A 230,686-nucleotide genomic window follows, 5' to 3' on the forward strand; every position below is an offset into this window, starting at 1 on the left:
TGCACGCGGCATGGCTGGGTCAGTCTTCCGACCATTGCCCAATATTCCCTACTGCTGCCTCCCGTAGGAGTCTGGCCCGTATCTCAGTGCCAGTGTGGGGGACCTTCCTCTCAGAACCCCTAAGGATCGTAGCCTTGGTAAGCCGTTACCTTACCAACTAGCTAATCCTACGCATGCCCATCTTAAACCGATAAATCTTTAATCATCAAGTGATGCCACTCAATAATACTATGGGGTATTAATCCGGATTTCTCCGGGCTATCCCCCAGTCTAAGGTAGGTTGCATACGCGTAACGCACCCGTGCGCCGCTCTAGGTCAAGTATTGCTACTCAACTTGCCGCTCGACTTGCATGTATTAGGCCTGCCGCTAGCGTTCATCCTGAGCCAGGATCAAACTCTCCATTGTAAAGTTAGTTCCGACTTATATTCCTATAGTCATTTTTATTCCTATAAGATCCCAGGTTTTTTGCTGTTTAAATTTCTTTCATTCGTCCAATACTTCAAAGAACTTCTCTATCACTTTCGATAGTTCGTAAGTAGCCTTCACCACTCATCTTGCACTCTTAAATCTTTTCTGTTTTCCCGAACAGGATTGCAAAGGTAAGAAGAATATTTTTTAAGTCAACAATCCGTGATGGATTTTTTTGGACTTTAATCTAAGTCTCTGAAAATGTGAATTTTTATTTTTTTTTAAACTCCAATTTATTTTCAGATAACAAAACTTCAAACGCTGTAGAAGAAAAAACCCTACCATTTGTAGGGTTTAAAGTGACCTCGTCAGGATTCAAACCTGAAACCTCCTGAGCCGTAATCAGGTGCTCTATTCAGTTGAGCTACGAAGCCATTTGGGACTGCAAAAGTAATGAGGGAATTCTAATTTCCAAAAATAAATGCAGATGTTTTTTTTGAAATTTTTTTAATGTTTGAACCACTTAAGAATAATTAAGATAAAAGAAACCCAATTAATAAGATGTTTTTCTAATTTAGGGCCCGAATTCAAATCAATTATAGCTTTCATGAAAAAATTACTCTTGTTCATATGTACCCTAGGAACATTTTTTACCACTGTAGCCCAAGAAGAAGAACGTACGAGAACCCCCATAGGTGGAAGACCAGATCTTAAAGGTGACTTGTTTGTAGAGTTTGGTTTAAATGTACTCAACAACCGTCCTTCTGAACTCAACACTCGATTGATGCGCTCCCGTACATTTAATGCTTACTATCAATTGCCAATCAATTTATTTGGCGAAGGGTCTGGATTCACATTCAATCCTGGTTTAGGCCTTGGTGTAGATAAATTTAACTTCACCAATAGAAGGAACTTATTCAATAATCCTGAGGTAGGACCTAACTCCAGTAGATTACTAGATGTGACGACAGTATATGGAGAGGATATTACCGTACAAAGCAACAATTTTACTGTAACTTACTTTGATGTTCCACTGGAATTCCGCTATCATTTCAACACTAGAAATTATAATAAGAGTTTTAAAATTGCGTTAGGAGCAAAAGTAGGATATGCGCTCAAGGCTCAAACCAAGGTTCGTTTTTCAGATGAAAATGAGTTGACGAGACAGATAAAAGATAGGCAATCTTTCGGGATAAATCCTTTCCGCTACGGAATATATACTAGAATAGGTTCCGGAGGTTTTAATGTATGGGCACACTACGCATTGAACTCCTTGTTTGAAGCAGATTTGGGTCCTTTTGGGACAGAGGCTTCCCAATTTAATTTTGGTATATCTGTAGCACTATTTTAAAAACATCGAAACCGGCTTAGTCCGGTTTTTTTTATATCAAATAATAAAGTGGGAAAAAGTTAAGTGCGAACCCTAACAAAAAGCCAGCAATAACTTGGTGCGGTGTATGTGCATTTAAGTACAGTCTACTTGATGCTACCAGCCCATTCAATAAAACAATTCCTATCAGATAATTGACCAATTGCAATTGAGGTGCCTTAAACGCAAAAGCACTTACGACTCCTAAAAAACCTGCCATCGCTACCATGTGTGCACTGATTTTCCAAAAATAAGTGACTGTAGTGAGCAATACTAGTGCAATCGTGATGATGGATAGCAAAAACACCAACGGAGGAGAAGCCTGAAGCTTGAGATGGAAAAAATAAGTTGCCATCATATACAAAACGGACACAGATACGAATGGAAGAAACCTATCCTCTTTTTCCGGCAATTGAAATGAGGGGATTAACTTAGACCAACGCATGGCCATCAAGATCATCATTGGGATAACCAATGTTGTCAACGCTACTGCGGAAAGCACCTGATTGAATTCGTAAGCAGGAATTTTTAGCCAAAAAGAGGCCTTGGTCGCTACAAATAAAATGATGAGCGTTGGTATGACCAACGGCTGCAGTAAATAGGATACGATTAGGGCACCTTTTTTTGCCAATTTTATAACTCCTTCCTTAATCTAGCCACCGGAATCTGGAGCTGCTCTCTATATTTGGCAACCGTCCTTCTGGCAATGTTATAACCCTTATCATTTAATAATTTCACAAGTTTGTCATCCGAAAGCGGTTTTCGCTTATCCTCGTGATCCACCATTTCTTGCAACACACTTTTGACTTCTTTGTTTGAAACATCTTCTCCAGAATCAGTCGCTATTCCCTCAGAGAAGAAATATTTGAGTGGATAAATTCCAAACTCTGTTTGAATAGACTTGCTGTTAGCGACTCTGGAAACCGTAGAAATATCCATTTCAATCTTCTCAGCAATGTCCTTTAGGATCATGGGTTTTAGTTTGGTTTCATCACCTTCATAAAAAAACTCGGTTTGATAATCCAAAATAGCTTGCATAGTCCGCAGAAGGGTTTGTTGGCGTTGCTTGATCGCATCAATAAACCACTTGGCAGAATCTAATTTCTGCTTGACAAAACTGACAGTTTCTTTGAGCTTTTTATCTTTCTTATCACTCTTATCGTAGGCATCAAACATTTCTGAATACGAACGCGAAACCCTCAGTTCGGGAGCATTCCTTGAATTAAGCGTAATCTCCAACTTTCCATCGGTATTTGTCAAAATAAAGTCTGGGATAATGTATTGGGTTTTCACCAAACCATCAGATACCCCTCCTGGCTTTGGGTTCAGTCGAGTGATCATATTGACAGCATCTTTCAACAGTTCATCCTCGATATCCAATCTTTTTTGGATTTTATCGTAATGCTTTTTCGTAAACTCATCAAAATTATCTGCTACTATTTTAATGGCTGTTTGCACGACAATATCCTCCGGATGCTCTTTTCGTTCCATTTGAATAAGCAGACACTCCTGCAAGTTTCTAGCCGCAATTCCTGCCGGGTCAAAGGATTGGATCTTGCGCAATATCTCTTCAACTTCATCAATATCTGATTCGATATTCTGACCAAAAGCTAGGTCATTGATAATGGCCTCTAGGTCTCTGCGGATATATCCATCATTTTCTATACTGCCAATCAACTGAAGTCCAATCAATTTTTCCCGCTCATTGAGTTTCAAAAAACCTAACTGACTGATTAATTGCTCTTGCAAGGAAACTCCACTAGACAGGGGAATATCACGATCATCATCGTCCTGCAAATAATTCCCATCTCCTTGCATTTTGTACCCCCCATAATCCTCACTGAGATAGTCATCTATATTGATATCCTTATCTTGTTCCCCTTCATAGGAGTCCTCAAAATTATCTCCATAATCCTCCTCTCCCGCCTTCGGGTCTTCTTCCCTTCCTTCTTCCAAGGCTGGATTAATTTCCAACTCCTCCTCTACCCTAGCCTCTAATTCAGCAGTAGGTACTTGCAACAGCTTGATAAACTGAATCTGCTGCGGAGAAAGTTTTTGAGAAAGTATCTGACTTAAATGTAATTTCTGCATAGTATTTCTTAGAAGAATATTCGCGCACTCAAATGGTCCTATTTACTTGCGATGATTCAAATTTAGGAAATAAGAAGTATTTTTTGATAAAAAGCGTATTATATCGTTTTTTTGCATTCCCTACGAAGGCAAGACCTCACGTAAGCATTTAATTTAAGCTTTTAAAAACCAAGAATATGGCGTTCAACAAACGAGTGAAAATACAAGAGCTCTTTACCCAAAATCAAGAGGGCAAGGAGATTGTACTAATGGGTTGGGTAAGGACCAAACGAAGCAATAAAAATGTTTCTTTTATCGCACTCAATGACGGGTCTACGATCAAAAACTACCAAATCGTAGCCGATCCTAACAAAATCGATGAAGAACTCCTCAAAAAAGCTACCACTGGGGCTTGCTTGAAAATTACGGGTACTGTGGTGGCTTCCCAAGGTGCTGGGCAATCTACAGAGTTGGTAGCATCGCAGATAGAAGTCCTAGGCGAAGCTGATGCCGAAAAGTATCCCCTGCAGCCTAAAAAACACTCTTTAGAATTTTTAAGAGAAATCGCTCACTTACGAATGCGAACCAATACCTTTGGTGCTGTCTTCAGAGTAAGGCATGCCTTGGCTTTTGCTGTACATAAGTATTTTAACGATAAGGGCTTTTTCTATATCCATACGCCTATCATCACTGCTTCAGATGCAGAAGGTGCAGGGGAGACCTTCAAGGTGACAACCTTGGATTTGAAAAACCCTCCCTTAAATGAAGATGGATCGATCAACTACAAAGAAGATTTCTTTGAGCGCGAAACCAATCTAACCGTATCTGGACAGTTGGAAGGTGAGTTGGCGGCTATGGGATTGGGTGAAATCTATACCTTTGGACCAACATTTCGTGCAGAAAATTCCAATACTGCTCGTCACTTGGCGGAATTTTGGATGATCGAGCCGGAGATGGCATTTTACGATGCAGAAGATAACCAAAATCTGGCCGAAGACTTCCTAAAGTATGTCATCAACTATGCCTTGGAAAACTGTCAGGATGATTTGGAGTTCTTAGACAAAAGAGCAGCTGAGGAGGAAACTTCCAAAAAAGCAGATCAACGGTCCGAAATGGGACTATTAGAGAGGTTACAGTTTGTGGTCACCAACGAATTCCAAAGACTGACATACACGGAGGCTATCGGTATCCTTAAGAATTCGAACCATAACAAGAAAAAGAAATTCCAGTATGTAGTAGAAGATTGGGGCGTAGACCTACAATCCGAGCATGAAAGATACTTAGTGGAAAAACATTTCAAAAAGCCAGTTATTTTAACAGACTATCCAAAAGAAATCAAGGCATTCTACATGCGCCAAAACGATGATGGTAAGACTGTCGCTGCAATGGACATCTTATTCCCAGGCATTGGTGAAATTGTGGGTGGTTCACAGCGAGAAGAGCGCTTAGATAAATTGACCCAACGCATGGAAGAGATGCATATCCCAACCGAAGAAATGTGGTGGTATTTGGATACCCGTAGATTCGGGGCTACCCCACATGCCGGCTTTGGTTTGGGATTTGAGCGCTTGGTTCTATTTGTGACGGGTATGGGCAATATCAGAGATGTCATCGCCTTCCCAAGAACTCCCGGACACGCGGAGTTTTAAAAGCCCTTATAATAAATCCCCCAAACTCTTCTGGGGGACTTGAATCACTTATAAAATCGTCTCAACTCCAACCTCTAAATCAGCTAGATTGGAAAATTCGATATTTGCCAACTTATGATTAGTTAATATTTTTTTAACTCGTTCTGTAATAACTATACCCCAATGATTCTGAGGAAGAAAAAAGTCAGAACCATCCCAGGAATCCATATCAGGATAAACACCTTTATAATATTTACATAAAGGGCCAGTTGAAACTAGTCTTCTCTCAATAACCTCACTTTTTTTATAATCTATTGACCCGCTTCTACCTACAATCGAAAACCCATGGTATAAATTTTGAATCTTATCGCCAGTTTCATCAAAAATGTCAACAGGAAATGATTTCCAACCAGTAAGATTATTCTCTTCCAAAATAAGCTTCATACGATCCGAAATCAAAAACAACACACCCCAACCAGTGCCCACTAGGTCACAATGTCTTTTTCCTGAAACATGTTTGAATTTAATTGGAAATTTAAACGATTCAAATTGCCCCTCCAACAAAAGCATTGCATGTGTTTTCCCCTGATCATAAACATCCCCTTTCAAATCTATAGAATTTACTATAAATGAATTAGATGACAACTTGGTAAATAAATAATAAAGGTTTTCAAAAATCATTTTTCTATTTTTAATATAATTGTGGCAAAATCTTTAAAATAAAACGGCAATCCCATATTTAGCCATTTCAGTTCTAGCAAAATTAAGAATTTGATTCGTAGTTGCATTCGGGTTATTAGCAATAAATATTCTCCAAGCTTGATTATAAGCATATGCAGTTGACTGGTGAGAAGCTGTAGGCCACCAAGTGCCATAGCTTGGATTATGCACGTTTATTCCTTTTGAAGTAAAAAAACTAGAAAACTCACTAGTCTGTGGAAAAACATGATGCGCTTGCGCACCTGAAGGATTCATTCCAGTCTTCAGTGTCAAATTCGACCTAAAATTATTTGAAGTAAATGATTTAAATACTACATTATTATTTTGAGTTGCATATCTTGAAAAAAGCTGAAATGTCTTGTTTCTAGCAATTGTAGTTAAATTTGGATTCCATATACCCAAGGTTAATATCATCCCAACGTTATCAATACTAAAAATATTCATCATAAAAAGGCCTTTTTGGCGCAAATAAAAATTGTTAACAAGAATATTTATTTCGCTTACATCACCTACTTTAAGACCAGGGGTAGTTAAAAGTTCTTCAATTATATTCACAAAGTCCCTTCCACCATGTGTCCTCAAATAGTCTAACTGTGCTCTTCTTCTATCCTCTGGATTTGTTACTGGAAACGGAATACAATCAGATGCAAAATTATTAGTATGGTCACAGACTCCGTTAGAGGTCCCAGAGCCACCTCCCGTTGAGCCAAAAGCTCCAGATCCTGGCCCGCCACCTCCTGAACCTTCGCCACTCGGACCTGATGGGTTGGGATGGGTTGGCCAATTTGCGCCTCCACTACCACCCGATAAATCTATCGGATTATGACAGCTTATCACAAAGATTGATTAAAAAGAATTTACAGCTCCATCTGATGAAGTTCCATAATATGGATAATCAATCCAACTTCCGGAACATGTCATTAACATATTTTCAGTGGCCATCCGCTTGCTAGGTTCTTCTGTCTTGTATTCAAGTGTTTTCACAATCAACCCATCTTCGACCTCAAAGCTTCTTAAATGCACCTCTGAAAAAGTAAATAGATCAATCCGTCCCGACCAATCTGAAGGAATCACATGGTAAGTCATTCCCTCGGATTTTTTACCATAACTAAAATATCTCGCTACCCATATCGAGTAGCCAATTTCAGAGTTGGTATGTTCGACAAATAAAAGTGCCTCTTCTACTAATTCTGAGCTAGCACCTCCATATTTTTCAAAAAAATCAACAGGAACAATGCCACTCAAATTCTTAATGTTAACCTCGATTACCTTACGACCATCAGGAAACGAATATTCAGAAAAATTTGACCAATCAGGTTCTTTATCAAAAAATGGCAAAATTAAATCTTTGCTGAATTCTCTATGATAAGGGTTGCTTTTATGAACTTCCAGTAAGTTTTTATTAGTTTCAAACCATCCTTTTACTTTGGCTATTTCATTAATCTCTACAATGCTTTCAGGTGCTAGTTGCACAGCATCATCAATACACGAACCTAATAAGAAAGTAATAAGAAAATATAATGATAAACACGAGGGTTTCAAGTAAGTAAATACTTGACAAAAACCTGATATTAACTTCTTCGGTCCACAAATTAGACTTCTAATTCGAGACGAGAGACATCACCGTGTGTGTGTGTGTGTGTGTGTGTGTGTGTGTGTGTGTAAAGCGCTTTTCCATATTACAATAGTTTAAACAAATATGTACTAAACTTAGTTATTTGAAAGTTAAAAATCAAATCATTAAGCTTTTTTAATCTTAACCCTAAATTGCGAATTTCGAAGTTAAGGTAAATAACTATGCAATCGGTTTATGAACAATAACAGATAAAGCTACCACAACCGAATAAAAAAAAATCCAAAGACATTCAAAAAATAAAAACACGTATCTATCCCATCATTACTTTGTCAGTGAAAGAGGATTGAATTTGTTTCCCATGCATCCCGATAATCCTGAATTTAATGAAAACGAACTAACAATCCATACATTTGATTTCAGCAGTCTACTCAAAAAATGAGCGAATAAAATCTCTTTGAAAAAAATCAACCTACATCCACCACCTTAATCCTACGAATCAAAGGCAAACAAAGCAAGCTCAGCACGATAGCAATATAACCCACTTTCTCAAAATTCAGCAATTCCCCATTCACCCCTTCAGCTAATATCATTCCTGCCAAAAAAGAAGCCGCTCCGGCAGCTAATTGCTGTACGGCGGAGTTGAAACTGAGGAAGCTCCCCCTGTTTTCGGGACGGGCAGTCCCTGTAATCAACGCTGCTGCGGGTACCATTCGCCCATTACTGGTGATAAAAAAGAATGTAGATACCAATAATACATAAGGAATTGGAGTGACTCCTAGATGAGTAATAATCCCAATAGGAATTACATTCAAGGTCATAAATACCGTAAAGACTTCTACCTTACCATAGCGATCAGTCAATTTACCTACCCAAGGAGAGGTGAAAATGGTCAGCAGTCCTCCAAAGATGTAAATATAGGTCAGTTCCATGTCCGTAAAACCCACATTGGCCACCATATAAGGGCTTAGAAAGGGGATAATGGTAAATTGTCCCAACATCATCATGATGGTCAAGGTAATTGCCCGCATTTGATTGGCATTTCCTGTCACACGTTGGACTACTTGTAAAGGGCTTGGCTTGGCTTTCCCTGTATCAAGATGAGCTGTAATACTTGGAATAAAACGATAAATCAACGCTAGGATTACTAAAGAAAGACCCGCCAAAAAGAAAAAAGGAGCATGCCAATTGGTCAAACTCGCGATAAACAAGCCAAAAGGAACACCAAAAACTGAGGCAACCGAAAATGCTGCCATCACCAAACCCATGGCTCTGCCTCTGCGCTCGTCTGGCACTACATCACCTATAATCGCTAAAATCAATGCAGAAGTCAATCCTCCAAACACCCCCGATACAATACGAGAAATCAATAAAATCGGATAGTTGGGAGATAATGCGCAGGCGATCGTTCCTAACAAAAATCCAACAAATACCCAAAGTAAAATTTTCCTTCGATCGTATTTATCCAAAAAAAATGCCCCTAAAAAACTACTCAACCCCGCACTGAAGGTATAAGAAGATACCAAGAGCCCAAATGCACTGGGACTGATTTCAAAAATACGCATCAATTGAGGCCCTAAGGGCATCAAAATCATAAAATCTACGATGTGCGTGAAGTTGATGGCTGCAAGCGTCCAAAGAATCGCTTTTTCCTGTTTCATAAAATTAATAACTGCTAGAACAACTTGATGATACTAAGAAAAGTTCTCTTATTCTATGCCCATTTCTATAAATGACTGAGGAATTGCTCGAATAATATCCGATGCAATTAAACCTCGATTTTTGGTTCGGGCTGCTATGTCTCCAGCCAAACCATGATGATACACCCCTACTAATGCTGCATGTATGGGGCTATAGCCTTGTCCCAAAAAGCTAGTAATCACCCCCGTCAATACATCCCCTGAGCCTGCAGTTGCCATGTATTTATTACCGCTCGTATTGAAAAACTGTTCTCCTTGTGGGCTGGAAATACAAGTAAATGCCCCTTTCAAAACGACAATCACATGATTGCGTATTGCAAAGTCCTTAGCTTTTTCTAGCCGGACCAGGTGATTTTCACAAGGACCTACCAAACGTTCAAACTCTTTCAGATGTGGTGTGAAAATAGAATTGGAAGGTATTTTTTTCAATAATTTTGGATATTTGGCTATTAAATTGATGGCATCTGCATCTAACACGAGTGGGAAATCATATTTCTCAAATAAATGTGCTATTTCTTCAGGATGAAGAGTAGTACCCCATCCAGGGCCTACACCTACTGCATCCAAGTCATCCAACAAATCTGTGGTGTACATAATCTCAGGAAATGCTACCTGACAGATCAGACGCTCCTCTGCCGGTATATTGGTGTATACCAATCCAGAACCTGTCCTCAAAGCTGCTTGGGAAGCCAATAAAACTGCCCCTACTTTGCCTTTACTTCCACCGATCAACATTACTTTCCCCATATCTCCCTTATGAATAAAATCACTTTTCTTTAGATGAAGGGGATAAACATCTTCTCTCTGTAAAAGGTAATGGTTACCTTCAAAACTTTGAAGAAAACTAGTCGGAATACCGATATCTACAATCACCATTTTGCCAGTGTATGCGGCATGTTCTGGAAAAAGCAAGGAAAGCTTTGGAAATTGAAAGGTAACTGTAATGTCTGCTTCAATTGCATCTCCATTCAAAGGTCCATCAGCAGGCAGTCCAGAAGGAATATCAATCGCAATTCGTTTACAAGACAATTCATTTATCCGCTGTACAGTTGATGCCAAAATCCCTGATAATGGCTGGGATAAACCAACTCCAAGTAAAGCATCAATGATAATGGATGAGGCAGCTATTTGCCAATCGAATTCATGAATATGAAAACACTGAATGCCGGCTGGCAGCCTTTTTAAATTTTTCTGATTATCTGGAGAACACTCTTCTAATGGGTACATATTTACCAAAACCACAGAAAAGCCAATCACCGAAAGTAAACGGGCAATGGCAACACCATCCCCCCCGTTATTTCCCTTACCTGCAAAAATGTAAATTTTAGACTCTCTGCAAAAATTTTGACTCATAAACCAATCCGTGAAAGCATAGGCAGCTTGATCCATTAATTCCCATGAAGATATACCTTGTGACTGAATAAAGGCACTATCTAAAAGGCTAACCTGTTTTCCTGATAAAATCTTAAGCATGAGGAGGAACAATTGGAGATGAAAGCGATTGCTTCGGAATCTTGATTGTTAGCAAAAATCCCAAACCAATCAAGAAGAATAACCCTAAGGCTAATGAAGAGTTTCGCATACTACCAGATAGTTGTTCGATAATACCATAAGAAAAGGTTCCTACAACAATGGCGAGCTTTTCAGTGACATCAAAAAAACTAAAATACGAAGCATGGAGCGTTGTAGTTGCTGGAATCAACTTACTGTAGGTGGCTCTAGATAAGGATTGAATCCCCCCCATAACAGAACCTACGACAAATGCCAACGAGTAAAATTGATATTCTGTCTCCACATAATAAGCTCCTCCACAGACAAGCACCCAAATCAACACCATCACTATGAGCGACAATTTATTACCATACAACTTGGAAATAAAGGCAAAGAAATAACTGCCACCAATCGCCACAATCTGAATAATTAAAATCGTCAAAATCAATTTATCACCTGCCAGTCCCAATTCTTTATCTCCAAAAGAAGCCGCCAAAAAGATAACTGTTTGTACACCCATGCTGTAAAAGAAAAAAGCTGCTAAAAAACTTTTAGTCACCTTAGTGTTTTTTACCGCCTGAAAAATCACACGAATTTCATGATACCCCTTCCATAGCAATTCTCTTGGGACTTTCTTTTTGTAGGGATTATCTGGTAGAAATTTAAATGTAATTTGAGAGAAGCCTGCCCACCACAAACCTGTGATAAGGAAAGACCATTTGGATGCTTGCGCTGCATTTTCTAAACCAAATAATTCTGGCATTTGGATCATGACCAAATTCAGAACCAATAAAATGACTGAACCTATGTACCCTAAGGAAAAACCTTTAGCGCTGAGAAAATCATACTCATCAGGATCTGCTATTTCAGGCAGATATGCATTATAAAACACCAAACTTCCTGCATGACCTATACTTGCTATCACTGCACAAAGGATACCGTACTCCAAATTAGGCCCATCAAAGAAGAAAAGCCCCATACAGGCAATGGAACCCATATAGGCAAAGACTTTCATAAAGAACAGTTTCTTTCCACTTGCATCAGCCATTCCGGACAAAAGAGGGGAAATAAATGCAATCATCAAAAATGAAAATGAAATAGAATAGGAGTACAAAACAGTATTTACTACCTCAATCCCGAAAAAGCTAACCGTATAATCCCCTTCCTCAGATGTTGTGACTGAGTTGAAGTAAACAGGGAAAATAGTCGATGTAATGACTAAACTATAAACAGAATTTGCCCAATCATACATGGACCAAGCAAAATGTACTTTCTTTTTTTCTTTACTTTTGACAACTGCCATGTGTACAAATTAAAAAAGCTACTCCCGAGAGAGTAGCTTTTACGTAAAATTAAATACTTATTAATCTTGTTCCAATCTTCCTGTTGAAGCATACATTAACTTACGGGCATCTGCTTCTCTTAATTCAAATTGAATATCTGAAATAGGACCCATTTTTACTTCTTTATCAGCTTTCATGGAAATGGTGATTTGATCTCTTTCAGCCTCAGAGAGTGCGTCCTTCTCTTGGTTGACCCACAACAAAATATCTTTGGCACCAATCAATACATCATTTGCTTGTATTCTTGGCTCAGTACCATAGAGCGCTGTATTTTTAGGCTTTCCAACGTAGAGATAAGAAATCAATGTTTTCTTTTCCAATTTTTGAAGCTGCGTCATCTGAGGAAGTTTCTGCTCAACCAAAATATCAGATTCTCTCAAAACCGTTGTCACCATGAAGAAGAACAACAACATGAAAATGATATCTGGCAAGGCCGAAGTAGGAATACTTTGGGATGTGTTGGTTTTTTTCTTAAACTTTGACATATCAGTTTCCTCCTATTTTATCTGGTTCAGCAATTGAGATCGCCATAGGGATACCTTCCTTACCACGATCCATTAATTCTTTCTCAGCAGGTGTTTTACCTGTAAGAGCTCTATACTGCTCTGCAGTCAACCCTACACGCTCACCGTAAATTTCGAAATACGCTTTTTTAACTTGGTCAAATACCTCCAAGTACACATCGTAGCTAGTCCCTCTGTTGGTTTTAATAGAGACAACAGCACCACCAGACATCGGATGATCCGATGAACTAGCCTCTCTTTTAGCTCTATTTCTCAACGACTGAGGCAAACTATTAAACAATGATAAAGCTTCTTCGTCAGGATTACCGAAGTTGAGAAGGAAATCCTTCACATCTTCCGAGAGACCATTGGCATTTTCTCTGTAATCACCTTCCACCAGTAGCTGATCGTTGGCATTCACAAGAATATTGAAAATGTTTCTCTCATTCAATTTGATTTCCGGTGGCGGCACATTAGGATCCTGCTTTGGAGGCAGGATATTAAGGATACCTTTATCGGAAGCAATTGTCGTAGTAACCAAGAAGAAGATAAGCAGTAGGAATGCGATGTCAGCCATAGAGCCAGCATTCACTTCCTGTGACATTCTACCTTTTTTCCTAGCCATTATTTTATTGCTTTGGTAATTTCAGTAACAACAATACCTACAATAGCAATGATAAACAAAGCGTATGTAGTCAATAACGTACCTCCTACGAACTTAGACATTCCGGGAGTTAAGTTGAACGGGTCAGCAGCATATTTAGCAGCTACTTCACTGTCGGACATCGAGTAGGCAATGAAGAATATTACCACTATAGCAATTACTCCAACGCCTGTTTTAAGGAGACTACCAGGGTTATCTAGGGATTTGATCAGTGGAAGAACCACTGCAAATATTACCCCAGCAATAACCAAGATGTCTGCGATATATAAGAAAATATCTATACTATCCATAGTTGAATTTTTTATAAAGTTAACAATAATTTTAGTTTGACCAAACGGTAACTATAAATTATTTAGTTAATTTATGTCTCACAAGGATATCAACCAATGTGATTGATGCATCTTCCATGTCATTCACTAGAGAGTCGATTTTAGCAACACAATAGTTGTAGAATAACTGAAGGATAATCGCAACGATCAAACCAGCTACTGTAGTCAAAAGGGCGATTTTAATACCACCTGCTACTAGAGAAGGAGAGATATCACCCGCTGCTTCAATTGCATCGAAGGCACCAATCATACCAATTACCGTACCCATGAAACCAAGCATTGGAGCTAGGGAGATGAATAGGGAGATCCAAACCAATCCTTTTTCCAAACGACCCATTTCTACAGAACCGTAAGCGATGATTGATTTTTCTACCATTTCGATACCTTCAGAGTATCTCATCAAACCTTGCGTAAAGATAGAGGCAACAGGACCTTTAGTGTTTTTAGTAACATCTTTCGCTGCTTCTACACCACCTTGTTCCAAAGCTTCTTCTACTTTAGCCAACAATTTCTTCGTGTTTGTAGTTGAAAGGTTCAACGTGATAATTCTTTCCAATGCAATGGCAAGACCTAAGATTAAACAGATCAATACCGGAGACATGAATGTAGGATCACCCTCGATAAACTTTTCTTTGATAATTTGGTGGAAGCCTTTTTCCTCTTCGAGGATCTCGTCATCTACTACAGCTGGAGCAACAGGCTCAGGGGTAGTAGCTTCTTCCACAACTTCAGTAGTTTCTTCTGCAGCTTCTTCTGCATCTTGAGCTTTTGTAATTACCGGAGAGAATAAGAATCCGGCAAGCATGAACAAAGCGATGAACTTTTTCATAATGATGAATTTAAATAGGATTTAAATAAAGGTTAAACGGTTTCTAACTTAATAATTGAGATTTTAAAGTTATGATTTTTTCGATTCAAAATGCAAAGGAAATATTTATAATTTTTTTCGAACCCCTGAAAAAACACTCCTGTATGATTACAATCGCAAACTAAACATTGTCTATTTCAATCGTTTGAGCAATTACATAAGTGGGAATTGTTTTGTATTAAAGGGCATGAAAATCTATGAATCGAAAAAGCAAAATAATTCGCTTGAGGTCTGAAAAACAGTTTTTTTTATGACTGCAATATCTTTTCTCAAAGCTTTTATATGCTTTCCTAGCTTGGTTATTTCTATTGATCCTTTCTAACTGAATCCAATATCACCCCAGCGGACCTATCAAATCTACCTGTAAGGTTTAAATTATTTCTGATTTTTTTTGGAACCTGAGATTCCAGTACATAAAACCTCCTAAGGCAAGTGTTATTGACAGGATTATAAATTTGAAATAGTCGTATAATTCTAAGTTGTAGGTAATGTTTGTTCACATCAATCAAAATCTTGAGTAATCCCAAGACAACCGGTTTGGAGCAAATATTTTGAAGCACCAACTGATCAATCACCCAAAGCAAAACGTGACATTCCAGCTTAAGACGTTCAGTACATTTTCTTACCAGATTATCGCTTGTAATGACTATTCCATTTTCTAGACCAGTGGCGATGTAAAGCACCGACTTATCTTCTGGAGAAAGACCTTTTGAAAGGGCCAAAGTTTCTATTTTTAAAAAGTCTTACGCATCTAGATTATGAACAATCAACCTACCCACTTGCTGATACGCTTCTAATTGAACCTTCTATCGAAATACAGAATATTCGAGGGATTGGATATAGAATGGTTATTAATGATTGCTAGCTAAACAAGGTACATTTTCGCATAATTTGCTTTGTGGTACAAAAGCTGAATGTACCAATATCATTAGCTTGAAAGATGAAATTTTTAAATGATTTTTTTAAACCAACCTGAATTAAGGTTGACCATTAATAAATTGGAAAAGATAACTTCCATACTCTCATCATGCCACACTACTTCGCCGACCACAACTCTATCAGTCAATTTCAAACTCATGGCAGTTTAATCAACAGCTCCTGCCCCTTCCAATTGGAACTCTAAATTCTTGGGCATAAAAAAAGCCAACTTTAATGCTTAAAGTTGACTATTCGCAGAGAGGAAGGGATTACTCGTACACACAGGGCATGCCGCACTGCCCCTCGTGAATCTCCCATCGGTCGATTTCGAACCCATGGTGTTGAATCGAGGGTTCTCATCCCTTCCGATAAACCTGCTCAAATAGGTATTCAGCATAGAAACAGACTCAAAAGATTTGCTGTCTCTTTATTTTATAGAATTAAAATCACTTCCAATCAAAAATTCTTTCTTCTATCTCCATCTTCAATTTCCCTACAGCATACATTCTATTCAAAGCCATCAATCGGTTAAGTAACCCTGATGCAGTGGATTTGGAGCATATACTTTGACCTACAAACTGGTCAATCACCCAAATTAAACCATGGCATTCTAAGCTAAGACGCTCAGCATTTTTTCTTACGAGGTTATCGCTGGTGATGATTATTCCATTTTCTAGACCAGTAGCGATGTAAAGTACAGACTTATCTTCTGGGGAAGACCTTTTGGAAGGGCTAAGGCTTCTATTTTTAAATAGTCTTCTTTTTCGAGATTATGAACGATAAGCTTTCCTACTTGCTGGTATGCTTCTAATACCTGAGATTGCTCTAAAAACAGCTCATTCATGACTTCAATTGTAGTATGCAACTCTAAGTCGAGTCTAAAAAGACCAGAGATCAAATCCAGCTCGATCAGATCAATAAAAATACAGGCATCCGTAACAGCAATCCTCATCAGATGATCCTATTTTCCTTCCTAAACTCGGCCAATTTCTGATTTTTCAAGGCTGCTGCTTTACTGATGCTGATATACTCTTCTGCTAAGGCCCTGAACAAAAGCTGAGAAAAACGATTGGAATGCTCCATTCCCTCATAATCTACCGGCTCTGTAACCCGAAATCCCAGCTGATTGAAAACCATATAAAACTGTTTGAGGTAATTTTCGGAGATCAACCCCAGATTTTTTGCCCGATATACCAAGGCCTGCATGGAAATCCCATACTTTTGTTTGATGGCGCCTAGTTCATTCATCGAAAGTTTGCTTCTTTTACCGCCTAGTTCTTGTCTTAATGTTTCCTCGGGGATTAACATGGCGGCTGCAAAAGCAAGGCATAATTTTTCCTTTTGCATGTCTTCGTATCCATTCACATTAAGGAGCAAGTGTCCTAGTTCATGTAAGGCAGTGAAACGCTTTCGGTCAAGCTTGTGCTCAAACTTGGCTTTATTGAGTACGATTAATGGGATATCTTTTCCATTCACCCAAGTAGCGAAACCGTCGAATGATTCTTCAGAATCAATTTCTATGACCTTCACATAATGATCTTCCAAAAGTTCGATTACATTGGAAATGGCATCGGTTCCCAGCCCCCAAGCCTTTCTTAAGGCTTCAGCTGCTTTTTCGATGTCCTCTAAAGAATTAATTGACATTCCATCAAGCGGATTATGAAACTTGGTCTCTATGCCAAATATTTCCTCCAATTCGATGTAGCGGCTCAATTCATTTTTGGCTATTTCTACAATCCTATTTTTCTCTTTTACAGGATAGGAATCCAGTTTTCTAAATTCTATTTCACCAAATTCAATGACAGTATCGGTATGGAAATAGTCAGGCCTGACATGAAGGGCTTCTGCCAATAAACCAATCATTTCTGAGTTAGGTACTACCTGCCCCTGCTCATACTTGCTGAGCGCTTGTTTGGTGATACGATTTTCTATACGGTCTGCCAGACCTTGCAGGGATAAACCATTCATCAAACGGGCTGATTTGAGGCGGGAGGCGAGATATTTCATTGGTTATAAGCTGGTTGATATTTAGCAAAATAAAAAACAAGGTTGACAAATATAATTAATAAGATATAACTTGTCAATTAAACTTAGTGGATGATGCATCCTTTAAATTAGTTATTTATGTTACATGTTTTTAAAAATAGAAAATTTAGCTCTATATTTGTAACACACTTTTTAATCAAACTAACATGAATCAAGATCAAATCATCGGAAAAAATTTGCAAGCTCTTCGCAAGAAATTAGGTTTTACGCAGGATCAAGTTGCCGCTTATCTTCAAATAAATCGTGAAGAAGTGAGCTATTATGAAAATGGTAGCCGTACCGCATCTACCAAAATCCTTAGTCATTTGGCGAATTTGTATGGAGTGGATGAATATGATTTTTACGAAGAGGATTTAGATTTGGCCAACGTTAATCTTGCTTTGGCATTTAGGGCAGAAAATATCAAATCCACTGATTTGGAACAGATCGCTAAATTCAAAAAGATCGTTAGAAATTATCTCAGTATGAAATCCTTATTGGAGCATGAACCAACTCATTCTTGAAAAATATGCTTCAAATTTTCGGGCTCAGCTCGGATATAGTAATACCGAAAGCATTCATCTTAAAAGTTTACTTCATAAGTTAGGAGTACTGGCAGTCTTCAGACCTCTCGATATGGCCTTGTCTGGGATTGCCATCAAATCGGGAGATTCCAACCACTTTATGCTGATTAATACAGCTAGAACCCTTGGACATCAACATTTCACGATATGCCATGAACTTTATCATTTGTTTATTCAGGAAGGATTTGATTATCAAGTTTGTCAGGTAGGTCTGTTTGATAAAAAAGACAAGGAAGAGTATAATGCAGATATTTTTGCATCCAAATTTTTAATTCCTGAAGAAGGGATTCTTGCTTTGGTTCCAGATACAGAACTAAAAAAAGCTAAAGTGACTTTAGCAACAATACTCAAAATTGAGCAGTATTTTTCCTGTTCACGAAGGGCCCTACTAAATCGTCTATTCGAACTCAAATTGATAGATAAAATTCAAAAAGAGGAGTATAAGGATAATGTCAGAGCAAGTGCCATGAACCATGGGTACTCTCTTAAGCTTTATGAAAAAAATGAGGTGAGTGAAGTAATTGGCGATTACGGAAATGTCGCTAGAAAATTATTTGAACAGGATAAAATTTCTGAAACGCACTATTACGGACTTTTAGAAGATATAGGATTGGATTTTTCAACCTTGAGAAACGATGGGGACGAAAAAGAATGACAAAATTATCTTGATTGACGCGGACGTCCTTTCCCACTTTATTTCAGGTGGGCAAATTACCTTGATCCACAAAATATTTCCATATCCGATAAAGATTCTGAACAAGGTGTATGTAGAAATCTCCCGTATGCCGGGAAGGAAAAGGGAAGTAGACAATCTGTTAAACTTCAAATTGATTGAGCAAATCCCATTTCCGGAGGATAATCCCGAAATCCGAAAAGAATACCATTACATCAAGAAGAAGCTGTTTAAAGGTGATGGAGAATCCGCCTGTCTCGCAGTAGTCAGGTATTCCAAAGATATCCTAGCCAGTAGCAATCTTAAAGACACAGCTCATTATTGTAACCTCCACAACATCAGCTACCTGACCACCATGGATTTTCTCTGCCAGGCAGTCACGAATGGACAACTCTTCGAGTCAGATTGTGATGAATTTATCCAACGAGTATTAAAAGCTGGTAGCAGACTTCCTGTAAAGAAATGGGGGGAGTATGGATGTCGGGAACTAGACCTATAATAATGCTAAACTGGCAAGAAATAAAAACCGAAAATCCTGAAATTGACCAAATTGTAATCCTGTCAAGCGAAAAAGTTACGGATTTTAAAAAATGGACTTTGGCGCAGTTTCTTGAAAGTGATGATAAATCAAAGTTTATTTATTTTATTCATTCGGAAGAAACGAGAGAGTCTAGTTCCTACTTGTATTGGACTCCATTTTTAATAAAGGATTTAGGAATACCTTTAGATTATCAAGAGGAAGAATTGCCAAGATATCTTTATGCCTTTAAAGAAATTTTGCGAAGCTATGAACAAAGATTTATGTTGATGTTTCGGATTACTCAGATTTCAGGAGAAGGGCTTTATCATTTGGATTTTTATTTAAATGGCACCTATTCCAGAGCACTCTCTCTAATTGAAGGATTTATCGTTCTTTTGGAATCCAAGAATTATATGGCAGCATCTCACCTTGTGAGGCCTTACCTGGATAATTTCCTCAGATTATTTGCAGCATGGCTCGTAGAAAACCCACATGATTTTGCCAATGAAGTAATGAAAGGGAAGAAAGTGGAGGAATTCTTTGATAAAGAAAATGCAAAACAAAAGCTTAGGGATTGGTATTTGAGAGACAGGGCTTCGGAGGAATATCCTTGGATAAAAGATGTTTACAATACGACCTCCGGATACATACACTTTAGCAGAAAACATATTTTTAATCCAATTGTAGAAGTGAATATAAATGATTTCACTATCGGAAGTTACCTTTCAAAATATGACTCAAAAACAGTTACTGACTTAAATCGAATTGAGGCTGTATTAGTGATGATTGAAATTTCAAATTGCATTTTGGAGTATGCGTACGGTTGGGCAAGGACAAAGTCAAAAAAAATTTAAGCAGAGGAAACTAGTTTTTTTTCAAGAACTTCCTGAGAATATAAAATATCTCCAAAGTGTTTAAGCTGAGCTTTTTCTAAATCAAATTTATATTTTTTTTGCCAACTGTTGATTAGTTTATAAAGCCTTGAAGATATTTTTAAATTATATTTTTCAGAGTAGTAAATTGAATTTACAATACACAAATCCTTTTTCAAATTTTCTCTAAAAACATAATCAATCTCTCTGGTTTTCAAAAATTTAAGAAAGTCTTCTGAATAATAAAACTTTTTATCGTTTATTGAATAGATAATTGATGAAAAATTAAAAAAAACACTTTTAGGTAAGTATGAAAATAGTTTCCAATCAATTCTCTTCTCTACATTTAATGCCCATGTGTTTTCAACAACCCATAAATCAAACTTTTTAGAGCCAAGGTTAAATTTATATCCCCCAAAAGAATTAACACTATATGTATTTTCCTTTAGAATCTTAGAAATATCCACAGAGTTTCCTACAACTAAATCGACATCCCTAATGAGATAATTATGAAGAAAATAGTTTCTTATTATGCCGCTAAACAAATAAACATTTGTTTCAAGGGTGAGGCTTTTGATAAAATCAAAAGCCTCACCCTCTAAAGCATCTTCAAGATAACGATAGAACTTTAAAGCCTTAGAGTCTACCTCTTCGGATATTTTGCTATATCTTCTGACCACTGATTCTTTGATATTGATCTAATGCAAATTGATCTGTCATTCCTGAAATAAAATCAACTATAATTTGTAGTTTATTATATGTGGAAAATTCTTCAAAATTTTCAATTGATGTATCAATTTTCATAGACCTTATCAACCCTCCAGAAATCATTCCTTTAGCTCTTCTAACGTAATGTTTGTCCTTTTTAAATACAAAATCAATATAGTGGTCGAGAAGTCCTGAAATTGCTGAATGGCCAGTGACTTCCAATTGATAAATTTCTCTTTTTGGAAAAATATGATCATCACATATTTTTTTTAGACTCTGAGATAATAAATTGTCTTTAAGTAATTCGCTATGATAGTTTCCATTACTTATTTCGTCTAGATTTTTTAAAAACTCATTTAAAGCTGCTTCTACCAAATTTGCTATTATCCCAATTCTTAGCCTTACCATTTTAGTAATCTCTGCTCCTTCACCTTTAATTTTATCAAGTGATTTTAATAATCTTGCTAAACTTGGAACATCTTTAATGTATTCTTTAATTTCTGAATAGCTGTACCAATCTTTATTAAATCCGTCCTCAACATCCATTATTCTGTAACAAATTGTATCTGCTGCTTCCATAAGAAATGCTAATGGATGTCTGAAATAAACTCCTTCCTTTTCTAGCCCGCAATTCTCAACAATCATCTTGAAATAAGGTATTTCAGATTGAAACACTCCTCTCTTACTTGTTGATATTTTCGTGTCATCGGGAATTTCAAAATTCGGATATTTTAAAAAGGCTCCCAAAGTTCCGAAGGTTAGGTTTAATCCAGCTTTTTCATTTAAGGTTTGCAACTTTGTTAAGACTCTAAATCCTTGAGAATTTCCGTCAAAATTAGTAAAATCCTCTCTTTCTTCTTTGCTTATTTTGTCTTCCCAACTTTTATCATTGAATAAATCTTTGAAGTAAGTAGCAATCACTCTTTCTCCAAAATGCCCAAATGGAGGATTTCCGATATCGTGAACCAAACATGCGTTACGTAGAATTACCGGAATTGACCGCAAAGCTTGGTATCTAGATTTCCCAATTATTCTAAGAAAATTTTTTTTAGAACACAATCTAAGTCCAAGCGAATAGCCAATTTCTGAAACTTCTAAGGAGTGAGTGAGTCTTGAGTGAATGTTATCATCTGTTGTCAGGGGGAATACTTGAGTCTTATCATGCATTCTTCTGATTGCAGGACTAAAGGTGATTCTTCCGGTATCACTTTCAAATTCATTTCTTGGATCTTTACCTTTCTTCCGTGAAGATTTTTTAATACGTTCGGAACACAAAAATTTGTCCCACTTTTCTTTCATTTCGCTCATATTTATGTTTTAAGGTTTAGTTATTTAAAAATTATGTTCCCCCTCCGCCACCATCCCCAATTCCCCAATTTCCCTCATGTACTCCTTCGCTTCCTGACCGACCAACTCCCCCCGAAATGCCTTCGCCAATATCGCCTGAGGCAATTGGTCAATCTTGGTTTTTATTGAAGCATACTGGGATTCGATTTGAATAAATAGTTTTAAAACATTCCAATTCCAAGATTCTCTAGTTCAGTGCAAATCATTGCTGAGTTTAAGATTTTACCAAATTCAATCACTTTTTCACTTGGATAGGGGTTAACCATAAATGATGGTTTGTTTTTAAAGTCAAAGTTTTCCAGTATTATTCGGTTTACTTCCTCATCCTTACACCCATATCCAATTATGATTAATCGATCAGAGGAATTTAGATTCTCTTTGAATTTTTGGAAAAGAGGTTCAAATAAGAGGGGTTCTCTATATCGAATGATTTTTGAAGACGTTCCAGAAAGGAAATCAGAGTGATAGTTGATCCAGCAATTATCATATGCTAATTCTCCGTTTTGATCTTGAAATTCCTTGAAGAGATTGTTTGAACCAATACCGATTTTGGTTTTAACATAAATTTCAGGAATTGCATAACCTCCTTCATTTCGATAGAAAGGGTAATAATTAACACTTCCATGAAGTTTGTATAATCTTAAATTACTGGTGTAATTCCCTGTATATCTTGCTAGCCTAACCATGTAAGAATCCAAATCCGTCCTAAGCTTTCCAAAATAGGGAGAACCCATTTCCTCAAATCCATCACAAAGATTTCCTTGAAGCCAGTCTGAAATACTCAGCCTTTCTAATAAGAGATCATGGTTTAGAGTATGGATATCGACAATTCCATTTTTAGTCCATTCTTCTAAACAGTTCAAAAATCCCGTGTACCCTGGAAAGATTGGTTTACATTGATGTGGTGAATTTCCGTACCAATGTTCTCCATCTCTATCTTTTAAAAAATGTCTTACAATTTGATTGAAAATGGGCTTTATATTATTAATTAAATCCTTGGGGCTTGAATAAATGTTGTTGTAATATTTTTTTGCACTCTGTTCGAAATCATCACTAATTAAGTCCCACTGTTTTTCATTTGACAAAAAATCGTAAAACTCCTCGTAGTCGAATGCTTTTATTTTGGAATGATAATAATTCATCAATTCTAACAAAAAATCAAACTGGTTATCGTAAGAATTTCTATATCCAAAATTTGGTCTACCACCTTTTGCGCTATCCACAACTAACTTGCCATCAGTAGAAAATCCAAATTCGGTTCCTTCTAATCTTAGGATAGACTCATTTAACTGGTTACCAACTGGATATCCCATTGGTGCAGAAAACCCAGCCCCTAATAATATTGATGTCTTCATCAGTGAATTTTTACAATTGCCTCTAAATCTACAAAAATTCCAACAGCCTGAAGTTCCTTACAAATTCGTATCTTCCAAGAACCAGTTTCATCATAATTTTCATATAGAATACCACTCAAATCGGAAGGTATTTCGAGATCTCCTTTCTTTAATAGCCTGACTCTACTTTTCCCAAGTTTTCCTAAAAAATAACCTATTTCCAAAATAACATTTTGTCTGGCCCTTTTGGTGCCGTCATTTAACTCGTCATCTGGAGAAAGAAGTGCGATGGCAAAATTTGCAGATTCAGTTTCCTCAATCAATTTTTCTACAATATTCCTTCCTTTATCTGCTTGTTCATGTAGGACAATGTTGTTTACACCAGCTCTATGAAGTAATAATTGAACTTCGGTTTTTAAATGCCCATCATGTCCATGGATAATGAACACGGTGTTTCCACTCACTTTTTGGGGTTTAGCCTCAAATTCTGGATTTGCATTTACAATGTCTGTTAAGGCTTCTGCAAGGTAGGGAAGTAATTGTTCATTAAAAGAGGCTACTTTGTCATTAATATTGGGATTACCGGTTGGAAAATAATTAAAAATTAAACGATAGCCTTCTTTCCCCTTTTCCGAGATTCTTTTATAAATGTCATAGATATAAAGTTTAGCATCCTCAAACTGATTAGGCAACTCCAATTCACCATCTGATGCTTTTTCCCATTCTTTCCACCTGATCCTTGAAGATTCATAAACTGTATAAATGGGATTGTCTTTTACCTCTTTTTCAAGATGCTCAAAAAGATGAGCTACTTCGCTACCAAAAGTTTGCGAATTAGAATTAGTGATTCGTTTAATAAAAAACTGAATCAATTCAATGTTAAGTGCCATAATTCTATCACTTTTTTGATTTGTAAAATCCTATTTTTTCCGCCGCCATCAACCCCTCTCCTTCCTCAAGCACATACTCCTTCACCTCCTGACTCACCAACTCCCCCCGAAATGCCTTCGCCAATATCGCCTGAGGCAATTGGTCAATCTTGGCTTTTAAGGAAACATACTGGGATTCGATTTTGTCGGCTAAAGAGAATAGAGCATCGACCTGAGATACTATTTCTTTTTGTTCTTCCTTAGAAGGATTAGGGGTTGGGAAAACTCTTGCCTTTTTAATTCCGAAAGCAGGCTGAGAAGTGGCTTTTGCTCCCTCTTTTAGAAGTTTATTTATAATTGGACTATCTAAGTAATAAAAGAGGAATTTGGGATTATAATTTGATTTAGGTTGGATCAAAATAATGTTTGCGGATAATGTATATGTCCTTTCTTTAAATATTGGAAGTTGAAATGGTTTACCCAGAGTTCCAATTTTACCGAATCCTAAATCGCCTTCTTTTAATTCATATCTTTTAATGTGCTCTTCCAGCACTTTTGACGAAACAAGTGTTGAGTTACTAAAATCAATTCTACCTTTAGAGTCAACATCTTTTATACTTATGTATGGAATTCCGCCTATTACAGGCGGAGGGGTTCTATGGCTTGGGTGGGGATCAACTACATCAGCAACTTCTTGTAAATCTATGTATTCCCACTCTCCCAATCCCTTCCCCTCTCTCCACTCCTTCGTCAACTCCCCCGTCACGGCTTGGGTCAGAACCTGCTGACGGAAGTTTTTCAGCAAGGCAGGTATCCCATCCAACTTCTCCCGTAAACTATCCAAATGCCCAAACAAAGCATCCAATTTGGCCACAATCCGCTGCTGCTCGGGAAGGGTAGGGAGCGGAAATTTTATTTGGCTCAGATTCTTTCTTGAAATTCTCAGTCTTGTTGAACCAGAGGCATTTTTAAATATTTCTGCTCTAAACTGAGGTGTGTTTATCCAATACATCAACCATTTTGAATTACATGTAGGTCTAATTATTGCAACATCAACTACCGTTACAAATTTTCCTGATAAAGGGAATATACAAGACCTCCCTAGTGGATCTGGCATTCTAGCAATTAAAATATCCCCTGATTTCAAATAGGTACATCTTAACTGTGAAGCTTTCTCACTAGTTAAAAATCTTTCTGATTTGTCTTTGTAAACACCATCCCCAATGTCAGCTAATTGAATTAACCTGACGTCTCCATTTGGATCTTGGTCTTTTGATTCGACCCAATCTCCGTCAGAAAATATTCCATCTTTTGATATTAATTCTGGAATAGTAGAAACTCTCCACCCCTTCTGTAATTTCTCTTCCATCATCCCAACAAAGCAATTATCTGGTCTAACTCTTTTTTAATGGCATCTAATTCACTCGCTGCCTGTTTGGCAATATCCAAGGGCTGACCCAGGTCGGCATTTTTGCTGATATTCTCATCCTCAATCAAGCCGATATCCAAGGAATCGTTTTTGGCTGCGATCTGCTCTCGGGTAAAGACCTGCCATCTTGGGTCCTGAATGGCTTGACGCTTGGCATCATCCACCGTCCCATCAAAGCTGTCCTTCACTTCCTCCAAGCCCAGGCCTCCGGTATAGGCATTTACAAAATCCGCAAAGGCTTCCCGGGTAAAGGGGGTACGCTTACCATAGCTCGGGGCATTGGTACGCATGTCGTAAAACCATACCCGCTGAGTATTGCCGTTTTCTTTTTTGCCTCGGGTAAAGAACAGCACATTGGTTTTCACGCCCGCCGCATAGAAAATACCTGTTGGCAAGCGCAGTACGGTATGCAGGTCGCACTTTTCCATCAGGTCACGGCGGATCTTCTGCCCGTCATTGTCTTCGAAGAGCACGTTATCGGGAAGCACCACAGCGGCCCTAGCCGTCCCCGTATCCCTTCTTAGGGAACGGTAGATATGCATCAAGAAATTCAGCTGCTTGTTGGAGGTTTGGATGGTAAAGTCATCCCGGGTTGGCCGCTCTCCTCCCTGCTTGGTACCAAAAGGAGGGTTTGCGAGTACGCCATCGTAGTTTTTGAAACTCTTACCCAATTCGGTCAGGGTATCTCCCATAGCGATGGGGCTTTCCAGTCCATGCAGCTTGGCATTCATCAGGGCCAGTCTATGGGCATCCTGTACCAATTCGCAACCAGAGAAGGCCTCATAAATCTGGAAATTCCGCTCTGCCTGACTCAAGGCATAGTAATCGTCGTATTTGCGCTTCAGGTATTCATCCGCTGCGATCATAAAGCCAAATGTTCCTGCCGCCGGGTCATTCCATCTCTCCCCGATTTTGGGCGCAAGCAATTCCACCATCACATTGATTAGGGGTCTTGGAGTAAAGTATTGCCCGGCACCGCTCTTTTTCTCCCCAGCATTCTTTTCCAGCAGTTCCTCATAGATACTGGCAATCTTATCCTGCTCCTCATCCTCATACCAATCGATCTGATCGATATTGGTGATCAGCGTACGCAGGTTGACTGGTTTGCGAAGGGTGGTGGAAGCATTGGTATAGATTTCCGTGATGGCGGCATTACTGGACATTGTACCCAAGTTGGCCAGCAGGTCTCGGTAGGTGTCAAAGAGTTCCTTATTGTCCTTGATGCCTTTGAGCTTGGACCAGCGGTACTGCTCTGGAATGTCCTGATCGAATTTCTTCACCTCGGACAATCTCAAAAAAAGGATATAGGTCAGTTCGTTCAAATACTGGTGATAGGTCACTCCGTCATCACGGAGGACGTTACACAGTTCCCACAGTTTCTTGGCTATCTGTTCTGCACTCATGGTTTCGTTTAGGCGTATAAATTTTGATTGATCTGTGCGATCACTTCCTCCAGTTGCTCCTCAAAAATCTTGTTGAGCCGCTCAAATCCTCCGGCCTCATCGAAGGGATCCTCATCCAGGTCTTCTTTTCTTAGCACGGTTTCTTTCAGCAATTGCTTTTCAAAGCGGTCTATCCACTTGAGCTGGGTTTTGTTCCAGGCTTTCATGCCACGGATACTGTCCACGGCTTTTTTGACCCGCGCTTCATGGCTGATCAGGGAACTCCCCAAGGAAAGCGTTCGGATATAGGAAATGATATCGGCTGCAATATCTTCATTTTTGGCTGCTTTCCATGCAGCATTGAGGGTAGGGGCATTGTAGCCTTCCTGATCCAGGGCCAGCATCAGCTCCTTCAAAGCCTTGCGGTCCAGCTCGGTAGGACGGCTACAAACGATCTTGAGGGCTTCGATTTTATTTTGGTTGTCTTGGATAAATCGGGCAAAATTGTCCAAGTAGTCTTCGGGCTTTTTGGCCTTGCCATAACCCCGCTCGATTCCCAGAAACTTATCCTCATGCTCTGAAACCAAAGGTAAACTCACATCGGTTTTCAGTTCGTCGAGGAATTTCCATAGTCCTGAAACCTGTATGATTTTCTCCACAGCTGATGGCGTGTCCAGATTTCTTAGTGTTTCAATAAACTCATCGGGCTGAGCACCTTTGGCATTGTACACAAACCTCTCCTCCTGGTCTCCTTCCAGGAATTTTTTCTTCCTTTGAATTTTGGCTACCAATTGTTCCACCTGCCGCTTGGCCCGATCTCCCTGATCAATGGATTTGAGTTCCTCCACCAATTGCTGAAAGCTGACCTTCGGATTGGCTACCACGGGTTTCATTTGGGTAAAATCCTCCAAGGTCTCGTAAATCTTGACGGCATCGTAAATACGGAATACTTCCTTGCCTATTTCATCGCAGCGGCGCGTGGCCCGACCGAGCATTTGTTCGTAGAGGATTCTGGATTTGATTCTCCGAATAAAGACCAAATTGCATATCGCAGGTACATCAATCCCTGTAGTCAGCAAATCCACAGTGACTGCAATGTTGGGGTATTTTTCATTTTTGAAGCGGTTGAGTTGCTCTTGGGGATTGTAGGATTTGCCGGTAATCTTTTGAATGGCATTATCTGCCACCTCTACTCCAATGGCTTCAAATTCCTCCTTCAGGTATTGTACCACCATATCCGCATGTTCATCGGTGGCGGCAAACACCAAGGTTTTCTCTTCTCCATCAGGATCTAACTCCTGAACCAAATATTGAATTACGGTTCGGTTAAAACTTGGGGTGATGACTTTTCGATTGAATCCTGCAATGTCAATCTTCAGTTCATCTTCCAGCTTTTCCAGTTCTACGATTTGGTTGTTTTCCCGGTCCAAGGCTTTGGGCTGTGCTCCTTTTTCCCAGGTAATGCCTTCTTCGCCCAATTCAGTTTTGATGATGTAAGGAGGTTCGTGGTCTATCAGATATCCATCTATCACCGCTTCTCTATACGAGTAAGTATAGACCGCAGGACCAAAAATCTCAGTAGTATGCAAAGCAGGGGTAGCTGTAAGTCCAATAGCAAAGGCATCGAAATAATCCAACACCATGCGGTACTTACTGACATAATCCCGTTGATCTTTGAAATCCAGATCCTCTTCATCCATTTCCCGATCCATCAGGTAGCCCCGATGCGCTTCATCGATGATGATACAGTCATATTGGTCCACCGGTGGCACTTCACTTTCCTCGCTATAAAACACCCGCTTGACCATGCCCTGTACCGTCGCAAAATGCAAGCGGGTATCCAGTTCGGGCACTTTTGCTCCCAATTCCTTGACTCCGTAAATTTCTGAGAAAGTATTGAGGCCAATGATTTTGTTGTCTTTAAAGGCGTTGATCGCCTGTGTAGCGAGGAGCGTTCTATCCACCAAAAAGAGAATCCGTTGGAAACGGTTAGATTGGATCAAGCGGTAACAGAGTCCGATGATGGTTCTGGTTTTACCTGTTCCGGTGGCCATGGTAATCAAGGCTCGGGTCCGAGTGGGATCACCCAAAAGTGCCTTTTCCAGTTCCTGAATGGCATTCAGTTGGTATTTGCGTAAACCTAGCCCTGTTGGACTTTCCAAAAAATCCACGGCTTCGGTTTTTAGCTTTTCTTCGGAGGCTGTCAGGTCTTTTTCCAACAACTTCACCAAACCTTCGGGACTGTACCAGCCTTGGAGGGCTTTGGAGCGGCCATGCTTGTTACGCACATCCAAAAACCAGACCCCACTTTTGGTTTTGATCTGTTCTAGGTAAGGTCTGCCATTGGTGGAGAATAAAAATGGTACTTTATACCCCTGCCATTCGCCCAAGAGCGCTGCTTCATGCTTGGTTTCAACCAACTCTGCATAGATTTTGGATTGGCTCAGGTCGGTGGAAATGTCAGCTGCATATTTCTTTGCTTCCACAATTCCATACAGTTCAAAGCCCACAAATAGGGCGTAATCGGCCCATTTGCTTCCGCAAGGCCATTCGGCTATGGCCAGATTTTTCCCCCTTTGAGGAAGCGTTTTATTTTTTTTGAAATTGAGTTCTTGGGTATCCACCTCCCAGCCTGCAATCCGGAGTTGCTCGTCTATAAGCAAGCGCGTTTCCGCTTCGGACATTTCTATCTTGCGGGCTGCTTGTTGGGATCGGGTCTGAATTTCTTCCTTCTTTTCTTTCGAAAGTTCGGCTACAATTCTCTCTTGGAGCAGTTTTTCAAACTTTTGCTGCAAATCTGCATATTCTTGTTCCAACACATGCAGCGAATGTCGAGCATCTTTATTTTCAGGCAGGTGGAATTTAACTGTACTCAGGTCATCGTTTTCTTCTGAGTAGGTCTGATAAAACCACTTGGCTATTTTGAAAGTGGAAAATAGAAGCCCTTTCGCATCCTCCAAGGAGCCTTTGTTGTCATGGACAGCCAGATTTCCTTTATGTTTGATTGTATGCAACAAATCCTTTACCTGAGGGGGCAGGGCATTTTCATATTCCAATGTCTTCAATCGGCCATGGAAAGAATTGTCATAGGGAAAATCCAAATGATGCAATTCAAAAAGCAATTCGCTCACCCTTTCTCCAAATTGCCTTAATTTCCATAGGCTAGTGACCGGATCCTGATACAGATTAAATTCAGCAGCTTGCCCGATATTAAAAAGAATGGGGAATTCTGATTCAAGATATGAAAAATTGGATTTGATCATGAAGGGCACCTATTCAGAAAATTACGATTGCTAATATATTGAAAATGGGCTATCAAAAAAAATTACAACTATAATCACCTCTCACTATAAAGGTTAAAAACATGATTTTAAATAAAATAACTAAGGGTGTAACTGAATGAACCAAAAAGACCCAACATCTAATGATATCGATTTAGTAATTACCGTTCACTTTCAAGGAGATGTTTTTTATTAATTGGTCTATTGACTGATGTTACAATTAAGCAAGTAACGACCTTTAGTAGCATCATAATCGGGTATTAAAGAATGGATTTTAAAAGGAAAATTTACTCAATTGATTAAGAATATGAAATAGTGAAACAGGCTGAAACCTAGTTGTCCAAATCATGAAAAACAAAAAATCAAAAAAGGGTGATCCAAAACCATAAATTAATCAAGATGAATTGATGTTTGAAAAATTGGAAACCTGAATGGAAAAATCAGACAATACACCAAAAACAAGCTCTCTTTCCCAACAGATGATGCAGTTATGAAGACTGTTTTCCTCGCTGCAAGAGAAACATCGAAAAAATGACCTATGCCCATTCGAGACTGGGGCAATATTCTTAACAGCTCCCTACTTATATTTTGCGATAAGGTCAGACTTATTGAAAGCTAACCATAAAATCACAAATTAAAGTTTAACCACTTATCGAGATAGTGTCGAAAAATACCGTAAACAGGGTATTTTTTATTAATCCGCAGATTCATAATTTTAACATTCACAAATTTCTTTTTTTATGGACCCTCGAATTTATATTGTTATCGGAATAGTAACTTGTTCGATTATAATCACTTCCTACTTTCACTTTGCATTTCAAAGGCAGCTACCTATAAGTGATTTCTTTCTTCCTGACCATAAAAAAAAATTTAAATCTTTTTCATGGCTGGTAGGGTTTTATTTCATATTTGCAGGAGCAATTGATTTTGGATGGTATTTCTTTTTCATTATTCCCATCTCCGCTTATTTAACTGCCTTTATTCTCACAATTGTGCTAGGTAAATATGTTCAGACTTTAGGACTTATTGGATTTACCTCCCTAGTTGTAATAAATACTCTGATGCAGATAGAGTTAATTATTCTAAAATAAGCCCTTAAATATGTTAATGCCATGCAACAACCTTCGCTCGCTCTAAGAATATTATTAAGTCCATTTGTTCTTGTAATAATGGCAGCCTTTGTATATTTCTCAACGTTTTTACCAATTTGGTTTTATAAATATGTCTTATTGGAATGGGGTTGGTTTTGGTTTTTTGTGTCATGGTTAATCTTAAGTGGGGTTTTTGCCTCCTTGGTAATTAACTCAGGAACTATAACAGCATTAGGAGGTAAATTTTTCTTTTATGATAAAATCTTTCATTTAGCATGTGTATTTATTACGTCATTGGTTGGGTATCTTGCTTTCAATGAAATTTGGATTTTTCCCAATTCTGGTGATATCGGATTATTTGGAAAGGTATTGATAAGTTTACCTGTATTGTTCGGAATTGGGTTTTTAGTAGTTCTTTCCTTTAGATGGTTATTATTTGGAGTTGATGATATTTAGGGTTAGTGAAATATTTAATAGAGCTAAAAGATCAATTCTATAATAAGTTTTTAGAAGTAAAATAATTTGAAATCTAACCTCTTAAACAAAATTTTTACAAAATGAAGAATCGGAAATGGTTATCAATTTTATCAACAATCATAATAATTCTTGCCTCAATATTTTTTACAGCTTACTTAAAATCAAAGAGAAGGGACCGAACTCAAAACTTTATTTCTGAGATACTTTACAAGGAGGAGGTTAAAAAGGAAAAGGAGGTTTATTGGGTGAAGAACTCGTTTCATGGATTAATTTTCGAAACTCCAAATATAGGTTTAAATCCAAATGATGAATTCACAGATTTTGATTTCCCAGGGGTAAAAAATTTAAAGTCAAACCAACTAGCTACCGGAGATTTACTTTACTCTGTTTTCTACATGGAGGTTGAATTTGAGAATTATAATTTTGAAATGGGCATGGAGGGCGTCTTAAACAATTTAGTATATGAAATAAATGGATCAGACCTTATGTATCAGTTCAAGTATGGGGAAAGTTGGCTTCCATTTGGTTTAGCCGAAGGAGAATTTAAGTTGAAATCTGAGCAAATCGCTTTAAAAGCATTTCTATCATTTAATAAGACACAAGAAAACCAGAATAAACTTAGATCTTTAGTAATATTTGCGAATAAAACTGATCAAAATATGGGACTTATGGCAAGTTCAATAGAAAGAATAAATTTAGATAGTTTGAAAAAAGAAAATAATAGAGGCAAATATGTGGCTGAGAAATACGGTCAAATTATCAAAAATTATGATCCTTTTGATACTCTTTTAACACCTCAGCAAAAGACAGCTTTGAAAAACTTACGTGACTTACGTGAAGGAATGAAAACGGAGAAAGGTGACAAAAAGTGACATTCAAAAATTACAAACAGCACCACAGATGTTGAAGAATGTTGAAATCCAAAACTCAAACTTGTCAAAACCTGAAATATAGAAAGTTTTTAAAATGATTACCAATTGGAATCAGTAAATTAGAGAATGAATAAAAAAATACTGAGAACAAATTAAGCTAATCACCAAAAAGAAATGCAGGGTATAATCATACCTCTCAGGTAAAACCAACGAATCAACACCCCAATTTGCACCCCTATCAAAAAATAAAAACCTAACATTCATATTTTCAGAATGTTAGGTTTTTTATTCGCAGAGAGGAAGGGATTACTCGTACCCACTGGGCATGCCACACCACCCCTCGCGAATCTCCCTTTGGTCGATTTCGAACCCATTGTTTGTTAATCGTGGGTTCTCATCCCTTCCGATTTGGAATACTAAAACTATGGGCATAAAAAAAGCCAACTCTATTTCTAAAGTTGGCTTGTTGCAGAGAGGAAGGGATTCGAACCCTCGATACCCTTTAGGGGTATACACGCTTTCCAGGCGTGCTCCTTCAACCACTCGGACACCTCTCTGTGTGGTCGATTCTCAATCGGAGTGCAAAGAAATGAATTTATCCCAGCCTTTGCAACTATTGCCCGAAAAAAATCAATTTAACCCCATCAGCGACATCTCTCCCGCCAAAGGGGTTATCAACTTTTGCTTGATCAATTGTTTATTCGTCTCATTGCCCAAGAGAAACATCATCTTCGTAATCGCCGCCTCCGTGGTGATATCTCCTCCACTCAATACTCCCATATCCAACAAGTCCTTACTCGTCTGATAACGTCCTTGGATCACGCGACCTCCGTTACATTGAGATACATTCAATATGATCAAGCCTTTCGCTATGGCTCTCTTAATCGATCCTGTAAACCACCCATCGCTTGGACTATTTCCCGAGCCATAGGTTTCCAAAACCACACCCTTCAACCCTTCCATATCAAAGCAAGCATCCAACACTTGCTCGGTAATTCCAGGATACAACTTAACAATCATCACATGATTATCCATTTTATTGCTGTAAAAAAGCTTCTTCCCTTCATCGAAAGGCTGGATCGCGGCAAAATTGTAGTCTATAATAATCCCTGCCTCTGCCAAAGGAGGATAATTTTCAGACTCAAAGGCATCAAAATGCACACTCTGAACCTTCTTACAGCGGTTTCCTCTCAGCAACATATGGTTGAAGAAAATACAAACTTCCGGGACTACCGGCCTGCCATTGGCTTTTGCCGTTGCAATTTCCAAAGCTGTCATCAGATTTTCTCGTGCATCGGAGCGCATCGCTGATATGGGCAATTGTGCCCCTGTAAACACCACCGGCTTGGTCAATCCACTCAGCATATAGCTCAACATGGAAGCAGAATAAGCCATGGTATCGGTCCCATGCAAAATCACAAAGCCATCGTAGCTATCATAATTTTCATAAATGATGTAGGCCATATCCACCCAATGCTGCATATTGACATTAGAGGAATCAATCGGCTCAGGAAAGGAGATCACTGTAATGGCAATATTCATATGGGTAAGTGTAGGAATCTTATCCAAGATTTGACCAAAGTTAAACGGAACCAAAGCGCCGGATGCATCATAAGACATCCCGAGTGTGCCCCCTGTATAAATAATCAATACAGATGAAGTTATCTCACTTTTAGCAACAGTATTCAGACGTACAATTTTATAATTCATGGCACTAGGAGGTTGGGTGAAAAATTTTGAGTGAATTTTTGGTCGTGATAGAAGCTACTTCATCCAAAGATTTGGCTAGTATATCAGCCACCACCTGGGCAATCAATGGTATGAATTCAGGCGTATTTCGTTTGCCTCGATGAGGAGTAGGCGCCAAATATGGACCATCTGTTTCTAACACCAAATGCTCCAAGCCAATAACCGATAATATAGGCTGCAAGCCTCCATTTTTAAAGGTAGCAACACCGCCAATTCCTAAAAGAAAACCCAACTTCACAACTTCTTTAGCCTGCTCCAAAGTTCCTGAAAAGCAATGAAAAATCCCCTTTAAGCTACCATCTTGTTCCTCTCGAATAATCTGCAAGACTTCCTCCATACTTTCTCTGCAATGGAGAACAATCGGCCAACCTTTGGCTTTTGCCCATTGGATTTGAATGCGGAGTGCTACTTTTTGCTGCTCAAAAAAAGTCTTATCCCAATATAAATCAAGCCCTGTTTCCCCAATAGCAGCAAAATCCCGTTTAGAAATCCAATCTTCCATGATGTACAAATCTTTTTCAAAGTCTTTAGTCACATCGCAAGGGTGCAAGCCCATCATTGGAATGCAAATATCCGGATACCGTAACTCCGCATCCAACATCATATCGATGGAGGGAATATCAATATTGGGCATGTAGAGTTTCGTTACGCCTTGTTCAAAAGCGGACTGTATGACCGTCGAACGGTCCTCTTCATACTTGGATGAATAAATATGAACGTGGGAATCAATGTAAGCCACAACAGTAAATAGGTTTAGTCGATGTATGGATTAACACAGCTTTGACAAAGCTTGTTCGTCTTAGGAGTATTTTCTACCCTTCCAAACAGTTTTTCCAGGCCAAAAATAATAAACTATCGTACACCAAGCGGTAAAGAAATAATAAATTTCAAATAGGCATAAATGCCAAATTTTTATTTTTTGAGCTGTTTTTGATGCAAAAAAAACAAGAAAAAGAGACTGAATTAGCAATTTGCCCAGCCACAGCAATATTCCTTTCCAAAACGATAAAATCACGAGGATCACAATAGCTGGAAAAAACAACACCTGCAAGCCTAACAACACTTTCCAATACACCGGCAAACCCATGGCACCACGCATCCACCGCTTGCGTTGTTGGAGCAAGCCAGTAAAAGTAGGGATCAATTGTGTGGTAATCAGGTTATCCGAACTGACGAGATGAATATGCTTCCCTCCTAATCTTGAAATACATCTAGACATCTCAAAATCCTCTGTCAAGCTATGATAAGTTTGTTGAAAACCTCCAGTCTGCGCATAATCACTTCTGCGCAACAACATATTATTACCCATAGAAGTAATATTGGTCCCTAGGTCCGAAACTATCTTGACCATACCCAAATTGAGCCACCAATCCAACGACTGCATGACAGCAAAGGTATTGGAAGCTTCTACATGAGTCACGCCTGTCACCATAGCAGCATCTGCATCCTTGGCAGCACCCACCATGGCTTTCACCCATGAAGCTGGTAGATTACAATCGGCATCTGTAAACAACAGATATTCCCCTACCGCATGTGTACATAAATGCTGCAATGCCCATGCTTTCCCATTGCCCGTGAAATCAGCTGGCTTATCTAAAGAAAAAAAATTCACATGTGAAAAGTTAACTGCCCATGATTGCAGCAATGTACCTGTCTCATCCTCACTTCCATCGTCTCCTAAAATGATTTGCAAAGAATCCAAAGGATAATCTAAGGACTCAAGAGATGCCACTATTCTGGGAACATTTGTCGCCTCGTTGCGAAATGGGATGAGTATACTAACCAGCGGCCAACTACATGTGGTTTTTTTTGATCTGTCAAAACTCTTAAAATTAACGTGCAGAAATACAATCAATAGCACATCCTGCAAAATCAACCCACCAACAATCCCTAACGCCACGAATGCCATCATAAGCTCGCTGTCTGAAATCCTTGATCAGTTACCCAAGACAAGTAGTCTGGAAGTACTTTCCTGATTTTATCCCTGGTCTTTTCCTGATCATGAAAGAGCACAATCGACCCAGCTTGCGTATACTGCATGGACTTTTGCAAGCATGTTGATGCAGCTTGTTGCGGATCGTAATCCCCGCTCAAAACATCCCATAAAACAATTTCATAGGTATTTTTCAGCGCATCTAATTGCCCCTTGTTCATCACTCCATACGGTGGACGGAAAAGTCTGGGAGAACACCCGAGCGTATCTTGAATGGCATGCTGACAGCGAAGGACATCTTTTAAATACGTCCAATCCTTGGTTTGAGTGCCTTTGAGATGATGAAATGTGTGATTGCCAATACTATGTCCATTTGCCAGCAGTTCCTGCGCTAAGGTTGCATGTTTGACTACATTATCCCCTACAACAAAGAAGGTTGCAGTCATCGATCGCAGGGCTAAAAGTTCTAAAATAAAATCTGTCACACCAGGTACGGGACCGTCATCAAAAGTCAGGTAAATCTTGGGAGCATCCCTGTCTTTGTGCCAGGTAATATCTTTGAGCAGATAGGGAATCCAAGAAGGTATATGATGCAGTACCATGATCGTTTAGGAAAATTGTATGCTCAGCATAGTCACATCATCTCGCTGTGGCGCTCCTTGATTGAAACCCTTTAACTCCTGAAAAAACAGGGCATGAAACTCATCCGGATTCAGATGTAACCGCTTCTTTACAAACTGCATAAATCGATGATCTCCATACTCTTCTTCTTGAGGATTCATACTTTCAGTCAAGCCATCTGTATATAAATGAATGGTAAAGCCTTTGAGATGTTCTCGACTACCCACTTCCAAAAAAGGCAACTCTTCAAAGGCACCAAGGATAGTCGTCCCCGCTCCTAGCAATTCAGATCTATTTTCTTTTTCCCAACATAAAACAGGAGGATTGTGACCTGCATTGATGTAGGAAAGTTTCCGCTCTTTGTAATTATAGTAGCCTAAGAAAAAGGTTATGAATCGCTCTCCCTTAGTATTTTCAAAAAGTGTATAATTTAATTGCTCTACAATCATCTGTAGATCAGAGGAACTCCGCAACAAGGTCCGCAAAGCAGCCTGAAAATTTGACATCAATAAGGCGGCAGGCATCCCCTTTCCCGATACATCCGCAATGCAGAAAAACACTTCATCTTTAGATTTATGAATCAAATCATAGTAATCACCACCTACCGTGGAATGTGGCACATAGGTGACTTTGGCGTGCAAAGGCGAAGACTTTGGCAATTGAGCTGGAAAAAGCATGCGCTGCACATTACTTGCAATCTCTACTTCTCTATTCAAACGCTCCTGTTCCAATTGCTTTTTGGCAAAACGCTTATTTTCCAATGCGACTACCAGAATATTGGTCAAAGCTTGAGTAAAGTCCAAATCAAGCTCTAACTCGGGATCCTTTTTGCGAAGGAAAAGAATCGCCAACATGTTGTCTTTGTGAAAAACCGGTAAGTAATTTTCAAGCTCACCAAAAGAATAGCCCTGATCTACTTCCAAGTTAAGTGTACCCGCAGATTTGTCATAGGTTACAGAACTTCTTGGGATAAACTCAGGGACAACGCCCTTGACCCCATGTGCAAGTTTCTTTTCATAGGATTCACTACCTTGCATGTACAGCAATATGGATTTGATATTTAAGTGTACCAAGCAGGTAAACTTAAAAATATCCAGCAGGACATTTGCAGGCTTATTCTCATTGATCGCTTGCGTGATCTCCAGTAGTGCCTTAAGCTCTAATTCTTTTTTATGATATTTTTCTGTTTGCAACGTCAATGATCTATCAATTAAAGAGCATTATGCTCCATTAAACCTTTTTTAGTAGCTAAATAATATAAGTTTTGGCCCTCTTTTTTGAAATCAACCGTGCGGAAAACCTCCTCATCAGGCTCGAATAAACACTTGATGAAGCCTTTTTGGCATAAGGATGCAAGTGTATCCAACAATTGAGCATCTTCCCAACCCAAGGTATCTTTGATATAATCATAATGTTGGACAAAATACAACTCATCCAATAAATCAAATTCCAGATCTGTCATGGATTTTTACCTATTTATTTCGCTAAATTAATGCTATCTGAAAGATTTTCTTCCCTTCCATTCGATTTTTCGAAAAAAAGTCTGAATACCAACCGCTACCACATATACAGGATGTACCAGCGAAGTCAGTAGCCATACTTTAGGTGGTTGGGATATCCCATATGATTGCAACAGTGCCCCTAACACAAATCGTTCCACATACACCTTCATCGCAAGCAACAAACAAGCCAACCACCAAAACTCCGGTGATAAAAACGGAAAAATGAATAAGAAAAAAAATCCCATTTGAACTAGCGTTGGGAACAACGCAGCAAGCACGTGGTAGTTGAATCCGTGAGCTCTCCATTTGGATGCCCAACGAATTCGTTGCTGAAACAACTTCCGCCAGTTCTCTATTGGTTCAGTAAATACGAGTGCTTCAGGTTCAGCCTGAAAAGCTATCGCAGAAGGGCCGAAACAAGTATTGATTTTTTTTAACAAAAATTCATCATCTCCTGAAAGTACTTGCTCGTTGCCCGTATATCCCTCCACCTGTTGAAAAGCAGACTTTCGATACAGCATATTGGCAGCACTGCACATCAGCGGCTTTCCTGTGTATATCCCCATTCGCGTCACAAGTCCAATACTTGCCCAATCCACTTGTTGAAATCCGTGGAAAAACCCTCCCTTATCTATACTCATCACAGGTCCTGCCACCAATTGGGTATGCTCCTGCAATCCAAACGCCATAGCTTCAATCCAATTTGTAGAAACTACACAATCGGCATCAGTCGTCAAAATCAGCTCATAAGCACTGTTTTCAAGAGCATAACTGACGGCAGCCTTCTTACCTTCACCTGGATTGGAAAGTAAACGAATCTTGAACTGAGGAAATCTCTCTTGGATTTGTCTAACAATCAGACAACTTTTATCCGTCGAATGATCATCCACACATAAAATCTCAAAAACAGGATACTTATTGGAAAGAATGCTTTCCAAGCACTGATTCAAATGCATCGCTTCATTTCTAAACGGCAAAATAATACTCACAGGTTTATGCTTGCTTGAAAGATGCAATTTGTGCGGAACACTTGCTAGCCGATGCAAGCCTAACAAAAGGAGCTGATAAACTATCCCAAAGAATATGTACAAGGTAAACATGAAATGGCGTAATTTGCAGGAATGAGTAATGTAATCAAAAAACCCGCTTCCGAAAAAATTATTTTAGGTATTGACCCCGGCACAAATGTGATGGGTTATGGCTTAATCTTGGTGGAAGGGAATAAATACAGTCTACTACAGTTTGGAGTGATTCATTTAAAAAAATATACCACTCATGAACTTAAATTAAAAAAAATCTTTGAACGCATCACAGGACTAATCGATGAGTTTCATCCCGATGGAGTTGCATTGGAAGCTCCATTTTATGGCGAAAATATACAATCCATGCTCAAATTGGGAAGAGCACAAGGCGTGGCTATGGCAGCAGCCTTGGCCAGAGAAATTCCTATTGCTGAATATTCCCCCAAAAAAGTCAAACAATCAGTAACCGGAAATGGAAATGCTTCTAAAGAGCAAGTAGCCGAAATGTTGAAGACCCTGCTGCATATTCAGGAATTGCCCAAACTTTTAGATGCCACAGACGCATTGGCGGTAGCACTATGCCATCATTTTCATGCAGGAAGATTGCAGACAAGGGGTAGAACAGGCGGCTGGAAATCCTTTTTACAAGAAAATCCAGACCGTCTTAAATCTTAAAAACTTTTCCCTACGGATAATTGCAGCGTTCTGTTTTTGACATTGAAGTCAAAGTAATTTAGACTAATCAACCCATAATCATAGGCAATTTGTACATTGAAACCTTGAGGTAAGTCCATCCCTACGCCTACCAAAGCAGACAAATCATATCCTCGCAAAATAGCAGTAGTCTGTGAAATGGTACCATCTGGATTTGTTCTTTTTCTTCCAGCAAGTATACTCGCTTGAGGTCCCAAAAATGCATTGAACTGATCCAAAAATTTATAACGGGCTATCACAGGAACACTGAGATAATTGAAATTTTCCGAGATACCTGAGCTTTTTTGATCATTATATCCTTTTTGACTGTAATAAGCCCCAGCTTCCAATACAATGTTTTCCTTCCACTCATAAGCATAATAGGCCCCAAGATGAATCCCCGCACGGTTAGCAAATGCAAACTGATTGATATTGGACACATTTGCCCCTGCACGTACCCCGAACTGAGCATTTGCCTGCATCCCTACCGAAGAAAGTATCAATAGGAGAAGTAGTTTTTTCATGGCTTCTATTGTTTTAATTATTGGTGATTTTGATACTTTTCAAAACGCCCCGAATATACTAGAATCCACGAATGAATCATGCAAAATGATCAGAAAAACTTGAGTTCACTGCTCACGGTTAACTGCTCACTAGTCACCAATCACTTCCCCCTTGATTTTTTGCGAAATTTTCTTTAACTATTCAGGCCAATTAGCCAAACATAAACCCAAACAGCTCATGAAGAACCTCCCCTACTCTTTTCAAACACTAATTCCCCTCCTTATACTAGTCTTGATTTTTGGATGCTCAGAAAGCAGCACAGAGATGACTTTTGACTCCAGCAAACTCAGAAAAGCAAGTCAGGAAGAAGTAGATCAAGTAGTCGAAGCATTTATCATGGCTCAAGATGGTGAAGTAATTGAAATTCCTGCTGGATTTTATGCCATCAAAACCCAACTGATTTTAGACAACAAATCCAATATCACCATCAAAGGTGCTGGAATGGCCGAAACGGTATTATCCTTTCGAGATCTTAGGTCGGGCGGTGAAGGTGTCAAATTGGTTGGAAATAATATTCGTATACAAGATCTTAGCATTGAAGATGCCCCAGGTGATGGCATCAAAAGCCAGCACTGCGACGGAATTACATTTTACCGCATCAATGTCACGTGGACCAACGGAGACAAATCCAAAAATGGCACCTACGCCATCTATCCCGTCCAATGTAAAAATGTACTCATAGATGAATGCATTGCCTCCCATTCCAAGGATGCGGGAATTTATGTAGGACAATCGGAAAATATCATCGTCAGAAATTCATTGGCTTTCGGAAATGTGGCTGGCATCGAAATCGAAAACTCTGATAATGCAGAAGTATATGGGAACACAGCACGGGATAATTCAGGCGGCATTTTGGTATTTAACTTGCCAGGATTACCCAAATCAGATGGAATAGGCACCAAGATCTACGATAATGACATCCTCTCCAATAATCATGTCAATTTTGCCACTCCTATAGGCGAAGATCCCAACGGCAATACGGTAACCATGATTCCTCCCGGTTCGGGAATCGTTTTATTAGCCGCAAAGGATGTGGAAATCTACAACAATCGAATTCACCAAAACAAGACGGTAGGCATTGCTATCGCCAATTACCATGTCACAGGTTTCCCCATGGATGCCGCCAATTGGTCACCTTTTTCAAAAAATATCTACCTACACAGCAATGATTATCAACGCAGCAGAAAGATCCCAGATCTTAGCAAAGAAATGGGACAATTGATATCGGTATACAACGCCCATGGCAAAGGGAAAAGTCAGGATATTGTGTACGATGGATTTTGGGATACATCGGTAGCCTCAAGCATAGAAGAAAATCCTATGAATATTTGTATCAAGGAAGCCTCTATGGACAAACTCCGCTTCACCCTATTTGACCTGTGGGAAGGGGAATCCAATATCAAGTCCTCCAAGGACCATAGTTTCTTCAACTGTTCCCTTAGCATCTCCACTGATGTATCTTCACTAAGTTTAGCCAATTAATATGCGTAGTAGTTATTTCATACCTTTCTATTTTTCCCTGTTGATGGTATTTGCTTGTTCCCAGCCAACAAAAGAACAACATGCGGTAATTGCTTTGCCGGAATTTGTAGACTTTCAAGCACCCGATAAAAATCCAGCTGAATTAAATTTGGATGAATTCCCATTGGCTAAATTATCGGATTACGGTTTTTTCAAAGGAGTCATGCGAAGCCTTACCCCCAATGAAGGCGTATTGTTGTATGAACCCGCTTCTTCCTTATTCACAGATTATGCATTCAAATCCCGATACATTTGGATGCCGGAGGGGACTGCTGCGAGTATTCACACGGATGAGGAAGGCACGATGGATTTTCCCGCGGGAACAGTCATTATCAAAAACTTTTATTACCCCATGGATTTCCGTAAACCCGAGGAAGAGCGTAGAATCATAGAAACTCGCTTGATGGTGAAAGCTAATGAACAATGGGAGGCCTACCCCTATGTTTGGTCAGATGATCAATCCGATGCGCAGCTAAAAGTAATCGGAGGGGAAAAACAAGTGAGTTGGATTGATGAGGAAGGACAAACACAGCTTATCAATTACATCATTCCGAACAAAAATCAATGCAAGAGCTGCCATAACATCCATGAGCAGCTTGCCCCGATAGGAGTAAAAGTCAAGCATTTGAATCATGCCATCACTTTTGAAGATGGTACTCAGAATCAATTGGTCAAATGGGCTGATACAGGCAAACTCAACAACTTCTCACTTGAAAGCACTTACCCCACCATGATCAATTACCAAGACAAAAGCCAATCACTCGAATTGAGAGCCCGAGCCTATTTGGACATCAACTGTGCCCATTGCCATCGGGCAGAAGCACCTGCCAGTACTTCGGGGCTATTTTTGACCTATGAAGAAACAGAACCACTACAATTGGGGATACTCAAAACACCTGTGGCAGCAGGTTTCGGAGCAGGAAGTTTTAAATACGACATTGTCCCCGGCAAAGCCGATGAATCCATCCTCACCTACCGCATGGGTACCAACCAAGTCGGCGCCGCCATGCCCGAAATCGGCAGAGTTACCGTGCATCAAGAAGGATTAGAGCTAATAAAACGATGGATTAACGAGATGTAAATATGTGGATGTGGATAAGGCAGATGGTTGGTTTATTTTAGATCTTAGATTTCAGATTTAATCTGTGCTAATCTGCGAAATCTGTGGACTTTTTAACTTTAGATTTTAGACCTGCCTACCGTAGGGAAGTTTGAGGATTGGAGTAAATGCTAAGCTTTGAGTTGAAATAAAAAAATCTATCCAACATCATCAATCCTATTGATAAAAAAGAAATTAACAATGATCCCTTCGTGTAATCCGTGTCATTCGTGGACTATTCTATTTTAGATTTTAGAAGGCAGATTTCAGATTTATTCTGTGCTAATCTGCGAAATCTGTGGACTTTTAAATTTTAGATTTCAAAATTCGTGAAATTACTAGGCCATGCGCCAACAATAAAAATCTATCCAACATCATCAATCCTATCGATAAAAAAGAAACTAACACTGATCCCTTCGTGTAATCCGTGTCATTCGTGGACTATTCTATTTTAGATTTTGGAAGGTAGATTTCAGATTTAATCTGTGCTAATCTGCGAAATCTGTGGACTTTTTAACTTTAGATTTTAGACCTGCCTACCGCAGGGAGGTTTGAGGATTAGAGTAATTGCTAAGCTTTGAGTTGAAATAAAAAAATCTATACAAACACATCAATCCTATTGATAAAAAAGAAACTAACACTGATCCCTTCGTGTAATCCGTGTCATTCGTGGACTATTCTATTTTAGATTTTAGAAGGTAGATTTCAGATTTATTCTGTGCTAATCTGCGAAATCTGTGGACTTTTTGATTTTAGAATTCGTGTCATTCCTGCCTGCCATTCGTGGACCGCCTAAAAATAATTAACCGCGAAGCAAGCCAAGATTTTGCGCCAAGTACCCAAAACCAACAAAACTTTGTGCCTTCGTGCCTTTGTGGCAAACCATTCCAAAAACAGCGCCTTTGAGCCCCTGTCTTCCGCCAGGCAGGTCTGCGTGAAACAAAAAAACCTCCCCCATTTTCGTGGAAGAGGCCTTTCTTTAGTTCCAATAATTCTTAGAATGTATAACCAACCGAGACAGTAAATCCACGATTGTAGACATCTACATTAGAATTTTTGAACACAGGCTGCATTCCGTAATTGTAAGACGCCTGCACGTTAAAACTTTTCGCTGGATTGAAACCAACACCTACTACCGCACCAAAATCCCTTTCACGAACAGCATTGGTATCGAAACCTACCGTAGATCCAAACAAATCTCCCTCAAATCGGGAAGATTGCAAAAATGATAGCTGTGGACCTGCGAAAACATTAAACGCACTACCTACATACAAACGAGCCAATACAGGTATATCAACATAACCCAACACCGCCCGGGAATTGGCAAAGTCATTATTTTTCGTGCCTCTAATAGAATAGTATACTCCAGGTTCTACCGCCAAAAAAGGTAAAATTGGTACTGTTGCATATAAACCTACACTTAATCCCGTTCTATTGGAATAATCATCATCCTGAATATCCCCACCTCCAAAAGTAGAAAAGTTGACACCTCCACGGACACCTATACCTAATCTGCTCTGATCCTGCGCTTGCACAGCAAGTACACTAAAAACAAATGCACATACTAATAATAACTTTTTCATAGTATAAATAATAGTTGGTTATGACTTATATATATCCAATACCATGCCAACATATAACTTATACTATAAATAAATAAATTATATTTATATCCCAATTAAACTACTACCTTGTCTATGTAGCTAGAGTTCAAAATGCCCAGAGCTCCCATATACTTTAAATCAAATTTGATCGTATCTCCTACTGCATAGCCCTTGGGATTGGTACCTATGTTCAAAACAAGCATATCCGAACTAGCTCCCAAAATTTCCAACTCCCCATCCTCTGCAATCAAGTACTTAGGATCAATATCCAATAATCCAATATCCAAAATAGCGCGGAAAGATGATTTGCCATACAAATCCTCATCAATTTCCAAGACCTCACCCTGGGGATTGGCAGCCAAAACACCCGTAGGTAATAAAGGTTTTTCCTGCATTTCAATGATCTCTGCATACAGCTCAAACACATCCCCATGCATGCCTTCAATCACTTTCTCCTCAAATAGATCCACACCAAAGTATAATGTCTCCCCTATCCTAAAATGATTGACTCCTTTAGGCAATTGCTGATGGAGCATCAAAGGAATCGTTACAGAAGTACCTGCAGAAACCCACGGAATTTTTTTATTAAACTTGAGCTCAATGATCTGTTTGTACAAACTCAATTGGATCAATTTATCGGTGGACGGCATTACTCCATTCAAACAATTCAAATTGGTTCCTAAGCCAATGATTTCAATATTGGGCAGGTCAAAAACCTGTGCATAAAAATCCACTAAATGATCTCCCATCACGCCTTCCCTCAAATCTCCCGTTTCCACCATAATAATGATTTTATGGGTCTTACACTGTTTCACAGCTTCTTCTGAAATCCAGCGGATAGAATTCAGTTCACTATTCAGACTGACATCCGCATAGGTCACCATTTTGGCAACATTACGCTTGGATACAGGCTTGATGTAGACTGTTTGTATTTCCGGATTGAGCTCCTTGATTTTTGCAAGATTACTGATGCGTGAGTCATGAATTTCCCGAACACCCAAATCAATCAACTCTTTCAAAAATTTCCGGTTTCCACAAAACAACTTCGAAACCACTCCCCAAGAGACATCATGCTTTTCAAACATCCCTCGCAAGAATTTAAAATTCTCTGATAGTTTTTGCCTATGTAAAGTCAGATATGCCATTTTTAGTTGTTCGTTTAGTAGTCACTTGTAGTTTACGTTGTACCCTACTTTGTACCAAGTAGGGTTTTGGGTGGTAGAAACGAGAAGCGAGACTTGCCTGCTGCAAGCAGGAGAAGAGAAATTAAACTACAGTCTCGGTCTTGAAAATACTTGACACTTTTTTCATTGTTTTTCTTTTGTCTCCAATGCTTTTGCTTCTTTCTAGATGGATAAATCCCAATCCTTACAGTTTTCAAAGATATATCCCTTTGATTTGATGTGTTTTATAACGTTCCATGATAGTGGGTTAAAACCTACGTATATGAATTAGGAGATACTCATGTTTTCCCAAGTTAAAACCCTGGGTAATGGCTGGAGCTAACTAGTTGATTCTTAATTTTTCTCTTTGGGTACAAATTTTTCAATGCGAATTTTTCTGCGTTTTCCGTGTATTCTGTGAGCTTGGTCTCTTGTTTCTTGATTCTTGGCTCTTGGTTCTACTCTCGTTTCTCGCTTCTCGCTCCTGCTTGAGGCAGGCAAGTCTAAACTCTTCCTTTGGTAAGTCTCATCTCCAAATACTTATTCGTAAACCCTAAAGACTCATACAGTCCTTTGGCAGGGTTATCCGGTTCTACGTGAAGGGCGATATCTCCTTGGGCTAAGTCAATAGCTGTTTGCATTAATTTTTTACCAACGCCTTTTCCCCGTTGAGAGCTGTCAACTGCGATATATACCAGAATATTTTCAGGAATATAGCCAGACATCCCTGTTTTGTTGACGATTACTGCCCCTACTACCGCTTGGTTTTCTCTCGCCATCACTACAAATCCACCTTTATCTACTGCTTGATCCAATGCATAATCCAAACATTTCATGATATGCTCATGCGGATCTCCATATTTTTCTAAGTGAACAAATAGAAAATCTGCAATTTCTTTTTTCTGTAAATAGGTAGCTTGATCCATTGCGGATAGCGTTTCTATACTAGGCATATTTTGTAATTTTATTTTGTTTATAATCTCTATTAAATACACTTACAAGCAAATACATTGCTAAAGAGGCCAATACTCCGAAAAAATTTGGGTCTAAGCCCCATAAAAGCTCCCAACCTAACAAACCCAACCCAGCTGTAACCACCCCTCCTGTCAGCATGGCAAATACAGCAGCCAAGGGATTTCTATGGATAGTAAAGAGTCCAAATAAAATCGGCACCAACAGACCCGACACCATAAATGCATAGCTATACAACATCAAGTCCAATACATTGGTCATGTGTAAGGCTACTACAAGTGCGATTACTCCTAAAATTAAGGTAAATAACTGACTGTACCGAATTTGGGCCTGTTCGGACTTCGGTTGCAACCATGAACCAAAGATATCGGTGCTAAGATTTCCCGATGCTGCCATCAAACAAGAGTCAGCTGTGGATAGCACTGCCGAAAAATAGGCCGCCATCATCAATCCCAAAATGCCCGGCGGTAAAATTGTTCTTAATAGGATTGGTAAACCCATTTCAGGATCCATCACATCCAAATCGATGATCAGCATTCCTTGCTCAAAGGCCACTTTGGACAATAATCCCAAGGATACACCCATAAAAGCCATGATAGGCCACTCAAAAAGACCTGCAATAAACCAGGCTTTCTTGGCTGAGGCTACATCCCTGCTTGCAAATATCCGCTGATATAGGGTCATCCCAATAAACCAAATGGGAATGATGGTAATACCCCAGTTAGCCAAATCCTGCCAGCGAAGATTGGTCAACGAAAAATAAGCATCCGGTAAGGTGGCCTGTATTTGTTCCCAACCACCCACATAAAAGTAGGCTACCGGCAAACCGATAAAAATAAAACCCAGCATTAGAATAATCCACTGTACAGTGTCAGTGTAAATTACAGCCTTTAAGCCTCCTAGCACGGTATAAACCACTGCTATGACACCCATTAAGACCAAGGCCTCTGTCAAACCCAGTGTTAGAAATGTCCCTGAGGCCAATTTTGCACCCGCCAACAACTGAGAAGACGTAAAACCGAGATATCCTATCAACGAGATAATAGCTGCAATAACCCCTACCTTTTTGTCAAATAGATATTCGAAGATCTGAGGAAAGGTGTAAAAGTTTGCAAAAGCAGGATCACTCTTCACTCGAGGAATCAAAAAAACTGCTGCCAACCAGGCGCCCAAAAGCCCTGTAAACAACATCCAACTACCCGAAAGGCCCATTACAAAGCCCAATCCTCCCAACCCAACAGAGAAGCCTCCACCTACATCAGTAGCTACAACGGACAATCCAATATGCCAGCTCCCAATATTCCTTCCTCCTACGTAGTAATCGTCCTGATTTTTATTTTGGCGCATGAAGTAATACCCTACGCCTAACATCAGTACCATGTACCCGACAAATATGCCGAGGTCAATGTAATGCATGTTTTTCTAGATAAAATAAAACAAAATTTTTAATTGATATAATATTTCAAATTTACAAAAATAAAATTTTGTTTAAAAGCATGAAACCGTAAAATAAAACCTTTTCTAAAAACTCGTATCCTTATATTTTTATAGTATTTACATTTCTAGCTCCTAAATTAATGCATTAAAAATCTAGAAATTTTTAACAGAACAACACTTATCTGCAAACTCTTAAGGGAATTACCATTATTCAAGAGAGAATCTAATCACTATCGGATTGTCATCCCTATCCACCTGATTCACATCCACATATCTCAACAGGGGATGATCCTTAGCTAATTTCCCTTCCTCTTTCAATCGGTGATACACACTTGGGAAAATATAGCAATAAAAATAGGAACCGCTAGTAGCTACGATTTTTACTCGAAAATCAGATTGTTTCCCGATTGAAATAATTCGTTCTTCTTCTTTATCAACCAATGCATGATAGTAAAATTCCCCACCTAGAAATTGAAAATAAAGATGCTTTTCAGTTTCTGAGAAATTAGTTAAAAACTTAAAGGAATTGTTGGTTAAAAACTCAACTTCATTTCCACGATAGGACTTCAATTCCTCATTGCTTGGAAAATTTGAAGAAAACAGAAAGTCATACGCAGGCTTGACTCCTTCTTTCGTAAGGCTATACACAGTAGAAGTGCCTAAAATTGGAGACAGCAGGAACTCACCCTCACGAGCAGAAGGATAAAATCGATCATCAATTGGAGCCCCAAACTGAAATGGAATAAAATATTCTACGGTGTCTGATGCTTTCCTAATCAAATGATACTTATTGTATGCTGTGATTTGAATCATGTCCTTTCGCTGCTCCGATGGGATAGGAGTCCATAGGTAATAGACATCATTGATACTCACATGGTGAATGTAATTGATATCCCCTTTTATCCCATCCAAGGAAATAGTTTCCAAAAAATCCAAGCTTATCAAATCAAATACCTGAATGGTTTTCAACTCAAAGATTTCAATGGTGTTCTTTTTAAAATTCACAAACACATCGGTCATATGTTAGGTATTCATTCGGACCTTGACCTTTCTTATCTAAAACACGAAGGATATTCCCATGTTGATCAAAAATGACTGCCTTCCTTAAAGTCAAGTCTATGGTTACAATGATCTGCTCATCCGGTGAAACAAAGACTTTATCCAACCTAGAAAGAATGGATTCATCGGTAGTTTCCAAATAGATAACTTCCTCTACCGTTATAGTAGACGGCCATTGAAATTCAATCTTTGGATCAACACTCAATAAAACCGAAGGGATTTTCTTGCCTAAAAACTCCTCACTTGCCTGTTTTTGAGCACAAGAAATTGTCATGTGCAACAAACAAAAAAATAAAACTAGATTTTTCATGTTGACTTACAATCCTTAAAAATTCAAAAAACACAAAAGCCAGCAATGATGCTGGCTTTTGACTTAATAATTAATTGCTAAATTGTTATACCAACTCTGTATTGCTCACCACAGCAGAGAAATACTCTCTGTTCATACGGGCAATATTGGTAATAGAAATGCCTTTTGGACACTGCGCCTCGCAGGCACCTGTGTTGGTACATGCTCCAAAGCCTTCTGAATCCATTTGAGCTACCATTTTCTCTGCTCTGCGCTTACGCTCTACTTGTCCCTGAGGCAATAAAGCCAGTTGGGAAACTTTCGCAGAAGTAAACAACATGGCAGATGCGTTTTTACAAGCGGCTACGCAAGCTCCGCAACCGATACACTGAGCTGCATCCATCGCTAAGTCTGCGATCGTCTTAGGAATTGGAATCTCATTGGCATCAGGCACACCACCGGTGTTGACGGATACATAACCACCTGCTTGGATGATTCTGTCAAATGCAGAACGGTCTACGACCAAGTCCTTCATCACAGGGAAGGCTTTTGCTCTCCATGGCTCGATCGTGATGGTTTCTCCATCACTGAAGGAACGCATGTGCAATTGGCAAGTAGTGGTCTGTAGTGGCCCGTGGGGATTTCCGTTGATGTACAAGGAACACATCCCACAGATACCTTCTCTACAGTCGTGATCAAAGTGAACTGGATCTTCACCTTTCTCAGATAATTGCTCATTCAATACATCCAACATTTCCAAAAACGACATGTCTTTTGAAATACCGGATACTTTATATTCTTTGAATCCTCCCTTATCGGAATTATTCTTTTGTCTCCAAATTTTTAATGTTAAATTCATGGCTCTTACGAGTTTAAATTGGGTTGATTACTTGTAACTTCTTTGGGTCAACTTCACATTTTCAAACACAAGAGGCTCCTTGTGTAATTCCTCCTCTTGTCCCTCTCCCATGTACTTCCATGCTGCCACGTAAGCATAGTTCTCGTCATCTCTCAAGGCTTCGCCTTCAGGAGTCTGATACTCTTCTCTAAAGTGACCTCCACAGGATTCATTTCTGCTCAAGGCATCATCCACCATCAATTCACCCAATTCGATGAAATCAGCAACTCTGTGAGCTTTTTCCAAGGATTGATTCAATTCATCGCCTCCACCAAGTACATTGACATTGGACCAGAATTCAGCCTTTAAATCTTTGATCATCTGCTTGGCCTTTTTCAAACCTTCTTCATTTCTAGCCATACCACAGTAATTCCACATGATTTTACCTAAGCGCTTGTGGAAATGATCTACTGTCTTTTCTCCTTTGATGGTTAATAACTTTTGGATACGATCCTGAACTTCTTTTTCGGCCTTTTTGAATTCCGGATGATCCGTAGAAACTTTTTCATAAGGCGTTTGAGCCAGATAGTCACCAATAGTGTACGGAATTACAAAATACCCATCCGCCAAGCCTTGCATCAAAGCAGAAGCTCCTAATCTGTTGGCTCCATGATCAGAGAAGTTTGCCTCACCCAACGCATACAAACCTGGTACTGTCGTCATCAAATTATAATCTACCCACAAACCACCCATGGTATAGTGTACCGCAGGATAAATCATCATTGGCATTTCGTAAGGATCTTCACCGGTGATTTGCTTGTACATGTCAAACAAGTTGCCGTATTTTCCTTCGATAGTTTTTCTGCCATCACGCTTGATCGCATCACGGAAATCCAAGAATACAGCCTCACCCGTTTCGTTAACTCCTCTGCCTTCATCGCACACGTATTTCGCATTTCTGGAAGCTACATCACGAGGTACCAAGTTACCAAACGAAGGATATTTTCTTTCCAAGAAATAATCCCTGTCTGATTCAGGAATATCATTGGCTTTGATTTGACCTTTTCTAAGTTTTTCTGCTACTTCTACAGTTGCTGGAACCCATACTCTACCATCATTTCTTAAAGACTCGGACATCAAAGTCAACTTGGACTGATGATCGCCTGATACAGGGATACATGTTGGGTGAATTTGGGTAAAGCAAGGATTTGCCATGTAAGCACCTTTTTTGTGTGCTCTCCAAGCAGCCGTCACATTAGAACCCATCGCATTGGTGGAAAGGAAGAATACGTTACCATATCCACCTGTACATAACAACACTGCGTGAGCACTGTGGGATTCCAAAGCACCTGTGATCAAGTTTCGGGTGATAATACCACGTGCTTTACCATCCACAGTTACCACATCCATCATTTCGGTACGTGGATATAATTTAACCTTACCATTGGCTACTTGCCTAGAAAGTGCAGAATAAGCACCCAACAACAATTGCTGTCCGGTTTGGCCTCTTGCATAGAATGTACGGGAAACCTGTGCGCCACCGAATGAACGGTTGGCCAACAAACCTCCGTACTCTCTTGCAAAGGGTACACCTTGCGCCACACATTGGTCGATGATGCTTACAGATACTTCGGCAAGACGATATACGTTGCCTTCTCTTGCTCTGTAATCACCACCTTTGACGGTATCGTAGAATAGACGATATACGGAATCGCCATCATTTTGATAATTTTTAGCCGCATTGATCCCGCCTTGAGCTGCAATAGAGTGCGCTCTTCTCGGGCTATCTTGAAAACAAAATGCTTTGACATTGTAACCTAACTCTGCAAGGGAAGCCGCCGCAGAAGCACCTGCAAGACCAGTTCCCACTACGATCACTTCATACTTCCTCTTGTTGGCCGGGTTGACCAACTTCACGTTGAACTTATGTTTGGTCCACTTTTCTCCAATGGGACCAGCAGGTATTTTAGAATCCAGTATCATTTTACTATGATTTAATTACTAATCTTCAAACTAATTACTACAAGCTTTGAATATACATGACTATCGGTATCAAAGCGAACAAGGCAGGGATCAAAATGGAAAAACCAGCTCCAACCTTTTGAATCAATGGTGAGTATTTCACATGATTCAAGCCAAGTGTCTGAAATGCACTTGCAAACCCATGGGATAAATGAAAAGCCAAAAAGCCCATAGAAATCACATATACCAACACATAAATAATGTTGGAATAAGACGCAGCTACGATTGCATAGATGTCATCGAAACTTTCTCCATCGATTAAAGTCGTTGGTAGTGTGCCAAACTTGGCTTCGTACCAAAACCCTCTTAAATGCACGATCAAGAAGATTAAAATAACGGTACCCAAAACACCCATGTTTCTGGATGCCCATGTACTGCTTTTTCCTTCTTTACTCATAGCATAACCTACTGGTCTCGACTTTTTATTGTGTTGAGTAAGTAGGATGGAGTAAATAATGTGGATGAGAATGAATGCAAAGTTACCAATAGAAACAACTTTGATGAAAGGATTGTTAGCCATGGTATGTGCATATACATTGAAAGATTCTCCATTGTCAGGTAAGAGTAGCTGCAAATTACCAGCTAAATGCACTACCAAGAACAAAATGAGAAACAAACCGGTTAGAGCCATTAATAATTTACGGCCTAGTGTACTACTTAAGGTTTTTGATACCCAACTCATATGTGTTTTTCTTAAACGTTCGATTGATTTAGTTTAAAACTTTGATGCCAAATTTACATCTGCAAAAATTAGCAAACAAAGCTTATTCAATCGGTTCAACTTATTTTAAAACGTTCTAAATAAGTGTTCAAACAAGTATTTTTTAGGTTTAATTGATACACTTTTAACCAGCTGTTCAATTTTATTGTTTGATAAATACTAAATAAATCATCTCGAAATGGTAATTTTCGTATAAATTAAAAGCTGAAAAAAGAAACTCATGAAAATCAAGGCGCTCTTTTTATTTATTATCCTACTGAATTTCAGTTTTTTAAAGTCTTCCTACGCAACACATATTCGTGCTGGGGAGATTATTGCTGAACGAATTTCTACTCAAACCCTCACCTACAGGATTACAGTCGTGGGTTATACGGATACTCGTTCCAACGTCATTTTTGGCCCTGGAGAAATTAATTTTGGAGATGGAAGAGAGGTGACACTGAACACCGAAGCTGAAATTGCCTTTACAGAACCTTTAGGTAACCAAATTGAGAAAAATACTTTTGTAGTCACCCATACCTATCAAGGACCAGGGCAGTATGTCATTCGATTCCGGGAATTCAACCGGAATGACCGTACACTTAATATGGATAACTCGGTAGATACGCCTTTTTACGTGGAAACCATGATTACGATTGATCCATTTATTGGTATCAATAACTCCCCTGTATTGACTATTCCTCCAGTGGACAATGGCGGTGTTAATATTCGATACATTCACAATCCTGGAGCCTATGACCCGGATGGAGACAGCATTGCCTATTTATTTGATGAAAACACTGTCCGTCCCCGTCAGGCATTCCAACGATTTGTAAACAATTACAGAAGCCCTGCATCTTCAGAATTCAGTTTCAATAGAGAAGACGGAAGTCCCAATCCTTTTATTTCCATGAATAGAGATGGAGATTTAATTTGGGACGCACCAGGTTTGGCGGGTCAGTACAACATTGCCTTCCAGATACAAGAATGGAGAAAAATCGATGGACAATATCGGCTCATTGGGTATGTAGTCCGGGATATGCAGATTATTATTGAAAACACCAATAATAGAAGACCTGAATTGATTTTACCACCTGATCTCTGTGTAGTAGCTGGGACACGTATTGAGGAAATAATCCAAGGAGTGGATCCGGACGGTGACCCCATACGGATAGAAGTATTTGGAGACCCCATTGAAATTAGTCCTAGCGCTACCTATACGCCAGTCAGTGTATTCCAGCCTAGTCCAGGAATCGTAACTTTCAATTGGCAAACTGTTTGTTCTCATGTGCGTGAAAGGGAGTACCAGGTACGTATACGGATTTCAGACCAACCTAGATCAGGGCCATCCCTTGTAGATATCCGAACATGGAATATACGAGTCATTGGTCCACCTCCTGTGGTCGATGATTTAGTACAACAGCAGGGAAGATCTGTGGATATTCGTTGGGACCCTTACACCTGTGCCAATTCAGCGCAAACCATGCAAGTATGGAGACGAATCAATTCCGATCCCTATGAACCTGATTCCTGTGAAACGGGTATTCGTGCTGGATTTGAATTGGTGGGTACTACCAATATGCAAACTTTCAATTTCATTGATACCAATGGAGGAAATGGATTAGCACCTGGCAACACTTATTGCTATCGCTTGGTAGCGGCTTTCCCTCAACCTCGATCGGGAGAAAGCATCGTTTCCGAAGAAATCTGTATTACAATAGATGTCGATGTGCCACTGATTACCAATGTGAGCGTGGAAGCAACAGATCCAGAAAATGGAGAAATTTTCGTCCGCTGGACACCTCCCTATGATATTGATCAGGAGCAATTCCCAGGTCCGTTTAATTACGAATTGATCCGAAGCACAGGGTTTACAGGGAATCAAAATCGTGTTTCTTTATTAACCACGGATGACACTGTTTTCACAGACACTGGACTCAATACAGAAAATCTTGTGTACAATTATCGGGTGATTTTAAGAGAAAACACCACTGTTATTGACAGTTCGAGCAAAGCCTCTTCTGTGCGACTAGAACCTACAATTATCAACGAAGCCATTGAATTGAATTGGACATTTGATGTTCCATGGAATAATTCGGTTGGAGAATTCGCTCATGAAGTTTACAGAAACCGCACAGATCCTTTGGCGCAGGATGCAGATACCTTCACATTGATAGCCGAAGTAAATCCAGTAACAGAAGGTTTCCGCTATTTTGACGATGGTTCTCACAATGGAGTGACACTTCAAAAAGAAATTGAGTATTGCTACTATGTCGTCACCAAAGGAAATTACAATGTAGACATGATAGAATTCCCGCTGGAAAACAAATCGCAAATTATCTGTGCAAGACCAGATGACGATAGGCTACCATGTCCTCCAATCCTTACATTCGAAGGACCCGATTGTGCAGATTTCTTATCTGATAAACCATGTAATTTTAACAATTTTGAACATGAGTTGAGTTGGGAGCCAGATTTCTCGGGTGTTTGCGATGATGAATTGAGCGGCTATCGTTTGTATTTCAGAGACAATGATGGAGATGGCCCATTTGATATGATTCGGACGTTTACCGTGTTTGAATCATCAGCAGTTATCCGGAACCTCCCAACATATAGAGGTTGCTATTACATCACAGCAGTGGATCGATCAGGCAATGAAAGTGAGCCAAGTAATACCGTATGTGTTGATAATTGTCCTAATTACGAGTTGCCGAACGCCTTTACGCCAAATAACGATGGAGTAAATGATACATTCATGGCCTTTGATACACCTTTCATCAGATGCCCACGATTTGTACTTGGGGTGGAAATCTCCATCGTGAATAGATGGGGTGTAGAAATGTTCCGATATAACAGTACCCAATCAGCAGAAAATGATATCTTCATTCGCTGGAACGGGCGTGATAAAAACAACAATGAAGTTCCTGCAGGAACCTATTTCTACGAAGCAACTGTCAATTTCGATGTCTTGGATCCTGCTTTGCGAATGCGTAAGTACAAAGGGACTGTCCAAGTACTTCGATGACAGTTACTGAAAAATTCCATATTGTCCTCTTCGATGGGGTTTGCAATTTGTGTAATAACTCGGTGGATTTCATTATCCGCCGAGATACCAAAAATGTATTTAAAGTTGGCGCAATACAAGATGCGCATACCCAAAGGCTCTTAGAGTCCTTTGAGATACCTGCGGATTATTTGGACTCCTTAATTTACATTCATCAAGATCAGGTGTATTACAAAAGCCGAGGGGCCTTAGAAATTACCCGAAACCTTGGAGGACTTTGGCCAATTTTATATGGATTGATCATCATTCCGGCATTTATCAGAGACCCCATCTACGATTGGATTGCCCGTAACCGCTACCGATGGTTTGGTAAGAAGGAAACATGCAGATTGCCCACATCTGAGGAACGGGCAAAATTCCTTACCGCCGAAGACTTAGAATAATAGAAAAAATAGATAAGCAATAATTAACCACTAAACTTTTTCCACTTATGAAGCTACAGGAAGTATTTGGGAACAATGAGGAATGGATTCAGAAGAAACTTTCCGAAAATCCAGCTTATTTTCATGAACTCTCCAAAGGACAGGAGCCAAAAATTCTTTACATAGGCTGTTCTGATTCCCGTGTGACTGCAGAGGAATTGATGGGCGTTGCTCCGGGGGATGTCTTTGTTCATCGAAATATCGCCAACTTGGTTATTGGCATTGATGTCAATGCCATGGCAGTTTTACATTATGCAGTGGACCATTTAAAAGTGGACCATATTGTCTTATGTGGACATTACTTTTGCGGAGGCGTAAAAGCTGCCATGCAAGCAGCCGATTTGGGTGTATTGAATCCTTGGCTACGAAATATCCGGGATGTGTACAGACTTCATCAAGCCGAGTTAGATGGGATTGAAAATGAAAATGACCGATACAATCGCCTGATCGAGTTAAATGTACAAGAACAATGCATCAACCTCCTCAAAACAGCCACTGTTCAAAAGGCTATTCGCCAAAGAGGTGTGCAAGTACATGGATGGGTTTTTGACGTTTCTACAGGAAAGCTGATAGACTTAAAGATAGATTTCAAAAGCATCCTCTCCAAAATCATGGAAATCTACGATTTGGGAGAGTAGATTAAAGAAGATTGCAATAATCCAGTTCCCCGTTTATTTAAAACATCTGGATAAATTTCGTTATCATATACCTTATTATCAGCGGATTCAGACCTGGCAGGTTTAAAAAACCTGTCAGGGTCTCTCCCTCCTTATTTCAATTTATTTCCACCTTATTTCAACTTTATTTCAACTCAAGCGGTAATCGTATTTCTTGCTAATATCTCAATATCAATCAATATCCAATATCTATTTTAGCCGCAGATCAGCCAGGATATTCACAGATGTTTTTCTGACGCAAATTGGAAGTACACCCCTCACCAATATTTCAATTTATTTCCACCTTATTTCTACTCTATTTCAACCCAATCGGCAATCGTATTTCCGGCTAAGATCTCAATATCAATCAATATCCAATATCTATTTTAGCCGAAAATCAGCCAGGATATTCACAGATGTTTTTCTGACGCAAATTGGAAGTACACCCCTCACCAATATTTCAATTTATTTCCACCTTATTTCTACTTTATTTCAACCCAATCGGCAATCGTATTTCCGGCTAATATCTAAATATCAATCAATATCCAATATCCATCAATATCCCATCAATCCGTTTTTCTTATATTTGCACTTCAATCAACATAAAACTTATGAAGGCATACGTTTTTCCAGGCCAAGGTGCCCAATTCCCAGGAATGGGAAAGGATCTCTATGAAAGCAATGAAGAAGCAAAGGCATTGTTTGAAAAAGCCAATGAAATCCTTGGTTTCAGAATTTCTGATATCATGTTTGAAGGTACAGACGAGGAACTCAAACAAACCAAAGTTACCCAACCTGCTATCTTTTTACACTCGGTGATTTTGGCCAAAACTTCTGCTGACTTCAATCCTGACATGGTAGCTGGCCACTCTTTGGGAGAGTTTTCTGCCTTGGTAGCGAATGGTGTGTTAGCTTTTGAGGATGGTTTGAAATTAGTGTATCAGCGAGCTTTAGCTATGCAGGAAGCATGTGAAATCAATCCATCCGGTATGGCGGCTATTCTTGGGTTGGAAGATGCTAAAGTTGAAGAAATCTGTGCAAGCATGGAAGGAGAGACCGTTGTTGCAGCTAATTACAACTGTCCTGGCCAATTGGTGATTTCCGGTTCCAACAAAGGAATTGAATTGGCTTGTGATGCTATGAAAGCCGCAGGTGCCAAGCGGGCATTGCCATTGCCTGTCGGTGGAGCATTTCACTCTCCCCTAATGGAGCCTGCCAGAGAGAAGTTAGAAAAAGCCATAGCCGCTACTACCTTCCATGAGCCATCCTGCCCTGTTTACCAAAATGTCAGCACTACAGCCGTTACAGATGTTCAGGAAATAAAAAATAACTTGATCGCGCAGTTAACAGCCCCAGTAAAATGGACCCAATCTGTTCAAAATATGGTTGCCGATGGAGCAATAGAATTTATTGAATGTGGCCCTGGCAAGGTGCTGCAAGGCTTGGTTAAGAAAATCCATAAAGAAGCAGAAGTGAGGAGTGTTTGATTTTAGATTTTAGATTTTAAGCCCCGGATGCATGTCTGGGGTTATTTTTTGAATTGGATTGGGTTGGGTCGGATTAGGCTAAAGCCACAACCCTATGGATGGGGAGGTCCCATCAAAATTAAGACAGGGAAAACTCATCAATTGCCTCCTGCTTTAGCTTAAGGCCAAAATAGTCATTCAAATCTTTTTTAGCTTTAGCCAAATACTCAGGAATGGGTTTCCAAATAATCCTCCATCCGATGGCTTGTGAAAAAATAAATAGAAATCAACAACAAGTCTATTAATGGGGCGGTCCTTTCAAAATTGAGACAGGGAAAACTCATCAATTGCCTCCTGCTTTAGCTTAAGACCAAAATAGTCATTCAAATCTTTTTTGGCTTTAGCCAAATACTTAGGAATGGGTTTCCAAATAATCCTCCATCTGATGGCTTGTGAAAAAATAAATAGAAATCAACAACAAGTCTATTAATGGGGCGGTCCTTTCAAAATTGAGACAGGGAAAACTCATCAATTGCCTCCTGCTTTAGCTGGAGGCAATGAATTCTAGGACATCCAAATCATCATTCAATTGCTGGAGTAACTGAACATGGCTTAATTGATGGATGGGATGGATAAAATCAGGCCATACATCAACTAAAGGAACTAAAACAAATTTCCTTTCTGAAATGTAAGGGTGTGGAACTATGAGCTGAGGTTCTTTAATAATCTGATTCCCCAGGTACAAAATATCAATATCCATGGTACGATTACCCCATTTTTGAATTCGTTCCCTGCCCAACGATTGTTCTATAGATTGAATCACTTGGAGAATATACAGAGGTTCCAAATCAGTCTCCAAAATTAATACCTGATTGAGGTAATTCCCTTCTGAAGCCCCTCCCCAAGCGGCAGTTTCGTAGATTTTAGATTCCGAGACGATAGAGCCAAGCTTGAGTTGAAGGTTTTTTTTCGCTTCAACAATTAATTTTTCCCGATCACCCAAATTACCCCCTAAAATCAAAACTAGTTTTTCCATCTACGTGTTACCTAACAAAACATACAACATTAGCAAAAAACCAGTAATTTTAGGCACTTAACTTAAAAACTATGAAATTCTTAGGAAATGTATTAGCCGTCATTGTAGGCTTACTTGTCTTTTCTGTATTGAGCTTTTTTATCTTTGCTGGAATCATTGCAGCCATCTCTGCCTCTGATAGCGAAGTAAAAGTGCGTGAGAACTCGGTCCTTCACTTGAATTTGAACGGTCGGGTTTTGGTAGAGCGAACCAATGCAAATGATCCTGATTTTTCCTCTATCGATTTATTTGGAGGAATCTCTACTGTGGGCCTTTCCAATATCAAAACGGCCGTTTCAGCCGCCAAAAACAATGAAAATATTAAAGGAATATACCTCAGAGCTGGATTTTTCTCTGCAGGACAAGCGGGCTTAAAAGAAATAAGAGATGCCTTGGTCGATTTTAAAGAATCAGGGAAATTTATCATCAGTTATGATGAAGTCTATGGAGAAAGTGGATATTACCTCAGTTCTGTTGCAGATGAAGTGTATATGAACCCATCTGGAATGCTGGAATTTAATGGATTTTCTTCGGAAATCGTATTTTTGAAAGGCATGTTTCAAAAAATTGAAGTAGAACCTGTCGTATTTCGTGTGGGCGATTTCAAAAGTGCTGTGGAGCCATTTTTACTTGACAAAATGAGTGATGAAAATAGGTTACAAACTGAAACATTCTTAGGTGATCTCAATAATTTTGCACTGAAAGAAATCGCCGAAAGCAGGAAAATTTCTTTAGACAAAATCACCGAAATCAATAACCAAATGCTTGTCAGGAAGGTACAGGATGCTCAAGAGTTAAATCTTGTAGACAACTTATGGTACGAAGATCAGGTAATTGATCATATGAAAGAAAAGATGGGTCTAACCGAAGATGATAAAATTAGCTTGACTAACATCACCCGCATGAATGCTGCAGCACCATCCAAAAATAAACTATCCAAAAATAGAATTGCTGTCATCATCGCAGAAGGTGATATCGTGGACGGAAGAGCGGAAGGTTCTATAAGCTCAGAAGTATTCAAAGAGGAAGTTCGCAAAGCAAGAAAAAACGATGACATTAAAGCTGTAGTGATCCGTATCAACTCACCTGGTGGCTCTGCACTTGCTTCCGAAGTAATCTGGAGAGAATTAGAGGAGTGCAGCAAAGTTAAGCCTGTAATTGCCTCAATGGGTGAAGTAGCCGCATCTGGGGGATATTACATCGCCGCTGCTGCTGACACCATTGTAGCCCAACCAAATACCATCACGGGCTCGATTGGAATCTTTGCCTTATGGTTCAATGCACAAGGTTTGCTAAACAATAAATTAGGAATTACAACTGACGTTGCCAAAACTGGTGAGTTTTCTGATTTTTTAAGTGCCGCCCGTAAATTATCAGAAGGCGAAAAAGCCATTTTTCAAAATCAAGTGGAACAAGGATACGATACCTTTTTGAGCCGTGTAGCGTCTGGTAGAAACATGAGCAAAGAAGATGTCATGAAAGTGGCTTCTGGTCGTGTATGGTCAGGTATACGCGCACAAGAAGTGGGTTTAGTAGATATTTTAGGTGGACTAGAAGATGCCGTACAAATTGCCGCAACAAAAGCTGACATCGCTGATGATTTCCGTGTAATCTACTATCCTGAGTCCAAGCCTTGGTTTGAGCGTTTTTTAAATCAATTTACCAGCGACGTTCAATCCTATTACCAAATCAGAAAATACGGGGAATTATACCCCATCATCAAACAGGTTGAAAAAGTCAATCAGTACAAAGGAGTGATGGTACGGTTACCGTATGATATTGAAGTGAAGTAAGCACTTCCACAGACTCAAAAGCCAAGAAGTAAAGTGAAATATGCTCACGCGATATAAATTGATATATGCCTTTCGGCGATATGTTGGGGGCGTGTAGAGAAGAAGATACCTTGCAAAGAACCCTATCTGTGCTAATCTGCAAAATCTGTGGACAGCCCACTTTGCGAGCGTGGCGATCATTCGCTGCGCTCGTTGCGTGAAATAGGAGACGAGCTTGCCTGCCGAGAGGTCGGAGTTTAGACTCAAGACTCAAAAGCCAAGAAGTAAAGTGAAATATGCTCACGCGATATAAATTGATATATGCCTTTCGGCGATGTATTGGGGGCGTGTAGAGAAGAAGATTACTTGCAAAGCATCCTATCTGTGCTAATCTGCAAAATCTGTGGACAGCCCACTTTACGCGCGTGGCGATCAATCGCTGCGCTCGTTGCGTGAAATAAGAGACGAGCTTACCTACCGAGAGGTCGGAATTTAAACTCAATACTCAAAAGCCAAGAAGTAAAGTGAAATATGCTCAAGCGATATATTGGGGCGTGTAGAGCAGAAAATTACTTGCAAAGCGCCCTATCTGTGCTAATCTGCGAAATCTGTGGATACCTTATTTTTGCGAGCGTAGCGATCAATCGTTGCGCTCGTTGCGTGAAATAAGGGCCAGAATGAGCTTTTTTAATATCTTAAGCCATCAAAAATTAAGGGGTCAAGTCTATCCGCACCACATATGCTCGAAGACTTGACCCCACTTAAAATCTGCAAAATCCGTTTTATCTGCGAGAGATCTATTTTTGGAGGAGAATCTCCCAGGCTTCCTGAACCTTACCAGCATCGAGGGCCTCTTTGGCAAGCAAATGCAAGTGATAATGATACCCCTCCTCATCCTGCTGCAATCGCTTTTTTAAATCTTGCAAGGCTGGATTAGAAGATCGGGCTGCAACAGCATCCAACGAAGGAAGCGTTTCCACATTCCCCAACTTACCCAAGTGATTGCCTGTCAGGACTACAGAATGACGAATCCTTTCCGGAATTTGATCAATACCAATCCCTTTGTTGCGGACAGGCTTCTCAATCTCAAACAATGCGGCACCACTTGCTCTACAATACCAATCCCCGCCCATTCTAGCAACAGTATCGATCTTGAAAGGGTCAATTTTTCCCTGCTCGTCAAAAATATGGTCTTGAAAATGCGCTAAAACTACTTCACATATCACTAAATTTCCTGCACCGCCCTCTTCACCAGTAGGAATGACCTGCAGCACCTTGCATTCAAATGCTGCAGGAGCCTCTTTTACTCTTGGTGGCTTAACCATCTCTGATGGCTCTTGGGTAAGGCCAGCCTTTACAAATTCATTGACTCCTTTTTCATATTCAGTACTAGCCAAAGACATTTGTTCCACCATAGCGTAATCCACAATATTGATGACTACCTCTGGTACTTCCAACACATTTTCCAAGCTATGCTTAGAAGTATTGTCTCGAACCCGTCTAGCTGGTGAGAAAATGAGTATAGGGGGATTAGACCCGAAAATATTAAAGAAACTATAAGGACTCAAATTCACGTTGCCTTCATTATCGATTGTACTGGCAAAGGCTATAGGGCGAGGGCTAATAGCCCCCAACAGATATCCATGTAATTCTTGAGTAGTGATTTCTTTTGGGTTGATTGTTTTCATACTATTAATCAATAGAACTAATTTTTTAACAAGTTAGGATGGATTTCGGACTGTATCTACAATCATTTCGGCAGTGCGATCAGAGGCTGATTGGGTACCTATTTTTTCCTTGATCAGATCATAACCTTCGTAGATAGCAGCTTTTATCTGTACATTACTTAGCATAGAATTCAGCTCATTCGTTAATGAATCAACAGAATAATCCTTCTGAATCAACTCCGTTACTATTTTTTTACCGGCAATAAGATTGACCAAGGAAATGAAAGGAACCCGAATCAAATGCTTCCCAATATGATAGGAAATCGCACTAGTACGATAAACCACCACTTGAGGAACGCGAAATAAAGCTGTTTCCAAAGTCGCAGTCCCAGAAGTAACGACAGCTGCAACCGAATGTTTGAGTAAATCATAGGTTTGATCCACTACTAGTCGAATTCCAGCTTCAACCGCAGGTGTATAGAGTTCAGCTTCCAGGTTGGAAACCCCAGCAATAACAAATTGAGCATTTGGGAATTTAGGGACAAGCTCTATCATCATACCCAGCATTGCTTTGACCTCCTGCTTCCTGCTACCAGGAAGCAATGCAATGATGGGTTGATAACTCAACTCGTTTTTTTGAAAGAAAAAAGGATGGCCTTCAAACTTTTGAATTTCGTCCAACAAGGGGTTTCCCACATAAGTTGCTTGAATACCAAAACCTTTAAAAAACTCCTCCTCAAATGGTAGTATACAGTAAACACCATCGGTAATCTTTGCAAGCTTTTTTGCTCGGCCTTGATTCCATGCCCATATCTTGGGAGGAATGTAATAGTGAACTTTTAACCCCAGTTTTTTAGCATGAGCAGCTATTTTTAAATTAAAGCCACCATAGTCTACTAAAATCACTACATCCGGCTTAAAATCTTCCACATCTTTTTTGATTATCGAAAGATAACGAAGGACTTTACGAAAACCCAACAGGACTTCCAAAAAACCCATCACAGCGACTTCTTGATAATGCACTGTGGCATCAAGACCCGCTTCTATGGAATAATTTCCCCCCATACCTCTAAACAGGGAGGTGTCATCTTTTACTCGAATCGCTCTAATTAGGTTTGATGCATGGAGATCACCACTCCGTTCGCCAGAAATCACATAATATTTCATAGTCCAAAGAAAACAAAAAAAGGAGACATCTGTATTGTCTCCTTACGTATTTGCTAAGCGAATCTTACTCCCCGTAGTACTCTACAAAGTTCCGAGGGGTTTCGTAAAGTGTAAGCTTATATAAGCTACCATGAGGGACAATTGCATTCACTGCAGGGTAAAGTATTTTCCAAAACTCCATCACCAAAATCTCACAGCTAGCCATTTTACCTTCCATAAAATCAACATCCAAATTCAGGTTTTTATGATCCACCTTATCAATCACTAGATCTTTGATGATTTTACTTAGATCTTTCAAATCAACAACAAAACCAGTTTCAGGATCAGGAAGGCCTTTGACCGTTACGATTAATTCAAAGTTATGCCCATGCCAGTTGACATTTGCACATGGACCAAATACTTCTTTATTTTTTTCTTCGGACCAATTCGGATTCCAAAGTTTATGTGCAGCGTTAAAATGCTCTTTTCTACAAACGTGTACCATCCCGTTTTTCAATTGAAATGCAAAAGTAAAGAAAAAGTCATGCAATTAATAGCTTCTAAAAAACTTCCTAAAAAATCAGAAACAAAAAAAAGGCTATTCAAGCGTGAACATCTTCAATAGCCTTTATACTTTATTAAAGCGTATTCATCATTGTAATCAACCTACGCACAGCACTTCTATCTTTCAAGTCAAATCCATATTGGTTTTCAAACTTACTGAAGCTTGCATAGTCGTCCCCAAAAATAACCATTAAATCTTTTTTCTTGGTCTTCCAAGGATAGACAACACCATCTTTTACCACATACAATTCTTCCCTATTGAGGAACATTCTTGACCGCTGAGAACCATAAGCTGCATTCGGATCATCACCCATAATTTTATACTTATGATCAATCAAACTGTAGTTCCCATCAACCAGTACTTCTACAAAACGATTGGCACCAACCTTAGGAATATCATATCCAGAACGGAAAACTGAGGCCTGCCCCTGTGACTCCAACACAAAACCTTGAATCATTTTCGGAGAATAAGCCAGCTGATTACCTTCCAACCTATACTCTAACATATGATTGTAAGCATTGAATGCAACCACTAAATTCTTAACAGTATCCTTTTCTGTGAAGATTACTTTGCCCATAGCAAAATCACCCCAATATGGAGTACCCTTGACATCAGGAAACGGATTAGCCATAACAGGCATGCCTGTCCCTGCATCTCTTAACAAACTCAACTGCCCATAACTTTTCTCTGAAAATAGGGCTATCGCAAGTACAACTAGTAAACTTAAACTAAACTTTCTCATATTCAAAACTAAAAAAAAGACCGAATAAATCCGGTCTTTTTAGTAAATAATTTTTGTTAAAATTTTATTAACCTTCAGCAGGTGGGTTCGGACGTGTAATACGTACCTGCACTTGCTTGTATCTCTCACTAGGTTGAATGGTAGCATTACCTTCCAACTCCAATAATAAATCAACAGAACCACCAATTGCACCAGTATTTACAATGTTTACTGTTACAGTTGCAAAAGATGAATTAGCTGGAATTGTTGCAGTACCAGTGATTGTGTAATCAGTACCAGCAACAGCAGTTGTACCTTCAGGAACTACTTTATAAGTGATGACCTCGTCATTCGCTCTGTGAGCACTTACGAAGTTCACTTGCAAATTTACCGAGCCTTGAGTATTAGGAACAGTCACACGTGGGAAAGTCTGACCAGCAACTGGGTTTAACACCACTGCTTGTTGAAACTCTACCAAGGAACCTTCCCATAGGGCGTAGTCTTGCTCTATACAAGAAGAGAAAAACAAGGCTACAACCATTGAAAATATACCAAATATTCTTTTCATAATTTTTTCTAATTAATAGCCTCTATTTTGATTTAAGTTAGTATTACCATCCACTTCTCTTTGAGGGATTGGAGGCAAAATTCTGAAATCATCAAAAGCGATGTTTGCTTTAGGACCTCTACCGTATCTTTTCAGATCAAAGAATCGCTGACCTTCGAAAGCAAACTCCTTAAATCTTTCCAAAAGAATCTCATTCAATAAAGCTTCACCTGCTAAATCAACAGTAGCTACACCTCTTAAACCTTTGAAAGCATTCAATTCAGCTAACGCATCTGCAACATTTCCTAACTGATAATTAGCTTCAGCGCGATTCAAGTGCATTTCAGACTTTCTGATAACTGGAACGTTGTCACCATAAGCGAAACCATTTTTTGAAGCAAATTTAATACATTCAATCTGACGACCTGCGCCACGAATGGAGTTACCTGTGGTGTATAAGAAAGCTCTTACGTCATCATTTCTAGTCACATCCCAGTTATCGTTGTTAGCACCAGCAACATTGTCTACTTGTAATTGAGTCAAACCAAAGAAACCTCTTACTGTTGGATTAGGAATAAAGTCACCCCAACCACCTTGAGCATTTTTACTCGCTCCTAAATTAAGGATGGTAGTAAAAGAAGATTGCAAAGATTCATTCACACCGATAGATTCCGCAGCGATAGCAAAACGTACTTCAAACATAGACTCAGGATGAATATCCGTTCTCCAACCAGCAACATACGCGTCTCCGCCTAAAACAGTACCTACACCCGAATTAAGAGCAAGAGTAGACTCATCTCTGGATTTAGCCCAATCGCCTCTATAAAGCGCAACTCTAGAGAGTAAAGCAGAAGCAGCACCAGAAGAAGCAAACTGAGGCCCTCTTGAAGTTAACAAACGCTTAGCATCTTCTAAATCAGCATAGATTTGATCGTACACTTGTGCAATTGTAGCTCTTGGAGACTGTCTCGCGAAAGCTGCTTGGGATGTAATAACACCCTCTAACACCAATGGAACACCACCTTCATCAACCACACCAGGTTGATAGATTGCAGTAGGCATGTAAGCGTAAATTTTGATCAAGTCAAAGTAGTACAAAGCTCTTAAGAACTTGGCCTCACCTTCCCAACGAGATAGTTGGGCAGTGGTAGCACCTGTTACGCCACCAGCAATACCATCCAAAATAAGGTTGGCTTCGTTGATAGCGAAGTATGAATTAGCCCAATTTCCATGATGAGCTCCCGGGTTATTATTAAACTCCCCAATTAATCGACCAGAGTTATTCGTTGTTTGACCAACATCAGCCAAGGCATCAGAAACAGCAAACATGTTTCTACCATAATTAGCTGTAGCTCTCAAACGTGCGTATACAGAATTTAATGCTGCATCTACTGCATCCGGTGTACCTAAGGCCCCGTCTGCGTCAATGGATTGTCTTGGATCTACCAACAAGGCATCCTCACAAGATGTGAGAAATAATGCACTTGCCACGAAGAAGGACAAAACAATTTTAGATATATAGTTCATTCTTGTCATGTCTAGTATTATTTAGAATCCTATTTGAACACCAAACTGGATGTTTCTTGTCAACGGAGTAGCACCAGTAGCTGCACCAGCGAACTCAGGATCATATCCAGGATAGTCAGAGAAAGTCAACAAGTTTAAGCCCTGAGCGTATACTCTCGCTCTAGACAAACCTAAGCTTCTCAACATAGATGGCTTAAAGTTATAACCTACAGTTAACTGTGCCAAACGGATAAAATCAGCTTTCAATAAAGTGGCAGAGCCAGCATTTCTACTTAAGCTTCGTACTTCGTTTGCATTACCTGCAGCCGTCACATACAATCTTGGCACATGTGTGATTTGACCAGGCTCTGTCCAACGAGCATCATAAACCTCTCTCAAACCATTCAAGGTCAAACGAGTACCCAATTCATTCAAGAAATTGAACTGACCATCAGATACAACCGCTCCATATTCGTACGTAAAGAAAGCAGTTACATCAAACCCTTTAAAAGAGAATGTATTATTGAAACCACCGTAATGAGTAGCTAAGTTAGAGCCTAGATAAACTCTATCAGCAGCCAATGGCAAATAGGTAATGTTTCTATCGATATCAAACCACATTGGACGACCTGTAGCAGGGTTAACACCAGCAAACTCCTGAGTAAACCAAGAACCTGGAGCAGCAACACCATCCGTACCTGGGTTACCCACAGGCTGACCAACTGCTAGACCTGGATTTGCTGGAAGTGCTTCCAAACCATCGTACAAGCTTACAATTCTATTCCAAATTCTGGAGAAGTTAAAGGAAGTAGTCCATTTGAATCCACCTCTATCGATATTGACTGTAGATATCTCGAATTCAATACCCTTATTCTGCAATTCACCAACGTTATTGGATATAGAGCCAAAACCATTTGTCCACAAAATCGGCTGACTTAATAACAAGTCTTTAGTTCTTCTGTCAAATAAATCTAAGGAACCAGTCACTCTGTTTCCAAAGAAACCATAGTCCAAACCAAGGTTGAAAGTTTCGTTAGTTTCCCAACCTAAGTCAAGATTTGCCAAAGATGATGGTCTGATACCAGCCTGACCGCTGTAGTTACCAGCACCGCCATATAGACCTCTAGCTGCAAAGTTTCCAATTTGGTCATTACCTGTACGACCCCAAGAAGCTCTTAATTTTAAGTCTGATATAGTTTCGCTATCTTTCAAGAAACCTTCTTCAACGATATTCCAACCACCTCGAACAGATGGGAACAAACCAAATCTGTTGTTAGCACCGAAACGGGAAGAACCATCGTAACGAGCTGTAGCAGTAAATAAATATTTTTTCTTGTAATCATAGTTAGCTGATCCAAAGAAACCAATTCTTCTGTAACCAGTCCAAAAACCTGTGATTGATTCAGGAGTAGCAGCAGACTGAATAGTTCTGAATTGGAAAGTTGGGAATCCAATACCTGCTCCAGAAACACCTTCTCTAGTTTCAGAAAGGAATTCGCCCCCTAATAAGGCAGATACATTGTGAACATTGTTGAATGTTTTGTTCCAGTTCAATGTCTGTGTAGTAATGAAACGAGTTCTCCAGTCAGACTGAACGGAACTACGTCCAACTACACCAGCTCCATCAGGCGTACGTGGATCACGGTAGTTATCACCTTGCAATAATCTGTAATCCAAACCAAATAAAGATCTGAAAGTTAAGTTATCAGCAATTTTGTAGTTAGCAACAATATTACCTACTACAGTATTTGTTCTTTGCAAACCAGTGTTGAACTCGTTTACAAGAGCAATATTTTGACCTAAAACGCCTGCAATTGCCGTATTGAATGATCCATCTTCATTTCTGATAGGATTATGAGGCAAAATAGCGGAGGAAGAGAACTGAGGTGAACCCAAGAACGCACCATCAACCGCAAAAGGTACATTCTGCTGGAATGTAGATAAGTTGACCGAGGTCTCAATATTCAAACGCTCATTGGCCTGATGACTCAAAGCCATTCTAAAGGTTCCTCTTTCAAAATCCACTGGACGGAAAGAAGACTCCTGATAATTATAAGAACCTGAAAGGAAATATGTGGTTTTCGCATCACCACCAGAAACTGATAGTTCATAGTTCTGCAGATTACCATTACCCATCAATTCTCTTTGCCAGTCATAAGACTCAAGTCCAGCACCGACAGCATCTAGCTCCTCTGGAGAAAGTGTCTGCCAGTTACCTGGAAGTCTACCCATATTAGATAAAGCTCTCGCTCTTGCGATACCGTCACCCCCGTTTGTAAGAGCTTCAGCACGCATGCTGTACCATTCAGGACCGTTCATCACGTCCAAGAATTTGATAGGTTGCGTTTGGCCTGCAAATGCATTGAATTCAAATCTTGCTTTACCTTGCTTACCTCTTTTGGTAGTAATGATTACAACACCGTTAGCCGCTTGAGAACCGTAGATAGCCGCAGAAGCAGCATCTTTCAATATCTCCATAGACTCGATGTCATTAGGGTTCAAGAAGGCCAAAGGGTTAGACTGAGTAAAGGCAGCATTCGATGAGTTGTTCATCTGAACACCATCAATAATAAACAATGGCTCATTACCAGCGTTGATGGAACCTACACCACGAATACGGATGTTTACAGCACCACCTGGAAGACCATTGTTAGATCTTACCTGCACACCAGCAGCACGACCTTGCAATGCACGGTCAAAAGACTGCAATGGAAGGTTCTCGATCAATTCACCTTTTACAGATGAAACTGCACCGGTCACTTCTCTTTTAGGCTGCGTACCATATCCAGTTACTACAAACTCTTCCAAGTTTCTAGTATCTGGCTGAAGTACCGCGTTCACCTGAGAACGGTTACCGATTGTCAACTCCTGAGTTGTGGAACCCACGAAGCTAATCACAAGCACATTGCTGCCTTGTGGAACGTTTAGTGAATACTTACCGTCTAAGTCGGTAGCTGTACCAATAGTGGTACCTTTCACTATGACTGAAGCGCCAGGAATCGGCAGTCCATCCTCACCGGATGTTACCGTTCCAGTCACCACACGTCCTTGTGCAAAAGCGGATGCTGTTGCAAACAAGAGCGCAAGTCCTAGAAGTAAAACTTTCCTCATAATTAGTTTTTTTGGTTTAACGATACCTCAATTTTATCTATTAAGTTGATATTATGCAAAACCATTCAAAAAATTTACACTTAGATGTCGCTGTATTGATTTCAACAAAATTCGGGTTTAATCCTTTAGGTAAAATTAAATTTGTCTTTTGGTTAAAAAATAGAAGACTAAAAACTTCTTAAAAACATATAGACCTGTTATGGAAAAGATAATTTTTTTTTAACAAAACTTAACAATGAAGCAGATTTTCAAAGAAAGACAGGCGTTTTTACGAAAAATGAAAGCGAAAGGTTTTAGTTTTATAATAAAAAACTCTCCAAAACAAGGTTTCGGAGAGTCGGTTATTTGTTTTGTTTGGCCAATTAGTAACCCGGATTTTGAGGAATCGGATCTTGGCTATTATTTACAATCTCATCGATCGGGATAGGCCATACGAAAAGATTGCTCGAATATGGCAATGCATGGTCAGTTGGAATGGCTCTATCAGTTGTGTAGAAATCCAAACTAGTAATTGATCTGGAAGTCGCCTTTGTAGGGATACCAGGCATTCTACCTTCTCCGGAAAGCCTATGAATATCTCCCCACCTTTTACCTTCTGCCAAGAGTTCTATCCTACGCTCATTGAAAATAGCAGTCAAAAGCGCGTCGGTATTAGCAAAGTCTGAAGAAGTAAAGGAAGGCACAGATGCTGGCAATGCACGATCTCTCACAGAATTTAATAACTCTATGGCAACAGATGTATTGCCTAATCTGGCGTTTGCCTCTGCGGCACTCAATACTACTTCTGCATAACGCAAGATAGGGTTAGGGTCCGTACGGTTGATTACATCTGTATATTTAAAGGTATAAATACCCCCGGCATTTCTATCCGTCAATTCAGTTCGTCTCAAATCTTCTGAATGCCAGAAATCTGATCTCCAAATCAATGGACTCACCTTTACAAGTCCTCTAGCACCTCTTGCAGGATTGCCGTACATAGATGGTAGTGCTCCATTTACTCCTGCATTAGACTCTGCGGTATGTACAAAGGAGAAGATATTTTCAGCACTGTTGACTGTTCTGAAAGGAGTCACTGGGCTATCCATCAAAGAGTATGTTCCACCTAATTTAGTAAACTCATCTATCACACCCTGCCAGTTGCCCATATGCAACATCACTCTAGCTTTTAGGCCAATTGCCGCACCTCTACGTACGCGCGCATGGTTGCGGGTCAGCGGTAATAACTCCTCTGCTTCATTTAAATCCGCTAAAATCAATGCATAATCTTCTGCAACAGTAGTTCTACCCAACGTTTCATTTGCAGCAACCAAAGGTACATCATTGATCGCTACCCGTCTATAAGGCACACCCATGGCACTTGGATCTCCCATATAAGGTCTTGAAAAATGTGTCAACAACTCATGATGCCCCAAAGCTCTCAAAAAAAGCATCTCACCTCTTAAGGTATTTCTCACCTCTTGAGTGATTACTCCATTTTCTAAGGCTGCATCCAAGCTTTCCAGTACGATATTCGCTCTATTAATCATTCGATAGATTGAAATCCACATCCCGTTATTATTGGCACTGAAAGGTGTATGGGCAGCAATGTAAGTAATCTCATAAAACAACTGATCATTGTACATATCCTCACCTCTCATATCCCCTTGCTGAACGTTGGCAGCTCCAAAGGGATAACCTCTACCTGCTTGTCCAGCAGATCCTAGGTAAAAACCTTGCTGTGCTGACTCATATACGCCCAGTACCAAGGACTCAACTCTTACAGCTGTTCCAAACGATTCTTCATCTGGAATCAAGTTGGCAGGAGAAAGATCTGTCACATCGCATGAACTGGTCATACCTGCGAATGCGAGTGCAGCAATCCCTAATTTAATATTTCTAAATTGTATCTTTTTCATCTTTGTATCAATTATTGATGTGCATTAAAACCCTACATTCAGACCAATGGAATATGTTCTGAAGATTGGAGTAACGTTCCAGTCAACACCAAACTGTAGCTGTCCAGCAAATTGGTTTGCCTCAGGATCCAAACCTGAATAGTTGGTAAACAAGAAAGGATTTTGAGCCTGTGCAAAGAATCTAGCGCTAGAAATGGCACCTTTAAAGGCACTTTGCAACTTATTGGTTGGTACTGTGTAACCAATAACAATATTCTGAACTCTTAAGAAATCACCTCTTTCTACAAAGCGAGAGTTAGAGGCGGCGGTTAACCACATGTTGGCATCTTGTCCAGAGTACTGTCTTGGAATGTCAGTCTGCTGACCAGATTCAGTCCATCTGTTCAGGACAATGGCATTGTTGTTGGAGAATCCTTGGCCCAACTGCCCTCTCAAGGTTTCATTCATGATGAAGTTACCCCCTGAAAATCTGAAGAACAATTCAGCATCCCAGTTGCCATAGGTGAAGTTGTTGATCCAACCTCCTTGCCAGATTGGTAAGGTATTTCCTAGAAACTCTTGCGTCGGTAATCCAGCTGCGGTTGAGATATTAGCTGGATTAGCAGGGTCAAATGCTCTCCAACCTAAATTTCCTTGCTGCAAGTTGAACTGTACAATATCATCTCCTCTAAAATACATAGGATTTCCATTGGCAGCATTCACACCAGCCCATCTGAAACCGTATAACTGCGCGATCGGTCCACCTACCTCTGTTCTGTTGTAAGTAGATACAATTGGCTGCACTAGGTTGGTTACCTCATTACGGATCAAGGTTAAATTGAAATCCGTATTCCAAGAAAACTTACCTCTTTCAATGACGTTGGTAAACATTCTGAATTCGATTCCTTCATTGAACATGGAACCAACGTTTTGATTGATGGAGTTACCCGGCACACCCAAAGATGGGATGGTAGGAGCACTCAAAATCAAGCCATCAATGTTGTTTCTAAAGACATCTGCGGCAATCGTTACCTTACCAATCGTCATATCCAAACCGACATTAATTTTCTTGGAAGTTTCCCATAATAAACCTCTGTTGGCTATTCTATTGTAACCCAAACCTGCACCAGCACCGCCCAGAACAGGGCTAAATCCTCCAAAAGCTGCAAAAGTTCCAATCTCTGTATTTCCTACTTCCGCATAGGATCCTCTCAATTTAAAGTCAGAGATCAAACCAGAATTAAAGAATGCTTCATCCGAAATTCTCCATCCCAAAGATCCTCCAAAAAACGTACCTCGTTGATTTTCTCTAGCCAAATCAGAAATACCATCATTTCTGATCGTAAAAGATGCTAGGTACTTGCCTTTGTAGCCATAATTGATTCTACTGAAATAAGAATCGAATCCTCTATCTGCAAATCCTCCACCGGAGAACTGATTGTTGTAGGAACCTGAAATCAAATTATCTCTTCTAAAGAAATCATCTGAGAAATCGTTTCCAGACGCCGTAAAATTGTAGAATTGATCATATTGAAATTCCGCACCTAACGTAACATTGAAAATATGATTCTCGGCAAAGATTGCCTGATAGTTTAAGGTATTCTGCCAGTTCCATCGAGTTACTGGGTTGAATGCCATAAATACAGAACCATTCACACTTTGACCATCGCCGTGTCTTGGATCCAACGACTGGAAGTCATCAGCAAGTGTCAAATCTACCCCAATCATGGAGCGGGCGGTCAGACCTTTAGCTAAATCAACCTCACCATAGGTATTTCCTAAAATCCTATGGATTCTATTTCTAAATACGTTGTTGTCCAGTACAAAACCAATATTTGGCAAATTATTATCCGGACCGGCTAAGTTGGTACCGAAGCCAGTTGTACGACCATCTGCTGTCACGTTAAAACCATCAAATCTTGAGTTTGCCGGATCAAATGGGGAAACATTTGGCAATGCCCTAGTGGCATTCAACATGATACCGGAAAGAGAATTAGCACCCTGATTCAATCCGTTGATTTCAGTAAATGAGTAATTCAAGGAAGTACCGATTCGTACGGACTTAGATACGTTGTGATCCACATTTGCTCTAAAAGAATATCTTCTCAAGTCATTTAACTGCAATGCAGACTCCTGCTCCGTGAAACCCATAGAGAAGAAATACTTGGTAGCATCCGAACCACCGGAGATGGAGAGGTTGTGTTGTTGAGTAAAACCTCTTCGCAAGATCAAATCTTGCCAATCCGTATTGACGTCACTTACATTTGCTAGAGGTGCTTGATTAGCATTTGTTCTTCGCTCGTTTGCAATGGTTACAAAATCGTTTCCATTCAATAAATCAAATCTATTTTGAGCCTCATTAAAGCCAATGGATGTATTGTAATTGACCATTGCTTTACCGCTAGAACCTCTTTTAGTAGTGATCAAAATCACGCCATTAGCAGCTCTGGAACCAAAAATCGCCGTAGCCGAACCATCTTTTAATACTTCAAAAGACTCGATGTCTGCCGGATTAATATTAGCTAAGGGGTTAGAGGAATTTACAGCTGATCTATCTGCATCCACCACAGGAACTCCATCAATAACGATCAAAGGGCTGGCACTACCTGTGATGGAGTTTACCCCTCTCACACGGATAATTGGTGCAGCACCAAGCGTACCGTTGGGAGTAGTAATCTGTACACCTGGTGCACGACCTGCCAATTGTGATTCAAAGGAAGGAGTTACCAAGTTTTCGATAGATTTGTTACTGATCGAAGTAACTGAGCCTGTGATGTCTCTACGCTCTTGAGTACCATATCCTACTACGACCACCTCATTGAGTGTCTTCAAGTCTTGCTCTAAGACCACATTCAGCACACTGTTATTTCCGACGCGCATTTCTTTTTGTAGGAATCCCACAAAAGAAAAGACCAAAACCACATCATTTCCACTTGGAATGGATAAAGTGTAGTTACCATCAAAATCTGTCACAGTACCATTGGTGGTACCCTTAATAAGAACATTGACCCCTGGAATGCCTTCAGGTTCCTCCTTGGAGGTAACCTTACCAGAGACAGTTCTACTTTGCGCAAACACTGCTGACGATAGCAATGTCAAAAATGCGGTTACTAGTAAAATCCTCTTCATGTTGTTTTTTTGAGTTTTATCAATCGAGCAATGTTAGGTTAAAGCTTGTTAAATCTCAATTTGTATAAAAAATATTCATACTTTAACATTAACGTAACACTAAAATATTATTTGGAAAACGGGAAGATAATCTCGTAAAAACCATATGCTATTCTATTGCAGACACGAAATACGAAAACACTATAAAAAAGTTTATAAAAAAATTTTATTCCGATATACTGAAAAAAACCAACTTTTATAAAATTTTAATCTTGAATTAACATGACCTTCTTTCTTCAAATGGGAAAAAATATTGCCTAAAAAGAATTTTTTAATATAAAAGCTAAAACCAAATAAAATACTTGATAGGTATATATGAATTTTTTTTATGATTATTCAAATTTTGAAACCTTTCACGAAAACCAAATAAAACTAAAGAACAAAGTTAAACTAGTTATTTAAATAGCTTTCTACTTATTGAATCGAAATAGTAATTCTTCGGTTATATGCGCGATTTTCCACAGTATCATTTGGCCTAACAGGTTCACGATCTCCTTTTCCAACAGGGATTGCCCTCCCCTCTTTTATCCCTTTGCTCACTAAATAATCTCTTACTGCTTCTGCTCTCCGCATGCTGAGCGATTCATTGTATGCAGCCAAGCCTACATTATCTGTATGCCCGTTGATGAAAATAGTTACGGTTGGATTCAATTGCAAGAAATCCACCAAACGCTTCAAGGAAGACATGGATTCGGGCTTTAGTTCATGCTTATCAAAGTCAAAGAAAATATTTTCAAAGACAAACTCTTCTCCCGAAGCGATAGGAATCAATGAAACTTCTAAATTTTCTTTGTTCTTCAGGTTGTCCTTGTCTACGTTGTAGATTTTAGGTAAGAAGCCTTCCTTCTCCACATACAGTCCAGCAAAATCCTTATCTGGATATAACATCATGAATTCACCCGAAGCACCGTCCGCTCTAAACTCGTATAAAGTACTATCATTTCTTAAACTCACAAGAGAGAGCCTTGCATCTATTGGCTCTCCGGTGTTACTGTTGAGTACCTTACCTTGCGTCACAATAAGTTTTTCTCCCAAGGCGATATTCTCAGGAAACTTAAATCTATACAATAAAGACTGCTCCAATGTCTGCTCCTTAAAGCTGCTTTCTGTGTAGTATGCATAATCTCCCTGAGCAGTGATAAACAATGAAAATTGGTCTTGATGATCATTGATGGGGTAACCAATATTTTCAGGTGTTCCAAATTCCCCGTTGACGATACGCGAAGAAAAAATGTCGAGTCCCCCTAACCCTTGATGTCCATTGGAAGCAAAAAATAAAATCTCATTATTGAAATAGATGAAAGGAGAGACTTCATCCATGGGTGTATTGATTATATTCCCCAAATTTCTTGCATCGGACCACGAGCCATCTGCTTTTCTCAGCGTATACCAAATATCATTACCTCCATATCCCCCTCTTCTATTAGAAGAAAAAAACAACATCCTGCCATCTGCCGAAAGAGAGGGCTGAGAATCCCAAGACCTGGAGTTCACATGCCTCCCCATGTTTCTAGGTCGTTGCCATTGACCATTTACCCGGTAAGCAATATACAAATCACAACTACCAAAAGAGTCCGGAGCATCGCAGGAAGTATAAATTAAAATATTTCCATCTGCTGAAATAGTACATGTACCTTCATTATAAGGAGTATTGATTACCTCACTAATTCCCTTAGGCTTGCTCCAACCGACTCCATCATCATCCAGGTATGAAACAAAAATATCTTCTTTTTGAAAATCCTTGATACCATCCCGTTTGGTGAAAAGAATTTTCCTACTGTCAGCAGTGAGAACAGGAAAGTATTGCATACTGAACTCATTCAATGGCTCAGCAAGTCGCTCTTTAGTGATATCCAAGCGATTGTCCAAGACCTTTCGAACAAACCCCATCTGCTCGCTTGCCCTTTTGTAATCAGAAGAATTCAAAAATGTAGAGGAAAAATAGGGTTCAGTCGCATCAAAAACAGAAACTGCACTGGTAAAATCCCCTTTTGCAAGAAGAATGTATGTTTTCAACCAACCAAAATCCGCTTTCACCTGACTGGAAGCCTTTCCTGCACGAGTCTCCCCACGGTTAACCACCTCCAATGCCTCCTCTACCTTTTTTTGGGTCAATAAAACTCTCCCCCATTTCACATATGATTCCAAAAACCCAGCTTCCCGTTGAATAGAAGCCTTATACTTCTCAATTGCCTGGTCATACATGCGCTTTCTGACGAGTTCATCTCCCTCCTGATGCATCTTTATCGCCCGGCTATCAATAATAGAATAGGTTTGGGAGTGAACTGCGAATACTTGCAGGAAAATGTAAAGAAAGAGAAGAAGGGTTTTCATGGGCATCAAGGGATGTCCATAAATTTATGAGTTTGTAGGGATATATTCCAACTTGGATTGGATTTTACGTAATCAATGATGCTTTTTAAGTGAATATCTTGCTTACTCCACTCTGGTTGGAGCAGTTTTTGGCAATTTTCGCGAACCAAAGCAGCATGCTTTTCTGCAAACTGAAAATCAGATGCATGAAAAATTACTACCTTCAATTCATCTGCTTGCTCGTAAATAGATGGATGCGGAGCTTTGAATTTCTTGGGAGAAAAACACACCCAATCAAAATCTCCAGAAAATGAATGAGCACCAGAAGTTTCAATATGGGTTTTAAAACCAGCGGATTTCAAGGCAGTCGTCAACGGACCAAGATCATAAATTAAAGGTTCTCCCCCCGTAATCACTGCTACTCTTCCTGGATACTTTGTTGCTTCTGAAACAATTTCTTCGATCGGAATTACTGGCCATTTGCCTGCTTCCCATGATTCTTTCACGTCGCACCAAACACAACCTACATCACAACCGCCTAACCGGATAAAATAGGCAGGAACTCCGGAGTGGGTTCCTTCTCCTTGAATGGTATAAAAAGCTTCCATTAACGGAAGCGCTGTCCCAGCTTGTACAGCTTCTTGAATTGCTTGCATAGTAATTTTTGATAAAGCGGGTAATCGAACCGCTGGTGGACATTGATTTTAGGGCTGCAAAGGTATAAAAAAAGGACTGATATTCACATCAATCCTTTTTCTTGTTTTCCTCCTGATTATTCCGACCAACTCATAGGATATGCAGGATCTACAAATTCTAATCCCTGTGTGGTGACATGCAGAGGCTTAAATGTATCCAACATCACTGCTAATTCATGCGTTTCCTTGGCTCCAATCGATTTCTCCACAGTCCCAGGGTGCGGGCCATGGGGTAATCCTCCCATGTGAATGGTAAAACTGCCTCGATCTATGCCTTTTCTACTCATAAACTCGCCTTCGGCATAGTACAATACCTCATCCGAGTCTATATTACTATGATTATAAGGAGCAGGGATCGCCAATGGATGATAATCAAATAACCTAGGTACAAATGAACAAATCACAAAGCCCCAGGCTTGAAAGGTCTGATGTACCGGTGGTGGTTGATGAATCCGACCAGTAATCGGTTCAAAATCATGAATTGACAACGCATAAGGATACAAATATCCATCCCAACCAACAATATCCAAGGGGCTGTGTCCATAAGTGTAGGGGTGCAACATCCCTCCCTTTTTGATTTGTACCAAATACTCCCCTTTTTCTGCCTCAGTTACCAATTCCCCTGGTGGGCGGATATCTCGTTCACAGTAAGGTGAATGCTCCAATAACTGTCCAACTTCATTTCTATACCTTTTCACAGTTTCGATAGGACCATGAGACTCTATAATTAGCAAGCGCAAAGGTCCTTCTTCTTTGAATTCGAACCGATAAATGGTCGTTCTTGGGATAACGATGTAATCGCCTTGTCTAACTTCTAATTTTCCAAACTGTGAATATAAAACTCCCTCTCCATCATGCACATAAATCAGTTCATCACCATCTGCATTCTTGAAGTAAAAATCCATTTTCCGCTGCTCCGGCGTACAGATGCCCATCATGCAGTCATTATTCATCATCAACATTTTGCGGGCACTGAGATAATCCCTGCCGGTTATTTCTACACCCGCTGTCTTGAGATGTGTTTGCTTGAGCCCATGCGCTTTGGCCGGCTCCCAAGAATAGGGTGTTGGCTGACCGATTTTAAGTACATTATTCGGGTTATGGATATGGTATAAGTTGGAGTAAATCCCTGAAAAACCTTTGGAGCTCACTAATTCTTCTTTGTATAAAGAACCGTCAGGTTGGCGAAACTGCGTATGCCTTTTGGGTGGTATGTTACCTAATCTATGATAATAAGCCATGTTATTCGGGTTTATAGTTTCTCAAAATTAATTAAAAAACTGTAATGAATGTTTAAAAAAACCTAAGAAAGGAGGGGGATATCACCAAAGGTTCCTATCCTAACCTGCTTTTTTGAGAGATAAAAACTAAGAATCACTATCAACTTTAGTAAACTGTAAAAAACATACATGATCAAGACTGATTATTCAGCTTTCTCTTGATTTCATTGAATGCACCTATTCCGCCCCCTTTTTCCACCTAAATTATCATATAGTTTACAATAAGTACCTTTTCACTACTGAATTTGTGTAAATTTTTCAAATTACTTTAATTTTGAAAGAAAAAGATGAAAATTTTGTTGGTCGAAGATGATCCGATCATTCGCTTGTTAATTTCTTCACAACTAGTAACTAAGGGGAATTTTGTTATCACTGCGAAAAATGGCGTGAATGCCTTAGAGGTATTATTAGATAACCCCAATACAGATATTATTATCACCGATATTATGATGCCCCAAATGGGAGGTGTAGAGTTAGCGAATCAATTATTAAATTCAGAATTTAACCAAATTCCCATCATGGCAATTACTGGTGGGACTTATTTAGAAGAAAATAATGGAAATCCTTCACCTTTTAGAGAGGTCCTACAAAAACCAGTATACATACAGGATCTGATTGACCAAATAAATCATATCATTAACCTTTCAAAAAACTAACTTTTAAACAAGCCTCAAAGTTTAAATCCTTACTGATTCGAAAGTCAATGATTGAATGATTTATCAAGGCTAGCTGAGAGGCTAAATACATCCCTAGACCCAACCCTTGTTGTTCCATTTTTATCCGATCAAATTGCAGAAAGGGTTGGGGGGAAAGGCTGCCTATGTTGGTGAAAACATGTTGTTGATTTCTAAAAATCAATTCATTTTTTTCTATTACGATGCTGATTACACTATTTTCAGGAGAAAATTTCTCAGCATTATCCAGAAGATAGGTAAGAACATCGCTGAAGTGACTACTTGTGAAAACAAACGAAAAATCTTCTTTGGCTACTATTTCTATATTTTTGGAAAAAGTGTGTGTTCTGAGATAATTTTTTAACACTTGATTGATGGAAGCATGCTCCTGTAAACTTGGTTTGATCACATGTAAATTTTGATACCTTCTAAGTTTTTTCAAAGTTCCGTCTAACCTTTTGGATGCTTCTAATGCTTTTGTTGTAAACAAATCAAAGTCCTCTTTTGGTAGCGATTGCCCGGACTCTTTCAATAGTTCCAAAGCCATTATTACTCCCGTTAGAGGTGTTGCCATTTCATGAAAAAACACATTGCGCTGCTCGTTAAAAACAGATTTCAGTTCTTCTGCTTTCAGGCGCGTTCTTTGTTCTTTTTTTTGAAGTGCCGTATTGATGGACGCTAAAAGCTCTTTCGCTCTCACTGGTTTAATCAGGTAATCTTCTGCTCCCCCCTCCATTCCAATACGCTGATCTGAATACTCCATTTTTGCCGTAAGGAAAATAAAAGGTGTCTCCAGCCAGTATTCTTTGGAACGAAAAACTTTTAGGAATTCATATCCATCCATTCTAGGCATTGCAACATCAGAAACTATCAAATCTACAAGTTCCACCTCTAAAATCTTGAGTGCCTCCAAGCCATTCGAAGCCACAATTACTTCATACTCGGCAATTTCTAATATCTCTGCGATATTTTCCTGGAGTTCGAATTCATCCTCTACCAATAATATTTTTTTATTCATATGGAATCAATAAGGTAAAAGCAGACCCTTCATTTTCTTTACTTTTGAATTGAATATCAATCCCTATCCGATCAGCAAAGTCTTTGACGATATTTAATCCCAAACCAGTGCCTTTAATTGTACTTACATTTTTAGCGCGAAAAAAAGAGTCGAATATGTATTTTTGTTCACTCTTTGGAATACCAATACCAAAGTCTTTTATCGTCAAAAACACATGCTTCTCATCATTTGACAAGATTACTTGAGGGTCTTTTGGTCCCTTAGAATATTTAAATGCATTGTCAATAAGATTTGATACAATATGAGACAACCAAATTGGGTCAGTAGTTAATTCAATCTCTTGTTGCATCTTATTAATTTTTAATGTTCGCTCAGGAGGGACTGGATAGTTGTCTACAAGGTTACCAAGAAATGACTGAATCGCGATAGGCTGCTTGGAGACAATGATTTTGTTTTGACTACTTTTTCCTATCAACAGCAAATCAGCAATAACCTTAGAAAGCCTTTCTACCTGAAGGGAGATTCGAGAAAAATGAAGCGAAAACTTATCTTTTACTTTATTCGATATTTCTTCATTTTCCAAAAACATTTCCATGATTTCTACACTGCTTTGTACAGTGGCCAACGGGGTTCTAAACTCATGAGACGTCATGGAAATAAATCGGGTTTTCATTTGATTTAATTCTTGTTCGCGCGCCAGTGTTTCTTTTAGCTCTATTAGCATTTTTTCCCGCTGAGTAACATCCCTGGAGGTTGCCAAATAAGAATACACTTCCCCACTTTCATTCATCAAAGGACTCATTAAAATTTCTAAATAAATTTCTTCCCCTGTTAATAGATGGAAATGTGGAACAACAAACTTTTCCGTTTGCATAGATAATTCAGGCTGATTTTCTTTCACCCCAAACACCTCAGATGGTTTTTTCCCAATAATATCATCTGGAGATGCCCCCAATACTTTTTTTATGGAAGGTGAAACATAGACAAACCTCATTTGCAGGTCATGCAAGGCTATAATATCTCCTGTGTTTTCAGATACAAGTTTATACTTTTCATCACTTATTCGTTGAAGCTCTTCTGCTTTTTTGCGGGCTCTGTTGATTCGGATAGCACTAATAAGATTGGCATATCCTGAAATCAAGGGTTGTAAAAAAGAAACATCTTCTTCCGTATAGTCCGTTTCCTTATTGGCAAAACCCATCATTCCTATAAATTTACCTGCCTTTTTTACGGGGATTCCTAAAAACCTTTTTAAAGGTGGATGTCCCTTCGGGAGCATTCCACTGGCTCTTGGATCAGTAGCCACATCATTGGCCAATACAACTTCACCTGTGCGCAGTGTGTAACCAAAAAGCGTATCTAAATTTCTAAACTCAATACCTCCTCTGTAATTTTTCTTAAAGAACTCTTTTGAATCCTCATCCCAAGCGATATTTGTAAGGGTATGAGTTACCAAGTAAGGTTGCCCTGCATCGAAAAAAACCTCTCCAATAAATCCAAATTTACTTCCTGTAATTTGTAAAATTTGGTCTAAAAAAACCTCTAGCGGCGATTGAAAATCATTTTCAACAAAAAAACTCAAGTGTGCCTCATTTACTGCTTGTAGCAGTTCATTGAGGCGTTGCTGACTACGCTGACTCTCCTGCAATTCCAACATCATTTCCTTTTGTTGATGGATATTGAATACAGTTCCAGTTATGCCTTGAATTTTCCCATTCTCTTTTTTTAAGAGTTTTGCATACACTTTTACCCAAATACGCTGCCCATTTTTATGAATGAGCTTTAACTCCAACATATCTTCTAGCGTAATGCCATTGATGAGATTGTCGAGCCTTTGTTGAATTTCAACCCAATACTCAGACTCGTAAAAATCAAAAGTCTGCTTACCTACACTTTCCTCCACCGTGTAACCTGATAATTTTTCCCAAACAGGATTGAGGTACTTAATTGTTCCTTCTAGATCTAACCGAAAAACAACATCATTCATATTGTTTATCAGATCATAGAACGATTTGCGGCTTCTTAGTAGTTTTCGGTGCTGCAAATCATTTAAAATCTTAACCCCCAAAGTAGCTGCTAATGCATGTAAGGAAGAAACCTGATCATTTGTAAATAATTCTTCTTTTGAGCAATTATCAAAACCAATGTAGCCCCAAAAGTAGGATCCGGAAAATATAGGAATAAAAAGGTAAGATAAGATTCCCTGCGCTACCATTGCCTCATAAAACTCTCCATTTTTAGTATCCTTGACCAAGGCATTGATCACCCGATTGGTACGAAGATCTGTTTCAATGTCTGAAAACAAACTCCACGGTAGTTCTTGTAAATAATCAAAATCAAGCTGAGGAGTCACACCAGGAGCACACCATTCATAGGTATAAGTCATGCAGGGCTCTCCTAAATCATTTAAATGATTTTTAAAAATGTAAATCCTATCCACTTTGGTCGCCTGACCTAGGTTAGCAATAATCTTAGGAATCGCCTTTGACGGTCTTGAATTATTTTCTAATTCAAAATAGGATTCACCAATTGCTCTTAAAATTGCAGCATTTGAATACATAGCCTCTAAAGATTTACAAATAAAACTCTTTTGATTTGTAAAAAATATCATTTAATTTACCTAAAGGGACACTTCATTGCCCGAATTGTAACGAATGACTTTATTTTGATCGACCCTAGAAAATACCCGTATTAGATGCTTATTCATATCATAGATGACAGTAAGGGCTACCTTGCGTTATTAACGGAACTAATTACTGAAATTGACCCAACTATTGTTATTACTACAAGTAGCAATGGACAAGAAGCTTTGGAGCATTTAAGTACTTGTAGAAATCGTGATCGCAGTGAATACCCTCATGGAATATTATTGGATTTAAATATGCCTGTAATGAACGGGATTGAGTTTTTGGACCGAATCAAAACATGGGAAGAGTTTATAGATATCCCGATCATAGTTTTGACTACATCGAGCGATTCAATTGACATTCAAAAGTCCTATAAAAATAACTGTACCGCATTTTTCACTAAACCTGAAGATGCCTACGAAACCTCCGAGATGTTACAATTAATTACAGAATTCATTGAAATCCACTGGAAAAAAATTAAGCCCTGATCAAAAGACAGCGTACCCTATTCGATGAGATATCAGTTCATTACTTAATACAAACAAATAGTTTACAAAACGATCATAATTATTTAGCATATCAGGTAAATAAATGTTATTTGAAAAAAATGATGAGATGAAAAAAATTCTTTTGGTCGAAGACGAAAAAGAACTAGGGGAAAATATCAGAGACCTTCTTCAAGCTTTGGGTTACATCGTGGTGGGCATATTTGATAAAGGATCTACTGTGATTGACTTTTTAGAAAAAAATCCTGTAGACTTGATTTTAATGGACGTGATGATTAAAGGTGATTTAGACGGTATTCAACTCACGGAAAAAATAAAGTCAATTTATGACATCCCCATCATTTTTTTAACTGCGTTTTCTGATCAAAATGTTCTAGAACGCATATCCAATGGGAAGTATGAAGGGTATCTACTTAAGCCATTTAGTTTGCAATCCCTCAAATCAGCAGTTTATTTGGGACTGAATAAAAAGCCTAAGGATGAAACACAAGAAAATCATTTAAAATCCGCCATTAAAGTACGAGACAAAGGATACGTTATACATCTACCCTACCATGATATTCTGTTCATTGAAGCAGATGGGCTTTACTGCAAAATTATCACCTTGGAAAAAACCTACGTTGTTCGAGGTATTTTAAAGGATATTCTCAATGGGCTAGATGACAAGAAATTTATCCGTGTTCATAAGTCTTTTTGTATAAATGTGGATAAAATCCACTCTTTGAATGCTAAGGAATTACTTATTGGCACTTTTGTGATCCCTATACGCAGAGGGTTTTATAAAGAACTTTTAGAATTGATAAAACGCTAAATTTCCTCTAACCTCAATAGAAACTAGGTTAGTAAATTAGAAGACCTTCACCTTACAATACTACCACATCAAACCATTCCCATTTCCAAAGAGAGAATAGGTCAACATGAATTCATGCGTAGTATTGGGTAAAAGATAAGCCTGTAACATGGGCATTTCATAGATATAGCCAACTCTGACTTTGTCTAATACTAAGCCTAACTGAAAACTATTCGCATAATTGACACGGTGACCTGCCCCTAACCAAATACGCTTCATCATCAAAACTTTAAAATTCAATTCTATGTTATCTGGCAAATCGTTCTGACCACGATACATGGCGTTTGTAGCAATCATTAAGTTTTCTGTCAATTCACTACGATACCCCGCTTGCATGATCAATACTCGCGGTTTGCGCTCCATAAATACATCTCCACTGTTGATTTGACCTACGTTAACATTATGTACAGCTGTTGAAACATAGTAGTTGTAATGAGTCAAAGCTAACCCCAAGTTAAAATCCAAAATCTGCATATCGGCAAAACTATTGGCATACTTCCCTAATATGGGATCCATCGCTTCTGCCATAGTAAATCGAGTTCCATCCAACTGAACGACATTATAATTAATCCCTGCACCTAAACGTAAGTTGTGCGATTGACTTATTTGAATACGAGATGCATAGCTTAGTATAAGTTCAGTTTCATTAAAAGAACCATACTGATCATGAAACATATTGACTCCTAAGGCATTTTTACCAAGCAATCCAGGATCTGTAGCACCTGAAAGCTCACCAAAATCCACTTCGCCTGATATAAAATAAGTCATGGGCGCTCCTTCCCAACCGACCCACTGATTTCTGACAAAACCTCGGATCATGGAGCCTTCATACCCTGTCAATGCTGGATTATAATAGCTCTGTAAATGGCTGAATTGACTGATATACTTGCGACTCTGTGCAAAGAGAGGTGTGCTCAGGCCTATGCTTAGTAAGAATATAATGATCTTTTTCATAAATTTCTATTTTAAAGGTAAAGGTCAAAGGTGAATGGTGAATGGTAAAAGGAGAGTTACTCCTTTTACCATTTTCCCTCTTTTCTATTTTCTAATTAAATTCAACATACCTCTTCTAGTCTCTCCTGTTTCTCCAACTACAACTGTCCAGAAATAAGTACCTACGGCCATTTCTTTTCCTTTGAAAGTACCATCCCATCCTTTATCTGGATTATTCGTGATAAATACTTCAAGTCCATTTCTTTCAAATACTCGAATGGTCACTCCTCGGTAGAATCTGAGTTCAGGTATTCCCCATGTATCATTGATTCCATCTCCATTTGGTGAGAAGGTATTGTATACCATGATATCAGCAACAGATTTTCGAATTCGTTTGATTTCAAATACTTTTTCTAAGCGATTACCATCTCTGTCATCTACCCAAACGGTCACAAAGAAGCTGTTTCTTCCTTCAACTTGATCTGCGCTGCTCCAGAAAAGCATGCTGTCAATGATTTCAAAGTACTGATTATCACTTCTATTCTCTGCAAGGCTGATTATATGTGTATGATCAAAATCATCCACTACTCTGAAGCCACCAATATGGATAAAGAACTGCTTGGTCGATCCCTCAAACGAATTATTGCTCAGAATCAAATCACTAGGAATAGGTTTTGGCAATACAATCAACTTCATCTCAGCAAGTAATCCATTTTCATTGAGAAGACCTTCTGGCAATGCAACAGTACCTGCGATTGTATAAGAGCCTCGGGCTAATAGATTGACGTTGCTCAGATCCCAAGTGACTCCAAACTCAAGGAACCTTCCATCCACTGTCATGATAATGACTGTTGCAGGCAATTCAGGATTGGTATTCCATGCTGTTTCTACATCCTCTGGACTGATAATCGCCTCCAAGGAAGCATACATGATTTCGAACAGGTCACTTGAAAATTCAATGGTATAATTGATACCTGCATTCAGGCTTCCTATCAAAATTCTGTAAGTTCCGACTGCTTCTCCCTGCTCCCTAATTAGGGAACCTGAAATAATTTCAAGTGTATCATCTGCCATAAATCCGTTAGCAACAAAGGTTAATTCAGGATCCTCTGTTCCGAAGATCTTGGACTGCCCCTCATTCACACGAACAGTCAATTGTGCAGGTGTGATTTCCAACTCTCCTGCTGCCAACGTGATCTCGTAGTTCGCATCTAATCCACCTGTCAAGGTGATTGGATAAGTGCCTACTCCTGAACTTGCTGTCGCTGTCGTTGCTATACTTGGCTCGGTAGCTACTTTCTCGTCTCCATTTACCAATCCTGTGTAAGTGAAAGTCAATGTTGGATTCAATTCCCCGTAAACTTTGCTTTGGTTATCTGCACTGATGGTTACTGAAGCCTTGGTGATTTCCAATTCTCCTGCTGCCAACGTGATCTCGTAGTTCGCATCTGAGCCACCTGTTAAGGTGATTGGATAAGTACCTACTCCTGAACTTGCTGTCGCTGTCGTTGCAATACTTGGCTCGGTGCTTACTTCGGTATCGCCGTTCACCAAACCAGTGTAAGTGAAGGTCAATGTTGGATTAGCTTCTCCGTAAACTTTGCTTTGGTTATCTGCACTGATGGTTACTGAAGCCTTGGTGATTTCCAACTCTCCTGCTGCCAACGTGATCTCATAGTTCGCATCTGATCCGCCTGTCAAGGTAATTGGATAAGTACCTACTCCTGAACTTGCTGTTGCAGTTGTTGCTATGCTTGGCTCGGTAGCTACTTTTTCGTCACCATTCACCAAACCTGTGTACGTGAAGGTCAATACTGGATTAGCTTCCCCGTAAACTTTGCTTTGGTTATCTGCACTGATGGTTACTGAAGCTTTGGTGATTTCCAACTCTCCTGCTGCCAACGTGATCTCGTAGTTCGCATCTGAGCCACCGGTTAAGGTGATTGGATAAGTACCTACTCCTGAACTTGCTGTCGCTGTCGTTGCAATGCTTGGCTCGGTGCTTACTTCGGTATCGCCGTTCACCAATCCTGTGTACGTGAAGGTCAATGTTGGATTCACTTCCCCGTAAACTTTGCTTTGGTTATCTGCACTGATGGTTACTGAAGCCTTGGTGATTTCCAATTCTCCTGCTGCCAACGTGATCTCATAGTTCGCATCTGAGCCACCGGTTAAGGTGATTGGATAAGTGCCTACTCCTGAACTTGCTGTCGCTGTCGTTGCTATACTTGGTTCGGTGCTTACTTTGGTATCGCCGTTCACCAAACCTGTGTAAGTAAAGGTCAACGTTGGATTTTCTTCGCCGTAAACTTTGCTTTGATTATCTGCAGTGATGGTTACTGAAGCCTTGGTGATTTCCAACTCTCCTGCTGCCAACGTGATCTCGTAGTTCGCATCTGAGCCACCTGTTAAGGTGATTGGATAAGTACCTACTCCTGAACTTGCTGTTGCAGTCGTTGAAATGCTTGGCTCGGCAGCTACTTTCTCGTCTCCGTTCACCAACCCTGTGTAAGTGAAAGTCAATACTGGATTAGCTTCTCCGTAAACTTTGTTTTGGTTATCTGCTGTGATGGTTACTGAAGCCTTGGTGATTTCCAATTCTCCTGCTGCCAACGTGATCTCGTAGTTCGCATCTAATCCACCTGTCAAGGTGATTGGATAAGTGCCTACTTCTGAACTTGCTGTCGCTGTCGTTGAAATGCTTGGCTCGGTGCTTACTTCGGTATCCCCGTTCACCAATCCTGTGTAAGTGAAGGTCAATACTGGATTCACTTCCCCGTAAACTTTGCTTTGGTTATCTGCACTGATGGTTACTGAAGCCTTGGTGATTTCCAACTCTCCTGCTGCCAACGTGATCTCGTAGTTCGCATCTAATCCACCTGTTAAGGTGATTGGATAAGTACCTACTCCTGAACTTGCTGTCGCTGTCGTTGCTATGCTTGGCTCGGTAGCTACTTTCTCGTCTCCGTTCACCAAACCTGTGTACGTGAAGGTCAATACTGGATTAGCTTCTCCGTAAACTTTGCTTTGGTTATCTGCACTGATGGTTACTGAAGCTTTGGTGATTTCCAATTCTCCTGCTGCCAACGTGATCTCATAGTTCGCATCTGAGCCACCGGTCAAGGTAATTGGATAAGTACCTACTCCTGAACTTGCTGTCGCTGTCGTTGCTATGCTTGGCTCGGTGCTTACTTCGGTATCACCGTTCACCAAACCTGTGTAAGTAAAGGTCAACGTTGGATTCACTTCTCCGTAAACTTTGCTTTGGTTATCTGCACTGATGGTTACTGAAGCCTTGGTAATTTCCAATTCTCCTGCTGCCAATGTGATCTCGTAGTTCGCATCTGAGCCGCCTGTCAAGGTAATTGGATAAGTACCTACTCCTGAACTTGCTGTCGCTGTCGTTACAATACCTGGCTCGGCAGCTACTTTCTCGTCACCGTTCACCAAACCTGTGTACGTGAAGGTCAATACTGGATTAGCTTCTCCGTAAACTTTGCTTTGGTTATCTGCACTGATGGTTACTGAAGCCTTGGTGATTTCCAATTCTCCTGCTGCCAACGTGATCTCGTAGTTCGCATCTGATCCGCCTGTCAAGGTAATTGGATAAGTACCTACTCCTGAACTTGCTGTCGCTGTCGTTGCTATACTTGGTTCGGTGCTTACTTTGGTATCGCCGTTCACCAAACCTGTGTAAGTAAAGGTCAACGTTGGATTTTCTTCGCCGTAAACTTTGCTTTGATTATCTGCAGTGATGGTTACTGAAGCCTTGGTGATTTCCAACTCTCCTGCTGCCAACGTGATCTCGTAGTTCGCATCTGAGCCACCTGTTAAGGTGATTGGATAAGTACCTACTCCTGAACTTGCTGTTGCAGTCGTTGAAATGCTTGGCTCGGCAGCTACTTTCTCGTCTCCGTTCACCAACCCTGTGTAAGTGAAAGTCAATACTGGATTAGCTTCTCCGTAAACTTTGTTTTGGTTATCTGCTGTGATGGTTACTGAAGCCTTGGTGATTTCCAATTCTCCTGCTGCCAACGTGATCTCGTAGTTCGCATCTAATCCACCTGTTAAGGTGATTGGATAAGTGCCTACTCCTGAACTTGCTGTCGCGGTCGTTGAAATGCTTGGCTCGGTGCTTACTTCGGTATCCCCGTTCACCAATCCTGTGTAAGTGAAGGTCAATACTGGATTCACTTCCCCGTAAACTTTGCTTTGGTTATCTGCACTGATGGTTACTGAAGCCTTGGTGATTTCCAACTCTCCTGCTGCCAACGTGATCTCGTAGTTCGCATCTAATCCACCTGTTAAGGTGATTGGATAAGTACCTACTCCTGAACTTGCTGTCGCTGTCGTTGCTATGCTTGGCTCGGTAGCTACTTTCTCGTCTCCGTTCACCAAACCTGTGTACGTGAAGGTCAATACTGGATTAGCTTCTCCGTAAACTTTGCTTTGGTTATCTGCACTGATGGTTACTGAAGCTTTGGTGATTTCCAATTCTCCTGCTGCCAACGTGATCTCGTAGTTCGCATCTGAGCCACCTGTCAAGGTGATTGGATAAGTGCCTACTCCTGAACTTGCTGTCGCGGTCGTTGCAATACTTGGCTCGGTGCTTACTTCGGTATCACCGTTCACCAACCCTGTGTACGTGAAGGTCAATACTGGATTAGCTTCTCCGTAAACTTTGTTTTGGTTATCTGCTGTGATGGTTACTGAAGCCCTGGTGATTTCCAATTCTCCTGCTGCCAATGTGATCTCGTAGTTCGCATCTGAGCCACCTGTTAAGATGATTGGATAAGTCCCTACTCCTGAACTTGCTGTCGCTGTCGTTGCTATGCTTGGCTCGGTGCTTACTTCGGTATCGCCGTTCACCAATCCTGTGTAAGTAAAGGTCAATGTTGGATTCACTTCCCCGTAAACTTTGCTTTGATTATCTGCACTGATGGTTACTGAAGCCTTGGTGATTTCCAACTCTCCTGCTGCCAACGTGATCTCGTAGTTCGCATCTGAGCCACCTGTTAAGGTGATTGGATAAGTACCTACTCCTGAACTTGCTGTTGCAGTCGTTGCTATGCTTGGCTCGGTAGCTACTTTCTCGTCTCCATTTACCAATCCTGTGTACGTGAAGGTCAATACTGGATTAGCTTCTCCGTAAACTTTGCTTTGGTTATCTGCACTGATGGTTACTGAAGCCTTGGTGATTTCCAACTCTCCTGCTGCCAATGTGATCTCGTAGTTCGCATCTGAGCCACCTGTTAAGGTGATTGGATAAGTACCTACTCCTGAACTTGCTGTCGCTGTCGTTGCTATGCTTGGCTCGGTAGCTACTTTCTCGTCTCCGTTCACCAAACCTGTGTACGTGAAGGTCAACGTTGGATTCACTTCCCCGTAAACTTTGCTTTGGTTATCTGCACTGATGGTTACTGAAGCCTTGGTGATTTCCAACTCTCCTGCTGCCAACGTGATCTCGTAGTTCGCATCTAATCCACCTGTTAAGGTGATTGGATAAGTGCCTACTCCTGAACTTGCTGTCGCTGTCGTTGAAATGCTTGGCTCGGTGCTTACTTCGGTATCCCCGTTCACCAATCCTGTGTAAGTAAAGGTCAATGTTGGATTCACTTCCCCGTAAACTTTGCTTTGGTTATCTGCACTGATGGTTACTGAAGCCTTGGTGATTTCCAACTCTCCTGCTGCCAACGTGATCTCGTAGTTCGCATCTGAGCCACCTGTCAAGGTAATTGGATAAGTACCTACTCCTGAACTTGCTGTCGCTGTCGTTGCTATGCTTGGCTCGGTAGCTATTTTCTCGTCTCCGTTCACCAATCCTGTGTACGTGAAGGTCAATACTGGATTAGCTTCTCCGTAAACTTTGTTTTGGTTATCTGCACTGATGGTTACTGAAGCCTTGGTGATTTCCAACTCTCCTGCTGCCAACGTGATCTCATAGTTCGCATCTGAGCCACCGGTTAAGGTGATTGGATAAGTACCTACTCCTGAACTTACTGTTGCAGTCGTTGCAATGCTTGGCTCGGTAGCTACTTTCTCGTCACCATTCACCAAACCTGTGTAAGTGAAAGTCAATGTTGGATTCAGTTCCCCGTAAACTTTGCTTTGGTTATCTGCAGTGATGGTTACTGAAGCTTTGGTGATTTCCAACTCTCCTGCTGCCAACGTGATCTCATAGTTCGCATCTAATCCACCTGTTAAGGTGATTGGATAAGTGCCTACTCCTGAACTTGCTGTCGCGGTCGTTGCTATACTTGGCTCGGTGCTTACTTCGGTATCGCCGTTCACCAATCCTGTGTAAGTAAAGGTCAATACTGGATTAGCTTCTCCGTAAACTTTGCTTTGGTTATCTGCACTGATGGTTACTGAAGCCTTGGTGATTTCCAACTCTCCTGCTGACAACGTGATCTCGTAGTTCGCATCTGAGCCACCGGTTAAGTTGATTGGATAAGTGCCTACTCCTGAACTTGCTGTCGCTGTCGTTGCTACACTTGGTTCGGTGCTTACTTCGGTATCGCCGTTCACCAATCCTGTGTACGTGAAGGTCAATACTGGATTAGCTTCTCCGTAAACTTTGCTTTGGTTATCTGCACTGATGGTTACTGAAGCTTTGGTGATTTCCAACTCTCCTGCTGCCAACGTGATCTCGTAGTTCGCATCTGAGCCACCTGTCAAGGTAATTGGATAAGTACCTACCCCTGAACTTGCTGTCGCAGTCGTTTCAATGCTTGGCTCGGTGCTTACTTCGGTATCCCCGTTCACCAATCCTGTGTAAGTAAAGGTCAACGTTGGATTCACTTCCCCGTAAACTTTGCTTTGGTTATCTGCACTGATGGTTACTGAAGCCTTGGTGATTTCCAACTCTCCTGCTGCCAACGTGATCTCGTAGTTCGCATCTGAGCCACCGGTTAAGGTGATTGGATAAGTGCCTACTCCTGAACTTGCTGTCGCTGTCGTTGCTATGCTTGGCTCGGTAGCTACTTTCTCGTCTCCATTTACCAATCCTGTGTAAGTAAAGGTCAACGTTGGATTCACTTCTCCGTAAACTTTGCTTTGGTTATCTGCACTGATGGTTACTGAAGCCTTGGTGATTTCCAACTCTCCTGCTGCCAACGTGATCTCATAGTTCGCATCTGAGCCACCTGTTAAGGTGATTGGATAAGTACCTACTCCTGAACTTGCTGTCGCTGTCGTTGAAATGCTTGGCTCGGTGCTTACTTCGGTATCACCATTCACCAAACCTGTGTACGTGAAGGTCAATACTGGATTAGCTTCTCCGTAAACTTTGCTTTGGTTATCTGCACTGATGGTTACTGAAGCCTTGGTGATTTCCAACTCTCCTGCTGCCAACGTGATCTCGTAGTTCGCATCTGAGCCACCGGTTAAGGTAATTGGATAAGTGCCTACTCCTGAACTTGCTGTCGCTGTCGTTGAAATGCTTGGCTCGGTAGCTACTTTCTCGTCTCCATTCACCAAACCTGTGTAAGTGAAAGTCAATGTTGGATTCACTTCCCCGTAAACTTTACTTTGGTTATCTGCACTGATGGTTACTGAAGCCTTGGTGATTTCCAACTCTCCTGCTGCCAACGTGATCTCGTAGTTCGAATCTAATCCACCTGTTAAGGTGATTGGATAAGTACCTACTCCTGAACTTGCTGTCGCTGTCGTTGAAATGCTTGGCTCGGTAGCTACTTTCTCGTCACCATTCACCAAACCTGTGTAAGTGAAAGTCAATGTTGGATTCACTTCCCCGTAAACTTTACTTTGGTTATCTGCACTGATGGTTACTGAAGCCTTGGTGATTTCCAATTCTCCTGCTGCCAACGTGATCTCGTAGTTCGAATCTAATCCACCTGTTAAGGTGATTGGATAAGTACCTACTCCTGAACTTGCTGTCGCTGTCGTTGAAATGCTTGGCTCGGTGCTTACTTCGGTATCACCGTTCACCAAACCAGTGTAAGTGAAGGTCAATGTTGGATTCACTTCCCCGTAAACTTTGCTTTGGTTATCTGCTGTGATGGTTAGAGAGGCTTTCTCTACAGTTAGCGTATGTTCTATTGGATTTGCAGCAAAGTGAGTCTCATCCCCTTCCTGCGTTGCTGAAATGGTAGTAGTACCCGCTTTCAAAATTGTAGCTTGATTGCCTGAAATATTGACGATGCTTGGGTCTGCTGCCGTGTATACCACTATCAGTCCTTTATCAGTTTGTTCATTTCCTAAATCAAAGGATTCATCTCCGTAAGTTTTTGTTTCAATTTCTGGAAATGTAATTATTTGGGAAAATATAACCAGTTCTAATCCTGGAATAGGATTTACCTCTACACTCGTTTCTACCTCATCATAGGTGATCGTTTTTAAATAAGGATAAGAAATATAACCATTATCACTTTCAGCCACCTTTATAATCCAAATTGATTCAAAATCCCAATCAGCTTCTGTGAAAGTAGTTTTTGTTTTCATTTCGGAAGTTGACAAACCTGTTCCTCCTCCGATATTTTCTTCCTCACCTGATATTTGTATATCCCAGAAGGACTGCAGAAGAGAGCTGTTAAAAAATGAACCTGTTAAGATCCCAACATATTCACCCTCTCCTTGGACTTCACCTGTCGAATAAATATTCTGGAGTAGAATGTTATCCCCATATCCCACAATACCTCCTATATAATTGTCGCTTCCTATAACATCAACCTGGGAATAAGCATTGATAATTTTGCTTTGGTAGGCTTGCCCTACCAAACCACCTAGATATCTAACTCCAGATATTGTGCCTTTTGCAAATGATTTGCTTATAAAATTTTCAGAACCCCAAGTGTAATAAGAACCAACTAATCCTCCTATCGACTCGGTACCAGAAATAGAAACATCAGCAAAACTATTTTCAATTCTTCCATTATAAAATTCTCCTGAAAATCCTCCCAAGTAGTATTGTCCAGAAAGATCTCCTTCCGCCGAGGAGTTTAGAATACTTACCGCATACCCCCCACCAATCAAAAGGCCTCCTGAATATTCAGTTGAAATTATATTCCCATTAATTACTTGAACATTTTCGAAAAGAGTATTTTCTGCGTATCCTGCTATACTTCCTGATGAACTCTGTCCCTCTATGTTGAAATTTTTTAGTATGAGATTTTTAACTGAAGAATTATATAGATATTCAAAGATTCCATTACCCCAATGATTAGGCCTAAAACAATTTAGATCAGCGATAGTATATCCTTTTCCATCCAAATTTATATTTCCTATATAATTTGCGGGCAACCATCCAATCCCTTCATTTGCACTTGGGGATGCATAGATATTATACCCACTACTAGAATTATCTAAATCATTGTTTAAAATGAAATAATTATCATTGAAGTATCTAATATTAAATAGATGTTCCCAATCCTCAATTTGGTAAGGATCCAGGATTGTACCAGTTCCTCCTGCAAAAAACTCTTTGGTATTTTCTACTGTAATTGAGGCTGTGGCCGTATTGCCTGACGCATCTGTAACAGTATAGGTAATCGTCGTGATTCCAGGTGCATAAGAACGCTGACCTACCTGACCCAAACCAGAGGCTGATGTGGCTCCGGACATTTGCCAGGAAAGTTGAGGCTCTGAACAATTATCACCAAAAACCACATCTGGAACAGTTGTTTCCCAATTAACCGAAGACTCTGATTGCCCAGCTAAGTTTTCTGATACTGAAAGAAATGGATTTTGATTATCCAAAATCGATACCAATAAAGACTCTGTCGCAATGTTCCCAGCATTATCTTCTGCGGTCCAAAAGATGGTGGTTTCCCCCAATCCAAGGGATATATCGCTTAACGAATTACTCCCTGATGCATATTCTTGAATGTACGCATGAGGGCCTACGCTGATTTGAATATCGTCCCAAGATACTCCCCCGCCACCAGAAAAAACGACTCTCCAAGATCCAGAACTATAGTTAGTATTTTGATTAAAAGAAAGTACTTGATTAGTTACTGTATTGGTGAAAGTTCCTGTAATATTTGACCCATTATCAACGAATTCAACGCGGACTGGATTTGAATAAAAAGCATTTCCCGGACGACCGTCAAACGAGGTACTTGTTAAATTGGTCTGCCCATTGTTGAAGTTATGAATCCTAAAGTATAAACTATTTAGAGGTTCATTTGATCCTGATGGATTTTTCAAACCAGTTGCCCTTGTTCCAATAAATGCGATTGCGGTGCCATTAAATCTTAATGTAGCACTAACATAAATTGGGTTTTCTACTGAAGGGATAAAATTGGCAATAGTTCTAAGCGTACCTCTGTCATCTCCACCACCACTTCGGTAGGCCCCATTTACCACTGAACCAGAGGCAGAACCGATTTCAAAGTTGTTGCTATCCCAAGAGCCTGAATTGAAATTTTCAGATACTAGGTTTGGATTTGGTAGAAGTTTTTGAAGCGAGTATGTAAGTGAAGTAATAGTTCCACTATTATCTGTTACTGAAATCGGATCAAATTCGGTTCCTTGAACCAGATAAACACAATTGTCTTCATCTGTATTTTTTGTAGCATTATTAGGCACACTAATTTCAGGATCCACGTCATCAGCCAACGTTGTAAAACTCTCCACTCCTCCATAACTCGTTCCAGCACTACTAGTAGCATAAGCCTGAACAAAATAAGTTGTGACTGATTCAAGTCCATTGATTACTTCGCTGAATGATCCAGTACCTGAACCAGAAGAAATGGAGACTACTCCACTTTCTCCAATAGTAGGAGAATTATCTGTAGTGGAATAAACAAAACCCCTAGCAGTAATCGAAGCCCCACCGTCAGATGAAATTAGACCACTCAATGTTGCACCTGTAAATCCTATCATATCAGGAGCAGAAGTTAAAACTTCAGGCAATGATGGTCCTGACGCCATGGTAAGGACCAACTCTGGTTTGTTCGTATGCTCTCGACTATTTATCCCAACGTAAGACATTCCGGAGTTATTCCCAATCAACACTAGGGTGACCACCTTGTCTCCTGCAAACTCACTTTGAACAAATGAAGTAACGTCAATTTCTATCCATCCTGTTGCACTGATACTGGTTTGTCCTAGTGGAGAATCTTTTGAAGGCACATTGCTTGTATTTTCAAGCCAACTATCATTGGATGATCCAAAAGCTTTTAAAAAAATACCGGTTCCTTCTACGTAATTGACATTCACTCGGAGTTTAGCTTCCTGTACAGTGCCTGAAAGATCAACTGGAATAGAAAACTTCATAAACGCTTCCATAAAGCCATAGCCATAAACAGGATCGTTTCCTATGTATAAAGATTGATCATTTGGGTAAGAGCCCACATCATCAATTGCGGAATCCATTATTGGATACAGTGCAATTGGTCCCGAACCATCAGTAGTTGTAAAGGTAACCTGGTCTCCGTAGCTAGTCCCAGCACTATTGATTGAATAAGCGCGTGTATAATACGTAGTAGTAAGACTCAACCCTGTTACTTGGGTAGAGAAAGCACCAGAACCAGTGCCCATGGTGATCTTAGTGTTTGATGTTGTAGGATTTGTGGTAGTACTGAATACTACTCCTCGTTCAGTAATGATCCCTCCCCCGTCACTCGTGACATTTCCGCCCAGGGTAGCGAAAGTTCCCGCTACATTACTTGGTGTACTGGTAGTGACTGTTGATAAAGATGCTACGGCTGGCCCAACGATCAGATTATCAAAATACAAATCAAGTAAACCAGAAAACATCAATGTAACACTAGTGACATTGACATTCTTACTTAAAGTTACAGTTGAATTTATACCAAAAGTTTCGCTAGCCTCCCCAGATCCATTGTAATTGACTCTTAAGAACGGAGGTGGATAGAAAGTAGAATTATTAACATTTGTATATTTTAACCAAACTCCATAAAACTGAAACCGCTCCCCGTCTTTTCTTTTGATTGTGACAGATGTGGTAGCTGCTGTGCTGTACCAAAGACTAGAGCTATTGGAAACTCCTCCATTGGGAGAAAAAGCCCACCCTCCATTACCTCCATTTAATAACTCATAAACCACTCCGTTGATGGTTACCTCTGCCGAGGTTTTCCAAGAGGGTACAGTTGGATGAGAGATTAGCGTTGGAGATGAGTTAAATTGTTCGGTAGTTTGCCCTGCTAGTAAATGTGGAATACTTAGGAAGAAAGCAAAAAGAAGACCTTTCCAAATATTTAACAACAAACTATTGTTTCCAGGACTTTTTCCATACCCATGCAAGAGATAATTATTGCTGATTCCGTCCATGAGGATAAAGGTTAAATTATGAATGTATGCGATGATTTTTTGTAAATCACACCATTCTTCACAGCATTTCCTACACACAAATGTTCCAAAAACAGCTTTTGAAACATGAAGTGAGAGAAGTCCAAAATTGGAGAATTGAAATACAAAAACTACAATTTGAAAAATAGAGGGTCAAAGAATTTTTTTTGATTTTAAAAAATTTTCAAAAAAATCTCTCTTGAATTATCACAAATATGAAAAAAAATTGCTTTTAAGTAAAAAAAATTTCACTTAACTATAAACAAAACAACTCTTCAAACCGATTTACCACATCAAACCATTCCCATTTCCAAAGAGAGAATAGGTCACCATAAATTCATGTGTAGTATTGGGTAAAAGGTAAGCCCCTAACATGGGCATTTCATAGATATAGCCAATTCGAAATCTATCCAGCACCAATCCTACTTGAAAACTATGCGCATAATTGAAACGATGTCCCCCTCCCAACCATATTCTTTTTGCCATCAATACTTTGAAATTAACCTCAATATTGTCTGGAAGATCATTCTGACCTCTATACATGACATTTGTAGCAATCATCAGATTATCGGTCAACTCACTTCTATAACCTGCTTGGAAAATAAGTACACGAGGTTTACGCTCCATAAATGCATCTCCTCCGTTAATTTGTCCTACATTGACATTATGCACGGCAGTTGAAATATAGTAATCCTTGTGCGTCAATGCAATTCCTAGATTAAAGTCTAAAATTTGCATATCCGAAAAGCTATTGGCATACTGTCCAAGAATTGGATCCAACGATTCTTGAATAGTGAATTTTGTGCCGTCCAACTGAACAAGGTTATAATTTATCCCAGCTCCCAAGCGCAAATTATGCTCGGTTGTAAGTTGAATTCGGGAGGCATAACTCAGGATAAGCTCTGTTTCCACAAAAGCCCCATATTGATCATGAAACATATTCACACCAAGGGCATTTTTTCCTAGTAAGGCAGGATCAGAAACTCCAGAAAGCTCTCCGAAATCAAGTTCTCCCGATATAAAATAAGTCATAGGTGCTCCTTCCCAGCCTACCCATTGATTACGGACAAACCCTCGAATCATGGAGCCTTCATACCCCGTCAAGCCAGGATTGTAGTAACTCTGCAAGTGACTAAACTGGCTAATATACTTACGGGATTGGGCAAAGACCGAAGTAGTCAAGCCTAAGTAAATAATGACTATCAATAGCTTCTTCATAGTTCTTTTTTCTGAAGTAAAGGGGGAAAGGTAAAAGGAGAAAGGATAGCAAAAGAATTCATAATCAACCTTTAACTTGTTCTTTCACCTTTTCCTTACCCCTTTTTCCTAAATTTTTATTTCCTTATCAAGTTCAACATACCTCTTCTGATTTCTCCTGTTTCCCCGACTTCAGCCGTCCAGAAGTATGTACCTATCGCCAATTCCTTACCGTTGTAAGTACCGTCCCAACGTTTATCTGGGTCATGCGTAATGAAGACTTGAGCTCCACTTCTTTCATAAATTTGAATACGCACATCTTTGTAGAATCTCAACTCAGGGATACCCCAAGTATCGTTGAAACCATCCCCATTTGGAGAGAAGGTATTGTAGATAACAATATCTGCTACTGCTGGCCTCAATCGAATGATTGTAAATACCTTATCCACAATATTTCCATCTCTATCTTCTACTCTCAGGGTTACCTGGAACTCTGTTCGTCCAGCCTGTTGATCCTGACTGCTCCAGAATAAGGTATTATTTCTGATTTGGAAGAATTGATTGTCAGTTGCATTAGGAATCAAGCTTAAGAAGTGAATATTATCATAGTCATCTTCTATTACAAAATCTCCGATTGCAACCTCAAACACATCTGGCTTAGCCTCAAATACATTGTTGGTCAAAGTAATATCGGTCAAGAATGGTTTTGGCAATACAATGATCCTAACCTCAGCTTTGATTTGAAGTGGATTTGTCAAATACTCATTCAGCTCAATGCTACCCGTAATAGGATACGTTCCTCTTCTGAAACTATTCACTGTCGTAGTATTCCAAACCACTGGAACTTCTACAATGAATCCATTTCCAGTTACAATGAACATCGTTTCAGGAAGAACATTGCTAAAGTCTGTGGCACCCCAATTGACAAGGTAATCTTTGAAATCATATACCACACCTGTGATGAATGTTCGCTCAATTGGAATATCAAATGGCTCAATGTTTACCACGGTGACAGCGGATGCTGAATTACCGTTAACATCGGTTACGGTCAAGGTTACCAGATTGTCTCCCACATTCACATTAGTAAATACAGAAGGTGATACAGTCATAGTAGCAATACCACAGTTGTCAAATGATCCATTGTCAACCATTTCTGGTGTGATGGTTACTTGACCATTGGATTCAAGTTTGACAGTAATTGCCTTCACCACGACTGTAGGTGGTATACTATCAATTACTGTTATCACTTGAGTTGATGTAGCAGTATTGCCCGCAGCATCACGAACAGTCCATGTCACGACAGTCTCACCCATAGGGAAGACGGACGGTGCATCATTTGAAATGGATGCAACAGTGCAATTATCGTCTGCGACTGCTAATCCTAAATTCACATTGAATGCCACGCAAGAATTGTTTGCAAAGACACTGACATTTGCTGGAGCTGTGATGGTAGGAGGAATATTATCCACAACTGTCACTTTCTGAATTGCTCTAGCAATGTTGCCACTACCATCCGTCACAATCCATGTTACCAATGTCTCGCCCACTGGGAAGACCTCCGGTGCATCATTTTCCACTACTCCAATCGAACAGTTATCTGCCACTTGAGGCATACCCAAGTTTGGAATAGCTAGTTGGCAATTTTCTCCTGCATTAATTACGATATCCTCAGGAGCAATGATCGTAGGAGGCGTTTTATCCACAACTGTCACCAGTTGTGTGGCAGTAGTTGTATTTCCTGCTACATCCCTTGCTGTCCAAGTTACTACAGTGACTCCCAATGGGAATGCATCTGGTGCATCGTTGGTGACTGTCACCCCTGAACAATTATCAGCTACAGCTGGTATACCTAGATTTTCAATGATCGCTTCACAAGAATTATCCGCAGAAACCGTAATATTCATTGGCGCGAGGATAATTGGTGGTACATTATCATTTACCCGTACCTCAAAGGTCTGAACAGTAGTACATGCACCTTCCAAACTTGCAGTTACCGTAATAACCACATTCGCAGAGCTCCCTTGTACTACAAATGCAGGGATTCTTGGTGTTAAACCAGTAGCAGTACCGTCTATCAATCCAATGGATGCTCCACCTGTCCAAGTGAATTCCACTTCGGCATTGAAAGGATTCGCATCAAGGAATATTGGACCTACCTCTTGACCTTGGCACAACGGCCCAATATCGTCAATTGGTGCAATGAACAATGTCCCAGAGCTAGCTACTTCTATATTCGTAAGTTCAACAGAACATCCATTCGCATCTGTAACAAGTGCAGTGTATGTACCTGCTGTCAATCCTGTCGCAGTCTGTGAAGTCTGTCCATTACTCCATAGGTAGGTGTAAGGACCTACACCACCACTCACATCAATGCTAACCGTTCCATCCGCAAGACCTGCACAGCTTTCATTCGTCTGAGCAATTACTTTTGCAATTACAGGTGTAGGACTTCCAATTGTAACCATCGCTTGAGTGGTACATCCACCTGCAACATCTGTTACTACGACAGTATATTGACCTGCTGCCAATTCTGTAGCAGTAGCCGTTGTCTGTCCATCACTCCACAAGTAAGTAAATGTTCCTGAACCTCCGCTACCTGCTACAGTAGCTTCCCCGTCTGCAGCACCGGCACAACTAACATCTTGGCTAGATGTAATCATGGCACTAATAGCTGTAGGATCATTGAGATTCACAGTGGCCTGAGCCTGGCAACCATTTACATCCATGACAGTGACGAAATAAGTTCCAGACCGGAGCCCATTCGCAGTGGCCGTAGTCTGACCATCGCTCCATAGGTACGTATAAGGACCAACTCCTCCAGTCGCTTCAACCGTAGCAGAACCAGTGCTTCCACCATCACAGCTTGGGTTGGTACTTGTTACTATTGCAGCCGCAAGTGAACTTTCTGTTTCATTGATTACAATATTTTCAACCGTAAACTCACAGCCGTTTGCATCTTTTACTATCACACTGTACACACCTGCTAACAAGCCTGTAGCCGTTTGATCGGTAGATCCATTGCTCCACAAGAAAGCATAATGTCCGCTTCCGCCTATTGGGTTCACAGTAGCTGTTCCGGTATTTCCACCAGTACAAAGGATATCCACCGTTTCAACAGTAGCTGAAAGACTTTCACTTGGCTCCGTGATGACAATGCTATCCAATGTCAACTGACATCCATTTGCATCTGTAGCAGTCACTGTGTAAGTTCCAGCACTTAAGCCTGTAGCTGTAGCTGTAGTCTGACCATCACTCCATAGGTAGGTATATGGACCTACACCCCCAGAGATTGCGATGGAAGCAGTTCCATTACTTTCGTTATTACAACTTACATCAGTGCTATTTATTACCTGACCTACTAAAGGCGTTGGCTCATTAATAGTCACCATTGCAGTCGTTACACATCCACCAGTTGCGTCTGTCACAATCACAGTATATTTACCCGCTGCCAAACCAGTAGCCGTAGCCGTAGTCTGAGCTGCCTGATCATTCCATAGATAGGTAAATGCTCCTGAACCTCCGGAAGCCAATACCGTAGCCTCACCATCAGTTCCTCCAGCACAGGTTACTTGAATACTTTCGCTGATAGAGGCAGTAATTCCTGTTGGATCTGTCAGTAGGATGCTTCCTTGTGTGGTACATCCGGCTTCATCTGTGACAGTAACAAAGTGACTACCTGCTGTCAAACCTGTCGCAGTAGCTGTAGTCTGCCCATTGCTCCATAAATATGTATAAACTCCTGTACCACCCTGTGCTTGAACGGTAGCTGTACCGCTTGTTTCTCCCTCGCAACTTGGGTTTTCAAAATCCACAATGGATGCTGTCAGACTTTCTTCCGGCTCTTCAATTACGATGTTTTCTACTGTGAATGTACATCCACCTGCATCTCTCACCGTAACACTATATATACCGGCAGTCAGTCCTTTGGCCACCTGATCGGTGGAACCATTACTCCACAGATAGGTGAATGGAGCTGTTCCACCTGTTGGAATCACTTTTGCTTCACCACTGGCATTACCTTTACAAAGGATAGCTATTGTCTCAACGGTAGCCGAAATACTAGCCACAGGCTGTTCAACCACCAGGTTATCCAAGATTGCGATACAACCGTTGACATCAGTAACCGTTACAAAATAGGTCCCTGCTTCCAAATTGGTTGCTGTTGGAGTCGTTTGACCATCACTCCACAAGAATGTGTATGGACCAACGCCTCCCGTCACTCCTACACGTAGACTTCCATTGGAGGCATCCGTACAGCTTACATCCACCTGATTTACTAATTCAAGTATCAATGGCGTAGGTTGATTCACACGGAATGCTACATTGAAGGCACATGCATTTTCATCCGTTACGACTACATTGTAGTTACCCGCCAACAGCCCGTCAAAGATGCCTGTTGTATTGGTTACTTGACCGTTTAAAGTAAAGCTATAGGTTCCTGATCCGCCTGAAGCAGTAATCGTAGCAGTTACTTCTCCATTTACACAAAGCACATCGTCCACTGCCACAGTTGCTGCTAGATCGTTGTTTTCATTTCTGATATTTACAAGCGTTGTCGCTGTACATCCAGAACCCTCCGCTGTGAATGTAGCGATGTAAGCGCCGGCAGATAGATTAGAGAATGTAGCAGGAGATGCTAAAGCTGGCCCTCCATTCAAGGATATCGTACCCGCTTGGTTACCTTGTAAGGTTACTTCTCCGATCGCAACATTGCATTGGGTATCAGTGATGCTAATTGCTTCTATTGCAGCTGCTGCTTGCAGGATCAATCGTTTGGTAGCTACAGCGGTTTGACAAACCGAACCTTGAGCACCTGTCACAGTCATGGTTAATGTGACTACACCTGTTTCACCAGTCGCCGGCACATACGTAGGGCTCAATGTAGAAGCATTTTGCAAGCTACCTTGACCATCATGTGTCCAAAGAATAGCACCTACATTTGAAGCTTCTGCATCCAATACTTGGTAGCTACTATCTCCACATAGCGCCACTTCCACACCTGCAAATGCAGTTGGTTGTCTCCAAATTGTCAGTACCATGGTATCGGATTCTTCTCCTCCGTCACCACTCACAGTGATTGTCAATTGTACTTGACCGGTCAAAATATCGGAATCCGAAATAGTATACACTGGATTCAAAATTGTTGCATCGGAGAAAGTACCTGTTCCCGAACTAGTCCAACGGATAGCATTGGTTGCCGTTGCCACAGCGTTGACAAGCTCGTAACTACCTTCTGTGTCACAAATATTTGCATCCGTTCCAGCAAATACTGTTGGATTTTCAAAGATGGTCAACTCAAATGAATCATCCTGATCGGCACATGTACCAAATCCTTCAGCTGTCAACGTGATCGTAACTGAGCCTGCTGCAATATCAGCCTCACTTGGAGTATACGTTGGTGTTGGGGAATTCGCATTTGCAAATGTACCTGTTCCTGATGTACTCCAGGTCAAACCTGCCTGATAGCTTGCCGAAGCACCTGTGATAATCAACTGCTGACCTGCAGCAATTGCTCTGTCTTCCCCTACGCTGACAATTGGAATTCTCCAAAGAGTCAAGGTTAAATTATCTGAATTGCTATCACCGCCAGCACCGATTGCTGTCAAGGTCAAACGAACCTGTCCGTCTAAGTAATCTGCCAAACTTGGTGTATACGTCGCATTCACAATGTTTGAATTATCAAATGTCCCAGAGCCAGAAGTAGTCCAAATCACTGTCACAAAGTTGAATGCTTCTGCATCCACAATGAAATAACTTCCTTCACTTTCACACATCTCGGCGTCCGAACCTGCATCTGCTCCAGTATCTGCAATTGGAGTTGCAAATACAGTCAATTCCATACTACTAGCGGTTGGTATACAAGTACCAAGAGGAGTTGCTGTGATCGTTAGAGTAACAGAACCTGCTTGCACATCAGCTATACTTGGGGAATATGCAGGATTTACCACATTCGTATTGGTAAATGTACCTGTACCTGATGATGTCCAAGTCACTGATGCAAAATTCGAAGCACTAGCTCCAGTCAAGATATATGGTTGAGAAGCACCTGTTGAAGCATTAGGTCCCGCAAAAGCTGTAGCCTGTCTCCATAGCGTCAATACCATACTGTCTGTTGCCGTACCGCCTGCTCCCGTAACTGTCATCGTCAAGGTAACCGAACCGTTGGCAATATCAGCAGTACTTGGGGTATAGATAGGCGTTAGCGTCGTGCCGTCCGCAAACGTACCTGTCCCGCTGGTGCTCCAGCTGATCGTTCCGTTCGCAGCACTTGTGCCGATTAATTCATAAATATCCGTTGTAACATCTCCCGTGATACAGATCGCAGCATCTGCTCCTGCATTCGCAGCAGGATTCTCGCTGATCGTCAAGATCATCGTATCCACTGCATCACCGCAAGTTCCCAATCCTGAAGCTGTCAGTGTAAGCGTTACTGTCGCTTCACCGTTGACAAACGTCAAGGCTGTTAAATCAGGAGTGAATGTAGGGTTCAATGCATTCGCATTGTTGAACGTGCCACTTGCTGCACTCCAGGTTACTGTGTTGAAGTTCGTAGCCGTAGCTCCGCTTAGGGTATAGCTGCTGCCTGCTGCGATTACCGCATCAGGGCCGGCATTCGATGTGGCCAGTCTGTACAAGGTCAGCACCATCGTATCTGTTGCTGTTCCTCCTGCTCCTGTCACCGTGATCGTCAACTGTACCTGTCCGCTTTCGAAGTCTGCAGCACTTGGCGTGTACACAGCATTGATCGCTGTCACATCGTCAAAGCTTCCGCTGCCGCTCGTAGTCCACTGTACCGTGCCGTTCACTGCCGTAGCACCTGCCAACGTGTAGCTCACTTCATCTATACACAACTCATCATCAGCGCCTGCATTCGCAGCAGGATTCTCGCTGATCGTCAAGATCATCGTGTCTACCGCATCACCGCAAGTACCAAGACCTGTTGCTGTTAAGGTCAATTCTATCGTAGCAACTCCACCTGTGAAGGTCAAGGAACCTAGGTCTGGCGTATACGTCGCATTCAACGCATTCGCATTGTTGAACGTACCGCTTGCTGCACTCCAAGTTACTGTTCCGAAGTTGGTGGCTGTTGCTCCACTCAATGTGAAGCTGCTGCCTGCTGCAATTACCGCATCAGGACCGGCATTCGATGTGGCCAGTCTGTACAAGGTCAGCACCATCGTGTCTGTTGCTGTTCCACCTGCACCCGTCACCGTGATCGTCAACTGTACCTGTCCACTTTCGAAGTCTGCAGCACTTGGCGTGTAAACAGCATTGATCGCTGTCACATCGTCAAAGCTTCCGCTGCCGCTCGTAGTCCACTGTACCGTGCCGTTCACTGCCGTAGCACCTGCCAACGTGTAGCTCACTTCATCTATACACAATTCATCATCAGCGCCTGCATTCGCAGCAGGATTCTCGCTGATCGTCAAGATCATCGTATCTACCGCATCACCGCAAGTACCAAGACCTGTTGCTGTTAAGGTTAATTCTACCGTGGCTACTCCACCTGTAAAGGTCAAGGAACCTAGGTCTGGCGTATACGTCGCATTCAACGCGTTCGCATTGTTGAACGTACCGCTTGCTGCACTCCAGGTCAAGCCTGCAAAGTTGCTTGCAGTTGCTCCTGATAGGGTATAGCTACTGCCTGCTGCAATTACTGCATCAGGTCCGGCATTCGATGTGGCCAGTCTGTACAAGGTCAGCACCATCGTGTCTGTTGCTGTTCCTCCTGCACCCGTTACCGTGATCGTCAACTGTACCTGTCCGCTTTCAAAGTCTGCAGCACTTGGCGTGTACACAGCATTGATCGCTGTCACATCGTCAAAGCTTCCGCTGCCGCTTGTGCTCCACTGTACCGTGCCGTTCACTGCCGTAGCACCTGCCAACGTGTAGCTCACTTCATCTATACACAACTCATCATCAGCGCCCGCATTCGCAGCTGGATTCTCGCTGATCGTCAATACCATCGTATCTACTGCATCACCGCAAGTACCAAGACCTGTTGCTGTTAAGGTCAATTCTATCGTAGCAACTCCACCTGTAAAGGTCAAGGAACCTAGGTCTGGCGTATACGTCGCATTCAACGCATTCGCATTGTTGAACGTGCCACTTGCTGCACTCCAGGTCAAGCCTGCAAAGTTGCTTGCAGTTGCTCCTGATAGGGTATAGCTGCTGCCTGCTGCAATTACCGCATCAGGACCTGCATTCGATGTGGCCAGTCTGTACAAGGTCAGCACCATCGTGTCTGTTGCTGTTCCTCCTGCACCCGTTACCGTGATGGTCAACTGTACCTGTCCACTTTCGAAGTCTGCAGCACTTGGCGTGTAAACAGCATTGATCGCTGTCACATCGTCAAAGCTTCCGCTGCCGCTCGTGCTCCACTGTACCGTGCCGTTCACTGCCGTAGCACCTGCCAACGTGTAGCTCACTTCATCTATACACAATTCATCATCAGCGCCCGCATTCGCAGCAGGATTCTCGCTGATCGTCAAGATCATCGTATCCACTGCATCACCGCAAGTACCAAGACCTGTTGCTGTTAAGGTCAATTCTATCGTAGCAACTCCACCTGTAAAGGTCAAGGAACCTAGGTCTGGCGTATACGTCGCATTCAACGCATTCGCATTGTTGAACGTGCCACTTGCTGCACTCCAGGTCAAGCCTGCAAAGTTGCTTGCAGTTGCTCCTGATAGGGTATAGCTGCTGCCTGCTGCAATTACTGCATCAGGTCCGGCATTCGATGTGGCCAGTCTGTACAAGGTCAGCACCATCGTGTCTGTTGCTGTTCCTCCTGCACCCGTTACCGTGATCGTCAACTGTACCTGTCCGCTTTCGAAGTCTGCAGCACTTGGCGTGTAAACAGCATTGATCGCTGTCACATCATCAAAGCTTCCGCTGCCGCTCGTAGTCCACTGTACGGTACCGTTCACTGCCGTAGCACCTGCCAACGTGTAGCTTACTTCATCTATACACAATTCATCATCAGCGCCCGCATTCGCAGCTGGATTCTCGCTGATCGTCAAGATCATCGTATCTACCGCATCACCGCAAGTACCAAGACCTGTTGCTGTTAAGGTCAATTCTATCGTAGCAACTCCACCTGTGAAGGTCAAGGAACCTAGGTCTGGCGTATACGTCGCATTCAACGCATTCGCATTGTTGAACGTACCGCTAGCTGCACTCCAAGTTACTGTTCCGAAGTTGGTAGCTGTTGCTCCGCTTAGGGTATAGCTGCTGCCTGCTGCAATTACCGCATCAGGGCCTGCATTCGATGTGGCCAGTCTGTACAAGGTCAGCACCATCGTATCTGTTGCTGTTCCTCCTGCTCCTGTCACCGTGATCGTCAACTGTACCTGTCCGCTTTCGAAGTCTGCAGCACTTGGCGTGTAAACAGCGTTGATTCCTGTTACATCGTCAAAGCTTCCGCTGCCGCTTGTGCTCCACTGTACCGTGCCGTTCACTGCCGTAGCACCTGCCAACGTGTAGCTTACTTCATCTATACACAACTCATCATCAGCGCCCGCATTCGCAGCTGGATTCTCGCTGATCGTCAAGATCATCGTATCTACCGCATCACCGCAAGTACCAAGACCTGTTGCTGTTAAGGTCAATTCTATCGTAGCAACTCCACCTGTGAAGGTAAGTGCTGTTAAATCAGGAGTGAATGTAGGGTTCAACGCGTTCGCATTGTTGAACGTGCCACTTGCTGCACTCCAGGTCAAGCCTGCAAAGTTACTTGCAGTTGCTCCTGATAATGTATAGCTGCTGCCTGCTGCGATTACCGCATCAGGTCCGGCATTCGATGTGGCCAGTCTGTACAAGGTCAGCACCATCGTATCTGTTGCTGTTCCTCCTGCGCCTGTCACCGTGATCGTCAACTGTACCTGTCCGCTTTCAAAGTCTGCAGCACTTGGCGTGTACACAGCGTTGATCGCTGTCACATCGTCAAAGCTTCCGCTGCCACTTGTGCTCCACTGTACCGTGCCGTTCACTGCCGTAGCACCTGCCAACGTGTAGCTCACTTCATCTATACACAATTCATCATCAGCGCCCGCATTCGCAGCAGGATTCTCGCTGATCGTCAAGATCATCGTATCTACCGCATCACCGCAAGTACCCAATCCTGAAGCTGTCAAGGTCAATTCTACCGTGGCTACTCCACCTGTGAAGGTCAAGGAACCTAGGTCTGGCGTATACGTCGCATTCAACGCATTCGCATTGTTGAACGTACCGCTTGCTGCACTCCAAGTTACTGTTCCGAAGTTGGTGGCTGTTGCTCCACTCAATGTGAAGCTGCTGCCTGCTGCAATTACTGCATCAGGGCCTGCATTCGATGTGGCCAGTCTGTACAAGGTCAGCACCATCGTGTCTGTTGCTGTTCCTCCTGCGCCTGTCACCGTGATCGTCAACTGTACCTGTCCGCTTTCGAAGTCTGCAGCACTTGGCGTGTACACAGCATTGATCGCTGTTACATCGTCAAAGCTTCCGCTGCCACTTGTGCTCCACTGTACCGTGCCGTTCACTGCCGTAGCACCTGCCAACGTGTAGCTCACTTCATCTATACACAATTCATCATCAGCGCCCGCATTCGCAGCAGGATTCTCGCTGATCGTCAAGATCATCGTATCTACCGCATCACCGCAAGTACCCAATCCTGAAGCTGTCAGTGTAAGCGTTACTGTCGCTTCACCGTTGACAAACGTCAAGGCTGTTAAGTCAGGAGTGAATGTAGGGTTCAACGCGTTCGCATTGTTGAACGTGCCACTTGCTGCACTCCAGGTAACTGTTCCGAAGTTCGTAGCTGTTGCTCCACTCAATGTGAAGCTGCTGCCTGCTGCAATTACCGCATCAGGACCTGCATTCGATGTGGCAAGTCTGTACAAGGTCAGCACCATCGTATCTGTTGCTGTTCCACCTGCACCCGTTACCGTGATCGTCAACTGTACCTGTCCGCTTTCAAAGTCTGCAGCACTTGGCGTGTACACAGCATTGATCGCTGTCACATCGTCAAAGCTTCCGCTGCCGCTTGTGCTCCACTGTACCGTGCCGTTCACTGCCGTAGCACCTGCCAACGTGTAGCTCACTTCATCTATACACAACTCATCATCAGCGCCCGCATTCGCAGCTGGATTCTCGCTGATCGTCAATACCATCGTATCTACTGCATCACCGCAAGTACCAAGACCTGTTGCTGTTAAGGTCAATTCTATCGTAGCAACTCCACCTGTAAAGGTCAAGGAACCTAGGTCTGGCGTATACGTCGCATTCAACGCATTCGCATTGTTGAACGTGCCACTTGCTGCACTCCAGGTCAAGCCTGCAAAGTTGCTTGCAGTTGCTCCTGATAGGGTATAGCTGCTGCCTGCTGCAATTACTGCATCAGGTCCGGCATTCGATGTGGCCAGTCTGTACAAGGTCAGCACCATCGTGTCTGTTGCTGTTCCTCCTGCACCCGTTACCGTGATGGTCAACTGTACCTGTCCACTTTCGAAGTCTGCAGCACTTGGCGTGTAAACAGCATTGATCGCTGTCACATCGTCAAAGCTTCCGCTGCCGCTCGTGCTCCACTGTACCGTGCCGTTCACTGCCGTAGCACCTGCCAACGTGTAGCTCACTTCATCTATACACAATTCATCATCAGCGCCCGCATTCGCAGCAGGATTCTCGCTGATCGTCAAGATCATCGTATCCACTGCATCACCGCAAGTACCAAGACCTGTTGCTGTTAAGGTCAATTCTATCGTAGCAACTCCACCTGTAAAGGTCAAGGAACCTAGGTCTGGCGTATACGTCGCATTCAACGCATTCGCATTGTTGAACGTGCCACTTGCTGCACTCCAGGTCAAGCCTGCAAAGTTGCTTGCAGTTGCTCCTGATAGGGTATAGCTGCTGCCTGCTGCAATTACTGCATCAGGTCCGGCATTCGATGTGGCCAGTCTGTACAAGGTCAGCACCATCGTGTCTGTTGCTGTTCCTCCTGCACCCGTTACCGTGATGGTCAACTGTACCTGTCCACTTTCGAAGTCTGCAGCACTTGGCGTGTAAACAGCATTGATCGCTGTCACATCGTCAAAGCTTCCGCTGCCACTTGTGCTCCACTGTACCGTGCCGTTCACTGCCGTAGCACCTGCCAACGTGTAGCTCACTTCATCTATACACAATTCATCATCAGCGCCTGCATTCGCAGCAGGATTCTCGCTGATCGTCAAGATCATCGTATCTACCGCATCACCGCAAGTACCAAGACCTGTTGCTGTCAGGGTAAGCGTTACTGTCGCTTCACCGTTAACAAACGTCAAGGCTGTTAAATCAGGAGTGAATGTAGGGTTCAACGCGTTCGCATTGTTGAACGTGCCGCTTGCTGCACTCCAGGTAACTGTTCCGAAGTTCGTAGCCGTAGCTCCGCTTAGGGTATAGCTGCTGCCTGCTGCAATTACTGCATCAGGGCCTGCATTCGATGTGGCCAGTCTGTACAAGGTCAGCACCATCGTATCTGTAGCCGTTCCACCTGCTCCTGTAACCGTGATCGTCAACTGTACCTGTCCGCTTTCAAAGTCTGCAGCACTTGGCGTGTACACAGCGTTGATTCCTGTTACATCGTCAAAGCTTCCGCTGCCGCTTGTGCTCCACTGTACCGTGCCGTTCACTGCCGTAGCACCTGCCAACGTGTAGCTTACTTCATCTATACACAACTCATCATCAGCGCCCGCATTCGCAGCTGGATTCTCGCTGATCGTCAAGATCATCGTGTCTACCGCATCACCGCAAGTACCAAGACCTGTTGCTGTTAAGGTCAATTCTATCGTGGCTACTCCACCTGTAAAGGTCAAGGAACCTAGGTCTGGCGTATACGTCGCATTCAGCGCGTTCGCATTGTTGAACGTACCGCTTGCTGCACTCCAAGTTACTGTTCCGAAGTTGGTGGCCGTAGCTCCGCTTAGGGTATAGCTGCTGCCTGCTGCAATTACCGCATCAGGGCCTGCATTCGATGTGGCCAGTCTGTACAAGGTCAGCACCATCGTGTCTGTTGCTGTTCCTCCTGCACCCGTTACCGTGATCGTCAACTGTACCTGTCCGCTTTCAAAGTCTGCAGCACTTGGCGTGTAAACAGCGTTGATCGCTGTCACATCATCAAAGCTTCCGCTGCCGCTTGTGCTCCACTGTACCGTGCCGTTCACTGCCGTAGCTCCTGCCAACGTGTAGCTTACTTCATCTATACACAATTCATCATCAGCGCCTGCATTCGCAGCAGGATTCTCGCTGATCGTCAAGATCATCGTATCCACTGCATCACCGCAAGTACCAAGACCTGTTGCTGTCAAGGTTAATTCTACCGTGGCTACTCCACCTGTAAAGGTCAAGGAACCTAGGTCTGGCGTATACGTCGCATTCAGCGCGTTCGCATTGTTGAACGTACCGCTTGCTGCACTCCAGGTAACTGTTCCGAAGTTGGTGGCTGTTGCTCCACTCAATGTGAAGCTGCCGCCTGCTGCAATTACCGCATCAGGACCTGCATTCGATGTGGCCAGTCTGTACAAGGTCAGCACCATCGTGTCTGTTGCTGTTCCTCCTGCACCCGTTACCATGATCGTCAACTGTACCTGTCCGCTTTCGAAGTCTGCAGCACTTGGCGTGTATACAGCGTTGATCGCTGTTACATCGTCAAAGCTTCCGCTGCCACTTGTGCTCCACTGCACCGTGCCGTTCACTGCCGTAGCTCCTGCCAACGTGTAGCTCACTTCATCTATACACAATTCATCATCAGCGCCTGCATTCGCAGCAGGATTCTCGCTGATCGTCAAGATCATCGTATCCACTGCATCACCGCAAGTACCCAATCCTGAAGCTGTCAGTGTAAGCGTTACTGTCGCTTCACCGTTGACAAACGTCAAGGCTGTTAAATCAGGAGTGAATGTAGGGTTCAACGCGTTCGCATTGTTGAATGTACCGCTTGCTGCACTCCAGGTTACTGTTCCGAAGTTGGTGGCTGTTGCTCCACTCAATGTGAAGCTGCCGCCTGCTGCAATTACCGCATCAGGACCTGCATTCGATGTGGCCAGTCTGTACAAGGTCAGCACCATCGTATCTGTTGCTGTTCCTCCTGCACCCGTTACCGTGATCGTCAACTGTACCTGTCCGCTTTCGAAGTCTGCAGCACTTGGCGTGTAAACAGCGTTGATCGCTGTCACATCGTCAAAGCTTCCGCTGCCACTTGTGCTCCACTGCACCGTGCCGTTCACTGCCGTAGCACCTGCCAACGTATAGCTCACTTCATCTATACACAATTCATCATCAGCGCCTGCATTCGCAGCAGGATTCTCGCTGATCGTCAAGATCATCGTATCCACTGCATCACCGCAAGTACCCAATCCTGAAGCTGTCAGTGTAAGCGTTACTGTCGCTTCACCGTTGACAAACGTCAAGGCTGTTAAATCAGGAGTGAATGTAGGGTTCAACGCGTTCGCATTGTTGAATGTACCGCTTGCTGCACTCCAGGTTACTGTTCCGAAGTTGGTAGCTGTTGCTCCACTCAATGTGAAGCTGCTGCCTGCTGCAATTACCACATCAGGGCCTGCATTCGATGTGGCCAGTCTGTACAAGGTCAGCACCATCGTATCTGTTGCTGTTCCTCCTGCGCCCGTTACCGTGATCGTCAACTGTACCTGTCCGCTTTCGAAGTCTGCAGCACTTGGCGTGTAAACAGCGTTGATCGCTGTCACATCGTCAAAGCTTCCGCTGCCGCTCGTGCTCCACTGTACCGTGCCGTTCACTGCCGTAGCACCTGCCAACGTATAGCTCACTTCATCTATACACAATTCATCATCAGCGCCTGCATTCGCAGCAGGATTCTCGCTGATCGTCAAGATCATCGTATCTACCGCATCACCGCAAGTACCAAGACCTGTTGCTGTTAAGGTCAATTCTATCGTAGCAACTCCACCTGCAAAGGTCAAGGAACCTAGGTCTGGCGCATACGTCGCATTTAGCGCGTTCGCATTGTTGAACGTGCCACTTGCTGCTGTCCAGGTTAGGGTTCCGAAGTTGGTGGCTGTAGCTCCGCTTAGGGTATAGCTGCTGCCTGCTGCAATTACTGCATCAGGACCTGCATTCGATGTGGCCAGTCTGTACAAGGTCAGCACCATCGTATCTGTTGCTGTTCCTCCTGCTCCTGTCACCGTAATGGTCAACTGTACCTGTCCGCTTTCAAAGTCTGCAGCACTTGGCGTGTACACAGCGTTGATCGCTGTCACATCGTCAAAGCTTCCGCTGCCGCTCGTGCTCCACTGTACCGTGCCGTTCACTGCCGTAGCTCCTGCCAACGTATAGCTCACTTCATCTATACACAATTCATCATCAGCGCCTGCATTCGCAGCAGGATTCTCGCTGATCGTCAAGATCATCGTATCCACTGCATCACCGCAAGTACCCAATCCCGAAGCTGTCAAGGTCAATTCTACCGTGGCTACTCCACCTGTGAAGGTCAAGGAACCTAGGTCTGGCGTATACGTCGCATTCAACGCGTTCGCATTGTTGAACGTGCCGCTTGCTGCTGTCCAGGTTAGGGTTCCGAAGTTGGTGGCTGTAGCTCCGCTTAGGGTATAGCTGCTGCCTGCTGCAATTACTGCATCAGGACCTGCATTCGATGTGGCCAGTCTGTACAAGGTCAGCACCATCGTATCTGTTGCTGTTCCTCCTGCTCCTGTCACCGTAATGGTCAACTGTACCTGTCCGCTTTCAAAGTCTGCAGCACTTGGCGTGTACACAGCGTTGATCGCTGTCACATCGTCAAAGCTTCCGCTGCCGCTCGTGCTCCACTGTACCGTGCCGTTCACTGCCGTAGCACCTGCCAACGTATAGCTCACTTCATCTATACACAATTCATCATCAGCGCCTGCATTCGCAGCAGGATTCTCGCTGATCGTCAAGATCATCGTATCCACTGCATCACCGCAAGTTCCCAGACCTGTTGCTGTCAAGGTTAATTCTACCGTAGCAACTCCACCTGTAAAGGTCAAGGAACCTAGGTCTGGCGTATACGTCGCATTCAACGCATTCGCATTGTTGAACGTACCGCTTGCTGCACCCCAGGTCAAGCCTGCAAAGTTGCTTGCAGTTGCTCCTGATAGGGTATAGCTGCTGCCTGCTGCGATTACCGCATCAGGGCCTGCATTCGATGTGGCCAGTCTGTACAAGGTCAGCACCATCGTATCTGTTGCTGTTCCTCCTGCTCCTGTCACCGTAATGGTCAACTGTACCTGTCCGCTTTCAAAGTCTGCAGCACTTGGCGTGTACACAGCGTTGATCGCTGTCACATCGTCAAAGCTTCCGCTGCCGCTCGTGCTCCACTGTACCGTGCCGTTCACTGCCGTAGCACCTGCCAACGTGTAGCTTACTTCATCTATACACAATTCATCATCAGCGCCCGCATTCGCAGCAGGATTCTCGCTGATCGTCAAGATCATCGTATCTACCGCATCACCGCAAGTACCAAGACCTGTTGCTGTTAAGGTCAATTCTATCGTAGCAACTCCACCTGTAAAGGTAAGTGCTGTTAAATCAGGAGTGAATGTAGGGTTCAACGCGTTCGCATTGTTGAACGTGCCACTTGCTGCACTCCAGGTCAAGCCTGCAAAGTTACTTGCAGTTGCTCCTGATAATGTATAGCTGCTGCCTGCTGCGATTACCGCATCAGGTCCGGCATTCGATGTGGCCAGTCTGTACAAGGTCAGCACCATCGTATCTGTTGCTGTTCCTCCTGCGCCTGTCACCGTGATCGTCAACTGTACCTGTCCGCTTTCAAAGTCTGCAGCACTTGGCGTGTACACAGCGTTGATCGCTGTCACATCGTCAAAGCTTCCGCTGCCACTTGTGCTCCACTGTACCGTGCCGTTCACTGCCGTAGCACCTGCCAACGTGTAGCTCACTTCATCTATACACAATTCATCATCAGCGCCCGCATTCGCAGCAGGATTCTCGCTGATCGTCAAGATCATCGTATCTACCGCATCACCGCAAGTACCCAATCCTGAAGCTGTCAAGGTCAATTCTACCGTGGCTACTCCACCTGTGAAGGTCAAGGAACCTAGGTCTGGCGTATACGTCGCATTCAACGCATTCGCATTGTTGAACGTACCGCTTGCTGCACTCCAAGTTACTGTTCCGAAGTTGGTGGCTGTTGCTCCACTCAATGTGAAGCTGCTGCCTGCTGCAATTACTGCATCAGGGCCTGCATTCGATGTGGCCAGTCTGTACAAGGTCAGCACCATCGTGTCTGTTGCTGTTCCTCCTGCGCCTGTCACCGTGATCGTCAACTGTACCTGTCCGCTTTCGAAGTCTGCAGCACTTGGCGTGTACACAGCATTGATCGCTGTTACATCGTCAAAGCTTCCGCTGCCACTTGTGCTCCACTGTACCGTGCCGTTCACTGCCGTAGCACCTGCCAACGTGTAGCTCACTTCATCTATACAATTCATCATCAGCGCCCGCATTCGCAGCAGGATTCTCGCTGATCGTCAAGATCATCGTATCTACCGCATCACCGCAAGTACCCAATCCTGAAGCTGTCAGTGTAAGCGTTACTGTCGCTTCACCGTTGACAAACGTCAAGGCTGTTAAGTCAGGAGTGAATGTAGGGTTCAACGCGTTCGCATTGTTGAACGTGCCACTTGCTGCACTCCAGGTAACTGTTCCGAAGTTCGTAGCTGTTGCTCCACTCAATGTGAAGCTGCTGCCTGCTGCAATTACCGCATCAGGACCTGCATTCGATGTGGCAAGTCTGTACAAGGTCAGCACCATCGTATCTGTTGCTGTTCCACCTGCACCCGTTACCGTGATCGTCAACTGTACCTGTCCGCTTTCAAAGTCTGCAGCACTTGGCGTGTACACAGCATTGATCGCTGTCACATCGTCAAAGCTTCCGCTGCCGCTTGTGCTCCACTGTACCGTGCCGTTCACTGCCGTAGCACCTGCCAACGTGTAGCTCACTTCATCTATACACAACTCATCATCAGCGCCCGCATTCGCAGCTGGATTCTCGCTGATCGTCAATACCATCGTATCTACTGCATCACCGCAAGTACCAAGACCTGTTGCTGTTAAGGTCAATTCTATCGTAGCAACTCCACCTGTAAAGGTCAAGGAACCTAGGTCTGGCGTATACGTCGCATTCAACGCATTCGCATTGTTGAACGTGCCACTTGCTGCACTCCAGGTCAAGCCTGCAAAGTTGCTTGCAGTTGCTCCTGATAGGGTATAGCTGCTGCCTGCTGCAATTACTGCATCAGGTCCGGCATTCGATGTGGCCAGTCTGTACAAGGTCAGCACCATCGTGTCTGTTGCTGTTCCTCCTGCTCCTGTCACCGTGATCGTCAACTGTACCTGTCCGCTTTCGAAGTCTGCAGCACTTGGCGTGTAAACAGCGTTGATCGCTGTTACATCATCAAAGCTTCCGCTGCCACTTGTGCTCCACTGTACCGTGCCGTTCACTGCCGTAGCACCTGCCAACGTGTAGCTCACTTCATCTATACACAATTCATCATCAGCGCCCGCATTCGCAGCAGGATTCTCGCTGATCGTCAATACCATCGTATCCACTGCATCACCGCAAGTACCAAGACCTGTTGCTGTTAAGGTCAATTCTATCGTAGCAACTCCACCTGTAAAGGTCAAGGAACCTAGGTCTGGCGTATACGTCGCATTCAACGCATTCGCATTGTTGAACGTGCCACTTGCTGCACTCCAGGTCAAGCCTGCAAAGTTGCTTGCAGTTGCTCCTGATAGGGTATAGCTGCTGCCTGCTGCAATTACTGCATCAGGTCCGGCATTCGATGTGGCCAGTCTGTACAAGGTCAGCACCATCGTGTCTGTTGCTGTTCCTCCTGCACCCGTTACCGTGATGGTCAACTGTACCTGTCCACTTTCGAAGTCTGCAGCACTTGGCGTGTAAACAGCATTGATCGCTGTTACATCGTCAAAGCTTCCGCTGCCGCTCGTGCTCCACTGTACCGTGCCGTTCACTGCCGTAGCACCTGCCAACGTGTAGCTCACTTCATCTATACACAATTCATCATCAGCGCCCGCATTCGCAGCAGGATTCTCGCTGATCGTCAAGATCATCGTGTCTACCGCATCACCGCAAGTACCAAGACCTGTTGCTGTTAAGGTCAATTCTATCGTAGCAACTCCACCTGTAAAGGTCAAGGAACCTAGGTCTGGCGTATACGTCGCATTCAACGCATTCGCATTGTTGAACGTGCCACTTGCTGCACTCCAGGTCAAGCCTGCAAAGTTGCTTGCAGTTGCTCCTGATAGGGTATAGCTGCTGCCTGCTGCAATTACTGCATCAGGTCCGGCATTCGATGTGGCCAGTCTGTACAAGGTCAGCACCATCGTGTCTGTTGCTGTTCCTCCTGCACCCGTTACCGTGATGGTCAACTGTACCTGTCCACTTTCGAAGTCTGCAGCACTTGGCGTGTAAACAGCATTGATCGCTGTCACATCGTCAAAGCTTCCGCTGCCGCTCGTGCTCCACTGTACCGTGCCGTTCACTGCCGTAGCACCTGCCAACGTGTAGCTCACTTCATCTATACACAATTCATCATCAGCGCCTGCATTCGCAGCAGGATTCTCGCTGATCGTCAAGATCATCGTATCTACCGCATCACCGCAAGTACCAAGACCTGTTGCTGTTAAGGTTAATTCTACCGTGGCTACTCCACCTGTAAAGGTCAAGGAACCTAGGTCTGGCGTATACGTCGCATTCAACGCGTTCGCATTGTTGAACGTACCGCTTGCTGCACTCCAGGTCAAGCCTGCAAAGTTGCTTGCAGTTGCTCCTGATAGGGTATAGCTACTGCCTGCTGCAATTACTGCATCAGGTCCGGCATTCGATGTGGCCAGTCTGTACAAGGTCAGCACCATCGTGTCTGTTGCTGTTCCTCCTGCACCCGTTACCGTGATCGTCAACTGTACCTGTCCACTTTCAAAGTCTGCAGCACTTGGCGTGTACACAGCATTGATCGCTGTCACATCGTCAAAGCTTCCGCTGCCACTTGTGCTCCACTGTACCGTGCCGTTCACTGCCGTAGCACCTGCCAACGTGTAGCTCACTTCATCTATACACAATTCATCATCAGCGCCTGCATTCGCAGCAGGATTCTCGCTGATCGTCAAGATCATCGTATCTACCGCATCACCGCAAGTACCAAGACCTGTTGCTGTCAGGGTAAGCGTTACTGTCGCTTCACCGTTAACAAACGTCAAGGCTGTTAAATCAGGAGTGAATGTAGGGTTCAACGCGTTCGCATTGTTGAACGTGCCGCTTGCTGCACTCCAGGTAACTGTTCCGAAGTTCGTAGCCGTAGCTCCGCTTAGGGTATAGCTGCTGCCTGCTGCAATTACTGCATCAGGGCCTGCATTCGATGTGGCCAGTCTGTACAAGGTCAGCACCATCGTATCTGTAGCCGTTCCACCTGCTCCTGTAACCGTGATCGTCAACTGTACCTGTCCGCTTTCAAAGTCTGCAGCACTTGGCGTGTACACAGCGTTGATTCCTGTTACATCGTCAAAGCTTCCGCTGCCACTTGTGCTCCACTGTACCGTGCCGTTCACTGCCGTAGCACCTGCCAACGTGTAGCTTACTTCATCTATACACAACTCATCATCAGCGCCCGCATTCGCAGCTGGATTCTCGCTGATCGTCAAGATCATCGTGTCTACCGCATCACCGCAAGTACCAAGACCTGTTGCTGTTAAGGTCAATTCTATCGTGGCTACTCCACCTGTAAAGGTCAAGGAACCTAGGTCTGGCGTATACGTCGCATTCAGCGCGTTCGCATTGTTGAACGTACCGCTTGCTGCACTCCAAGTTACTGTTCCGAAGTTGGTGGCCGTAGCTCCGCTTAGGTATAGCTGCTGCCTGCTGCAATTACCGCATCAGGGCCTGCATTCGATGTGGCCAGTCTGTACAAGGTCAGCACCATCGTGTCTGTTGCTGTTCCTCCTGCACCCGTTACCGTGATCGTCAACTGTACCTGTCCGCTTTCAAAGTCTGCAGCACTTGGCGTGTAAACAGCGTTGATCGCTGTCACATCATCAAAGCTTCCGCTGCCGCTTGTGCTCCACTGTACCGTGCCGTTCACTGCCGTAGCTCCTGCCAACGTGTAGCTTACTTCATCTATACACAATTCATCATCAGCGCCTGCATTCGCAGCAGGATTCTCGCTGATCGTCAAGATCATCGTATCCACTGCATCACCGCAAGTACCAAGACCTGTTGCTGTCAAGGTTAATTCTACCGTGGCTACTCCACCTGTAAAGGTCAAGGAACCTAGGTCTGGCGTATACGTCGCATTCAGCGCGTTCGCATTGTTGAACGTACCGCTTGCTGCACTCCAGGTAACTGTTCCGAAGTTGGTGGCTGTTGCTCCACTCAATGTGAAGCTGCCGCCTGCTGCAATTACCGCATCAGGACCTGCATTCGATGTGGCCAGTCTGTACAAGGTCAGCACCATCGTGTCTGTTGCTGTTCCTCCTGCACCCGTTACCATGATCGTCAACTGTACCTGTCCGCTTTCGAAGTCTGCAGCACTTGGCGTGTATACAGCGTTGATCGCTGTTACATCGTCAAAGCTTCCGCTGCCACTTGTGCTCCACTGCACCGTGCCGTTCACTGCCGTAGCTCCTGCCAACGTGTAGCTCACTTCATCTATACACAATTCATCATCAGCGCCTGCATTCGCAGCAGGATTCTCGCTGATCGTCAAGATCATCGTATCCACTGCATCACCGCAAGTACCCAATCCTGAAGCTGTCAGTGTAAGCGTTACTGTCGCTTCACCGTTGACAAACGTCAAGGCTGTTAAATCAGGAGTGAATGTAGGGTTCAACGCGTTCGCATTGTTGAATGTACCGCTTGCTGCACTCCAGGTTACTGTTCCGAAGTTGGTGGCTGTTGCTCCACTCAATGTGAAGCTGCCGCCTGCTGCAATTACCGCATCAGGACCTGCATTCGATGTGGCCAGTCTGTACAAGGTCAGCACCATCGTATCTGTTGCTGTTCCTCCTGCGCCCGTTACCGTGATCGTCAACTGTACCTGTCCGCTTTCAAAGTCTGCAGCACTTGGCGTGTAAACAGCATTGATCGCTGTCACATCGTCAAAGCTTCCGCTGCCGCTTGTGCTCCACTGTACTGTGCCGTTCACTGCCGTAGCACCTGCCAACGTGTAGCTCACTTCATCTATACACAATTCATCATCAGCGCCCGCATTCGCAGCAGGATTCTCGCTGATCGTCAAGATCATCGTATCTACCGCATCACCGCAAGTACCCAGACCTGTTGCTGTCAAGGTTAATTCTACCGTAGCAACTCCACCTGTAAAGGTCAAGGAACCTAGGTCTGGCGTATACGTCGCATTCAACGCATTCGCATTGTTGAACGTACCGCTTGCTGCACTCCAAGTTACTGTTCCGAAGTTGGTGGCTGTTGCTCCACTCAATGTGAAGCTGCTGCCTGCTGCAATTACTGCATCAGGTCCGGCATTCGATGTGGCCAGTCTGTACAAGGTCAGCACCATCGTATCTGTAGCCGTTCCTCCTGCGCCCGTTACCGTGATCGTCAACTGTACCTGTCCGCTTTCAAAGTCTGCAGCACTTGGCGTGTAAACAGCATTGATCGCTGTCACATCATCAAAGCTTCCGCTGCCACTTGTGCTCCACTGTACCGTGCCGTTCACTGCCGTAGCACCTGCCAACGTGTAGCTCACTTCATCTATACACAATTCATCATCAGCGCCCGCATTGGCAGCTGGATTCTCGCTGATCGTCAAGATCATCGTATCCACTGCATCACCGCAAGTTCCCAATCCTGAAGCTGTTAGTGTAAGCGTTACTGTCGCTTCACCGTTAACAAACGTCAAGGCTGTTAAGTCAGGAGTGAATGTAGGGTTCAACGCGTTCGCATTGTTGAACGTGCCACTTGCTGCACTCCAGGTCAAGCCTGCAAAGTTACTTGCAGTTGCTCCTGATAATGTATAGCTGCTGCCTGCTGCAATTACCGCATCAGGGCCTGCATTCGATGTGGCCAGTCTGTACAAGGTCAGCACCATCGTATCTGTTGCTGTTCCTCCTGCTCCTGTAACCGTGATCGTCAACTGTACCTGTCCGCTTTCGAAGTCTGCAGCACTTGGCGTGTACACAGCGTTGATCGCTGTTACATCGTCAAAGCTTCCGCTGCCGCTTGTGCTCCACTGTACCGTGCCGTTCACTGCCGTAGCTCCTGCCAACGTGTAGCTCACTTCATCTATACACAATTCATCATCAGCGCCCGCATTCGCAGCAGGATTCTCGCTGATCGTCAAGATCATCGTATCTACCGCATCACCGCAAGTGCCCAATCCTGAAGCTGTCAGTGTAAGCGTTACTGTCGCTTCACCGTTGACAAACGTCAAGGCTGTTAAATCAGGAGTGAATGTAGGGTTCAACGCGTTCGCATTGTTGAACGTACCGCTTGCTGCACTCCAGGTTACTGTTCCGAAGTTGGTAGCCGTAGCTCCGCTTAGGGTATAGCTGCCGCCTGCTGCAATTACTGCATCAGGACCTGCATTCGATGTGGCCAGTCTGTACAAGGTCAGCACCATCGTATCTGTTGCTGTTCCACCTGCTCCTGTCACCGTAATGGTCAACTGTACCTGTCCACTTTCGAAGTCTGCAGCACTTGGCGTGTACACAGCGTTGATCGCTGTCACATCATCAAAGCTTCCGCTGCCGCTTGTGCTCCACTGTACCGTGCCGTTCACTGCCGTAGCTCCTGCTAACGTGTAGCTTACTTCATCTATACACAATTCATCATCAGCGCCTGCATTCGCAGCAGGATTCTCGCTGATCGTCAAGATCATCGTATCTACCGCATCACCGCAAGTACCAAGACCTGTTGCTGTTAAGGTCAATTCTACCGTGGCTACTCCACCTGTGAAGGTCAAGGAACCTAGGTCTGGCGTATACGTCGCATTCAACGCATTCGCATTGTTGAACGTACCGCTAGCTGCACTCCAGGTTACTGTTCCGAAGTTCGTAGCCGTAGCTCCGCTCAATGTGAAGCTGCTGCCTGCTACGATTACCGCATCAGGGCCGGCATTCGATGTGGCCAGTCTGTACAAGGTCAGCACCATCGTGTCTGTTGCTGTTCCTCCTGCTCCTGTCACCGTGATCGTCAACTGTACCTGTCCGCTTTCGAAGTCTGCAGCACTTGGCGTGTAAACAGCATTGATCGCTGTCACATCGTCAAAGCTACCGCTGCCGCTTGTGCTCCACTGTACCGTGCCGTTCACTGCCGTAGCACCTGCCAACGTGTAGCTCACTTCATCTATACACAATTCATCATCAGCGCCCGCATTCGCAGCAGGATTCTCGCTGATCGTCAAGATCATCGTATCCACTGCATCACCGCAAGTTCCCAATCCTGAAGCTGTTAGTGTAAGCGTTACTGTCGCTTCACCGTTAACAAACGTCAAGGCTGTTAAGTCAGGAGTGAATGTAGGGTTCAACGCGTTCGCATTGTTGAACGTGCCACTTGCTGCACTCCAGGTCAAGCCTGCAAAGTTGCTTGCAGTTGCTCCTGATAATGTATAGCTGCTGCCTGCTGCAATTACCGCATCAGGTCCGGCATTCGATGTGGCCAGTCTGTACAAGGTCAGCACCATCGTATCTGTTGCTGTTCCTCCTGCTCCTGTCACCGTAATGGTCAACTGTACCTGTCCGCTTTCAAAGTCTGCAGCACTTGGCGTGTACACAGCGTTGATCGCTGTTACATCGTCAAAGCTTCCGCTGCCGCTTGTGCTCCACTGTACCGTGCCGTTCACTGCCGTAGCACCTGCCAACGTGTAGCTCACTTCATCTATACACAATTCATCATCAGCGCCTGCATTCGCAGCAGGATTCTCACTGATCGTCAAGATCATCGTATCCACTGCATCACCGCAAGTACCCAGACCTGTTGCTGTCAAGGTTAATTCTACCGTAGCAACTCCACCTGTAAAGGTCAAGGAACCTAGGTCTGGCGTATACGTCGCATTCAACGCATTCGCATTGTTGAACGTACCGCTTGCTGCACTCCAAGTTACTGTTCCGAAGTTGGTGGCTGTTGCTCCTGATAGGGTATAGCTGCTGCCTGCTGCGATTACCGCATCAGGTCCGGCATTCGATGTGGCCAGTCTGTACAAGGTCAGCACCATCGTATCTGTAGCCGTTCCTCCTGCGCCCGTTACCGTGATCGTCAACTGTACCTGTCCGCTTTCAAAGTCTGCAGCACTTGGCGTGTAAACAGCATTGATCGCTGTTACATCGTCAAAGCTTCCGCTGCCACTTGTGCTCCACTGTACCGTGCCGTTCACTGCCGTAGCACCTGCCAACGTGTAGCTCACTTCATCTATACACAATTCATCATCAGCGCCCGCATTCGCAGCTGGATTCTCGCTGATCGTCAAGATCATCGTATCCACTGCATCACCGCAAGTTCCAAGACCTGTTGCTGTTAAGGTTAATTCTACCGTGGCTACTCCACCTGTAAAGGTCAAGGAACCTAGGTCTGGCGTATACGTCGCATTCAACGCATTCGCATTGTTGAACGTACCGCTTGCTGCACTCCAAGTTACTGTTCCGAAGTTGGTAGCCGTAGCTCCTGATAATGTGAAGCTGCTGCCTGCTGCAATTACAGCATCAGGGCCTGCATTCGACGTGGCCAGTCTGTACAAGGTCAGCACCATCGTGTCTGTTGCTGTTCCACCTGCTCCTGTAACCGTGATCGTCAACTGTACCTGTCCGCTTTCAAAGTCTGCAGCACTTGGCGTGTACACAGCGTTGATCGCTGTTACATCGTCAAAGCTTCCGCTGCCGCTTGTGCTCCACTGTACCGTGCCGTTCACTGCCGTAGCTCCTGCCAACGTGTAGCTCACTTCATCTATACACAATTCATCATCAGCGCCTGCATTGGCTGCTGGGTTCTCGCTGATCGTCAAGATCATCGTATCCACTGCATCACCGCAAGTACCAAGACCTGTTGCTGTTAAGGTCAATTCTATCGTGGCTACTCCACCTGCAAAGGTCAAGGAACCTAGGTCTGGCGTATACGTCGCATTCAACGCGTTCGCATTGTTGAACGTGCCACTTGCTGCACTCCAGGTAACTGTTCCGAAGTTCGTAGCTGTTGCTCCACTCAATGTGAAGCTGCTGCCTGCTGCAATTACCGCATCAGGGCCTGCATTCGATGTGGCCAGTCTGTACAAGGTCAGCACCATCGTGTCTGTTGCTGTTCCTCCTGCTCCTGTCACCGTGATCGTCAACTGTACCTGTCCGCTTTCGAAGTCTGCAGCACTTGGCGTGTAAACAGCGTTGATCGCTGTTACATCATCAAAGCTTCCGCTGCCACTTGTGCTCCACTGTACCGTGCCGTTCACTGCCGTAGCACCTGCCAACGTGTAGCTCACTTCATCTATACACAATTCATCATCAGCGCCCGCATTGGCTGCTGGATTCTCGCTGATCGTCAAGATCATCGTATCCACTGCATCACCGCAAGTTCCCAATCCTGAAGCTGTCAGTGTAAGCGTTACTGTCGCTTCACCGTTGACAAACGTCAAGGCTGTTAAATCAGGAGTGAATGTAGGATTCAACGCATTCGCATTGTTGAACGTACCGCTTGCTGCACTCCAAGTTACTGTTCCGAAGTTGGTGGCTGTTGCTCCGCTTAGGGTATAGCTGCTGCCTGCTGCAATTACCGCATTAGGTCCGGCATTCGATGTGGCCAGTCTGTACAAGGTCAGCACCATCGTGTCTGTTGCTGTTCCTCCTGCACCCGTTACCGTGATCGTCAACTGTACCTGTCCGCTTTCGAAGTCTGCAGCACTTGGCGTATAAACAGCATTGATCGCTGTTACATCATCAAAGCTTCCGCTGCCACTTGTGCTCCACTGTACCGTGCCGTTCACTGCCGTAGCACCTGCCAACGTGTAGCTCACTTCATCTATACACAATTCATCATCAGCGCCCGCATTGGCTGCTGGATTCTCGCTGATCGTCAAGATCATCGTATCCACTGCATCACCGCAAGTACCAAGACCTGTTGCTGTCAAGGTCAATTCTATCGTGGCTACTCCACCTGTAAAGGTCAAGGAACCTAGGTCTGGCGTATACGTCGCATTCAACGCATTCGCATTGTTGAACGTGCCACTTGCTGCACTCCAAGTTACTGTTCCGAAGTTGGTGGCTGTTGCTCCACTCAATGTGAAGCTGCTGCCTGCTGCGATTACCGCATCAGGTCCGGCATTCGATGTGGCAGCTCTGAAAAGTCTTAAGACAAAGCTATCCGAAACAGGCGTACAACCACCTGAAGTAGAAATTGTAAGCGTTACTTGCCCTGACTCATAATCAGATGCGCTTGGCGTGTAGATTGCATCAAGTGCGGTTATATTATCAAATGTACCTGAACCAGACGTACTCCAAATCACTGTAGTGCTTGAAGTTCCATTCAATTGAATGAATCCATTTGGTAAAGAACATAAATCTTCTCCTGTTGAGCCAGCAGATACAGTTTCCGCCGCAGGCTGCCCTATTGTTATGTTGCTGAGCGTTGTCTCACAGCCGTTCGCATCTCTCACAGTCACACTGTACGTGCCCGCTCCGATACCTGTCAAATCCTGGGTAGATAAACCGTTGCTCCACTGATACGTGTACGGCGCTGTGCCTCCTGTAACCGTGATGTCGATCGAACCGTCCAATGATCCGAAGCAGCTCGCATCTGTTTGTGTGGTGACCGTTGCAGACAGAGCCTCTGCAGGTTCGGTAATCGTCACTTCAACCGTCGCCGTGTTGCTGTTTGCATCCGTAACCGTTACCGTATAGGTACCGGCAGTCAGACCCGCGAAGGTATTGGCCGTAGGTACCGTGCCGCCTGTGATACTGTAGGTATATGGCGCAACTCCGCCTGATGCAAGCACCGTAATACTGCCATCACTACCTTCAAAACAGCTCACATTCGTACTGCTTACCAAACTCAACACCAAGCCAGCCGGCTCCGTAATGTTGAACGACACATCAAAGCTACAGCCGTTATTGTCTGTAACTCTAACCGTGTAAGCTCCCGCTGAAAGGCCTCCGAAGACTCCTGTTCCGTTGGATGTGCCTGCACCTAAAAGTGTGTAAGTAATCGGTGCGGTACCGCCAACAGCAGTAACCGTCACAGATCCGTTGCTTCCTCCAGCAACCGTAACCATATTGATAGTGGTCACAGAGGCGGTAAGCGTACTGTTGCTATTCGTAATGTTGAATGTCGTCTCTGCACCGCAGCCGTCACCGTTTGTGAACACTGCCGTATAGAAGCCCGCTCCCAATCCTGTGATCTCAAGGGCCGTTCCGCCTGTGATTGCAATAGCTGCTCCACCGTTCAAGCTCACCGTTCCGTCTCCACTTGATATCAAGGTCACAGAACCGACACTTGCATTACACTCTGTATTTTCTGTCGCAGTCACTGTCAGCGTTTCCGCCGCAGGCTGTCCTATTGTTATGTTGCTGAGCGTTGTCTCACAACCATTCGCATCTCTCACAGTCACACTGTACGTGCCCGCTCCGATACCTGTCAAATCCTGGGTAGATAAACCGTTGCTCCACTGATACGTGTACGGCGCTGTGCCTCCTGTAACCGTGATGTCGATCGAACCGTCCAATGATCCGAAGCAGCTCGCATCTGTTTGTGTGGTGACCGTTGCAGACAGAGCCTCTGCAGGTTCGGTAATCGTCACTTCAACCGTCGCCGTATTGCTGTTTGCATCCGTAACCGTTACCGTATAGGTACCGGCAGTCAGAGCCGCGAAGGTATTGGCCGTAGGTACCGTGCCGCCTGTGATACTGTAGGTATATGGCGCAACTCCGCCTGATGCAAGCACCGTAATACTGCCATCACTGCCTTCAAAACAGCTCACATTCGTACTGCTTACCAAACTCAACACCAAGCCAGCCGGCTCCGTAATGTTGAACGACACATCAAAGCTACAGCCGTTATTGTCTGTAACTCTAACCGTGTAAGCTCCCGCTGAAAGGTCTCCGAAGACTCCTGTTCCGTTGGATGTGCCTGCACCTAAAAGTGTGTAAGTAATCGGTGCGGTACCGCCAACAGCAGCAACCGTCACAGATCCGTTGCTTCCCCCAGCAACCGTAACCATATTGATAGTGGTCACAGAGGCGGTAAGCGTACTGTTTGTATTTATAATGTTAAAGCCTATCTCTCCTACACATATTCCTTCTGAAACAGCAGTATAGAAGCCCGCAGAAAGACCAGTAAAGGTACTGCCGGATGCTTGGGTAACCCCGTTTACCGAAATGTCACTGCCGTCAGAGGATGTCAACACCACACTACCAACAGTTGCATTACATTCCGTATTCACAATTGATGAAGCTGTTATTGTCACAACATCAGGTGCAGACAATGTATAGGTAGGACTCGCCAACGTACAACCATTCGCATCGCGGATGGTGACTGTGTATGCTCCCGCACCTACATTTATCAGGTTGGATCCAGACTGTCCATTGCTCCACACATAGGTATATGGACCAGTACCGCCCGAAACTGTCAACACAATACCGCCGTCAGTACCACCAAAACAGGTAGGATTGGAAAGAGTTGCATCGTCTATCGCTAGGGAGGATAAGGCACCTGTAATCAAAACAGGAACTAAATTAGATTCACAACCATTTGCATCTATGGTTCTGAATAAATAGTTACCTGGTGCAAGATTCGAAATAACCGAACCACTTGGTATGAAAGCTCCTCCGTCTAAGGAATAGCTGTAGGCATAAGCACCTGTGCCACCCATAGCACTGATACGGACCACAGCATCATTCTCTCCAAAACAAGTCTCATTACTTACGCTAATCAAGGAAGTGAGCAATGGATTTGGCACACTCAAGGTTATGGCGACAGTGAAGCTACAGCCATTAGAGTCTGTAACCAACACATTGTAATTACCCGCAGGAAGATCTTCAAACACACCCGTGGCATTGGATTCACCAGTTTCTAAAATTCTAAATGTATAGTCTCCGGAACCACCTGTAGTTCCAATGGTAAATGAACCATCTACCTGACCTGCGCAAGAAATATTTTCAAATACATCTACAAAAGCTTCGAGGTCACTATTGGTATTGATGACATTAAAGCTTACCTCTTCGCTACAACCAGTAGCAGTACTAAATACAGCCGTATAGAAACCTGCATTTAAGTTGCTGAATGTGGCACTTAAAGTACCCTCAGTAACCGTTGCTGATTGACCTGCAACGGTAATAGTACCGGCAGAACTCACAGTGAAAGTAACAGAACCTTCAGATGCATTACATACCGTATTAACGATCGTATCAACATCTATGAACGTAGTACAAACAGGGGTAGGTTCAGTATTATTTTGTGGACCAGTTCCATCAGGATCTGGATCAAATCCATTTTGTGAAGTATCCGTGACTTCGAAACCATTAAATTCGGCAGAAGCCAAAACATTGCTTTCATACGTTCCTGTTAAGCTCGGTTCTAGGTCAACAACTACGAATAAATCTTTCTCTTCTCCGATCTCCAATTCATTTATTGGATTGCTCAACAATCGTATGTCAGAATCTCCATTAAAAGCTCCATTGACAATCAAAGAATCAGAAGTCACACTGACTACATCAAAATTACCTGCCCCGTAGGCATTTACCATATCAAAATTAATCTGCACCTTTTCTAAAGGTGTATTACCGAAGTTTTTTACCCGGATTTGATAGGTAGCTCGGAAGGTTGTGGCAGGAGCTGCATTTCTAACGACTGATACCAATTCTTTGGCTACCCCAATTTTAGGATCACCGTTTTCTACTGTTACCACCAAGAAGAATGGAGGGGAAGGACAATTGGTCGGAGCTGGCCCAAAAGGTTGTATGGTGTAGGTAATTGCACCATCTGCAGGACCCACATTCACCAAAATATCATCAATCAATGCTCCTGATCCCGAGGCTGTAAAGCCAGTTACTGTACCAATAGTATTTACTGCTGTCCAGGTATAAGTGGTACCTGGAACATTGGAAGTTATGGTATAACCGACATTTTCCCCGCTCAAAATAGTTTTGGTAGAATTGGATGTAACTATCGGAGTTGGATTAACTGTGATCGTAAATGTCTCTGCAGGTCCTTCACAACCCCCATCGAAACGAGGCGTCACCGTGATTTCTCCAACTATTGGAAGAGCTCCAAAATTCACCGCATTGAAAGAGATATTGCCGGAACCAGTTGCCGCCAATCCAATACTTGGGTTGTTATTCACCCAAGTATAAGTAGTCAAACCACCCGTTCTATCCGTCGTAAAATTAACTTGGGTTAAGTCATTCCCACAAACTTCAATATCTGCCACTGGATCTACCTGAGCGGTAGGGTTTACTGTAATCGTAAATGTCTCGCTTCTACTATTGTCAAAGCAGGAAACTCCATCATTTTCAAACACAGGAGTTACTGTAATAGTAGCCGAAATAGGCGCAGTCCCCGTGTTAACAGCATCAAATGTAAATGTCGCAGTACCATTGTTGCCTCCATCAGAAATACTTCCGGAAGCTGCTAAGCCTATTGCTGTATTGTCATTTAACCAATTGTATGTAGTTGCTCCTCCTGTATTATTGGTTGTGAAGCTGATAGTTGTTTCTTCGTCATTACATACTGTTTGATCTGCAGGATCATTGACCTGACCCCATGGATTGACCGTAATAGTAAAGGTATCCGATGCACCTGGACAACTCACTCCATCATTGGTAAAGGTTGGTGTAACTGTAATCGTCGCAACGATCGGTGCAGTTCCTGTATTAATAGCATTAAATAACGGAACATTTCCGGATCCAGAAGCAGCCAGTCCAATTCCAGGTGTATTATTTACCCATTCATACGTAACTGTACCCCCTGTATTGGTAGTACCAAATCCTGGAATACTTACATCTTCTGCGGCATTACAAACAACGGCATCTGTTGGTACTACTACAGTTGCACTTGGATTCACAGTGATGTCCACATTGATAGGGTCGCCTGCACAGTCTCCAATAAATGGAGTCACTACATATCGAACCACTCCGGGCGAAGTGCCTGAATTGACCAATGTTTGAACAATTTCGCTGAGCGTACCAGCCGTATGGTTAGTAAACCCTGTGATAGCACCTCCTGTTGGAGCCGTCTGAACCGCTGCCGTCCAACGATAGAACACTGCGGATGTTCCTGTAGAAACGGTGCTCAGTACAATTCCTGTATCATCTCCAGTACAGATAGTCTCATTGGCTGGAGTGGCTTCAACTTTTGGTGTCGGGTTCAGCGTAACTGTTACCGTAAAGTCTTCTCCAACGCAGCTTCCTGATGTTGGTGTTACCGTATAGACAACTGTCTGAACTGCATCAGTATCATTTGTTAAAGTACCAGAAATATTACTACCTGAGCCATCCACTTCACCCGTAACATTCGCATTAGGAGTTACTATCCATGAATAGGTAGTTCCTAATGGTACAATATCTCCTCCTACGCCATTGGTAGGAGTAATGGTAAATGTTCCATCATCACAAATTTCAGCAGTTTTATCAGCAATCTCCGGAGTTGGATTAACTGTAACAACTATAGTAAATGGCTGTCCTACACATGAACCGTCAGTTCCTGAAGTCGGGGTGACAGTATATGTAATCGTCTGGACAACATTAGTTGTATTTCTCAAAGTCTGAGAAATCTGGGTAATCCCAGCCGCTGCACTTGCACTTGCTCCCGTTATATTTGGATTCGTTGAAATGGTCCAGGTATACGTGGTATTCGCTGGGACAATATCTCCTCCTACACCATTTTCAGGATTAATGGTGAATGCATCATTAGAACAAATCTCTGCTGTTTTATTGGCAACTTCCGGGGTTGGGTTGACCGTTACGGTCAAATCAAAGACAGGGCCTACACAACCTTGTGCAGAAATTGGTGTAACTTCATACGTTAGGCTTTGAGCAACATTGGTAGTATTTCTTAAAGTTTGAGAAATGGATGCTTGGGCTGTTGCTTGCGTACCCTGACCAGTAATGTTTGCATTATTGGTTTTTACTGTCCAAGTATAAGTTGTTCCAGCCGGAACAATATTTCCTCCACCATTAACAGGAGTAAAGATGAAGGCAGAGTTAGAACAAGATTCCGTATTACTATCCTGTACAAATGGCTTAGGATTCACCGTGACAGTAACATCAAATGGTAATCCGACACAATTTCCCTGTTCGCCTGAAGTCGGTGTCAATCGATAAACAATTGTTTGAACCGTATTGGTAAGATTGGTAAGCGTTTGTTCAAATGTCAATTGACCAACAGCCTGTCCTTCTTGACCGGTAAGGTTGGCATTGTTTGTTTGTATAACCCAAGTATAGGTAGTATTGGCTGGTACGATATCCCCTGAAGAACCACTCTGATCGATTGGCGTGAGAGAAACCGTGCCTTCTGAACAAATTGCCGCAGGTGCTTTTGGTGCAATCTCTGGTGTAGGATTTACAGTAACCGTAACAGTGAAGGTTTCCCCATCGCAAGTACCTGATCTTGGAGTGACTGTATACACTACTTCTTGTGGTACAGGTGTCAGGTTACGCAAAGTTTGTCCAATGCTAGCCTGAGGAGTTGCAACATTACTTTGTCCGGTAACATTGGCATTGGCTGCTACTGTCCAAGTATAGGTTGTACCTACTGGAACAATATCATCGTTGGATGTGCCGCCGTCTTGAACAGGTGTCACAGAGAAGCCTGTATTAGAGCAGGTTTCCAAAGCTACGTTGGCAATTCTTGGTCTAGGATTGACCGTTACTGTGATATCAAATGTCTCACCAACGCAAGAGCCTGCTGCTCCCGACGTTGGGGTAACTCTATAGACAATTGTTTGAACTGTATTCGTGGTATTGTCAAGAGTTTGTGTAAATGAAGACTGATCAGTACCGCTTGTTTGTCCCGTCAAATTTATATTGTCCGTTAGGATCGTCCATGTATAGGTCGTACCCGCCGGTACAATATCACCCCCAACGCCATTGGTTGGAGTGACGTTGATCAAACCATCGTCACAGACTGTGACTGTCTTATCGACAATTTGAGGAGTAGGGTCCACCGTAATGGTAAAAGTCGTAGGTGTTCCTACACAACTTACACCACTATTGGTATAGGTTGGTGTGACTGTAATGGTAGCTGTAATAGGAATATTTGTGGTGTTGGTAGCTGTAAAGCTTGGGATACCGGTCACATTTCCTCCACTATTGGCAGCAAGACCAATTGCTGTGTTGTTATTCGTCCAGGTATAGGTGGTAGTCCCATCAGTTCTACTTGTACCAAAGGTGACCTCATTAGTTGCTGCAGCTTCACAGAGCGTTTGATTTGCTATAGTATTTACCTGACCACTTGGATTAACAGTAATAGTAAATGTCTTGCTTGGTCCAGGACATGATTGCCCACCATTGGTAAATGTTGGTGTCACCGTAACTGTTCCTGTAAGCTGTGCATTGCTTGTATTCAATGCTGTGAAAGAAATATTACCTGTTCCACTAGCTGCTATACCAATGGCGTCCCCCACATAGGTCCATGCATAGGTCGTAGTTCCACCAGTATTTCCTGTAGAGAAGTTCACATTGGTTGGCTGATTATGGCAGACAACTCGGTCAATAATATCATTTACTTGACCAAGTGGATTAATGGTAATAGTGAAGTTCCTTGCCGGTCCAGTACAACTTACTCCGTCTTTGGTGTAAGTCATGGTAACAGATACAGTTCTTGAGGTTGGTGCAGTACCTATATTAATCGCAGTGAATGCAGGAAGGTTACCCGTTCCGCTATTGGCCGGAAGACCTATGGTTGTTCCATTAGTGACCGACCAATTGTAAGTCACATTGTCGAAATCAGTCTGACTGGTGGTAAATACTGTCTCAGGAACTGATGCGTCATGACAATGCACTTGTGCAACTGGCTGATTAGCAATTCCATTTGGCAACACTTGTACATCCACAAACTGAGCAGGGCCTGTACACGCTCCAATGGCCGGTGTCACTGTATATCTGACCACCGCTGGCGCATTAGAAGTATTGGTAATGACCTGACCAGTCGGTGCTCCACTACCACTTGAGGTAAATGTAGCAGTTCCAGATTGTATGGCTGCAGTCCAAGTGTAGGTTACACCTGGAGTGGTGCCTGTAATTGTAGTAGCAAGTCCAATATTCGTGGTGCTGCCAGAACAAATAGTAGCTGCATTATTCGTAATCGATACATTTGGTGTAGGCTGAACAGTCACTGTCACTGTAAATGACCCACCTGTACAAGAGCCTACTCCTACCCCACCAACAGGTGTCACTGTATAAACTACTTGTTGGGCAGTTAATGAATTATTGGTAAGTGTTTGAGAAATGGTTGACTGCGGTTCAGTTTCATTACTTTCCCCAGTCACATTCGGATTGTCAACAACCGTCCAAGTGTAGGTTGTGCCTGCAGGCACTACATCTCCGCCCACTCCGTTAACAGGAGTTACGGTAAAGCTTGTTTCGTTACAAATGGTGGTTGTTTTGGCAGCAATCGTTGGAACCGGATTTACTGTAATTGTAAAGACCTCTGGGTTACCAAACCCTGTAACCCCATTATTGGTAAATTCAGGAGTGACAGTAATCGTAGCCACTCTTGCAACACTAGTAGGATTAACCGCAGTGAAGGAACCAATATTTCCAGTTCCTGATGCAGCCAAACCTATAGAAGAATTAGAGTTAACCCAATTAAAGGTAGTACCAGGAACAGACGTTCCAAATACGACTGCATTTGTGCCTTCATTTGCACAAAGTTCTTGACTGGTTACAGGAAGAACGTCAGGGGTAGGGTTAACTGTCACAGTGAAAGTGAAGTCATCTCCCTGGCAACTCGTTGGCGCTGGACCAGATGGTGAAATGGTGTAGGTTACGGTCAATGGAATATTGGATGAATTAACCAACACATCATTGATACTATTCCCAGAAGAAGATGCTGTATTTCCAGTAACTGACCCAGAAGCGACCGAAGTCCAAGTAAAGGTTGTTCCTGGAACATCTGCTGTAATGATATATGCTACATCATCCCCATCTCGGATGGTTTTGGAATTAGCTGAAGTAACTACAGGCACTGGGTTGACTACTACCTGCACTGCATTTGAAATCTCTGTACATTCATTTGGTCCAATAGGACTAGGACTACCACCTGTTACTGTCAATGTTGATGTGGCTACCCTTCTAAACCAAGTGGTTTGAGAGAGGATATCTGTAGTAAAGTTTTGTCCCGTACCACCTGAAATGTCACTAAATCCAGCAACAGCACTTGTAGTGCTAGCCTGCCATTGATAGGAAATTGCTCCTCCATTTGGAGAGCTTGCAACAGTACCAGTAAGGTTGATTGTAGGTTGACTAACAGGGCCTTCATTTTCACATACCTCTGAAAGGTTGCTAGAGATAACCCCAGGGGTTAAACTGTTCACCGTCACCGTTACCACTCTGGAGAAACCTGTTTCGCAGGCATTTCCAGGAGCTGTAACAAATACTCTGTAACGTGTATTCGCAGAAAGCGCTGGTGTAGTGTAAGTAGTAGCCGTAGCACCAGTAATGTTAATCCAGCTGTCAGTACCAAATCCATTTTCTCGCTGCCACTGATACACAGGACCAGGAGTACCTCCTGTACCTGCTACCTCCATGGTAAAATTATCACCAGCACAAATCAATCCATCTTGTGGCTGTGTAACAATTACCGGATCAGAGACAATTTCATAAGTGACGACGGAAGAAGTCACAGTAGTACAAGCAATTCCCCCGATAACAGGTGTAACGATTACTCTGAATTCGTAAGTACCCAAACCTGTTATTCCTGAGACTATAAGTTCTTCTGTTGTTGCTCCAGCATACACAGCTCCAAGTGGATTGTCATTGGTTACATTTTCCCAAACACCTCCTGATAAAATCTGCCACTGATAGGTGTAGCTAATCAAGTCCCCACCAGCAAAGCCTGGTTCCATGACTACTGTGAAGGTATTTTCATTGAACTCAATATCGGACTCACAGGCCGAAGATCGCAAAGCAATTGGTTGTTCTATGATTGTCGGAACAAATACACCTACTACCTCAGATGTAGCCTGATCACAGCCTAAACCAGCTTGTGTTACTACAAATCTATAGAAGGTATTTTCAATCAAGGCCGCAGTTTCGTAGGACAATTCAAAAATATCTCCATCAACAAGAGTTGGATTTACTTGTATGCCTCCCTCAGGAAATTCAGTCAATCGCGTAAAGACTCCATCAATAGCATCCGAAAACTCTACCCAGTAGCGGGTTTCACCAGCTCCACCTTCCACTGTAGCTGTCAAGATGGTCGTTTCACCAGCACAGATATTAATAGATTCTGGCTGATCAGTAAAAATTGCATCACATGCTACCGTAAAGGTTATAGGATCCGAAACCACAGTATCACAACCTCTACCAGTTGCGCTTACTGTTACTCGAACTTCTCCTTCTCCTCCATTAATTGTGCAATCCGAAAACTCTGCTCCTTCAAATAAATCTGTCAACTTGATATAGCGCCAAGCATATCCTCCAGCAAAATCCCCGTCTAGGTAGGTTGTCATACCCACAATCGCATAACCCGCAGGAGCCAATTGAGTAGTCTGAATGGTACCTCCTAAACCTCCAATGCCATCAAGCAAGGTATTGTTGCTATTCGAATTTCCTGCTAATATTTGTGATATTGGCTTGGAACGTCCTTGAAGCAAGTCAATTCCACAACCAATTCTATTACTAAATCCTACCAATGCAGTATTCGACGCTGCTGTTACAGATTCCGTACGTGTACCAGAAGCTATTCCATTGCTGCAGGTGACATCCTGCCCTGCTCCCCATGTACCATCTTGGTTGATTTGACGACATTCAAGCGTAAAGGAAGAAATTACATCTTCTCCATAAAGGTTGCCTATTTGAGCTGTATAACCTACTGCAACCATTCCCGTAGGACAGTCACAAGAAGGTGCTACAAATGCAGGTCTAGGACAAGGAGCTTGAATTGATTTCACTTGAGCAGGTAATATACCTCCATCAGGTTCTCCCACAGAAATAACTGTCCAATCATCTACTCCAGGGCCAGTTCGTTGCTCCCACACATAGGTAAGGAAAGGAGTACCACCCGTTGCATTTACAGTTAAAATTGGCTTGGCATCTTCATCAGCACAGAACTCAGTAGGCGTAATGGTAACAGAAGAAATTATCGGATCTTCTACCACAAACACGTTGATACATGGCGAGATATATGGAGTGGTACAAACTGGATCAATGCCATTACCAGGGTCTCCTATGTCAGTAATGATATAGCGATATCGAGTGGTTGTTGTTAAACTTGGTGTAGTATAGGTTGTACCCGTTGCTCCAGGGATATCAGTCCAGTTTCCATCGCACGCTGCATCACTTACTTGCCACTGATAACTGTAAAAACCAGTTCCTCCAAATGGAGTAAATGACATAGGCTGATCCCCTCCTTCACAAATCTGGAAATTACCAGGGGCGGCAGAAGCAAGTGGCGCCAGATTGACTATCGTTGTTTCATTTCGCTTAGGTGTACAATCAGGTCCATTAGATATGTTCCAGCTTAACACATAGGTGCCAGGTACTAGATCAACGAAAGCACCAGCTACACTACCTCTTGCTATAGCCTCAGGATTAGAAGGTTCTAAAAGTGATTGGTTGATAGGGTTTACAAAAACTACGCTATCGATGCCACTTGGTCCACTTACAAATTCCCAAGTTCCTTCACCGACACTTGGTAAATTACCATTTAATGCAAAGGAAGAAGCATTACAGAAAGGACCATAGGTTCCTGCCAACGGATCAGTTGGTTCGGCCCATAACCTGATTTCAATCTCATCTTCGGTAGCACTGCACCCAGAGCCCGCAGAAATCACCCACTTAATTCGATAGGTAGAAGGTTCCCCGAAGTTGGTGAAACCAGAAGCTACCACCGTAGGACTGTTGACATCGTCAAATGTGATAGTAGACGGTCCACTGACAAACTCCCAAGTACCTATTTCACCTGGTCCAGGAGTATTAGCCTCTAAAGTTATTGAATTGTCAAATGGAGGTTCGGTAATAGGAAAACTACAAATATCCAAAAACTTGGAGTTAGTTTTGGCTTGTGTCACGGTAGTTAAGGCCGTCAAGGTAACGTCAGCCGTAGAAACACCACAAATACCACCATTGCTCACTGTCCAACGGAATACGTATGTTCCTGGTACCAAAACAACTACATTAGTCGTAAGATTATTCGGTGTCACCAATTGGGCATTGGTAGGTCCAGAAACTTGGGACCATTGTCCTGTTCCGACTGTCGGAGCAATTGCAGCAAGCGTAACATTGTTAAATAGACAAACAGATACTTCATCCTCAACCACTACAGCAGTAGAAGGTGGGTTATTTACTTGAACAGTTACCTCATCAAAGTTTTGGCAATCCCCTGTACCTACTGTCCATCTAAACACATATGTACCTGCAGCGACAGGTGAAAAAGTTGCATTTGAAAGTGACTCATTATTAAATGTTCCACTTGCTGGACCTGATGTAAGTGTCCAAACACCTATTTGCCCAGCATCTGCATTTAATTGAATATTAGCCTCTCCCAAACAAAGTTCTTGATTAATCCCTGCATCGGCAGTAATTTCAGTACCGGTAACAGCAACCGTGACCTCATCTGAATCAGAAGCAGAGCATATACCTGCATCAACTGAAATAGTCCAAGCAAATACATAATCACCCGTAACATCCAATCCAGTAATTTGAGAATTTGGTGAATTTGGACTAACAATTATAGCATTTCCACCAGAAGGCTGAGATACGATAGACCAAGTACCTATGGCCCCAGCTTGTGCACTATTGAAATTTACGGGAGTATTACCAGCAAGGCTAGTAATAGAAGAGCAGATTGACTGATCTGGACCGGCATCTGCAGCATTTGTACCTCCATCTACCGTAGGATAATTATAAATCCAAACGCGTGAAGAATTGCTGATACTGCAACCATCAGCGGAAGCAATCGTCCATCTAAAAATATATGTTCCCGGTGCTGCCCCTGTGAAAGTGGTCTCTGGATCATTGATATCAGTAAATGTTCCACCTGCTCCAGAAACAACTGACCAAGTACCCGTTTCACCCGCACCTGCTGGATTGGCTGCCAAATCAAATGAAGTTGCATTACATAACTCTTGTGTTGGGCCTGCATTGGCTATGGTAGTCGGGTTAGCATTGATGGTCACTGTCATCTGATCAGTAGTCTGGGCACAATCTATACCCAACGCTGCAATAGTATACTGGAATGTGTATACGCCAGATACTGATAATCCAGAGGCCTGAGCCTGCGTGGATGAAGTTGGAGTAATCGTAGGTGTCGCAGGACCTGAAACAAAAGTCCATTCCCCAACACTTCCATTCCCATTTAATGGAATAGTGGTTACTGATCCACAATAGATTAGATCATCTCCTGCATTGGCAATGGTAGCTACCCGCAATGTAACAGGAGCTGAAGATGGCTCACAGAAATCACCAGCTGCAGGTACATTCCATGCTAATTGGTAAGTCCCTGGAACAAGATTTCCGATATTTGTTGATGCAAGTAACACATTAGAAAAGGACGGAATACTTGGGCCACTAATGAAAGACCAAAATCCACCATCGGCTGGGGTTGCACTTAAAGTTCCCGATGTTCCAAAACAAATATTTTGTTCTGCTGGAGCAATGGCTTCAGGAGCACCGGTAGATGGGATAAGCACTATATCATCAAAGCTGCTTTGAGCAGTACATCCTTCCAAGCTGACGGTCCAGCGAAGTGTGTAGAATTGACCAGAGATAAATCCTGTGACTGTGGTGGTAGGAGAAGTTGGATTAGTAATAACTAAGCCTCCAGGACCTGATATTTGAGTCCACACTCCCGAACCTACATTTGGTGCTTCAGCCTGTAAAGCTACTGGCTCATTATTGCAAATAATGATGTCTGGACCAGCATTTGCATTATCCAATGCCTCCGTAATATTGATTGTCACACGGTCAGATGAGATTCCGCAAGCGCTTGCTCCATCTCGTGTCAAAGACCATTCAAATACATAAACTCCTGCAGTGTTTACCTCAACCGCTGTCGTTGGCAAAATTTCATCCGCAAAATTGACTGTTGCCCCGACAGGTTGAGAAATAACTGTCCAAAGCCCTGTGTGATTGGCAGGTAAGTTTCCTGCTAAATTGAAGGTATCGGTATCTAAAGAAAGACACAAATCAGGTCCTGCATTTGCCTGAAGAGCTCCTGCAGTTTCAGAAGTAGTCACAGTGAATGTCTGATTAGCAGTACCGCAACCATTGGTAATCGTGTAAGTGAATGTGTAAGTAGTATTCGCTGCTAATCCTGTTACAATTGGGTTGATGACGGATGTACTTGAAAAACTTACCCCCGCACTCGGAACTACTCTCCAGGAGATACTTTCATCAGATAAGAGATTTTGTTTTCCTTGAATTTGTATAGGCTGACCAAAACATACTTCAATGGCATCCGGCTGCGGCTCTACCAATGGTAAATTAGGAGATACTTTCACTTCAACATCTGCCGATGAACTTGGACATGCAGGTCCATTGGAAACTGTCCAACGGAAAACATAAGTACCACGGACTAATCCTGAAACAGCTGTATTTCTTTGGAAAGGAGATGCAATTGAGGCTTGACTTGGACCACTTACTTGCGTCCATCTCCCTGTAGAAGTTCCTGTAGGTGCTTGTGCCAACAGGTTGGTTACAGAAGATCCACAAATTTGCTGATTTGCACCAACTACGGCAGTGCTAGCTGGGTTGGATTTAATGACTGAAACTTGTGTATATGCTATACCACAAACACTTCCCAAAGGTGCGAACTGATACTTTCTTCGGAATTCAAAAACATATTCTCCAGCTACCTGGACTCCAGATATAGCAAACAAGCCTGGCGTATCCGCATTTTCTAATACTTCCCAATCGGTAGTGATAGTTGCTGCTCCTACTAAAGCAGCAGGTGCAGAAACAATCCTAAATTCAGTAAGATCACCTCCTGTTTCGGATAAAGGTATTTCCAAAGAGGTTAATCCACATTCCATCAAGAAAGTAGCTTCTCCATTATTTACCTCAATATCAACTGTTGAATCAACGATTTGCACCAAACTAAAAGCAGTAGAAGTACACCTGATTGCTGAAGTTGGGTCAGAAGGATCTTGACGAACCTGTATCGTGTATTGAATTTCATATAATCCAGCTGAAAGATTATTAAGACTTACATTTTGACCGAATGGATCACTTGGTGTAAGTGTCATTGGACCGCTGTAAGTAGCAGTACCATATGTACCTGTCAAGGAATTAAAACCAGTAACAGTTCGAAGATTCCATGATACAGTTTCACCCGCATTTTGAGGAGTAGATCCTGAAAAAATAAAACTACTGCCAGGAGTTTCATCTCTACAAATATATGCAGTAGAGAAGTTTCGAGTGCCTGGTGCTTGTTCAATAGGAACCGTAATCGTAGAAGCGAACTGGCTAGGGAAACTAATTTCCGCATTGGTAGCACCACCTTCTGCCGGCGGCACAATCAAAGTCAATATGTCTTCCCCATTCAAGCAACCACCCTCAACTTTATAACGGAACGTGTAAGTTCCTTCAATCAAGTTACCAAATACATATGTGAATTGACCGTTTGATAAAGTCGAACGAGAAATTGTTGCCTGAGAAGGACCAGAGATAAAGTCATAACTTGATTCTACACCACAAGAAGTCTGCCCGGCATAGCTAGGGGTTACCTGTCTAGAAGTGGCTAAATTATAACAAGAATCCAAGTTGATAGTATTCGATCCGTTCCTATTAGCGTCCACAGGCTCACCTCCACAATTGAAGACCTCAATGGTATCCGAATCACTACATCCTGTCAAGGTATTGGTCACTGTCCAGCGTAAGCCCACCAAACCACCGGCTCCTTGCAAGAAGCGAACGGTGGCAGTCGGTGATGTTGGATTGATAAGTTGAATACCACCTGGAGTCACTAATTGTCCAAGCGCATTTTCTACTTGGACGATTTCCCAAAGACCTGTTTCTCCTGTTGCTAAAGAAGCAGCATTTAAAGGATAGTCACCTGGACAGTTTTGAATGGCATCTCCCGCATCTGCATTTGGAGTATCACTTACCTGGAAACCAATTTGCTCCACCATTAATAAGCCAGATGCACAACGGCTTTGGAACTGGAACACATAATAGGCTCCAGGCACTACTCCTGAAATTGTAGCCCGCGTAGTGTCTGAATTTACAGTTAATAAAGCCGATGGACCGGAAAGTTGAGACCACTGACGAATATTTCCATTAATCTCAGGACTGATGTTGATTGCTTGAAGCTCGATGAGGCTATTGGCGCAATAAGTCGCATTACCAACTAAGCTCAAGCCACAACCTTCGGACGAGAATGAACTTATTTGTACAAGGACTGGTGTTCGTGGACTAAAACAACCGAACTGGGAAGACTCTGCCCAATAGGTTACTCCATCCACCAATGTTAGGTTGGAGGACAAAGCTGAGCCTCCTGATTCGTTTGCAAACCATTGTACATTTGTTCCTGTTGCAACTAAATTACTTATACGGGGAGTAATAGTTGGAGAAAAATATTGAATCGGTGGAGCATTGGGCGCACCAAGATTTACGGATACCAAGCTAATGGTAACCGCAACGCGATCAGTACTTTCACAACCCAATAAAGTCTGAGATGCATAATAAGTGGTACCGTCGACAAGTACTGTATTTGCCGGTAATTCTAATCCATTACTAACAGCATCGTACCATTTGATACCTGAACCTGTTATCTCAACATCTTCCAATGTGGCCCCACTTGCATCACAAATTTCCTGTGTGGAAACTGCAACTGGAGCAGGAGGTATAGGATTAACTAGGATTGTGTGTACGGGAGAAGGAACATCGGTACAAGTTCCGCTGACTAGGGCTCTTACATAGGTTGTTTGAGTGACAGCTCCTAAGGCTGCTCCAGGAAGAGTTGCTGCTGTTTGTCCTGCAATTGCTGTAAAATTGACATTATCTATTGAAGATTGCCATACAATCGTACCAGTAAAATCTGTCAATGTGATATCCGCAGGAGTAGAACCTGTACAAATCGCTTGATCTGCTGAAATAGTGCCAGCGGAAGATATATCTACGGTAATGGCTACCGCATCACTGAAAGTAATCCCACATAACCCACTAGTGGCTGCTACCCGGTAAAACCGTGTACCAGTCAAACTTCCGATTTGCGCAGAAGTAAGTGTTTCATCCGTAGCACCATCAATGTCTATCCAATTACTGATTCCTGTTTGAGAAACCTGCCATTGTAAATCACCAACAACACCCGTCACTGTAAGAGGACCTCCCTGTGCACCTGGACACACAATCTGATCATCAGGTGTAATGGTCCCGGCGTTGGTCAATGGATCTACTTCTATGAAAACCACATTCGTTACAAATGGCAAACAAGCACCTGAAGAAACAACTGCCCTGTAGAACGTACTTTGGGATACTGGTGTATCAAAAACAAAGCTTATACCCGTAGCACCCACAATTGGAGTGAATGTACTATTATCAGTAGATGACTCCCATTGAATACCCGTGGTAGCACCTGTCAGGGATAGTGGAGAAGGAATATTTCCTGCACAAATTTCTTGATCACCCGCGATGGTAGATTCTACCGGAGCAGCAGTAACTGCGATTTCAACTGTAGAACTGAATGTCACACAGGACCCGATGGTTAGTCGCGCTCTGTAGAATCGTGTCGCAGAGGCAGGTCCGAGATTTAAAGTTGGGTTTATCTCTCCTGTTACATTTACAAAGTTGACATTATTGGAGGAAATCTGCCATTGAACGCTTGCTCCTGTATCGGAAGGAATAGAAAGCGGCAGAGGGGTTGAGCCAACGCAAACAATCTGTGCCTCGCTGGTGATAATACCCACCGCTGCTGTACTTACAGTCACTTCTCGAGTGACAGAAGCTGAACAGCCATTTTCTGTAAGTGTATAAGTAATGGTGGCGGTCCCAGCAGCTATACCTGTCACCAAACCCGTAACTGGATCGACAGTAGCAATTGCTTCATCACTAGAATTAAAAACTCCTCCCGGAGTAGCTCCTGTAGTAAAACTAGTGGTTGCTCCCACACAAATAGCCTGTTCACCACTCAAAGGATCAATGGCAGGAGGTGTACATGGACTGATCTCCACGGTAACCGCACTATTGCTGCCAGTACCGTAATCAATCGTCACATCGTACACTTGTGAGTCAAAACTCACTTGGAAAGTTCCCGTCTGAGCGAATGTACCAGTTAGGGTTCCCGTGTATTCTAAAATGGTAAAGCTTGTAGCCGGAGATGGTGTATAAGAAAGATCAATCAGCAAGTCTGCCCCGTCCAAGATCACATCTCCAGTAACGGTTAAGCGATCGTATTCTGTACAAACCGTAGCACCTGCGATTTCTGCCAAAAATGTATCAGCAACAGTTAGTGTAAAGTCACCATCTATAGTCGTACAGCCAGGGCTGTTACCCGTAGAAAGAGAAATTCCACCTGCAGCAACAGTGGTGACATTTTCAACATAGGTTCCTGTACCCATCGTAATTTCATCACCTGGATTAGAGTCCTCAACAGCAAGCTGTATAGAAGTAAAGTTGAGTGTCTGGGTGCGATTTGATACTCCTGCAACAGCCGAACCAGGAGATTCACTAGGGTCTCCAAAGGATTGGGAAGCAAAATATGGGAAAGATGCAAATCCATTGAGAACAACGCTTTGCATTGACCATACATCATCAAAATCAAATCCGGTAAAGGTTGAGCGAACAAGCATCTGATTCGTAGATCGGCCTTGTCCTTGTCCGGCTGTGACATCTGGATTGATCGTAGTATTATAAAAACAATTGTTACAAGTCCCTCCAGTTTGTAGACCTATGGCGTTTCTAAGAAGATTGGTATTTGAGGTAAGGTTGACTGCACCAGACACATACGCATTAGATATTATCGAAGCAGTATATTGACCTACAAGTCCAGCAGCTGAACTAGAATTATTGGTATTAGTTACGGTAACGATAGTATAAACATTAGAAATTGATGCATTGTTAGCTTGACCAAACATCCCACCAACAAAACTTGGATCGGCATTATTTCCAGTTACCTGACCACCACTCACAAAACACTGATCGACTGACCCTCCATCCATGAACCCAATCAAAGCACCTACATTGTTTTGTCCAGTAATTATGGGGTTGATCAATCCTAGATTGGAAATAGTCGCCCCGTCGGTTTCTCCGAACAAGCCAACCCGATCACCACTCGATCTATTAATAAATAAATTACGAATAGTAAATCCACTTCCATTGTAGCTTCCGGTAAATTTTGTTACTGCATTCCCAATCGGGCTCCAGCCTTCTGCTCCGAAACAGGTATCATTACTTTGCGTTTCTGCTGCATCAATATTGGCAGTTTGTACATAAAACTTATCCCAACGTGAAGGGTCTTCCGTAATCCATAAAAGATTTTCAAAAGTAGCAATTTGATAAGGTGTGCTTGAAGTGAGTCCATCGCCAATACTAGGGGCAACACCTACAAGAATACAGGAACTTACTTCGACTGCTCCCATTTGTGGACTAGTTGAATTACGTGTATTGTCAAAGAAATCAGTCGTAATTCCAGCAACTGCTATACCCGGGAGACTAGCTGCAGTCTCATAATTAGCGGGATCAGTTCCACCGGCAACTTCAAACTGTGGATCGATGGATAAACTATTGGCATCTTGACCTGTGGCAGTTTGCCAGGCTGTAAAATCACTATAATTATCACCACCAATTCGTCCTAAAATTCCACCTGAACCTGTAACTCTATAATTATTATAATCAATCGTAGTATTATCTAAACCTGCTAACCAAAAAGAAAAGTGGTCGCCATTACCTGATTTACGGTTTTCTACGATGTTATTTTGGTACGTTTTGTTTCCAATTTGGGAATCGTTATAAAATGCCACGCTGTTATTTATTGGTCCTGCAGAAGGAGCCCCATCCAAATAGATGGTATTATAAAATACATTTCTAGTAGCTGTACTAAAATCACTGATCCCTACATATTCTGCGGGGCTGGTACTCGTAAGGGTAACGATGTTATTCAATACATTCGCCTGACCTGTAAAACTTATTCCCGTTAAAACTGAGTTGCTGTTTGAGCTTAGGCTGTGTACAAAATTCTTTTCAATAATAGCCGTTTCACTTCCTGAAAGATTAATACCGTCAACTTGCTGACCAGTTGTGGTGGTGTTTCTTTGTAAATATGAAACCGTATTGCCCGAAATCGTATTCAGTCCTGTTCCCTGACTTAAAATACCTGTAAGAGTCTGTGCAACATCACCATTGGCAACTATCGGACCCGAAGATGAACCAATGGTGTTGTTGGTAGCTGTAAAATTGCCTGTACCTGTTTTGCTGATGGCTCTGAGGGATATGGAAGAATTGTATTCCACACTGATGCCTCCAATAGTATTGTTTAAAACCTGGACAGGATGAGTACTGGAAACAGAGATAGCATTAAATTCAAAAGCCCCCCTATTCCTGTTCGCTGTATTCGTAATATTTAACGCAATATTAGTACTACTCAGAATCGAACCAAAAGTATTATCTGAAATTTCGAGAGAACCTGATGGTATTGTTAGTAATGTAGATATCAATGAACCACTGCTAAAGGAATTCTCCCAGCTAAATCCTCGAATCGTATTTTCTTGAAATAAAGAAACACCACTATTACTTAAACCTAAAAAAACAGGGTTCAAAATCGTAGATGATCCGCTTAAGACAAAAATACCCTCTGCATTGGCTGAATTTCCCCCAATAAAATTATTTAAAATCTGGAAGTTGTTGCCGTTAGCTGAATTATTAATTCGAATAAACGCACGATCACCGGCACTTGCAGATGTAATCGAAGCTGTCTCATATAGACTATTCCCATCAATCACCCAATCCGTTGTGTTAGCTGCCAGATGGATACCGTTTGAAGCTCCACCAGACCGGGTAAAGTCGAAGATGTAGTTTGCTTCAAGGGTGTTACTTACATTATGGTTGGGGCTTGCATCTCCGGAAGAATAAATGGCGTTTACAGGCCGATTACCTCCGGCATTGGTGATGTTATTATTAGCAATGACATTACCACTATTCGCACCATTTGTAGACTCGGCAAAGTGAATAACACCGCTTGCACTTCCATCTGAACTACCACGAATTACTGCATACTGCACCGTATTGTTTTGGGCTCCATTACTGAAACGAAGCGCCGAAGCATTCCCCCCTGTACTTACGTTTTCGATTAATAAATCTTTGGCACTTCCTGCAGCGTTGACCCTTCCTTCAATAATTATATTATCCGAACCGTTAAAGTCCACTAAAGGACCATTTATATTACCAGAGATACTTAGCCCAGCCGTGTTCGGGTAAATCCTTATTAAACTCCAATCTCCTGTAGGAACGAGTAAAGAAGTACTTAAACTTTGATTTGTTTTTAGAATGATATTAATGCTACTCCCTGCTTGACTTCCAGCAGCATCTATGGCAATAAATGCTTCTGCTAGCGAAAAATAAGACCCATCAGCCCCGCTTGAATTGGCAACCTGTACATTGTCTGGGCATGTCTGAATAAAACCGAACTGACTCAAGACTGGGTAATTGATACCTTCATCAATGCCCCAGATATCGTCCGCACCATTGCTCAATTCACATTGAAAATCCCAACCGGAAAAAGAAACCTGCTGCCTCATTTGGGCAGTTGTAAGCCCCGTTCTTCCAGTACTCGAATTGGTATGAAGAGAAGTTTCTGTATCGAAATAATTGTTAGAATACGAACCTTGATTCTGATTAGCCAATCCATTACTATAAAAAATGCCGTCTACAACATTCACTCTTACCTCTCCAGCGGAGTAATTGTTGGTCAAAGTTGCACTATTTACCCCAACCAAACCTGCAGACCTTAACTCAGCTCCTATGCCACCTTCCACATTCACAATTGCATAAGAATTTGATATATTATCTCCTTGAGAGAATGATTGACCCACCAAGCCGCCAACAGCACTACCTGCTCCCCTTACAATTCCTTGACTAGCGAAGGATCGAATGATGGAAGTACCGCCATCAGTTAAACCAACCAAAGCTCCAACATTAGTTTCACCTGTAATATCAGCATTAATTAATCCCAAATTCTGAATCGTTGCGCTGACGGTTTCTCCAAAAAAACCAGTTATGGAGCTACTTGTCCTATCGATATAAAGATTTGAGATGGTATGCCCGTCGCCGTTATAAGAGCCTGTGAATTTTGTGGTGATATTTCCTATCGGTGTCCAGCCCTGATTGCTATCCCACGTGGTAATCGCTGGTGTTGCATCAGCAAAGTCAATATCCGCTGTCTGCACAAAATGCTTCCCCCATTCAGCCGAATTCTGGGAGACCCAATAAAGATTTTCCCAGGTGGCTATCTGGTAGGGTGTACCAATATCTCCGTTCCCTAAGGCTGGGGCAACAGCGGTCTGTGCTCCCACATGAAAAATAAAAGAGAACAAAAATAAATGGACTAAGACTGCTACTTTTTGTAAGACTGACTTCATAGTTTATTGCATTAGGTTGGCACCCTGAGAGCACTTGCTATTGGCTGAGATAAGCATAGTACTCCCTTTCAGAAATCTAAAGTCTACTATTTTTCCACCATTCGGTAACAGATTATGTTTCAAAAACTGCTTTTGAAACATAATCGACAAAATGTTCCAATTTTAGCACTTAAATCCGGGTCAAAATACATTTTTAGTGGGATTTCCTGTATGTTAAACAATGTTCAAAAAGTGTTTCAAAAGTTGTAAATGCACTTTTTGAAACATTCAAAGTGTTAAACAACGGTCAATTCCTGCATTGAAAGTTCCAAAAATCTATGAAATTGAAGCATAAATTATAGGAATAGCATAGCTATCAAAAGCGTGAGAAAATGGTAGCAAAACTTGTGAATACGATTAGTAAGTCTCCACAGGTCACGTATCAAAAAAGCTTAAAAAATCTGGGAAAGGGTTTTCCTAAAAGTCTGGATTAACCAACGCTAGTTAGTTGAAATATTTTTAATAAACTCCCTTGGACAAATCCCAAGCTCCTGCTTAAAAGAAGTGAAAAATGTGGTTCTGGAGTTAAAACCAGCTTCTTTTCCGATTTGATGGAGTTTTTTCTTCTTTCCACTTTTCATTAATGAGATCGCCTTTCGTACTCTGTAAGGAGCTATCAATGCACGAAAACCCTTTCTCCAATACTTGTTAATAATATTGGAAACAGTTCTTGCAGGGAAATCAATTGCTTTAGCAAAACCGTGCAGATTCAATTCCGGATCGGTGATCAACTCATCATTATTGAGAGCTTCATTGATCTTTTCCAACACCTTACTTTCATGCTGAGATGCTTTTTCCATACTCACATTGTTTTAAATTACAGGCTCAAATTGGAAAGAAATAAGTTGAGATAAAAAATCTTAATGTTTCAAAAACAGCTTTTGAAACAAGTTTAGGATTTACTACAAAATTTTAAACAAGACACCTCACTTAATCTATTTTTTGTTTGGCATACTCAGAGGGGCTTATCCCCATTTCCTTTTTAAATACAGTAAAAAAGGTGATTCTTGAGTTGAATCCTACTTCCATACATAAAGATTCTATGGTAAATTTATCCAAATATCCATCGTCAATTTTACTGACTGCCGTCTGAACGCGGAGATAATTTATCCATTCCTTGAAGCCTTTACCGTAGTGATCCTTTAAAAAGGCTGATAATTGCCTTTTGGAAACACCGATCTGATCTGCAAATTCACCAGCATTGATTTCCTGACGTAAATAATGTTTTTGTTGTAAAAATTGATCTATTTTTTCGTTTGTATATGTCAGAGATTCATCCGCAGGAATTTTATCAACTATAGTATCATCTTTAAAACCGCTATCGGCCTTCCTTTCTGAGATCGGTGAAGGTATACTGGAACCAGCTCCTTTTGAAGATGACCGTTGATAACCGTATACAAACTCAGGGTTGTATTGGATGTATAAACTCAGTGCCGCAATGGCAAACAACATACCATAGAGGAGGAATTGATACACCAAAACTCCAACTCGAATCCCACGATTGCTCAATAGCTCCAAGAGGAATGATCCCGCGTGTGCAAAGACCAATAAGCCCATTAATACTACCGATACAAAAAGCCAATTTCGAAGCTTTCCTTTATCTAGTTTAGTCAAAAAATCAGGCGTCACTTGACCAATTACCTTAATTGAAGCAATGTAATATCCGATTTGAAGTAAAATCCTAATGGTATCTACAACGGTACCTGGAACTAAACCTCTTACCAATTCATCGAGTGAATTGGGATTTTTTAACAGCTGTTCAGCAATGATTCTTTTTTCATCTAAGGGAATCATATAAAAAGGAATAAGCTCCAAATAATGCAACAAACCTGGAATGAAATGCAGCCAATCCCATTGCTTAATTCCATTTATTTGACGTACAGTATTTCGCACGTAAAAATAGAACAAAGGCATCGCAAAAAACATCAAGGGATTGACAGTACGTAATAAGTAGGGCATACGAACTATTAGTCCAGCTTTAAACCATAAAAAATATACTAAAATGAAAAGACTGTATATCATTAAGGACAAGCCAAGGTATCTATTTTTCAATAGAGAATTTTCAGGCTTTACAACAAGAATAAAAGCGTTTACTAAAGCAAAAGATAAGAGGATGATGGATCCCAAATCAAATAAAGTCATGGCTGTACAGAACTAATAACTCTTAAACTTATAAATTAAAACAACTAACATTTAAGAATGTGATACACAGTGCAACTTAAAGTAAATTAACAGCTACCAATTAGTTTTCAGATATTATCAAACCTTCCATGATATTTTTGTGATACTCACTCGGGCACATCCCAACTGTTTTTTTAAATGCATGGTAAAAGGTAATCCTAGAATTGAAACCAGATTGTTCGGCTAACCCTTCTATGGTAAAGTCAAATAAATACCCTTGCATAATCTTTTCTTTTGCAAACTCAGCCCTGTAACCATTGATGAAATCACTGTAACCTTTTCCAGTTTGCTCGTGAATAAGTTCAGATAGTTTTCTACTCGACAAACCAACTAATTTGGATAGTTTTACTACTGTTAAGTTTTTATTTAAAAACAGCTGCTCATTCTTGATCAGATTATCTATTTCATTAAACTTGGTGTTTTGATTAGCCAATTCGTTGGTATTTTGTTTTACCGACCTATTATTGATTAAATCTGATAGGAAAGGTGTGGAGTTTTGTGGTTCCAAAATTGCCTGAAATGAAGATCCCTTTTTTCGTAACCGTAGATTAAATATTCGCTCTGGATAATATATGATGTAAAAATTCAATGCAGTTATTAATACATAGATTACAACGAAAGAAAAAGTAGTTATAAGTTTAGTTTCCCAAACCTCTAAAAGATCCCCGATCTGATTGAATGAAAAAAGAATAAATATAAATGCAACTCCCAAATAAAAATAGGTGGCTGTTTTTATCCATGTCCACGAGGAATTTAATCCGAATAGGTCCTTAAAGCGAAACATCAACGATGCTACCAGTGTGGTATAAAAGAGAAAACTGAAAATTTTAAGAAAAGGCATTAAGGAAAGAGGGATGTAGCCCTCCCCCATCATGTGGATACTTTCTGGATTGGCTAAGAGAACATTGGTCATTTCCCACTTCTCCATCTGACTCATCGAATAGACGGGTATGTAGGATATCGCAATTAGAATGGCAGGAACAAGATGAACTCGGTCTTTCCAACTCATTTTTTGCTGACCAAAAAGAGTGTTTCTAAAGAAAATATAAAATAAAGGAGAAATCAAAAAAAGCGTAGGCGCACACACACGGAAGAAGTAAGGAAACCTTAACAAAAATTGTCCTTCGATAAAAAACAAAAAGCTACCAATAAACAAACTCAATGATAAAAGTGACCAACCAAATAGTTGATTAACTGGGTTTTTTTGACCTTTTAAGATAAGGACACATGCATTGACAAGGGTAATAGAGATCAGAGTAATCCCAAATAGCGTGTGCAAATCCATAGTGAATAGGTCGATGATTGTAAATGTAAGATATTGTATTATTTTTTTTTGACCAAACAAAGGTATTAAAAATGTTCTAAAATAAGCATGATAAAAAATAGCTGTTATATTGACAAAAGTCATAAAAATCCATTTTATTACTGCTATTACCCAATCATTCGGGAATACATTGTCCAATTTTACTATTCTAAAAAATAAAAATATATTTTGTCTAATTATTAAATTTCTAAGATTCCTTTATTGTGAATCGAACATCAGGCTGTAATAACGTCCGATCTTATCTTGCAACTCTCCCAGTCCTATCAAGCCATTGCTCCGCATATACTCTTTTCCATCCAACATCAACATAATACCTGGGATGGCCAGCATCCGAAGTTGACCTGCCAATTCACGGTTTTTTTCGGCTTCTATTCTGATAATCTCCAATTGAGGAAAGCGCTCTTGTATCATAGCCTCTACTTTGGGGTATAGCATGGCACAAACACCACAGGTATCTTGAAAAAAATAGATCAAAGTAGCTGGATGCTGCTGGAGTAGCTGCCCAAATTCATCTTGAGAAATGCGGTTGTTTATTTCCATTGGATCGTATAGTTGGTGATAAAGTTGACATGAACCAAATTGACTTTATTATAAATCCACTGTGGTCGCATCTCCCCTTCCAATAAATTAATCTTACTCATGAGAATTAAGTGAAAATTTAGCCCTTTCCCCCAGTCACTGGGAATATAGCGCGCTCCCACATTCCATTGTGCATAGGATGGAAATGCAAATTTATTGATCGCTGCATTACTTGGATCGGGAAGAAAATGCAATCCTGCAAAACTGTAAATTTGCAAATCTTGTTTGGGCAAGTTTCGCTGATAAAAGAGTGTAAAGGCATTTACTTGATTGTATCCTTCATTTCGCTCTCTTGGAATGAATGTGAAAAATGGATCTTTCCCCCATTCTCTAGGACTGAGAAACCTACCTCGCCCATCGATTCTTGTATAGGCCGTATAAAACTGCATGCGAGGGTTTTTTATACCCAATCGTCCAGAGATGACTATATTGATATCATCTGGGTTTTTGAATCGCTTAATTGAGTCCGGATTTCCACCCTCTCCTATGCCATTTTGAAAAATGAACTGCAAACCTGTAACCACCGTATTTCTACCCTCAGCTCTTTTCCAATCTTTAGTGACTTGAGAAAAAAGTGTGTTGGAGATATTATCCACCAACGTATTATTAACCTCAATCGCCATATCCGGTGTAGCTTGATGTCTCCAGTCTACTATAGACACCCAACGACTACTTGTATTTCCCCTAAATTCTGAGGGTCTTCCAAACTCTGATTGCCCTACAGGATACAAGCCGACAGACTGTCCTACATCAAACCACTCAGAAGTAGAACGGGGGCTGATACGGGTGACCCCATAGGCATAAAAGCTGTTTTTGGAATCGGGACTATAGCGCAACTGAATACCTTCAACAAAGGTAGGAGAAAGCCTCCCGTCCTGTGGATTGATGAATGGCGTATTGATATCCATCCTGCCAACAATGGCTTGAAATTTCTCAGAATCGTAGCGGATCTGTAATTCCTCCAATTTTCCAAAAAATGTTTTCTCAGGATTGACTACATCAAATAACCCTACTTCATAGCGATTAAAATTTCCCGTGATAGGGTCCCTATCTAATAGGTTTGAACTCCAAAGATTGGCAAACACTGTATAGCGTGCTGCTACCGAAAAACCTTTGTATGATTTGGTATTGACTCGCAAAAAAGCACTTTGCCCCAATGCAAAATCACCCTTAAAATCCTCCCAATAACTCGTTGACATCCAATAGTTTCTCAAACCTACCATGCCTTCAATAGGAATATCAAGCTTTGCGTTTTCTCTTTGAGCTGTTACTTGCAACACCAACCCCAAGATAAAAAAAGCTACTAATTTAATTTTCTTCATTTAGATGCAATCACCTCCTTAGCGGCTTTGATTGGTTTGAATGGTCCGAATTTATGCTGCTCTTCGGTAAATTCATCTGCAAAAGGACCGAATGGATGATCTATTGGCTTTTTGGAAATGTCTGGCCAATCTTGGGAGATGTTCTTTTTAGGCCTTTCCATACTATTCACATAGGCTGCTACATCCCAAGCTTCTTCATCTGTCAACAATGGGCGCTCAAAAGTTGCCCCTAAAGGCATATTGGTTTTGACATATCCTGCAAATCTTGACATTCTAAATAAACCTGCCCCATCGTTATAACTGTATTCTCCCCAGAGAGGTGGATATATGTAACTGGTTTTATCAGGCTTCATCATGCCTTGCCCATCTTCCATATGACAGGATTGACATTGCTGAGCATATACCGTTTTACCCCGAATAGGATCCGCTGCTCGATCTAAAAAAGGAACCTCATAAATACCCACCCCTTTCGGGTTTTCTCCTTTCGGAACATCCTTTCCTAGCCATTCCATGTAGGCCACCATAGCAACCATCTCTTTGCTCGAAGGATCCAATGCTTGTCCATTTAACGAACGCTCAAAACAATCATTGATTCGTTTTGGAATATCTTCAGACTTTCCAGATCGAGCCCTGACCTTAGGGTAGTTTGCCGCTACTCCTGCATAATTATTCCCTAAAGGCGCTGTCCCTGCATTCAGATGGCAGTTTTGGCAATTCATTCCATTGGAAAGTTTCTTGACTTTTCCATTTGGCCCTAAATATTCTGCGGTATTTGCAATCAATTCTTTTCCATACTTTATATCAGAAGCATTGGATTCTTCGTCAACTTTTGACCAGTCGGGAGCCATCCACATGCCTTCCTTTGGTACTACCCCTCTATACACTTCCGCAACTACCTTTACGATAGGGGCAGTGGTTTCATTGGATTGCAAGGCAGGAAGTGAACCACCAGAAAAAACAAACACAACGATACCGATTAAAAGTGCGGTTAATAGTGTTACACTAACTAAAAGACCCACTAATAAGGATAGGATTTTTAGAAATGGTTCAAAGATATTTTTTTTCATAGGTCTACTGCTAAATGTACCTACAAAAATGAAAATATATAAGAAAATTTTGTTGTGACCGAAGTCACATGGAAGAAAATTTGGGGCTCGCAGATAAAGCAGATTGGACAGATCGGCCGCAGATAAATGAAGGTGCAAGGAAGTTAGATAACAAAGATCTCTTTGATTGGCTTGGGAGAATGCTGATTTCAGGGCAGAGGGGCGTGTTCACTTCTCACTGTTCACTCGCCACCGTTCACACTCGTGGTAGCAACGGCCGAAAAAACTACTTTCCCTTCTACTCTCCCTTCGATAATTACCTCCACGTCCTTTGGATGATAGGTCAAATGGATAAGCTGACCGGCGGAAATCTCTGCTAGGTAATTGATCAAAACATCTTGGATCGTCCAATTTCGCTCCCGCATAAAGTCTTCCACCCAGCGGATGTAGCTCACATTGTTGACATGATTATTCATATCCAAATCCGAATACCTCACTTGAATGACACCTGCATTGGTCATATCTGCCAGAGTAAGCACCTTCGCAGGCGTTAGGCTAGAATCATTCACTACGGCAAATAATTCGGATGGTAGTACTTTGTCAGGTCTCTGAGGGCGTTTACTCTCCATATCCAACAGCAGCCAGGCCGACATAGCAGTTGCTAACACCTGTCCTGCTTCATTGCAAACCTGAAACTCTCGCAAAGCAAAAAGTTTGTCAATCCCCCTTCCTGCGGTCTTTACGGTGATTTTTTCTCCCCATGATGGGAGCGATTGAACCTTGATTTCAAAGCGGGACATGACCCACATATACCCTTGATCAAACAAATTCTGCCCAAAATCTCGACTATCTGCATGCCTCCAAGCTACTTCCTGCATCATATCTGCTAAGGAAGACCAACGCAATTTCCCTTGTGGATCGATTTGAAATGATAAAACCTCAAAATCCTTCTCAAATTGAAATGATTGATTCATAGATTGAAAGATAAATGAAAAGCCCCCGATTCATGCATCAGGGGCTATTTGCAAGCAAAGAGTTAAGAAATTGTTTAAACTTGCGTAAAAATACCAAACCCTACGAAGAAATGAAAGCCATTCAGTGGATTTACACCATTTATGCTGCATTAATTTTCATTAGCCTGATGATGCTCCTAGGTCTTTTTGTGCTTGTCCCCCTGCTCGTCAGTCCCAAAGGAGGAAAAATTTCCTTCTTTTTTATCCGGATTTGGGCTAAAGTTTGGTCCTTTTGCTCGGGAATCCGATACAAAATTGAAGGAAGAGAGCATATTCAGGCCAACACACCTTATATATATATCTTCAATCACCGATCCTTTATTGATGCCCCAGTAATCCCTATTGCCATCCCGCAAGAAATACGGGCCATAGGTAAAAAGGAATTATCCAAAGTCCCTTTTTTTGGTTTATTTTTATCAAGGGTGGCCGTGTGGGTAGATAGAAAAAGCCCAGAATCTCGAAAGAAATCCGTTCAGAAACTCTTAGAAATCCTGCAAAAGGATATCTCTGTAGTCGTGGCACCAGAGGGAACAAGAAATGATAGTGACGAAACACTCCTTCCTTTTCAAAGAGGGGCGTTCCGCATTTCAGTAGAAACAGGAGTTCCCATCTTGCCGATGGCAGTAATTGGAGCTGATAAAATTATGAAACGGGGTTCTATTTTATTAAAACCTGGCGTAGTTCAGATTTACTTCTCAGCACCTATTGACCCCAAGGCTTATCAATCAACCAACGACTATAATGGATTGATGGAAAAAAGCTTCAATCGATTGGAAGCTATGATTCTGACGCATGAATAGACAACTACTTCTCTCCCAAATACTCGAAATTTGATCTAGTAGAAACGTCTGAAAGATACTTTTTTACACCATGACTCAAAAATCAATACTTTATTTTTGTTAATGCTTTCTATAAAATAGGAATTGGACAAGAATCATTCAGTAACAATATCAACCTCACTCAAAGCCAGAAGTGACACCTGTTACAGAAATTTGGAACAAAAACATCTATTTTTCGCCATAAATTGATTTTCATGCACAAACTAATTACAATAGCTACACTTGCGCTAGCTCTTTTTACCGTTGTTTCCTGTCAGCCCAATGAATCTAGCAGTTCCAATGCAGAGACAGTAAAAGGGAAAATTCATCGACTCAAGGCTGATGAGTTTTACCAAATGAGCACGGAAACTCCAGGAATCGTTTTGGATGTGCGCACCCAAGCAGAATTCAAACAAGCCAAACTAGCTAATGCCGTTCTCATGGATATTTATAAAGCTGATTTTGAAAAGCAAATCCAAACCCTACCTAAAGACCAAGCCATCTATGTGTACTGTACTGTTGGGGCGAGAAGTATGCAGGCGGCACGGCTGCTTCAAAAACATGGCTTTGAAAAAATATACAATTTGGAAGGTGGAATCATGGATTGGGCACGATACCGCTACCCCATCGCTCAATAAAAAAGGAGTCTTTAAAAGGCTCCTTTTTTGTGAATATTGTATCAGATAGTGTTTGTTAAAGCTGTTTGATTCGGATATTTCTAAACCAAACTTCATCCCCATGGTCTTGCAAGGAAATCTTTCCTTTCTTATACTTCCCAAAACCAGGCATATCTTTAAACTTACTGTTTGCAATCATTTCTTCCCATTCAGGGGTCCACATAGTAGTAGAAACAACCATGGTGCCATTCAAATGAAGTTCTAGATTACCATCCTTTGCGATGATCTCAGCAAGATTCCACTGGCCTACCGGCTTGACAGTCTCTTCACTAGATTCGATTAGGTCGTACAAATCCCCCGCCCGATGCGTACGGATCTGTGCATCTGGATGACCTTCGTTATCCAACACCTGCATTTCCGGACCTGTCATCCATGGATAGGCATATTCTCCATTGTCCTGTACAAAAAACATAATTCCTGAATTACCATCCTTTGCGATTTTCCACTCCACTTGAAAATGGAAATTATCAAATTCCTCAACTGTAACGATATCGCCTCCGTCAGCTGTTTGCCAATCTTTTTTATTTGTTGCGTCTAGGTAGATCGCTCCATCTTGTACTTTCCAAGCTGCGCCTACTTCTTCGCCTCCAAACTTCTTCCAACCTGTAAGCGTTTCTCCGTCAAATAAGCTTATCCATTCGTTTTCTTTTGCAATTTCAACTTCTTCCACAGTCGTTTCAGTGGACGGTCCACCACATGCAACTAGCAAAGTGGCACTCATCAAAGCCGGGTATAAGATTTTCTTCATATCATCGTTTCAATAAAAGTACATACTTGATAATTGTTTCCACCTCTTCTTTCGCCAACTGAGGATGTGCAGGCATTTGGATTTCACCCCAGTTACCAACATTCCCGTTGATGACATGGGCAGTCAGCATCTCAATATTTTCAGGAGTATTGGCATACTTCTCGGCAACATCTGCGTAAGAAGGTCCAACGATTTTACGCTCGATCATGTGACAGGCAGTACAGCCAGCTTGTTTAGCTTTTGCAGAACCTTCAATAAAGATAGGATCGTCCTTGTATTTATCCTCCAAACTAACCTTTACAGGTGCCGCAGGTGTTGAACTTGCAGTCTCTGAGGAAGAACCCCCACCACCACATGCAAAACTCAATGCCGCGATGGTAACAACTCCAATTGAAAATGATTTCAGTACTTTCATAATTGATTCTATTTATTTGTTTTTTTAAATTCCTAATACCCGTTTGTTGAATGATTCATCAGCTCCAGTTCCTGCAAAATCATCAAAGGCTTTGTCAGTCACTCGGATGATGTGGTCTTGAATGAATGGCGCTCCTTCTATAGCGCCTTGCTCTGGATGCTTGATGGCACATTCCCATTCCAACACAGCCCAACCGCTATAATTATATTGAGAGAGTTTGCTAAAGATAGCGCCAAAATCAACTTGCCCATCACCTAAGGAGCGAAATCTTCCAGCACGGTCCACCCATCCTTGAAATCCTCCATAGACTCCCTGCTTGCCAGTTGGATTAAATTCAGCATCTTTCACATGAAACATTTTGATCCGTTCATGATAGAAATCGATGAATTGAACATAATCCAAACATTGCAATACGAAATGGGAGGGATCGTATAAGATATTGGCACGCGAATGTTGATTCACTTTGTCCAAAAACATTTCAAAGGTTACACCATCGTGCAAGTCCTCTCCTGGATGAAGTTCATAACAAAGATCTACTCCATAGGTGTCAAATTCATTCAAAATAGGCAACCATCGTTTCGCTAATTCCCCAAAAGCAGTGTCAACCAATCCTGCCGGTCTTTGAGGCCAAGGGTACACCAAATGCCACATCAATGCACCAGAAAAAGTCGCGTGCGCATCTAATCCTAAATTAGCAGAAGCTTTGGCAGCATCTTTTAATTGCTGGGTGGCCCATGCCGTTTTTGCTTTCAAATCTCCGGCCATTTCTTTGGGGGCAAATCCATCAAAAAGTTCATTATATGCCGGATGAACAGCCACTAACTGTCCTTGAAGATGGGTAGAAAGCTCTGTAATTTCCAAACCAGCATCGTTCACAATTCCTTTGATTTCATCCGCGTAAGTTTTGCTAGATGCTGCTTTTTCTAGATCTATCAAGCGTTTATCCCAAGATGGAATTTGCACGCCTTTGTAGCCTATGGACGCCATCCACTCACAAATACTTTTCAGTGAATTGAATGGTGCTTGATCATCCGCAAACTGGGCCAGAAAAATTGCAGGACCTTTGATAGTTTTCATTGATTTAGGTTTTTAGGTTGAAAGTTACTCTCTTGTAGTGAGGCTAAATTAATAAATTCTGATTTTATGGCAGTACGGATTGCCAGAATTAATCCAGTTGTACCGAAAACGGGATCCATTTTTGATGGGAAGCGTTACTTTCCAAAACCTTTTGAATAAATGCCATCCCACGAATACCATCAGTTGCACCTGGGAAGTCCAACCATTCAGATACAGGTTCTTCATCCTTTCTTTTGGCATAGATCGTTCGTGCAAAATTCCGATAAATATTCGCAAAGGCTTCAATGTAGCCTTCTGGATGTCCTGCTGGCGTACGTGTATTGGCCTTTGCCAAACTACCAAGATAGGATGTACCAGCACGATATACTTCGGCAGGTTTATCAGGCCATCTCACCGTGAGTGAGTTATTTAATTCTTGCTCCCATTCCAAACCTCCAGCATCTCCATACACACGGATTTTTAAATTGTTTTCCGCTCCTGTATTGATTTGTGAAGCTGTTAAGACTCCCGTTGCTCCATTAGAAAAACGCATCAACACAACCCCGTCATCGTCGACAAACCTACCTTCAACCTTTATATCCAATGAGGCACACAGTTGGACTACCTCTAATCCAGTTACATATTCAGCTAAATTAAAGGCATGAGTTCCAATATCCCCAAAGCAACCTGCCTCTCCGTTTCTTTTTGGATCAGTCCTCCAAGAAGCTTGCTTATTTTCATATTCCAGCAATCTGTACAGCCACCCTTGCGGGTATTCTACATAGACTTTTTTTACGGTACCTATGGCACCTTGTTGAATCATTTGTTTCATTTGCTTCACCATCGGGTAACCTGTATAGGTATGAGTCAGGCAGAAAAGTCCTTGACTTTCTGTAATGCATTTATACAGGATTTTAGCCTCTGTATAATTCAAGGTCATCGGCTTATCTAGGACTACATGAAAGCCAAGTTCCAATGCTTTTTTTGCCGTGTCAAAATGTACATGATTAGGCGTCACAATGCTGACAATGTCAATTCGCTCATCTATTGGAAGTAGCAATTCATTAGCAAACATTTCATCATAACTAGCATACACTCGAGATGGATCAAGCATCAATTCCTCGCCCATCTGTTTAGATTTGAGGGGATCACTACTAAAAACGCCTGCTGTGAGTTCAATTAGACCATCCATCAAGGCGGCATTTCGATGAATCGCACCGATAAAAGCGCCTGGACCGCCTCCAATCATTCCCATTTTCAATTTTTTTAGCTTGTTCATAGCTATCGTGGTTAATTTTGGAAAGAATTTTTTTTATGAGTACAACCTGCATTTTTTCATCATACCAAAAAATACTATTTTTTGTCTCTATACCAACAGCAAAGTTTTAGAATAGGATTGGATAGAAAGAATCAATCCTATTCAATCGTTTTAAATGGTAACTAGCCAACATCTGAATAACCGGTTGTAACTTTAAGATAAATTAAAAATAGCTAGCTTCTTGCTCAATCTATGGTATTTGCAAAAAGATTTTATGAACGGTTAGACTTAGTTCGTGCAAAATCAACAATTTGAATCATCATAGTTCAGTATTCTCAAATTATATAAAAAGCTTATATTTAGAGCTCAAATAAATTTTAATACATTTTATCAATTAGCAAGTCAACCAATTAAACCTTTCACTATGAATTCACTAACCCGCTCGAAATTATCCTTTATGATGTTTTTGGAGTTTTTTATTTGGGGCTCCTGGTTTGTTACCTTAGGTACATTCCTTGGAACCAACCTCAACTCCAGCGGAACCCAAATTGGCGCAGCTTTTTCTACCCAATCATTTGGAGCGATTATCGCACCTTTTATCATAGGATTGATTGCCGATCGCTATTTCAATGCAGAGAGAATTCTTGGAGTATTACATATCGCAGGTGGGGTTTTAATGTACTTCTGCTATCAGTCCAGTAGTTTTGAAACATTTTATCCGGCCGTATTTCTGTATATGATTTTATTCATGCCTACACTAGCGTTGGTCAACTCTGTTTCATTTCGACAGATGAAAAATCCTGAGGCTGAGTTTGCATCCATCCGTGTATGGGGCACTATTGGTTGGATAGCGGCAGGTTTGGCAATCAGTTATTTATTTAAATGGGATGCTGCCGAAAATCTGGCAGCAGGTCAATTGAAATACACCTTCTTGATGGCTGCTATCACCTCTATCACCCTAGGCCTATTCAGTTTTACCCTTCCGAAAACTCCCCCAAGAGCTGACAAAAATGAAAAAGTACGAATCGCCGACTTCTTGGGACTCGATGCATTGGCACTTTTAAAGGATAGAAACTTCGCCGTTTTCTTCATTTCTTCAATACTGATTTGTATTCCCTTAGCTTTTTATTATCAAAATGCAAATCCGTTTTTGGCTGAAATCGGAGTGAGCGATCCCACGGGGAAAATGACTTTAGGGCAGATATCAGAGGCCTTATTCCTATTGTTGTTACCAGTTTTCTTCAAACGATTTGGCTTTAAGGTGACCATATTATTGGGAATGATTGCTTGGGTATTGCGCTATGCTTTATTTGCTATCGGTGATGCAGACGGAGGACTATATCTTTTGATTATCGGAATTGCCCTTCATGGGATATGTTATGATTTTTTCTTTGTATCCGGTCAGATTTATACAGACTCTAAAGCAGGAGCAAAATTCCAATCTGCTGCGCAAGGGTTGATTACACTGGCTACCTATGGGGTCGGGATGTTGATAGGTTTTGCAGTTGCTGGAGCGATTACAGATATGTATTTGATCAGCGATGGAAATCACGATTGGTCTTCTATTTGGATGATTCCGTCAGGAATCGCCTTAGTAGTAGTGATTCTATTCACGATATTCTTCAAAAATGAAAAAGTCACGAAGATTAATGCCTAATCCCTATGAATACAGAAAATAGAAGAAAAGTTTTAAAAAAAATGGCTCTCTCTGGGCTCGCACTCGGCAGTACGGGCTTAGGTTTTTCCCTTGCTGAAACAAACATTGACAGGCAATTGAAAGGCAATGTTAGGCATGCTGTATCATACTGGACCTATAGCTATCTTGGACTGGAAGGCTTATGTCAGACGATTAAAAAAATTGGGTTCAATGCCATTGATCTATTGGGACCTAAGGATTGGCCTACCATCAAAGCACATGGGGTCGAGTGTTCTATGTGTAATGGTGCAGAAATCAGCTTAACGCAAGGGTTCAACGATCCAAACAATCACGCTCAATTGATTAAAAATTATTCTGAGCTGATTCCTCTGGTAGCTGAGGCTGGATATACTAACCTAATTTGCTTTTCAGGCAACAGAAATGGTATGGATGATGAAACAGGACTGAACAATTGTATGGAAGGCTTGAAAAAAATCATCCATTTGGCTGAAAAACACGGAGTCATCTTGCATATGGAGCTTTTAAATAGTAAGATTGACCACAAGGATTATATGTGTGACAGAAGTGCTTGGGGAGTAGAGTTATGCAAGCGTGTAGATTCTGAAAACTTCAAACTCTTGTATGACATCTATCATATGCAAATCGATGAGGGTGACTTGATCAGGACTATTCGGGAAAACCACACTTATTTCGGGCATTATCATACAGCAGGAAATCCTGGAAGGGGTGAAATTGATGATTCACAGGAAATTAACTATCCTGCAGTAATCAAGGCTATCGTCGAAACCGGCTTCAAAGGTTTTGTGGCGCAGGAATTTGCCCCAAAAGCATCTGATAAAATCGCTTCTTTGGAGCAGGCAATTAGAATATGTGACGTATAATGACAATAAACTCAAACAAATAAATCTATTATGGCAGAAAATACCTATGACGCAATCGTTGTCGGTTCAGGAATCAGTGGCGGTTGGGCAGCGAAAGAGTTGGCAGAAAAGGGGCTTAAGGTTCTCCTTTTGGAAAGAGGACAAAATGTAGAGCATATCAAAGACTACAAAACGGCAACACAGGCACCTTGGGAAATTCCTCACAGAGGGAGGAGAACCGTAGAAATGTTGGAAAACCATCCCAATCTAAGAAGAGATTATGTACTTAATGAGCAGAATTTGGACTGGTGGGCACATGAAAAAGACTCTCCATATGTAGAAGAAAAACCATTTACTTGGTTTAGAGGCTATCAGGTAGGTGGACGTTCCTTAATGTGGGGAAGGCAAAGTTACCGTTTAGGTGATATTGATTTTGAAGCTAACTTGAAGGAAGGTATAGCAGTAGATTGGCCAATTCGGTACAAGGACCTTGCTCCATGGTATTCATATGTAGAGAAATTTGCAGGTATATCGGGAAATAAGGATGGGTATTGGGTACTTCCAGATGGAGAATTTCAACCTCCTATGCCACTCAACTGTGTGGAAAAAGATGTTGCTGCCCGCGTAAAGGAAAAATGGGATGGCAGAAGAATCGTAACCATTGGCCGCGTTGCTAACCTGACTGAACCACTACAAAATCGCGTAAAATGCCAGTTTAGAAATAAATGTTGGCTGGGATGCCCATTTGGAGGCTACTTCAGTACACAGTCTTCTACCTTACCTGCGGCTATGGCGACGGGAAATCTGACTTTAAGACCTTGGTCGATCGTGACAAAAGTATTGTATGATAGAGACAGTCAAAAAGCTACAGGTGTAGAAGTATTGGATGCAGAGAATAATCAAACGTATGAATACAATGCCAAAATAGTTTTCTTATGCGCTTCTGCCTTCAATTCAACGGCTATTTTGATGCGTTCTGCTACAGATATTTGGCCTGAAGGGTTGGGTAGCAGCTCCGGTGAGTTGGGCCACAATGTGATGGACCATCACTTCAGATTGGGTGCTAACGGCATTGCGGAGGGATATGAAGATAAATACTATTTTGGCAGAAGGCCAAATGGTGTATATATCCCAAGATTCAGGAACGTAGGGGATGACAAACGTGACTACCTCAGAGGATTTGGTTATCAAGGAGCAGCTTCCCGTTCAGGATGGAGCAGAAATGTAGCAGAAATGAACTATGGTGCACCATTAAAAGAAGCATTGAGTGAACCGGGACCATGGTCTATGGGTATCACTGCTTTTGGTGAAATTCTTCCGTACCATGAAAATACTATCAAGTTTAGCAAAGAAGTAAAAGATAAATGGGGGATGGAAGCCTTGGTTATGAATGCAGAAATCAAGGAAAATGAAAAAAAGATGCGTGTAGACATGATGAATGATGCTGCCGAAATGCTGGAAGCAGCAGGATTGAAAAATGTCAAGGCATTTGATGCTGGCTATACCTTTGGACAAGGGATACATGAGATGGGAACTGCCCGCATGGGTAGAGATCCCAAAACCTCTGTTTTGAATGGCAACAATCAGGTATGGGATTGCAAAAATGTGTTTGTCACAGATGGTGCATGCATGACTTCTGGAGCGGCACAAAACCCCTCCCTGACGTATATGGCTTTGACTGCCAGAGCAGTAGACTTTGCAGTTAGTGAACTAAAAAAAGGAAATCTTTAACCTCTGAACCTAGAAATCATGACAATGAATAGAAGAGATGCTTTAAAAGGCGTGGCATTGATGATGGGAGGAGCTTTTGTAGGAGCTAATGTACTCCTAACAGGCTGTGCTCCAGAAGATCAACTTGTAGGATTAAATTTCACTCCTAAGGATATTGCCTTTCTGGATGAACTCGGAGAGGCTATCATCCCTACGACGGATACTCCAGGAGCCAAAGCAACCGAAATTGGTGCCTTTATGGTAATGATGGTGACCGACACTTACAATAGCGAGCAACAAACAAGTTTTGTTGACGGTTTGAATCTATTGAGAAAAGATTTCAAAAAAGCGACAGGAAAAGACTTCATGGATGTTAGTGTCGAAGAGCGAACTGCTTATTTGAATGAGTTAAAGGCAGCTGGTAAAGCTAGTGTAGAAAGCCCCGAAGAATTGGTTCCAACCATTTTAGGAATGCTCCAAGATCTAACTGTCTTGGGATACTTTACATCAGAAATAGGTGCTACTCAGCAGCTGAGATTCTTTGAGGCTCCGGGAAGATACGATGCGTGTATAGACTACAATCCCGGTGACCGCGCTTACGCTTTGTAAATTCATCAAATTTTACAAATAAAAAAAGGCTGAAATTCAGCCTTTTTTTATTGCAAAAACTCCGAGTTGATAGTTCGTTTGGTGTATAAAAGCAAATAAATAATCAGCGCAAGCACAATTAATGCGACCAATTCAAACTGAGCCCAAATCTTTGACTTATTGACAACTCTATCAGCCTCATCTGCCAATCTTTTTCCTTCCTCCATCTGTATTTGAGAAAGCTTTTCTAGATCTATGAGCGCTTGTTCTATGGATTCATTATAAGACCTAACCTGAGTGAGGTTAATTCCATCGGAATCTGAATACAGCAAGTCATAATTAACAATGCGTAGATTTTCTTCAATGATTGTTCTGAAATCTGTTAAAAAAATGGCTTCATTAGCTGTAAGCCCTGTCTTTTCAAAATCCTCTACTACTGCAAGAATCTTTTCTTCCAGCGTTTCTATTTCACCGATGACATTCGAATAGTCACTTTCCAATTCACAGTGATTGACCAAGAGCTTAATCCGAAATAGATTTTCGGATATAGAGAAGATGTACCCTTCTACAACAAGCCTATCCTCATAAACAGATATAAAAGATTTTCCAAGATCATTAAAACTCCTCCGCTCTAAAACATTCTTACCAACAATAATGGCCAGAATGAAAGTCAACAGGATGGCAATTCTAATTTTATTTTGCTGGATTTTATGCTTACTCATGAAAATTTTCGATTTATTTTTCGAAGCGAATCTACTCTGATTTTCTTTTTCAATCTAAATAAGGGGGATTTAAGGAATAAACCTAAAATAAGCCACTAAAAAATTCTTATGAGAACCATAAAAATTTTTTATCCTTAATCCTCCTTCAACTTTTATTTCGATCAAACTATATACCTGAAATCATAAGCAGGATCAAAATCCAACAAGAAGGAGTACATCAGCTCAATCACGTTTTCAACATCTTCTTTACTAGCAGTTTCCACAGTAGTATGCATGTACTTTAAAGGTAAAGAAATCAAGGCTGAAGGTACACCTTCATTGGAATAGGCAAAAGCATCGGTATCAGTACCTGTACTTCTAGAAGCTGCTGCTCGCTGGAAAGGAATATTCTTTTTTGTGGCAGTTGCGATGATCAGATCCAATAATTTCTTATGAACAGCAGCACCGTACGTAAGAACAGGTCCTTTGCCTGCTGCTTGATCACCAGAGACAATTTTGCTATACATTGGAGCTGTAGTATCGTGACAGACATCTGTTACAATAGCCACATTAGGCTTGATTCGGGCGGCAATCATTTCCGCTCCTCTTAAGCCTATCTCCTCTTGCACAGCATTGACGACGTACAAGCCAAAAGGAAGTTGTATCCCAGATTCCTTGATTTTGCGCAGTACTTCTGCAATCATGAATCCTCCGATTCGATTGTCCAATGCTCTTCCGGAAAGAAATTTTCCATTCAACTCTTGAAGTTCATCTTTGAAAGTAATGACACAACCTACGTGAACTCCCATCTCTAAAACTTCATCCTTGGTGCGAGCACCTACATCTATAAAGATGTTATCCAATGTTGGGGCCTCTTCTTTGCCATCCTTTCGTACATGGATGGCGGGCCAGCCAAAGACTCCAGGAATCACTCCTTTGTCCGTATGGATATTGACCCTCATGGATGGAGCTATCATGTGATCTGATCCTCCATTTCTACGCACATAAATATAACCTTCTGGGGTGATGTAATTGACAAACCAAGAGATTTCATCAGCATGGGCTTCAATGACTACTTTAAAAGGATGATCTGGATTCAGGACGCCAACAGCTGTTCCATAGTTATCAGTAAAATAAGTGTCCACATATGGCTTGACATAATCCAGCCAAATTTGTTGTCCAGATGCCTCGAACCCGGTCGGAGAGGCGTTGTTGAGGTAGTTAGTTAGGAAGGACATAAGTGATTAGTGGATTGAGTGATTAGTTTATTGAGTGATTAGTTTATTGAGTGATTAGTGATTAGTTTATTGAGTGGTTAGGGTTTGGGGCTGTTGGTTTTAGCCTTTTTTAGATAAGATATGTAACCATTGAGTAATTTCAAGCAATCATTATAAAGAATTCTAAAATCAATAAGGTCTTGTTGGGTTATGTATTCCTCATCTACCGCTACAATCACATGATCAAGGGTTTCTGTTAAGGATCCTCTTGATACTCTGCAGAATTGAATGTTTTCCTGATAAGAAAATCTTCCATGGCCTTCTGCTATATTATTAGTGATTGATCGAGATGATTTCCTTATTTGGTATGTAAGGACATACTTTTCTTCACTGGGAAATTTCTTCACCAAATCCCTAACAAACAACCTTACTTCTCTACCCTTTTTCCAAACTTCCAATTCTTCAAATGACCTAAACTCCAAAATCCTTTCATTTAGATTGATACAAAATTATACTTCTCAAAATATACTCAACGATTAACCATTTATTACCCTACTTAATCAACTAGTCACTTAATAACTAATCACGTTACAAAGGTATATTCCCATGCTTCTTTCTTGGCAGCTTATCTACTTTGTTTTCAAGCATTTTATAGGCTCGGATGAGTCTTTCGCGGGTTTCGGATGGTAGGATAACTTCGTCTACGAAGCCCCTATGGGCTGCACGGTATGGGTTGGCAAACTTAGCAGTGTACTCATTGATTTTTTCTTGGAGTTTTTCTTCTGGATTTTCAGACTCGGCAATTTCCCGTTTGAAAATGATTTCGGCAGCACCTTTGGCGCCCATGACGGCTATTTCAGCAGTAGGCCATGCAAAATTCAAATCAGCACCGATGTGCTTGGAATTCATCACGTCATAAGCACCTCCATATGCTTTCCGGGTGATTACAGTCACTCTTGGTACCGTAGCTTCTGAAAATGCATACAGGAGTTTGGCTCCATTGACAATGATTCCGTTCCATTCTTGATCTGTCCCAGGGAGGAATCCTGGTACATCAACAAGCACCAGCAAAGGTACATTGAAAGAATCACAAAAGCGCACAAAGCGAGCGGCCTTAATAGAGGCATCATTATCCAAAACCCCAGCCATAGATTGAGGTTGATTTCCAACAATCCCGATGCTTCTACCAGCTAAACGTGCAAAACCTACTACAATATTATCTGCATAGTTTTTATGGACTTCCATGAAGGAAGCTTCATCTACTATTCCCTGAACAACTTCTCTGATATCATATGGGTGGTTTGGATTATCAGGTATGATTGTATCCAGCTGTGGTCTAGACTCATCAGCCTTTTGATCGTATTCATAAACAGGAGCTTGATCCTCACAGTTTTGAGGAATATAACTTAGTAATTGCTTGATATGATTGATGCAATCTAACTCATTTGAACAAGCAAAATGAGTCACCCCGCTTTTGGTACTGTGTGTACTTGCACCGCCTAATTCTTCTGCGGTTACCGTTTCTTGGGTTACTGTTTTCACCACATTAGGACCAGTCACAAACATATAGGAGGTATTCTCTACCATCAAAATAAAGTCAGTAATCGCTGGGGAATAAACCGCTCCTCCAGCACAAGGTCCCATAATGGCTGATATCTGAGGCACTACTCCAGAAGCCAAGGTATTGCGATAAAATATATCTGCATAGCCTCCCAAAGAAACTACTCCTTCTTGGATACGGGCACCTCCTGAATCATTCAACCCAATCACCGGAGCACCATTTTTCATGGCCATATCCATGATTTTACAGATTTTTTCTGCGTGAGTTTCGGAAAGTGAGCCCCCAAAAACAGTAAAATCTTGGGAATAAACGTAAACTAAACGCCCATTAATTTCACCATAGCCGGTAATTACACCATCTCCTAAATAATGCTCTTTGTCCAAACCAAAATCTTTGGCTCTATGCATTACAAACTTGTCAACCTCTTGGAAGGTACCTTCATCCATCAAAAAATCAATGCGCTCTCTGGCTGTCAATTTCCCTTTTTTGTGCTGCGCATCAACTCTTTTGGCCCCACCACCAAGTAATGCTTCTTGATTCTTTTTTTCTAAAAGTTCAAATTTTTCTTTATTGGAAGGTAGGCTGTAAATTCCTTTGACTTGACTTTTCATATGTATAATATTTGCTTTCGATAGTTATTTTGGAGTCTCATAAGAAAAAATCACCTATAAAATTGCTTTTCTCTTACAATCGATTTCTTGTATTTAAAATTTATCTAGGTCAAATATAAGTAAGGACTGCGATAGTGAGAAAAATTTATTGGTCAATGACTATATAATTTACCAAAGTTCATCCATCATCTCATTGTGCGCCAATAAAATTGACTGAAAATAGAGTGGTAGTTTTTAAGATTATGTTTCTATATTCGCACAACTTAAAAATAGGTGAGTATGAGACCTAGAAAGGCTGCAATTATCGACATGGGCACCAACACATTTCATTTGTTGTTGGTAGAGATTATCGGGGAAAAATACGCGACTTTATACAAAGAAAAAGTTGCTGTGAAGATCGGACAAGGAGGGATTAACCAACGATTAATTCAAGCCGATGCCGAAAAAAGAGCCTTGCATACCCTTCAACACTTTAAAAACCTAATAGATGGAGAAGGAATTACAGAAATCTTTGCTTTCGCCACTTCTGCCGTAAGAAATGCCGAAAATGGGCAAGCTTTTGTAACGAAAGTATTACAGACAATCGGTATAAACATCAACGTCATCGATGGGGTCCAAGAAGCCCAAATGATCTATGAAGGCATCCGTCTCAGTGGGGCATTAAATGAAGATGTCTCTCTTATGATGGACATTGGTGGGGGGTCTGTGGAATTTATCATCGGCACCCAACAATCCGTACTTTGGAAACAAAGCTTTGAGATAGGAGGACAGCGGATGTTGGATCTTTTTCATTACCATGATCCAATCCTTCCCGAAGAAACCGAAAACCTATTTGAATACCTTGCAGGCAACCTCGAAGAATTAAGCGTAGCTATACAGAATTACCAACCATCACGATTTGTGGGTGCTTCCGGAACCTTTGATACTTTATCCGACATCTACTATGCTTCTTTGCACAAGCACAAAACCAGAGAGGAGAGCGTGTTTTTACTCCCAAGAACTGCCTTCGACCAAATTTCCAACCAATTACATACCTTACCGAAAGAGGAGCGACTCAAAATCCCTGGCATGATTCCAATGCGTGTGGACATGATTGTCGTCGCATCTTGTTTGATTGAATTTATTTTAGGATTCCTTTCGGTAGAACTATTAGTATGTTCTAATTTTGCCCTCAAAGAAGGGGCCATCGCCCAACTGATGGGAAAAGATTCTCTTGCAGTCGCAGAGAAATAAGACCTACAAACCGAATGAATTTTACATACGAACACCTCCGACAGTTTACGATTGAGATCCTAAAAAAAATTGGCTGCTCGGACAAAGATGCCAACATTGCTGCCGACGTATTGGTCTCAGCAGACTTGCGTGGAGTAGATTCTCATGGTGTGGCAAGACTTTCTGGCTATGTACGCTTATGGGAAAAAGGAAGAATCAATGCCAACCCCAACATACGCGTCACCTACGAAACACCCAGTACAGCCGTAGTGGATGGAGACGGGGGGCTAGGACTAGTGGTCGCTCCTTTCGCTATGCAAGTAGCCATTGAAAAAGCTAAAACTGCTGGTACAGGTTGGGTGTCCGTTAAAAACAGTAACCATTATGGAATAGCAGGTTACCATGCCATGATGGCCTTGGAACATGACATGATTGGTATCTCGTTGACCAATGCCAGTCCCTTGGTATCACCCACTTTTTCCAAAGAGCGCTTGTTGGGCACAAACCCTATATCCGTAGCAATTCCAGCGAATCAACAACCCCCATTTGTAGCTGACATGGCCACAACAACGGCAGCCAACGGTAAACTAGAAATATTACAACGAAAAAACCAAGAAGCTCCGCTAGGCTGGGTACAGGATCCTCAAGGAGTGCCTACTAAAGATGCTAACGGTGTCAAAAAAGGGGGAGCTCTCCTTCCTTTGGGTGGTGATCGAGATCACGGATCCCACAAAGGATATGCACTTGGAGCGATTGTGGACATCTTCTCAGCAGTATTATCCGGTGCAAATTACGGGCCTTGGGTTCCGCCATTTGTAGCTTTCCTAGAGCCGGATCCTAACCCAGTTGGGGAAGGTTTGGGCCACTTTTTTGGTGCTATGAGAGTAGATGCTTTTAGACCCGCAGATGACTTCAAAGACCATATGGATACTTGGATCAGCAGATTTAGAAGTGCTACTCCAGTCGAAGGACAGGAAAAAGTATTGATTCCAGGCGATCCTGAACGCGAACTGGAAGCCATCCGAATAAAAGAAGGCATCCCACTTCTTCAACCGGTAGTCGAGGATTTGACACAGTTGGGAGAAAAACTAGGCGTAAGCTTTTCCTAAAACCAACTTGTCTTCCCCTTACCTTTTTGTAACTTGAGATGGTTTTTCCTTGCATATGAAAACAGTCTCAACTCCCGGAAGAAGGGATTTTCTGAAAAAAAGTGCTGCACTGCTAGCACTATCTAGCCTTGGAACGCTCTCCACAGGGTTTATCGGGAATACTAATCCCATAAAAGTAGCTGTTATAGGCACAGGCTGGTATGGAAAAAGCGATCTTTTCCGTTTACTTCAAATCGCTTCCTGTGAGGTGGTTGCCCTCTGTGATGTAGACCGCAAGCAACTAGAGGAAGCTGCAAAACTGTTGGCCCAGCGCCAACCTCAAGCCTCTCCTCCTCAGTTGTACAAAGATTACCGAGAGCTGCTTCGCAACCACACATTGGATATTACCATAATTGGTACTCCGGATCATTGGCATGCCTTACAGACTATTGCTGCCTTGGAATCAGGTTCACATGCCTACATGCAAAAACCTGTTTCGGTAGATGTATTAGAAGGAGAAGCCGTGGTAGCAGCTACAAAAAAATATGGAAAGGTAGTTCAGGTAGGCCTTCAGCGGCGCAGCACCCCACATTTGATTGAAGCCAAACAAGCGGTCATAGATACAGGTAAGTTAGGCAAGATTGCTGCAGCGGATATTTTCTGCTATTACCATATGCGGGAAAATAAAACCAAAGAGGTTCAAAAAATCCCCGATTATTTTGATTATGACTTTTGGACAGGTCCTGCCCCTATGAGACCCTATACGGGATTACCCCATGGACTGCATTGGCGCTCGTTTATGGAGTATGGCAATGGCATTACAGGCGATATGGCCGTACATATGTTGGATGCCGTTCGATGGATGCTGGATTTGGGCTGGCCACATACCATTTCAGCTAAGGGTGGTGTTTTTGTACAGAATACTGGCCAATCAAATACGGCAGACACTCAGACAGCTGTTTTCGAATTCACCCATGTGACAGTAAACTGGCAGCACCGAACATGGGGAAACCCCGTGGACCCTGAATACCCTTGGGGGTTTAAGATTTATGGAGAACATGGAATGTTGGCAGGGTCTCCTTTCAAAGCAGAATTTATACCCTATCCGGACGGAGCGATTCAAGTATTTGATTGCTTATATGAGCGGGAAAAATATCCCGAAGATTTGACTGAAGCCGGGATGGAAATCCATGCAGCACCAGCGACCCGTAGACACTTTCAATACCTGTTAGAAGCCTTGCGGAGCAACAATGAGCCAAATGCGCCCATTTATAGCAGTCACATTTCTACTGCTTCCTGCATCTTAGCCAATCTTTCTATGGATCTTGGCAGGCCTTTGAGTTATGATCCAAGTAATAAACTTGTAGTAAATGATCCTGAAGCCACAAAATTATTAAAGCGATCGTATCGAGAGCCTTGGGTGCATCCGAGTGGAAAATACCAATGAAAAATCGGTATACTTGCATAATAATCCAATTTCAACTACATTCGATTCTTAAAATTTAAACCATCATGCCGTGCTTGCAATTGGAACGTTAACATTCAATAAAAAAGCATTAATAAATTTAGCGCTTTGTTTTTTCATGGTAGGTCTACCCGTGGGCTTTTTGGTTGCCTATGTACAAGATACTAATACAAATCTAAATCCTGCCCTTCTGGTCTTTGGACTTATGGCATACAACTTAGGATGCTTTTTTTATTTCATGAATCGTATCAGGAAAAACGTTAAAGATTCCTCTTACATTTCGCTAGATAAATGAAATAAACTTGGGTTTCAACCAAACAAATCAGAACTTAAGTAGCGATCCCCTCTATCGCATGTGATACAGACAATGACTCCATGGTCTAATTCCTGTGCAATCTGAAGCGCCGCATGAAGGGCTCCTCCGCTGCTCATACCTGCCAAAATCCCTTCCTCTTTCGCCATTCTTCGAGTCATTGTTGTAGCCTGTTCTTGGCTGACATCAATCACTCGATCTACACGGGAAGGGTCAAAGATTTTGGGCAAAAATTCAGGTGACCACCGACGGATTCCGGGTATATTGGAACCATCTGTAGGTTGAGTTCCTACAATCTGTATAGCTGGATTTTGCTCTTTTAGGTATTTGGACACGCCCATAATTGTGCCTGTCGTACCCATAGCAGACACAAAATGGGTGACTTTCCCCTCCGTATCTTTCCAAATTTCAGGTCCTGTGCTGTAGTAGTGAGCCATGTAATTGTCCGGATTGGCAAATTGATCCAACATGACATAACCCTCTTCACGGGCCATCTTTTCTGCCAATTCACGAGAGAATTCGATAGTTTTTGCCGCAGGTGTTAGAATCACCTTTGCACCATACGCTTCCATGGATAAAATCCGCTCTTTGGTTGAGTTATCTGGCATCACTAAAGTCATATGCAAACCCAAAAAGTTAGCAACCATCGCCAATGCAATGCCCGTATTCCCACTCGTAGCCTCTACCAAATTAGCATCCGCTTGAATCGTTCCTCTATCAAGAGCAGATTTCAGCATATTGTAAGCTGCTCTATCTTTCACAGATCCGCCAGGGTTTTGTCCCTCCAATTTACAATATATCTGAACTCCTGGATTTGTTGGGATGGTACGAAGTCCAACCAAAGGAGTATTCCCTATAAGTTTTTCAATATACATTAGGTCTTAATGATATAGGTTTCACGATGTCCTCCAGAGGGGTCCTGCATATTTGCTTGGTAATACACTTTAGATTGTGGAGGAATGGATTTAGTCAACCACACATTTCCTCCAACTACTGAATGCTTTCCTATAATCGTATTGCCACCTAGTATAGTTGCCCCCGCGTAAATAACTACATGATCTTCGATGGTGGGATGGCGTTTCTTATCTGCATCATTCTTTTCCACACTCAAAGCACCTAAGGTAACACCTTGATATATTTTCACACATTCACCAATTGTAGTCGTCTCTCCAATAACGATGCCCGTACCATGATCTATACAGAATTTAGGACCAATGGTCGCTCCAGGGTGGATATCTATCCCTGTCTTGCTATGGGCATACTCTGTGATCATACGAGGAATTAAGCCGATGCCAAGAGTGTATAAGGCATGAGCAATTCGATAGGCTGTAACTGCATAAAATCCAGGATAGCATCTAATAACTTCTGTTAATGATTTGGCCGCTGGATCACCATCATACATTGCTTGCACATCTTGTAAAAGCAACTCATAAACCGAGTCTAATTGATTGAAAAAATCGTCTGCAAGCTCTCCCCCATCCGATTGATGCAAGTGTTTATTTTTAATTAATAAGCCACTCAATCTGCATTTCAACTCATCTAGTTTATGCTGAATTTGATCTGGATCTTTTAAAAGTTCAGCAGAGAAATCCGGAAACAAAATACCGAGTAAGTCTTCAAAAAATCCCTGAATGATTTTTGAAGATGGACATTCCGGACAATTTTGATGTGCTTGAGCTAATTTTTCAACAAAAGATGGCATCATAAAAATATTGGAAGATTACTAAAACACTAAACCAACACGGATCACATAAGGTTCATTGTATGGAGATCGGCGGATATCAAAATTAAGGTTGTATAAAAAGGTAAAGTTGACTCCTCCTCTATTCCCAAAAGGCATAAAATACCCTCCCCCAACCAGTAGGGCATCTACCCACTCTCTTCTAAATGAATCTGAGGAAAAGTTGAATACTTCAAAGTTTAAGGTTTCGTATTCAGCATGTAAAAAAACATTTGGAAAAATATTGAAACGAGAAAAAACTCTTCCTCCAAAAAGAGAATTGGATCCACCGATAAACCGACTGTCATTGAAATATTGATAAGTAGCTCCTAACCCAGAAGACAGCTTATCTGTAATCATAACCCCAGCCAAGGGTGATAAGTCAATGAAAGTAATGGTCCCAAAAGACATCCCAAAATTTCCTCCGACATACATTCGATCTTTAAGAGAAGGCCTTTCTTCCGGTTCAATCACCCGCTGCGCAAACGACGCTTGTGTAAATAGGATCGCTATAAATGCAAGCAATAGCCTATTCTTCCACCACCACATACAAATCCTCCGTTTTCTTCTTCATATAATAGCGCTCTCGGGCAAATTTTTCCAACAATTCGTAGTTACTCATCAACTCTTCCCTATCAGCTTTGATTTTTTCTTTTCGCTCCAAGTAAAATTCTTTCTGATTTTTTAGCTCTTTTAGCTTAGATCCTAATTTAAACTGAGAAACAATGTCATTAGAGTCGATAAAGACCATCCAAATGATGAAAAAAAGTGTGAAGAGCACGTAGAAATTTTTGCTGTATTTGAAAATTTTAGACATGACTTCTGAAATTTTGGACATAATTTACCTTTGGCAATTCGAACTTAGCAAAGATTTCTACCATTTTCAAATCCCTAGCTTTCCAATTATCCAAAGAATTGGTCTTTCAGCCTTTTTTAAGCAATTTAATTTGCCTAATTTCTTATATTTCAATTGATAAATTCATCGACTATGATCAAACTATACTTGAAAATTTCTTTTCCGATTTTTGTATGGGGAATGATGGGCATTTCTACAGCCCTCGCCCAAGAAATCAAACCCACGTCTGCCAAAGAATTAAAGGAGGCGGTTGAAATACATCAACAGATGCTTGCAGATAGCCCCTTTCTAAATTATCCAGCTAGAAATGTAGGCCCTACCAATATGAGTGGACGTGTGGTGGACATAGAGGTCAGCAATGACTATAAGACCTTCTACATCGCCGCAGCTTCCGGTGGGGTATGGAAGACAAGCGACAATGGTCAGTCATTTGCACCAATATTTGACCATCAAGGAGCGCTAGGTATTGGAGACATGGCCCTTTCTAAAAGCAACAATAACATCCTTTGGGTTGGTACAGGTGAAAATAACTCCAGTAGGTCCACCTACGCCGGTGCAGGTGTGTATAAGTCTACCGATGCTGGACAAACTTGGCAACATATGGGACTTGGATTCTCCCAACATATTGGTCAAATTCAAATCCACCCAACCAATCCTGATATTGTGTGGGTAGGTTCTATGGGTTCCCTCTATTCGACTAATGAAGAACGAGGACTTTATAAAACCACCGATGGTGGAAAAACATGGAAGCGAACCTTATTTATCAATACTAACACAGGTGTAATCGATATTAAAGTGGATTCTAGCAATCCGAACCACCTATTGGCAGCAACTTGGGAGCGATTCAGGCAATCCCATGATTTTATTGGTAATGGGAAAGGCTCGGGAATTTGGAGATCGGAAGATGGTGGAGAAACTTGGCAGCAATCGACAGCAGGATTCCCGACGGATGAATTTGTAGGAAGAATTGGCTTCGATTTCAGCATGAGCCAACCCAATATTGTATACGCATTGCATGATAACCAGCGAACCGAAACAAGGGAATCACCCCGACCAGTGGGTACCAGAAATGCGGACGAACTCAGTTTTGATAGTTTTCAAAATATGAGTGCTGCAGACGTTCAGAATTTGGACAATGCCAAATTGGATCGTTTCCTCCGTAGCAACCGATTTGCAACCAAATACAATGCGGCTTCTGTTAAGCGCTTACTTGCACAAGGGAAAATCAACACACAACAAATCGCTGTTTATAATGGTGGCGGGCTAGACGCAAATGCGGCTATTTTAAACTCCAGTGTAATTGGAGCAGAAGTCTATCGCTCCGAGGACAGCGGTCAATCATGGAAAAAAGTCAGTGAAAGTGACTTATCCCGCCTTTATAATACCTATGGTTATTATTTCGGAGAAGTCCGGGCAAGTACAAGCAATCCTGATGAGCTTTTTGTATTGGGAGTACCTTTACTGGTTTCTAGAGATGGGGGAAAAACTTTCGCATTATCAGATACTGTAGGAAATGTACACTCAGATCATCAAGCCATGTGGATCAACCCTCAAGATAGTCAGCACATCCTTTTAGGGACAGATGGTGGCCTTTATCGATCCTATGGAGGAGGCGAACGCTGGGAGCATTTGAATACAGAATTGACCATCAGCCAATTTTATTCCATTATGGTGGATGAAAATGAGCCTTATAATATTTATGGAGGGATGCAGGACAATGGCGTATGGTATAGCAAATCCACTGGAAAACCATCTGATGTTTGGAGTTCTTTGATGGGGGGTGATGGAATGGTAGTAGCCGTTGATACCCGCACAAATGATATCGTATACACAGGATTTCAATTTGGAAATTACTTCCGAATCAATACAAAAACGGGAGAACGGAAATCAGTTACACCAGGACATGACATTGGTAGATCACCTAACCGCTGGAACTGGAGAACACCAGCAGTCTTAAGCAAACACAATCAAGATATTTTTTACATGGGATCCCAATACGTATATCGATCCTTGGATAGAGGAGATACTTGGGAAACGATATCTCCAGACTTAACCAAAAATCAAAAAAGCGGTAATGTACCTTTTGCTACACTAACCGTTGTGGAGGAATCTCCTCTAGAGTTTGGAACACTCTATGCAGGCTCTGACGATGGAAATATATGGATCACACGTGACCATGGAAAAAACTGGATAGATATTAGCAAAGGCTTACCTGCCGGAAGATGGATAAGCAGTGTTAGCCCATCTGCCCATCAGGAAGGAGTGGTATATTTGACATTAACAGGGTACCGGTTTGATGACTTCCAAGCCTATGTTTTTAAAAGCAGAGATTATGGAAAAACATGGACAAGTATTAAGGCAAACCTACCAATGGAAGCTACTAATGTCATTAAAGAAGACTTGAAAGACGCCGAAACTCTATACCTAGGTACAGATCATGGACTTTATATTAGCATAGATGGTGGGAAAGCGTGGGATCTATTTCAAGGGAATCTACCAAATGTTGCAATCTATGACATGGTTATACAACCCAAAGCCAATGACTTGGTCATAGGAACCCATGGAAGAAGTGTCTACATCGTAAATCTGGACATCTTACATAGCATCAAAAATGAGAAAAGTTCCTTTGCCATCTTAAAAGCAGATAATGTCCGGATCAATCCTCGATGGACGGGCATGTCTGGCAGAAGAAACGAACAGGCAGTTTTGTTTTTCCTTCCAAATGCATCATCCGTTTCCCTCGAAATTCAAAATGACAAGGGTGAATCAATACAGGCTTGGACAGTGGAAGGGGTAAAAGGCGTGAATGTGACTTCTTGGCAGATAGAAACAAGTATTCCAAAAGGAAAATATAGGATAAGAATCACGAATCATACGGGCGAGCTTATAGAAAAAACTTTTGATATCAATTAAATGATAAACTCTTATAAAAAAAAGCCTGACAATTGGTTACCCCAATTGTCAGGCTTTTTTTATATCTATTTACATATTAAAACAAACGGAAACCCGCTGAAACCATTAATTGGTTTTGACGCTGATCTGTGTTAAATCCAGCGATGCTTTGGGAAATCTTCCCTAATGAGTTTTCGTACTTTAAATCTAAAATCAAATTCCCTAAATCAAAGCCAATTCCAGCTTGATAACCAAGCGTAGATGATTTGTAATCTACATCCTGAGCTACGTTCAAAGCATCATTAAGTGTGTAATCCAACAAGATTGATGCAATTGGACCTGCTTGAATCCTGAAAACTTTGGCTAATTTAAATCCAACCATAAATGGGATATCCAATCGATTAAAGTTTGCATCTATAGTGGCATCTACGGAATTTGCATTTTTCTGAATGATGGTTCCTCCTGTATTCGTATACAAAAATTCAGGTTGAACATATATTGATGATCCCCCCATGCGTATAAAAGCACCCACGTGGTACCCAAGAGTAGCTTCACCTGATTCGAAACCATCTCCACTCACAGAAATATTACTTTGGGACACCCCTACTTTTGGGCCAATTGAAAAATCTTGAGCATAAAGCCCAAAACTCACAAACATAGCAACTATGGTAAAACCTAATCTTTTCATAATAATTATCATTGTGACATATGCTAAGGTAACAAAAAGTGAAAAAAATAACTAGTAAAAGATTTTAGTCTCTCGCATGTTCTCTTGCAATATTGTATAATTGATAAAAATCCATTGGTTTTGGAAGCAATTCATCAAACGAATCTTTGCTTTTCCTTTTATAAACTTCAATATTTCCAGCGGTGAACCCAATGATAGGAATAGATCGCATTTTAGATGATTTTTTGATTTCACTTAAAAGCATCAATCCGTCCATATTGGGCATCATAATATCTGTAATCACCACATTAAAATCTTTTTCTACGGCTAAAATTTCTAAAGCCTCAATACCATCACATGCTGTAAAAACCGTATGGTTTTCTTTTTCGAAAACCTTTTTAAGGATTAATCTAGCTACTGCATCATCATCAACTACTAGAACTTTCATATGTGTTACTTTTATTTGGTAAACGAACAAAAAAATATACATGTAAATTACATATTTTTTAGCATGAAAACCAAATATAGTATCATAAAAAACAAAAAAGAGAGGCTAGCCTCTCTTTTTTGTTCCAAAATTAAATGATCAACCGCCCTCTTGTGGCTCTCCAAAGGCACCCAAGGTATCTAATAAAACGAGTGCTATCACGATTGGACATACCCACTTGATAAAGAAAATCCAAGCTTTACGGTAAGGCCCTTTGAATCCGGGAGCTCCCATAGCCAACTCATTGGCAAAGTCACCGATTTTTTTAGCCCATCCTGTGTACAAAGCAAGCATAAAACATATCAATACGACAGCAAAGGTCCCAAACAAGAAGTCCATGATAGAGAAGAAGCCCATTTGTTCATTGCCTCCAAACTTCAGTGTAAGAGACTGGAAAAAATTCCCTTCTATAGAAGAAAGCGCAGAAGGTATAGACAGCGCCATAGCAGCAATACCTATGGTCCAAGCGGCCTTTTTTCTACTCCACTTTCTTTCATCTATAAAGTAAGCTACTGGCACTTCCAACATAGAAATAGAAGATGTCAAAGCAGCAACCAATAATAACAAAAAGAATAAGGCACCGATGAAGTTCCCTCCTGGCATGGCATCAAACACTTTTGGCAACACCTCAAAAACCAAGGCAGGACCACCCGCAGGATCCTTTCCTGGAAGCAAGGCAAATAGCGCAGGGAATACCATCAAACCACCAAGTAATGCTACTGTGCTATCCATACCCGCAATCCAACCAGAAGACTGTACAATATTGCTGCTCTTAGGTAAATAAGAACCAAAGGTAATCATCAACCCCCATCCTACAGACATAGAGAAAAATGCCTGACCGAGTGCAGCCAATACTACCTTACCACTGATTTTGGAAAAATCAGGCTTCAAATAATATTCAATACCTGCACTTGCACCTTCCAAGGTGACCGCTCTACCAGCAATGAATATAATGATGATAAAAAGAATCGGCATCAAAAATTTCGCTGCTTTTTCAATCCCACCAGATACACCACCCAGTACAACCGCAATTGTCATTAAAATAAATGCGAAACACAAAGGAATGACATACATTGGTGTCTGCTGAAAATCCTCAAAATCTACTGGAATATTTATCAATTCAGTAAAAATATACCCAATCGTCCACCCAGCAATTACGGAATAATAACTCAATACACAGAAACATACAAGGATACATAAGACCCCAGCCAACTGCCAAAATTTATTCCCACCTGTTCCTCGAATCGCCCCGATTGGGTTTTTTCCGGATATCCTTCCCAATGCAATCTCGTTGAGCAAGAGAGGAAGTCCTATCAAAAGAACACAAATTGCATATACAAAAACAAAAGCACCGCCGCCATTCTCACCTGTGAGGTATGGAAATCTCCAAATGTTTCCAAGTCCTACTGCTGAACCGGCAGCCGCCATAATAAAACCCAAGCTGGAACCCCATTGGCCTCTTCCTTGGGTATCTGCATTCATTGCCATACGTTACGAAGTAAGTGTGATTTATAAATTTATTTAATTTTAAGAATCGGCTAATTTAAGTTGTTTTGCCAAAATACCAATTCCGCTAGTAAAACTTTTGGGTTCAAAATCCAACTCATTTTGAACTTTTTGGATAATAAAACCTGTTTTGAGCGGTCTCTTTGCCGATTGTGTAAATGTAGCCGAATTCACAGGAATTAATAATCTTTTATCCAGCCCAAAATAATCTGCCGTCAAGGTTGCCATTTGGAAAGGTGTCAATACATCTGCTCCAGAAACATGAAAAATTCCTTTGGATCGATGCACCATCATCAAAAAACAAGCATCAGCCAAATCCTCTACCAAGGTAGGAGTTCTAATTTGATCGGTTACCACTTGAATAGTTTTACCTGCCATCAATGATGCACGTACCCACAGAATGATATTACTCCGACTTAGGCCTTCCGCAACACCATATACCAATACTGTTCGGGCAATAGCCCAGTTCAACTGACTGTTTTGAAGCAATTGTTCAGCTGCTAATTTGGTCTCACCGTAATAGTTAACAGGACAAGGAGTATCTTCTTCTGCATAGGGGCCATTCTCTCCATCAAAAACAAAATCCGTTGATAAAAAAATAAAATAAGACTGGAATTGTGCTGCGGCATTGATCAGGTAAGCTGTTCCCTGTACATTGACTGCGTACGCCTCATCTTGTTGCTCTTCGCAGATATCTGCCTGTGTAATCGCAGCCGCATGAATGACCACTGTAGGCTTATACAGTTCAAAAACCCTAAATACCTCCTCCTCAGAAGTGATATCCATAGTCTCCCATTCATAGTATCCCTGATAGCTATCTGGTAGCCTACTGCAACCTAGACCTGTAGCAACTACCTTCACTTGATCTCTCTGTACAAGGAGCCCTACCAATTTATGCCCCAAAAGCCCATTGGCCCCTGTAATCAGGACTGTTTCAATGCGTTCATTTTCCAAATTCATATCCAAAGTCTTTGGTGATTTTGGATTTAGAAACTTGCGATACGCTTACTTTCATATAAACCGGATCTATTGGCTTATCCCGTGGACCTGTTTCTACTTCTGCTATTTTCTCCATGACATCCAATCCTTGGATCAATTTCCCAAATACGGTATATTCATTATCCAAATGTGGCGTTCCTCCAACAGTCGTGTATGAATCGATCTGCTGTTGGGTCATGTTTTTTTCAAGGTTGATATTGTAGAAAGCTTCCAAATCTGATTTGGTGGCAAGCATCATTTGATTGATAGTTTCAAACTCCTGACTTTGATACAAGCGCTGATATTCTTCCATCAACTCACGATTACTAGCCAACTGCATATACTTGAAAAATGACTCTGATAGTAACTTCATATCTACTAACAATTCATTTCGATCGTATACCTTTCCTTGAACAATGTAAAACTGGGAACCACTAGATCTCCGCTCAGGATTGACATTATTACCCATTCTAGCAGCTGCTATCATTCCCTTCTCATGAATAAAGCCAGGCTTGATTTCGGCAGGTACAGTGTACCAATCTTCCTGAGGAAGTCCTTCTTTACCAAAGACATCTCCTCCTTGAATCATGAAATCCTTGATTACCCGATGGAAGTCTGTAGAGTCAAACCTCCCAGCTTGCGCCAAATTCACAAAATTCTCTTTGTGTTTCGGGGTTTCATCAAATAAAACCGCATACATATCCCCATACTTGGTTTCAAACTTTACCAAATATTCTTTTTCTGTTCTACAAGAAAAACTGATTGCTGCCAAGAAAATTACTAATAACGCTCTCATGTATTCAATCCTTTTTTAATGTCCTTTAAAATTTTATCTCCGCCTGCATTCAAGATCCCCTGAGCAAGCGTCTCTCCCAACTGAACCGCATTTGTAAAACTTCCTTTAACTTCCTGAACAATCCTTTCCCTCCCATCAAGACTCACAATTCCTCCTTTTAAGGTAAGTTCTTGAGATTTCACACTGGCCAATCCAAATACAGGAATACTGCATCCTCCTTCCAACACTCGAAGATAGGCTCTTTCAGCTTCCAAACGATAGCCTGTTTCCTGATGATGACAAGCCGCTATAATTTGTCGCTTGATCTCAGGATCAAGATTAGTAGAAGACTCTATCGCTACTGATCCTTGCCCTACGGCGGGAGTAAACTCTTCCAAACTTAATTCATCTACAATCATCTCATCGTAACCCATGCGATGTGCTCCAGCATAGGCTAATAACAAGGCATCGCATACCCCAGACTCCATCTTAGCAATCCGTGTCTGTAGATTTCCTCTTACTTCTACCGTTTGAATGTGTGGATAAAAATGCTTGAGCGTGGCTACCCTTCTGGTAGAAGAGGTTCCTAGCAATAACGGTTTGGAAGAATCTTTATAATCAATTCCTTTTTGATGGCTGAGAATAATGTCATTCACTTTTTCACGCTCTGTAAATGCAATCAACTCGAAGCCCTCCGGCAATGAGGATTGCATATCTTTGGCACTATGCACCGCGATATCAATAGCTCCTGAGGCCAATTGATCCTCCAGCTCCTCCGTAAACACTCCTTTACTTCCAATCTTAGCAATAGAAACATCGAGAATTTTATCTCCTTTGGTATCTATGATCACTATCTCACTATCAAGCCCTTGCTTTTTTAACAAGTCTTGAACATGATAAGCCTGCCAAAGTGCCAGTTTGCTCCCTCTAGTCCCTATTTTGATCTGCTTGTTCATGTTTGATTCTTTTTTTCTTGGCTAACTTTTTCACCGATTCTTCGATGTATTGGACAATGTCTCCCGCTATATCATTGGCAGTGGCTTTTTCTATTCCTTCCAAGCCAGGACTGCTATTCACTTCCAGGATCAAAGGCCCGCGCTCGGATTGAAGCATATCTACCCCCGCGATATCAAGCCCCAACGCTTTAGCAGCCCCTAAGGCTGCAAGCCTTTCTTGTTTCGACAAACGAATAACTGAGGCCTTGCCTCCACGATGTAAATTGGAACGAAACTCACCCTCAGCACCTTGACGCTTCATAGCTCCTACCACTTTCCCATTGACAATAAATGCACGGATGTCAGCTCCTTTTGCCTCTTTGATAAATTCCTGTACAATTATACGAGCTTTCAATCCATGAAAAGCTTCAATTACAGACTGAGCAGCTTTTTTGGTTTCTGCAAGTACGACTCCCAGCCCCTGTGTTCCTTCCAACAACTTGATAATCAGCGGAGCGCCCCCTACTCGTTCAATCAATGTCTTTTCTCCTCCTTTTGAAAAATTAGTGAAAGCTGTCTTGGGCATTCCTAATCCAGCTTTGGACAAAATCTGCAAACTTCTCAACTTATCTCGACTGCGGACAATAGCCTCAGACTGTACCGCAGAAAATGCACCCATCAATTCAAACTGACGGACTACGGCTGTGCCATAAAATGTAACAGAGGCTCCAATTCTTGGAATAATCGCATCAATGCCCTCTAACTTCTCCCCTTTGTAGATGATGGAAGGACCTTCTTGCTCGATAATCAAATCGCACAGTAAATGATCCACAATGACTGATTCATGACCAGCAGCAAGAATCGCTTCCTGCAGCCTTCTAGTAGAATACAAATGTTGATTTCTGGAAAGAATGGCGATTTTCATAGGTAGGGATGGATTCTCCTTTACTGTTTATGTGTTGGCTTATTTTTTTTAGGACTGCTGATATGAACTTGGGACACATCCACCAAAAACCTTCCGTGAATGAGTTTCCTTCCGATCAATACAGCATTCCGCATTTTTGAGCGGTCTGTGAGTGTAAACTCCGCTTCAAATTCCTCCCCAAACATACGGACTTTTGTACTGACTTTGTAACGAATCTCAGCTTCTCCAAAAGAATTCTTTACCCGCTTTTGTGTGTAAGAAGTAGCCTTCAGTTCTTTACCGGAATACCGTCTATCCAAGATCGATAACAATTTGAAATAAAGCACTTTCACACCTTCTTCCTCCCGCTCCTCAGAGTAGTCACAGTGGATAGACGATGTATAGGCACCTGTGTCTATTTTAGAACTGATGGATTTGATCCCCCAATCCGGGAAACTTATTTTTTCCTTTCTTCCAATGATTTTTTTTTCGCTCATGCCGTTGATTTTGCTCTCATAATTCTAGCAAGCTGAAAAGAGAGGTCTGCAAACATGATTTTCACATTGGCATTCCGCTCTATGTGATAATGTGCCTCATTGAGTAAAGTATACATCTTCATGATTTTTTCCTCAGTCAAGACAAATTCACCTAATTTATGGATAAAGTCCCTATCATCCTCCGAACTCCTTCTCAAATCAATCACATCTGACTTATCCAACAAAACTTCTCTCAGAACATTGATACCTGTGAGTAAGATAGATTTTTGACCTTCTTTATCTGTGGACCCAAAATTTTCTGTAAACTTAAAAATAACATTGATATCTAACGAGAAACACGCTCTAAACCAATCCCGGATCAAGGCAGTATTAGCATCCTTCATATCATGGACCAAATGATATGCTTCCCGCATATTTCCGTCCGCTAAAGGTGCAATCTGTACCGCAACTTCCGTAGAACAAAGCTCAGTCCGAACGAGGTGTGTCTTAATTTCCTCATCAGAAAACGCCCGGATCATTATTTTTTGTGTCCTCGATAAAATTGTCGTCAACAATCTGTCGGGGTGCGAAGTCACTAAAAAAAACAAGGTTTTTGCAGGTGGTTCTTCGATGATCTTCAATAAAGCATTGGCCGACGATGTATTTAAAAACTCAGGACACCATATCAACATCACTTTGAATCCACCCTCAAAGGACTTTAAAGATAACGTCTGTATAATTTGCTTTGCCGCCGCTTTGGAAATATTCAGCTGCTTTTTTTCAATGTTATTATGGTATATCCAATCCGAAACATTTCCGTAGGGATACTGCTGCACAAAAGTTCTAAAAGAAGCTATATAATCTACTTTTTCTGTTTTGGATCCATTACTGTCTTCATCATCCTTCGTGCCAGGAACCGGAATAGCAAAATTGGTGTCAGGATGAATTAACTTTCCCATCCGCTGACAAGATGGACAAATCCCACAAGCATCCTCTTCTTGTGGGTTCTCACAATGAAGGTACGTTGCTAATGCAAGTGCCATGGACAATTTGGGGGAGCCCTCTGGTCCATGAAACAGCAACGCATGTGCCAAATGGTCATTTTTAACAGCCTGTAAAATTTTTTGCTTGACCTCAGGCAAACCTGGTATAGAAGAAAATAACATATCAATCAGCCTTCTTTATCCCAAATACGGTAATGTTTGGTCAATTCGAAAACTTTCAGCAGGATTTCTTTTTCAATGACATCAAAGTCCAAACTTCTTCTTTTCATGACTGCCTGGGCAGTTTCCTCAAACTTTCTGAATTGAAAGGTGGTAAAACCTGCTGCCCCTCCCCAAGAAAAGGAAGGAATAAAATTCCTTGGAAAGCCATCCCCAAAAATTAAAGCCCCAACGCCTACAACAGTACCCGTATTCAACATCGTGTTGATACCTGTTTTGGAGTGGTCGCCTAACATTAAACCGCAAAACTGTAAGCCTGTATTGGTAAAACCTCCCTTGGTATAGTCCCAGACTTTTATTGGCGCATAGTTATTTTTTAAATTAGACGTATTGGTATCTGCGCCAAGGTTACACCATTCACCAATCACCGAGTTGCCCAAAAACCCTTCGTGTCCCTTATTGCTATATCCGAAAATCACCGAATTGGATACTTCGCCTCCTACTTTGGAAAATGGACCAACCGTAGTGTCACCTCTCAATTTGGCCCCCATATTAACAGTACTCCCTTCACAAAGGGCAAAGGGTCCTCGGATAAGAGATCCTTCCTGAATTTCCGAATTCTTACCAATGTAAATAGGTCCGGATTCTGCATTGAGCACAGCAGCTTTTACCTGTGCTCCCTCTTCAATAAAAATATTTTGAGGATGATAGACAATGGTATGTGTATCTTCGATTGGGGCAGAAGTACGCCCCTTCGTTAGCAAGGTAAAATCTTGTCTGATTTGAGCACCATTGTATTGGAAAATATGCCAATTTTTCTGCACAAGCACAATGGATTCTTCATATACGCGTACCTGAAGATTTTTTGCTTGCTCAATAGAGAAAAACTCTTGTGGGCTAGTTTTAGCCGCCAAAATCAGTTGTTGATGCATCAAAACCTCACCAGTTTTTAGTTGCCGAATGGCAGCCACCAACCTATCATCCGGACACAAAGCACCATTGATCCACCACTCCTGAGCCCCTACTAACGGAAATTTGGTCTGCAAATACTCTTGGGTAAGATAGCTGATATTCCCTCCCAAGTAGCGCTGCCACTTTTCGGAAATTTTCAAAATCCCAACACGGATTTCTGCCACTGGACGTGTAAAAGTAAATGGCAGCAAGGACCCTCGAATCGCTGGGTCGTCAAATAAGACAAAGTTCTCCATGGCACAAAAATAAAAAAGTCTCACAGAAAACAACCGCTTTAATCCAGCGAATAAACAACCCTTTGGTATATTCGTATGTATAGGGTCAAATGAGTGGTAGTTTAGACTTTCAACAACTGCAAAAATTCAGTAAATTGGTGTCATGGAAAAAGAAGAGCCATACAATCTTGTAAAAGAGCCCTATTCAGAATATGGGAGCTATACCTATGCGAATTATCTGCAATGGGATTTGGATCATATGGTCGAACTTATAAAAGGGAAAGTCTTTAGACAAGCAGCCACTGCCCAACTAAGAACACACCAAGATTTATCAGGTAGAATTTTTAATAAACTTTTTAACCATCTAACAGATAAGCATTGTAAAGTTTATGCGGCTCCATTTGATGTGAGACTACCCTACCAATCCAATAATGATAAAGAAATCCAGACAGTTGTCCAGCCAGATATCTGTGTTATTTGTGATCTCACTAAGTTAGATAAGATGGGTTGCCTCGGGGCTCCTGACCTCATCATGGAAATTTTATCCCTAGCAACAATAAAAAGGAACTTCAAAACAAATACGAGGTATATGAGGAAAGCGGAGTTACAGAATATTGGGTCGTCCATCCTTATGAACAAACATTGCTCGTATATTCATTGACTGAGGCAACGTATGTGCCTTCCAAGCTTTTTACGCTTGGAGACAAGGTAGCTTCCCAATGCATTGAAGGATTTGTTCTTGACCTAGACGAATTATTTGAGGGATTGGAATAAAAAAACTCCCTAAAGTGCATGCTAGGGAGTTTTTTGAAAATTTTCTGTAAAAGAAAATTATTTCTTGGAGTATCTTCTGTTGAATTTTTCCACACGACCAGCGGTGTCCAAAATCATCTTTTTACCAGTGTAGAATGGGTGAGAGTTAGAAGAAACCTCGATTTTGTACACTGGATATTCTTGACCATCTTCCCAAACGATTGTTTCGCTAGTCTCTATAGTAGACTGCGTGATAAACTTATATTCGCTAGAGGTATCGTAGAATACGACTGGTCTGTAGTTAGGATGAATGTCTTTTTTCATTGTATTGCTATTTTCCTTAATCACTCGTTAGAAATGAGGCACAAAGATATTGCTTTTTTGAAAGCATACCAAAAAAGAATCAAAATTATTTGACTTTCATTACTAAGCTCCGCAATCAATCCATAAAGTTGAATGAATTTAGCGCCACACGCGTGGTATTTCTAGCTTTTCTGTGAAAATTATTCGCTAAACGAAAACTTGTCACGTCAACCAAAAAGAGTGGTAATAAAAGTGAATTCTGAGCAGAAGATTGAAACTGAGGAACCAACACGAAAGATATAAATGCCAGTGTTCCAATATTAGATATCGTATCAAAAGTTCTTGCTCTCTTAAAGTACTTATCACTCAGTTTCAAATCCACATCCAATGTAGGATTACTATTTCGGATGTTGGCAAACTGAGCATCTGATAGGGGAATTTTGCCATCAAAATACCTCATTTTTGGCCCAAAGAATCCATGCTGCCCTCGCATAGATAAAAAGGGCTGTGTAGAATATGTCGAACGCAAATTAAAATTATACATATCTGTAGCCTCTTCAATACTTTGAAATCCATTATTCTTCATAACATTTCCAGCAATTGCAAGCCCAATCCCGGCTATAGAGCCAATAAAGTAGGTCCTAAAGGCAGCTTGATTCCCTCCCAAAGCACTGCTTAGCATCCCTATGGAACTAACAAAAACAACTACCGGTGCCGTGTAACTCAAAATACGACCTCCCTGAAATGTATTCAACCCTCTTGCTAGCTGATCATCCTTCAAATCAGTTTGATTCATCAAGGCTCTTACTTCATTAGCAGACATCCGTTCCCCGTCAACTAAGAAAAATAGACCTCCCCAATTACTTTCTTGCAGCACGATGGTAGATAGATCGAGGGATTTCGTATTAGAAAAATAACTTGTCTGCTGCCCCTCCACATCATTTTTGATAATTAAAAAAGCTACCAAAAACAAACAAATTCTTTGAAGTAGAACGTTACCCATAATTTCGATAATTAAAATCAAGACCAAATATTTAAAAATAACACACAAAAAGTAACGAATGAATTATAATTAAGTTCTTTTAACACGGAATTTTTTTGTAAAAATTAAAAGTGCAGAAAATTCTCTTTTACTTTGCGAGACAAAGTACTTTGAGATGAAAAATCCTAACCAAGAACTATCCGAAATAAAGTCCATGATGGAACGAAGCAAGCGCTTCCTATCGCTTAGTGGTATTGCCGGAATCCCCGTTGGACTGACTGCACTAGCAGGAATTACAGCCATCAATTTTGTGATTCACCAATCATGGAATGTTTGGCTTTTTCCAGAAGCACTCACCTTATCCAATGCTCAGCTATTATGGATGGGAGGAATTTCTTTACTCATGTTTGGAATAGCGGCGCTCATTACTTGGGTTTTGAGTCATAAAAAAGCCTCCAGGCAAAAACTCGCCTCACCTGCTTCCATTCGATTTTTGGAGGCACTCGCTATTCCGATAGCCTTTGGAACTGTTGCCTGCCTACTTTTTGCCAAGAACGAATTGTATACTTACATCCCTGGACTAAGCTTGTTGATGTATGGCCTTGGGATGATTCAAGCCGCGCAGCATTCCTTCCAAGAACTCAAACGACTGGGTCTTACAATTTCGGTTTTGGGACTAATTGCTTTTCTAGCCCCTTCTTTCAGCTTAATTCTTTGGGCTATAGGATTTGGGGGCATGCATATTTTCTACGGTATCTGGATGCACCTCAAATATGACCGCTAATCCTACGACTATGTATGACAAAGCATTTGAAAATATTATACGGCTTCGCATCATGTCAGTATTGATGGTAAATGAATCTTATGACTTCAACGCATTCAAGGAACTATTGGAGGTAACCGATGGAAATCTGGCCTCACACCTGAGATACTTGGAGAAGCAAGCATACATCCTCGTTGAAAAGTCCTTCGTGGGACGGAAACCACAGACCTCTTACAGGGCAAGTTCAGCTGGTGAAGAAGCTTTTCGCAAGCATTTGAGCTATTTGGAGGCGCTGATCAATGAAAATAAATCCTAGCACACTTCTTTCCATGAAAAAAAATTTAATACAGAAGTGCTCCAATATAATTGAAAAAGAAAACCTAACAGGAATAGAATTCTGCCAATGCATTCATACAGTGGAAATCCACTTTCCCAATGCCTAGACAGCTATTCAATTACCAAAACGCACTAAATTCCTTCCCCAGCTATGAAAGACCAAATCCTCTCCAACATCGGCGAACCTGCCAACTTGGAAAAACTCTACCGCAGCAATCCAGCTAGTTTCAAAGACTCATTCTTCCAGCTTCGAGAAGAACTTACAGACAGTCCCATGGCGGCATTTTGGCAAGCACGTCTTCAGACTGATTCTGAATCTATTTCTTGGGGAACTTCATCGGAGCGTTGGTTTCTCTTAGTAGGCGCTATCATCTTGGGGGTTGGAATGAAACTCCCCTCTTGGTTTTCTATACAGGAAGACATCTACTTCGGAAGAAATGGCGCTTTTTTGGCCATGGGTGCACTGATTGCCTTCTTTGCTTGGAAAAACCAACTCAAACAAGGAACAGCAATTTGGATAAGTGGCATTATGGGTTTAGCCGTCCTTTACATCAATGCTTGGTCTTGGGACACAGAGACGGACACGATCCTCTTGGCATCTTTGCATCTTCCTTTGCTGATCTGGGGATTACTGGGCTGGAGTTTTACTGGAAATGAACCATGGAACCTCAACAAAAGACTGGACTATGTAAGACTTAATGGCGATATGGTTATCCTTTGTACGGTATTGTTGCTTGCAGGAGGTCTTACCACCGGCATCACAATTGGTTTGTTCGAATTGATAGGGCTTTCTATCGGGAATTTTTTCTTTCAAAACATCGTACTTGTAGCACTTCCCTCTATCCCTTTGCTAGCTACCCTGATCTTAGGTCACAATCCAAGTTTGGTCAATAAAGTATCGCCGATAGTTGCCAAGATATTCAGCCCTTTAGTCCTTGCAATATTAGTCATCTACCTGATTTCCATGGTATTTTCTACCAAAAGCATCTATACCGATCGTGAATTTTTGTTGCTGTTCAACATCCTCTTGATCGGAGTGATGGCATTGATCGTATTTTCTATCGGAGAAAGTAGTAAAAACTCCTCAGGCAAACTCCAACTCTTCACTTTAGTTGCCCTGGCTTCAGTAACCCTGATCATCAACGGACTGGCCCTGCATGCCATTAGTCTCCGAATTCTGGAATTTGGCTGGACGCCTAATAGAATCGCTGTATTGGGAAGTAATCTCCTCATGCTCACACATCTGCTATTGGTCACGAGAAATCTATGGATTGCCTTTTGGGACACTACCCAAGCTCCCAATGTGGGATGGGTCTTGGTGAAATATCTCCCATACTACCTTATTTGGATAGCTTTTGTAGTGTTTGGCTTGCCTCTTATCTTTGGGTTTTGATTAATTTACCAACATGAAAGTCATTCTTAGCCTACTTCTTTTTGTATTGACCACCTCCACATACGGACAGGTCATACCATCAGAAAACTACACTGATTTTTTATCTCATGGCTACGTCCTGCTAGAGGAAATCAAAGGAGACCTGAACAAAGATGGACTAGACGATCGAGTATGGATCATCCAAGGTTCCGATGAAGAACTCTTTATCGAAGATGAGTACCGCGGCACACTCAACCGAAATCCAAGAGGCATCCTAATTCTATTCCAGAAAGAGCAAACCTATGAAGTGGTTTTAGAGAACAATACATGCTTTCCTTCCGACAGCGAAGATGGGGGAGTATATGTTGCCCCTGATTTATATGTGACCGTTGGAAAAGGGAATTTGTCTATCAATTTTAGCCATGGAAGGTATGGATCACAGAAGTTTACCTTTAGATACCAGAATAGAGACTTTGAGCTGATCGGCTATGATCAGACTGACCGCTTTGGACCTGTGGTAGCCAAAGAAATTAGCATCAATTTTATGACAAAAAAGAAACTGGAAAGAGAGAACACCTTTGAAAATGAAGAGGAGGAGGTCTTTAAAGAAACTTGGAAAAACATTAAAGTTGATAGATTGATCAAGTTATCCGAAATCAAGGATTTTCTAGAGTTGGATATAGGGGCATTTTAAAATTTACTACAGAAACTCCACGAGTAGGCATCATTCCCGATATAGAAGTAAAGCCTTCTATTAAGGGAGTACGAGAAGGTTTTTAGCAAAAAAAATTCTTAAAATTTACTCTGTGTTGTAAGTTTTTGGTAAAGTAATTTTTTCTAGTCATAATGAAACCTGCATTTAGCAATCAAAATCTCTCCCTCTCGATATTGATAAATAAGTCTATGTTCACTATCAATCCGTCTTGACCAAAATCCGGCATATTTATGTTTCAAAGGCTCAGGTTTTCCAAGCCCATCAAAAGGATTTCTAGCAATATCTTTTAAAAGTTCATTGATCTTCTTGAGCTTATTCTTGTCGGTTTTTTGCCAGTACAAATAATCTTCCCAAGACTCATCGACAAAAATATACTTCATTTAACTTCAATTAAGTCATTACTGAAAGTTTCTCCTTTTTTCAATTTTTCAATCGCAGAATCTAACCTTAATTCATTCTTTCGAGATGATAATTCGTGATTAGTAGCCATAAGTGAATTGTACTCTTCCAATGACATGACTACAATCCCTGAATCTTTACCTCGATTTATAATCAAAGTTTCAAAGTTCTTTGCTACTCTATCCAAGTAAGCCTTCATATCCTTTCGGAAATCTGAGACAGTCGTTATTAGCATGATTATGTATTTTATTTAGTACAAATTTATGTACATAATTTGATTGTAACAACCTTTTTCTTTACCATTTCAATCTTTCAAACAATTCATCACTGAAAGATAAGCGGTCTCGGAAAGATGCGCTCGACGATTGCCAGTGCTCTCATGAGCTTGGCCTAACCCAATATTCTAAATAATTGGTCTGTTCCAAAAACCATTTAATTCCGGATGTCCTAAGCTAGAAATTTTTTCCAAACAATCAGAATTCAACATTTCCCCATTCTTTTCTTAGCTTTACAAGCAGAGAGCGTAGCATTCATGAAAAAATTATCATTGCTTGTTTGGGTACTAGCCCTTTTCACGCAAACCCAAGTGTTTGGCCAAGGAGCTTACATTCCCTTTAATCGAGATTACTACCATCTAGTAGAGCGTTATGAACTATTGGATGGACCCAACAACCCTACCTTCCATACAGGATTTAAGCCTTACCGCAGAGATCATGTAGGGATTTACCTGGACTCTCTCAGCAAATCCCCTAGCATCCAAACTGCCGCCGACAGATTCAATCTCGCATACCTTGCCAACGATAACTGGGAATTTGTCGCACAAGAAACAGCAGACTCCCAAACTCCCCTGCTTAAGAATTTTTACCGAAAGCCATCTGATTTTTATCATTACCGGGATGATGTTTTTGACATCCATGTGAATCCTGTTATCCACTTAGCTGCTGGCAGAGAACCTGGATTTGATAACTTCCGCTTACGAAACAGCCGAGGATTGGAGTTTAGGGGAAGCATTGACCGGAAAATCGCCTTTTATGCACACATGACCACCAATCAGGTGATTTTCCCCTCTTGGGTCAAAGACTATATCGAACATAGTGGTGCTGTCCCGGGAGAGGGTTTTTGGAAACGCTACAATCAGGAAGGCTACGGGTTCTTCTCTGCCATGGGCCATATTAGTTTCGACGTCAGTAAGCATATACAGGCACAAATCGGTCATGACCGAAATTTTGTAGGAGAAGGATTCCGATCCATGATCCTATCAGATTTTTCTAATCCTTATATGTTTGTAAAGCTGAATACCAATATCTGGAAACTGAATCTGACCAATGTTTGGGGACAGATGACGGCGGATGTCACTTACGACTTTGCAGGAAGACCTACGGACGACCGGTACCCACAAAAATGGTTTGCTATGCACCGTTTAGGCGCCAATATCGGCAAGCGTTTGAATATTGGAATCTTTGAGTCCGTGATGATGAACCAATTCAGTGTCAATTACCTTAATCCCATCATCTTCTATCGCTGGGTTGAGCATCAACTGGGTTCGCCTGATAAAATCATGCTGGGTACAGACGCCAAATGGAATTTTGCTAAAGGCATGCAGCTATATGGGCAATTTGCCTTGGATGAATTTGTATTCGGAGAGTTTTTTGGCATCGATGGACGACAGTCTTCACGAAATAAATACGGCTTACAGGCAGGCTATAAGTATATCAATGCCTTTAAAATTAATAATCTAGACCTGCAACTGGAATACAACCAAGCACGTCCATACACCTATCAGGAAAAATTTGATTTCCAGTCCTTCACCAACTATCGCACTCCTTTGACCCATCCCTTGGGAGCTAATTTTAGGGAAGCCATTGGTATCCTCCGCTATCAGCCCATTCCAAGACTACAAACTAACCTGACCGGAATGTATCAGTTTTTTGGAGATGACCCAAGTTCGGATGTGAATTTCGGGAAAGACCTCCTCAAAAACAGACTCAACACCAATACCGGAATAGGTCTTTTTGGGCACCGGATCGGTCAGGGAATAGAAAATCAGGTCCTCATGGCCCAATTTACAGCTTCCTATATGTGGAAGCAAAACATCTTCTTGGATTTCAGCCATACCTACCGCAGACAGACAGCACAAGATTTGGACGCCCCCACTACAACCAATTTCACCAATCTCGCCCTGCGCATCAACATGGTTCGCAAAGACTACCTCTTCTGAAAATAGCTGGAACAGTAAGCTTGCAGAAAATTTGTAACTTGCGAGCCTAACCCCTATTGATTGGTATGAATACTTACCTCAGGATTTTATCCTATGCTAAGCCTTACAGAAGATATTTCCCCATTTACATAGTCTACACCCTGCTCGCCATCATATTTGGCTTGTTGAATTTCACTTTGCTCAAGCCACTCTTTGATGTGATTTTTGAACAAGTGGAACCTGCATCCATGGAGCGGTTTTTGGACAAACCTAGTTTTAGTTTATCCCTGGACTACTTTATCCACCTATTCAACTACCATTTTTTACAAACTGCCGAAACTTCAGGCAAGTTTGGAACCTTGGTGTACGTCTGTATCATCATTGTGATATCGGTTTTCTTATCTAATCTTTTCACCTATTTGTCAGGGGTAGTCTTGGCGGAAGTCAGGGCGGAGGTCATCAAAAAAATGCGGATGGGCATTTTCACCCAAGTTACGCAGATGCATATTGGCTTTTTCTCCAACGAACGTAAGGGAGATTTGATGTCCAAAATCACCAATGACATTCAAGAGGTAGAGAATATGATTGTGCAGTCATTGAAAGTGGTATTCAAAGAGCCAGCTACCATCATTCTTTACTTCTCTGTACTTTTTATGATGTCGGTCAAACTGACCATCTTTACCATCTTAGTCATCCCGATCTCGGGAGCCATCATTGGAGGTATTACCAAGCGACTTCGCAAAAAAGCCATCGAAAGTCAAGAGTCCCTCGGTAGGATTGTCAATATTCTCGATGAGACCATCGGTGGTATGCGGGTCATCAAAGCCTTTGGTGCCCAGAAATATATTCAAGGAAAATTTGATAAGGAAACTAGTTTCTACTCCGATGTCAATGTTTCCATGGCTAAGAAAAACGAATTGGCCTCCCCTATTTCCCAATTTTTGGGAGTATCTGTGGTAGCCGGGATATTGGTGTATGGGGGTAGTTTGGTACTATCCAATACTTCTGAACTGAATGCTTCCGATTTTATCACCTACATTATCATCTTCACCCAGGTATTGAATCCTGCCAAGGAAATCTCCAAAGCTGCGTCTAGCATTCAGCGAGGATTGGCTTCAGCTGTTCGGATTTTTGAAGTGGTAGATACCCCAAGTGCTATTCAAAATAGCAAAAGTCCACAAATAATTACCGACTTCCATGAGTCTTTACAATTCCAAAAAGTAAGCTTCAAATACGAAAAAGAGGAAGTCCTTTCCGACATCAATTTTACGTTGAGCAAAGGAAAAACCATTGCCTTGGTAGGTCCTTCGGGAGGGGGAAAATCTACCATAGCAGATTTAGTACCACGATTCTATGACCCAAGTAATGGAACGATAACGCTAGATGGTGTTCCCTTACAGCAAATTGACATTGACTATCTCAGGAAACTAATGGGAATAGTTACCCAAGAATCTATTTTATTCAATGACACCGTGTTCAACAACATTGCATTTGGCCTTGAGGGGATCTCTCGAGAAAAAGTCATAGAAGCTGCACAAATTGCCAATGCACATGAGTTTATTGTGCACTTAGAAAATGGCTACGAGACCAACATCGGTGAACGGGGCAGCAAACTCTCCGGCGGTCAACGGCAGCGATTGAGTATTGCACGGGCGGTATTAAAAAACCCACCCATATTAATCTTGGATGAAGCCACGTCCGCTTTGGATTCTAATTCAGAAAAATTAGTCCAGGAGGCATTGACCAAACTTATGGCCAATCGAACTACCTTAGTTATTGCGCATCGATTGAGCACGATCCAACATGCAGATGAGATTTTAGTGATTCAACAGGGACGGATTGTCCAACGAGGCACCCATGAACAATTATCACAAACAGAAGGACTATACCAGCAACTTTCGAATATCCAATCAGTTTAGTAACTTACGGAATACAAACGCCCAAACAATTGCTTTATGAAACAATTTAATAAAATTATGCACCTGCTGACTGCCTTATTATTAGGGATCAGTTTGGTATTTTTCCTAAGCTTCAATACAACCAAGGGTATCTTAGGAATCGAAGAAATCAGTAGCGGTCTTGTAGTAAATTTCATACTCTTTATTAGTATTTTATTTTTGGGGGCTTGGGGTACTTCAGTGCTTGTCCAGAACTCAACTGAAAGTGAATTATCCAAAAAAGAAGCTGAAAAGAATGAGCTGAAAGCGAAATTGTATGACTTAGAACAAGGAGTAAAGTTGAAAAACATTGAACGAAAACTGGAGGAAAAAGAGGGAGAAAAGGAAAATACAGGAATTAAGCCTCGACAAAATTTCAAATAAACTATAAAAATAAATCGCATTTGATTAATTTTAGGGGAATCCGAAGGGATTCCTTTTTTATTCAATCAATTCAAAAGCTATGGTCGCAAAAACTTTTGGAAGTGCTGTATCAGGTGTAGATGCCAAACTCATCACTATAGAGGTGAATGTGGGGCAGGGAACAGGTTTTTTTATGGTTGGCCTCCCCGATAGTGCCGTCAAGGAGAGTCAACAGCGGGTGGAATCCGCCTTGAAGTATTTTGGGTATCGAATGCCAAGACAAAAGATGGTAGTCAATTTAGCCCCCGCTGATATCCGAAAGGAAGGTTCTTCCTACGATTTGCCCATAGCGCTCGGGATTTTAAAAGCTTCCGAACAAGTTACCTTTCCTGAATTGGAACAGTATGTCATCATGGGTGAGCTTTCCTTGGATGGGATTTTGAGACCTGTCAAAGGGGTACTTCCTATAGCCATTGAAGCAAGGAAACGTGGTTTTAAAGGCTTTATCTTGCCAGAGGAAAATGCATCTGAAGCTTCCATTGTGAATAATTTGGATATTATCGGTGTACAAAATTTGCGGGAAGCCATCGATTTTCTGGAAGGGCAATTAGAGATCACTCCATTAGTCACTGATACCAGAGATATTTTTTACAATTCGCTCGAACGATATGAATTTGACTTTGCTGATGTACAGGGTCAAGAAAACATCAAGCGAGCCATGGAAATAGCAGCAGCGGGTGGGCATAACGTGATTATGATTGGGCCTCCTGGAGCTGGTAAAACCATGTTGGCTAAGCGATTACCTTCCATCTTACCCCCACTTTCCTTACAAGAGGCATTGGAAACCACCAAAATTCATTCTGTGGCAGGAAAGTTGGGAAAGCATGCATCTTTGATCGCGCAAAGGCCCTTTAGAAGTCCTCATCATACGATTAGTGACGTCGCTTTGGTTGGAGGGGGAGGAAATCCCCAGCCAGGTGAAATATCCCTATCACATAATGGAGTCTTGTTTTTGGATGAATTGCCTGAATTCAAACGCACGGTACTAGAGGTCATGCGTCAACCTCTGGAAGAACGAAAAGTAACCATCTCCCGAGCCAAGGTGTCGGTAGATTACCCCGCCAACTTTATGCTGATAGCAAGCATGAACCCCTGCCCCTGCGGCTACTACAACCACCCTGAAAAAGAATGTGTTTGCGGACCTGGCATTGTACAGCGTTACCTCAACAAAGTAAGCGGTCCATTGTTGGATCGGATTGACTTACACGTAGAGGTGACACCGGTAAAATTTGATGAAATGACCTCCACGCGCAAAACAGAAGCGAGCAACAACATCCGCGAGCGTGTAGTAAAGGGTCGGGAAATTCAGCAAGAGCGGTTCAAGGAAAATCCAGAAATTTTCTGTAATGCCATGATGCCCTCACACATGGTCAAAGAAGTATGTCAAATCAATGAGGCAGGGAAAGTACTCCTCAAGACAGCTATGGAACGTTTGGGGCTTTCAGCTAGAGCTTATGATAGGATACTAAAAGTGTCTCGGACAATTGCTGATTTGGCAGGCTCAGAAGCTATTAAAGTAGAGCATTTGGCAGAAGCTATTCAATATAGAAGTTTGGACAGAGAAGGCTGGGCGGGATAAATCCATCTAACCGACACACCATACATCAAAAAAAGCCTGTAAATTTTAAAAAAAGTCAATTTAAATTTTTGTAATTCAATATTCTGTATTTATTTGCATAGAAATACTTTATGAAAGAAAGTTGCTTGTAGTCACCCAATTAACAATCAACCCAATTAAGTATCGAGTAAAAAGGCCCTTTTTGGGCCTTTTTGAGTTAAAAGGCTTGACTCAAATCTTTAATCAAATCCTCTAAAGATTCCAATCCCACAGATACACGTATTAAGTTCTCTGGTGTTTGCGTATCAGGACCTTCCGAAGCAGCCCTGCGTTCAATTAGACTTTCTACTCCGCCCAAGCTGGTAGCATTGGTAAAGTAGCGTAACTTGGAAATAAAATTATCTGCAGTACTTGCGTCGCCAGAAATCAAAAATGACAGCATCCCACCAAAGTCCTTCATTTGAGCAGCAGCAATATCATTTCCTACATGCGAGGCCAAGCCCGGAAAATACACTTGTTCAACTTGGGGGTGTTGATCAAGAAATGCAGCAATTGCTCGCCCATTGGCGGCATGGCCTTTCATTCGATAGGGTAAAGTTTTGATACTTCTACATAAATAATAGCAATCAAAAGGAGATGGAACAGCCCCGCCTGTATGCTGAACCATTCGGACTTTGGTCCAAAATTCATCCTGCTCTTTTGTCACTAATGCACCTCCCAAAATATCCGAATGCCCTCCCAAATACTTGGTCGTGGAGTGCATAACGATATCGGCCCCCAAGGTCAAGGGATTTTGAAAAACCGGCGTAGCAAAGGTATTGTCACATACAACTCTGCATGCATGTCCCTTTGCCAGTTGGGCAATGCTCTGAATAGATGCAATCTTTAAGAGAGGGTTGGAAGGGGTTTCTATCCATACCAATGCTGTTTCTTGCCTAAATGCAGCTGCCACCGCATCAAGATTTGCCATATCCACAAAGGATACAGATAATACCCCTCTGAATAAATGAATCAGCTGATTTCTCAATCCATGGTACATGTCATCTGGAGCAATCACATGTGAACCCGGTTCCAATGATTGAAACACAGCCATTCCTGCGGCATTCCCTGAAGAAAAAGCAGCAGCATCTTTCCCATACTCAAGTTGCCTCAATACCTGTTCCAGAGCCATCCTGTTGGGATTATTGGCTCTTGAATATATCAAGGATTCCTCTTGATGCAGAAAAGTGGTGGATAAGGTAATCGGCATGACGGCAGGCTGATGGCTATCTGTCACGATATTTCCTGCATGGATGGCTATGGTTTCGATATTCATGGTCAATAATTTTCTCTAAGATAAAAAAAGCCGACGTTTATCGCCGGCTTGGAAGTTGATTTTATCGGATTCGATCCACAGATCGAACAAGCATTTCATCTTTCCTGATAAATCGATTGGCTAATAAGTTCATAATCATCCCCCCGATAATTGCCCAAAAACCTAAAACAAACGCGCCATTTGCTTGCGGGTTAAACTCAGTATTAAACGAGTAAGTTGTATACACGACTAGTCCCAGCATCACCGCCATCAACAAAGAATTAATCATATTGAGCAACATTTGCTTGCTTCTATTTTTAAATTGTAGTGCACTGAAAATGGCTAATCCAGCAACTATCAAAGCCAAAATACCAATGTAAAATGTACTCTTCGTCTGCAGTTGTTCTTCTGTTTCTATTACCTTAACAGTAAACTTCCACGCATCCATGGATGCTAATTCCGTTTGAGCAATGTTAACCTGTTGCCATAATGGAAATACAACAACCAAAATCATGGAAATTGCTACCAAAAACAGGAAAACTGTTTGAATTCTTTGTATCATGATGAAGTAAAATTTTGACAAAGAAAAAGGATAATATGAATATCCGCAATCCTGGCAGTAGTTTAATTGCTTTCAAACTCTTTACTGGAGGTGTTTGAAAGTGTAAAACCCCTTATACTTTAATGAGCAAGTTACCTACCATCCACGGTACATAAAGATTCTGAATTAAAAAAATTATGATTATCCGCTTTTATTCCAGTAGCTAAACAAATGAATAGATTCATTATGCTTTCAAGCATCTGTTGACAGTGGACAGTTGACTGTGGTCCATTATCCGCAATAGTTCGGATATTATGTTGACTCTGGCTTATTTGCGGATAATCACAAAAAAATTATCAAAGAACACTTCTCACTTGGAAGGAAAACTATTCTCTTATAACAAAATCGCTTAGGAATAGTATCTTTGTCCACAGTTATGGAGGAAATGCATCGATACTTTATTGAATTGTCATATGATGGTAAGCATTACCACGGATGGCAGCTTCAAAACAATGCTTTGACAGTACAGGAGGTCTTAGAAAAAGGCCTCAGCACATTACTGAAAAGAGACATCAGCATCATGGGTAGTGGGAGAACGGATACAGGAGTCCATGCTACGCAACAATTTGCACAGTTTGATAGCCCCATCTTATTGGATAAATTAGAATTTCTCAAAAAGATCAATGGTATCCTTCCTCCCACCATCGCTATTCATGACCTGCGTCTTGTAAAAAAGGATGCACATGCCCGCTTCCATGCAATATCCAGGAGCTACATTTATAAAATAACCCTAGAAAAAAATCCTTTTTACAAGGATTCTCATTGGCTGTATTACAAAGCCTTGGACGTAGAAAAAATGAATGCTGCAGCTACGATTTTAAAGGAATACAAAGATTTTGAATCCTTTAGTAAGGTACATACAGATGTTCATACTTTTTTATGTCAACTATTTGAAGCCAAATGGGAACAAAATGGGTACGAATTGTTATTTAACATATCAGCTAATAGGTTTTTGAGAGGGATGGTCCGTGCAATTGTAGGGACCTTGGTAGAAGTTGGGACTGGTAAAGTCAGTCTGGAAGAATTCAGAAATATTATTGAAGCAAAAAACAGGAAAAAAGCCAAGGCTGCGGCACCTGCCCAAGGCTTATATCTTTGCAGGGTGCAATACCCTGAGTCCATTTTCATTTAACAATAACAGTTTTGAGCCTCGAAAAAGAGAATGTCAAAAGTGGTGAGATCATAGACACCGACGTTTTAAAAAAGCTATATCGCTTTGTACATCCGTACAAAACGCAGTTTTATATATTGGTATTCCTGACCATAGGCCTGGCAGTTTTAGCACCTACAAGACCTTATTTTATACAAGTTGCCATTGATGATTATGTGGCCGTAGGGGATAGTGGAGGATTGGTTCGAATCATTTACTTATTGATAGGCCTTTTGATTTTACAAGCGATTGTTCAGTTTGCACACACCTACCTTTCCGGCTGGATCGGGCAAGTGATTATCAAAGACATTCGAATCAAACTCTATAGGCATTTGTTAAAAATGCGCTTGAAATTTTTTGATAACACACCAATTGGACGTCTGGTCACAAGAAATATTTCAGACATCGAAACACTGGCTGATGTTTTTTCGGAGGGTTTAGCGGCTATCATTGGGGATCTACTTCAGTTGATTACTATTCTAGCAGTCATGTTTTACATAGACTGGAGACTTACGCTGGTATCATTGTGTACTCTTCCCCTCTTAATTATTTCCACCTACATTTTCAAAGAAAAAATCAAAGTTGCTTTCAATGAGGTTCGGAATGCTGTCTCCAACCTCAATTCATTTTTGCAAGAGCATATCACGGGAATGAACATCGTACAGATATTCAATCGGGAGCAGCGGGAATATGAGAAATTTAAAGAAATCAACAGAGAGCATAGAAAAGCCCACGTAAAGTCTGTATTGTATTATTCTATTTATTTTCCAGTGGCAGAAATCATACAAGCAATTGGCATAGGCCTCGTAGTTTGGTACGGTGCCACCGGTGTATTTGATGCAGATATCAAAGTCGGTGTATTGATTTCTTTCATCATGTACCTGCAGCTGTTTTTCCGACCCATCCGAATGATTGCCGATCGATACAATACGCTCCAGCTTGGGGTAGTAAGTTCATCAAGAATCTTCAAACTGCTAGAAAGTGAAGAGCAAATCCCCAATGAAGGAATCCATAAGCCCGAAAAAATCAAAGGAGATATTCAGGTAGAGCATGTGTGGTTTGCTTACAATGACGAAGAGTGGGTATTAAAAAACATCAATTTTGAGGTCAAGCACGGGGAAACCGTAGCGCTTGTAGGTGCAACAGGTGCTGGTAAATCGAGTATCATTAATTTGATCAGCCGATTTTATGAAATCAACAAAGGATCAATTAAAATTGATACGAAAGATATCCGTGAGTTCGAGTTAAACACGCTACGGAAGCATATAGGTGTCGTGCTTCAGGACGTATTTTTATTTTCTGACACCATCTATTACAATATTACGTTGGGTAATCCTGATATCTCCCGAGAAGATGTCATGAAGGCCGCTGAACTCGTGGGTGCAAAAAAATTCATTGAGCGATTGCCTGGCGGATTGGATTACAATGTCATGGAGCGAGGGGCTACCCTTTCTGTTGGACAGCGTCAATTAATCTCCTTTGTACGAGCCATGGTATATAATCCTGAGATCATCATCTTGGATGAAGCCACTTCTTCCGTGGATACTGAAACTGAAGAAATGATTCAAAATGCTATAGATACTATGATGAAAGGACGAACTTCCATTGTCATTGCGCATAGACTTTCAACCATTCAAAAAGCGCATAAAATTATTGTTTTGCATCAAGGTGAAATCAAGGAAGTTGGTACCCACGAATCACTACTTCAGCAAGGAGGCTATTATGCACAATTGCACCAAATGCAGCTAAAATCTATGGCGATTTAGAAACGTACATTAATTTTGTACCTGTACATCTACTGATTGAAACTAAACCAATATACTTTATGAAAAAGATCCTTTTGTTGGCCATTTTAACTATCCCCTTTTTAAGTTTTGCGCAAGAAGATGGCGTTGGGTTACGCTTAGGTGAGCCCTTGACCATTACCTACAAAAAATTCTTAGATGATCAGTTTGCGATAGAGGCCATGATCGGAAGAGGGAGTCCTAATTCTTCTAGTTATTACAGAAGAGCCTTTGACCGCAGGCCTACAACTCCCAATGCATTTTATGCCTCTCATGCAGCCAACAGTGGTTTTTCTTTAAGCTTGAGAGGAATGCTCCATGAAGACATTACAGATGACTTGAATATCGGAGAAGGCTATTTACTGGCCTATGCAGGTGCAGGTGCACAATTACGCTCAATCGGAGTGAGTTATGCTTATACAGATCCAAGCATATCAGCGGCTGTGTTCAGAGATGACCGAACTAACATTGATTTCGGCGCAGAGGCTTTTGGAGGTGCTGAATATTTCTTCAATGACTTACCAATCAGTATATTTGCGGAAATAGGTTTGTTTATGGAAGTCTTAGACAGATTTGGACACTTACGCCTTCAAGGGGGTATTGGCGTTCGATACCTGTTTTAATCAATGAAAACATACTGATGAAAAAAAAGCTACTCATATTTGCTGTTTTATTTCTTGTCAGCGCCGGATTGGTAGGTTTTTATCAATTAGGAGGGTTTAATCCAGTAGAAATTGAAGTCAGAACTTTGGATTTTACTCTTTCCGGTACTTATTACCGCGGCACACCGCAGGATAAGCGCTTAACATTGGCTTTCAAAGAAATTCAAAAAATCCAGGAAGCCAATCCAGAAGCTTTACTTCATACCATCTATCTAGTGGAACCTGCTGGGAAGTTAGATACCATGGAAGTATATGTAGGAGTGAACCAAGACCTTCCTGCATTTTTGGGGTCATGGGATCAATTAAATTTCACCAATAAAAAATTCGTGGTTGCAAGTATTCAAGGAAATCGCTTTGTAATGCCAGGTCCGGAAAAAGTGAAGAAAAAAATAAGGGCTTTTGCCCAGGAGAATAACCTTGAGCTAGAAGATATTTTTATTGATAAAATCATTAGTCCTGAGCATGTGGAAGTTATGGCTCCAGTAAAATAAGAAATAAAATTTGGAATGAATTTGGTAGTGTAAAATTTTAAGCAACAAAAACTTGCGAAGAGTCGTTTTCATTCATTAACTACCAAAAAGCGAACCATATGAAAAAAATACTAGCTATTCTGTTTGTCCTAGGTGGATTTGCAGGAATTCAATCGTGTTCAGGCCCTATGGGACCTCCCGGAATCCCTGGCCCACAAGGACCGCAAGGTGCCCAAGGAGCTCCTGGAATAAATATCGTTGCCGAAGTATTCGAAGTTGAGAATGTAAACTTCACTTCTTCTAATCAATTTAGAGAAGTATTTGAGTTCACCCGACCAATTGAGCCATCTGATAAAATTGCCTCTTTCATTTTGTGGCAAATTGACAATGGAGTGGATATTTGGAGACCGCTGCCTCAAACAGTCTTTTTACAGAATGGGGTTCTGTTATATAATTTTGACTTCTCCCGATTTGATTTCAGCTTTTTCTTGGAAGCAAACTTTCCTTTGGGTCAAGTACCAACAGATTTTTCAAGAAATCAAATATTTCGAATTGTCATCATTCCAGCAGATTTTGCAAATGCACGGCTAGATCTAACAGATTATAACGCGGTAATGGAATTCATTGGAAAAACGGAAGAGGATGTTGTCAAACTGAGATAATCATCTTTTACAGCTACCAAAAAAGAAAAGTCCTGGCAAACCCAGGACTTTTCTTTTACCGTATATGCCAAAAACTATTTTACTGAACTATCTTTGCGACATGCAACTGAAAAACGACTTATTGATACGAGCAGCCCTCGGTCAACCGGTAGAACGAACGCCGGTTTGGTTGATGAGACAGGCTGGAAGAATATTGCCTGAATACCGAGCAGTACGAGAATCTGTCAGTGGATTTATCGAATTGGCACAAACTCCAGAATTAGCAGCGGAAGTCACCATTCAACCGGTGGATATTCTAGGTGTAGATGCAGCTATCATTTTTTCCGATATTCTGGTGATTCCCGAAGCCATGGGCTTACCCTATGAAATGGTAGAAAAAAGAGGACCATGGTTTCCAGAAACCGTAAAATCAGCTGCGGATTTAAAGAAGTTACGGATTGCTGATGGAGTGGATGATTTAAGCTACGTCATAGAAGCCATCAAAATCACTAAAAAAGCATTGAATGGAAGAGTCCCTTTGATAGGCTTTGCCGGTGCTCCATGGACAATTTTCGCTTACATGATCGAAGGGTCAGGAAGCAAGACGTTTTCTAAAGCGAGAGCGATGCTGTACACGCAACCGGAATTCTCCCATCAGTTGCTCCAAATGATTACAGATAGCACTATTAATTACCTCAAAGCTCAGATAGAAGCAGGGGCGGATTTAGTTCAGTTGTTTGATAGCTGGGCAGGTATCCTCCCTCCTAATCATTACGAAGAGTTTTCTTTAAAGTATATTTCCCAAATCTGCGATGCTATCCAATCTGTTCCTAAGACAGTATTTGCCAAAGGAGCATTCTTCGCAAGAGAAGCCATGGGCAAGTTAGATTGCCAAACCATTGGTCTCGATTGGAACATGGGTATTGCAGAGTCCAGAGCAATGATCGGCCCGGATAAAACGCTCCAGGGAAATCTTGATCCTGCAGCATTATACGGAAGCGACAAAGAAGTAGCTGCCGCTACTCGATTGATGATGGAACAGTTCAAAGGCACACGTCATATTGCCAACTTAGGACATGGAGTTTATCCGGATATTAGCCCAGATAAGGTCAAGGTCTTTATAGAAACTATCCAAAACTTTTAACAAGAGAGCGCCAAAAGCGCTCTTTTTTATTTTTTTCGAAAAAAAATTTTGCCCACAACCATCATCCCATCCATAACATTTGGAAGCTAAAAAATCGCCTATTCCAGCCCATTCAATGGACTTTCGTGGTTTTTGCATTTTTCTCAATAAAACACACTTTCAGTTAATTTTTTTACATTCGAAATAATATTTTGTTGCATTTTTGATTTTGATGATTAATTTTAACACCAAGAAATCAATAAATCACACAAATTTTTGATTTATTGGGGGCAATTTTAACCAATTTTCACACAACCTATTAAACTTATGCAAAACAAGATTACAAAAATCACGGCGGCAGTCGCGCTTACGTTCGTTTGCTTTTTGGGAATGAGTTTCCAACAAGCATCAGCTCAGGAAGAAAGTAGATTCAACATGGATGTCACGCTCAATTCTGACCAATTCTTTGGATTTTATCCCTTCTTCTCAGGTTCATACAGCCTTAGCAGCACGTTGGACTTCACCTTTTATGGTATTTTATGGTCTGGTGGTACTGGCGGAGGCTGGGGAAACTGGACTGAGTTTGGTGTCGGTGTAGGCTTTGAGCCAGCAGAAGGCATCAGTGTTAGTCCACAAATTGGTATTTTAGGAGGAACTTTGCTGTCAAAGGGTGCAGTACCTGGTAGCCCTGGCATCTTTGGAGACGGTATTGTTCCTAATTTGACAATCGGTTTGGACAAAGCTAAAACTGAAGGCGAATTCTACGCAGGTTTCTATGCTCCTTTAAGAAATGAGGCTCCTACAGGCGGTACTACGCTTTCATACTTACATTATTGGGCAAATTTTGGATTCAAAGCCACAGAGTTCTTTTCTTTAGGCGCACATTATGAGCACTTGATCAATACTGGAGGTTCTGAAATAGCAACTTCAACTGATCTGTACCAGTGGTTAGGTCCATACGTACAATTTAGTAATCCTAAAGGTGGTGCTTTTGCCAGATTCTCTTTCGGAACTGATTTGGTAGCCGGAAATGACTCTTTCTTTAAACTAACAACAGGATTCAGTTTCTAATCAACTAAACAACCTATACTTAAAGCCTGCTGATTTATTTCAGTGGGCTTTTTTTTGCCAGTAAAAACAAATTATTGTGCATTGTGTTGATTCAATCATACTTTTGCATCCCGAAATCTCATCGATTTCAACAATTAATTACCCCTTAAACGCTTAACTAGACCTAATGAAAAACACATTTACAAAAATCACACTGGCGACCCGCTTAGTATGTATTTGCTACTTCACAACTGCATTTCAGCAAGCATTTGCTCAAGAAGAAGATCGGTTCAGTATGGATGTGCAATTGTTTTCAGACCAATTCTGGGGATTCTATCCCTATTTCTCGGGAGCTTACAAACTCAACAGCAAACTGGACTTTACATTCTACGGAATCCTATGGGCAGGTGGTGAAGGTGCTGCATGGGGTAACTGGACAGAATTTGGTGTAGGGGTGGGTTTTGAACCTGCTGAGGGCATCTATGTAAGCCCTCAAATTGGTATTCTGGGAGGTAGCTTGCTTTCCAAAGGGGCTGACGGATCGGGTATTTTGGGTGATGGTATCGTTCCTAATTTCACTGTCACACTTAAAAAGGCAAAAACCGAAGGAGAAGCCGCTATCTGGTACTACGCACCCTTGCGAAACGAAGCGCCTATGGGAGGCACCACCCTTTCTTACCTGCACTATTTAGCCAATTTTGGTTTCAAAGCATCTGAATTTTTATCCTTCGGAGCTCATTACGAAAAACTTATCAACACAGGAGGTTCCAATATTGCCGCGCCTTCTACCGAACTTGAGTGGTTGGGTCCCTATATCCAATTCAAAAATCCAAAGGGTGGAGCATTCGTGCGATTCACCTTTGGTAAAGACTTCTATGAAGGCAATGAATCCTTTTATAGACTGGCAACTGGTTTCAGTTTTTGAAAGGCAACATATTCATAAGTAAAAGCCCTCTGATTCAGCTTGATGGGCTTTTTTTGCTAAAAATGAACCCGAACAAGCTGACACTATATCCTACGTCTATGAGTTTTAAAAAAATCCTTCCAAATGACAAAAGAGAAAGATATTCAAGTTCGGATTTTTCAGAAGATTAATTTTTTTCCTATATTTAAAGAGGGTCAATGATGTTTTTTAATAAAATTTTTATTTGTAATGACAAAAATCAACGGTTCATTTTTCTTTAATGAACACATGTACACTAAAAAGCTCCTAAGTGAATTTACAATCAAATGTATATTGGTTCTCGGATGGTGTATGTTGACAATTCCTGCTCGCGCTCAAGAAGGAAATAAATCAAGGCTTGAGCAAAATCCAGAAACAGGAGAGTTACAAGCAATTAGTGCTTTAAATCCTAACACTAGAGAAGATGAAAAATATCCCTCAAAAAAATGGGAAGCTCTTTTCAATAAACCCTTTTCAGAAAAAGACCTGAATAATTTTGATTTTTTTGAAAATGCTAAAAAACTGGATTCAGCATCTTTTTACCAACTATTTGAGGATATCAAAGCGTCTATAAACCCCAAAGATTTTAACCTTTTGGTAAAATTTTCTAGAATAAAGGCGATGTTGATTCATCGCAAATATCATCCAAATCATTTCCCAAGTTTGACATATACGCTTGACGACCTACTGAACTATGCGTATTTAAGTCAAGATGATTTTCTATTAGCTAGAGCTTATATTTCTTTTGGTAGGTTAATGTTTGAGCATCAAAAATACGATTTGGCTGCTAGCTACATTTTAAATGGCGTCAAATTACTGGAAATTATAAGCTTTGAAAGTATTGTGCAATGGGATTACACCAATTTAGGGGAAGTCCTTTTTCATTCGAAGGATTACGAACAATCAATAACATATTCCAAAAAAGGCCTTTCAATCAAAACGGAATCTATCCCATTAGATCACAGGATCTTGAATACCATAGGGCAGAATTTTCAGCGACTTGGATTATTGGATTCAGCAAAATTTTACTTCAAAAAATCAATTGAGTCTACTAAATCAACCAATCAAAAAGATTGGGAAAATATTAATTTCCATTTTCTGGGTGAATTGAGCTTTTTGACCAATGACCTAGCCGCTTCCAAGGAATACCTAACAAAGAGCCGCCTGAACCTTTTAGAAAAAGTACCTGAAATTGCTGCAAACTCTCTCTTGTGGTCAGGTAAGATTGCGCTGAGAGAAAGTAAATTGGATAGTGGAATCATGTTACTCAATTCGTCCCACCAACTACTTAAAGCTATTCCCAGAAAAACTATTCAAATGGAAAATTACCGCAAGGATATATACCTGGTAATGTCTGAAATCTATCAACAAATGGGAAATGCAGACAGTACATTTTTTTATTATTCAAAATATTCAGCTCTTAATGACTCTATCAATAGCTTAGCTGTGTTGAGTGATTTGGAGATTACAGAATCTTTGATAAAAAACGAACAAAATACCTATAAATTAGCCTTTCTTGAAATCGCAGAACAAAAAGGAAGACAACAAAGGAACATGCTCATATTCCTTCTTATTTTCTTTTGCATAGGCGGGCTTATCTATTTTGTATGGCAAAAAGCACGATTCCGATACAAAAACCACATTGCAGCACTTGAAAAGCAAGTCTTGGAAAAAGAAGTAGATTCCATGAAAAATCAATTGAATACTTTCACTAAGCAATTGTTAGAAAAGGGTACCCTTTTGGAAAAACTGGAAAATCAGCTCCTTGAAAAAAACAATTCAGAAGAGCAGCATAAAAGTTTAATCGCACTCAGATCTTCCCGAATATTGACTAATGAGGACTGGAATCAGTTTAGATTGCTTTTTGAAAAAGTCTACCCAGGCTTCATTAACCGTCTGAAACGGGAGAAGCCAGATATTACCCTAGCCGAACTCCGCATTGCTGTACTCATACGCATGCAACTCTCTGCAAAAGAAATGGCCATGATTTTGGGTATTTCTACTGGAAGTGCCCAACGTACCCGTTTGCGATTGAAACAGAGGCTTGAACTGGAGTCTGAAATCAATTTAGAAGAATTCCTTCTAAACATCAATTGAAAGGTCCCTTAATTTTCTGTTTGGAGAATCGCATTTAATCTTGGCTTTGCCTTAGTCATTTCATTTTTTCAAAACATGTAATTTAGGCTATTCAAATGCGTTTTTTAAGCTATAAACTACGGTTGTCCGCTTTTTGTCTGCTGACTTTTGACTGAATCCACAATTATATCATCCAAATTGAGCCCATCATTATAAGTGAATTAATCAATAATGCATTTGCCTTTTTGATAATTCTTAAATGCTTTCCTTATGCAATACTTGAAACCTGAACTTATTTCATTTGACAAAACAACTACTTAAAACATGAATCTCTTTCTAAAATCATTTTACGAGCCGTTCAAACAGTTGGTGATCTTGCTCTTTTTATTAGCACTTACTACACAGGCATATTCACAACGGTTGCGACCCCCATTTATCCCCCCTTCACTCGATCCCATTGAAAACCCAACTAATCCCCCTACAAGTTCACCTTCATTGGTGGTTACCAATGGAAATAATTCTGGAGCGGGAAGTCTTCGTCAGGTAGTAGCAGATGCTCCCGCTGGTAGTATGATTACTTTTTCAGGAGTAACCACCGTAACCCTATCTACAACTGAGATAATTCTCAATAAAAACCTCACCATCAGTGGGGCCAACGAAGTGACGATCAATGGGGGAGGCAATTCAAGAATTTTCAACATTACAGGAAATCCCACAGTATCACTAAGAAATTTAACATTTACAAATGGACTAGAAGACTTGGGTGGGGCTATATTCAATAATTCGTCCAACCTTGAAATTATCAGTTGTTTGTTTGAAAATAATCAGGCAAACCAGAAAGGAGGCGCAATTTACAATAACAATGCATCCCCCAGAATCACCAATACTTTTTTCGCTGAAAACCATGTTATAGCAGTTGCCCCCCCTATAGTAGAATGTACAGCGGTCACCAATGTAACAAGAACAGTAAGCGCAAATACGCTTTCAGTCTTTTGGAGCCCTAGCCCTGCTGCGCTTTCATATACTTTTAACATTAGGGCTTCATCTGACACAGAATTTCTTCAATTCCAAGTAGATCAATCTCTGAGTTCTATCAATCTTGAGAATTTAGTATCTTCAACCACCTATAGTTACTTTATCACTACAAATTGCGCTGATGGAGTAACAAGAAATACGGCTACATTCACCGTTACAACCAATGCATCGAGTGTTCCTATAGGTCCAGGTGCAGGTCGAGGTGAACCTATTGCTCCAGCAGTTAGGCTTATAAGTCCTAACGGTAGGATAAATAGCGCAGCAACCCAAGATTTCCTTGGTGGGGGAGCAATTTTCAACGATGGTTCTTCCCCAAGAATAGTGAACACGCTATTTTTCTCAAATACAGTTTCCTCCACAGGTGGGCCATTGGGTGCAGCAATTCTCAATGTCAATGGTTCTAATCCACAAATCACAAATACCACGTTTGGTAGAAACCAAGTTCTAGGACCCAATAATCAGCCTATTTCGTCAGGTGCAACAAACTTTGGTACCATTGCGAATGATGACAATTCGGCATCTTCTATCACCAATTCCATTATTTGGGGCAACCCATCTGGAGGTATTGTGGGTCCCAATGGTACAGTCACCTTCTCAGCTGTGGAAAATGGTCCAACTGGTACGGGAAATCAAAACATCAACCCACAGTTTGTAAGTCTTTCTTCAGGAGACTTACGCCTACAACCAACTTCTCCTTTACGTGATGCAGGAAATCCTTCAACAGACTTAAGTATATTCCCTGGGGGGACAGCTGAACCACTGGATTTTGACGCCAATCCTAGAGTAGTAGGAGGAATCATTGACATGGGCGCCTTTGAACTAGAGCTAAACCTTCAACCACAAACCATCACTATCACGCCACCAACAGTTTTAATCTATGGAGATAGAGATGTTAGCTTTACTGCTACTACTACTTCTGGTCTTCCAGTGACTTATTCCGTTGAGAGCAATCCATTCATATCAGTTAACTCTGATGGAACTGGACTCAATGCCAATAGAGCTACGGCAACTCCGGTGACGATTACTGTATCTGTTGAAGGAAATTCATCTTTTGAACCTGCCAGCACAACGTTATCACTACCTGTCCTCCAAAGACAACTGACCATTCCCCCGCCAATCATTAGCCCTAAAGTCTATGACGGCAATACATCTGCCGATATCACAATAGGTACCTTGGAAAACAAAGTAGCAAGCGACGTGGTAGACGTAAACGCAACGGGAACATTTGATAATCCTGACGCAGGTACAGGAAAAACGGTCTCCGTAAGCTATGTAATCTCCGGAGCAGATGCAGGAAACTATATTACCCCGGTTGATTTTACCAGCACAGATGGGGTGATTACTCCAAGGCAGCTGACCATTACTCCGCCAAGCATTAGCCCTAAAGTTTATGACGGCAATACATCTGCTGATATCTTAATAGGCATCTTGGAAAACAAAGTACCTAACGATGTGATAGACGTAAATGCAACGGGAACATTTGATAATCCTAACGCAGGTACAGGTAAAACGGTCACGGTAAGCTATGTAATCTCTGGTGCAGATGCAGGTAACTACCTAACCCCTGTTGATTTTATCAGTACAGATGGGGTGATTACTCCAAGGCAGCTGACCATTACTCCGCCAAGCATTAGCCCTAAAGTTTATGACGGCAATACATCTGCTGATATCTTAATAGGCATCTTGGAAAACAAAGTACCTAACGATGCAATAGACGTAAATGCAACAGGAACATTTGATAATCCTAACGCAGGTACAGGTAAAACAGTCACGGTAAGCTATGTAATCTCTGGTGCAGATGCAGGGAACTACCTAACACCTGTTGATTTTATCAGTACAGATGGGGTGATTACTCCAAGGCAGCTGACCATTACTCCGCCAAGCATTAGCCCTAAAGTTTATGACGGCACTACATCTGCTGATATCTTAATAGGCATCTTGGAAAACAAAGTACCTAACGATGTGATAGACATAAATGCAACGGGAACATTTGATAATCCTAACGCAGGTACAGGTAAAACGGTCACGGTAAGCTATGTAATCTCTGGTGCAGATGCAGGGAACTACCTAACCCCTGTTGATTTTATCAGCACAGATGGGGTGATTACCCCGAGAGACTTATTTATTACTCCTTTCGAGGGACAAAGAAAAGCGCAAGGATCAGAAGACCCTGAGTTGGCATTTGAAGCAATTGGTTTCGTTGTAGGTGAAGATAACTCCATTCTTACAGGACAACTCGGAAGAGAACCAGGTGAATCCTGTGGCACTTATGAAATCATTAATAGTAATTTAAGTGCTGGAAACAACTATACGGTCATTCTTACAGCAGGCGTTTTGTTTGAGATTTTCGATGCTACTCCTCCTACTTTGATACTTAAAAACATCAGTGTTCAATTGGATAACTCGGGGAATGCCAGTATCACCATCTCAGATATTGATAATGGAACAACAGATAATTGTTCAGCTTTTGAAGACCTTATATTTGAGATCAGCCAAACTGCCTTTACTTGCGAAAATACGGAACCAATCACAGTAACCGTTAAAGTAACTGACCTTGCTGGAAACTCTAGTGAAGGTTCAGCAGAAATCACTGTCCTTCAACCACTAATTCCAATTTCGACAAACATCAGTTCCACAGTTGCAAGAAATCAAAATGGCAATGTACTGATCTACGCCAATGCACCGGCACGACTTGCAGTACCAGCTTCAACAGTCTTGCAGGCGATTAATATCCCAAGCAGTTATACTGGACTTACCTTCGAGTGGTTTGTGAAATTAGATGAGAACAGTGCATTTATCAGCATAGCGCAAACCAATACACTCACTGTACAAGCTGAAGGTGATTTTAATCGTACTTACAAAGTAGTAGTGACAAGTGATGCAGGTTGTGTAGCAGAAGAACAGATTTCTGTAATTTCTATAGAAACTTCCTGCGATAGAGGAGGTAATAACAGAGTACAAGTTTGTCATTTGCCAGGAGGGAACTTTAGTAGAAGAATTACATTATGTGTCAATGTAAATGCTGTAGATGCATTCCTAAGAAACAACCCAGGTTCATTTATTGGAAATTGTAACATCACATTTAGATTGGATACTGAGCCTGAAACCATTTCAGTTCCTTGGAATACAAGTTTGGAAACCATCAAGGAAATTATCGATCAGAAGAGAGAAGAATGGTTTGGAGGCACCCCTGATTTAACTGTTCAAGGGAAAGGATTCAACCCATTCCAAGCAGGAATTCACACCCTTCAGGTGAATCTTGATGAATCCGAAGGCAGTCAATTAGAAAATCCGGTGAATGTAAAGATAGAAATCCAGGCAAAACCTTTAGCAGAATCGATTGAGTTAAGCACCTTAAGTATTCCATCCGAAATTAGGAGCGGTGACATCCTTGCAACGATCAGTACTATAGATCCAGCAGATGATATTCATACCTATCACTTGGAAGAAAATTTAAACCTAGCCATCGAAGGAAATCAACTAATTTGGACAGGTACAGATATAGCTCCTCAGAAAATAACCACTAGAATTATTAGTACTGATCGAGCTGGACAAAGTATCGACAGGGAAGTGACATTCCTCCGTGAAATAGCTCTCAATGAATTCTTGCTCTATCCTAATCCAGCAACTCATGAGACCAATGCAAAAGTCCAATTGGATGGAAGCGCGTCGGTAACTATAACGGTTTATGATATTACTGGAAGGATCTTGATCAATGAAACCACTTTTGAAGAGGAAACCTTTATTAGAACCTTAAACTTAGATGGCATGGCTACGGGTGTATACCTTGTACAAGTCAAAATCGGCTATCTTGTAATGACGCAACGATTGATGAAAAATTAAGCGTTGTAAAACTTGAATTATTAGCCGCTCAGTTCTATTGAGCGGCTATTTTTTATTGTACTACTTTTAATGCATCCCCTACCCTAACCTTTTCCCCCTCAAGTAACAACATATTTTGGCCAAACATGACATTGTTATGGAAGGTTCGATAGGTTGCAAGCGTCTTTAAGGGCTCTTTGCCTTTTTCGGCAGTGGCCTGATCAACAGTCGTCAAGACGCAGCGGGCACAAGGCTTGGTTACTTTAAATATCGCCTCTCCTATTTTGATTTCTTTCCAGGCATCCTCCACAAAAGGAGTTCCTCCGCTAAAGACCAGGTTTGGACGGAAGCGGTCCATAGGAACAGGTTTTTCAAGCCTACTATTCAAGTCATTCAAAGACTCCTGCCCGATGATCAAGTAAGGCATGCCATCGGCAAAACTAACGGACTCTCCATTCACAGCATATTTCTCCTTCAATTTCCGCTGCGTACTAAGCGGCATACATACCAACTCACAGTCCAATCCCAAGATTTGTTGAAACCAAGCACTTACTTCCTCTTGGACAACTTGTCCTTCCACTGTATCCTCCCAGATTGTCACCTGAATCCTATGCTGGGACACCGGTTCAAACGGAACTATTATGCACTTCTCGGGATGCTGCTTATGAAATACCATAAGTCCATCCGCTACAATCTCCACTTGCAGCAGTGCCAAGATTGGGTGCGTCCGCTGGGTGATAAACATGCCCGCTTTGTCCACCAACATCCATCGCCTATCATAGCGAAATCCCCGCTCCTCCAACACTGCTTCCTCCAATCGAATGCCTCCCAAGGACTTGATGGGGTAAATATAGATATCCTGTAATTTCATATGGATAGTGATTGTGAGGTACAAAGGTACACATTTCCGTAACGGAATCTTTTGAATCGCAAAGTATCCCTCCCATCAAAATTTTTCATCTTTTCCGAAAAAGTTTAGTTTATTAGTTTGCAAACAATAATAATTTATTGAAAGAATTTCGATTGAAATCCTACCGGCCAGTTTTTCTCCTAATTAAAATTTATTTCAAATGAAGAAGTTCATTTTCTCAGCAGTACTGATGGCAGCAATGGCTTTTATTTTTTTGTCCAAAACAGGATACTAGCGAAATACCTAAATTCAAAATCGAAGATTTCCAAAAACCAAGACTCTAAATGGTGAAAAAAATTTTCGCCCTTGACTTTGATGGCAAACCTCTTAGCCGCTTTATTCTAGACCAATCGGTTTTGAATATTACGATTGACGAACAACAAAGGAAAATCTACGGTACTTCTACCGATCGAGAACCCGGCATCCTAGTATTTGAGTACTGAAACACAAATCCTCCTGTCAGAATATATCCCATTTTCTTACCTGTTGTCATAACTTTTGATAGATTCTGTCATCGCTTTCTGCCAATCTGACGTGATTTTTCCTCAAAATCTCCTTGGCACATGCATTGATTCAGAGGCAGTGTAAACAATTTGTAATCAATTAAGACATATATATATCATGGGAAAAATCATAGGTATTGACTTGGGTACTACCAACTCCTGCGTTGCCGTAATGGAAGGTAACGAACCTGTAGTAATCCAAAACTCAGAAGGTAGAAGAACCACTCCATCCATAGTCGCTTTCTTAGACAATGGAAACGGTGAAAGAAAAGTGGGGGACCCTGCGAAGCGTCAGGCTATCACCAACCCTGCTAACACCATCTCCTCTGTTAAAAGATTCATGGGTAAGAAGTTCTCTGAAGTTTCTGAAGAGAAAAAACACGCTTCTTACAAAGTAGAGCAAGGATCTAACGACACGGTAGCGGTAAAAATCGGTGACCGTTCGTACACGCCTCAGGAGCTTTCTGCCATGATCCTTCAGAAAATGAAGTCTACCGCAGAAGATTTCCTAGGCCAAACAGTTACAGAAGCTGTCATCACCGTACCTGCTTACTTCAACGACGCAGAAAGACAGGCTACCAAAGAAGCTGGTCAGATCGCTGGCTTGGAAGTAAAAAGAATCATCAATGAGCCTACAGCAGCAGCCTTGGCTTACGGGATGGACAAGAAAAATCAGGACATGAAAATCGCTGTGTATGACCTTGGTGGTGGTACATTCGATATTTCTATCTTGGAATTGGGTGACGGTGTATTCGAAGTAAAATCTACCAATGGTGACGTACACCTAGGTGGTGATGACTTTGACCAAGTGATCATGAACTGGTTGGCTGAGGAATTCAAGTCAGAAGAGCAAATCGACTTGAGATTGGATCCAATGGCATTACAGCGTTTGAAAGAGGCTTCTGAAAAAGCAAAAATTGAATTATCAAGCTCTGCTTCTACAGAAATCAACCTTCCATACATCACCGCTACGCAGACAGGCCCTAAGCACTTGGTAAGAACGCTTTCCAGAGCAAAATTTGAATCTCTTTCTGAGGACTTGGTAAGAAGATCGATGGAGCCTTGTAAGAAAGCGCTTCGTGATGCAGGTCTTTCTGCTTCTGAAATCGACGAAGTTATCTTGGTAGGTGGTTCTACAAGAATCCCTAAAATCCAAGAGGAAGTTGAGAAATTCTTCGGCAAAAAGCCATCGAAGGGTGTAAACCCAGATGAAGTTGTAGCCATCGGTGCTGCAATTCAAGGAGGTGTATTAACAGGTGAAGTGAAAGATGTATTGTTATTAGATGTGACTCCATTGTCCTTAGGTATCGAAACCATGGGAGGTGTATTCACCAAACTAATCGAAGCAAACACTACCATTCCTACTAAAAAATCTGAAGTATTCTCCACTGCTGCTGACAATCAGCCAGCCGTAGATATCCACGTATTGCAAGGTGAGCGTCCATTGGCAAAAGATAACAGAAGCATCGGAAGATTCCAGCTTTCTGATATCCCACCAGCGCCAAGAGGTGTACCTCAAATCGAAGTTACCTTCGACATCGATGCCAACGGTATCTTGAATGTGTCTGCGAAAGACAAGGGAACAGGCAAAGAGCAGAAGATCAAAATCGAAGCTTCTTCTGGTCTATCTCAGGATGATATCGAGCGTATGAAGCGTGAAGCAGAAGCCAATGCCGCTACTGACAAAGCTGAAAAAGAGAAAATCGAGAAGTTGAACCAAGCTGACAGTTTGGTATTCCAGACAGAAAAGCAATTGAAAGAGTATGGCGACAAGTTGTCAGATGGCAACAAAGCCAACATCTCTTCTGCTTTAGAAGCCTTGAAATCAGCCCATCAGTCCCAGGATTTAGCTGGTATTGATTCTGCTATGGAAAACTTAAACAAAGCTTGGGAAGCTGCTTCTCAGGAAATCTACAATGTCACTCAAGGTGCAGGCGCTCAGCCAGGACCTGATGCAGGTGCAAGCTCAGGTAATGCTGGTGACGGAGTTTCTGATGTAGACTACGAAGAAGTATCCGAAGACAAAAAATAATTCAAAACTAAACCAACAAAAAAACGGCATCTGTAGCGAGACTATGGATGCCTTTTTTTTGAGAGCCAAGATGTAAGAAACAAGAGACAGGACATTTAGGTCGAGAAATTTTGAGGGTTAGAGAATGATATATGCTGGCGCGAAATAAATGGATATATGCCTTGCGGCGATATGTTAGTAGCGTGTGAATAAGAAGATTATTCTTAGTATTTTCAGGACCGGATAAGGTATCTACCGTTGCGTGAATCCATTGCGCCCGTGGCGTGAAAAACCAACAAATTCATCCTTTCCGCCAGCCCTCTTGTTTCTTGTTTCTTGATTCTTGTTTCTTGATTCTTGTTTCTAAAAAACCGTATCGTTAACAACACTACCAATGAAACTAACTTCTGACAATAAATTAAAAAAACTCATCATCGTCGGTGACCGGGTGTTGATTAAGATAAGAAAATCAGATGAGCGAACTTCCTCTGGTTTGTACTTACCTCCGGGCGTACAAGAAAAGGAAAAAGTTCAGCAAGGCTACATCATCAAAACAGGTCCTGGATATCCCATTCCTTCGCCTATGGAAGACGATGAACCTTGGAAAGACCGGGAGGAAAGTATCAAGTATATCCCGCTACAAGCCAAAGAAGGGGATCTGGCTCTCTTTCTTCTCAATGGAAGTTATGAGGTCATGTACGAAGGGGAAAAGTACTACATCGTCCCACAGCATTCGATATTGATGTTGGAAAGGGAAGAGGAACTGTGATAGAATGAGCAGTGAGCAGTGAACTGTGGTTAGTCAGCAGTAGGCAGTGATTAAGTGATTAGTGATTAGTAAACAGTTGGTTAAATGCCGTCATTGGGTTTTAAACCACTAATGACATGAATGTTATTACCTGAAATTCAGACCGTTTATAAAAGAGTACGCCAAGCAATAACTGTGGCTTTTAGCCCCGGCATTGGAGGAGAAGTGTTCAATTGGGAAAAACCGGTCTACCGTGGGTAGAAGGGAAGAAAAGCTATTAGTTCCTACAATAAACACCAACCCTGCCCTAAAAAGGCAAAACAAGGAGAGCCGACGCAAGGATCTTATCCGTCCATTTTTCCGTGAATTCTGCGCCTTCTGTGAGAAACCTTACTCATATCGGATTTCGAAATAATTCAGTATCGCTTTAAAATTATCCTGAGCCGTCAAACAAGTATCCCTTAGGAATTCTTTGATTTGGGGCCACTCTTGTAGTCCTCGATAATAAAAAAACTTAAGGTTCTCATCGATAATGAAAGGAACAACTTGGTTAGCCAAACACTCCTTGAACATAATCAATCTCCCAACTCTGCCATTCCCGTCCTGAAAAGGGTGTATCATTTCAAACTCATAGTGAAAGCCGATGATGTCTTCAAGTGTTTTTTTGGGATTTCTATGATAAGACTGAAGTAACTCATTCATCCTAGACGCAACCTCCTTTGGAGGACAGGTTTCGTTGCCTCCAACTTCGTTGGGAAGTAGTTTGTATTCCCCTACATTGAACCAATTCTTGGAACTATCCGAAGTGCCTGTTTTTAGAAAAAAGTGGAGCTGCTTAATAAATGACTCTGATAACTTTATGTGTGCCTTATCAATCATTAAATCAATGCATCTAAAATGATTTGTTGTTTCAATGATATCGTCCACATTGATACTTTCTGAAAAAGCACCAATAGTATTGGTTTCAAAAATAAACCGTGTTTGGTCTTGTGTAAGTTTACTGCCTTCTATCCTATTTGAGTTATATGTCAATTCTACCTGTACCTTGTGATAAATCCCCCCTTTCAACTTCATTTCTTTTTGCTCCCTCAAGATATCCAGTAAGGTATTGGTACTTTTCTTTTTTGTAAGCGTGATTTTTGAATCTTCGGGAATATTCCATGTTTTCCCTGTCAAAAAGGCTCCTTTAATCTTCCCATTGGCACAATAATGCCTTACCGTTCTTGGGGATAGCTTATTCAGCTTGGCAAACTCATTGACTGAAATATAGTTCATATGGATGTTTTTTGCCGTTATCGGCAAAAAACTTTTCAAATATAAAAAATTTGTTTGATGTTATTGCCGATAAAGGCAATGATAACCATGATATTTCAGCGAAAAGCTACCAGGGATATATAGTCCATTGGCAGATCCTAATTATTACCGTTAATCAGAAAGCAAGGTCTCTTCAATACTAAACTAAGTATAAAAACCCTGCCCTGAAAAGACTGCAATTTCTACAAAGATTCACCCTACCCTGAAAGGGCAATACAACAAACTCACTATGAGTTAATCCATCCACCTCCTGCCCTGAAAGGGCAGCACAACAATAACCACGGGTCTCGACCCGTGGCAATAGCCACTACATAAAATCTGCCCTGAAAGGGCAGCACGAGCACTCACTACTTAAAGCAACACATAATTCCTCAAAGAAGTCTGCCAATCCAAGTCCATCGGCAATTCTATAAATTTACCTTCGGGGGTAATCAGCATTTTAGTAGGGTATTTTGAGATGCCCAAGGTCTCCTTCAATTCATTGGAGATTTCACTTACAGGAAATGTATATCCATTTTTTTTCATGAATCCTCCCAAGTTCCGGGACATATAGGAAAGCGTATATATTTTCAAATTGCTTGTGGAGTTGAGCAAGTTGTCGGCATAGAAGGGCTGAAAATTTGGTAGATCTTTCACACATGGAGCACACCAAGTCCCCCATACATATACATAGGTCCAATGATCTTTTGGTGTAGCCAAGTCCAATACTTCACTTTCAAAAGGTATACTTACTGAGGGGAGGTCTGTAGCTTTGCTAGTGATAAACTCCCTCCAAAACGTTTCAAATGATGCCTCTTCCCCATGTTGGTTGGCAAAACGTTCTTTCAATGCTTTAAGATTAGCATCCGTTGGTTGCATGAACACAAATTCAGCTAACAATTCGATGGGAGCTGTATCATCGCTGTTTTCTACCAAATAGGCTTGATACTTACTCCTAAAACCTACAGGAACCCCATTGAATCCTGTTAATAGCAAGCCATCATGATAGGCACTATAGCTATTGAGTAAATCGAACTCATCTAGGCTAAATTCAGCTGCATTCCTTAGGTATTCCTCTTTTTCCTCTATATATGAAAACAGATAATCATATGCATAGGCAAGTAGAAATCGATTGGAAGCCCGCGTTCTGTATTCCAAGTGATCTTCTGGTATTTCCACTAGATAGGGATATGCTTCTAGCCGAGCAATATTGTTGGCTACAACTTGTTTTTTGAAATCCTCAGATGCAGCATTATTCTTTACTAACTCCTGAAGTGTCAATTGAGCGTAGCGTTCCAACTTCCCGTATTCATGAAAATTCTCTTTCTGTAACCTGAGCAAATCTTCCCTGATCAAGGCATATTCTTCTTGGTCTTGTGCTGCAACAGCCCTTCCCCATAAATAAAGCGGTTCAAGTGCTTCTTGTTGATTGGGATCTACCTTTCCCCATAGTGCTTCCAAATAATCCCACCAATACCGATTTTCATCTTGTTGGATCAACCTAACTAATCTGTCATGCGTGGTACTGTAGAAAAAGCTCTCACGTTGCCCATATAGCCCCTCGGATTTTTTTACGGCCTTTTCAGTTTGTCCTTTTTCCCAAGCTCGCTCTACAGCAGCAGAGGTTTTGGCAATTTGTTTAAAAGTCTGACCCCAAACTACTTGAGTAGAAGCCAACAAGACGCAAACAAGTATTCCAATTAGTTTTATCATACATACAACACTATCGATTACCTAAAAAAACACAAATCGTGTTTTTAAAATTGGTTGATAGACGATAGATTACCTCGTTGAGTTTTAGAAAACTCCAAAAAAAATTAAAATTACCAGAAATAGTTAAAACGAACTTGTAGTCCATAAGCCGATCCTTTGTATTGCTACTAATCCTAGGCTCCGAAGAAAGCAAGGTCACTCCGATACTAAATTAAGTACAAAACCCTACCCTGAAAAGACTGCAATTTCTCCAAAGCTTCTCCCTGCCCTGAAAGGGTAATACAACATACTCACTATGAGTTAACCCTTCCTCCTCCTGCCCTGAAAGGGAAGCACTATCTCCACCAACCTATCTAAAGATCTTCACCGCACACAGAGAGCTAGTACAAGCCCTACAGGCTTGGCCAATACTGCACATTCTCCAGAACCACGGGTTTTGAAAACCCATGGTTACTATTGTAAAACCCTTTCCAAGGGTTCTTAGTCATGAATTAACAAACTAAGAGAAACCTTGAACGTTCTCTTTGGACTCCTTAATTTTCCTAGAAATTCAAAAATCAATAATTCAACCTGAATTGAAACTTAACTAAGAAAAATAAAGGAATTCCAGCTTCTCCCTGCCCTGAAAGGGCATCACAACAGTAACCACGGTTCTCGACCCGTGGCTAAAAGTAACCAATACACTACCCAGCCCTGAAAAGCTGCAATTTTTCCAAAGCTACACCCTGCCCTGAAAGGGCAACACAACAATAACCACGGGTCGCGACCCGTGGAACAAGCGAAAGTCTCACTTGGTCTGCCCTGAAGGGGCAGCACTATCTCCACCAACCTATATAAAGATCTTCACCGCACACAGAGAGCTAGTACAAGCCCTACAGGCTTGGCCTATACCGCACATTTTCCAGAACCACGGGTTTTGAAAACCCATGGTTACTATTGTAAAACCCTTTCCAAGGGTTCTTCCCCATAAATGACTTTGATTAAAATACCCTTTTACTCAATCGCTCCTCCAACTTTCGTCGAAAATGAGAAGCCCATAATTCAAATAATAGAAACTTTTCTCAAAATGAACCTTGAGTAACAAATTCTCCCTGCCCTGAAAGGGCAACACAACAGTAACCACGGGTCTCGACCCATGGATCAAGCGAAAGTCTCACTTGGACTGCCCTGAAAGGGCAGCACTAAAAACAGATAGTACATTCAATCACACAACATATACTTTTCATCAAATGAAACTCCATGCTCATCTAATAATCTCTTGTATTCATCATAAAAGGACTCCTTTCGATGATGTATCTTTTGATTTTTTATATATTGAATAACAGCTGATTTCTCCTTAAAGCTTACAGTAAAACTACCATATCCACTCCGCCACCCTTTGAAGTTTCTAACTTCTGGATGCTCTTTTAGCCAATCGCCTGCTGCTCTTTTTAACCCTTTTATAAAATCAGCTAAACATATACTAGGGTGAATATCTGTTAAAATATGAATATGATCTTCTGTACCATTGATTTGGTAAAGTTTACAGTTTTTATTTTTCGTAAATCCCCAGATATACTTGTATAAGTCTAGACAATATTTGTCTGGAATTACACGTTCATTGGACTTTGTTCCAATGATTATATGATAGAAGTTTTGTCGATAGGAGCTCATAAGTCGATTTTTTTATCTAAAATAAACTAAAGGCTATTGAGCCCCAAAAAACTAACTGAACTTAAGTACTTAATTTCATTAAGTGTCATAAAACATACTCAATATGAGTTAAGGTAAGCACCTCTTGCCCTGAAAGGGCAAAAGGCAACATAACAGTAACCACATATATCAACCCATGGCTAAAAGTAACCAATACATTACCCTGCCATGAAAAGCTGCAATTTCTTCAAAGCTTCTCCCTGCCCTGAAAGGGCAACACAACAGTAACCACGGGTCGCGACCCGTGGATCAAGCGAAAGTCTCACTTGGTCTGCCCTGAAAGGGCAGCACTATCTCCACCAACCTATCTAAAGATCTTCACCGCACACAGAGACCTAGTACAAGCCCTACAGGCTTGGCCTATACCGCACATTCTCCAGAACCACGGGTTTTAAAAACCCATGGTTACTATTGTAAAACCCTTTCCAAGGGTTCTTAGTCATGCATTAACAAACTAAGAGAAACTTTGAACGTTCTCTTTGGACTCCTTAATTTTCCTAGAAATTCAAAAATCAATAATTCAACCTAAATTGAAACTTAACTAAGAAAAATAAAGGAATTCCAGCTTCTCCCCGCCCTGAAAGGGCAACACAACAGTAACCATGAGTCTTGACCCATGGCTAAAAGTAACCAATACATTACCCTGCCATGAAAAGCTGCAATTTCTTCAAAGCTTCTCCCTGCCCTGAAAGGGCAACACAACAATAACCACGGGTCGCGACCCGTGGATCAAGCGAAAGTCTCACTTGGTCTGCCCTGAAAGGGCAGCACTATCTCCCCCCACCTAATTGAAAATCTTCACCAAACTCAAAGAGCTAGTACAAGCCCTACAGGCTTGGCCTATACTGCACATTCTCCAGAACCACGGGTTTTGAAAACCCATGGTTACTATTGTAAAACCCTTTCCAAGGGTTCTTAGTCCTGAATTGATAAATTTAGAGCAACCTTGAACTTTCTTTTTGGCCCCTTAATTTTCATCGAAATTCAAAAATCAATAATTCAACCTAAATTGAAACTTAACTAAGAAAAATAAAGGAATTCCAGCTTCTCCCTGCCCTGAAAGGGCAACACAACAATAACCACGGGTCGCGACCCGTGGATCAAGCGAAAGTCTCACTTGGTCTGCCCTGAAGGGGCAGCACTATCTACACCCACCTATTTAAAAGTTTTTACCAAACTCAAAGAGCTAGTACAAGCCCTACAGGCTTGGCCAATACTGCACATTCTCCAGAACCACGGGTTTTGAAAACCCATGGTTACTATTGTAAAACCCTTTCCAAGGGTTCTACCCCATAAATAACTTTGATTAAAACACCCTTTTACTCAATCGCTCCTCCAACTTTCGTCGAAAATGAGAAGCCCATAATTCAAATAATAGAAACTTTTCTCAAAATGAACCTTGAGTAACAAATTCACCCTGCCCTGAAAGGGCAACACAACAATAACCATGGGTCGCGACCCGTGGATCAAGCGAAAGTCTCACTTGGTCTGCCCTGAAAGGGCAGCACTATCTCCATCAACCTATCTAAAGATCTTCACCGCACACAGAGACCTAGTACAAGCCCTTCAGGCTTGGCCAATACTGCACATTCTCCAGAACAACGGGTTTTAAAAACCCATGGTTACTATTGTAAAACCCTTTCCAAGGGTTCTTAGTCATGCATTAACAAACTAAGAGAAACTTTGAACGTTCTCTTTGGCCCCTTAATTTTCATCGAAATTCAAAAATCAATAATTCAACCTAAATTGAAACTTAACTAAGAAAAATAAAGGAATTCCAGCTTCTCCCTGCCCTGAAAGGGCAACACAACAATAACCACGGGTCGCGACCCGTGGATCAAACGAAAGTCTCACTTGGTCTGCCCTGAAGGGGCAGCACTATCTCCAGCCACCTATTTGAAAATCTTCACCAAACTCAAAGAGCTAGTACAAGCCCTTCAGGCTTGGCCAATACTGCACATTCTCCAGAACCACGGGTTTTGAAAACCCATGGTTACTATTGTAGAACCCTTTCCAAGGGTTCTACCCCATGAATAACATTGATTAAAATACCCTTTTACTCAATCGCTCCTCCAACTTTCGTCGAAAATGAGAAGCCCATAATTCAAATAATAGAAACTTTTCTCAAAATGAACCTTGAGTAACAAATTCACCCTGCCCTGAAAGGGCAACACAACAATAACCACGGGTCTTGACCCATGGCTAAAAGTAACCAATGCACTACTCTGCCCTGAAAGGGCAGCACTAGCACCCACTACTCACAACAACACATAATTCCTCAGATAACTTTGCCAATCAAATCCAAATGGAATAATCACATAATTCCCTTCTGGAGAAATCAGTATCTTGGTGGGGTAACCTTGGATACTTAACACCTCGGTCATATCATGTGTAATCTCACTGACAGGGAAGTCATAGCCATTTTTCTTCATGAAACCTTGCAGATTTCTTGACCCAAATGAAAGTGTATAAATTTTCAACTTTTCATTTGTTGCTTCTAAATTATTAGCATAAAATGCTTGAAGATTCGGTAAATCCTTGACACAAGGACCGCACCAGGTACCCCACACATACACATAGGTCCAAGAATCCGATGTCTTGGCAAAATCCAACACTTCTGTTTCAAACGGGATACGGACTCTTGGAATAGGCCTCCCCTTGCTGTGAATATAATTCTCCCAATACTGAGCAAAAGACTCCTCATTACCTGAGTTGTCGTAGAATACTCTCAATGAAGCCA

The 230,686-nt window shown here is 41.6% G+C and carries 151 protein-coding genes, 2 tRNA genes, 1 rRNA gene and 2 pseudogenes (2 of these 156 running past the window's edge); 52 read left to right on the plus strand and 104 right to left on the minus strand.

Annotation, left to right across the window (positions count from 1 at the left end):
• Nucleotides 1-407: ribosomal RNA gene (locus tag IPZ59_RS00460) — 16S ribosomal RNA — on the minus strand; it reaches 1,121 nt to the left of the window's first position.
• Between the two features lie 363 nt (nt 408-770).
• Nucleotides 771-844: transfer RNA gene (locus tag IPZ59_RS00465), tRNA-Arg, on the minus strand.
• A gap of 173 nt (nt 845-1,017) precedes the next feature.
• Between IPZ59_RS00465 and IPZ59_RS00470 the strand changes: the two genes are divergently transcribed.
• Nucleotides 1,018-1,761, plus strand: a complete 744-nt coding sequence (locus IPZ59_RS00470; protein ID WP_236137927.1) for a porin family protein — start codon at nt 1,018-1,020, stop codon at nt 1,759-1,761.
• Between the two features lie 31 nt (nt 1,762-1,792).
• On the opposite strand, the gene IPZ59_RS00475 is transcribed toward IPZ59_RS00470, so the two are convergent.
• Nucleotides 1,793-2,410: a phosphatase PAP2 family protein gene (locus IPZ59_RS00475; protein ID WP_236137928.1), complete on the minus strand. Its 618-nt coding sequence runs from the start codon at nt 2,408-2,410 to the stop codon at nt 1,793-1,795.
• 2 nt (nt 2,411-2,412) lie between these two features.
• Nucleotides 2,413-3,870: an RNA polymerase factor sigma-54 gene (gene rpoN / locus IPZ59_RS00480; RefSeq protein ID WP_236137929.1), complete on the minus strand. Its 1,458-nt coding sequence runs from the start codon at nt 3,868-3,870 to the stop codon at nt 2,413-2,415.
• A gap of 176 nt (nt 3,871-4,046) precedes the next feature.
• Here rpoN and asnS point away from each other — a divergent pair, with 176 nt between their 5' ends.
• On the plus strand, nt 4,047-5,498 hold the full coding sequence (gene asnS / locus IPZ59_RS00485) for an asparagine--tRNA ligase (protein ID WP_236137930.1): 1,452 nt from the start codon (nt 4,047-4,049) through the stop codon (nt 5,496-5,498).
• Between the two features lie 48 nt (nt 5,499-5,546).
• Here asnS and IPZ59_RS00490 read toward each other — a convergent pair whose 3' ends face one another.
• The 14 genes from IPZ59_RS00490 to IPZ59_RS00550 all read right to left on the minus strand — a co-directional run bounded on the left by IPZ59_RS00490 (nt 5,547) and on the right by IPZ59_RS00550 (nt 17,593).
• Nucleotides 5,547-6,158, minus strand: a complete 612-nt coding sequence (locus IPZ59_RS00490) for an imm11 family protein (protein ID WP_236137931.1) — start codon at nt 6,156-6,158, stop codon at nt 5,547-5,549.
• A gap of 33 nt (nt 6,159-6,191) precedes the next feature.
• Nucleotides 6,192-7,034, minus strand: a complete 843-nt coding sequence (locus tag IPZ59_RS00495) for a DUF2380 domain-containing protein (RefSeq protein ID WP_236137932.1) — start codon at nt 7,032-7,034, stop codon at nt 6,192-6,194.
• Nucleotides 7,035-7,043: 9 nt separating this feature from the next.
• Nucleotides 7,044-7,670 (minus strand): hypothetical protein, encoded by a 627-nt coding sequence (locus tag IPZ59_RS00500; protein ID WP_236137933.1) that lies wholly within the window; start codon nt 7,668-7,670, stop codon nt 7,044-7,046.
• Nucleotides 7,671-8,237: 567 nt separating this feature from the next.
• Complete coding sequence (locus IPZ59_RS00505) at nt 8,238-9,431, minus strand: MFS transporter (protein ID WP_236137934.1); 1,194 nt, start codon at nt 9,429-9,431, stop codon at nt 8,238-8,240.
• 48 nt (nt 9,432-9,479) lie between these two features.
• Nucleotides 9,480-10,943, minus strand: coding sequence for an NAD(P)H-hydrate dehydratase (locus IPZ59_RS00510; RefSeq protein WP_236137935.1), 1,464 nt, complete (start codon nt 10,941-10,943; stop codon nt 9,480-9,482).
• On the minus strand, nt 10,936-12,264 hold the full coding sequence (locus IPZ59_RS00515; RefSeq protein WP_236137936.1) for an MFS transporter: 1,329 nt from the start codon (nt 12,262-12,264) through the stop codon (nt 10,936-10,938). Before IPZ59_RS00515 ends, IPZ59_RS00510 begins: the two co-directional genes overlap by 8 nt.
• A 60-nt stretch (nt 12,265-12,324) precedes the next feature.
• Entirely contained in the window at nt 12,325-12,789 is a 465-nt protein-coding gene (locus IPZ59_RS00520) for an ExbD/TolR family protein (protein ID WP_236137937.1), read from the minus strand.
• A gap of 1 nt (nt 12,790) precedes the next feature.
• Nucleotides 12,791-13,432 carry an ExbD/TolR family protein gene (locus IPZ59_RS00525; RefSeq protein WP_236137938.1) on the minus strand — a complete coding sequence of 214 codons (642 nt, stop codon included), beginning with the start codon at nt 13,430-13,432 and terminating at the stop codon, nt 12,791-12,793.
• Nucleotides 13,432-13,761 (minus strand): hypothetical protein, encoded by a 330-nt coding sequence (locus IPZ59_RS00530; protein WP_236137939.1) that lies wholly within the window; start codon nt 13,759-13,761, stop codon nt 13,432-13,434. Before IPZ59_RS00530 ends, IPZ59_RS00525 begins: the two co-directional genes overlap by 1 nt.
• Before the next feature lie 58 nt (nt 13,762-13,819).
• Nucleotides 13,820-14,629 (minus strand): MotA/TolQ/ExbB proton channel family protein, encoded by an 810-nt coding sequence (locus IPZ59_RS00535; protein ID WP_236137940.1) that lies wholly within the window; start codon nt 14,627-14,629, stop codon nt 13,820-13,822.
• Between the two features lie 344 nt (nt 14,630-14,973).
• Nucleotides 14,974-15,390, minus strand: coding sequence for a hypothetical protein (locus IPZ59_RS00540; RefSeq protein ID WP_236137941.1), 417 nt, complete (start codon nt 15,388-15,390; stop codon nt 14,974-14,976).
• Between the two features lie 227 nt (nt 15,391-15,617).
• Nucleotides 15,618-15,746, minus strand: a complete 129-nt coding sequence (locus tag IPZ59_RS20225) for a hypothetical protein (protein WP_262912240.1) — start codon at nt 15,744-15,746, stop codon at nt 15,618-15,620.
• A gap of 513 nt (nt 15,747-16,259) precedes the next feature.
• Nucleotides 16,260-16,538 carry a hypothetical protein gene (locus tag IPZ59_RS00545; protein ID WP_236137942.1) on the minus strand — a complete coding sequence of 93 codons (279 nt, stop codon included), beginning with the start codon at nt 16,536-16,538 and terminating at the stop codon, nt 16,260-16,262.
• Complete coding sequence (locus IPZ59_RS00550; protein ID WP_236137943.1) at nt 16,538-17,593, minus strand: helix-turn-helix domain-containing protein; 1,056 nt, start codon at nt 17,591-17,593, stop codon at nt 16,538-16,540. The genes IPZ59_RS00545 and IPZ59_RS00550 overlap by 1 nt, the downstream gene beginning before the upstream one ends.
• A gap of 185 nt (nt 17,594-17,778) precedes the next feature.
• On the opposite strand from IPZ59_RS00550, the gene IPZ59_RS00555 reads away from it, so the two are divergent.
• The 4 genes from IPZ59_RS00555 to IPZ59_RS00570 are packed head-to-tail and all read left to right on the plus strand — an operon-like array spanning nt 17,779 to nt 20,242.
• Nucleotides 17,779-18,135, plus strand: a complete 357-nt coding sequence (locus IPZ59_RS00555; RefSeq protein ID WP_236137944.1) for a helix-turn-helix domain-containing protein — start codon at nt 17,779-17,781, stop codon at nt 18,133-18,135.
• Complete coding sequence (locus tag IPZ59_RS00560) at nt 18,116-18,850, plus strand: ImmA/IrrE family metallo-endopeptidase (protein WP_236137945.1); 735 nt, start codon at nt 18,116-18,118, stop codon at nt 18,848-18,850. The genes IPZ59_RS00555 and IPZ59_RS00560 overlap by 20 nt, the downstream gene beginning before the upstream one ends.
• Nucleotides 18,831-19,367: a hypothetical protein gene (locus IPZ59_RS00565; RefSeq protein WP_236137946.1), complete on the plus strand. Its 537-nt coding sequence runs from the start codon at nt 18,831-18,833 to the stop codon at nt 19,365-19,367. The genes IPZ59_RS00560 and IPZ59_RS00565 overlap by 20 nt, the downstream gene beginning before the upstream one ends.
• 2 nt (nt 19,368-19,369) lie before the next feature.
• Complete coding sequence (locus IPZ59_RS00570) at nt 19,370-20,242, plus strand: hypothetical protein (protein ID WP_236137947.1); 873 nt, start codon at nt 19,370-19,372, stop codon at nt 20,240-20,242.
• On the opposite strand, the gene IPZ59_RS00575 is transcribed toward IPZ59_RS00570, so the two are convergent.
• The 7 genes from IPZ59_RS00575 to hsdR form a co-directional block, all read right to left on the minus strand.
• Entirely contained in the window at nt 20,239-20,940 is a 702-nt protein-coding gene (locus tag IPZ59_RS00575; protein WP_236137948.1) for a hypothetical protein, read from the minus strand. The genes IPZ59_RS00570 and IPZ59_RS00575 overlap by 4 nt on opposite strands.
• Entirely contained in the window at nt 20,924-22,276 is a 1,353-nt protein-coding gene (gene dgt, locus IPZ59_RS00580; RefSeq protein WP_236137949.1) for a dGTP triphosphohydrolase, read from the minus strand. The genes IPZ59_RS00575 and dgt overlap by 17 nt, the downstream gene beginning before the upstream one ends.
• A gap of 200 nt (nt 22,277-22,476) precedes the next feature.
• Complete coding sequence (locus tag IPZ59_RS00585; protein WP_236137950.1) at nt 22,477-23,670, minus strand: SIR2 family protein; 1,194 nt, start codon at nt 23,668-23,670, stop codon at nt 22,477-22,479.
• On the minus strand, nt 23,670-24,539 hold the full coding sequence (locus IPZ59_RS00590) for a TIR domain-containing protein (protein WP_236137951.1): 870 nt from the start codon (nt 24,537-24,539) through the stop codon (nt 23,670-23,672). Before IPZ59_RS00590 ends, IPZ59_RS00585 begins: the two co-directional genes overlap by 1 nt.
• 7 nt (nt 24,540-24,546) lie before the next feature.
• Nucleotides 24,547-25,890 (minus strand): restriction endonuclease subunit S, encoded by a 1,344-nt coding sequence (locus IPZ59_RS00595; RefSeq protein WP_236137952.1) that lies wholly within the window; start codon nt 25,888-25,890, stop codon nt 24,547-24,549.
• Nucleotides 25,887-27,350 (minus strand): class I SAM-dependent DNA methyltransferase, encoded by a 1,464-nt coding sequence (locus IPZ59_RS00600; RefSeq protein ID WP_236137953.1) that lies wholly within the window; start codon nt 27,348-27,350, stop codon nt 25,887-25,889. Before IPZ59_RS00600 ends, IPZ59_RS00595 begins: the two co-directional genes overlap by 4 nt.
• An 8-nt stretch (nt 27,351-27,358) precedes the next feature.
• Nucleotides 27,359-30,592: a type I restriction-modification system endonuclease gene (gene hsdR / locus IPZ59_RS00605; protein WP_236137954.1), complete on the minus strand. Its 3,234-nt coding sequence runs from the start codon at nt 30,590-30,592 to the stop codon at nt 27,359-27,361.
• 436 nt (nt 30,593-31,028) lie between these two features.
• On the opposite strand from hsdR, the pseudogene IPZ59_RS20365 reads away from it, so the two are divergent.
• The 3 genes and pseudogenes from IPZ59_RS20365 to IPZ59_RS00615 form a co-directional block, all read left to right on the plus strand.
• Nucleotides 31,029-31,229, plus strand: a pseudogene (locus IPZ59_RS20365) (IS256 family transposase); the annotation flags it as partial.
• A 550-nt stretch (nt 31,230-31,779) separates the two neighbouring features.
• Complete coding sequence (locus IPZ59_RS00610; RefSeq protein ID WP_236137955.1) at nt 31,780-32,157, plus strand: hypothetical protein; 378 nt, start codon at nt 31,780-31,782, stop codon at nt 32,155-32,157.
• Between the two features lie 101 nt (nt 32,158-32,258).
• On the plus strand, nt 32,259-33,050 hold the full coding sequence (locus IPZ59_RS00615; protein WP_236137956.1) for a hypothetical protein: 792 nt from the start codon (nt 32,259-32,261) through the stop codon (nt 33,048-33,050).
• A 469-nt stretch (nt 33,051-33,519) separates the two neighbouring features.
• Here IPZ59_RS00615 and IPZ59_RS00620 read toward each other — a convergent pair.
• The 8 genes from IPZ59_RS00620 to IPZ59_RS00655 all read right to left on the minus strand — a co-directional run bounded on the left by IPZ59_RS00620 (nt 33,520) and on the right by IPZ59_RS00655 (nt 39,955).
• A tRNA-Ser gene (locus IPZ59_RS00620) sits at nt 33,520-33,607 on the minus strand.
• A 73-nt stretch (nt 33,608-33,680) separates the two neighbouring features.
• Entirely contained in the window at nt 33,681-34,760 is a 1,080-nt protein-coding gene (locus IPZ59_RS00625) for an asparaginase (protein WP_236137957.1), read from the minus strand.
• 4 nt (nt 34,761-34,764) lie between these two features.
• Nucleotides 34,765-35,538: a TatD family hydrolase gene (locus tag IPZ59_RS00630; RefSeq protein WP_236137958.1), complete on the minus strand. Its 774-nt coding sequence runs from the start codon at nt 35,536-35,538 to the stop codon at nt 34,765-34,767.
• Nucleotides 35,539-35,598: 60 nt separating this feature from the next.
• On the minus strand, nt 35,599-36,711 hold the full coding sequence (locus tag IPZ59_RS00635) for a glycosyltransferase (protein WP_236137959.1): 1,113 nt from the start codon (nt 36,709-36,711) through the stop codon (nt 35,599-35,601).
• Entirely contained in the window at nt 36,708-37,334 is a 627-nt protein-coding gene (locus IPZ59_RS00640) for a polysaccharide deacetylase family protein (protein ID WP_236137960.1), read from the minus strand. The genes IPZ59_RS00635 and IPZ59_RS00640 overlap by 4 nt, the downstream gene beginning before the upstream one ends.
• Nucleotides 37,335-37,340: 6 nt before the next feature.
• Entirely contained in the window at nt 37,341-38,552 is a 1,212-nt protein-coding gene (locus IPZ59_RS00645; protein ID WP_236137961.1) for a PP2C family protein-serine/threonine phosphatase, read from the minus strand.
• 11 nt (nt 38,553-38,563) lie between these two features.
• Nucleotides 38,564-38,815 (minus strand): hypothetical protein, encoded by a 252-nt coding sequence (locus tag IPZ59_RS00650; RefSeq protein ID WP_236137962.1) that lies wholly within the window; start codon nt 38,813-38,815, stop codon nt 38,564-38,566.
• A 33-nt stretch (nt 38,816-38,848) separates the two neighbouring features.
• Nucleotides 38,849-39,955 (minus strand): glycosyltransferase, encoded by a 1,107-nt coding sequence (locus IPZ59_RS00655; RefSeq protein ID WP_236137963.1) that lies wholly within the window; start codon nt 39,953-39,955, stop codon nt 38,849-38,851.
• A 21-nt stretch (nt 39,956-39,976) separates the two neighbouring features.
• Here IPZ59_RS00655 and ruvC point away from each other — a divergent pair, with 21 nt between their 5' ends.
• On the plus strand, nt 39,977-40,552 hold the full coding sequence (ruvC, locus tag IPZ59_RS00660) for a crossover junction endodeoxyribonuclease RuvC (RefSeq protein ID WP_236137964.1): 576 nt from the start codon (nt 39,977-39,979) through the stop codon (nt 40,550-40,552).
• On the opposite strand, the gene IPZ59_RS00665 is transcribed toward ruvC, so the two are convergent.
• Nucleotides 40,549-41,094: a porin family protein gene (locus IPZ59_RS00665; protein ID WP_236137965.1), complete on the minus strand. Its 546-nt coding sequence runs from the start codon at nt 41,092-41,094 to the stop codon at nt 40,549-40,551. The genes ruvC and IPZ59_RS00665 overlap by 4 nt on opposite strands.
• 217 nt (nt 41,095-41,311) lie before the next feature.
• Between IPZ59_RS00665 and IPZ59_RS00670 the strand changes: the two genes are divergently transcribed.
• Both IPZ59_RS00670 and IPZ59_RS00675 read left to right on the plus strand, forming a co-directional pair.
• Nucleotides 41,312-42,616, plus strand: coding sequence for a parallel beta-helix domain-containing protein (locus tag IPZ59_RS00670; RefSeq protein WP_236137966.1), 1,305 nt, complete (start codon nt 41,312-41,314; stop codon nt 42,614-42,616).
• Between the two features lies 1 nt (nt 42,617).
• Nucleotides 42,618-43,736: an SO2930 family diheme c-type cytochrome gene (locus IPZ59_RS00675; RefSeq protein ID WP_236137967.1), complete on the plus strand. Its 1,119-nt coding sequence runs from the start codon at nt 42,618-42,620 to the stop codon at nt 43,734-43,736.
• 1,013 nt (nt 43,737-44,749) lie between these two features.
• On the opposite strand, the gene IPZ59_RS00680 is transcribed toward IPZ59_RS00675, so the two are convergent.
• The 9 genes from IPZ59_RS00680 to IPZ59_RS00715 all read right to left on the minus strand — a co-directional run bounded on the left by IPZ59_RS00680 (nt 44,750) and on the right by IPZ59_RS00715 (nt 53,820).
• Nucleotides 44,750-45,337 (minus strand): porin family protein, encoded by a 588-nt coding sequence (locus tag IPZ59_RS00680; RefSeq protein WP_236137968.1) that lies wholly within the window; start codon nt 45,335-45,337, stop codon nt 44,750-44,752.
• Nucleotides 45,338-45,432: 95 nt separating this feature from the next.
• The gene (locus IPZ59_RS00685; protein WP_236137969.1) at nt 45,433-46,503 is read right to left on the minus strand and encodes an alanine racemase; all 1,071 of its coding nucleotides are present in this window, start codon (nt 46,501-46,503) and stop codon (nt 45,433-45,435) included.
• Between the two features lie 521 nt (nt 46,504-47,024).
• Nucleotides 47,025-47,474, minus strand: coding sequence for a GNAT family N-acetyltransferase (locus tag IPZ59_RS00690; RefSeq protein WP_236137970.1), 450 nt, complete (start codon nt 47,472-47,474; stop codon nt 47,025-47,027).
• Entirely contained in the window at nt 47,467-48,909 is a 1,443-nt protein-coding gene (locus IPZ59_RS00695) for a sodium:solute symporter family protein (RefSeq protein WP_236137971.1), read from the minus strand. The genes IPZ59_RS00690 and IPZ59_RS00695 overlap by 8 nt, the downstream gene beginning before the upstream one ends.
• A 228-nt stretch (nt 48,910-49,137) precedes the next feature.
• Nucleotides 49,138-49,950, minus strand: coding sequence for a 6-bladed beta-propeller (locus IPZ59_RS00700; RefSeq protein WP_262912242.1), 813 nt, complete (start codon nt 49,948-49,950; stop codon nt 49,138-49,140).
• Nucleotides 49,925-50,299: a 6-bladed beta-propeller gene (locus tag IPZ59_RS20230; RefSeq protein WP_262912243.1), complete on the minus strand. Its 375-nt coding sequence runs from the start codon at nt 50,297-50,299 to the stop codon at nt 49,925-49,927. Before IPZ59_RS20230 ends, IPZ59_RS00700 begins: the two co-directional genes overlap by 26 nt.
• Before the next feature lie 85 nt (nt 50,300-50,384).
• Nucleotides 50,385-51,137 carry a succinate dehydrogenase/fumarate reductase iron-sulfur subunit gene (locus tag IPZ59_RS00705; RefSeq protein ID WP_236137972.1) on the minus strand — a complete coding sequence of 251 codons (753 nt, stop codon included), beginning with the start codon at nt 51,135-51,137 and terminating at the stop codon, nt 50,385-50,387.
• Between the two features lie 27 nt (nt 51,138-51,164).
• Entirely contained in the window at nt 51,165-53,099 is a 1,935-nt protein-coding gene (locus tag IPZ59_RS00710; protein WP_236137973.1) for a fumarate reductase/succinate dehydrogenase flavoprotein subunit, read from the minus strand.
• Between the two features lie 37 nt (nt 53,100-53,136).
• Nucleotides 53,137-53,820 carry a succinate dehydrogenase cytochrome b subunit gene (locus tag IPZ59_RS00715; RefSeq protein ID WP_236137974.1) on the minus strand — a complete coding sequence of 228 codons (684 nt, stop codon included), beginning with the start codon at nt 53,818-53,820 and terminating at the stop codon, nt 53,137-53,139.
• Between the two features lie 259 nt (nt 53,821-54,079).
• On the opposite strand from IPZ59_RS00715, the gene IPZ59_RS00720 reads away from it, so the two are divergent.
• From IPZ59_RS00720 to fabD, 4 genes are all read left to right on the plus strand, one after another.
• Nucleotides 54,080-56,863 carry a T9SS type B sorting domain-containing protein gene (locus tag IPZ59_RS00720; RefSeq protein WP_236137975.1) on the plus strand — a complete coding sequence of 928 codons (2,784 nt, stop codon included), beginning with the start codon at nt 54,080-54,082 and terminating at the stop codon, nt 56,861-56,863.
• Complete coding sequence (locus IPZ59_RS00725; RefSeq protein WP_236137976.1) at nt 56,860-57,285, plus strand: thiol-disulfide oxidoreductase DCC family protein; 426 nt, start codon at nt 56,860-56,862, stop codon at nt 57,283-57,285. The genes IPZ59_RS00720 and IPZ59_RS00725 overlap by 4 nt, the downstream gene beginning before the upstream one ends.
• Before the next feature lie 47 nt (nt 57,286-57,332).
• On the plus strand, nt 57,333-57,962 hold the full coding sequence (locus IPZ59_RS00730) for a carbonic anhydrase (protein WP_236137977.1): 630 nt from the start codon (nt 57,333-57,335) through the stop codon (nt 57,960-57,962).
• A 629-nt stretch (nt 57,963-58,591) separates the two neighbouring features.
• The gene (gene fabD / locus IPZ59_RS00735; protein ID WP_236137978.1) at nt 58,592-59,467 is read left to right on the plus strand and encodes an ACP S-malonyltransferase; all 876 of its coding nucleotides are present in this window, start codon (nt 58,592-58,594) and stop codon (nt 59,465-59,467) included.
• A 523-nt stretch (nt 59,468-59,990) separates the two neighbouring features.
• Here fabD and folK read toward each other — a convergent pair.
• Complete coding sequence (folK, locus tag IPZ59_RS00740; RefSeq protein WP_236137979.1) at nt 59,991-60,482, minus strand: 2-amino-4-hydroxy-6-hydroxymethyldihydropteridine diphosphokinase; 492 nt, start codon at nt 60,480-60,482, stop codon at nt 59,991-59,993.
• 71 nt (nt 60,483-60,553) lie between these two features.
• On the opposite strand from folK, the gene sppA reads away from it, so the two are divergent.
• Complete coding sequence (sppA, locus tag IPZ59_RS00745; RefSeq protein ID WP_236137980.1) at nt 60,554-62,314, plus strand: signal peptide peptidase SppA; 1,761 nt, start codon at nt 60,554-60,556, stop codon at nt 62,312-62,314.
• Between the two features lie 776 nt (nt 62,315-63,090).
• Here the strand turns inward: sppA and IPZ59_RS00750 are convergent.
• The 12 genes from IPZ59_RS00750 to IPZ59_RS00805 form a co-directional block, all read right to left on the minus strand.
• Entirely contained in the window at nt 63,091-63,981 is an 891-nt protein-coding gene (locus tag IPZ59_RS00750) for a flavin reductase family protein (protein ID WP_236137981.1), read from the minus strand.
• 33 nt (nt 63,982-64,014) lie between these two features.
• Entirely contained in the window at nt 64,015-65,127 is a 1,113-nt protein-coding gene (gene lpxB / locus IPZ59_RS00755) for a lipid-A-disaccharide synthase (RefSeq protein WP_236137982.1), read from the minus strand.
• A gap of 64 nt (nt 65,128-65,191) precedes the next feature.
• Nucleotides 65,192-65,611 (minus strand): 6-pyruvoyl trahydropterin synthase family protein, encoded by a 420-nt coding sequence (locus IPZ59_RS00760; RefSeq protein WP_236137983.1) that lies wholly within the window; start codon nt 65,609-65,611, stop codon nt 65,192-65,194.
• Nucleotides 65,612-65,744: 133 nt separating this feature from the next.
• Nucleotides 65,745-66,413: a hypothetical protein gene (locus tag IPZ59_RS00765; RefSeq protein ID WP_236137984.1), complete on the minus strand. Its 669-nt coding sequence runs from the start codon at nt 66,411-66,413 to the stop codon at nt 65,745-65,747.
• Nucleotides 66,414-66,480: 67 nt separating this feature from the next.
• A complete protein-coding gene (locus IPZ59_RS00770) occupies nt 66,481-66,960 on the minus strand; it encodes a DUF4843 domain-containing protein (protein WP_236137985.1) in 480 nt (159 codons plus the stop codon).
• Nucleotides 66,961-66,972: 12 nt separating this feature from the next.
• The gene (locus IPZ59_RS00775; protein ID WP_236137986.1) at nt 66,973-68,475 is read right to left on the minus strand and encodes a RagB/SusD family nutrient uptake outer membrane protein; all 1,503 of its coding nucleotides are present in this window, start codon (nt 68,473-68,475) and stop codon (nt 66,973-66,975) included.
• A 12-nt stretch (nt 68,476-68,487) separates the two neighbouring features.
• Nucleotides 68,488-71,556 (minus strand): SusC/RagA family TonB-linked outer membrane protein, encoded by a 3,069-nt coding sequence (locus IPZ59_RS00780; protein ID WP_236137987.1) that lies wholly within the window; start codon nt 71,554-71,556, stop codon nt 68,488-68,490.
• A 362-nt stretch (nt 71,557-71,918) separates the two neighbouring features.
• Complete coding sequence (locus IPZ59_RS00785; RefSeq protein WP_236137988.1) at nt 71,919-73,451, minus strand: RagB/SusD family nutrient uptake outer membrane protein; 1,533 nt, start codon at nt 73,449-73,451, stop codon at nt 71,919-71,921.
• A 24-nt stretch (nt 73,452-73,475) separates the two neighbouring features.
• Complete coding sequence (locus IPZ59_RS00790; protein ID WP_236137989.1) at nt 73,476-76,559, minus strand: SusC/RagA family TonB-linked outer membrane protein; 3,084 nt, start codon at nt 76,557-76,559, stop codon at nt 73,476-73,478.
• 453 nt (nt 76,560-77,012) lie between these two features.
• Nucleotides 77,013-78,932, minus strand: coding sequence for an OmpA family protein (locus IPZ59_RS00795; protein WP_236137990.1), 1,920 nt, complete (start codon nt 78,930-78,932; stop codon nt 77,013-77,015).
• Nucleotides 78,933-78,937: 5 nt separating this feature from the next.
• Nucleotides 78,938-79,567 (minus strand): 7-carboxy-7-deazaguanine synthase QueE, encoded by a 630-nt coding sequence (locus IPZ59_RS00800; RefSeq protein ID WP_236137991.1) that lies wholly within the window; start codon nt 79,565-79,567, stop codon nt 78,938-78,940.
• A gap of 116 nt (nt 79,568-79,683) precedes the next feature.
• Nucleotides 79,684-80,847, minus strand: a complete 1,164-nt coding sequence (locus IPZ59_RS00805) for a homogentisate 1,2-dioxygenase (protein ID WP_236137992.1) — start codon at nt 80,845-80,847, stop codon at nt 79,684-79,686.
• Nucleotides 80,848-81,173: 326 nt separating this feature from the next.
• On the opposite strand from IPZ59_RS00805, the gene IPZ59_RS00810 reads away from it, so the two are divergent.
• Nucleotides 81,174-81,542 carry a response regulator gene (locus IPZ59_RS00810; RefSeq protein WP_236137993.1) on the plus strand — a complete coding sequence of 123 codons (369 nt, stop codon included), beginning with the start codon at nt 81,174-81,176 and terminating at the stop codon, nt 81,540-81,542.
• On the opposite strand, the gene IPZ59_RS00815 is transcribed toward IPZ59_RS00810, so the two are convergent.
• Nucleotides 81,523-82,578, minus strand: a complete 1,056-nt coding sequence (locus IPZ59_RS00815) for a hybrid sensor histidine kinase/response regulator (protein WP_236137994.1) — start codon at nt 82,576-82,578, stop codon at nt 81,523-81,525. The genes IPZ59_RS00810 and IPZ59_RS00815 overlap by 20 nt on opposite strands.
• Nucleotides 82,571-85,138 (minus strand): sensor histidine kinase, encoded by a 2,568-nt coding sequence (locus IPZ59_RS00820; RefSeq protein ID WP_236137995.1) that lies wholly within the window; start codon nt 85,136-85,138, stop codon nt 82,571-82,573. The genes IPZ59_RS00815 and IPZ59_RS00820 overlap by 8 nt, the downstream gene beginning before the upstream one ends.
• Nucleotides 85,139-85,273: 135 nt before the next feature.
• Between IPZ59_RS00820 and IPZ59_RS00825 the strand changes: the two genes are divergently transcribed.
• Together IPZ59_RS00825 and IPZ59_RS00830 are read left to right on the plus strand one after the other, a co-directional pair.
• A complete protein-coding gene (locus IPZ59_RS00825) occupies nt 85,274-85,693 on the plus strand; it encodes a response regulator (protein ID WP_236137996.1) in 420 nt (139 codons plus the stop codon).
• A gap of 127 nt (nt 85,694-85,820) precedes the next feature.
• A complete protein-coding gene (locus tag IPZ59_RS00830) occupies nt 85,821-86,522 on the plus strand; it encodes a LytR/AlgR family response regulator transcription factor (RefSeq protein ID WP_236137997.1) in 702 nt (233 codons plus the stop codon).
• Nucleotides 86,523-86,582: 60 nt separating this feature from the next.
• On the opposite strand, the gene IPZ59_RS00835 is transcribed toward IPZ59_RS00830, so the two are convergent.
• From IPZ59_RS00835 to IPZ59_RS00895, 13 genes are all read right to left on the minus strand, one after another.
• The gene (locus IPZ59_RS00835) at nt 86,583-87,515 is read right to left on the minus strand and encodes a PorP/SprF family type IX secretion system membrane protein (protein ID WP_236137998.1); all 933 of its coding nucleotides are present in this window, start codon (nt 87,513-87,515) and stop codon (nt 86,583-86,585) included.
• An 84-nt stretch (nt 87,516-87,599) separates the two neighbouring features.
• Complete coding sequence (locus IPZ59_RS00840) at nt 87,600-99,749, minus strand: MBG domain-containing protein (RefSeq protein ID WP_236137999.1); 12,150 nt, start codon at nt 99,747-99,749, stop codon at nt 87,600-87,602.
• Nucleotides 99,750-100,052: 303 nt separating this feature from the next.
• Nucleotides 100,053-100,985 (minus strand): PorP/SprF family type IX secretion system membrane protein, encoded by a 933-nt coding sequence (locus IPZ59_RS00845; RefSeq protein ID WP_236138000.1) that lies wholly within the window; start codon nt 100,983-100,985, stop codon nt 100,053-100,055.
• A 116-nt stretch (nt 100,986-101,101) separates the two neighbouring features.
• A complete protein-coding gene (locus IPZ59_RS00850; RefSeq protein ID WP_236138001.1) occupies nt 101,102-118,441 on the minus strand; it encodes a T9SS type B sorting domain-containing protein in 17,340 nt (5,779 codons plus the stop codon).
• Complete coding sequence (locus IPZ59_RS00855; protein WP_236138002.1) at nt 118,422-121,757, minus strand: beta strand repeat-containing protein; 3,336 nt, start codon at nt 121,755-121,757, stop codon at nt 118,422-118,424. The genes IPZ59_RS00850 and IPZ59_RS00855 overlap by 20 nt, the downstream gene beginning before the upstream one ends.
• A gap of 107 nt (nt 121,758-121,864) precedes the next feature.
• Nucleotides 121,865-150,682 (minus strand): PKD-like domain-containing protein, encoded by a 28,818-nt coding sequence (locus IPZ59_RS00860; RefSeq protein WP_236138003.1) that lies wholly within the window; start codon nt 150,680-150,682, stop codon nt 121,865-121,867.
• Nucleotides 150,683-151,161: 479 nt separating this feature from the next.
• Nucleotides 151,162-151,521: a helix-turn-helix domain-containing protein gene (locus IPZ59_RS00865; protein ID WP_236138004.1), complete on the minus strand. Its 360-nt coding sequence runs from the start codon at nt 151,519-151,521 to the stop codon at nt 151,162-151,164.
• Between the two features lie 130 nt (nt 151,522-151,651).
• Entirely contained in the window at nt 151,652-152,680 is a 1,029-nt protein-coding gene (locus IPZ59_RS00870) for a helix-turn-helix domain-containing protein (RefSeq protein WP_236138005.1), read from the minus strand.
• A 283-nt stretch (nt 152,681-152,963) separates the two neighbouring features.
• Nucleotides 152,964-153,911, minus strand: coding sequence for a helix-turn-helix domain-containing protein (locus tag IPZ59_RS00875; protein WP_236138006.1), 948 nt, complete (start codon nt 153,909-153,911; stop codon nt 152,964-152,966).
• Between the two features lie 513 nt (nt 153,912-154,424).
• The gene (locus IPZ59_RS00880) at nt 154,425-154,766 is read right to left on the minus strand and encodes a thioredoxin family protein (protein ID WP_236138007.1); all 342 of its coding nucleotides are present in this window, start codon (nt 154,764-154,766) and stop codon (nt 154,425-154,427) included.
• Entirely contained in the window at nt 154,757-156,127 is a 1,371-nt protein-coding gene (locus tag IPZ59_RS00885) for a hypothetical protein (protein WP_236138008.1), read from the minus strand. The genes IPZ59_RS00880 and IPZ59_RS00885 overlap by 10 nt, the downstream gene beginning before the upstream one ends.
• Entirely contained in the window at nt 156,124-157,194 is a 1,071-nt protein-coding gene (locus tag IPZ59_RS00890; protein WP_236138009.1) for a c-type cytochrome, read from the minus strand. The genes IPZ59_RS00885 and IPZ59_RS00890 overlap by 4 nt, the downstream gene beginning before the upstream one ends.
• A gap of 221 nt (nt 157,195-157,415) precedes the next feature.
• Nucleotides 157,416-158,147, minus strand: a complete 732-nt coding sequence (locus IPZ59_RS00895; RefSeq protein WP_236138010.1) for an acyl-[acyl-carrier-protein] thioesterase — start codon at nt 158,145-158,147, stop codon at nt 157,416-157,418.
• A 110-nt stretch (nt 158,148-158,257) separates the two neighbouring features.
• Between IPZ59_RS00895 and IPZ59_RS00900 the strand changes: the two genes are divergently transcribed.
• Both IPZ59_RS00900 and IPZ59_RS00905 read left to right on the plus strand, forming a co-directional pair.
• Nucleotides 158,258-158,986, plus strand: coding sequence for a lysophospholipid acyltransferase family protein (locus IPZ59_RS00900; RefSeq protein WP_236139748.1), 729 nt, complete (start codon nt 158,258-158,260; stop codon nt 158,984-158,986).
• A 233-nt stretch (nt 158,987-159,219) separates the two neighbouring features.
• Nucleotides 159,220-159,642, plus strand: coding sequence for a rhodanese-like domain-containing protein (locus IPZ59_RS00905; protein WP_236138011.1), 423 nt, complete (start codon nt 159,220-159,222; stop codon nt 159,640-159,642).
• Between the two features lie 55 nt (nt 159,643-159,697).
• Here the strand turns inward: IPZ59_RS00905 and IPZ59_RS00910 are convergent, their stop codons facing one another.
• From IPZ59_RS00910 to IPZ59_RS00925, 4 genes are all read right to left on the minus strand, one after another.
• Nucleotides 159,698-160,429, minus strand: a complete 732-nt coding sequence (locus IPZ59_RS00910; protein ID WP_236138012.1) for a 3-keto-disaccharide hydrolase — start codon at nt 160,427-160,429, stop codon at nt 159,698-159,700.
• Between the two features lies 1 nt (nt 160,430).
• Nucleotides 160,431-160,844: a c-type cytochrome gene (locus tag IPZ59_RS00915; protein ID WP_236138013.1), complete on the minus strand. Its 414-nt coding sequence runs from the start codon at nt 160,842-160,844 to the stop codon at nt 160,431-160,433.
• 24 nt (nt 160,845-160,868) lie between these two features.
• Nucleotides 160,869-161,921, minus strand: coding sequence for a sugar phosphate isomerase/epimerase family protein (locus IPZ59_RS00920; protein ID WP_236138014.1), 1,053 nt, complete (start codon nt 161,919-161,921; stop codon nt 160,869-160,871).
• 88 nt (nt 161,922-162,009) lie between these two features.
• Nucleotides 162,010-163,179 carry a Gfo/Idh/MocA family protein gene (locus tag IPZ59_RS00925; protein WP_236138015.1) on the minus strand — a complete coding sequence of 390 codons (1,170 nt, stop codon included), beginning with the start codon at nt 163,177-163,179 and terminating at the stop codon, nt 162,010-162,012.
• 403 nt (nt 163,180-163,582) lie between these two features.
• Here IPZ59_RS00925 and IPZ59_RS00930 point away from each other — a divergent pair, with 403 nt between their 5' ends.
• Genes IPZ59_RS00930 through IPZ59_RS00945 form a run of 4 tightly spaced genes read left to right on the plus strand, consistent with a single transcriptional unit; the run spans nt 163,583 to nt 167,994 of the window.
• A complete protein-coding gene (locus IPZ59_RS00930; RefSeq protein WP_236138016.1) occupies nt 163,583-164,815 on the plus strand; it encodes a nucleoside permease in 1,233 nt (410 codons plus the stop codon).
• Nucleotides 164,816-164,820: 5 nt separating this feature from the next.
• Nucleotides 164,821-165,696: a hydroxypyruvate isomerase family protein gene (locus IPZ59_RS00935; RefSeq protein ID WP_236138017.1), complete on the plus strand. Its 876-nt coding sequence runs from the start codon at nt 164,821-164,823 to the stop codon at nt 165,694-165,696.
• A gap of 30 nt (nt 165,697-165,726) precedes the next feature.
• On the plus strand, nt 165,727-167,406 hold the full coding sequence (locus tag IPZ59_RS00940; RefSeq protein ID WP_236138018.1) for a GMC oxidoreductase: 1,680 nt from the start codon (nt 165,727-165,729) through the stop codon (nt 167,404-167,406).
• A gap of 18 nt (nt 167,407-167,424) precedes the next feature.
• The gene (locus IPZ59_RS00945) at nt 167,425-167,994 is read left to right on the plus strand and encodes a gluconate 2-dehydrogenase subunit 3 family protein (RefSeq protein WP_236138019.1); all 570 of its coding nucleotides are present in this window, start codon (nt 167,425-167,427) and stop codon (nt 167,992-167,994) included.
• A 47-nt stretch (nt 167,995-168,041) separates the two neighbouring features.
• Here IPZ59_RS00945 and IPZ59_RS00950 read toward each other — a convergent pair whose 3' ends face one another.
• The 4 genes from IPZ59_RS00950 to IPZ59_RS00965 form a co-directional block, all read right to left on the minus strand.
• On the minus strand, nt 168,042-168,695 hold the full coding sequence (locus IPZ59_RS00950; RefSeq protein WP_236138020.1) for an MCP four helix bundle domain-containing protein: 654 nt from the start codon (nt 168,693-168,695) through the stop codon (nt 168,042-168,044).
• 161 nt (nt 168,696-168,856) lie between these two features.
• On the minus strand, nt 168,857-169,912 hold the full coding sequence (locus IPZ59_RS00955; RefSeq protein ID WP_236138021.1) for a M42 family metallopeptidase: 1,056 nt from the start codon (nt 169,910-169,912) through the stop codon (nt 168,857-168,859).
• Nucleotides 169,913-169,989: 77 nt separating this feature from the next.
• Nucleotides 169,990-170,373 (minus strand): four helix bundle protein, encoded by a 384-nt coding sequence (locus IPZ59_RS00960; RefSeq protein ID WP_236138022.1) that lies wholly within the window; start codon nt 170,371-170,373, stop codon nt 169,990-169,992.
• A gap of 106 nt (nt 170,374-170,479) precedes the next feature.
• Nucleotides 170,480-172,063 carry an acyl-CoA carboxylase subunit beta gene (locus tag IPZ59_RS00965; protein ID WP_236138023.1) on the minus strand — a complete coding sequence of 528 codons (1,584 nt, stop codon included), beginning with the start codon at nt 172,061-172,063 and terminating at the stop codon, nt 170,480-170,482.
• A 279-nt stretch (nt 172,064-172,342) separates the two neighbouring features.
• Here IPZ59_RS00965 and IPZ59_RS00970 point away from each other — a divergent pair, with 279 nt between their 5' ends.
• Genes IPZ59_RS00970 through IPZ59_RS00980 form a run of 3 tightly spaced genes read left to right on the plus strand, consistent with a single transcriptional unit; the run spans nt 172,343 to nt 175,810 of the window.
• Nucleotides 172,343-173,296 carry a Ppx/GppA phosphatase family protein gene (locus tag IPZ59_RS00970; RefSeq protein ID WP_236138024.1) on the plus strand — a complete coding sequence of 318 codons (954 nt, stop codon included), beginning with the start codon at nt 172,343-172,345 and terminating at the stop codon, nt 173,294-173,296.
• Nucleotides 173,297-173,310: 14 nt separating this feature from the next.
• Nucleotides 173,311-174,384, plus strand: coding sequence for an Ldh family oxidoreductase (locus IPZ59_RS00975; RefSeq protein WP_236138025.1), 1,074 nt, complete (start codon nt 173,311-173,313; stop codon nt 174,382-174,384).
• A gap of 55 nt (nt 174,385-174,439) precedes the next feature.
• Nucleotides 174,440-175,810 (plus strand): Gfo/Idh/MocA family protein, encoded by a 1,371-nt coding sequence (locus tag IPZ59_RS00980; RefSeq protein ID WP_236138026.1) that lies wholly within the window; start codon nt 174,440-174,442, stop codon nt 175,808-175,810.
• Between the two features lie 327 nt (nt 175,811-176,137).
• Here the strand turns inward: IPZ59_RS00980 and cysM are convergent, their stop codons facing one another.
• The 4 genes from cysM to IPZ59_RS01000 are packed head-to-tail and all read right to left on the minus strand — an operon-like array spanning nt 176,138 to nt 178,678.
• Nucleotides 176,138-177,016, minus strand: coding sequence for a cysteine synthase CysM (gene cysM / locus IPZ59_RS00985; protein WP_236138027.1), 879 nt, complete (start codon nt 177,014-177,016; stop codon nt 176,138-176,140).
• Nucleotides 177,016-177,843 (minus strand): serine O-acetyltransferase EpsC, encoded by an 828-nt coding sequence (gene epsC, locus IPZ59_RS00990; protein ID WP_236139749.1) that lies wholly within the window; start codon nt 177,841-177,843, stop codon nt 177,016-177,018. Before epsC ends, cysM begins: the two co-directional genes overlap by 1 nt.
• Nucleotides 177,844-177,864: 21 nt before the next feature.
• Nucleotides 177,865-178,410 (minus strand): hypothetical protein, encoded by a 546-nt coding sequence (locus tag IPZ59_RS00995; protein ID WP_236138028.1) that lies wholly within the window; start codon nt 178,408-178,410, stop codon nt 177,865-177,867.
• On the minus strand, nt 178,391-178,678 hold the full coding sequence (locus IPZ59_RS01000) for an FtsB family cell division protein (RefSeq protein WP_236139750.1): 288 nt from the start codon (nt 178,676-178,678) through the stop codon (nt 178,391-178,393). Before IPZ59_RS01000 ends, IPZ59_RS00995 begins: the two co-directional genes overlap by 20 nt.
• Before the next feature lie 171 nt (nt 178,679-178,849).
• Here IPZ59_RS01000 and IPZ59_RS01005 point away from each other — a divergent pair, with 171 nt between their 5' ends.
• Nucleotides 178,850-181,630 carry a WD40/YVTN/BNR-like repeat-containing protein gene (locus IPZ59_RS01005; protein ID WP_236138029.1) on the plus strand — a complete coding sequence of 927 codons (2,781 nt, stop codon included), beginning with the start codon at nt 178,850-178,852 and terminating at the stop codon, nt 181,628-181,630.
• A gap of 76 nt (nt 181,631-181,706) precedes the next feature.
• Here IPZ59_RS01005 and IPZ59_RS01010 read toward each other — a convergent pair whose 3' ends face one another.
• The 10 genes from IPZ59_RS01010 to IPZ59_RS01055 all read right to left on the minus strand — a co-directional run bounded on the left by IPZ59_RS01010 (nt 181,707) and on the right by IPZ59_RS01055 (nt 190,708).
• Nucleotides 181,707-182,297 (minus strand): porin family protein, encoded by a 591-nt coding sequence (locus IPZ59_RS01010; protein WP_236138030.1) that lies wholly within the window; start codon nt 182,295-182,297, stop codon nt 181,707-181,709.
• A 64-nt stretch (nt 182,298-182,361) separates the two neighbouring features.
• A complete protein-coding gene (locus tag IPZ59_RS01015) occupies nt 182,362-182,724 on the minus strand; it encodes a response regulator (protein WP_236138031.1) in 363 nt (120 codons plus the stop codon).
• Between the two features lie 138 nt (nt 182,725-182,862).
• On the minus strand, nt 182,863-184,251 hold the full coding sequence (locus IPZ59_RS01020; protein WP_236138032.1) for a sodium-dependent transporter: 1,389 nt from the start codon (nt 184,249-184,251) through the stop codon (nt 182,863-182,865).
• A gap of 39 nt (nt 184,252-184,290) precedes the next feature.
• Nucleotides 184,291-185,229 carry an SDR family oxidoreductase gene (locus IPZ59_RS01025; protein WP_236138033.1) on the minus strand — a complete coding sequence of 313 codons (939 nt, stop codon included), beginning with the start codon at nt 185,227-185,229 and terminating at the stop codon, nt 184,291-184,293.
• On the minus strand, nt 185,213-186,043 hold the full coding sequence (locus IPZ59_RS01030; RefSeq protein ID WP_236138034.1) for a peptidylprolyl isomerase: 831 nt from the start codon (nt 186,041-186,043) through the stop codon (nt 185,213-185,215). The genes IPZ59_RS01025 and IPZ59_RS01030 overlap by 17 nt, the downstream gene beginning before the upstream one ends.
• Nucleotides 186,040-186,978: a hydroxymethylbilane synthase gene (gene hemC, locus IPZ59_RS01035; protein ID WP_236138035.1), complete on the minus strand. Its 939-nt coding sequence runs from the start codon at nt 186,976-186,978 to the stop codon at nt 186,040-186,042. Before hemC ends, IPZ59_RS01030 begins: the two co-directional genes overlap by 4 nt.
• Nucleotides 186,950-187,882, minus strand: coding sequence for a 30S ribosomal protein S6--L-glutamate ligase (rimK, locus tag IPZ59_RS01040; RefSeq protein ID WP_236138036.1), 933 nt, complete (start codon nt 187,880-187,882; stop codon nt 186,950-186,952). Before rimK ends, hemC begins: the two co-directional genes overlap by 29 nt.
• Nucleotides 187,883-187,902: 20 nt before the next feature.
• On the minus strand, nt 187,903-188,358 hold the full coding sequence (locus tag IPZ59_RS01045) for an ATP-dependent zinc protease family protein (protein WP_236138037.1): 456 nt from the start codon (nt 188,356-188,358) through the stop codon (nt 187,903-187,905).
• Nucleotides 188,355-189,503: a DNA polymerase III subunit gene (locus IPZ59_RS01050; RefSeq protein ID WP_236138038.1), complete on the minus strand. Its 1,149-nt coding sequence runs from the start codon at nt 189,501-189,503 to the stop codon at nt 188,355-188,357. The genes IPZ59_RS01045 and IPZ59_RS01050 overlap by 4 nt, the downstream gene beginning before the upstream one ends.
• Before the next feature lie 5 nt (nt 189,504-189,508).
• On the minus strand, nt 189,509-190,708 hold the full coding sequence (locus IPZ59_RS01055; RefSeq protein ID WP_236138039.1) for a GlmU family protein: 1,200 nt from the start codon (nt 190,706-190,708) through the stop codon (nt 189,509-189,511).
• Nucleotides 190,709-190,850: 142 nt separating this feature from the next.
• Here IPZ59_RS01055 and IPZ59_RS01060 point away from each other — a divergent pair.
• Nucleotides 190,851-191,461, plus strand: a pseudogene (locus tag IPZ59_RS01060) (Uma2 family endonuclease).
• Nucleotides 191,462-191,518: 57 nt separating this feature from the next.
• Here the strand turns inward: IPZ59_RS01060 and IPZ59_RS01065 are convergent.
• Together IPZ59_RS01065 and IPZ59_RS01070 are read right to left on the minus strand one after the other, a co-directional pair.
• Nucleotides 191,519-191,764 carry a type B 50S ribosomal protein L31 gene (locus IPZ59_RS01065; protein WP_236138040.1) on the minus strand — a complete coding sequence of 82 codons (246 nt, stop codon included), beginning with the start codon at nt 191,762-191,764 and terminating at the stop codon, nt 191,519-191,521.
• 115 nt (nt 191,765-191,879) lie between these two features.
• Entirely contained in the window at nt 191,880-192,746 is an 867-nt protein-coding gene (locus tag IPZ59_RS01070; protein WP_236138041.1) for a hypothetical protein, read from the minus strand.
• A gap of 154 nt (nt 192,747-192,900) precedes the next feature.
• Here IPZ59_RS01070 and IPZ59_RS01075 point away from each other — a divergent pair, with 154 nt between their 5' ends.
• The 4 genes from IPZ59_RS01075 to IPZ59_RS01090 all read left to right on the plus strand — a co-directional run bounded on the left by IPZ59_RS01075 (nt 192,901) and on the right by IPZ59_RS01090 (nt 195,890).
• The gene (locus tag IPZ59_RS01075) at nt 192,901-193,509 is read left to right on the plus strand and encodes a hypothetical protein (protein ID WP_236138042.1); all 609 of its coding nucleotides are present in this window, start codon (nt 192,901-192,903) and stop codon (nt 193,507-193,509) included.
• On the plus strand, nt 193,499-193,804 hold the full coding sequence (locus tag IPZ59_RS01080) for a winged helix-turn-helix domain-containing protein (RefSeq protein WP_236138043.1): 306 nt from the start codon (nt 193,499-193,501) through the stop codon (nt 193,802-193,804). Before IPZ59_RS01075 ends, IPZ59_RS01080 begins: the two co-directional genes overlap by 11 nt.
• Before the next feature lie 171 nt (nt 193,805-193,975).
• Complete coding sequence (locus tag IPZ59_RS01085; protein WP_236138044.1) at nt 193,976-195,217, plus strand: hypothetical protein; 1,242 nt, start codon at nt 193,976-193,978, stop codon at nt 195,215-195,217.
• A 13-nt stretch (nt 195,218-195,230) separates the two neighbouring features.
• Nucleotides 195,231-195,890, plus strand: coding sequence for a hypothetical protein (locus tag IPZ59_RS01090; RefSeq protein ID WP_236138045.1), 660 nt, complete (start codon nt 195,231-195,233; stop codon nt 195,888-195,890).
• A 143-nt stretch (nt 195,891-196,033) separates the two neighbouring features.
• On the opposite strand, the gene IPZ59_RS01095 is transcribed toward IPZ59_RS01090, so the two are convergent.
• Both IPZ59_RS01095 and IPZ59_RS01100 read right to left on the minus strand, forming a co-directional pair.
• Nucleotides 196,034-196,291 (minus strand): Txe/YoeB family addiction module toxin, encoded by a 258-nt coding sequence (locus tag IPZ59_RS01095; RefSeq protein ID WP_014771086.1) that lies wholly within the window; start codon nt 196,289-196,291, stop codon nt 196,034-196,036.
• Entirely contained in the window at nt 196,288-196,545 is a 258-nt protein-coding gene (locus IPZ59_RS01100; protein ID WP_236138046.1) for a type II toxin-antitoxin system Phd/YefM family antitoxin, read from the minus strand. Before IPZ59_RS01100 ends, IPZ59_RS01095 begins: the two co-directional genes overlap by 4 nt.
• A gap of 297 nt (nt 196,546-196,842) precedes the next feature.
• On the opposite strand from IPZ59_RS01100, the gene IPZ59_RS01105 reads away from it, so the two are divergent.
• The 4 genes from IPZ59_RS01105 (at nt 196,843) to IPZ59_RS01120 (ending at nt 202,446) form a co-directional block, all read left to right on the plus strand.
• Nucleotides 196,843-198,528: a hypothetical protein gene (locus tag IPZ59_RS01105; RefSeq protein ID WP_236138047.1), complete on the plus strand. Its 1,686-nt coding sequence runs from the start codon at nt 196,843-196,845 to the stop codon at nt 198,526-198,528.
• A gap of 65 nt (nt 198,529-198,593) precedes the next feature.
• Nucleotides 198,594-200,426: an ABC transporter ATP-binding protein gene (locus IPZ59_RS01110; protein ID WP_236138048.1), complete on the plus strand. Its 1,833-nt coding sequence runs from the start codon at nt 198,594-198,596 to the stop codon at nt 200,424-200,426.
• Nucleotides 200,427-200,462: 36 nt separating this feature from the next.
• The gene (locus IPZ59_RS01115) at nt 200,463-200,828 is read left to right on the plus strand and encodes a hypothetical protein (protein WP_236138049.1); all 366 of its coding nucleotides are present in this window, start codon (nt 200,463-200,465) and stop codon (nt 200,826-200,828) included.
• 64 nt (nt 200,829-200,892) lie between these two features.
• A complete protein-coding gene (locus IPZ59_RS01120; RefSeq protein WP_262912276.1) occupies nt 200,893-202,446 on the plus strand; it encodes a YifB family Mg chelatase-like AAA ATPase in 1,554 nt (517 codons plus the stop codon).
• Between the two features lie 196 nt (nt 202,447-202,642).
• Here IPZ59_RS01120 and IPZ59_RS01125 read toward each other — a convergent pair whose 3' ends face one another.
• Together IPZ59_RS01125 and IPZ59_RS01130 are read right to left on the minus strand one after the other, a co-directional pair.
• Entirely contained in the window at nt 202,643-203,740 is a 1,098-nt protein-coding gene (locus IPZ59_RS01125; protein WP_236138051.1) for a trans-sulfuration enzyme family protein, read from the minus strand.
• A 61-nt stretch (nt 203,741-203,801) separates the two neighbouring features.
• Nucleotides 203,802-204,281, minus strand: coding sequence for a DUF4293 domain-containing protein (locus IPZ59_RS01130; protein ID WP_236138052.1), 480 nt, complete (start codon nt 204,279-204,281; stop codon nt 203,802-203,804).
• A 424-nt stretch (nt 204,282-204,705) separates the two neighbouring features.
• Between IPZ59_RS01130 and truA the strand changes: the two genes are divergently transcribed.
• From truA to IPZ59_RS01180, 10 genes are all read left to right on the plus strand, one after another.
• Nucleotides 204,706-205,452 (plus strand): tRNA pseudouridine(38-40) synthase TruA, encoded by a 747-nt coding sequence (gene truA / locus IPZ59_RS01135; RefSeq protein WP_317208030.1) that lies wholly within the window; start codon nt 204,706-204,708, stop codon nt 205,450-205,452.
• A gap of 11 nt (nt 205,453-205,463) precedes the next feature.
• Complete coding sequence (locus IPZ59_RS01140) at nt 205,464-207,236, plus strand: ABC transporter ATP-binding protein (protein ID WP_236138054.1); 1,773 nt, start codon at nt 205,464-205,466, stop codon at nt 207,234-207,236.
• A 59-nt stretch (nt 207,237-207,295) separates the two neighbouring features.
• Complete coding sequence (locus IPZ59_RS01145; protein ID WP_236138055.1) at nt 207,296-207,877, plus strand: hypothetical protein; 582 nt, start codon at nt 207,296-207,298, stop codon at nt 207,875-207,877.
• 17 nt (nt 207,878-207,894) lie between these two features.
• Nucleotides 207,895-208,407: a hypothetical protein gene (locus tag IPZ59_RS01150; RefSeq protein WP_236138056.1), complete on the plus strand. Its 513-nt coding sequence runs from the start codon at nt 207,895-207,897 to the stop codon at nt 208,405-208,407.
• Nucleotides 208,408-208,505: 98 nt separating this feature from the next.
• Nucleotides 208,506-209,048: a hypothetical protein gene (locus IPZ59_RS01155; RefSeq protein ID WP_236138057.1), complete on the plus strand. Its 543-nt coding sequence runs from the start codon at nt 208,506-208,508 to the stop codon at nt 209,046-209,048.
• 100 nt (nt 209,049-209,148) lie between these two features.
• Complete coding sequence (gene hemE / locus IPZ59_RS01160) at nt 209,149-210,171, plus strand: uroporphyrinogen decarboxylase (RefSeq protein ID WP_236138058.1); 1,023 nt, start codon at nt 209,149-209,151, stop codon at nt 210,169-210,171.
• A 306-nt stretch (nt 210,172-210,477) separates the two neighbouring features.
• On the plus strand, nt 210,478-211,221 hold the full coding sequence (locus IPZ59_RS01165) for a DUF6733 family protein (RefSeq protein WP_236138059.1): 744 nt from the start codon (nt 210,478-210,480) through the stop codon (nt 211,219-211,221).
• Nucleotides 211,222-211,387: 166 nt separating this feature from the next.
• Nucleotides 211,388-212,125, plus strand: coding sequence for a DUF6733 family protein (locus IPZ59_RS01170; protein WP_236138060.1), 738 nt, complete (start codon nt 211,388-211,390; stop codon nt 212,123-212,125).
• A gap of 228 nt (nt 212,126-212,353) precedes the next feature.
• Nucleotides 212,354-214,240 (plus strand): tetratricopeptide repeat protein, encoded by a 1,887-nt coding sequence (locus tag IPZ59_RS01175; RefSeq protein ID WP_236138061.1) that lies wholly within the window; start codon nt 212,354-212,356, stop codon nt 214,238-214,240.
• Between the two features lie 303 nt (nt 214,241-214,543).
• Nucleotides 214,544-219,097, plus strand: a complete 4,554-nt coding sequence (locus IPZ59_RS01180; RefSeq protein WP_236138062.1) for a YDG domain-containing protein — start codon at nt 214,544-214,546, stop codon at nt 219,095-219,097.
• A gap of 52 nt (nt 219,098-219,149) precedes the next feature.
• Here the strand turns inward: IPZ59_RS01180 and IPZ59_RS01185 are convergent, their stop codons facing one another.
• Entirely contained in the window at nt 219,150-219,947 is a 798-nt protein-coding gene (locus IPZ59_RS01185) for an MOSC domain-containing protein (RefSeq protein ID WP_236138063.1), read from the minus strand.
• Nucleotides 219,948-220,270: 323 nt separating this feature from the next.
• Between IPZ59_RS01185 and IPZ59_RS01190 the strand changes: the two genes are divergently transcribed.
• From IPZ59_RS01190 to IPZ59_RS01200, 3 genes are all read left to right on the plus strand, one after another.
• Nucleotides 220,271-220,429: a hypothetical protein gene (locus IPZ59_RS01190; protein WP_236138064.1), complete on the plus strand. Its 159-nt coding sequence runs from the start codon at nt 220,271-220,273 to the stop codon at nt 220,427-220,429.
• Nucleotides 220,430-220,607: 178 nt separating this feature from the next.
• The gene (dnaK, locus tag IPZ59_RS01195) at nt 220,608-222,521 is read left to right on the plus strand and encodes a molecular chaperone DnaK (protein ID WP_236138065.1); all 1,914 of its coding nucleotides are present in this window, start codon (nt 220,608-220,610) and stop codon (nt 222,519-222,521) included.
• Between the two features lie 373 nt (nt 222,522-222,894).
• On the plus strand, nt 222,895-223,269 hold the full coding sequence (locus IPZ59_RS01200) for a co-chaperone GroES (protein WP_236138066.1): 375 nt from the start codon (nt 222,895-222,897) through the stop codon (nt 223,267-223,269).
• Between the two features lie 369 nt (nt 223,270-223,638).
• Here IPZ59_RS01200 and IPZ59_RS01205 read toward each other — a convergent pair whose 3' ends face one another.
• From IPZ59_RS01205 to IPZ59_RS01220, 4 genes are all read right to left on the minus strand, one after another.
• Nucleotides 223,639-224,523, minus strand: coding sequence for a DNA-binding protein (locus IPZ59_RS01205; protein ID WP_236138067.1), 885 nt, complete (start codon nt 224,521-224,523; stop codon nt 223,639-223,641).
• A gap of 390 nt (nt 224,524-224,913) precedes the next feature.
• Nucleotides 224,914-226,254, minus strand: coding sequence for a TlpA family protein disulfide reductase (locus IPZ59_RS01210; protein ID WP_236138068.1), 1,341 nt, complete (start codon nt 226,252-226,254; stop codon nt 224,914-224,916).
• Between the two features lie 1,200 nt (nt 226,255-227,454).
• Complete coding sequence (gene tnpA / locus IPZ59_RS01215; RefSeq protein ID WP_236138069.1) at nt 227,455-227,907, minus strand: IS200/IS605 family transposase; 453 nt, start codon at nt 227,905-227,907, stop codon at nt 227,455-227,457.
• A gap of 2,297 nt (nt 227,908-230,204) precedes the next feature.
• Nucleotides 230,205-230,686 carry the 3' portion of a TlpA family protein disulfide reductase gene (locus IPZ59_RS01220; RefSeq protein WP_236138070.1) on the minus strand. It continues 853 nt past the right edge of the window, so 482 of the gene's 1,335 nt are visible here — the last part of the coding sequence; its start codon lies beyond the right edge, outside the window; its stop codon occupies nt 230,205-230,207.

It is taken from the genome of Mongoliitalea daihaiensis (assembly GCF_021596945.1).
Classification (GTDB): Bacteria; Bacteroidota; Bacteroidia; order Cytophagales; family Cyclobacteriaceae; genus Mongoliitalea; species Mongoliitalea daihaiensis.

Excerpts from the sequence above, each read along its gene's own strand:
- IPZ59_RS01015 (WP_236138031.1), bottom strand. The coding sequence starts at position 182,724 with ATGAAAGTTCTAGTAGTTGATGATGATGCAGTAGCTAGATTAATCCTT.
- IPZ59_RS00595 (WP_236137952.1), bottom strand. The coding sequence starts at position 25,890 with ATGATGGAAGAGAAATTACAGAAGGGGTGGAGAGTTTCTACTATTCCA.
- IPZ59_RS00470 (WP_236137927.1), top strand. The coding sequence starts at position 1,018 with ATGAAAAAATTACTCTTGTTCATATGTACCCTAGGAACATTTTTTACC.
- IPZ59_RS00690 (WP_236137970.1), bottom strand. The coding sequence starts at position 47,474 with ATGCCTAGTATAGAAACGCTATCCGCAATGGATCAAGCTACCTATTTA.
- IPZ59_RS00950 (WP_236138020.1), bottom strand. The coding sequence starts at position 168,695 with ATGAGTAAGCATAAAATCCAGCAAAATAAAATTAGAATTGCCATCCTG.
- epsC (WP_236139749.1), bottom strand. The coding sequence starts at position 177,843 with ATGCCATCTTTTGTTGAAAAATTAGCTCAAGCACATCAAAATTGTCCG.
- IPZ59_RS00700 (WP_262912242.1), bottom strand. The coding sequence starts at position 49,950 with ATGACCGATGTGTTTGTGAATTTTAAAAAGAACACCATTGAAATCTTT.
- IPZ59_RS00840 (WP_236137999.1), bottom strand. The coding sequence starts at position 99,749 with ATGGACGGAATCAGCAATAATTATCTCTTGCATGGGTATGGAAAAAGT.
- IPZ59_RS00750 (WP_236137981.1), bottom strand. The coding sequence starts at position 63,981 with ATGAAAACAATCAACCCAAAAGAAATCACTACTCAAGAATTACATGGA.
- folK (WP_236137979.1), bottom strand. The coding sequence starts at position 60,482 with ATGGAAAAACTAGTTTTGATTTTAGGGGGTAATTTGGGTGATCGGGAA.
- cysM (WP_236138027.1), bottom strand. The coding sequence starts at position 177,016 with ATGTATATTGAAAAACTTATAGGGAATACTCCTTTGGTTGGACTTCGT.
- IPZ59_RS00725 (WP_236137976.1), top strand. The coding sequence starts at position 56,860 with ATGACAGTTACTGAAAAATTCCATATTGTCCTCTTCGATGGGGTTTGC.
- IPZ59_RS01050 (WP_236138038.1), bottom strand. The coding sequence starts at position 189,503 with ATGTTATTTTCTTCTATACCAGGTTTGCCTGAGGTCAAGCAAAAAATT.
- IPZ59_RS00635 (WP_236137959.1), bottom strand. The coding sequence starts at position 36,711 with ATGATGGCATTCGTGGCGTTAGGGATTGTTGGTGGGTTGATTTTGCAG.
- IPZ59_RS00550 (WP_236137943.1), bottom strand. The coding sequence starts at position 17,593 with ATGAAATATCTCGCCTCCCGCCTCAAATCAGCCCGTTTGATGAATGGT.
- IPZ59_RS01110 (WP_236138048.1), top strand. The coding sequence starts at position 198,594 with ATGAATACTTACCTCAGGATTTTATCCTATGCTAAGCCTTACAGAAGA.
- IPZ59_RS00720 (WP_236137975.1), top strand. The coding sequence starts at position 54,080 with ATGAAAATCAAGGCGCTCTTTTTATTTATTATCCTACTGAATTTCAGT.
- IPZ59_RS00780 (WP_236137987.1), bottom strand. The coding sequence starts at position 71,556 with ATGAGGAAAGTTTTACTTCTAGGACTTGCGCTCTTGTTTGCAACAGCA.
- IPZ59_RS00830 (WP_236137997.1), top strand. The coding sequence starts at position 85,821 with ATGAAAAAAATTCTTTTGGTCGAAGACGAAAAAGAACTAGGGGAAAAT.
- fabD (WP_236137978.1), top strand. The coding sequence starts at position 58,592 with ATGAAGGCATACGTTTTTCCAGGCCAAGGTGCCCAATTCCCAGGAATG.
- IPZ59_RS01205 (WP_236138067.1), bottom strand. The coding sequence starts at position 224,523 with ATGAACTATATTTCAGTCAATGAGTTTGCCAAGCTGAATAAGCTATCC.
- IPZ59_RS01210 (WP_236138068.1), bottom strand. The coding sequence starts at position 226,254 with ATGATAAAACTAATTGGAATACTTGTTTGCGTCTTGTTGGCTTCTACT.
- IPZ59_RS00640 (WP_236137960.1), bottom strand. The coding sequence starts at position 37,334 with ATGGTACTGCATCATATACCTTCTTGGATTCCCTATCTGCTCAAAGAT.
- IPZ59_RS01010 (WP_236138030.1), bottom strand. The coding sequence starts at position 182,297 with ATGAAAAGATTAGGTTTTACCATAGTTGCTATGTTTGTGAGTTTTGGG.
- IPZ59_RS00590 (WP_236137951.1), bottom strand. The coding sequence starts at position 24,539 with ATGGCACTTAACATTGAATTGATTCAGTTTTTTATTAAACGAATCACT.
- IPZ59_RS00765 (WP_236137984.1), bottom strand. The coding sequence starts at position 66,413 with ATGAGAAAGTTTAGTTTAAGTTTACTAGTTGTACTTGCGATAGCCCTA.
- IPZ59_RS00880 (WP_236138007.1), bottom strand. The coding sequence starts at position 154,766 with ATGGAAATAAACAACCGCATTTCTCAAGATGAATTTGGGCAGCTACTC.
- IPZ59_RS00885 (WP_236138008.1), bottom strand. The coding sequence starts at position 156,127 with ATGAAGAAAATTAAATTAGTAGCTTTTTTTATCTTGGGGTTGGTGTTG.
- IPZ59_RS00545 (WP_236137942.1), bottom strand. The coding sequence starts at position 16,538 with ATGAGGATTGCTGTTACGGATGCCTGTATTTTTATTGATCTGATCGAG.
- IPZ59_RS00845 (WP_236138000.1), bottom strand. The coding sequence starts at position 100,985 with ATGAAGAAGCTATTGATAGTCATTATTTACTTAGGCTTGACTACTTCG.
- IPZ59_RS00650 (WP_236137962.1), bottom strand. The coding sequence starts at position 38,815 with ATGACAGATCTGGAATTTGATTTATTGGATGAGTTGTATTTTGTCCAA.
- rpoN (WP_236137929.1), bottom strand. The coding sequence starts at position 3,870 with ATGCAGAAATTACATTTAAGTCAGATACTTTCTCAAAAACTTTCTCCG.
- IPZ59_RS00510 (WP_236137935.1), bottom strand. The coding sequence starts at position 10,943 with ATGCTTAAGATTTTATCAGGAAAACAGGTTAGCCTTTTAGATAGTGCC.
- IPZ59_RS01145 (WP_236138055.1), top strand. The coding sequence starts at position 207,296 with ATGAAAAAGATCCTTTTGTTGGCCATTTTAACTATCCCCTTTTTAAGT.
- IPZ59_RS00730 (WP_236137977.1), top strand. The coding sequence starts at position 57,333 with ATGAAGCTACAGGAAGTATTTGGGAACAATGAGGAATGGATTCAGAAG.
- ruvC (WP_236137964.1), top strand. The coding sequence starts at position 39,977 with ATGAGTAATGTAATCAAAAAACCCGCTTCCGAAAAAATTATTTTAGGT.
- IPZ59_RS01065 (WP_236138040.1), bottom strand. The coding sequence starts at position 191,764 with ATGAAAAAAGACATTCATCCTAACTACAGACCAGTCGTATTCTACGAT.
- IPZ59_RS00870 (WP_236138005.1), bottom strand. The coding sequence starts at position 152,680 with ATGCCCTACTTATTACGTACTGTCAATCCCTTGATGTTTTTTGCGATG.
- IPZ59_RS20230 (WP_262912243.1), bottom strand. The coding sequence starts at position 50,299 with ATGAAAAATCTAGTTTTATTTTTTTGTTTGTTGCACATGACAATTTCT.
- IPZ59_RS00610 (WP_236137955.1), top strand. The coding sequence starts at position 31,780 with ATGGCAGCCTTTGTATATTTCTCAACGTTTTTACCAATTTGGTTTTAT.
- IPZ59_RS01005 (WP_236138029.1), top strand. The coding sequence starts at position 178,850 with ATGATCAAACTATACTTGAAAATTTCTTTTCCGATTTTTGTATGGGGA.
- IPZ59_RS00815 (WP_236137994.1), bottom strand. The coding sequence starts at position 82,578 with ATGAATAAAAAAATATTATTGGTAGAGGATGAATTCGAACTCCAGGAA.
- IPZ59_RS01070 (WP_236138041.1), bottom strand. The coding sequence starts at position 192,746 with ATGGGTAACGTTCTACTTCAAAGAATTTGTTTGTTTTTGGTAGCTTTT.
- IPZ59_RS00760 (WP_236137983.1), bottom strand. The coding sequence starts at position 65,611 with ATGGTACACGTTTGTAGAAAAGAGCATTTTAACGCTGCACATAAACTT.
- IPZ59_RS00555 (WP_236137944.1), top strand. The coding sequence starts at position 17,779 with ATGAATCAAGATCAAATCATCGGAAAAAATTTGCAAGCTCTTCGCAAG.
- IPZ59_RS00800 (WP_236137991.1), bottom strand. The coding sequence starts at position 79,567 with ATGCAAGCAATTCAAGAAGCTGTACAAGCTGGGACAGCGCTTCCGTTA.
- IPZ59_RS01105 (WP_236138047.1), top strand. The coding sequence starts at position 196,843 with ATGAAAAAATTATCATTGCTTGTTTGGGTACTAGCCCTTTTCACGCAA.
- IPZ59_RS00530 (WP_236137939.1), bottom strand. The coding sequence starts at position 13,761 with ATGGATAGTATAGATATTTTCTTATATATCGCAGACATCTTGGTTATT.
- IPZ59_RS00490 (WP_236137931.1), bottom strand. The coding sequence starts at position 6,158 with ATGATTTTTGAAAACCTTTATTATTTATTTACCAAGTTGTCATCTAAT.
- lpxB (WP_236137982.1), bottom strand. The coding sequence starts at position 65,127 with ATGAAATATTATGTGATTTCTGGCGAACGGAGTGGTGATCTCCATGCA.
- IPZ59_RS00565 (WP_236137946.1), top strand. The coding sequence starts at position 18,831 with ATGGGGACGAAAAAGAATGACAAAATTATCTTGATTGACGCGGACGTC.
- IPZ59_RS00520 (WP_236137937.1), bottom strand. The coding sequence starts at position 12,789 with ATGTCAAAGTTTAAGAAAAAAACCAACACATCCCAAAGTATTCCTACT.
- IPZ59_RS00890 (WP_236138009.1), bottom strand. The coding sequence starts at position 157,194 with ATGAAAAAAAATATCTTTGAACCATTTCTAAAAATCCTATCCTTATTA.
- dnaK (WP_236138065.1), top strand. The coding sequence starts at position 220,608 with ATGGGAAAAATCATAGGTATTGACTTGGGTACTACCAACTCCTGCGTT.
- IPZ59_RS00900 (WP_236139748.1), top strand. The coding sequence starts at position 158,258 with ATGAAAGCCATTCAGTGGATTTACACCATTTATGCTGCATTAATTTTC.
- IPZ59_RS00515 (WP_236137936.1), bottom strand. The coding sequence starts at position 12,264 with ATGGCAGTTGTCAAAAGTAAAGAAAAAAAGAAAGTACATTTTGCTTGG.
- hemC (WP_236138035.1), bottom strand. The coding sequence starts at position 186,978 with ATGAACAAGCAGATCAAAATAGGGACTAGAGGGAGCAAACTGGCACTT.
- IPZ59_RS01175 (WP_236138061.1), top strand. The coding sequence starts at position 212,354 with ATGACAAAAATCAACGGTTCATTTTTCTTTAATGAACACATGTACACT.
- IPZ59_RS00785 (WP_236137988.1), bottom strand. The coding sequence starts at position 73,451 with ATGAAAAAGATACAATTTAGAAATATTAAATTAGGGATTGCTGCACTC.
- IPZ59_RS00670 (WP_236137966.1), top strand. The coding sequence starts at position 41,312 with ATGAAGAACCTCCCCTACTCTTTTCAAACACTAATTCCCCTCCTTATA.
- IPZ59_RS01045 (WP_236138037.1), bottom strand. The coding sequence starts at position 188,358 with ATGAGCGAAAAAAAAATCATTGGAAGAAAGGAAAAAATAAGTTTCCCG.
- IPZ59_RS00810 (WP_236137993.1), top strand. The coding sequence starts at position 81,174 with ATGAAAATTTTGTTGGTCGAAGATGATCCGATCATTCGCTTGTTAATT.
- IPZ59_RS00875 (WP_236138006.1), bottom strand. The coding sequence starts at position 153,911 with ATGAGTTGGAAAGACCGAGTTCATCTTGTTCCTGCCATTCTAATTGCG.
- sppA (WP_236137980.1), top strand. The coding sequence starts at position 60,554 with ATGAAATTCTTAGGAAATGTATTAGCCGTCATTGTAGGCTTACTTGTC.
- IPZ59_RS01090 (WP_236138045.1), top strand. The coding sequence starts at position 195,231 with ATGAAAGTCATTCTTAGCCTACTTCTTTTTGTATTGACCACCTCCACA.
- IPZ59_RS00775 (WP_236137986.1), bottom strand. The coding sequence starts at position 68,475 with ATGACAAGAATGAACTATATATCTAAAATTGTTTTGTCCTTCTTCGTG.
- IPZ59_RS01165 (WP_236138059.1), top strand. The coding sequence starts at position 210,478 with ATGCAAAACAAGATTACAAAAATCACGGCGGCAGTCGCGCTTACGTTC.
- IPZ59_RS00685 (WP_236137969.1), bottom strand. The coding sequence starts at position 46,503 with ATGGCATATCTGACTTTACATAGGCAAAAACTATCAGAGAATTTTAAA.
- IPZ59_RS00560 (WP_236137945.1), top strand. The coding sequence starts at position 18,116 with ATGAACCAACTCATTCTTGAAAAATATGCTTCAAATTTTCGGGCTCAG.
- IPZ59_RS01130 (WP_236138052.1), bottom strand. The coding sequence starts at position 204,281 with ATGATACAAAGAATTCAAACAGTTTTCCTGTTTTTGGTAGCAATTTCC.
- IPZ59_RS00695 (WP_236137971.1), bottom strand. The coding sequence starts at position 48,909 with ATGCATTACATTGACCTCGGCATATTTGTCGGGTACATGGTACTGATG.
- IPZ59_RS00615 (WP_236137956.1), top strand. The coding sequence starts at position 32,259 with ATGAAGAATCGGAAATGGTTATCAATTTTATCAACAATCATAATAATT.
- IPZ59_RS01200 (WP_236138066.1), top strand. The coding sequence starts at position 222,895 with ATGAAACTAACTTCTGACAATAAATTAAAAAAACTCATCATCGTCGGT.
- IPZ59_RS01190 (WP_236138064.1), top strand. The coding sequence starts at position 220,271 with ATGGTGAAAAAAATTTTCGCCCTTGACTTTGATGGCAAACCTCTTAGC.
- IPZ59_RS00955 (WP_236138021.1), bottom strand. The coding sequence starts at position 169,912 with ATGTCCTTCCTAACTAACTACCTCAACAACGCCTCTCCGACCGGGTTC.
- hemE (WP_236138058.1), top strand. The coding sequence starts at position 209,149 with ATGCAACTGAAAAACGACTTATTGATACGAGCAGCCCTCGGTCAACCG.
- IPZ59_RS01075 (WP_236138042.1), top strand. The coding sequence starts at position 192,901 with ATGAAAAATCCTAACCAAGAACTATCCGAAATAAAGTCCATGATGGAA.
- rimK (WP_236138036.1), bottom strand. The coding sequence starts at position 187,882 with ATGAAAATCGCCATTCTTTCCAGAAATCAACATTTGTATTCTACTAGA.
- IPZ59_RS01085 (WP_236138044.1), top strand. The coding sequence starts at position 193,976 with ATGAAAGACCAAATCCTCTCCAACATCGGCGAACCTGCCAACTTGGAA.
- IPZ59_RS00935 (WP_236138017.1), top strand. The coding sequence starts at position 164,821 with ATGAATACAGAAAATAGAAGAAAAGTTTTAAAAAAAATGGCTCTCTCT.
- IPZ59_RS20225 (WP_262912240.1), bottom strand. The coding sequence starts at position 15,746 with ATGAGTTTGAAATTGACTGATAGAGTTGTGGTCGGCGAAGTAGTGTGG.
- IPZ59_RS00895 (WP_236138010.1), bottom strand. The coding sequence starts at position 158,147 with ATGAATCAATCATTTCAATTTGAGAAGGATTTTGAGGTTTTATCATTT.
- IPZ59_RS00915 (WP_236138013.1), bottom strand. The coding sequence starts at position 160,844 with ATGAAAGTACTGAAATCATTTTCAATTGGAGTTGTTACCATCGCGGCA.
- IPZ59_RS00790 (WP_236137989.1), bottom strand. The coding sequence starts at position 76,559 with ATGAAGAGGATTTTACTAGTAACCGCATTTTTGACATTGCTATCGTCA.
- IPZ59_RS00975 (WP_236138025.1), top strand. The coding sequence starts at position 173,311 with ATGAATTTTACATACGAACACCTCCGACAGTTTACGATTGAGATCCTA.
- IPZ59_RS00865 (WP_236138004.1), bottom strand. The coding sequence starts at position 151,521 with ATGGAAAAAGCATCTCAGCATGAAAGTAAGGTGTTGGAAAAGATCAAT.
- IPZ59_RS00505 (WP_236137934.1), bottom strand. The coding sequence starts at position 9,431 with ATGAAACAGGAAAAAGCGATTCTTTGGACGCTTGCAGCCATCAACTTC.
- IPZ59_RS00920 (WP_236138014.1), bottom strand. The coding sequence starts at position 161,921 with ATGAAAACTATCAAAGGTCCTGCAATTTTTCTGGCCCAGTTTGCGGAT.
- IPZ59_RS00910 (WP_236138012.1), bottom strand. The coding sequence starts at position 160,429 with ATGAAGAAAATCTTATACCCGGCTTTGATGAGTGCCACTTTGCTAGTT.
- IPZ59_RS01150 (WP_236138056.1), top strand. The coding sequence starts at position 207,895 with ATGAAAAAAAAGCTACTCATATTTGCTGTTTTATTTCTTGTCAGCGCC.
- IPZ59_RS00705 (WP_236137972.1), bottom strand. The coding sequence starts at position 51,137 with ATGAATTTAACATTAAAAATTTGGAGACAAAAGAATAATTCCGATAAG.
- IPZ59_RS00820 (WP_236137995.1), bottom strand. The coding sequence starts at position 85,138 with ATGTATTCAAATGCTGCAATTTTAAGAGCAATTGGTGAATCCTATTTT.
- IPZ59_RS00965 (WP_236138023.1), bottom strand. The coding sequence starts at position 172,063 with ATGAAAAGTCAAGTCAAAGGAATTTACAGCCTACCTTCCAATAAAGAA.
- IPZ59_RS01115 (WP_236138049.1), top strand. The coding sequence starts at position 200,463 with ATGAAACAATTTAATAAAATTATGCACCTGCTGACTGCCTTATTATTA.
- IPZ59_RS01155 (WP_236138057.1), top strand. The coding sequence starts at position 208,506 with ATGAAAAAAATACTAGCTATTCTGTTTGTCCTAGGTGGATTTGCAGGA.
- tnpA (WP_236138069.1), bottom strand. The coding sequence starts at position 227,907 with ATGAGCTCCTATCGACAAAACTTCTATCATATAATCATTGGAACAAAG.
- IPZ59_RS01125 (WP_236138051.1), bottom strand. The coding sequence starts at position 203,740 with ATGAATATCGAAACCATAGCCATCCATGCAGGAAATATCGTGACAGAT.
- IPZ59_RS00805 (WP_236137992.1), bottom strand. The coding sequence starts at position 80,847 with ATGGCTTATTATCATAGATTAGGTAACATACCACCCAAAAGGCATACG.
- IPZ59_RS00655 (WP_236137963.1), bottom strand. The coding sequence starts at position 39,955 with ATGTTTACCTTGTACATATTCTTTGGGATAGTTTATCAGCTCCTTTTG.
- IPZ59_RS00625 (WP_236137957.1), bottom strand. The coding sequence starts at position 34,760 with ATGAATTATAAAATTGTACGTCTGAATACTGTTGCTAAAAGTGAGATA.
- IPZ59_RS00770 (WP_236137985.1), bottom strand. The coding sequence starts at position 66,960 with ATGAAAAGAATATTTGGTATATTTTCAATGGTTGTAGCCTTGTTTTTC.
- IPZ59_RS00850 (WP_236138001.1), bottom strand. The coding sequence starts at position 118,441 with ATGATGAATTGTATAGATGAAGTGAGCTACACGTTGGCAGGTGCTACG.
- truA (WP_317208030.1), top strand. The coding sequence starts at position 204,706 with ATGCATCGATACTTTATTGAATTGTCATATGATGGTAAGCATTACCAC.
- IPZ59_RS00825 (WP_236137996.1), top strand. The coding sequence starts at position 85,274 with ATGCTTATTCATATCATAGATGACAGTAAGGGCTACCTTGCGTTATTA.
- IPZ59_RS00715 (WP_236137974.1), bottom strand. The coding sequence starts at position 53,820 with ATGAGTTGGGTATCAAAAACCTTAAGTAGTACACTAGGCCGTAAATTA.
- IPZ59_RS00710 (WP_236137973.1), bottom strand. The coding sequence starts at position 53,099 with ATGATACTGGATTCTAAAATACCTGCTGGTCCCATTGGAGAAAAGTGG.
- IPZ59_RS01185 (WP_236138063.1), bottom strand. The coding sequence starts at position 219,947 with ATGAAATTACAGGATATCTATATTTACCCCATCAAGTCCTTGGGAGGC.
- IPZ59_RS00970 (WP_236138024.1), top strand. The coding sequence starts at position 172,343 with ATGAGACCTAGAAAGGCTGCAATTATCGACATGGGCACCAACACATTT.
- IPZ59_RS00925 (WP_236138015.1), bottom strand. The coding sequence starts at position 163,179 with ATGAACAAGCTAAAAAAATTGAAAATGGGAATGATTGGAGGCGGTCCA.
- IPZ59_RS01170 (WP_236138060.1), top strand. The coding sequence starts at position 211,388 with ATGAAAAACACATTTACAAAAATCACACTGGCGACCCGCTTAGTATGT.
- IPZ59_RS00940 (WP_236138018.1), top strand. The coding sequence starts at position 165,727 with ATGGCAGAAAATACCTATGACGCAATCGTTGTCGGTTCAGGAATCAGT.
- IPZ59_RS01180 (WP_236138062.1), top strand. The coding sequence starts at position 214,544 with ATGAATCTCTTTCTAAAATCATTTTACGAGCCGTTCAAACAGTTGGTG.
- IPZ59_RS00835 (WP_236137998.1), bottom strand. The coding sequence starts at position 87,515 with ATGAAAAAGATCATTATATTCTTACTAAGCATAGGCCTGAGCACACCT.
- IPZ59_RS00680 (WP_236137968.1), bottom strand. The coding sequence starts at position 45,337 with ATGAAAAAGTTATTATTAGTATGTGCATTTGTTTTTAGTGTACTTGCT.
- IPZ59_RS00860 (WP_236138003.1), bottom strand. The coding sequence starts at position 150,682 with ATGAAGTCAGTCTTACAAAAAGTAGCAGTCTTAGTCCATTTATTTTTG.
- dgt (WP_236137949.1), bottom strand. The coding sequence starts at position 22,276 with ATGAGCGAAATGAAAGAAAAGTGGGACAAATTTTTGTGTTCCGAACGT.
- IPZ59_RS01080 (WP_236138043.1), top strand. The coding sequence starts at position 193,499 with ATGACCGCTAATCCTACGACTATGTATGACAAAGCATTTGAAAATATT.
- IPZ59_RS00535 (WP_236137940.1), bottom strand. The coding sequence starts at position 14,629 with ATGAAAAAGTTCATCGCTTTGTTCATGCTTGCCGGATTCTTATTCTCT.
- IPZ59_RS01030 (WP_236138034.1), bottom strand. The coding sequence starts at position 186,043 with ATGAGAGCGTTATTAGTAATTTTCTTGGCAGCAATCAGTTTTTCTTGT.
- IPZ59_RS00905 (WP_236138011.1), top strand. The coding sequence starts at position 159,220 with ATGCACAAACTAATTACAATAGCTACACTTGCGCTAGCTCTTTTTACC.
- IPZ59_RS01095 (WP_014771086.1), bottom strand. The coding sequence starts at position 196,291 with ATGAAGTATATTTTTGTCGATGAGTCTTGGGAAGATTATTTGTACTGG.
- IPZ59_RS00980 (WP_236138026.1), top strand. The coding sequence starts at position 174,440 with ATGAAAACAGTCTCAACTCCCGGAAGAAGGGATTTTCTGAAAAAAAGT.
- IPZ59_RS00570 (WP_236137947.1), top strand. The coding sequence starts at position 19,370 with ATGCTAAACTGGCAAGAAATAAAAACCGAAAATCCTGAAATTGACCAA.
- IPZ59_RS00665 (WP_236137965.1), bottom strand. The coding sequence starts at position 41,094 with ATGAAAAAACTACTTCTCCTATTGATACTTTCTTCGGTAGGGATGCAG.
- hsdR (WP_236137954.1), bottom strand. The coding sequence starts at position 30,592 with ATGATCAAATCCAATTTTTCATATCTTGAATCAGAATTCCCCATTCTT.
- IPZ59_RS01000 (WP_236139750.1), bottom strand. The coding sequence starts at position 178,678 with ATGTCTAAAATTTTCAAATACAGCAAAAATTTCTACGTGCTCTTCACA.
- IPZ59_RS00675 (WP_236137967.1), top strand. The coding sequence starts at position 42,618 with ATGCGTAGTAGTTATTTCATACCTTTCTATTTTTCCCTGTTGATGGTA.
- IPZ59_RS00585 (WP_236137950.1), bottom strand. The coding sequence starts at position 23,670 with ATGAAGACATCAATATTATTAGGGGCTGGGTTTTCTGCACCAATGGGA.
- IPZ59_RS01100 (WP_236138046.1), bottom strand. The coding sequence starts at position 196,545 with ATGCTAATAACGACTGTCTCAGATTTCCGAAAGGATATGAAGGCTTAC.
- IPZ59_RS00525 (WP_236137938.1), bottom strand. The coding sequence starts at position 13,432 with ATGGCTAGGAAAAAAGGTAGAATGTCACAGGAAGTGAATGCTGGCTCT.
- IPZ59_RS00995 (WP_236138028.1), bottom strand. The coding sequence starts at position 178,410 with ATGTGGTGGTGGAAGAATAGGCTATTGCTTGCATTTATAGCGATCCTA.
- IPZ59_RS00945 (WP_236138019.1), top strand. The coding sequence starts at position 167,425 with ATGACAATGAATAGAAGAGATGCTTTAAAAGGCGTGGCATTGATGATG.
- IPZ59_RS00600 (WP_236137953.1), bottom strand. The coding sequence starts at position 27,350 with ATGAGTGCAGAACAGATAGCCAAGAAACTGTGGGAACTGTGTAACGTC.
- IPZ59_RS00795 (WP_236137990.1), bottom strand. The coding sequence starts at position 78,932 with ATGAAAACCCTTCTTCTCTTTCTTTACATTTTCCTGCAAGTATTCGCA.
- IPZ59_RS01055 (WP_236138039.1), bottom strand. The coding sequence starts at position 190,708 with ATGGAGAACTTTGTCTTATTTGACGACCCAGCGATTCGAGGGTCCTTG.
- IPZ59_RS01020 (WP_236138032.1), bottom strand. The coding sequence starts at position 184,251 with ATGGCAATGAATGCAGATACCCAAGGAAGAGGCCAATGGGGTTCCAGC.
- IPZ59_RS01025 (WP_236138033.1), bottom strand. The coding sequence starts at position 185,229 with ATGAATTTGGAAAATGAACGCATTGAAACAGTCCTGATTACAGGGGCC.
- IPZ59_RS00930 (WP_236138016.1), top strand. The coding sequence starts at position 163,583 with ATGAATTCACTAACCCGCTCGAAATTATCCTTTATGATGTTTTTGGAG.
- asnS (WP_236137930.1), top strand. The coding sequence starts at position 4,047 with ATGGCGTTCAACAAACGAGTGAAAATACAAGAGCTCTTTACCCAAAAT.